The sequence below is a fragment of the Aeromonas sp. 130281 genome (assembly GCF_056642115.1).
In genome coordinates this window covers 168,671-394,643 of record NZ_JBWVQS010000004.1, presented here as the reverse complement: position 1 = coordinate 394,643, position 225,973 = coordinate 168,671, and the positions used below count along the sequence as shown (strand labels likewise).

214 protein-coding genes, 5 tRNA genes and 2 pseudogenes (1 of these 221 only partly in view) are annotated in these 225,973 nt (G+C 62.6%); 99 read left to right on the top strand and 122 right to left on the bottom strand.

All coding sequences use genetic code 11. The annotated features are described in order from the left end of the window. The 5 genes from pcnB to AC1IN8_RS13820 form a co-directional block, all read left to right on the top strand. A protein-coding gene (gene pcnB, locus AC1IN8_RS13840) for a polynucleotide adenylyltransferase PcnB (RefSeq protein WP_162519105.1) crosses the window boundary here: on the top strand, positions 1 to 32 show its end. It extends 1,441 nt beyond the left edge of the window; only the last 32 of its 1,473 coding nucleotides appear in the window; the start codon falls outside the window, past its left edge; the stop codon is at positions 30 to 32. A 10-nt stretch (positions 33 to 42) separates the two neighbouring features. Continuing rightward, complete coding sequence (gene folK, locus AC1IN8_RS13835; RefSeq protein WP_247625581.1) at positions 43 to 540, top strand: 2-amino-4-hydroxy-6-hydroxymethyldihydropteridine diphosphokinase; 498 nt, start codon at positions 43 to 45, stop codon at positions 538 to 540. An 18-nt stretch (positions 541 to 558) separates the two neighbouring features. Further along, the gene (gene panB / locus AC1IN8_RS13830) at positions 559 to 1,353 is read left to right on the top strand and encodes a 3-methyl-2-oxobutanoate hydroxymethyltransferase (protein WP_319914128.1); all 795 of its coding nucleotides are present in this window, start codon (positions 559 to 561) and stop codon (positions 1,351 to 1,353) included. Positions 1,354 to 1,455: 102 nt separating this feature from the next. Then, positions 1,456 to 2,322 (top strand): pantoate--beta-alanine ligase, encoded by an 867-nt coding sequence (gene panC, locus AC1IN8_RS13825; protein WP_479759189.1) that lies wholly within the window; start codon positions 1,456 to 1,458, stop codon positions 2,320 to 2,322. Positions 2,323 to 2,416: 94 nt separating this feature from the next. Next, entirely contained in the window at positions 2,417 to 2,764 is a 348-nt protein-coding gene (locus tag AC1IN8_RS13820; RefSeq protein ID WP_139434066.1) for a putative quinol monooxygenase, read from the top strand. A 60-nt stretch (positions 2,765 to 2,824) separates the two neighbouring features. On the opposite strand, the gene AC1IN8_RS13815 is transcribed toward AC1IN8_RS13820, so the two are convergent. The 3 genes from AC1IN8_RS13815 to hpt all read right to left on the bottom strand — a co-directional run bounded on the left by AC1IN8_RS13815 (position 2,825) and on the right by hpt (position 5,155). Next, on the bottom strand, positions 2,825 to 3,598 hold the full coding sequence (locus tag AC1IN8_RS13815) for an ABC transporter permease (RefSeq protein ID WP_025328198.1): 774 nt from the start codon (positions 3,596 to 3,598) through the stop codon (positions 2,825 to 2,827). Then, positions 3,595 to 4,512, bottom strand: a complete 918-nt coding sequence (locus AC1IN8_RS13810) for an ABC transporter ATP-binding protein (RefSeq protein WP_139434064.1) — start codon at positions 4,510 to 4,512, stop codon at positions 3,595 to 3,597. The genes AC1IN8_RS13815 and AC1IN8_RS13810 overlap by 4 nt, the downstream gene beginning before the upstream one ends. Before the next feature lie 112 nt (positions 4,513 to 4,624). After that, on the bottom strand, positions 4,625 to 5,155 hold the full coding sequence (hpt, locus tag AC1IN8_RS13805; protein ID WP_041205063.1) for a hypoxanthine phosphoribosyltransferase: 531 nt from the start codon (positions 5,153 to 5,155) through the stop codon (positions 4,625 to 4,627). A 201-nt stretch (positions 5,156 to 5,356) separates the two neighbouring features. On the opposite strand from hpt, the gene AC1IN8_RS13800 reads away from it, so the two are divergent. Next, on the top strand, positions 5,357 to 5,971 hold the full coding sequence (locus tag AC1IN8_RS13800; protein ID WP_025328201.1) for a TetR/AcrR family transcriptional regulator: 615 nt from the start codon (positions 5,357 to 5,359) through the stop codon (positions 5,969 to 5,971). 79 nt (positions 5,972 to 6,050) lie between these two features. Here AC1IN8_RS13800 and AC1IN8_RS13795 read toward each other — a convergent pair whose 3' ends face one another. Continuing rightward, entirely contained in the window at positions 6,051 to 6,662 is a 612-nt protein-coding gene (locus tag AC1IN8_RS13795) for a flavin prenyltransferase UbiX (protein WP_429108644.1), read from the bottom strand. Further along, positions 6,659 to 8,023 carry a UDP-N-acetylmuramate:L-alanyl-gamma-D-glutamyl-meso-diaminopimelate ligase gene (gene mpl, locus AC1IN8_RS13790; protein ID WP_479759187.1) on the bottom strand — a complete coding sequence of 455 codons (1,365 nt, stop codon included), beginning with the start codon at positions 8,021 to 8,023 and terminating at the stop codon, positions 6,659 to 6,661. The genes AC1IN8_RS13795 and mpl overlap by 4 nt, the downstream gene beginning before the upstream one ends. Positions 8,024 to 8,257: 234 nt before the next feature. On the opposite strand from mpl, the gene ppa reads away from it, so the two are divergent. Beyond that, a complete protein-coding gene (ppa, locus tag AC1IN8_RS13785; RefSeq protein WP_005329022.1) occupies positions 8,258 to 8,788 on the top strand; it encodes an inorganic diphosphatase in 531 nt (176 codons plus the stop codon). Between the two features lie 27 nt (positions 8,789 to 8,815). Here the strand turns inward: ppa and AC1IN8_RS13780 are convergent, their stop codons facing one another. Further along, positions 8,816 to 9,166: a hypothetical protein gene (locus AC1IN8_RS13780; RefSeq protein ID WP_193558717.1), complete on the bottom strand. Its 351-nt coding sequence runs from the start codon at positions 9,164 to 9,166 to the stop codon at positions 8,816 to 8,818. 123 nt (positions 9,167 to 9,289) lie between these two features. On the opposite strand from AC1IN8_RS13780, the gene AC1IN8_RS13775 reads away from it, so the two are divergent. The 12 genes from AC1IN8_RS13775 to AC1IN8_RS13720 all read left to right on the top strand — a co-directional run bounded on the left by AC1IN8_RS13775 (position 9,290) and on the right by AC1IN8_RS13720 (position 21,096). Then, positions 9,290 to 10,168: a hypothetical protein gene (locus AC1IN8_RS13775; RefSeq protein ID WP_139434060.1), complete on the top strand. Its 879-nt coding sequence runs from the start codon at positions 9,290 to 9,292 to the stop codon at positions 10,166 to 10,168. A 219-nt stretch (positions 10,169 to 10,387) separates the two neighbouring features. Further along, on the top strand, positions 10,388 to 10,930 hold the full coding sequence (locus AC1IN8_RS13770; RefSeq protein ID WP_139434059.1) for a YtfJ family protein: 543 nt from the start codon (positions 10,388 to 10,390) through the stop codon (positions 10,928 to 10,930). Between the two features lie 43 nt (positions 10,931 to 10,973). Continuing rightward, entirely contained in the window at positions 10,974 to 11,264 is a 291-nt protein-coding gene (locus AC1IN8_RS13765) for a hypothetical protein (RefSeq protein WP_479759184.1), read from the top strand. Between the two features lie 35 nt (positions 11,265 to 11,299). Next, on the top strand, positions 11,300 to 11,911 hold the full coding sequence (locus tag AC1IN8_RS13760) for a DUF2796 domain-containing protein (RefSeq protein ID WP_479759182.1): 612 nt from the start codon (positions 11,300 to 11,302) through the stop codon (positions 11,909 to 11,911). Positions 11,912 to 11,915: 4 nt separating this feature from the next. Continuing rightward, positions 11,916 to 12,602, top strand: a complete 687-nt coding sequence (locus tag AC1IN8_RS13755; protein ID WP_479759180.1) for an ABC transporter ATP-binding protein — start codon at positions 11,916 to 11,918, stop codon at positions 12,600 to 12,602. Between the two features lie 79 nt (positions 12,603 to 12,681). After that, the gene (locus AC1IN8_RS13750) at positions 12,682 to 13,929 is read left to right on the top strand and encodes an ABC transporter permease (RefSeq protein WP_479759178.1); all 1,248 of its coding nucleotides are present in this window, start codon (positions 12,682 to 12,684) and stop codon (positions 13,927 to 13,929) included. Between the two features lie 33 nt (positions 13,930 to 13,962). Continuing rightward, a complete protein-coding gene (locus tag AC1IN8_RS13745) occupies positions 13,963 to 14,436 on the top strand; it encodes a DUF3299 domain-containing protein (RefSeq protein ID WP_139434054.1) in 474 nt (157 codons plus the stop codon). 132 nt (positions 14,437 to 14,568) lie between these two features. Continuing rightward, a complete protein-coding gene (locus tag AC1IN8_RS13740; protein ID WP_479759176.1) occupies positions 14,569 to 15,417 on the top strand; it encodes a TIGR03899 family protein in 849 nt (282 codons plus the stop codon). A gap of 239 nt (positions 15,418 to 15,656) precedes the next feature. Beyond that, a complete protein-coding gene (locus AC1IN8_RS13735; protein ID WP_479759174.1) occupies positions 15,657 to 17,285 on the top strand; it encodes a methyl-accepting chemotaxis protein in 1,629 nt (542 codons plus the stop codon). 582 nt (positions 17,286 to 17,867) lie between these two features. Then, entirely contained in the window at positions 17,868 to 18,266 is a 399-nt protein-coding gene (locus AC1IN8_RS13730) for a hypothetical protein (protein ID WP_479759171.1), read from the top strand. A gap of 171 nt (positions 18,267 to 18,437) precedes the next feature. Continuing rightward, positions 18,438 to 19,325, top strand: a complete 888-nt coding sequence (locus tag AC1IN8_RS13725; RefSeq protein ID WP_479759169.1) for an alpha/beta hydrolase family protein — start codon at positions 18,438 to 18,440, stop codon at positions 19,323 to 19,325. Positions 19,326 to 19,575: 250 nt separating this feature from the next. Then, positions 19,576 to 21,096, top strand: coding sequence for a caspase family protein (locus AC1IN8_RS13720; protein WP_479759168.1), 1,521 nt, complete (start codon positions 19,576 to 19,578; stop codon positions 21,094 to 21,096). Positions 21,097 to 21,276: 180 nt separating this feature from the next. On the opposite strand, the gene cysC is transcribed toward AC1IN8_RS13720, so the two are convergent. From cysC to cysG, 5 genes are all read right to left on the bottom strand, one after another. Continuing rightward, positions 21,277 to 21,870 carry an adenylyl-sulfate kinase gene (gene cysC, locus AC1IN8_RS13715; protein ID WP_479759166.1) on the bottom strand — a complete coding sequence of 198 codons (594 nt, stop codon included), beginning with the start codon at positions 21,868 to 21,870 and terminating at the stop codon, positions 21,277 to 21,279. Between the two features lie 49 nt (positions 21,871 to 21,919). Continuing rightward, positions 21,920 to 23,644, bottom strand: coding sequence for an SLC13 family permease (locus tag AC1IN8_RS13710; protein WP_247625564.1), 1,725 nt, complete (start codon positions 23,642 to 23,644; stop codon positions 21,920 to 21,922). 4 nt (positions 23,645 to 23,648) lie between these two features. Further along, the gene (gene cysN / locus AC1IN8_RS13705) at positions 23,649 to 25,076 is read right to left on the bottom strand and encodes a sulfate adenylyltransferase subunit CysN (RefSeq protein WP_454010521.1); all 1,428 of its coding nucleotides are present in this window, start codon (positions 25,074 to 25,076) and stop codon (positions 23,649 to 23,651) included. A gap of 11 nt (positions 25,077 to 25,087) precedes the next feature. After that, on the bottom strand, positions 25,088 to 25,996 hold the full coding sequence (gene cysD / locus AC1IN8_RS13700; RefSeq protein ID WP_106885853.1) for a sulfate adenylyltransferase subunit CysD: 909 nt from the start codon (positions 25,994 to 25,996) through the stop codon (positions 25,088 to 25,090). Between the two features lie 104 nt (positions 25,997 to 26,100). Continuing rightward, a complete protein-coding gene (gene cysG, locus AC1IN8_RS13695) occupies positions 26,101 to 27,531 on the bottom strand; it encodes a siroheme synthase CysG (protein WP_479759163.1) in 1,431 nt (476 codons plus the stop codon). A 198-nt stretch (positions 27,532 to 27,729) separates the two neighbouring features. On the opposite strand from cysG, the gene AC1IN8_RS13690 reads away from it, so the two are divergent. Beyond that, on the top strand, positions 27,730 to 28,653 hold the full coding sequence (locus AC1IN8_RS13690; protein ID WP_479759161.1) for an SPFH domain-containing protein: 924 nt from the start codon (positions 27,730 to 27,732) through the stop codon (positions 28,651 to 28,653). Next, complete coding sequence (locus AC1IN8_RS13685) at positions 28,650 to 29,105, top strand: NfeD family protein (protein ID WP_139434045.1); 456 nt, start codon at positions 28,650 to 28,652, stop codon at positions 29,103 to 29,105. Before AC1IN8_RS13690 ends, AC1IN8_RS13685 begins: the two co-directional genes overlap by 4 nt. A gap of 81 nt (positions 29,106 to 29,186) precedes the next feature. On the opposite strand, the gene AC1IN8_RS13680 is transcribed toward AC1IN8_RS13685, so the two are convergent. From AC1IN8_RS13680 to AC1IN8_RS13670, 3 genes are all read right to left on the bottom strand, one after another. Continuing rightward, entirely contained in the window at positions 29,187 to 29,420 is a 234-nt protein-coding gene (locus tag AC1IN8_RS13680) for a hypothetical protein (protein WP_025328222.1), read from the bottom strand. Positions 29,421 to 29,729: 309 nt separating this feature from the next. Further along, positions 29,730 to 30,779 carry an oxidoreductase gene (locus AC1IN8_RS13675; protein ID WP_479759159.1) on the bottom strand — a complete coding sequence of 350 codons (1,050 nt, stop codon included), beginning with the start codon at positions 30,777 to 30,779 and terminating at the stop codon, positions 29,730 to 29,732. Positions 30,780 to 30,936: 157 nt separating this feature from the next. Continuing rightward, positions 30,937 to 32,103, bottom strand: a complete 1,167-nt coding sequence (locus AC1IN8_RS13670; protein WP_479759157.1) for a multidrug effflux MFS transporter — start codon at positions 32,101 to 32,103, stop codon at positions 30,937 to 30,939. 236 nt (positions 32,104 to 32,339) lie between these two features. Here AC1IN8_RS13670 and rdgB point away from each other — a divergent pair, with 236 nt between their 5' ends. After that, on the top strand, positions 32,340 to 32,936 hold the full coding sequence (rdgB, locus tag AC1IN8_RS13665) for an RdgB/HAM1 family non-canonical purine NTP pyrophosphatase (RefSeq protein WP_042650100.1): 597 nt from the start codon (positions 32,340 to 32,342) through the stop codon (positions 32,934 to 32,936). Positions 32,937 to 33,034: 98 nt separating this feature from the next. Next, the gene (gene hemW / locus AC1IN8_RS13660; RefSeq protein WP_479759154.1) at positions 33,035 to 34,180 is read left to right on the top strand and encodes a radical SAM family heme chaperone HemW; all 1,146 of its coding nucleotides are present in this window, start codon (positions 33,035 to 33,037) and stop codon (positions 34,178 to 34,180) included. 87 nt (positions 34,181 to 34,267) lie between these two features. Here hemW and AC1IN8_RS13655 read toward each other — a convergent pair whose 3' ends face one another. The 3 genes from AC1IN8_RS13655 to zntR all read right to left on the bottom strand — a co-directional run bounded on the left by AC1IN8_RS13655 (position 34,268) and on the right by zntR (position 35,584). Next, on the bottom strand, positions 34,268 to 34,486 hold the full coding sequence (locus tag AC1IN8_RS13655; RefSeq protein WP_479759152.1) for an alternative ribosome-rescue factor A: 219 nt from the start codon (positions 34,484 to 34,486) through the stop codon (positions 34,268 to 34,270). 134 nt (positions 34,487 to 34,620) lie between these two features. Further along, on the bottom strand, positions 34,621 to 35,157 hold the full coding sequence (locus AC1IN8_RS13650) for a dihydrofolate reductase family protein (RefSeq protein WP_479759150.1): 537 nt from the start codon (positions 35,155 to 35,157) through the stop codon (positions 34,621 to 34,623). After that, positions 35,147 to 35,584: a Zn(2+)-responsive transcriptional regulator gene (zntR, locus tag AC1IN8_RS13645; protein ID WP_139434040.1), complete on the bottom strand. Its 438-nt coding sequence runs from the start codon at positions 35,582 to 35,584 to the stop codon at positions 35,147 to 35,149. The genes AC1IN8_RS13650 and zntR overlap by 11 nt, the downstream gene beginning before the upstream one ends. 435 nt (positions 35,585 to 36,019) lie before the next feature. Here zntR and purH point away from each other — a divergent pair, with 435 nt between their 5' ends. The 6 genes from purH (at position 36,020) to AC1IN8_RS13615 (ending at position 43,742) form a co-directional block, all read left to right on the top strand. Beyond that, positions 36,020 to 37,612, top strand: a complete 1,593-nt coding sequence (gene purH, locus AC1IN8_RS13640; protein ID WP_479759148.1) for a bifunctional phosphoribosylaminoimidazolecarboxamide formyltransferase/IMP cyclohydrolase — start codon at positions 36,020 to 36,022, stop codon at positions 37,610 to 37,612. 102 nt (positions 37,613 to 37,714) lie between these two features. After that, positions 37,715 to 39,004, top strand: coding sequence for a phosphoribosylamine--glycine ligase (gene purD / locus AC1IN8_RS13635; protein WP_319916422.1), 1,290 nt, complete (start codon positions 37,715 to 37,717; stop codon positions 39,002 to 39,004). 356 nt (positions 39,005 to 39,360) lie between these two features. After that, positions 39,361 to 39,735: a cytochrome b562 gene (locus tag AC1IN8_RS13630; protein WP_025328232.1), complete on the top strand. Its 375-nt coding sequence runs from the start codon at positions 39,361 to 39,363 to the stop codon at positions 39,733 to 39,735. Continuing rightward, on the top strand, positions 39,716 to 40,270 hold the full coding sequence (locus tag AC1IN8_RS13625; RefSeq protein ID WP_479759146.1) for a cytochrome b/b6 domain-containing protein: 555 nt from the start codon (positions 39,716 to 39,718) through the stop codon (positions 40,268 to 40,270). Before AC1IN8_RS13630 ends, AC1IN8_RS13625 begins: the two co-directional genes overlap by 20 nt. 288 nt (positions 40,271 to 40,558) lie before the next feature. Next, positions 40,559 to 43,135 carry an alpha amylase C-terminal domain-containing protein gene (locus AC1IN8_RS13620; RefSeq protein WP_479759217.1) on the top strand — a complete coding sequence of 859 codons (2,577 nt, stop codon included), beginning with the start codon at positions 40,559 to 40,561 and terminating at the stop codon, positions 43,133 to 43,135. Positions 43,136 to 43,271: 136 nt separating this feature from the next. Next, positions 43,272 to 43,742: a tetratricopeptide repeat protein gene (locus AC1IN8_RS13615; protein ID WP_479759144.1), complete on the top strand. Its 471-nt coding sequence runs from the start codon at positions 43,272 to 43,274 to the stop codon at positions 43,740 to 43,742. Positions 43,743 to 43,790: 48 nt separating this feature from the next. Here the strand turns inward: AC1IN8_RS13615 and AC1IN8_RS13610 are convergent. The 5 genes from AC1IN8_RS13610 to rpsU all read right to left on the bottom strand — a co-directional run bounded on the left by AC1IN8_RS13610 (position 43,791) and on the right by rpsU (position 48,675). Then, positions 43,791 to 43,867: transfer RNA gene (locus tag AC1IN8_RS13610), tRNA-Ile, on the bottom strand. Positions 43,868 to 44,045: 178 nt separating this feature from the next. After that, positions 44,046 to 45,941: an RNA polymerase sigma factor RpoD gene (gene rpoD / locus AC1IN8_RS13605; protein WP_289976629.1), complete on the bottom strand. Its 1,896-nt coding sequence runs from the start codon at positions 45,939 to 45,941 to the stop codon at positions 44,046 to 44,048. A 183-nt stretch (positions 45,942 to 46,124) separates the two neighbouring features. After that, positions 46,125 to 47,912 carry a DNA primase gene (gene dnaG, locus AC1IN8_RS13600; protein WP_479759142.1) on the bottom strand — a complete coding sequence of 596 codons (1,788 nt, stop codon included), beginning with the start codon at positions 47,910 to 47,912 and terminating at the stop codon, positions 46,125 to 46,127. A gap of 88 nt (positions 47,913 to 48,000) precedes the next feature. Continuing rightward, a complete protein-coding gene (locus AC1IN8_RS13595) occupies positions 48,001 to 48,444 on the bottom strand; it encodes a GatB/YqeY domain-containing protein (protein ID WP_202047197.1) in 444 nt (147 codons plus the stop codon). Between the two features lie 15 nt (positions 48,445 to 48,459). Continuing rightward, entirely contained in the window at positions 48,460 to 48,675 is a 216-nt protein-coding gene (gene rpsU / locus AC1IN8_RS13590) for a 30S ribosomal protein S21 (protein WP_005309452.1), read from the bottom strand. Positions 48,676 to 48,854: 179 nt separating this feature from the next. Here rpsU and tsaD point away from each other — a divergent pair, with 179 nt between their 5' ends. Further along, positions 48,855 to 49,868, top strand: a complete 1,014-nt coding sequence (gene tsaD, locus AC1IN8_RS13585; protein ID WP_043131995.1) for a tRNA (adenosine(37)-N6)-threonylcarbamoyltransferase complex transferase subunit TsaD — start codon at positions 48,855 to 48,857, stop codon at positions 49,866 to 49,868. An 87-nt stretch (positions 49,869 to 49,955) separates the two neighbouring features. On the opposite strand, the gene rpoS is transcribed toward tsaD, so the two are convergent. The 14 genes from rpoS to rlmD form a co-directional block, all read right to left on the bottom strand. Next, entirely contained in the window at positions 49,956 to 50,939 is a 984-nt protein-coding gene (gene rpoS / locus AC1IN8_RS13580) for an RNA polymerase sigma factor RpoS (protein WP_043131996.1), read from the bottom strand. Positions 50,940 to 50,985: 46 nt separating this feature from the next. Further along, positions 50,986 to 52,050 carry a LysM peptidoglycan-binding domain-containing protein gene (locus tag AC1IN8_RS13575; protein ID WP_479759140.1) on the bottom strand — a complete coding sequence of 355 codons (1,065 nt, stop codon included), beginning with the start codon at positions 52,048 to 52,050 and terminating at the stop codon, positions 50,986 to 50,988. Positions 52,051 to 52,059: 9 nt separating this feature from the next. Continuing rightward, entirely contained in the window at positions 52,060 to 52,641 is a 582-nt protein-coding gene (locus AC1IN8_RS13570) for a YqaA family protein (protein ID WP_162519102.1), read from the bottom strand. Beyond that, positions 52,638 to 53,255, bottom strand: a complete 618-nt coding sequence (locus AC1IN8_RS13565) for a protein-L-isoaspartate(D-aspartate) O-methyltransferase (RefSeq protein WP_005332743.1) — start codon at positions 53,253 to 53,255, stop codon at positions 52,638 to 52,640. Before AC1IN8_RS13565 ends, AC1IN8_RS13570 begins: the two co-directional genes overlap by 4 nt. Positions 53,256 to 53,259: 4 nt before the next feature. Beyond that, the gene (gene surE, locus AC1IN8_RS13560) at positions 53,260 to 54,021 is read right to left on the bottom strand and encodes a 5'/3'-nucleotidase SurE (protein ID WP_202047199.1); all 762 of its coding nucleotides are present in this window, start codon (positions 54,019 to 54,021) and stop codon (positions 53,260 to 53,262) included. Continuing rightward, a complete protein-coding gene (gene truD / locus AC1IN8_RS13555) occupies positions 54,002 to 55,060 on the bottom strand; it encodes a tRNA pseudouridine(13) synthase TruD (RefSeq protein ID WP_479759214.1) in 1,059 nt (352 codons plus the stop codon). Before truD ends, surE begins: the two co-directional genes overlap by 20 nt. After that, positions 55,060 to 55,536: a 2-C-methyl-D-erythritol 2,4-cyclodiphosphate synthase gene (gene ispF, locus AC1IN8_RS13550; RefSeq protein WP_479759137.1), complete on the bottom strand. Its 477-nt coding sequence runs from the start codon at positions 55,534 to 55,536 to the stop codon at positions 55,060 to 55,062. Before ispF ends, truD begins: the two co-directional genes overlap by 1 nt. Before the next feature lie 79 nt (positions 55,537 to 55,615). Further along, positions 55,616 to 56,326, bottom strand: a complete 711-nt coding sequence (gene ispD, locus AC1IN8_RS13545; RefSeq protein WP_319914105.1) for a 2-C-methyl-D-erythritol 4-phosphate cytidylyltransferase — start codon at positions 56,324 to 56,326, stop codon at positions 55,616 to 55,618. Beyond that, entirely contained in the window at positions 56,319 to 56,636 is a 318-nt protein-coding gene (gene ftsB / locus AC1IN8_RS13540) for a cell division protein FtsB (protein WP_025328246.1), read from the bottom strand. The genes ispD and ftsB overlap by 8 nt, the downstream gene beginning before the upstream one ends. A gap of 287 nt (positions 56,637 to 56,923) precedes the next feature. After that, a complete protein-coding gene (gene eno / locus AC1IN8_RS13535; protein ID WP_139434028.1) occupies positions 56,924 to 58,222 on the bottom strand; it encodes a phosphopyruvate hydratase in 1,299 nt (432 codons plus the stop codon). 89 nt (positions 58,223 to 58,311) lie between these two features. Further along, positions 58,312 to 59,949, bottom strand: coding sequence for a glutamine hydrolyzing CTP synthase (gene pyrG, locus AC1IN8_RS13530; RefSeq protein WP_139434027.1), 1,638 nt, complete (start codon positions 59,947 to 59,949; stop codon positions 58,312 to 58,314). A 141-nt stretch (positions 59,950 to 60,090) separates the two neighbouring features. Then, positions 60,091 to 60,888, bottom strand: coding sequence for a nucleoside triphosphate pyrophosphohydrolase (gene mazG / locus AC1IN8_RS13525; protein WP_202047202.1), 798 nt, complete (start codon positions 60,886 to 60,888; stop codon positions 60,091 to 60,093). A gap of 179 nt (positions 60,889 to 61,067) precedes the next feature. Continuing rightward, entirely contained in the window at positions 61,068 to 63,278 is a 2,211-nt protein-coding gene (gene relA, locus AC1IN8_RS13520; protein WP_005332770.1) for a GTP diphosphokinase, read from the bottom strand. 251 nt (positions 63,279 to 63,529) lie between these two features. After that, the gene (rlmD, locus tag AC1IN8_RS13515; protein WP_319916428.1) at positions 63,530 to 64,852 is read right to left on the bottom strand and encodes a 23S rRNA (uracil(1939)-C(5))-methyltransferase RlmD; all 1,323 of its coding nucleotides are present in this window, start codon (positions 64,850 to 64,852) and stop codon (positions 63,530 to 63,532) included. Positions 64,853 to 65,124: 272 nt separating this feature from the next. Here rlmD and barA point away from each other — a divergent pair, with 272 nt between their 5' ends. The 4 genes and pseudogenes from barA to AC1IN8_RS13495 all read left to right on the top strand — a co-directional run. Then, positions 65,125 to 67,845 (top strand): two-component sensor histidine kinase BarA, encoded by a 2,721-nt coding sequence (barA, locus tag AC1IN8_RS13510; RefSeq protein WP_479759133.1) that lies wholly within the window; start codon positions 65,125 to 65,127, stop codon positions 67,843 to 67,845. A gap of 63 nt (positions 67,846 to 67,908) precedes the next feature. Continuing rightward, positions 67,909 to 68,394, top strand: a complete 486-nt coding sequence (locus tag AC1IN8_RS13505; protein ID WP_139434022.1) for a YehS family protein — start codon at positions 67,909 to 67,911, stop codon at positions 68,392 to 68,394. Between the two features lie 41 nt (positions 68,395 to 68,435). Next, positions 68,436 to 69,353 (top strand): N-acetylmuramoyl-L-alanine amidase, encoded by a 918-nt coding sequence (locus tag AC1IN8_RS13500; protein WP_479759131.1) that lies wholly within the window; start codon positions 68,436 to 68,438, stop codon positions 69,351 to 69,353. Between the two features lie 38 nt (positions 69,354 to 69,391). Beyond that, positions 69,392 to 69,520 (top strand): annotated as a pseudogene (locus AC1IN8_RS13495) (N-acetylmuramoyl-L-alanine amidase); the annotation flags it as partial. A gap of 64 nt (positions 69,521 to 69,584) precedes the next feature. Here AC1IN8_RS13495 and pdxJ read toward each other — a convergent pair. The 10 genes from pdxJ to rpoE all read right to left on the bottom strand — a co-directional run bounded on the left by pdxJ (position 69,585) and on the right by rpoE (position 78,388). Next, positions 69,585 to 70,322 carry a pyridoxine 5'-phosphate synthase gene (gene pdxJ / locus AC1IN8_RS13490; RefSeq protein ID WP_041205039.1) on the bottom strand — a complete coding sequence of 246 codons (738 nt, stop codon included), beginning with the start codon at positions 70,320 to 70,322 and terminating at the stop codon, positions 69,585 to 69,587. An 84-nt stretch (positions 70,323 to 70,406) separates the two neighbouring features. Continuing rightward, positions 70,407 to 71,117 (bottom strand): DNA repair protein RecO, encoded by a 711-nt coding sequence (gene recO, locus AC1IN8_RS13485; protein WP_005332779.1) that lies wholly within the window; start codon positions 71,115 to 71,117, stop codon positions 70,407 to 70,409. After that, positions 71,118 to 72,017, bottom strand: coding sequence for a GTPase Era (gene era, locus AC1IN8_RS13480; protein WP_139434018.1), 900 nt, complete (start codon positions 72,015 to 72,017; stop codon positions 71,118 to 71,120). A gap of 61 nt (positions 72,018 to 72,078) precedes the next feature. Beyond that, on the bottom strand, positions 72,079 to 72,750 hold the full coding sequence (gene rnc, locus AC1IN8_RS13475) for a ribonuclease III (protein ID WP_111910479.1): 672 nt from the start codon (positions 72,748 to 72,750) through the stop codon (positions 72,079 to 72,081). Then, positions 72,751 to 73,674, bottom strand: a complete 924-nt coding sequence (gene lepB, locus AC1IN8_RS13470; protein WP_139434017.1) for a signal peptidase I — start codon at positions 73,672 to 73,674, stop codon at positions 72,751 to 72,753. It lies immediately after the preceding gene. Between the two features lie 3 nt (positions 73,675 to 73,677). Continuing rightward, positions 73,678 to 75,471, bottom strand: a complete 1,794-nt coding sequence (gene lepA / locus AC1IN8_RS13465) for a translation elongation factor 4 (protein ID WP_139434016.1) — start codon at positions 75,469 to 75,471, stop codon at positions 73,678 to 73,680. Positions 75,472 to 75,641: 170 nt separating this feature from the next. Then, positions 75,642 to 76,103, bottom strand: coding sequence for a SoxR reducing system RseC family protein (locus AC1IN8_RS13460; protein ID WP_247625598.1), 462 nt, complete (start codon positions 76,101 to 76,103; stop codon positions 75,642 to 75,644). 90 nt (positions 76,104 to 76,193) lie between these two features. Continuing rightward, positions 76,194 to 77,174 carry a MucB/RseB C-terminal domain-containing protein gene (locus AC1IN8_RS13455; protein ID WP_025328262.1) on the bottom strand — a complete coding sequence of 327 codons (981 nt, stop codon included), beginning with the start codon at positions 77,172 to 77,174 and terminating at the stop codon, positions 76,194 to 76,196. A 21-nt stretch (positions 77,175 to 77,195) separates the two neighbouring features. Continuing rightward, entirely contained in the window at positions 77,196 to 77,783 is a 588-nt protein-coding gene (locus tag AC1IN8_RS13450; protein WP_139434015.1) for an RseA family anti-sigma factor, read from the bottom strand. Between the two features lie 23 nt (positions 77,784 to 77,806). Further along, positions 77,807 to 78,388 (bottom strand): RNA polymerase sigma factor RpoE, encoded by a 582-nt coding sequence (rpoE, locus tag AC1IN8_RS13445; protein WP_005332791.1) that lies wholly within the window; start codon positions 78,386 to 78,388, stop codon positions 77,807 to 77,809. A 181-nt stretch (positions 78,389 to 78,569) separates the two neighbouring features. On the opposite strand from rpoE, the gene nadB reads away from it, so the two are divergent. After that, positions 78,570 to 80,177 carry an L-aspartate oxidase gene (gene nadB / locus AC1IN8_RS13440; RefSeq protein WP_265435129.1) on the top strand — a complete coding sequence of 536 codons (1,608 nt, stop codon included), beginning with the start codon at positions 78,570 to 78,572 and terminating at the stop codon, positions 80,175 to 80,177. Positions 80,178 to 80,244: 67 nt separating this feature from the next. Here the strand turns inward: nadB and AC1IN8_RS13435 are convergent, their stop codons facing one another. After that, positions 80,245 to 80,619, bottom strand: a complete 375-nt coding sequence (locus AC1IN8_RS13435; RefSeq protein WP_479759127.1) for a protein YgfX — start codon at positions 80,617 to 80,619, stop codon at positions 80,245 to 80,247. An 18-nt stretch (positions 80,620 to 80,637) separates the two neighbouring features. Then, positions 80,638 to 80,907 (bottom strand): FAD assembly factor SdhE, encoded by a 270-nt coding sequence (locus tag AC1IN8_RS13430; RefSeq protein ID WP_025328266.1) that lies wholly within the window; start codon positions 80,905 to 80,907, stop codon positions 80,638 to 80,640. 119 nt (positions 80,908 to 81,026) lie between these two features. Here AC1IN8_RS13430 and ygfZ point away from each other — a divergent pair, with 119 nt between their 5' ends. Next, positions 81,027 to 81,932, top strand: coding sequence for a tRNA-modifying protein YgfZ (gene ygfZ / locus AC1IN8_RS13425; protein WP_479759213.1), 906 nt, complete (start codon positions 81,027 to 81,029; stop codon positions 81,930 to 81,932). Between the two features lie 6 nt (positions 81,933 to 81,938). Here the strand turns inward: ygfZ and AC1IN8_RS13420 are convergent, their stop codons facing one another. Continuing rightward, positions 81,939 to 82,820 carry a LysR family transcriptional regulator gene (locus AC1IN8_RS13420; protein ID WP_479759125.1) on the bottom strand — a complete coding sequence of 294 codons (882 nt, stop codon included), beginning with the start codon at positions 82,818 to 82,820 and terminating at the stop codon, positions 81,939 to 81,941. 132 nt (positions 82,821 to 82,952) lie between these two features. Between AC1IN8_RS13420 and AC1IN8_RS13415 the strand changes: the two genes are divergently transcribed. Further along, a complete protein-coding gene (locus AC1IN8_RS13415) occupies positions 82,953 to 83,390 on the top strand; it encodes a PACE efflux transporter (RefSeq protein ID WP_139434011.1) in 438 nt (145 codons plus the stop codon). A 77-nt stretch (positions 83,391 to 83,467) separates the two neighbouring features. On the opposite strand, the gene AC1IN8_RS13410 is transcribed toward AC1IN8_RS13415, so the two are convergent. After that, positions 83,468 to 83,809, bottom strand: a complete 342-nt coding sequence (locus AC1IN8_RS13410) for a hypothetical protein (RefSeq protein ID WP_025328270.1) — start codon at positions 83,807 to 83,809, stop codon at positions 83,468 to 83,470. Between the two features lie 194 nt (positions 83,810 to 84,003). Here AC1IN8_RS13410 and cutA point away from each other — a divergent pair, with 194 nt between their 5' ends. The 3 genes from cutA (at position 84,004) to AC1IN8_RS13395 (ending at position 86,643) form a co-directional block, all read left to right on the top strand. Then, positions 84,004 to 84,321 (top strand): divalent-cation tolerance protein CutA, encoded by a 318-nt coding sequence (gene cutA, locus AC1IN8_RS13405; RefSeq protein ID WP_319914096.1) that lies wholly within the window; start codon positions 84,004 to 84,006, stop codon positions 84,319 to 84,321. Beyond that, positions 84,318 to 86,093 carry a protein-disulfide reductase DsbD gene (locus AC1IN8_RS13400; protein ID WP_479759122.1) on the top strand — a complete coding sequence of 592 codons (1,776 nt, stop codon included), beginning with the start codon at positions 84,318 to 84,320 and terminating at the stop codon, positions 86,091 to 86,093. The genes cutA and AC1IN8_RS13400 overlap by 4 nt, the downstream gene beginning before the upstream one ends. A 130-nt stretch (positions 86,094 to 86,223) precedes the next feature. Continuing rightward, a complete protein-coding gene (locus AC1IN8_RS13395; protein ID WP_139434006.1) occupies positions 86,224 to 86,643 on the top strand; it encodes a hypothetical protein in 420 nt (139 codons plus the stop codon). A gap of 29 nt (positions 86,644 to 86,672) precedes the next feature. Here the strand turns inward: AC1IN8_RS13395 and AC1IN8_RS13390 are convergent, their stop codons facing one another. The 9 genes from AC1IN8_RS13390 to AC1IN8_RS13350 all read right to left on the bottom strand — a co-directional run bounded on the left by AC1IN8_RS13390 (position 86,673) and on the right by AC1IN8_RS13350 (position 96,529). After that, positions 86,673 to 87,977, bottom strand: coding sequence for an NAD(P)/FAD-dependent oxidoreductase (locus AC1IN8_RS13390; protein ID WP_479759120.1), 1,305 nt, complete (start codon positions 87,975 to 87,977; stop codon positions 86,673 to 86,675). A 210-nt stretch (positions 87,978 to 88,187) separates the two neighbouring features. After that, positions 88,188 to 89,267 carry a class II fructose-bisphosphate aldolase gene (gene fbaA, locus AC1IN8_RS13385; RefSeq protein WP_005332814.1) on the bottom strand — a complete coding sequence of 360 codons (1,080 nt, stop codon included), beginning with the start codon at positions 89,265 to 89,267 and terminating at the stop codon, positions 88,188 to 88,190. 116 nt (positions 89,268 to 89,383) lie between these two features. Beyond that, entirely contained in the window at positions 89,384 to 90,547 is a 1,164-nt protein-coding gene (locus AC1IN8_RS13380) for a phosphoglycerate kinase (protein WP_479759118.1), read from the bottom strand. A gap of 66 nt (positions 90,548 to 90,613) precedes the next feature. Further along, a complete protein-coding gene (gene epd / locus AC1IN8_RS13375; RefSeq protein ID WP_139434003.1) occupies positions 90,614 to 91,624 on the bottom strand; it encodes an erythrose-4-phosphate dehydrogenase in 1,011 nt (336 codons plus the stop codon). A 49-nt stretch (positions 91,625 to 91,673) separates the two neighbouring features. Further along, positions 91,674 to 92,603 (bottom strand): ROK family protein, encoded by a 930-nt coding sequence (locus AC1IN8_RS13370; protein ID WP_479759116.1) that lies wholly within the window; start codon positions 92,601 to 92,603, stop codon positions 91,674 to 91,676. A 187-nt stretch (positions 92,604 to 92,790) separates the two neighbouring features. After that, a complete protein-coding gene (gene hemE, locus AC1IN8_RS13365; protein WP_139434001.1) occupies positions 92,791 to 93,858 on the bottom strand; it encodes a uroporphyrinogen decarboxylase in 1,068 nt (355 codons plus the stop codon). A 136-nt stretch (positions 93,859 to 93,994) separates the two neighbouring features. Further along, positions 93,995 to 94,777, bottom strand: coding sequence for an NAD(+) diphosphatase (nudC, locus tag AC1IN8_RS13360; protein ID WP_479759113.1), 783 nt, complete (start codon positions 94,775 to 94,777; stop codon positions 93,995 to 93,997). A gap of 170 nt (positions 94,778 to 94,947) precedes the next feature. Beyond that, entirely contained in the window at positions 94,948 to 95,553 is a 606-nt protein-coding gene (locus tag AC1IN8_RS13355; RefSeq protein ID WP_139433999.1) for a TIGR04211 family SH3 domain-containing protein, read from the bottom strand. A 154-nt stretch (positions 95,554 to 95,707) separates the two neighbouring features. Next, the gene (locus AC1IN8_RS13350) at positions 95,708 to 96,529 is read right to left on the bottom strand and encodes a potassium channel family protein (RefSeq protein WP_479759111.1); all 822 of its coding nucleotides are present in this window, start codon (positions 96,527 to 96,529) and stop codon (positions 95,708 to 95,710) included. A gap of 32 nt (positions 96,530 to 96,561) precedes the next feature. Here AC1IN8_RS13350 and AC1IN8_RS13345 point away from each other — a divergent pair, with 32 nt between their 5' ends. From AC1IN8_RS13345 to glnE, 3 genes are all read left to right on the top strand, one after another. After that, the gene (locus AC1IN8_RS13345) at positions 96,562 to 97,812 is read left to right on the top strand and encodes a methyl-accepting chemotaxis protein (protein ID WP_139433997.1); all 1,251 of its coding nucleotides are present in this window, start codon (positions 96,562 to 96,564) and stop codon (positions 97,810 to 97,812) included. A 336-nt stretch (positions 97,813 to 98,148) separates the two neighbouring features. After that, on the top strand, positions 98,149 to 98,589 hold the full coding sequence (locus AC1IN8_RS13340) for a GNAT family N-acetyltransferase (protein WP_454010590.1): 441 nt from the start codon (positions 98,149 to 98,151) through the stop codon (positions 98,587 to 98,589). A 138-nt stretch (positions 98,590 to 98,727) separates the two neighbouring features. Next, the gene (glnE, locus tag AC1IN8_RS13335; protein WP_479759108.1) at positions 98,728 to 101,622 is read left to right on the top strand and encodes a bifunctional [glutamate--ammonia ligase]-adenylyl-L-tyrosine phosphorylase/[glutamate--ammonia-ligase] adenylyltransferase; all 2,895 of its coding nucleotides are present in this window, start codon (positions 98,728 to 98,730) and stop codon (positions 101,620 to 101,622) included. A gap of 72 nt (positions 101,623 to 101,694) precedes the next feature. Here the strand turns inward: glnE and AC1IN8_RS13330 are convergent, their stop codons facing one another. From AC1IN8_RS13330 to AC1IN8_RS13315, 4 genes are all read right to left on the bottom strand, one after another. Further along, positions 101,695 to 102,429 carry an SDR family oxidoreductase gene (locus tag AC1IN8_RS13330; RefSeq protein ID WP_265435138.1) on the bottom strand — a complete coding sequence of 245 codons (735 nt, stop codon included), beginning with the start codon at positions 102,427 to 102,429 and terminating at the stop codon, positions 101,695 to 101,697. Positions 102,430 to 102,484: 55 nt separating this feature from the next. Next, positions 102,485 to 103,021, bottom strand: coding sequence for a GNAT family N-acetyltransferase (locus AC1IN8_RS13325; RefSeq protein ID WP_479759106.1), 537 nt, complete (start codon positions 103,019 to 103,021; stop codon positions 102,485 to 102,487). A gap of 175 nt (positions 103,022 to 103,196) precedes the next feature. Next, positions 103,197 to 105,362 (bottom strand): AsmA family protein, encoded by a 2,166-nt coding sequence (locus AC1IN8_RS13320; RefSeq protein WP_479759105.1) that lies wholly within the window; start codon positions 105,360 to 105,362, stop codon positions 103,197 to 103,199. A gap of 149 nt (positions 105,363 to 105,511) precedes the next feature. Then, a complete protein-coding gene (locus tag AC1IN8_RS13315; protein ID WP_479759103.1) occupies positions 105,512 to 107,659 on the bottom strand; it encodes a prolyl oligopeptidase family serine peptidase in 2,148 nt (715 codons plus the stop codon). Between the two features lie 217 nt (positions 107,660 to 107,876). Here AC1IN8_RS13315 and AC1IN8_RS13310 point away from each other — a divergent pair, with 217 nt between their 5' ends. The 9 genes from AC1IN8_RS13310 (at position 107,877) to AC1IN8_RS13270 (ending at position 117,882) form a co-directional block, all read left to right on the top strand. Continuing rightward, positions 107,877 to 109,088 carry a threonine synthase gene (locus AC1IN8_RS13310; protein ID WP_479759101.1) on the top strand — a complete coding sequence of 404 codons (1,212 nt, stop codon included), beginning with the start codon at positions 107,877 to 107,879 and terminating at the stop codon, positions 109,086 to 109,088. After that, on the top strand, positions 109,085 to 109,750 hold the full coding sequence (locus AC1IN8_RS13305; protein ID WP_479759099.1) for an amino acid ABC transporter permease: 666 nt from the start codon (positions 109,085 to 109,087) through the stop codon (positions 109,748 to 109,750). Before AC1IN8_RS13310 ends, AC1IN8_RS13305 begins: the two co-directional genes overlap by 4 nt. Positions 109,751 to 109,824: 74 nt before the next feature. After that, positions 109,825 to 110,487, top strand: coding sequence for an amino acid ABC transporter permease (locus AC1IN8_RS13300; protein ID WP_479759097.1), 663 nt, complete (start codon positions 109,825 to 109,827; stop codon positions 110,485 to 110,487). Then, positions 110,484 to 111,245 carry an amino acid ABC transporter ATP-binding protein gene (locus AC1IN8_RS13295; protein WP_479759095.1) on the top strand — a complete coding sequence of 254 codons (762 nt, stop codon included), beginning with the start codon at positions 110,484 to 110,486 and terminating at the stop codon, positions 111,243 to 111,245. The genes AC1IN8_RS13300 and AC1IN8_RS13295 overlap by 4 nt, the downstream gene beginning before the upstream one ends. Then, a complete protein-coding gene (locus AC1IN8_RS13290) occupies positions 111,242 to 112,078 on the top strand; it encodes a transporter substrate-binding domain-containing protein (RefSeq protein WP_479759094.1) in 837 nt (278 codons plus the stop codon). The genes AC1IN8_RS13295 and AC1IN8_RS13290 overlap by 4 nt, the downstream gene beginning before the upstream one ends. A gap of 208 nt (positions 112,079 to 112,286) precedes the next feature. Next, positions 112,287 to 113,546: an MgtC/SapB family protein gene (locus AC1IN8_RS13285; protein WP_247625518.1), complete on the top strand. Its 1,260-nt coding sequence runs from the start codon at positions 112,287 to 112,289 to the stop codon at positions 113,544 to 113,546. 74 nt (positions 113,547 to 113,620) lie between these two features. Further along, positions 113,621 to 114,211, top strand: coding sequence for a sugar O-acetyltransferase (locus AC1IN8_RS13280; RefSeq protein ID WP_479759092.1), 591 nt, complete (start codon positions 113,621 to 113,623; stop codon positions 114,209 to 114,211). Next, complete coding sequence (locus tag AC1IN8_RS13275) at positions 114,208 to 114,549, top strand: DUF1294 domain-containing protein (RefSeq protein WP_342059802.1); 342 nt, start codon at positions 114,208 to 114,210, stop codon at positions 114,547 to 114,549. The genes AC1IN8_RS13280 and AC1IN8_RS13275 overlap by 4 nt, the downstream gene beginning before the upstream one ends. Positions 114,550 to 115,320: 771 nt before the next feature. Next, positions 115,321 to 117,882 (top strand): beta strand repeat-containing protein, encoded by a 2,562-nt coding sequence (locus AC1IN8_RS13270; RefSeq protein ID WP_479759090.1) that lies wholly within the window; start codon positions 115,321 to 115,323, stop codon positions 117,880 to 117,882. A gap of 292 nt (positions 117,883 to 118,174) precedes the next feature. Here the strand turns inward: AC1IN8_RS13270 and AC1IN8_RS13265 are convergent, their stop codons facing one another. The 5 genes from AC1IN8_RS13265 to AC1IN8_RS13245 form a co-directional block, all read right to left on the bottom strand. Further along, positions 118,175 to 118,636 carry a GNAT family N-acetyltransferase gene (locus AC1IN8_RS13265; protein ID WP_479759088.1) on the bottom strand — a complete coding sequence of 154 codons (462 nt, stop codon included), beginning with the start codon at positions 118,634 to 118,636 and terminating at the stop codon, positions 118,175 to 118,177. A gap of 720 nt (positions 118,637 to 119,356) precedes the next feature. Next, the gene (ptsG, locus tag AC1IN8_RS13260; protein ID WP_479759086.1) at positions 119,357 to 120,811 is read right to left on the bottom strand and encodes a glucose-specific PTS transporter subunit IIBC; all 1,455 of its coding nucleotides are present in this window, start codon (positions 120,809 to 120,811) and stop codon (positions 119,357 to 119,359) included. A 108-nt stretch (positions 120,812 to 120,919) separates the two neighbouring features. After that, positions 120,920 to 122,167, bottom strand: coding sequence for an ABC transporter substrate-binding protein (locus AC1IN8_RS13255; protein ID WP_139433981.1), 1,248 nt, complete (start codon positions 122,165 to 122,167; stop codon positions 120,920 to 120,922). A gap of 109 nt (positions 122,168 to 122,276) precedes the next feature. Then, positions 122,277 to 123,719 carry a sensor histidine kinase gene (locus tag AC1IN8_RS13250; protein ID WP_479759084.1) on the bottom strand — a complete coding sequence of 481 codons (1,443 nt, stop codon included), beginning with the start codon at positions 123,717 to 123,719 and terminating at the stop codon, positions 122,277 to 122,279. Then, the gene (locus tag AC1IN8_RS13245; RefSeq protein ID WP_427229499.1) at positions 123,709 to 124,413 is read right to left on the bottom strand and encodes a response regulator transcription factor; all 705 of its coding nucleotides are present in this window, start codon (positions 124,411 to 124,413) and stop codon (positions 123,709 to 123,711) included. The genes AC1IN8_RS13250 and AC1IN8_RS13245 overlap by 11 nt, the downstream gene beginning before the upstream one ends. 197 nt (positions 124,414 to 124,610) lie before the next feature. Here AC1IN8_RS13245 and AC1IN8_RS13240 point away from each other — a divergent pair, with 197 nt between their 5' ends. Next, positions 124,611 to 124,823, top strand: coding sequence for a hypothetical protein (locus AC1IN8_RS13240; protein WP_111873993.1), 213 nt, complete (start codon positions 124,611 to 124,613; stop codon positions 124,821 to 124,823). A 153-nt stretch (positions 124,824 to 124,976) separates the two neighbouring features. On the opposite strand, the gene AC1IN8_RS13235 is transcribed toward AC1IN8_RS13240, so the two are convergent. From AC1IN8_RS13235 to AC1IN8_RS13220, 4 genes are all read right to left on the bottom strand, one after another. Further along, positions 124,977 to 125,639: an FMN-binding negative transcriptional regulator gene (locus tag AC1IN8_RS13235; RefSeq protein ID WP_479759081.1), complete on the bottom strand. Its 663-nt coding sequence runs from the start codon at positions 125,637 to 125,639 to the stop codon at positions 124,977 to 124,979. 141 nt (positions 125,640 to 125,780) lie between these two features. After that, positions 125,781 to 126,299 (bottom strand): DUF4865 family protein, encoded by a 519-nt coding sequence (locus tag AC1IN8_RS13230; RefSeq protein WP_479759079.1) that lies wholly within the window; start codon positions 126,297 to 126,299, stop codon positions 125,781 to 125,783. A gap of 5 nt (positions 126,300 to 126,304) precedes the next feature. Next, positions 126,305 to 126,697: a tautomerase family protein gene (locus tag AC1IN8_RS13225; protein ID WP_479759078.1), complete on the bottom strand. Its 393-nt coding sequence runs from the start codon at positions 126,695 to 126,697 to the stop codon at positions 126,305 to 126,307. After that, entirely contained in the window at positions 126,688 to 127,014 is a 327-nt protein-coding gene (locus AC1IN8_RS13220) for a carboxymuconolactone decarboxylase family protein (RefSeq protein ID WP_139433974.1), read from the bottom strand. Before AC1IN8_RS13220 ends, AC1IN8_RS13225 begins: the two co-directional genes overlap by 10 nt. Before the next feature lie 96 nt (positions 127,015 to 127,110). On the opposite strand from AC1IN8_RS13220, the gene AC1IN8_RS13215 reads away from it, so the two are divergent. Beyond that, a complete protein-coding gene (locus tag AC1IN8_RS13215; RefSeq protein WP_479759075.1) occupies positions 127,111 to 128,001 on the top strand; it encodes a LysR substrate-binding domain-containing protein in 891 nt (296 codons plus the stop codon). A gap of 438 nt (positions 128,002 to 128,439) precedes the next feature. Here the strand turns inward: AC1IN8_RS13215 and AC1IN8_RS13210 are convergent, their stop codons facing one another. From AC1IN8_RS13210 to argC, 6 genes are all read right to left on the bottom strand, one after another. Beyond that, complete coding sequence (locus AC1IN8_RS13210) at positions 128,440 to 128,967, bottom strand: RBBP9/YdeN family alpha/beta hydrolase (RefSeq protein ID WP_202047233.1); 528 nt, start codon at positions 128,965 to 128,967, stop codon at positions 128,440 to 128,442. A gap of 153 nt (positions 128,968 to 129,120) precedes the next feature. Beyond that, positions 129,121 to 130,506 carry an argininosuccinate lyase gene (gene argH, locus AC1IN8_RS13205; RefSeq protein WP_479759073.1) on the bottom strand — a complete coding sequence of 462 codons (1,386 nt, stop codon included), beginning with the start codon at positions 130,504 to 130,506 and terminating at the stop codon, positions 129,121 to 129,123. A 395-nt stretch (positions 130,507 to 130,901) separates the two neighbouring features. Further along, positions 130,902 to 132,137 (bottom strand): argininosuccinate synthase, encoded by a 1,236-nt coding sequence (locus AC1IN8_RS13200; RefSeq protein ID WP_139433970.1) that lies wholly within the window; start codon positions 132,135 to 132,137, stop codon positions 130,902 to 130,904. 54 nt (positions 132,138 to 132,191) lie between these two features. After that, complete coding sequence (locus AC1IN8_RS13195) at positions 132,192 to 133,103, bottom strand: ornithine carbamoyltransferase (RefSeq protein ID WP_162519097.1); 912 nt, start codon at positions 133,101 to 133,103, stop codon at positions 132,192 to 132,194. Between the two features lie 25 nt (positions 133,104 to 133,128). Beyond that, positions 133,129 to 133,908 (bottom strand): acetylglutamate kinase, encoded by a 780-nt coding sequence (gene argB / locus AC1IN8_RS13190; RefSeq protein WP_005324857.1) that lies wholly within the window; start codon positions 133,906 to 133,908, stop codon positions 133,129 to 133,131. 23 nt (positions 133,909 to 133,931) lie between these two features. After that, positions 133,932 to 134,939, bottom strand: coding sequence for an N-acetyl-gamma-glutamyl-phosphate reductase (gene argC / locus AC1IN8_RS13185; RefSeq protein ID WP_139433967.1), 1,008 nt, complete (start codon positions 134,937 to 134,939; stop codon positions 133,932 to 133,934). 261 nt (positions 134,940 to 135,200) lie between these two features. Here argC and argE point away from each other — a divergent pair, with 261 nt between their 5' ends. Beyond that, positions 135,201 to 136,346, top strand: coding sequence for an acetylornithine deacetylase (gene argE, locus AC1IN8_RS13180; RefSeq protein WP_479759070.1), 1,146 nt, complete (start codon positions 135,201 to 135,203; stop codon positions 136,344 to 136,346). A 214-nt stretch (positions 136,347 to 136,560) separates the two neighbouring features. After that, positions 136,561 to 139,194, top strand: a complete 2,634-nt coding sequence (ppc, locus tag AC1IN8_RS13175; protein ID WP_479759068.1) for a phosphoenolpyruvate carboxylase — start codon at positions 136,561 to 136,563, stop codon at positions 139,192 to 139,194. A gap of 94 nt (positions 139,195 to 139,288) precedes the next feature. Here ppc and AC1IN8_RS13170 read toward each other — a convergent pair whose 3' ends face one another. Continuing rightward, on the bottom strand, positions 139,289 to 140,770 hold the full coding sequence (locus tag AC1IN8_RS13170) for a GGDEF domain-containing protein (RefSeq protein ID WP_479759066.1): 1,482 nt from the start codon (positions 140,768 to 140,770) through the stop codon (positions 139,289 to 139,291). Positions 140,771 to 140,968: 198 nt separating this feature from the next. Here AC1IN8_RS13170 and ybaK point away from each other — a divergent pair, with 198 nt between their 5' ends. Beyond that, entirely contained in the window at positions 140,969 to 141,430 is a 462-nt protein-coding gene (gene ybaK / locus AC1IN8_RS13165; protein ID WP_139433963.1) for a Cys-tRNA(Pro) deacylase, read from the top strand. A gap of 119 nt (positions 141,431 to 141,549) precedes the next feature. Here ybaK and AC1IN8_RS13160 read toward each other — a convergent pair whose 3' ends face one another. The 4 genes from AC1IN8_RS13160 to AC1IN8_RS13145 all read right to left on the bottom strand — a co-directional run bounded on the left by AC1IN8_RS13160 (position 141,550) and on the right by AC1IN8_RS13145 (position 144,676). Continuing rightward, positions 141,550 to 142,815: a DUF1479 domain-containing protein gene (locus AC1IN8_RS13160; RefSeq protein WP_479759063.1), complete on the bottom strand. Its 1,266-nt coding sequence runs from the start codon at positions 142,813 to 142,815 to the stop codon at positions 141,550 to 141,552. 214 nt (positions 142,816 to 143,029) lie between these two features. Beyond that, positions 143,030 to 143,752 (bottom strand): GNAT family N-acetyltransferase, encoded by a 723-nt coding sequence (locus AC1IN8_RS13155; protein ID WP_479759062.1) that lies wholly within the window; start codon positions 143,750 to 143,752, stop codon positions 143,030 to 143,032. Continuing rightward, positions 143,742 to 144,191, bottom strand: coding sequence for a rhodanese-like domain-containing protein (locus AC1IN8_RS13150; protein WP_319917235.1), 450 nt, complete (start codon positions 144,189 to 144,191; stop codon positions 143,742 to 143,744). Before AC1IN8_RS13150 ends, AC1IN8_RS13155 begins: the two co-directional genes overlap by 11 nt. A gap of 17 nt (positions 144,192 to 144,208) precedes the next feature. Next, a complete protein-coding gene (locus tag AC1IN8_RS13145) occupies positions 144,209 to 144,676 on the bottom strand; it encodes an OsmC family protein (protein WP_479759060.1) in 468 nt (155 codons plus the stop codon). A 276-nt stretch (positions 144,677 to 144,952) separates the two neighbouring features. Between AC1IN8_RS13145 and pdxR the strand changes: the two genes are divergently transcribed. After that, entirely contained in the window at positions 144,953 to 146,380 is a 1,428-nt protein-coding gene (gene pdxR, locus AC1IN8_RS13140) for a MocR-like pyridoxine biosynthesis transcription factor PdxR (protein WP_479759058.1), read from the top strand. Positions 146,381 to 146,795: 415 nt separating this feature from the next. Beyond that, a complete protein-coding gene (locus tag AC1IN8_RS13135; RefSeq protein ID WP_479759056.1) occupies positions 146,796 to 147,707 on the top strand; it encodes a hypothetical protein in 912 nt (303 codons plus the stop codon). 3 nt (positions 147,708 to 147,710) lie between these two features. Here AC1IN8_RS13135 and AC1IN8_RS13130 read toward each other — a convergent pair. After that, positions 147,711 to 148,594 (bottom strand): annotated as a pseudogene (locus tag AC1IN8_RS13130) (LysR substrate-binding domain-containing protein). 125 nt (positions 148,595 to 148,719) lie between these two features. Here AC1IN8_RS13130 and AC1IN8_RS13125 point away from each other — a divergent pair. Both AC1IN8_RS13125 and AC1IN8_RS13120 read left to right on the top strand, forming a co-directional pair. Continuing rightward, positions 148,720 to 149,121, top strand: coding sequence for a CidA/LrgA family protein (locus tag AC1IN8_RS13125; protein ID WP_042648380.1), 402 nt, complete (start codon positions 148,720 to 148,722; stop codon positions 149,119 to 149,121). Next, positions 149,114 to 149,803, top strand: coding sequence for an LrgB family protein (locus AC1IN8_RS13120; RefSeq protein ID WP_479759054.1), 690 nt, complete (start codon positions 149,114 to 149,116; stop codon positions 149,801 to 149,803). The genes AC1IN8_RS13125 and AC1IN8_RS13120 overlap by 8 nt, the downstream gene beginning before the upstream one ends. A gap of 230 nt (positions 149,804 to 150,033) precedes the next feature. On the opposite strand, the gene AC1IN8_RS13115 is transcribed toward AC1IN8_RS13120, so the two are convergent. Then, positions 150,034 to 152,502, bottom strand: coding sequence for a bifunctional aspartate kinase/homoserine dehydrogenase II (locus tag AC1IN8_RS13115; protein ID WP_247625496.1), 2,469 nt, complete (start codon positions 152,500 to 152,502; stop codon positions 150,034 to 150,036). Next, complete coding sequence (gene metB / locus AC1IN8_RS13110; RefSeq protein ID WP_139433955.1) at positions 152,502 to 153,680, bottom strand: cystathionine gamma-synthase; 1,179 nt, start codon at positions 153,678 to 153,680, stop codon at positions 152,502 to 152,504. The genes AC1IN8_RS13115 and metB overlap by 1 nt, the downstream gene beginning before the upstream one ends. Positions 153,681 to 153,903: 223 nt before the next feature. Here metB and metJ point away from each other — a divergent pair, with 223 nt between their 5' ends. The 3 genes from metJ (at position 153,904) to AC1IN8_RS13095 (ending at position 155,432) form a co-directional block, all read left to right on the top strand. Beyond that, positions 153,904 to 154,227, top strand: coding sequence for a met regulon transcriptional regulator MetJ (gene metJ, locus AC1IN8_RS13105; protein ID WP_005327165.1), 324 nt, complete (start codon positions 153,904 to 153,906; stop codon positions 154,225 to 154,227). 35 nt (positions 154,228 to 154,262) lie between these two features. After that, positions 154,263 to 155,009 carry a helix-turn-helix domain-containing protein gene (locus AC1IN8_RS13100; protein WP_479759211.1) on the top strand — a complete coding sequence of 249 codons (747 nt, stop codon included), beginning with the start codon at positions 154,263 to 154,265 and terminating at the stop codon, positions 155,007 to 155,009. An 84-nt stretch (positions 155,010 to 155,093) separates the two neighbouring features. Next, positions 155,094 to 155,432, top strand: coding sequence for a tRNA-binding protein (locus tag AC1IN8_RS13095; RefSeq protein ID WP_479759052.1), 339 nt, complete (start codon positions 155,094 to 155,096; stop codon positions 155,430 to 155,432). Positions 155,433 to 155,504: 72 nt separating this feature from the next. On the opposite strand, the gene AC1IN8_RS13090 is transcribed toward AC1IN8_RS13095, so the two are convergent. The 3 genes from AC1IN8_RS13090 to nudE all read right to left on the bottom strand — a co-directional run bounded on the left by AC1IN8_RS13090 (position 155,505) and on the right by nudE (position 158,645). Next, complete coding sequence (locus tag AC1IN8_RS13090; RefSeq protein WP_319917243.1) at positions 155,505 to 156,770, bottom strand: aromatic amino acid transport family protein; 1,266 nt, start codon at positions 156,768 to 156,770, stop codon at positions 155,505 to 155,507. A 412-nt stretch (positions 156,771 to 157,182) separates the two neighbouring features. Then, a complete protein-coding gene (gene cysQ, locus AC1IN8_RS13085) occupies positions 157,183 to 157,995 on the bottom strand; it encodes a 3'(2'),5'-bisphosphate nucleotidase CysQ (protein WP_139433953.1) in 813 nt (270 codons plus the stop codon). A 41-nt stretch (positions 157,996 to 158,036) separates the two neighbouring features. Beyond that, positions 158,037 to 158,645, bottom strand: a complete 609-nt coding sequence (gene nudE, locus AC1IN8_RS13080) for an ADP compounds hydrolase NudE (protein ID WP_005327154.1) — start codon at positions 158,643 to 158,645, stop codon at positions 158,037 to 158,039. Between the two features lie 145 nt (positions 158,646 to 158,790). Between nudE and yrfG the strand changes: the two genes are divergently transcribed. Continuing rightward, positions 158,791 to 159,459: a GMP/IMP nucleotidase gene (gene yrfG / locus AC1IN8_RS13075; protein ID WP_479759049.1), complete on the top strand. Its 669-nt coding sequence runs from the start codon at positions 158,791 to 158,793 to the stop codon at positions 159,457 to 159,459. Positions 159,460 to 159,559: 100 nt separating this feature from the next. On the opposite strand, the gene tyrS is transcribed toward yrfG, so the two are convergent. Next, on the bottom strand, positions 159,560 to 160,828 hold the full coding sequence (tyrS, locus tag AC1IN8_RS13070) for a tyrosine--tRNA ligase (RefSeq protein ID WP_479759048.1): 1,269 nt from the start codon (positions 160,826 to 160,828) through the stop codon (positions 159,560 to 159,562). 144 nt (positions 160,829 to 160,972) lie between these two features. Here tyrS and AC1IN8_RS13065 point away from each other — a divergent pair, with 144 nt between their 5' ends. Next, positions 160,973 to 161,878, top strand: coding sequence for a helix-turn-helix transcriptional regulator (locus tag AC1IN8_RS13065; RefSeq protein ID WP_479759046.1), 906 nt, complete (start codon positions 160,973 to 160,975; stop codon positions 161,876 to 161,878). Positions 161,879 to 161,926: 48 nt separating this feature from the next. Here AC1IN8_RS13065 and exeN read toward each other — a convergent pair whose 3' ends face one another. The 12 genes from exeN to exeC form a co-directional block, all read right to left on the bottom strand. Next, positions 161,927 to 162,685 (bottom strand): GspN family type II secretion system protein ExeN, encoded by a 759-nt coding sequence (gene exeN, locus AC1IN8_RS13060; RefSeq protein WP_479759044.1) that lies wholly within the window; start codon positions 162,683 to 162,685, stop codon positions 161,927 to 161,929. A gap of 97 nt (positions 162,686 to 162,782) precedes the next feature. After that, entirely contained in the window at positions 162,783 to 163,274 is a 492-nt protein-coding gene (exeM, locus tag AC1IN8_RS13055; protein ID WP_247625482.1) for a type II secretion system protein M, read from the bottom strand. Then, positions 163,271 to 164,455 (bottom strand): GspL family type II secretion system protein ExeL, encoded by a 1,185-nt coding sequence (exeL, locus tag AC1IN8_RS13050; protein WP_479759042.1) that lies wholly within the window; start codon positions 164,453 to 164,455, stop codon positions 163,271 to 163,273. The genes exeM and exeL overlap by 4 nt, the downstream gene beginning before the upstream one ends. 116 nt (positions 164,456 to 164,571) lie before the next feature. Beyond that, positions 164,572 to 165,597: a GspK family T2SS minor pseudopilin variant ExeK gene (gene exeK, locus AC1IN8_RS13045; protein WP_479759040.1), complete on the bottom strand. Its 1,026-nt coding sequence runs from the start codon at positions 165,595 to 165,597 to the stop codon at positions 164,572 to 164,574. Next, entirely contained in the window at positions 165,587 to 166,231 is a 645-nt protein-coding gene (gene exeJ / locus AC1IN8_RS13040) for a GspJ family T2SS minor pseudopilin variant ExeJ (protein WP_139434087.1), read from the bottom strand. The genes exeK and exeJ overlap by 11 nt, the downstream gene beginning before the upstream one ends. A 227-nt stretch (positions 166,232 to 166,458) precedes the next feature. Further along, positions 166,459 to 166,872, bottom strand: a complete 414-nt coding sequence (gspI, locus tag AC1IN8_RS13035) for a type II secretion system minor pseudopilin GspI (protein ID WP_479759038.1) — start codon at positions 166,870 to 166,872, stop codon at positions 166,459 to 166,461. Further along, positions 166,869 to 167,432, bottom strand: coding sequence for a GspH family T2SS minor pseudopilin variant ExeH (exeH, locus tag AC1IN8_RS13030; protein WP_479759036.1), 564 nt, complete (start codon positions 167,430 to 167,432; stop codon positions 166,869 to 166,871). The genes gspI and exeH overlap by 4 nt, the downstream gene beginning before the upstream one ends. Positions 167,433 to 167,476: 44 nt before the next feature. Continuing rightward, positions 167,477 to 167,908, bottom strand: a complete 432-nt coding sequence (gene exeG / locus AC1IN8_RS13025) for a GspG family T2SS major pseudopilin variant ExeG (protein WP_025328342.1) — start codon at positions 167,906 to 167,908, stop codon at positions 167,477 to 167,479. Between the two features lie 230 nt (positions 167,909 to 168,138). Then, positions 168,139 to 169,359, bottom strand: a complete 1,221-nt coding sequence (gene exeF, locus AC1IN8_RS13020; RefSeq protein WP_479759034.1) for a GspF family T2SS innner membrane protein variant ExeF — start codon at positions 169,357 to 169,359, stop codon at positions 168,139 to 168,141. Position 169,360: 1 nt separating this feature from the next. Then, entirely contained in the window at positions 169,361 to 170,866 is a 1,506-nt protein-coding gene (gene exeE, locus AC1IN8_RS13015) for a GspE family T2SS ATPase variant ExeE (RefSeq protein ID WP_139433943.1), read from the bottom strand. Then, positions 170,866 to 172,923 (bottom strand): type II secretion system secretin GspD, encoded by a 2,058-nt coding sequence (gene exeD, locus AC1IN8_RS13010; protein ID WP_247625476.1) that lies wholly within the window; start codon positions 172,921 to 172,923, stop codon positions 170,866 to 170,868. Before exeD ends, exeE begins: the two co-directional genes overlap by 1 nt. A gap of 21 nt (positions 172,924 to 172,944) precedes the next feature. Then, complete coding sequence (exeC, locus tag AC1IN8_RS13005) at positions 172,945 to 173,796, bottom strand: GspC family type II secretion system variant ExeC (protein ID WP_275066050.1); 852 nt, start codon at positions 173,794 to 173,796, stop codon at positions 172,945 to 172,947. A gap of 217 nt (positions 173,797 to 174,013) precedes the next feature. On the opposite strand from exeC, the gene hslR reads away from it, so the two are divergent. From hslR to AC1IN8_RS12970, 7 genes are all read left to right on the top strand, one after another. Then, positions 174,014 to 174,412 (top strand): ribosome-associated heat shock protein Hsp15, encoded by a 399-nt coding sequence (gene hslR, locus AC1IN8_RS13000; RefSeq protein ID WP_139745297.1) that lies wholly within the window; start codon positions 174,014 to 174,016, stop codon positions 174,410 to 174,412. 105 nt (positions 174,413 to 174,517) lie between these two features. Next, positions 174,518 to 175,402: an Hsp33 family molecular chaperone HslO gene (gene hslO, locus AC1IN8_RS12995; protein ID WP_025328348.1), complete on the top strand. Its 885-nt coding sequence runs from the start codon at positions 174,518 to 174,520 to the stop codon at positions 175,400 to 175,402. Between the two features lie 149 nt (positions 175,403 to 175,551). Beyond that, positions 175,552 to 177,177: a phosphoenolpyruvate carboxykinase (ATP) gene (gene pckA / locus AC1IN8_RS12990; RefSeq protein ID WP_247625474.1), complete on the top strand. Its 1,626-nt coding sequence runs from the start codon at positions 175,552 to 175,554 to the stop codon at positions 177,175 to 177,177. 173 nt (positions 177,178 to 177,350) lie between these two features. Then, positions 177,351 to 178,016 carry a GntR family transcriptional regulator gene (locus AC1IN8_RS12985; protein WP_139433938.1) on the top strand — a complete coding sequence of 222 codons (666 nt, stop codon included), beginning with the start codon at positions 177,351 to 177,353 and terminating at the stop codon, positions 178,014 to 178,016. Between the two features lie 33 nt (positions 178,017 to 178,049). Continuing rightward, positions 178,050 to 179,852, top strand: coding sequence for an aminopeptidase P family protein (locus AC1IN8_RS12980; RefSeq protein ID WP_479759030.1), 1,803 nt, complete (start codon positions 178,050 to 178,052; stop codon positions 179,850 to 179,852). A 162-nt stretch (positions 179,853 to 180,014) separates the two neighbouring features. Beyond that, positions 180,015 to 180,467 carry a GNAT family N-acetyltransferase gene (locus AC1IN8_RS12975; RefSeq protein WP_479759028.1) on the top strand — a complete coding sequence of 151 codons (453 nt, stop codon included), beginning with the start codon at positions 180,015 to 180,017 and terminating at the stop codon, positions 180,465 to 180,467. 131 nt (positions 180,468 to 180,598) lie between these two features. Beyond that, positions 180,599 to 181,069, top strand: coding sequence for an outer membrane lipoprotein (locus AC1IN8_RS12970; protein WP_139433935.1), 471 nt, complete (start codon positions 180,599 to 180,601; stop codon positions 181,067 to 181,069). Between the two features lie 78 nt (positions 181,070 to 181,147). Here AC1IN8_RS12970 and AC1IN8_RS12965 read toward each other — a convergent pair whose 3' ends face one another. Beyond that, entirely contained in the window at positions 181,148 to 182,092 is a 945-nt protein-coding gene (locus AC1IN8_RS12965) for a CYTH domain-containing protein (protein WP_479759026.1), read from the bottom strand. A 169-nt stretch (positions 182,093 to 182,261) separates the two neighbouring features. Here AC1IN8_RS12965 and AC1IN8_RS12960 point away from each other — a divergent pair, with 169 nt between their 5' ends. Together AC1IN8_RS12960 and AC1IN8_RS12955 are read left to right on the top strand one after the other, a co-directional pair. Then, on the top strand, positions 182,262 to 182,942 hold the full coding sequence (locus tag AC1IN8_RS12960) for a TIGR00153 family protein (RefSeq protein ID WP_025328355.1): 681 nt from the start codon (positions 182,262 to 182,264) through the stop codon (positions 182,940 to 182,942). 25 nt (positions 182,943 to 182,967) lie between these two features. Further along, a complete protein-coding gene (locus tag AC1IN8_RS12955; RefSeq protein ID WP_106885734.1) occupies positions 182,968 to 184,233 on the top strand; it encodes an inorganic phosphate transporter in 1,266 nt (421 codons plus the stop codon). 116 nt (positions 184,234 to 184,349) lie between these two features. Here AC1IN8_RS12955 and AC1IN8_RS12950 read toward each other — a convergent pair whose 3' ends face one another. Then, a complete protein-coding gene (locus tag AC1IN8_RS12950) occupies positions 184,350 to 185,588 on the bottom strand; it encodes a multifunctional CCA addition/repair protein (RefSeq protein ID WP_479759024.1) in 1,239 nt (412 codons plus the stop codon). A 250-nt stretch (positions 185,589 to 185,838) separates the two neighbouring features. Here AC1IN8_RS12950 and AC1IN8_RS12945 point away from each other — a divergent pair, with 250 nt between their 5' ends. The 5 genes from AC1IN8_RS12945 to mltC all read left to right on the top strand — a co-directional run bounded on the left by AC1IN8_RS12945 (position 185,839) and on the right by mltC (position 190,996). After that, positions 185,839 to 187,482: an ExeA family protein gene (locus AC1IN8_RS12945; RefSeq protein WP_479759022.1), complete on the top strand. Its 1,644-nt coding sequence runs from the start codon at positions 185,839 to 185,841 to the stop codon at positions 187,480 to 187,482. Then, positions 187,482 to 188,168 carry a GspB family T2SS assembly factor variant ExeB gene (gene exeB / locus AC1IN8_RS12940; RefSeq protein WP_479759020.1) on the top strand — a complete coding sequence of 229 codons (687 nt, stop codon included), beginning with the start codon at positions 187,482 to 187,484 and terminating at the stop codon, positions 188,166 to 188,168. The genes AC1IN8_RS12945 and exeB overlap by 1 nt, the downstream gene beginning before the upstream one ends. 205 nt (positions 188,169 to 188,373) lie before the next feature. Then, positions 188,374 to 189,447, top strand: coding sequence for an A/G-specific adenine glycosylase (gene mutY / locus AC1IN8_RS12935; RefSeq protein WP_139433931.1), 1,074 nt, complete (start codon positions 188,374 to 188,376; stop codon positions 189,445 to 189,447). Then, positions 189,444 to 189,716: an oxidative damage protection protein gene (locus AC1IN8_RS12930; RefSeq protein ID WP_139433930.1), complete on the top strand. Its 273-nt coding sequence runs from the start codon at positions 189,444 to 189,446 to the stop codon at positions 189,714 to 189,716. Before mutY ends, AC1IN8_RS12930 begins: the two co-directional genes overlap by 4 nt. Positions 189,717 to 189,895: 179 nt before the next feature. Beyond that, entirely contained in the window at positions 189,896 to 190,996 is a 1,101-nt protein-coding gene (gene mltC / locus AC1IN8_RS12925; protein ID WP_139433929.1) for a membrane-bound lytic murein transglycosylase MltC, read from the top strand. Between the two features lie 64 nt (positions 190,997 to 191,060). On the opposite strand, the gene AC1IN8_RS12920 is transcribed toward mltC, so the two are convergent. After that, positions 191,061 to 191,441: a YgiW/YdeI family stress tolerance OB fold protein gene (locus AC1IN8_RS12920; protein WP_202047278.1), complete on the bottom strand. Its 381-nt coding sequence runs from the start codon at positions 191,439 to 191,441 to the stop codon at positions 191,061 to 191,063. A 238-nt stretch (positions 191,442 to 191,679) separates the two neighbouring features. Between AC1IN8_RS12920 and AC1IN8_RS12915 the strand changes: the two genes are divergently transcribed. Together AC1IN8_RS12915 and ompA are read left to right on the top strand one after the other, a co-directional pair. Next, positions 191,680 to 192,687 carry an SGNH/GDSL hydrolase family protein gene (locus AC1IN8_RS12915; RefSeq protein WP_479759016.1) on the top strand — a complete coding sequence of 336 codons (1,008 nt, stop codon included), beginning with the start codon at positions 191,680 to 191,682 and terminating at the stop codon, positions 192,685 to 192,687. Between the two features lie 299 nt (positions 192,688 to 192,986). After that, a complete protein-coding gene (ompA, locus tag AC1IN8_RS12910) occupies positions 192,987 to 194,018 on the top strand; it encodes a porin OmpA (RefSeq protein ID WP_139433926.1) in 1,032 nt (343 codons plus the stop codon). 57 nt (positions 194,019 to 194,075) lie between these two features. Here ompA and AC1IN8_RS12905 read toward each other — a convergent pair whose 3' ends face one another. From AC1IN8_RS12905 to AC1IN8_RS12895, 3 genes are read right to left on the bottom strand one after another with little or no spacing between them, the layout of a single operon-like run. Then, positions 194,076 to 194,645 (bottom strand): PqiC family protein, encoded by a 570-nt coding sequence (locus AC1IN8_RS12905; protein ID WP_479759015.1) that lies wholly within the window; start codon positions 194,643 to 194,645, stop codon positions 194,076 to 194,078. Next, positions 194,645 to 196,291, bottom strand: coding sequence for an intermembrane transport protein PqiB (gene pqiB, locus AC1IN8_RS12900; RefSeq protein ID WP_171273185.1), 1,647 nt, complete (start codon positions 196,289 to 196,291; stop codon positions 194,645 to 194,647). Before pqiB ends, AC1IN8_RS12905 begins: the two co-directional genes overlap by 1 nt. Continuing rightward, positions 196,284 to 197,555 (bottom strand): paraquat-inducible protein A, encoded by a 1,272-nt coding sequence (locus AC1IN8_RS12895; RefSeq protein WP_139433923.1) that lies wholly within the window; start codon positions 197,553 to 197,555, stop codon positions 196,284 to 196,286. Before AC1IN8_RS12895 ends, pqiB begins: the two co-directional genes overlap by 8 nt. A gap of 323 nt (positions 197,556 to 197,878) precedes the next feature. On the opposite strand from AC1IN8_RS12895, the gene hfq reads away from it, so the two are divergent. Beyond that, positions 197,879 to 198,238, top strand: coding sequence for an RNA chaperone Hfq (hfq, locus tag AC1IN8_RS12890; protein ID WP_005327536.1), 360 nt, complete (start codon positions 197,879 to 197,881; stop codon positions 198,236 to 198,238). Positions 198,239 to 198,373: 135 nt separating this feature from the next. Here hfq and AC1IN8_RS12885 read toward each other — a convergent pair whose 3' ends face one another. From AC1IN8_RS12885 to dapA, 3 genes are all read right to left on the bottom strand, one after another. Continuing rightward, positions 198,374 to 198,964 (bottom strand): HAD family hydrolase, encoded by a 591-nt coding sequence (locus tag AC1IN8_RS12885; RefSeq protein WP_479759013.1) that lies wholly within the window; start codon positions 198,962 to 198,964, stop codon positions 198,374 to 198,376. A gap of 159 nt (positions 198,965 to 199,123) precedes the next feature. Beyond that, the gene (locus tag AC1IN8_RS12880) at positions 199,124 to 200,764 is read right to left on the bottom strand and encodes a GGDEF domain-containing protein (RefSeq protein ID WP_479759011.1); all 1,641 of its coding nucleotides are present in this window, start codon (positions 200,762 to 200,764) and stop codon (positions 199,124 to 199,126) included. A 95-nt stretch (positions 200,765 to 200,859) separates the two neighbouring features. Beyond that, entirely contained in the window at positions 200,860 to 201,732 is an 873-nt protein-coding gene (gene dapA, locus AC1IN8_RS12875) for a 4-hydroxy-tetrahydrodipicolinate synthase (protein WP_042648184.1), read from the bottom strand. 278 nt (positions 201,733 to 202,010) lie between these two features. Here dapA and rsmC point away from each other — a divergent pair, with 278 nt between their 5' ends. The 8 genes from rsmC (at position 202,011) to AC1IN8_RS12835 (ending at position 206,854) form a co-directional block, all read left to right on the top strand. Then, positions 202,011 to 203,039, top strand: a complete 1,029-nt coding sequence (gene rsmC, locus AC1IN8_RS12870) for a 16S rRNA (guanine(1207)-N(2))-methyltransferase RsmC (protein WP_265435190.1) — start codon at positions 202,011 to 202,013, stop codon at positions 203,037 to 203,039. 149 nt (positions 203,040 to 203,188) lie between these two features. Further along, positions 203,189 to 204,406 (top strand): glucose-1-phosphate adenylyltransferase, encoded by a 1,218-nt coding sequence (gene glgC / locus AC1IN8_RS12865; RefSeq protein ID WP_005327542.1) that lies wholly within the window; start codon positions 203,189 to 203,191, stop codon positions 204,404 to 204,406. Continuing rightward, on the top strand, positions 204,396 to 205,856 hold the full coding sequence (gene glgA / locus AC1IN8_RS12860; protein ID WP_479759009.1) for a glycogen synthase GlgA: 1,461 nt from the start codon (positions 204,396 to 204,398) through the stop codon (positions 205,854 to 205,856). The genes glgC and glgA overlap by 11 nt, the downstream gene beginning before the upstream one ends. Before the next feature lie 116 nt (positions 205,857 to 205,972). After that, positions 205,973 to 206,058: transfer RNA gene (locus AC1IN8_RS12855), tRNA-Leu, on the top strand. Positions 206,059 to 206,109: 51 nt separating this feature from the next. Continuing rightward, a tRNA-Leu gene (locus AC1IN8_RS12850) sits at positions 206,110 to 206,195 on the top strand. Positions 206,196 to 206,241: 46 nt separating this feature from the next. Further along, positions 206,242 to 206,327: transfer RNA gene (locus AC1IN8_RS12845), tRNA-Leu, on the top strand. Between the two features lie 71 nt (positions 206,328 to 206,398). Beyond that, positions 206,399 to 206,484, top strand: a tRNA-Leu gene (locus AC1IN8_RS12840). Between the two features lie 103 nt (positions 206,485 to 206,587). Then, positions 206,588 to 206,854, top strand: a complete 267-nt coding sequence (locus tag AC1IN8_RS12835; protein ID WP_139433918.1) for a late competence development ComFB family protein — start codon at positions 206,588 to 206,590, stop codon at positions 206,852 to 206,854. A 7-nt stretch (positions 206,855 to 206,861) separates the two neighbouring features. Here AC1IN8_RS12835 and AC1IN8_RS12830 read toward each other — a convergent pair whose 3' ends face one another. Beyond that, positions 206,862 to 207,071, bottom strand: a complete 210-nt coding sequence (locus AC1IN8_RS12830) for a hypothetical protein (protein ID WP_041206801.1) — start codon at positions 207,069 to 207,071, stop codon at positions 206,862 to 206,864. Positions 207,072 to 207,375: 304 nt separating this feature from the next. On the opposite strand from AC1IN8_RS12830, the gene nhaC reads away from it, so the two are divergent. From nhaC to AC1IN8_RS12795, 7 genes are all read left to right on the top strand, one after another. Beyond that, positions 207,376 to 208,785 (top strand): Na+/H+ antiporter NhaC, encoded by a 1,410-nt coding sequence (gene nhaC / locus AC1IN8_RS12825; protein WP_479759007.1) that lies wholly within the window; start codon positions 207,376 to 207,378, stop codon positions 208,783 to 208,785. Between the two features lie 105 nt (positions 208,786 to 208,890). Further along, positions 208,891 to 209,814, top strand: a complete 924-nt coding sequence (locus tag AC1IN8_RS12820; RefSeq protein WP_025328378.1) for a LysR family transcriptional regulator — start codon at positions 208,891 to 208,893, stop codon at positions 209,812 to 209,814. A 197-nt stretch (positions 209,815 to 210,011) separates the two neighbouring features. Further along, a complete protein-coding gene (locus tag AC1IN8_RS12815; protein ID WP_371160787.1) occupies positions 210,012 to 211,157 on the top strand; it encodes an ABC transporter substrate-binding protein in 1,146 nt (381 codons plus the stop codon). A 74-nt stretch (positions 211,158 to 211,231) separates the two neighbouring features. Then, a complete protein-coding gene (locus AC1IN8_RS12810; protein WP_479759004.1) occupies positions 211,232 to 212,245 on the top strand; it encodes an ABC transporter ATP-binding protein in 1,014 nt (337 codons plus the stop codon). Next, positions 212,242 to 213,210 (top strand): ABC transporter permease, encoded by a 969-nt coding sequence (locus AC1IN8_RS12805; protein ID WP_139433913.1) that lies wholly within the window; start codon positions 212,242 to 212,244, stop codon positions 213,208 to 213,210. The genes AC1IN8_RS12810 and AC1IN8_RS12805 overlap by 4 nt, the downstream gene beginning before the upstream one ends. Continuing rightward, positions 213,200 to 214,027, top strand: coding sequence for an ABC transporter permease (locus AC1IN8_RS12800; RefSeq protein WP_162519092.1), 828 nt, complete (start codon positions 213,200 to 213,202; stop codon positions 214,025 to 214,027). Before AC1IN8_RS12805 ends, AC1IN8_RS12800 begins: the two co-directional genes overlap by 11 nt. 29 nt (positions 214,028 to 214,056) lie before the next feature. After that, positions 214,057 to 215,487 carry a gamma-aminobutyraldehyde dehydrogenase gene (locus AC1IN8_RS12795; protein ID WP_479759001.1) on the top strand — a complete coding sequence of 477 codons (1,431 nt, stop codon included), beginning with the start codon at positions 214,057 to 214,059 and terminating at the stop codon, positions 215,485 to 215,487. A 77-nt stretch (positions 215,488 to 215,564) separates the two neighbouring features. Here the strand turns inward: AC1IN8_RS12795 and cyoE are convergent, their stop codons facing one another. The 4 genes from cyoE to AC1IN8_RS12775 form a co-directional block, all read right to left on the bottom strand. After that, positions 215,565 to 216,470 carry a heme o synthase gene (gene cyoE / locus AC1IN8_RS12790; RefSeq protein WP_479759000.1) on the bottom strand — a complete coding sequence of 302 codons (906 nt, stop codon included), beginning with the start codon at positions 216,468 to 216,470 and terminating at the stop codon, positions 215,565 to 215,567. Beyond that, the gene (locus tag AC1IN8_RS12785; protein ID WP_479758998.1) at positions 216,467 to 217,483 is read right to left on the bottom strand and encodes a COX15/CtaA family protein; all 1,017 of its coding nucleotides are present in this window, start codon (positions 217,481 to 217,483) and stop codon (positions 216,467 to 216,469) included. The genes cyoE and AC1IN8_RS12785 overlap by 4 nt, the downstream gene beginning before the upstream one ends. 70 nt (positions 217,484 to 217,553) lie before the next feature. Then, complete coding sequence (locus AC1IN8_RS12780) at positions 217,554 to 218,042, bottom strand: hypothetical protein (RefSeq protein WP_205642536.1); 489 nt, start codon at positions 218,040 to 218,042, stop codon at positions 217,554 to 217,556. Next, positions 218,039 to 218,701 (bottom strand): SURF1 family protein, encoded by a 663-nt coding sequence (locus tag AC1IN8_RS12775; RefSeq protein ID WP_479758996.1) that lies wholly within the window; start codon positions 218,699 to 218,701, stop codon positions 218,039 to 218,041. Before AC1IN8_RS12775 ends, AC1IN8_RS12780 begins: the two co-directional genes overlap by 4 nt. Before the next feature lie 81 nt (positions 218,702 to 218,782). On the opposite strand from AC1IN8_RS12775, the gene AC1IN8_RS12770 reads away from it, so the two are divergent. Beyond that, positions 218,783 to 218,989, top strand: a complete 207-nt coding sequence (locus AC1IN8_RS12770; RefSeq protein WP_005330432.1) for a DUF2909 family protein — start codon at positions 218,783 to 218,785, stop codon at positions 218,987 to 218,989. A gap of 8 nt (positions 218,990 to 218,997) precedes the next feature. Here AC1IN8_RS12770 and AC1IN8_RS12765 read toward each other — a convergent pair whose 3' ends face one another. From AC1IN8_RS12765 to AC1IN8_RS12740, 6 genes are all read right to left on the bottom strand, one after another. Beyond that, positions 218,998 to 219,879, bottom strand: coding sequence for a cytochrome c oxidase subunit 3 (locus AC1IN8_RS12765; protein ID WP_479758994.1), 882 nt, complete (start codon positions 219,877 to 219,879; stop codon positions 218,998 to 219,000). A gap of 2 nt (positions 219,880 to 219,881) precedes the next feature. Continuing rightward, the gene (locus AC1IN8_RS12760) at positions 219,882 to 220,436 is read right to left on the bottom strand and encodes a cytochrome c oxidase assembly protein (protein WP_479758992.1); all 555 of its coding nucleotides are present in this window, start codon (positions 220,434 to 220,436) and stop codon (positions 219,882 to 219,884) included. A 9-nt stretch (positions 220,437 to 220,445) separates the two neighbouring features. Beyond that, a complete protein-coding gene (gene ctaD / locus AC1IN8_RS12755) occupies positions 220,446 to 222,032 on the bottom strand; it encodes a cytochrome c oxidase subunit I (protein WP_139433907.1) in 1,587 nt (528 codons plus the stop codon). Between the two features lie 9 nt (positions 222,033 to 222,041). Next, positions 222,042 to 223,202 carry a cytochrome c oxidase subunit II gene (coxB, locus tag AC1IN8_RS12750; RefSeq protein ID WP_479758990.1) on the bottom strand — a complete coding sequence of 387 codons (1,161 nt, stop codon included), beginning with the start codon at positions 223,200 to 223,202 and terminating at the stop codon, positions 222,042 to 222,044. 369 nt (positions 223,203 to 223,571) lie between these two features. Continuing rightward, on the bottom strand, positions 223,572 to 225,644 hold the full coding sequence (locus AC1IN8_RS12745; RefSeq protein ID WP_479758988.1) for a tRNA(Met) cytidine acetyltransferase TmcA: 2,073 nt from the start codon (positions 225,642 to 225,644) through the stop codon (positions 223,572 to 223,574). Then, on the bottom strand, positions 225,641 to 225,955 hold the full coding sequence (locus AC1IN8_RS12740) for an HlyU family transcriptional regulator (RefSeq protein ID WP_139433904.1): 315 nt from the start codon (positions 225,953 to 225,955) through the stop codon (positions 225,641 to 225,643). The genes AC1IN8_RS12745 and AC1IN8_RS12740 overlap by 4 nt, the downstream gene beginning before the upstream one ends. Positions 225,956 to 225,973 lie beyond the last annotated feature (18 nt).

Here is a 225,973-nt window from a genome sequence, read left to right as displayed (position 1 = left end):
CCCGTCGTCGCAAGCCGAAAGCGGCAGAATAAAGGCCACCCGATGATCGAGGTCTTCGTTGCCGTCGGATCCAACCTGGGCAATCCCGTCGCCCAGGCCAGACAGGCCGTCGCCGCCCTGGGCAGGCTGCCGGAATCCGCATTGCAACAGGCCTCGCAGCTTTACGGCAGCCGCCCCATGGGCCCTGCGGATCAGCCGGACTACGTCAATGCCGTGGTGCGGCTTCATACCCGGCTCGGCCCCCTGGCTTTGCTGGATCAACTGCAGAAAATCGAGCGGGAACAGGGACGTGTGCGCAAGGACGAGCGTTGGGGTCCAAGAACTCTGGATCTGGATCTGCTGCTGTACGGCGAGCAAGTCATCCAGCATGAACGCCTGATCGTTCCCCACTACGGCATGAAGGAGCGGGAGTTCGTCCTGCTGCCCCTTGCCGAAATCGCCCCCGCCCTGGTGCTGCCCTGCGGCACCCCGCTCACCGAACTGGTTGCCCGCTGCCCACGCAATGGTCTCGAGATCCTTGCCGATGCCACGGGTGAGTAGACGAGTAGGAGCAACGTAATGAGCAAGATCACCATCACCGACCTGCAGAAGATGAAGCAGGACGGACAAAAAATCACCGCCATCACCGCCTATGACGCCACCTTCGCCAAGCTGTTCGACGACGAAGGTGCCCAGGTGCTGCTCATCGGTGATTCCCTGGGCATGGTGCTGCAGGGAGGGGACGACACCCTGGCCGTCAGCATGGATGAGATGGTCTATCACACCCGCTGCGTGGTGCGTGGCGCCAGCAAGGCGCTGGTGGTCACCGACATGCCGTTCATGAGCTATGCCACTCCCGAGCAGACCTACCAGAACGCCGCCAAGCTGATGGCCGCTGGCGCCCGCATGGTGAAGATGGAAGGGGGCGACTGGCTGTGCGAGAGCATTCGCCACCTCACCCGCAACGGTGTGCCTGTCTGTGGTCACCTGGGGCTGACCCCGCAATCCGTCCACGTGTTCGGCGGCTTCAAGGTGCAGGGGCGCGACGAGTTCCACGCCCAGGAGATCTACCGCCAGGCCCTCGAGCTGCAAGCCGCGGGCATCCAGCTGCTGGTGCTCGAATGCGTGCCGGTCGCCCTGGCCGAGCGCATCAGCAAGGCCCTGCGCATCCCTGTCATCGGCATAGGCGCGGGCCCGGCCACCGATGGCCAGATCCTGGTGATGCACGACGCCTTTGGCATCACCTCCGGCTATGTGCCCAAGTTCACCAAGAACTTCCTGGCCGAGACCGGTGACATGCGCGCCGCCATCCGCCTTTATGTGCAGCAGGTGAGCGAGGGTACCTTCCCCGGTCCCGAGCACTGCTTCAACTGATCCTGGCCTCATGAACCGCAACGGGGGCTAGGCCCCCGTTTCGCCTCCCTCTCTGGCCCTTTCAATTCTTGTTTCTTTGACCTATCCGAAGGTGAACTGTTGATGTTGGTTGTGAACAATCCTGCCGCTCTGCGTGAACAGATCGGCCAATGGCGCCGCGAAAGCCGCGCCATCGCATTCGTGCCCACCATGGGCAATCTGCACCAGGGCCATCTCACCCTGGTCGATGAGGCCCGCAGCCACGGCGAGAAGGTGGTGGTCAGCATCTTCGTCAACCCCTTGCAGTTCGACAAGGCCGAGGATCTCGCCAACTATCCCCGCACCCTGGAGCAGGACTGCGCCGCCCTCGAGGCCGCCGGCGTGGATCTGGTGTTCACCCCGACCCCGGAGCTGATGTATCCCCACGGGCTGGCCAGCCAGACCTTCGTCGAGGTGCCGGGTCTCTCCGGCCTGCTGGAAGGGGCGCTGCGCCCGGGGCACTTCCGCGGTGTCAGCACTGTCGTCACCAAGCTGTTCAACCTGGTGCAGCCCGACGTGGCCTGCTTCGGCCAGAAGGATTACCAGCAGCTGGCGCTCATTCGCAAGATGGTAGCCGACATGGCCATGCCGGTCGAGATAGTCGGCGTGCCCACGGTACGGGCCGAGGACGGGCTGGCCCTCTCCTCGCGCAACGGCTACCTGACCGCCGCCGAGCGGGTCCTGGCTCCCGAGCTCGCGCGCACCATGAACTGGATAGCCGAGCAGATTGAGGCGGGGAACCACCACCTGCCCTCCCTGGTGGCCCAGGCCAGCCAGCGTCTCGACAACGCCGGATTCAGGACGGACGCCATCGACATCGTCGACGCCGACACCCTCGAATCGGCCAGCGCCGCCAGCAAGCGGCTGGTGATCCTGATGGCTGCGTATCTGGGCAAGGCTCGCCTCATCGACAACCGCGTTGTCACCCTCATCAGCGCAAGCAACGACTGACAGTCCCGATGGCCGACCCTTATCCCGGCAAGGCCCGCCTTATCGACAATAGTGTCGTCACCCTGCAGGGTTGAGACACGGCAAGGAGACAAAGATGTCCAAGAAGGTTTATTGCATCGCCCAGTTCCTGCCCAAGCCGGGCAAGGAACAGGCCCTGTTCCAGGTCTTGCAGGGGCTGGAGCCCAACACCCTGAGGGAAGACGGCTGCCTGCAGTACAGAGTCACCCGCCACATTGCCAGCCCCTTCGCCGAGGGGGAGAGCTTCCCCATCGTCTTCAACGAGATCTGGCAAGACATGGCCAGCTTCGAGGCCCACTGCCAGCGCGCCGAGATCAAGGCCTTCTTCGAGCGTTACTGTCTGGCCGAAGAGGGGCTGGCGGCCAAGTGGAACGTCTGCGTCTACAGCGACGAGCCGGCGGACTATGACGCCCCTGCCCTCTGAGGCAGATCTCAAGCACATAAAAAGGTGCCCGAGGGCGCCTTTTTGCTGGCCGGCTGCGCCTCAGTGGCGCAGCCCGGTACCCCGGGAAATCAGCCACCAGGCCAGCCCGTAGAGGGCGACGATGAAGCCGATGATGATGAGGTAGGCGGTGCCGAGCGGCACGTCGGAGATGCCGAGGAAGCCGTAGCGGAACGCATTCACCATGTAGATGATGGGGTTCACCTGGGAGACCCCCTGCCAGAACGGCGGCAACAGGCTGATGGAGTAGAAGACCCCTCCCAGATAGGTGAGCGGCGTCAGGATGAAGGTCGGGATGATGCTGATGTCATCGAACGACTTCGCGAACACGGCGTTGATGAGCCCCCCCAGGGAGAACAGGATCGAGGTCAGCAGCACGGTGAAGCAGACGCTGAACAGGTGGTGGACCTGCAGCGGCACGAAGAACAGCGACACCAGGGTGACGATGAGGCCGACACACAGACCCCGTGCCACGCCGCCGCCCACGTAGCCGGCGATGATGATGTAGTTGGGCACTGGCGCCACCAGCAGCTCCTCCACGTTGCGCTGGAACTTGGCGCTGTAGAAGGAGGAGGCGACGTTGGAGTAGGAGTTGGTGATGACCGACATCATGATGAGGCCGGGCACGATGAACTCCATGTAGCTGAAGCCCCCCATGTCGCCGATGCGCGAGCCGATGAGGTTGCCGAAGATGACGAAGTAGAGGCTCATGGTGATGGCCGGCGGCACCAGGGTCTGGATCCAGATCCGGGTAAAGCGGCTCACTTCCTTGGCCAGTATGCTCTTGAAGGCGATGTAATAGGTCATGGGGTTCATGCTTTGCGACCCTCCTCTACCAGGTTGACGAACAGCTCTTCCAGCCGGTTTGCCTTGTTGCGCATGCTCAGCACCTTCACCCCCTGGGCGGAGAGCTGCTCGAACAGGCTGTTGAGGGACTGGCTCTTGTCCAGCTCCACCTCCAGGGTGTGCTCATCCTGCATGCGACCGTTGAATTCGGGCAGGGTCGGCACCTGGCTGCCGGGCACCAGATCCAGCAGGAAGGTCTCGCGGCCCAGCTTGCCGAGCAGGTTCTTCATGCTGGTGTTCTCGATGAGGCGCCCCTTGTCGATGATGCCGATGTTGCGGCACAGCATCTCGGCCTCTTCCAGGTAATGGGTGGTGAGTATGATGGTGACACCCTGCTCGTTCAGATCCTTGAGGAAACTCCACATGGAACGACGGATCTCGATGTCCACCCCGGCGGTCGGCTCATCCAGGATCAGCAGCCTGGGCTCGTGCATCAGGGCGCGGGCTATCATCAACCGGCGCTTCATGCCACCGGAGAGGGTGCGGGCCGCCATGTCGCGCTTGTCCCACAGATCGAGCTGGCGCAGGTACTTCTCGGCGCGCACCTTGGCCTCGGCACTTGGCACGCCGTAGAAACCGGCCTGGTGGGTGACAATCTGGCTCACCTTCTCGAACTGGCTGAAGTTGAACTCCTGGGGCACCAGCCCGAGCTGGGCCTTGGCCAGCTCCAGATCGGTGTCGATGTCGTAACCGAACACCTTGACCTTGCCGGCACTCTTGTTCACCAGCGAACTGATCACGCCGATGGTGGTGGACTTGCCCGCCCCGTTCGGGCCGAGCAGGGCGAAGAAATCCCCCTGCTTGACGGTGAGATCTATGCCCTTGAGGGCTTCGACGCCCCCCTGATAGGTCTTCTTCAGACCGCTGATTTCCAATGCGTTCATTGCAACCCCTGTGATGGATGAGCCCATCTCGAGACAGAAAAGGCGGCTCGAGCGCCGCCTGAAGACAGTCGATGGCGGGCGGCCAAGCTGCCCTGCCACGTCCGAGCCTTGCTTACTCTTGCGGAACTACCTTGCCGATGAAGGGCAGATTACGGTACTTCTGGGCGTAGTCGATGCCACAGCCCACCACGAACTCGTCCGGAATGGCGAAGCCAATCCAGTCCACCGGCACCTGGACCTCACGACGGGACGGCTTGTCCAGCAGGGTGCAGATGGCCAGGGATTTCGGCTCGCGCAGGGAGAGGATCTCGCGCACCTTGTTGAGGGTGTAACCGGTGTCGATGATGTCCTCGACGATCACCACGTCCTTGCCTTTGATGTCATCATCCAGATCCTTGAGGATGCGCACGTCACGGGTGCTGTGCATGCCGGAGCCATAGCTGGAGGCAGTCATAAAGTCCAGGGTGATGGGCAGCTGGCACTGACGGCAGAGATCGGCCAGGAAGACGCAGGAGCCGCGCAAGAGGCCTATCATCACGACTTCATCGGAGCCCTGGTAACGGGCGGTGATCTCTTCACCCAGTTTGGCGATCCGGGCGGCGACCTCGGCCTCGGAGATCATCACCTCGACGTTGTGTTTCATCACATACTCCAATAATGGCCAAAGGGTTATTGGCCGTTCATTAACATCAAAACCGATGATTCTACCACTCCAACCGGAAGGCGTCAGGCATACGTGATGCTTTTATCGGCTTATTTTAATTGATAGAGTTAGCAAGCCTTCGGGCATTATCGGTGACAATACTATAAACACCATAATCAATAACTATTAGATGAAAAAACTATGGAACCACGCGCAGAAATAAGACGTCGGACCCGGCTGTCGCCGGAGGCTCGTCGTGATCAATTGATGGAATGTGCCATCGAGGTATTTTCCCGTCGCGGCATCGGCCGTGCGGGACATGCCGAGATTGCCGAGCAGGCCAAAGTCTCGGTTGCCACCGTGTTCAACTATTTCAACACCCGTGAAGATCTGGTCGATGAAGTGCTGGCAGAGATTGAAGGCTTTGTGCAGCAGATCCTCGAGCAGGCGTATAACGGCCAGGGCTCGGTCAGGGACAGCATCCACCGCCATGTGAAGCTGTTCGTTGACGCCGCCTATGACAAACCGGACCACGCCAGCATCTGGCTGGAATGGAGCTCATCGGTACGGGAAGAGGTCTGGCCCCGTTACACCCGCCTGCTGGACAAGGCGCTGGAGCGCATCGCCCCCCACCTGCAAGCGGCCATGGACAGCGGCGAGATCCAGAGCGTGCTGTCGGCGCAGGATCTGGCCCGCTCCCTGACCGGGTTCGGCTACGTCATGATGCAGATGATCAATCAGCCACAGCGCCCGAGCCGGGAAGAGGTGACCGATTTTCTGTTCAAGTACGTGACGGCCCCCCTCCAGGTGGTCTGATCCTCCCTGCCAATAAAAAGCGGCGCCGGACTGTTCAGGTCGGCGCCGCTTTTGTTTGTCTCTCTTTCGTCTCGCTGACTCAGGACTTGGCATAGCCCCAGCGACTGGTCAGCTCATGCTCGACACCCAGATGATCGAGAATGCGGGCGACCATGAAGTCCACCAGATCCTCGATGCTTTTCGGCTCATGGTAGAACCCCGGTGCGGCAGGCATGATGGTCACCCCGAGCCGCGCCAGTTTCAGCATGTTCTCCAGATGGATCGCGGAGAAGGGGCTCTCGCGGGGCACCAGAATGAGCTGGCCGCGCTCCTTGATCACTACGTCCGCCGCCCGCTCCAGCAGGTTGTCCGAGGTGCCGTTGGCAATGGCTGAGACGGTGCCCATGGAGCAGGGACAGACCACCATCTGTTTAGGCGCCGCCGAGCCGGAGGCCACCGGCGAGAACCACTCCTCCTTGCCGCAGGCGATTATCTGCCCCTCTTTGGCGCCATACTGGCGACAGAGATGGGCCGACAGCTCTTTCGGCGAGCCGGGCCACTCCTGCTGCTGCTCGGTCTTGAGCACCACACGAGCCGCCGATGAGGCGAGCAGGTAGACCCGATAGTCCGCCTGCACCAGACACTGGAGCAGGCGCAGGGCATAGGGGGCGCCGGAGGCGCCGGTCAGCGCCAGGGTGATCTGCTTGTTCATGATGTGCCTTGCCTGAGGCGGGCGATCAGCTTGTCGTGAATGCCGCCGAAGCCGCCGTTGCTCATGATCAGAATATGATCCCCCGCGCGGCTCTCGGCCACCAGGGCGCCGATCAGGGTCTCCAGATCGTCAAACACTTGCGCCGGGCGGCTCATGTGGGCTGTCACCTCGCCGAGATCCCAGCCGATGTTCGCAGGCTGGAAGAAGAACACCTGGTCGGCGCCGTCGAAGCAGCCGGCCAGCTCTTCTTTATGCACCCCGAGCTTCATGGTGTTGGAGCGGGGCTCCAGCACCGCCAGGATGCGGGATTCACCCACCTTGGCGCGCAGGCCGCCGAGGGTGGTCTCGATGGCGGTGGGGTGGTGGGCGAAGTCGTCATAGACGCTGATGCCCGCCACCTCGCCCTTGAGCTCCATCCGCCGCTTGGGGGACTTGAACTGGCAGAGAGCTTTGATCCCGTGCTCCACCATGACACCGGCATGGCGGGCGGCGGCGATGGCCATCAGACCGTTGTTGACGTTGTGTTCGCCGATGCACTCCCAGTGCACCTCCCCCTGCTTGACACCATCCAGCCACACCTCGAAGGCGGAGCCGTCATCGGCCAGCTTGACCGCCTTCCACTTGGCGTCGTCCTGACCCACCAGCTCCACCTCGCTCCAGCAGCCCATCTTGCGCACCGCGGTGAGGTTGTCGTCGGCCTGGGGGAAGAGCACCCGGCCATTGCTCGGCACGGTGCGCATCAGGTGGTGGAACTGACGCTGGATGGCGGCGAGATCCGGGAAGATGTCCGCGTGGTCGAACTCCAGGTTGTTCATCACCAGGGTGCGCGGGTGGTAGTGGACGAACTTGGAGCGCTTGTCGAAGAAGGCGCAGTCATACTCGTCCGCCTCGATGACGAAGAAGGGGGCTGCGCCCAGACGGGCGGAAACCGGGAAGTTGCCCGGTACGCCGCCGATGAGGAAGCCGGGCTCCAGCTTGGCGTACTCCAGCACCCAGGCCAGCATGCTGGCGGTGGTGGTCTTGCCATGGGTGCCCGCCACGGCCAGCACCCAGCGATCCTGAAGCACGTGCTCCAGCAGCCACTGGGGGCCGGAGATGTAGGGCAGATTGCGATCCAGTACATACTCCACGCAAGGGTTGCCACGGCTCATGGCATTGCCGATCACCACCAGATCCGGCGCCGGATCGAGCTGGGACGGGTCATAACCCTCGGTCAGCTCTATGCCTTGCTGCTCGAGCTGGGTGCTCATGGGGGGATAGACGTTGGCATCCGAGCCGGTGACTCGATAGCCCAGCTGTTTTGCCAACACCGCCAGACCACCCATGAAGGTGCCGCAGATCCCGAGAATGTGAATGTGCATACCGCTGCCTTTTCCAGTAAAGGGAGTGCGCATTCTAGGGTCTGTTGACCCGGTGGCACAAGCCGCGACCATGGCCAGAGCGCAGTCAGCCCCGACGAGGCGACAGAAATCGGACGAACTCAGGCGGCGCGATATCCACCAGCGTGCTCCCCTGCCCGCGAAATATGGTCATTTGACGGGACATCGCTATAATGTCGGCCTGCAAACTTGACTCCAACACTCAAAGGAAACGTCATGAGCCTGAACCTGGTACCGGCTGGCAAGAGCCTGCCTGACGACATCTACGTCATCATCGAAATCCCGCAGAATGCCGACCCGATCAAATACGAAGTCGACAAGGACAGCGGTGCCATCTTCGTTGATCGCTTCATGTCCACCCCTATGTTCTACCCGTGCAACTACGGTTACGTGAACGCCACCCTGTCCCTGGACGGGGATCCCGTCGACGTGCTGGTGCCGACTCCCTACCCGCTGCTGGCCGGCTCCGTCATCCGCTGCCGCCCAGTCGGCGTGCTGAAGATGACCGACGAATCTGGCGAAGACGCCAAGATCGTGGCCGTTCCCCACTCCAAGCTGACCAAGCAGTACGATCACATCCAGGATGTGAACGACCTGCCCGAGCTGCTGAAAGCCCAGATCCAGCACTTCTTCGAGCGCTACAAAGAGCTGGAAGCAGGCAAGTGGGTCAAGGTGGAAGGCTGGGGCGACAAGGCCGCCGCCGAAGCCGAAATCCTGACTTCTGCCGAGCGTTACGCTGCCAAGTAAGCGTCTCTCTCGCAAAAAAAAGGCGCCTTATGGCGCCTTTTTTATCGGTCGTTGCGGGGACTGGCCGGGAGGATCCCCCTGGATATAGAGGTCGCGCCCGTTCTGTCGATAGGGGCGGTAATAGTTGTCGCCACAGCGATATTCCCGCCCGGCGCCCCCCACCAGATCGCAGTTGACCGGCAGCACCTCCAGCCACTTGACGGCCTGCTGGAACCGCAACCACTCCTGCCACTCATGTTCCCGTGCTAGCTGATCCCGCAGGGCGAAGGTATCTGCCGTGGACATGCCCTGATTGACGATCACCTGACCCGCCAGTGCCGGCAGAGAGAGCAATATCAGCAAACACATTGAAACAGGCTTCATGGTTATTTCCCGCATGACTTATTTCCCTGATTAAATTTAAAGCTGGATCAGATAATTACCAATATCGTCATCACTAAACCAATCCAAAATCCGTCGGCTCACCTAGTTGTTTAGTATCACTCAAGCAGGATACACACCATGAAACTGGCACAAGGCCTGCTGTGGAGTCTACTCTTCGGCTCCGCGGCTATGGCCAACGAGGTCAACCTGAGCTGGCAGTGGCAATCAGCCGACGGTCAACGCAAGCACCTGCAACTGAGCACGGACGAGCGGGTCCTCTCGGCCAGCCGCCACGAGATGACCCTGCTCGATACCTCCCTCAACTACCCGCTGGAGACCCTCTACTCCTACATCAGCCCCAGGCTCTACAACAGCATCAACCAGATCAACCAGCACAGCCCGGAGACGGCGACCAAGTTTCGCAATCTGGAGCAGGCCTTCACCCTGCATGACAACAGCTTAGAATCCACCCAGTTCTGGCAAGCCTACGAGCAGTATCAGGAAGATGCCTTCTACGAGATGCGGGTGCTGCCCTGCGTGCACCCGGCCAATCGCCAGCTCCCCTGCGTGAGGCCTAACTACTCCCAGCTGTTCTACCAGTTCAAGGGGGACCTCAAGCCCTTGGCCCGGCAGTTCTCGGCCAAGGATCTGGCCACCAGCGTCAACCTGTTGCAGGAGTGGCTGAGCGCCATCCCCACCCCACCCGAGCAGATGGATCACTTCGCCCCTCCCCTGCAGGCCCTGCAGGACAACAAGGCCGACAGCGACGAGAAGGCGCTGCTGATGGCCAGCCTGCTGGCGGAGCTGGCACCGCAATACAACCTCAGCATCATCTATCCGGGCATCAGCATCGGCAGCGTCTCGCCGGCCTGGCTCGCCATCACTGCCGACAGCGGGCTGGAAGGGGACACACTGGTGATAGACAACCAGCGCCACGTGCTGCTGACCGGCTCCCCCCTGCTGGCCCAGCAGATGACCATGGCCCAGATCCCCCTGGTCAGTGAGCCACTCTATTGAGTCCAGCGCCCAAAACATGGGCAACCAGTTGATTTTTATCGACTCCGTGCCATCCTTGCCGCCGTTGTTTGCAGATTCAGGGGCAGATTGATGCTGTGACCTGATCAACTCTCGCGTTTATTTAACACTTTTTAAACAGATCCGATCAGTTTAGGATGTGGGTTGTCCCATTCCCTCGATCCCAAAATCGTTATAACATAACAAAGGAGTGTCATACGGATGAAACATCTCGTACTTACCCTGGCGCTGCTGCCAACCCTGGTTCTGGCCCACAACATCAAGGAGTCGGCCCAGGTGCCGCTGGTCAACATCGGCGACAAGGGTGAGCTTGTGCTGAAGGATAAAGCGATCAGCTATCAGCCCTGGCAAAGCAAGGTACTGACCGGCAAGGTCTTTCTGATCCAGCATATCGCGGGTCGCTCCAGTGCCAAGGAGCTCAACGCCCCCATGATAGAGGCGATCAAGGCGGCCAAGCTGCCCCATGACAAGTACCAGACGGTCACCATCATCAACAGCAATGACGCCATCTGGGGTACCTCCGGCTTTGTGAAGAGCAGCGCCGAAGACAGCAAGAAAGAGTTCCCCTGGTCCGCCATGGTGCTGGATGCCAAGGGCATGGCCCGCAACGCCTGGGATCTGGCACCGGAGAGTTCGGCCATCATAGTGCTGGATAAAGAGGGCAAGGTGCTGTTTGCCAAAGATGGCCAGCTCGATGCCACCGAGATAACCAAGGTGATGGGGCTCATCCAGTCCCATCTCTGAATCAGAGAGAAGGGCGCTGATGGCGCCCTTTCCATAAGGGTCTATGGGTCGTTCCACGTTGACAATCTGGGTGTTGCTGCTGGGCTGGTTGTGGATGCAACCGGCGCTGGCACAGCACCCGCTCGAAGCCGACCTGCCCGAACATAGCCACGCCTGTTCCCTCTGCGCCCTGCATCTGGATGGCAAACTGGCACTGACCCCGTCCCCCTTAGTCCCCACCCCGTCCTCTGCCATAGCGCTGTTTGTCGGCGCCACCCTGCCGACCATCACCACCACCACAACAGGGCATAGCCGCATCAGAGCCCCGCCATACCCTCATTGTTTCTTCCGTTGAATCAGTTTCTTATCAATTTTTCAAAAGGATTAACGATGAAAGCTATCACCCTGTTGCTGGCCGCAGCCGCCTTCGGCGCCCAGGCACATCACGACGAACACGAGAGCCACGGCCACGGTGCCCACGAGCACGGCCACGGCCATCTCAATCTGGTGGTCGACGGCAACCAGCTGATGATCGAGCTGGAGGCACCCGCCGCCGATCTGGTGGGTTTCGAGCACGCCGCCAAGAGCGATGAAGAGAAGGCGCAATACGCCAAGGCGGTGGCCCGGCTCCAGCAGCCTGACGCCCTGTTCCGCCTGGACCCGGCCGCCGGCTGCAAGCTGACCCAGCAGGAGCTGCAAGCCGCCAAAGAGGATCACGACCATGAGCACGATCATGACGATGACCATGACCATGACCATGACAAGGCTGCCAGCGACGAACATGAACACCACCATGACGAAGAAGGTCATGCCGACACTGGTCACGCCGACATGGGCGCCATGTATACCTACACCTGCGCCACTCCGGCCAAGCTCAATGGCCTGGAGGCCACCCTGTTCAGCCTCTACCCGAGCCTGGAGAAGCTGAGCGTGCAGGGCATACTACCCACCGGCCAGACCGCGGCCGAGCTGACCCCGTCCGCCAACAAGCTGAGCTGGTAACGCCATGAAAAACGCCGTGGTTGAGATCCGCGATCTGGCCTTTGCCTGGCCAGGTGGCGAGGCAGTGCTCGATCTGCCCGCCCTCACCATCACCGAGGGGGAACGGGTGTTTATCAAGGGGCCGTCGGGCTCCGGCAAGTCCACCCTGCTCGGCTTGCTGGCCGGGATCCAGACCGCCAACCACGGCACCCTGGAGGTGCTGGGCCAGCCATTGGCCCGGCTCTCCGGCCGTGCCCGTGACCACTTCCGGGCGGCCAATCTGGGGTACATCTTCCAGCAGTTCAATCTGCTGCCGTTTTTATCCGTGCTGGACAACGTCACCGCCGCCCTCACCTTCTCCCCCGAGAAGTGCGCCCGCCTGCAGGGGAGCCCGGAGCAGGAGGCACGCCGCCTGCTAGGGGAGCTGCAGTTGCCGGACGAGGCGCTGCACAGACCCGTCCACGCCCTCAGCATCGGCCAGCAGCAGCGGGTCGCCGCCGCCCGGGCGCTGATCGGCTCGCCCCCCCTGGTGATCGCCGACGAGCCCACCTCGGCCCTGGATACCGACAACAGAGCCGCCTTCATCCGGCTGCTGTTCGAGGAGTGCGACAAGCAGGGGTCGACCCTCGTCTTCGTCAGCCACGACCCCTATCTGGAGCCCCTCTTCCCCCGAGTGGAGAGCCTGCAACTGCTCAACCGGAGGGCCGCATGATGACTGACGCAAACCAGGGCCTCTGCCCGGCCAGCCCCGTCGTGTCGGGTCAATCACAAGCGAAAAAATGGAGGGCATCATGCTGAAGCTCGCCCTGCAAAGTCTCTGGGCCCGTCGCCTCACCGCCGGGCTCACCCTGCTGGCTGTCGCCATCAGCGTCACCCTGCTGCTCGGGGTGGAGCGGGTGCGCACCCAGGCGCGCGAAAGTTTCTCCAACACCGTCTCGGGTACCGATCTCATCGTCGGCGCCCGCTCCGGTCAGGTGAACCTGCTGCTCTACTCGGTGTTTCGCATCGGCAACCCCACCAACAACGTGGGGTGGGACTCCTACCAGGCCATCAAGACAAAGCCAGGCGTCGCCTGGACCATCCCCCTCTCCCTCGGTGACTCCCACAAGGGGTTCAGGGTGCTCGGCACCAACGGCGACTACTTCACCCATCTGAAGTACGGCCAGCAGCAGTCGCTGCAACTGCGCAAGGGACGTCCGTTCGAGACGCCGTTCGAGGCGGTGCTGGGCGCCCAGGTGGCACAGAAGCTGGGCTACAAGCTGGATCAAGCCATCGTCATCGCCCACGGCGCCGGCAACACCTCCTTCAGCCAGCACGACAACATGCCGTTCAAGGTGGTGGGCATTCTGGCACCGACCGGTACCCCCATAGATCGCACCATACATGTGCCGCTGGCGGGCATAGAGGCGATCCACCTGGGCTGGGACACCGGCCGTCACAGCAAGAACGTCACCCCGGAGCAGGCGCTGGCGCTGGATCTCACCCCCAAGACCATCACCGCCTTTATGGTGGGCCTCAGTAATCGCATCTTGGCGTTCCAGCTGCAGCGCAGCATCAACACCTACCCCAGGGAGCCACTGATGGCCATCCTGCCGGGGGCCGCCCTGCAGGAGCTGTGGAGCCTGATGAGCGTGGCGGAGACGGCACTCTCTGTCATCGCCGGTTTCGTGGTGGTGGCGGGCCTCATCGGCATGCTGACCACCCTGCTGGCGGGGCTCAACGAGCGGCGCCGCGAGCTCGCCATATTGAGATCCCTGGGCGCGGGTCCTTCCCACCTCTTCCTGCTGCTGGCGCTGGAGGCGATGGCACTGACCACCCTCGGCATCGCCCTCGGGGTGGCCGCGCTCTATCTCGGTCAGGGGCTTGCCACCCCCTGGCTGCTCAGCCACTATGGCCTGCAAATGAGCCTGGGGCTGCCGAGCGCCTATGAGTGGCAACTGCTGGGGCTGGTCTGGCTGGCGGGCATGGTGATCGGCCTGCTCCCCGCCGCCCGCGCTTACCGCTACAGCCTGAGCGACGGCATGAGCATCCGCGTCTGACCCCGGACGCATACGACCAAGAAAGAAGGACAGATGATGAAGTGGAAGATAGTGGCGCTGCTGGCCGGCCTGCTGGTGCTGCCTGCCATGGCCGCCGATTACAAGACCATCGACTGGGACGTCTTGATCCCGGAGGGGGAGAAGCTGCTGCCACCGCCCCAGGTCAATCACGAAGATCCCATGTCGGTGCCGCAGCCGGTGGGCGGGGTGAACAAGAAGCTGGACAACCAGGAGGTGCGGATCCCCGGCTTCGTGGTGCCGCTAGAGGGGGATGCCAAGACCATCACCGCCTTCCTGCTGGTGCCCTACTTCGGCGCCTGCATCCACGTGCCGCCGCCCCCCACCAACCAGGTGATCTACGTGAGCTACCCCAAGGGGGCACCGGTGGACGATCTCTGGGACGCCATCTGGGTCAAGGGCAAGATGCACACCGTCAGCTCCAGCCACGAGATGGCGACCGCCTCCTACTCCATGGATGCGGTCGAGGTCAGCGTCTACGAAGAGTAAGCCACACCGATGGCCTCCTGCGGGAGGCCATTTTTTTATCCTGAGCCCGGTGCGCCGTCCCCGCCTGAGGGATTGTTCATGGGCCCGGTTGGAGTAACATTCAACACCAGACCCTGCGATCACGGAGCCAGCATGGCCGACCTGCCCCCCAAGAAAGAGAGTGCCATCCTGAGCAGCCAGGAGCAGACCCTGCGCCTGGCCCGCAGCCGTGGCATAGACGGCATGCTGACCCGCAACAGCGACAGCACCTTCGAACAGCGCGCCACCTTCCGCCATCTGGCGGATCAGGCTGCCCGCCAGCGCAATCTGGAGGCCATCATGGTGATGGCAGCCCGCCACTGTGAAGAGACGGCGGCCGGTGGCGAGATGGACAGCGACTGGCTGACCCGCTTCCTGCAACTGGCCGAAGACATCAGCATGGTGCCCATGCAGCAGCTGTGGGGGCGGATCTTCGCCCTGGAGGTGGCGACCCCGGGCCGCTTCTCCATCCGGGCCCTCAACACCCTCAAGGAGATGACCCAGCGCGAAGCCCAGCTGTTCCAGCGCATCTGCGCCCTCTCCTGCCACTATGAGGGCAGCGACGAGCAGCGCCTGCTGCTGGGCATGCACAAGGGGGCTGGCCTGCTCAGCCGCGCCAAGGTCACCCGCATGGGGCTTGGCAAATACCGGGTCCCCTACAGCGCCCTGCTGCTGCTGTGCGATCTCGGCCTGCTGCACCGCGGCGAATTGGAATCCGGTCCCCTGCCTGCGGACGGGGTCGAGCTGGCCTTCGGCAATCAGCGCTGGCGCCTGCGCCAGCGCCAGAGCAACCTCACCCTGCTCTATTACCGCCTCACCCCCATCGGCAACGAGCTTGCCCTGCTGCTGGAAGAGCCGCCCCTGGAGGAGTACCTGCTGGACTTGAAGACCCTGCTCTCCACCCACCTGCAGATAGAGACCCAGGTGCCGGCCCCGGTCGACGAGCCTGATCTTCCCAGCTGATCCCGGCGGGGCGCCCCTGGCCCCGCCTTGCCAAATTGCGAAACCCGTCCCGCCGTTGCCAAAACGGCTCCCAAAAAGCGAAACGATTCAGCAGGCGAAGACGCAGGCCCGGCTCGTTTTCGTCGATTCCCGGGTTTTGGGCAAACAAGATGCATTCTGCACACAATTTAAGCGCCTTCTGACACTCTGGTGCACGGCTTGCAATGGGACTCATCATCTAGCCACAGTCGGAAGCCGCCATGAGAGTCAATCAACCCGTTACCCAGCGTGAGCGCCTCTATCCAGTGCACCAGAACCTCATCTCCACCACGGATCTGGAGAGCCGCATCACCTATGCCAACGACGAGTTCTGCCAGATCGCCGGCTTCACTCTGGAGGAGCTGCAGGGAGCGCCCCACAATCTGGTCCGCCACCCCGACATGCCGCCCCAGGCCTTCGCCGACATGTGGCGCCATCTGCGGGAAGGCAAGAGCTGGATGGGCCCGGTCAAGAACCGCTGCAAGAACGGAGATCACTACTGGGTCAGCGCCTTCGTGACCCCCATCCAGGATGCGAGCGGCAAGGTGGTGGAGTACCAGTCGGTGCGCACGGCGCCAGATGACGCAGTCAAGCAGCGGGCGGAGCGAGTCTATGAGGGGATACGCAGCGGCAAGACCCCGCGGGCCCTGCGCCTTCTCCCCTTCTCCCACACGCTTGCGCTCACTCTCTGCCTGCTGCCTTGCCTGGCGGCCCTGGTGGCTCTGGGCTATCAGCACGGCACTGACTGGCCCCTTCTCCTCGGCGCCCTCTCCCTGATGCTGGCGCTCGCCATCAACCAGACCCTCTCTCGCCGCCTCGCGCGGCTGGATACCCTGGCCCGCGACCGCTTCGACAACCCATTGATGCAGCTGCTCTACACCGGCCGGGTCGATCGCCTGGCCGCCGTCGAGCTCGCCATGCAGATGAACCAGGCCGAGTTCAATGCGGTGCTGGCCCGCACCCAGCAGACCTGCCAGCAGATCCTGACATCTGCCCAGACGGATCTGCACAACGCCGAGACCATCACCGACAACCTGCAGCAACAGCAGGCCCAGACCAACCAGGTGGCGACCGCCATCACCCAGATGGCGGAGTCCATCCGCGAGGTCTCCCACAGCTCGACCGCCGCCTCCGATCGACTGGACGAGACCGCCGATCTGTTCAGGGAGGGCAACCGCAGCGTGCAGGAGACACTGGTCGAGGTGGGGGGTATGCACAGCGAGCTGATCGCCTCCAAGGGGGTGATCACCACCCTCGCCACCCAGTGCCGGGCCATCGACGGCATCCTGGACGTCATCAACAACATCGCCAACCAGACCAACCTGCTGGCCCTCAACGCCGCCATCGAGGCCGCCCGGGCTGGCGAGGCGGGTCGCGGCTTCTCGGTGGTGGCGGACGAGATCCGCACCCTGGCCATCAAGACCCAATCCTCCACCGGCGAGATCCAGAAGATGATCACCCTGCTGCAGGGCAGCGCCGGGGATGCGGAACAGGCGATGGAGAAGGGAGAGCAGCGCTCCGCCATCTGCCGACTCAAGGCCGCCGCCACCGGGGACGTGCTGCAACAGATAAGCGATCGCCTGCTGCAGGTGGCCTCCGGCAGCAGCCAGATAGCCCAGGCGGTGCAGGAGCAGTCCCAGGTCACCGCCGACATCGACCGCAGCGTGCTCAGCATCAAGACCCTGGCCGACGACTCCAGCCAGGGCAGCCGCCACGCCGTGCAGGGCATCATTCAGCTGGTGCGCCAACTCGGCGAGCTGGAGCGGCTGGTGCGCCAGTTCCAGCAGCATCCCGCCGCCCAGCCAACCAGTGCGACCCTGACCAGCGGCCAACCCCTGCTGGCCCGCTGAGCCTTCACGGAGCAAACCAGACCCAAAGACCGTGCGCTAATACAAAAAAAACATGGGCCCCTGTCGTCACCGGTAGCGGGCCCAATTATCTCTGGTGGGAAATACGAGTCTGACCGGCTTGCACATTCGGTTCAGCGCCCGGGCAAGCGGGCCTATCATCCCCGCCTACTCCTCCTTGCCACGCCGACCATCTCGGCTGCGCCACATGGCCCTCAGCAGGGCAATGGTCACGCTCACTTCCCCACTCATACGCCGTGAATCGTGAACCTTGGGCGTTGAGCGTTGAGCGTTGAGCGTTGAGCGTTGAGCGGGAAAGCGTCGCGCCTTGAGCTCCCTCTTATCCAACCTGCCGCAGGCCCCCGCTGCCCCCTCAATTTCTTGATCTTGCGCGAGAAAACGCCCGTTCCCCCTTCCCTAACCGGCTCCGTTCGGTAACATGACCATCAGACCCCTCTTGTCGGAGTCAGCCATGAACCAGACCAGAGCCATATCGCAGGGAAAGCGCAGCAAACTGGAGGCTGAAATTCAGGGGCGGTAGCTTTGCCTGAATGTTGGGAAGATCACGACCAAAGGGGTAAATGTTTGAAAAGAAAACCAATAATCAAGCTTTCTCATATTCAAGAAGTTATCAAGTTATTTGATTCAATAAGCCAAGACGCGAACTTACCTGATACATATTACGAGATGTCTCGTTATATAAGATCAACTGAATATGATGAAATGAATTTGTATGAACTTTCTTTTGAACCTTTTTTATCTATAGCTAAGCAATGTGACATGAATTTTTTTGCCCTGTATCGGAGCAAACAACGAATATATCTTGTTCATTGTAACGATGCCGGTCACCCCCCACCTCGATGGGAAGCCCACCCTATCAAACTCTCTCAACTTAAGGATCTTGATTTGATGATGTTTTTAATGCGAGATCACGCCTATCAATTGGCGCTAAGAAATAAGCAATATTTAGACTATGAAATTTAGACAATTAAATATCCCCACATAGAAAAACCGATAATATTGATAGCATGTGATTGCCACATTTGTCTTAGTATCAATCATTAAAAAACCACAACCATCATATTCAACATGAACGTTCGATTAATATTTTTTGGTTTTCTTTTTTTGACGAGTTCGGTGAACCCTCAGGAGATCATGACTCGCATAGTTAGCAGGGATGATGGTTCGTTTATCTCTTATTATCTTGTCCAACATGCCCATGACACAGATACACTGCTGTTGATCCTGCAAGGCTCTGATTGCAATAGTGTCTTGAAAATAGCGTCCATACTCACCGAGTATAAAAATGTTTGGCCAGAAGCTGACCTGTTGTTAATCGAAAAATACGGCATCACTCGTAAATTAAAATACAGTCCCGACCCGGCACGCAAGGATTGTCCTGCTCAGTACCTTGAAAAGGACAACCCTGCGCAGCGGGTTGCGGATATCAAGGTTGTGCTCGATTCCGTTCGAAAAGACGGTCAATACAAGAGATTTATCCTCTTGGGTGGCAGTGAAGGGGCCGTTATCGCCGACCTGGTGAGCGCAGATGTTGACTATATCGATGCCACCGTTGCCTTTAATGGCGGTGGCCGCCGGTTTATCGATGACGTCTCACACAGTATCGCTGCAAAGCATAAAAACCCCGAAGAGGCGAGAAAAGAGATCGACGGTTTAAAAGGGTTTGCCGAGCATGTGCGGAGCAGCAAACCATTTGAGCTTGAAGTCAGCGGACACGGTTATCATTGGTGGCAGCAGATGCTCTCCATCGATCAGCTTGATACCCTGCAAGACGTAAAATCCCCTTTGCTGATAATTCAGGGAGGGAGGGACACGTCGGTATCACCACAGAAAACAGATGAAATGATGCAGCGCCTTAAAGAACTAGGGAAAAGCAACATCGAGTATCGGCGTTACGAAGCACTCGATCATGGATTGAAAGACAGCGACGGGAAAAGCCAGCGCAAAGAGGTCGTCAGCGATATAAATTTTTGGTTAAGGTCGAAACTAGGCAATCCAGCCAATAAATCCAACGGCAACTGATTGAAGCGGGGCTGAGCAGGCTGAAGACTGAAACTCAGGGGCGGCCACGTGGTGGTTGTAGGTTGGTGCAGAGCGAAGCCCAAAAGATGAGAATTATCACGTCAACCTGAGTGGGACAAATATGGATTTGTCGAGCGGTAACACAAATTTTCAGATACATTCGAGGTAAACGTTAGGCTTCAATACGTTCAGCGCCAACCTACGATTTTAACCCAACATACGAGATTTTTAGAAAACAGAGGTCAACGAAGTGAAATTAGCAATAGTATTTGGGGTTAGTGAATACCAAAATTACACCCCCCTCAAGGCATGTCAAAACGATGCGAATCTAGTTAATCAAATTTTCCAGAATCTAGAAAAATTTGATAATACGTGTTTCTTGGCTGGAAACGTCAAAGCATTTGAAGCAAAGCAAAAAATCACTGAGTTTGTAAACAACCACAAAGATACGCCTGTTGAAGAACTCGTGTTTTACTATACAGGACATGGTGCTCGGTATGATGACGATTTTTTCTATGTCTTTTCAGATTTTAATGAAAAAAGAAAGGAGGTAACCGCATTAAGAAACTCCGAGCTAGACGGATTAATCAGAAATTTAAATCCAAATTTGACAGTTAAAATAATCGATGCGTGCTATTCAGGCTCTACTTACATAAAATCTGATGATGATATTAAGCCCACACTTGAGAAATCTGCCAAAGAAAACAACCTTAACAATCTATACTTTTTCCACTCTTCTAGCTCAGATGAAACCTCTTTAGCCAATGACTTGTATAGTTTCTTTACTTTTAGTTTTTGCAAGTCGATAGCTGATTTAGACGGAGCTATTCGTTATAGGGACATAATGGCCTATGTGGCAGATGACATGTCACAAAGTGGATACCCTAAACCTACATTTGTGGTGCAAGCCGACAATACAGAGGTGTTTGGCGAACTAGATTCCGATTTCAAAAGACATGTCAAAGAAAGTCTGAACATTCAGGACGAGACCTTAGATGTAACCGAAAACAAAAAAGAAGAAGTAAGTGATGCAGAAAAGGAAGATCAGTTCATAAAGCAAATTCAAATAAATAGCCAAGAAGTCTTTTGCTCTAAAGAAGAGGCAATCAAAAACATTAACATTATTAGAGAATTACTGAGCCAGTCAAGCTGGCCAGACCAAATCCTCAGTATGTTTGAAATTGAAGTATGCAGTATTGACCATGCTAACACCATAGAAAACAGAATTGAAATTGGTAGGTGGCTTAACAAAAACTCAGATGCAAATTATTTTTCAGAGCCAACATACGATACTGAGACGTATTATGAGGAAGAGTATAAAAAGATCCCTAAGAAGCCTAGTAGAGCGACCGATATGCTAGGAAGTTTATATTCTATTAGAAGGTCGCTTGGACTTGATGATGAAAATGAATATAAATTAGAAAAAATCGAGAAAACACGCAAATACGTTGATGGATTTAAATATACTGCTGAGTCTCCATTTCGAGGTTTACAGGTGCTCTTTCATCCTAAATACTCTTCTATTGAGAACTATGCATTAACGATTGCGTTAATATTCTCACGTAAAAGCCTTGTGTTTTTTGTCGCGTGGGAAGCTTTGCCCTATTTGAGCTGGGATGCTATTCAAAACCCCAAGTGCCTTAACTGGAAAACGAAAGAGGTTTTCTTAAAAAAAGAAGAGGAGATTAAGGGATACGTTAATGAATTGATATCAACAATGTCCGTATTCATTTCAGAAGATATTTCTACAAAACTGGGAATCAAACTTTAACAAGGTGCTGTTGTCGGAAAAATCTTCCGCTGCGCTCCAAATTTGCCATAGAGCGGACGTTAGGCTGATGAAAATACACTTATTTAACATCATATAACACGTTCCATTAAGCCATTAACCACTGACAACAAGGGGGCAAACGCCCCCTTGTTTATTTACGCTCGATACCAACAACCGACCTTAATCGATTAACCCCCGCTGCCGCAGTGCGGTCAGCAGCTCATCCACCAAGGCTTCCACCGGCTTGCCGGCATTTAGCAGGTGTATTTCCGGCTGCTCCGGTGCCTCGTAGGCGGAGTCGATGCCGGTAAAGTTGCGAATTTCCCCCGCCCGCGCCTTCTTGTAGAGCCCCTTGGGGTCGCGCTCTTCACAGACGGCGAGGGGCGCATCGACAAAGACTTCGACAAACTCGTCAGGCCCCAAGAGATTGCGCACCAGTTGCCGCTCGGCACGGAACGGCGAGATAAAGGCGGTGAGCACGATAAGCCCTGCATCCACCATGAGTTTCGCCACCTCGCCGACCCGGCGGATATTCTCCTGGCGGGCGGCGTCATCGAAGCCGAGATCGCCGCACAGGCCATGGCGCACGTTGTCCCCATCCAGCAGATAGGTGTGCTTGCCTTGCGACGCCAGCGCCTGCTCCAGTGCCCCCGCCAGGGTGGACTTGCCCGCCCCGGAGAGCCCGGTGAACCAGATCACCAGGGGCTTCTGCCCCTTCTGTTCAGCCCGGCTCTCTTTGTCGACGGCATGGGCATGCCACACGATATTGCTCATTCAAACTCCTTGCGAGGCATCAGGGCCCCAAAACGAAGAGGGTTGTGCCTTAAAACGGAAACAGCAGGGGCACCATGACGATCACCCCGAGGCTGTAGGCCAGGGAGACAGGCACCGCCAGCTTGAGGTAATCCGGCATCTTGTAGTTGCCCGCCGCATAGACCATGAGGTTGGTCTGGTAGCCGTAGGGCAGTATAAAGCTGGAACTTGCCCCGAACAGCACCGCCAGGATGAACGGCATGGTGGAGACGTCCATGCTGAGCGCCAGCTGGTAGCCCATGGGGAAGGCCAGGGCCGCGGCGGCGTTGTTGCTCATCAGCTCGGTCAGCACCAGGGTGAACAGGTAGATGCCGATAAAAGCGATGATGGGGCTGGAGCCGTTGAACTCCCCCATCAGCCAGTCGGCAATCAACCTGGCCAGCCCGCTCTTCTCCAGCTGATCGGCGATGGCCAGCGCCCCGCCCACCACCAGCCAGATGTCCAGCGGAAAGCGGCGACGGATCTCGTCCAGGGTCAGGATGCGGGTCAGCAGCAGCGCCACCAGCATCAGCAGCAACCCCTTGAACAGCGGCACCAGATCGAACACCGACAACGCCAGCACCCCGAGAAAGCCCAGCACCACGGCGGCGCTGCGCTTGCCATCGAGCCGGGTGGAGGCTTCCAGCCCGCTCACCACCACGAACTCCCGGGAGAGTGACTTGTTGCCCGCAAACTTGGGGCCGGGGGCCAGCAGCAGGGTGTCCCCCGCGTGCAGTTCAATCTGGCCGAGGCCGCCGGTGAGCTGGGTCTCGCCCCGGCGCACCGCCAGCACCACCGCATCGAAGTGGGTGCGAAACTCCGCATCCTTGATTGTCTGCCCCACCAGCCGCGAGCTGTGGCTGACGATCACCTCCACCAGATGCTGGCCGTTGAGGCGGTGCTGACCGTAGAGATCCAGCCCCTTGAGCTCCTGCAACACGCCGACGCTCTCCACGTCGCCGCAAAACAGCAGCATGTCCCCTTCGTGCAGCTCGTGCTCCGGCTGCACCGGGCAGATCACCTGGTTGCCCCGGATGATCTCGGCAAGATAGAGGCTCTTCAGGCTGCGCAGGCCGTTCTCCTTGACGCTGCGCCCGGCCATGGGGGAACCGGGGCCCACCTTGGCCTCGAGAAAGTAGCCGGATTCCCGGCTCATCTCGGTGTCCTGCTCCGGCAGGTGGCGGGCAAACAGCAGCACGGCGACCAGGCCGGTCAGCAATGTCCCTGCCCCCACCATAAAGAAGTCGAACATGCCGAGCGGCGGCGCCCCCATCTTGATGAGGAAGCTGTTGACGATGAGGTTGGTGGAGGTGCCGATCAGGGTCAGCACGCCGCCAAAGGTGGCCGCGAAGCACATGGGCAGCAGCAGCCGGGAGGGCGCATGGTTGGGGTTGCGCTTGACCGCCCCCAGCATGGAAGCCACCACGGCGGTGTTGTTGACGAAGGCCGACAGGAAGGCGGTGGAGAACCACACCTTGACCAGCACCTTGTTGAAGGAGCCGGTGCCCACCAGGTTGGCGAACCAGCTCATGACCCGGGTCTTCTCCACCGCGAGCGACACCAGCAGCAGCAACACCAGGGTCAGCAGGGCGCTGTTGGTGTAACCCGCCACCACGGCGTTGATGTCCGCCAGGCCGCTCAGATAGGTGATGAGCACGGCGCCCGAGAAGAGCAGCGCCGGCCGGAGTTTGCCCTGGATCAGCAGGGCGACGAGGGCAGCCAGCAGACCCAGCACCAGGGATTGTTGCCAGGTCATGGGCTTACTCCTTGCCGGAATCGTTGCTGATGGTCAGCGCCTGCCAGTGGGGGAAGTGCTTGCGCACCAGGGCGTTGAGCTCCACTTCGAACTCGCTGTATTGCCCTTTAGCCACTTTCGCGGCCAAGCCTTCCACTATCATGCCCGCGCCCACGGTGACGTTGGTCAGCCGGTCGATCAGGATGAAGCTGCCGGTGTCGCGGATCTCCTTGTAGGGGTCGAACGCCACCGGGTCGGTCAGGCTGAATTCGCACAGGCCGATCTCGTTGAGCTTGAGCTCGGAGGCGTCCAGCTCGTCCAGCTTGTTGATCTCGATGCGGTGGCGGATGGCCTCCACCTGGCCGCGGCTCTTCTTGGTGGCCAGCTTGACGTCATAGACCCGGCCCGGTTGCAGGGACTCCTCCCCCATCCAGACGATGTGAGCCAGCACGTTCTGGGTCACCTGGGGCTTCTTCGCCGCATCCACCAGCAGGTCGCCGCGACTGATGTCGATCTCGTCCGCGAAGGTGACCGTGATGGCCTGGCCCGGCAAGGCGTATTCCAGATCCCCGTCGAAGGTGACGATACGGGTCACGGTACTCTCCTTGCCGGAGGGCAGCACTGCCAGCTTGTCGCCAACCCGCAGGATGCCAGAGGCCAAGGTCCCCGCGAAGCCGCGAAAATCGAGGTTGGGGCGGTTCACGTACTGCACCGGCAGGCGCACCGGGTGACGCTCCAGCTCGCGCTCCACTTCGGCGCTTTCCAGCAGGGAGAGCAGGGTCTCGCCCTCGTACCAGGCCAGCTTGTCGCTCTGGTTCACCACGTTGTCACCGTCCAGGGCCGAGACCGGCACTATGTGGATGGTGTCGACGCTGAGCTTCCTGGCGAACTCGCGGTATTCGGCACTGATGCGATCGAACACCTCCTGGCTGAACTCCACCAGGTCCATCTTGTTGACCGCCACCACGAACTGCTTGATGCCAAGCAGGCTCGCGATAAAGCTGTGGCGACGGGTCTGATCCAGCACCCCCTTGCGGGCGTCGATCAATATGATGGCCAGATCGCAGGTGGAGGCGCCGGTGGCCATGTTGCGGGTGTACTGCTCGTGGCCCGGAGTGTCCGAGATGATGAACTTGCGCTTGGCGGTAGAGAAATAGCGGTAGGCCACGTCTATGGTGATGCCCTGCTCGCGCTCCGCCTGCAGGCCGTCCACCAGCAGTGCCAGGTCCAGCTTCTCGCCGGTGGTGCCGAGTTTCTGGCTGTCGGACTCCAGCGCCTTCAACTGATCTTCATAGATCTGCTGGGAGTCGTGCAGCAGGCGGCCGATGAGGGTGCTCTTGCCGTCGTCCACGCTGCCGCAGGTGAGAAAGCGCAGCAGGCTCTTGTGCTGCTGGGCGTGCAGGTAGGCTTCAATGCCCTGTTCGCTGATGGCGGTCTGAATGTGGTTGTTCATGATGCGATTCCTTAGAAATATCCCTGACGCTTCTTCTGCTCCATGGAGCCGGCCTGATCGTGGTCGATGAGCCGCCCTTGCCGCTCGCTCGAGGTGGTGAGCAGCATCTCTTCGATGATCTCGGGCAAGGTGGTGGCATTGGATTCGATGGCCCCGGTCAGCGGGTAGCAGCCGAGGGTGCGGAAGCGCACCAGCTCCTGCTTCACCTCGTCTTCCGGGCCTATGGGCATGCGCTCATCATCCACCATGATCTTGATGCCATTGCGCTCAACGACCGGGCGATGGGCGGCAAAGTAGAGCGGCACTATGTCGATATTCTCGAGATAGATGTATTGCCAGATGTCCAGCTCGGTCCAGTTGGAGAGCGGGAACACCCGGATGCTCTCCCCCTTGTTGACCTGGCTGTTGTAGACGCGCCACAGCTCGGGTCTCTGGTTCTTCGGATCCCAGCGGTGGGACTTGTCACGGAAGGAGTAGACCCGCTCCTTGGCACGGGACTTCTCCTCGTCGCGGCGGGCGCCGCCGAAGGCCGCATCGAAGCCGTATTTGTTGAGCGCCTGCTTGAGCCCCTCGGTCTTCATGATGTCGGTGTGCTTGCCGCTGCCGTGCACGAAGGGGTTGATGTCCATGGCGAGACCATCCGGGTTCTTGTGGACGATGAGGTCCAGCCCGTATTTTTTGGCGGTCTCGTCCCGGAACTTGATCATCTCCTTGAACTTCCAGTTGGTGTCCACGTGGAGCAGGGGGAAGGGGATCTTGCCCGGATAGAAGGCCTTGCGGGCCAGGTGCAGCATGACGGAGGAGTCCTTGCCGATGGAGTACATCATCACCGGGTTTTCAAATTCGGCAGCCACCTCGCGGATGATATGGATGCTCTCGGCTTCCAGCTGCTGCAAGTGGGTAAGTCTTTCACGGTCCATGTCTGGGTCCTCGGTTCATTGCTATCGCGCCTGCTCGGGACGCGGTTCTGGTTCAGTTCGGTGCCGCCTTGGCCGCACCATCAAATCGATTCGGGTCTCGCCCTTCAGGCCAGGCTCACCAGCTTGAGTTCGTGGCGGCTCGCCTCTGTCTCGGCCCGCTCGCCACCCTGCTCGCCAAACCAGGCGAGCTGCTTGCGCAAGGCCACCACCTCGCCGATGACGATGAGGGACGGGCTCACCGCCTGCTGGGCCAGTTCCGCCAGCTCGTCCAGGGTGCCGGTCAGCACCCGCTGCCGCGCCGTGGTGCCCCGCTCTATGATGGCGATGGGGGTGGCGGCGCTTCGGCCATGCTCCACCAGCTGCAGCTGGATGTGCTCGGAGCGCATCAGCCCCATGTAGATGACCAGGGTCTGATTGGTGGCTGCGAGCTGCTGCCAGTCGGGCTCCTTGCCCTCCTTCTGGCAGTGGCCCGTGATGAAGACGGCGCTCTGGGCATGGTCGCGGTGAGTGAGCGGAATGCCCGCATAGGCGGTGGCACCGGCGGCGGCCGTGATGCCGGGCACCACGGAGAAGGGGATCCCCTCCTCTGCCAGCACTTCCAGCTCCTCGCCGCCACGGCCGAACATGAAGGGATCCCCCCCCTTGAGCCGCACCACCCGGTTGCCCGCCCTGGCGTATTCCACCAGCAGGCGATTGGTCTCTTCCTGGGGCACGCTGTGGGCACCGGCCTTCTTGCCGACCGACACCAGGGTGGCGTCCCGGCGCACCAGATCCAGGATCTCCGGGGAGACCAGCTGGTCATAGAGCACCACTTCGGCTTGCTGAATTTGTTGCAGCGCCTTGAGGGTCAAGAGGCCAGGGTCCCCTGGGCCCGCCCCTACCAGCACCACTTCCCCCATTTCGGTCTGGGCCTTGTCGAGGCCCTCGTTCAGCCACTGCTCGGCACCTTGCCAATCGGCTTTCTCGATCAGACCGGCCAGGGTGTTGGAGGCGAAGGCGCGCTCCCAGAAGCGGCGGCGATCGGAGAGGGAGGCCAGCACCCGCTTGGCCCGGCTGCGCACCCGGCCGGAGAGCTCCGCCAGTCCGCCCAGATGGCGGGGCAGCAGGCTCTCGAGCCGCTCGCGCAACAGGCGCACCAGCACGGGGGCCTTGCCGCCGCTGGAGACGGCCACCATGATGGGGCTGCGATCGATGATGGAGGGGAAGATAAAGCTGGAGCGCTCGGGGTCATCCACCACATTCACAAAAAGCCCGAGCTGATTGGCGCTCTGGTAGACCAGGGCGTTGACCTCGAGGCTGTCGGTCGCCGCCACCACCAAGGTCTGGCCGGCCAGATGGGCCGGCTCGAAGCGAGCCGCCACATGGGTGAAGCGACCGGCAAACTCATGGAAGTCGGGCTCGAGCTCGGGAGAGACCAGGGTCAGCCGGGCACCTGCCGCCAGCAGCAGGCGCGCCTTGCGCAGGGCAACCTCGCCCCCGCCCACCAGCAATACCGGGCGGCCTTCCAACCTGGCAAACATAGGTAAATAATCCATCAGGGCCCACTCCTCGGCATACGACGACATCTTGGGCGACTATAGGCAGGAGTCCTTATCCCTCAAAATAATAAAAAATGCTCTTTAATGCGTTTTAGTAATTAGTAAAGCCGTGCCGTGGCAAAGGGGAGCGAATGTCCTTGTGGTGGTTCGCACCAGACTCTAGGCTAGTGAAAGTGTTTCATAAGGAGCTTTACCATGAATGAGTCATTGATTGTGCTGGGGATCTTCGTGTTCCTGGTGCTGGCCACCCTGAGCGCGGGCATCAAGATAGTGCCACAGGGTTTCAACTGGACCGTGGAGCGCTTCGGCCGCTACACCCGTACCCTGACCCCGGGCCTCAACCTGCTGATCCCCTATGTGGACAGGGTCGGCCACAAGATCATCATGATGGAGCAGGTGCTGGACATCCCGGCCCAGGAGGTGATCTCCCGGGACAACGCCAACGTCACCATAGACGCCATCAGCTTCGTGCAGGTGGTGGATGCCCGCAAAGGGGCCTATGAGGTCAACGATCTCACCAGCGCCATCAGAAATCTGACGATGACCAATATGCGGACAGTGCTCGGCGCCATGGAGCTGGACGAGATGCTCTCCCAGCGCGACACCATCAACGAGAAGCTGCTGCGTACCATGGATGCCGCCACCGCCCCCTGGGGCATCAAGGTGACCCGGATCGAGATCAAGGATGTGCGCCCGCCGCTCGCCCTGGTGGAGGCGATGAACGCCCAGATGAAGGCCGAGCGCCAGAAGCGGGCCGAGGTGCTGGAGGCCGAAGGGGTGCGCCAGTCCAAGATCCTGAAAGCGGAAGGGGAGAAGCAGTCCCAGATCCTCAAAGCCGAGGGGGAACGCCAGGCCGCCTTCCTCGCCGCCGAGGCGCGGGAGCGTGCCGCCGAGGCGGAAGCCAAGGCGACCCATATGGTTTCTCAGGCAATTGCGGAAGGAGATCTGCAGGCCATCAACTACTTCGTGGCTCAGAAATACACCGAGGCCCTGGCCCGCATCGGTGAAGGACCCAACAGCAAGATCATCATGATGCCGCTGGAGGCGGGCAGCCTGATAGGTTCGGTGGCCGGCATGGCCGAGCTGTTCAACAAAGATGGCAAGGTCGGCAAGTCATGACAGCCCTGTTCGAGGGGCTGACCCACTGGCACTGGCTGGGGCTCGGCTTCGTGCTGCTGGCCATCGAGGTGCTGGGATCGGTGGGCTTCCTGCTCTGGACCGGCATCGCTGCCCTGGAGGTGGGGATCTTGCTGCTGATCTGGCCCTTCGGCTGGCAGGCACAGCTGCTGCTGTTCGCGGCGCAGTCCCTGGTGACCACCTGGGCCTGGTGGCGCTGGCAGCACAAGCGCGACCGCTCGAGCCGGGATGCGGCCGCCCCCATCAACGAGCGGATGCAGAGCTATCTGGGACGGGAGCTGACCCTGCTCGATGAGGTGAGCCAGGGGATGAGCCGGGTGCACCTGGATGACACCGTCTGGACGGTGCGCTGCAACCAGCCGCTGGCGGCGGGCAGCAGAGTCCGGGTGACGGGATATGATTCCCATATCCTGCTGGTGGAGCCGCTGCCCTGAGCGGGGAGCCGTTTCCCGCAGTAGCCATAAAAAAACGGGCCCGGCGTTACCGCCGGGCCCGTTTTTTTATGAGGTGCAGGCTTAGTTGGCCTTGGCATCGCTCACAGCAGCTTCTGCCTTGGTGGCTACGTCAGCAGCAGCCTTCTCGACGGTAGCAGAGGCTTCGGAAGCGGCCTTCTCTACGGTAGAGGCAGCTTCGCTAACAGTTGCAGCAACGTCGGCGGCCGGAGTAGCGGCCGGAGCGGCGGCTTCTTCTTTCTGACCACAGGCGGTCAACATCAGACCCAGGATACCGGCTACCAGTACTTTGTTCATGTGCATACCCTCAAAAAAAGATGGAGAGATGGTGTCAAAAACCATCACTGTGCGTCTTCGCCCCCGGTAAAACAGCGAGCCACCGGGAGTCGGGAGGCGCGCGAAATATATCCCCATATGCGACCAATGAAAACGCGTATCACAATGATATTTTCTCGTTGGCTGGATAAAAAGAACTACTGCAACGACAAATGTTAATACAATACGCCTTTATTGACGCTAAACCGCACGATTAAACACCAACAAGAGAACGATTGTCAGTCAATGATTGCCATTTCGGCAGCCGTCATCGGTATCGTGAACGTGCCTTCAGTCAGACAGCTTCTGACAAATCAGCCGCCGCCCCTGGCTGTCGCTCTCTCTGGCCAGATCCAGCAGTGCCATCACCGCCAGGGCCTCCACCGCGGGCACAGGGTTGCCGGCCTCCCCCCTGATGGCGGCGCAGACACCGCGGTAGTAGGCGCCGTAATCACCGGCCTCCCCGCTCACCGCCTGCACCGAGGATTGCCCCTCCACCATGCGGCTGAGCTGACCGGGTTCGGGATCCTGGCCCCAGTTCGCCGCAGGCGGGCGCAGGCCGAGCTTGAGCTGCTCCTCCTGCACATCCATGCCGAACTTGATGAAGGATCCTTCGCTGCCGTGGATGACGAAACGCGGCATGGTGGCAGAGACCAGGCAACTGCCGTGCAGAATGACCCGCATCTCGCCGTAACCCAGCACCACGTGGAAGTAGTCATCGCTCAGGGCGCCGGGGCGCTGGGCGGCCAAGTCCGCCTGGATCCAGTCAGGCTGACCGAACAGCTGCAACGCCTGATCCAGGATGTGGGGACCGAGATCGAACCAGAGCCCGGAACCCGGGCCGCCCGCCTCGCGCCAGCGCTGACGCACCTCGGGGCGGTAACGATCAAAATGAGATTCAAACTGAGCGATCTTGCCCAGCGCTCCTTCCGCCAGCAGGCGGCGTACCGTGAGGAAGTCTCCGTCCCAGCGCCGGTTGTGGAAGATGCTGAGCAGCCGCTGCTGCTTCTCGGCCAGCTCGACGAGCGCCTCGGCTTCGGCCAGATCCAGCGCGAACGGCTTGTCGATCACCACGTGCTTGCCCGCCAGCAGAGCCTGACGGGCGATGGGGGCATGGGTATCGTTCGGGGTCGCTATCACCACCAGATCGACCGTGCTGTCGGCCAGCACCTCGTCCAGGGTGCCGACCCGGCAGCCCGGCAGCTCGGCCTGCACCTTGGCGGCATCACGGCTCACCACCCGGCGCAGGGCAAGCCCCGGGGTGCTGGTCAGGAAGGGGGCGTGGAAGGTCTGTCCTGCAAAGCCGTAACCCACCAGGGCGGCGTTGATTGTCTGACTCATGGGATTCTCCGCTGAACTGTCCAATATGATAGGCACCTGGCGACGCTGCGCCCAAAAAAGAAGGGGGCCTTAAGCCCCCGTTTCGTTCATCAGAGCACAGGATTTAATGCCTGTGCAAGCGACGTTATCCATCGACGTCGGGGCTCTGCCCCGCGCATCAAGACTGCAGGCAGAGGCGACGACCCTGCCGCGTCATCAACATCAGCAAGGGGGGCAGCAGCAGCCACATGTGCAGGGCCAGCTGGCTCAGGGGATCCGGCATCAACCAACCGGTGATCCCCACCAGGGCGCCGGAGCCGCTCATCTGGAACAGGCCGAGCAGGGCGGCGGCGGTCCCGGCGCAGTGACCAAAGGGTGCCAGCGCCATGCCGGCGGCAGCGCCCAGTATCATGGCGAAGCCGATGCTGGAGAGGAATACCGGCCCCATCATCGCCAGCGGATGAGCCAGGTGCATGGTCAGCGTCAGCAGGATGGCCGACAGCAGCAGCACCAGCAGGCCGATGCGCAGGGTGCGTCTCGGTCCCACCCTGGCGATGAAGCGCGGTGCCAGGAAGCAGGCCAGGATGTTGAGCGCCGCGTTGGCGGTGAACCAGTAGCTGAACCCGCTCATGTCCAGACCCAGCTTCACCATCAGCTGTACCGGCGCCGCCGTGACATAGGCCAGGATCACCGCCATCGCCAGCATGCAGAGCGCTGCGTTGAACAGGAAGCTCGGCGAGCGCAGCACAGGGCTGTAGCGGGACCAGCTGATGAGCGGGCCGCTGCTGCTGGTCTCCTCCGGGCGGGTCTCCGGCATGCGCCACAGCAGCCAGCTACCGACCACAACGGCATATCCGGCCATAAACCAGAAGTTGGCCGACCAGCCCGCCTTGGCGGTGAGCCAGCCACCGAGCAGGGGCGCCAGCGCCGGAATGAAGCAGATGGCGCCGTTCAGGTAGGAGATCATCTGACCGCTCTTCTTGGGGCCATAGCTGTCCCGCACCACGGAGAAGGCGGCGACCGAGGTGGCACAGGCACCGAAGCCTTGCAGCACCCGCGCCAGCATCAGCTCGCCGAGGCTCGCGGCAAAGCCGGCGGCCAGGGCGCTCAGACCATAGAGCAGCACGCCGCCAAGGGCGATGGGCTTGCGCCCGTAGCGATCGGCGAGCGGCCCCACCAGCAGCTGACCCAGCCCCATGCTGAACAGGAACCAGGTGATGGTGCCCTGCATCAGGGTCACTTCGGCCCCCAGCTGCTCGGCCATCTGCGGGATGGCGGGCAGATAGATGTCGATGGCCAGCGGGCTGAACAGCACCAGGAGTACAAGCAGAAGAATCAATGGCATCAGTCACCTCAAGCCCTAGGGGGAAAATCGATTGGTGCGCGAGTCTACTGACTCAGAGTAATGAATTGAAATGGTATTTAATCACTTCGGTTATTCCTCCCTGGAAACATGTATTTTATCCACTCCTCTGCACTGCTGCGGCGACCCACATCCGGTGCCGGATTGCAGGCAATTGGCGCTTTTACTAAACCCCTGCCCCGCATAGAATGCGCAGATTATTTTTGCGGAGGTGCGTGATGAACAAGCTTGTCCTGGCAACAGGGAACCAGAAAAAGGTGAAGGAATTGGCCGCCATGCTGGCCGATATGAAGATCCAGGTGATCCCACAGAGCGAGTTTGCGGTCTCCGATGCCGACGAGACCGGCACCACCTTCGTCGAGAATGCCATCATCAAGGCACGCCACGCCGCCCGCATCACAGGCCTGCCCGCCGTGGCCGACGACTCAGGCCTGGAAGTGGACCTGCTGCACGGTCGCCCCGGCGTCTACTCCGCCCGCTTTGCCGGCGCCGGTGCCAGCGACAAGGAGAACATCGACAAGCTGCTGGCCGAGCTGCAAGGCGCCCCCGACTACCTTAAGAGCGCCCGTTTCTGGTGCGTGCTGGTCTATATGCGCCACGCCGACGATCCCACCCCCATCATCTGCCAGGCGAGCTGGGAGGGGATGATCATCGACGAGCCCCGTGGTCAGCACGGCTTTGGCTATGATCCCGTGTTCTTCGTGCCAGATCACGACTGCACCTCGGCCCAGATGCCGGCGGAGCTCAAGAACCAGCTCAGCCATCGCGGCCAGGCCCTGGTCAAGCTCAAGGCGGCGCTGGCCGCGGCGCACTGAGACCCGACCGGGCGCCGGGATACGCCGGCACGCATTTCATCTACAATGGGGGCCACCCGACCGGCCCCCATTTTGATTTTTTGAATACTGGAAACACCATGCTGCAACTGCCGCCCCTCTCCCTCTATATCCATGTGCCCTGGTGCGTCCAGAAGTGCCCCTACTGCGACTTCAACTCTCATGCCCAGAAGGGGGAGCTGCCCCACCTCGAGTACGTGGCCGCCCTGCTGGAGGATCTGGATCAGGATCTGCACTGGGCCCAGGGGCGTCCGCTCTCCTCCATCTTCATCGGCGGTGGTACGCCGAGTCTGCTCTCCGTGGAGGCCATGCAGGCGCTGCTGGACGGGGTGCGTGCCCGCATCGCCCTGACTCCGGACTGCGAGATCACCATGGAGGCCAACCCGGGCACGGTAGAGGCGGACAAGTTCGCCGGCTTCCAGAGGGCCGGCATCAACCGCATCTCCATCGGGGTGCAGAGCTTCCAGCAGGAAAAATTGACCCGCCTCGGCCGCATCCACGGCCCGGAAGAGGCGCGCAAGGCCGCCGAGCTGGCCCATGCCATATCGCTTCCCACCTTCAACCTGGATCTGATGCACGGCCTGCCGGATCAGAGCCTGGAGGATGCCCTCTATGATCTGCAGCAGGCCATCGACTGCGCACCGCCGCACCTCTCCTGGTATCAGCTCACCATCGAGCCGAACACGGCGTTCGCCTCCAAGCCCCCCAAGCTGCCGGAGGACGACACCCTGTGGGACATCTATGAGCAGGGCCACGCCATGCTCACCGCCCAGGGTTATCAGCAGTACGAGATCTCGGCCTATGCCAAAGAGGGGTATCAGTGCCGCCACAACCTCAACTACTGGCGCTTTGGCGACTATCTGGGGATCGGCTGCGGCGCCCACGGCAAGGTGACGGATCTTGCCAACCAGCAGATCCTGCGCACCGCCAAGGTGAAGCATCCGAAAGGTTATCTGGATCCGAGCCGCCCCTATCTGGACAGCCAATGGCAGGTGAGCGCGGACGATTTGCCCCTGGAATACTTTATGAACCGGTTCAGATTGTTTGAACCAGCCCCCAAGGCGGAGTTCGAGGCCTATACCGGGCTGCCGCTGGAGCGGGTGGAGACCATGCTCGCTGTTGCCCAGACCAAGGATCTTATCGAGGATCTCGGCGAATATTGGCAGCTGACCTCCCTCGGCCATCGCTACCTCAACGTGCTGCTTGAGCTCTTTATGGACGAATGAGGCAAGCACCTCTGTCTCGACAAACAACAAGCGGGGCGCCAATGGCGCCCCGCTTGTTTTTCCCAGTGCCTGACGGTAGAAACCCGCTCAGCAGCAGACGCGCATCATCTGCTGTTGACCGGGCTCCCACCGCTTGCCGTGCTTGGCCTTGCGCTGGTAGCTCCCCTTGCCCTTCTTGCTTGGCTCGACCCTGGCCTGAAACAGGGGAGAAGTCACCAGTGCCTTGAGGTGGTTGTCATGGATGATGCCGCGTTGATGATCGTGGACGGGTTCAGTGGTGGCGAGGGCCACCTTCTTCTTGGCCATGCTGGCTCCTTTGCTGTGATGGTAATGGATGGCACTTTGCCGAACGAGGGGCCAAGGAGGCAGCTCAGGACGGCGAAAAAACGCACCGATTGTGCGCCTCTTGCCGTCTGCCTGCAAGGGCTCAGGCGGGAGGCTCAGGCCGGGTGATAGACGACCCGCACCAGGCCGCTTGGCAGCACGGCGCTGGACACAGGCACCAGGCGCCCGGGCAGGGCTTGCGTCCACAGGGAAACGCCGGTCCCCAGGGTGACCGGCACCCAGAACAGGGTCAGCTCGTCCACCAGAGCGGCCTGCAGGCCCTGCCTCACGACCTCGCCACCGTCCAGATAGATGTGGCGCGCTCCCTGCTGCCCCAGCTCGCTCAGCACCTGCGCCAGCGACCCCTGCCGGAAAGAGACATGGGCACGGGACATGGCGGGCCTGTGGGTCAGCACAGTCACAGGTTTGTCGCCATAGGGCCACTCGGGGAAGCCGAGCACGGTTTCATAGCTGTTGCGCCCCATCAGCAGCAGATCGGCGCTGGCCATCAGGGCGCTGTAGCCGGTCTCCTCCTGGGAGTCGCCGCCATAGGGGGCGAGCCAGTCAAGATCCCCGCCCTCCCCCGCGATAAAGCCGTCGAGGGAGAGGGCGAGGAAGGCAGAGACCCGGGGCCGATGGCACTCAGTGTTCATGGTCGTGATGCTCGTGACGGGAGGGGGCGCCGGACTCCAGGGTCTCCAGGATGGCGCAGTGCTCCGCCGAGCGGGGGCCACCGCAGCAGATGTCGGAGAGCGCCTTCAGGTTCTCCCGAAAGCGGGTCAGCTCCAGGATCTTCTGCTCCACCTGTTCAAGCTTGGTGTCGGCCACCGCCTTTACCTCCTGGCAGGTCACCCGCGCCTTGTTGGTGTCGAGGGCGAGCAGCTCCCCTATGTCTGCCAGGGAGAAACCCACCGACTTGGCGCGGATGATGAACTCCAGCCGCCGCCTGTCCTGCTCCCCATAGAGGCGGTAGCCAGACTCGTTACGGATCCCCGGCGAGATGAGTCCGTTCTTCTCGTAAAAGCGCAGGGTGTCCGCCTTCACCCCGCACGCCTTGGCCAGTTCCCCGATCCGATACATAACCCTCTCCCCGACATGGCATAGCGCCCAAAATGGTACTCAATATAAACCGGCTTCCACTATCGCCCCTTTGCCCGGCGATTGCCAGCCAAAGGCAGGAAAGCAGTAGACAACCCGGGCGATCCCGCCCCTTGGCCCTCAAAACACTGAAAAGACAAACGTTTCACAAAAAATCACCAGAAAACGTTTAACACCGCACCGCACAAGGCTTTGTCTCTTTAAAAAATCCACCACGGGTCACATTTTTTGTGTAGAATACGCGCCCACAAGAGAGCGTCGCGTCAAGCGGGCATTTCCTAAAACGCTTTTGCCAACCCCCGGCTCGCCGGGCGAGAGTGGTTTGCGAAATCCCCCACTTCCATTTATTTGGGGACTCTCTGTGTTGAGCCTCGCCTCCCATGGAACGGTCCCCGTTATGCTGAGGACGATAGTGTGATGGAACAAGCTCGACCCATTCGCCGTGCGCTGCTGAGTGTGTCTGACAAGACTGGCATCCTGGAATTTGCCAAGGCACTCAACGAGCGTGGCGTGGCCCTGCTCTCCACCGGTGGAACCGCCAAGCTGCTGGCCGACGCGGGCCTGCCGGTGACCGAGGTCTCCGACTACACCGGCTTCCCCGAGATGATGGACGGCCGGGTCAAGACCCTGCATCCCAAGGTGCACGGTGGCATCCTCGGCCGCCGCGACCGGGATGACGCCATCATGGCCCAGCACGCTATCTCCCCCATCGACATGGTCGTCGTCAACCTCTATCCCTTCGCCGCCACCGTGGCCAAGCCCGGTTGCACCCTGGAAGACGCCGTCGAGAACATCGACATCGGCGGCCCGACCATGGTTCGCTCCGCCGCCAAGAACCACAAGGACGTCACCATAGTCGTCAAGGCGGCCGATTACGGCCGGGTGATCGCCGAGATGGATGGCAACGGCAACAGCCTGACCCTGGCTACCCGCTTCGATCTGGCCATCGCGGCCTTCGAGCACACCGCCGCCTACGACGGCATGATAGCCAACTACTTCGGCACCCTGGTCCCCTCCTACGGTGACAACAAGGAGGGTGACGCCGAGTCCCGCTTCCCGCGTACCTTCAACGCCCAGTTCATCAAGAAGCAGGACATGCGCTACGGCGAGAACAGCCACCAGGCTGCCGCCTTCTACGCCGAAGAGCAGGCCGCACCGGGCTCGGTGGCAAGCGCCATCCAGCTGCAGGGCAAGGCGCTCTCCTACAACAACATCGCCGACACAGACGCGGCGCTGGAGTGCGTGAAGGAGTTCGCCGAGCCGGCCTGCGTCATCGTCAAGCACGCCAACCCCTGTGGCGTTGCCATAGGTGAGGATCTGCTGGCTGCCTACGATCGCGCCTACCAGACCGACCCCACCTCCGCCTTTGGCGGCATCATCGCCTTCAACCGCGAGCTGGATGGTGCCACCGCCGCGGCCATCGTCGCCCGTCAGTTCGTCGAGGTGATCATCGCCCCCAGCATCAGCCAGGCGGCCCGCGAGGCGGTCGCCGCCAAGCAGAACGTGCGTCTGCTCGAGTGCGGCCAGTGGACTGCCCCGGCCCAGGGCTTTGACCTCAAACGCGTCAACGGCGGCCTGCTGGTGCAGGAGCGGGATCACGGCATGGTCACCCTGGGGGATCTCACCGTGGTCAGCCAGCGTCAGCCCACCGAGGCCGAACTCAAGGACCTGCTGTTCTGCTGGAAGGTCGCCAAGTTCGTCAAGTCCAACGCCATCGTCTACGCCAAAGACGGCCAGACCATAGGCGTGGGCGCCGGCCAGATGAGCCGGGTCTACTCCGCCAAGATCGCCGGCATCAAGGCCGAGGATGAAGGGCTGACCGTGGCGGGCTCCGTCATGGCCTCCGACGCCTTCTTCCCGTTCCGCGACGGCATAGATGCCGCCGCTGCCGCGGGCATCTCCTGCGTCATCCAGCCAGGCGGCTCCATGCGCGACAACGAGGTGATCGAGGCCGCCAACGAGCACGGCATGTGCATGGTGTTCACCAACATGCGCCATTTCCGTCACTGATGAGTCAGGGCCGCCACTGGCGGCCCTTTTGTTGTCTCTTTTCAACTGACTATTTTCAACCGCTGCCCCAGGCGGTTATCACAAATAGAAGCGAGCGATACGATGAAAGTACTGATCATTGGCAACGGCGGCCGTGAGCACGCCCTGGCCTGGAAGGCCAAGCAATCCCCCATGGTGACCCGGGTGTTCGTCGCCCCCGGCAATGCCGGCACCGCCCATGAGGGCAGCATAGAGAACGTCGCCATCGAGGCGACCGACATCCAGGCCCTGCTGGCCTTCGCCAAGGCCCAGCAGATCGGTCTCACCATAGTCGGGCCGGAAGCGCCCCTGGTGAAAGGGGTGGTGGATGCCTTCCGTGCCGAAGGGCTCGCCATCTTCGGCCCGACCGCCGCCGCCGCCCAGCTGGAGGGCTCCAAGGCCTTCGCCAAGGACTTCCTGGCGCGCCACGCCATCCCCACCGCCGAGTACCAGAACTTCACCGAGGTGGAGCCGGCGCTGGCCTACCTGCGCGAGAAGGGTGCCCCCATCGTCATCAAGGCTGACGGTCTGGCGGCAGGCAAGGGCGTCATCGTCGCCATGACCCTCGAAGAGGCGGAAGCGGCAGTGCGCGACATGCTCTCCGGCAATGCCTTCGGCGACGCAGGTGCCCGTGTGGTGATCGAGGAGTTCCTGGACGGGGAAGAGGCGAGCTTCATCGTCATGGTGGACGGCGAGCACGTGCTGCCCATGGCCACCAGCCAGGATCACAAGCGGGTGGGCGACGGCGACACCGGCCTCAACACTGGCGGCATGGGGGCCTACTCCCCGGCGCCCGTGGTGACAGATGCGGTGCATCAAAAAGTGATGGAGCAGGTGATCATGCCGACAGTGCGTGGCATGGCGGCCGAGGGCAACGTCTACACCGGCTTCCTCTACGCCGGCCTGATGATCGATGCCCAGGGCAACCCCAAGGTGATCGAGTTCAACTGCCGCTTCGGCGACCCCGAGACCCAGCCCATCATGCTGCGCATGCGCTCCGATCTGGTGGAGCTCTGCCTGGCCGCCTGTGCCGGCAAGCTGGATCAGGTCGAAGCCATCTATGATCCCCGCGTCGCCATCGGCGTGGTGCTGGCGGCGGGTGGTTACCCCGGTGACTACCAGCAGGGCAAGCCCATCAGCGGTCTGCCGGTGGAAGAGGCGAGCGGCGAGAAGGTATTCCATGCCGGCTCCCAGCTGGCAGGAGACACCATAGTCACCGCCGGTGGTCGCGTGCTGTGCGCCACCGCGCTGGGTCACACCGTCGCCGAGGCACAGCAACGCGCCTACCAGCTGGCGGGTCGCATCCAGTGGGACGGTGTCTTCTACCGCAAGGACATCGGCTGGCGCGCCATCGAGCGCGAGCAGGCCAAATAAAGGCCGCCTCCCCCACCGAACACAAGGGCCTGCGGGCCCTTTTTGCTGCCCGGGCCACCGGGAACCACCCTGCCGGCCCCAGACTTCCCCCCAGCCCGGCATGGGGGTGGCAGGCGGCATCCATCCCCTTGACACCGCTCGCCGCCTCGGGTCCAAGGCCCCGGGTTACCGCTTGTTTCCGCTCCCGGCTCATCCCCTTCTGACTACATATGTACAGCACAATGCACACATTTCGTCACAATTGGTCGCACTTTCCCCATACAATTGCCCCGCTTTCATGGCATCATGCTGTATGATACCGCACTCAAATGAGTGCCATAAGAACCTGCAATCTCGTCGTCTCATAAGGAAATCCCATGTTGAAAACTGTGCGTCCCCTGCTGCTGCCCCTGATGTTTGGCCTGATGACCCTGCCCGCCATGGCCGGCGATCTGGAGCAGCCGATGAAGAAGATCGGCTTCAACTACAAGCAGGCCGTCAAGGCAGATGATGCGGCCACCATGGAGAAACACATCAAGGAGATGAAGGCTCAGCTCGATGTGGCCAAAGAGAGAAACATGCCGGCTGCCAAGAAGGAGAAGTTCCTCGAGGGCATGAACAAGGTGCAGAGCGAGCTGGATGCCAGCCTGGCGGCCCTGCAGGCCGGTGATCAGGAGAAGGCCCAGGCCCACCTGGCCAAGGTCAACGACCTGAAGAAGGAGTACCACCAATATGCCAAGCAGAAAGGCTGATCCCTTCCACTGGGATGGTCTGGTCCGCCTCACCCACTGGGGTGTGGCAGCGGTCTGCATCGGCAACCTCTGGCTCAACGAGGCGGGCGAGGAGTGGCATGAGTGGCTGGGCTATGGCGCCATGGTCCTGATCGGCTTGCGCCTGCTGTGGGGGCTCACCCTGGCACGGGGCCATGCCCGCCTGAGCGCCCTGATCCCGAGCCGGGACGATTTCCGCCAGCAGGCCGAGGCGCTGCGCGAGCGCGCCCCCGCAGCGCCCGGCCATCATGGCAGCGGCAAGCTGGCGGTCTGGGCACTCTGGCTGCTGGTGCTGGCGACCGCCGGCAGCGGCTGGTTCCAGAACACAGAGACCGGCTTCGAGCTGGGGGCAGACGACTGGCACGAATGGTGTACCTGGGCGCTGCAGGCCATGATAGCCCTGCACCTGTGCGCCATCGTCTACACCTCCTGGCGTCAGCGCAGCAACCTGGTGACCCGCATGCTGCCCCGCCGCCGGCGCAGGGTGTCTCAACACCAGCAGGAACCCCATTCCTGAAGCAGACGGGCACCACTGTGCCCGTCTTCCTGTCCCGCCGGTCCGGCCGCAAGACCACCTCTTACTGGCGGTCGCATCGGTTTACCCCCTCAACGGCGTGACGCCTCCCCCCCTCTTTTGCCACGCCGCCATGAAAGCATTTTCATTCACACTTCTTAACTAATCCCGGCTGTACGATTTTCAATCTCCTCGATTTCATGAATGCTACAGAGCCGAACGAGGTTGTTTGTGGTCCGTTCGACATGATGACAGTGACACGTGAATAACAAGATCGAAGGGAAAATCGTCATGCACAACACAGTGTTTCGAACCGCCATGCTCGCCGCGGTGCTGGGCTCATTCAGCCACACAGCCGCCGCCGAAGGGGTCATGGTCCACCTGTTCCAATGGAAGTTCAACGACATCGCCAACGAGTGCGAGACAGTGCTCGGTCCCAAGGGATTCGGCGGTGTCCAGATCACCCCGCCCGCCGAGCACAAGCAGGGGAGCCAGGTCTGGTGGACCGTCTACCAGCCAGTCAGCTTCAAGAACTTCAACAGCTTCGGCGGCAGCGAGGCGGAACTGAGGAGCATGATCACCCGCTGCAACGCGGCCGGGGTCAAGGTCTATGCAGACGCCGTCTTCAACCAGCTGGCCTCGGGCACCGGAACCGCCACCGGTGGTGGCAGCTACAACTCGGGGCAATATCAGTATCCCCAGTTCGGCTACAACGACTTCCACCACAGCGGTGACATCACCAACTACGGCGACAGCAACAACGTCTGGAACGGCGCCCTCTACGGCATGCCGGATCTCAATACCGGCTCTCCCTACGTGCAGGATCAGATAGCCACCTACATGAAGACCCTGCTGGGTTGGGGCGTGGCGGGCTTTCGTATCGATGCGGCCAAGCACATGGCTCCCGGCGAGGTGAAGGCCATTCTCGACAAGGCGGGCAGCCCCAAGGCCTACCTGGAGGTGATAGGCGCCGGGGGAGAATCGGCGGACATCCAGCCGGGTCGCTACACCTATATCGATACCGTCACCGACTTCAAATACGGCATGGATCTCGCTGCCAACTTCAACGGCCAGATCAAGAACCTCAAGACCCTCGGCGAGAGCTGGGGCCTGCTTCCCTCCAACAAGGCCTTCGTCTTCGTGGTCAACCACGACCGCGAGCGCGGCCACGGTGGCGGCGGCATGCTCACCTTCATGAGCGGTGCCCGCTATGAGCTGGCCAACACCTTCATGATGGCCTGGCCCTATGGCTGGAAGCAGGTGATGTCGGGCTATCGCTTCGAGAACATGGGTACCTATGAAACCGACAAGGGGGCGCCGGGCAGCACGCCCTGCACAGACGGCCAATGGAACTGCGAACAGCGTCGCCCGACCATCATGAACATGGCCATGTTCCACAACAGGACCGAGGGGCAAGCTGTCAGTCACTGGTGGGACAACGGCAACAACCAGATAGCCTTCGGCCGCGGTGACAAGGGCTTCGTCGCCATCAACAACGAGAGCGGCAGCCTGGTGGCCTCGGTGCAGACCGGCCTGCCGGCGGGCGAGTACTGCAACCTCCTGGGGGGCAATGACTACTGCAGCGGGGGCTATGTCACCGTCGACGGCAGCGGCAAGGCCAGCCTGAACGTGCCCGCCATGAAGGCGGCCGCCATCATCGCCGGCTGCACCAAGGCCAGCCCCTGCGGCGGCAGCGCCCTGCCGGGCAACAAGTTCAGCAGCATGAACCTGCGCGGCACCCATAACGCCTGGGGCAACACCCCCATGACAGTCGATGCCAACCGTGTCTGGTCCGCCACCCTGACCCTGACCGGCAGCGGTGACGCCACCGGCGCCCAGCGCTTCAAGTTCGACGTCTTCGGCAACTGGACCGAGAACTATGGTGACAACGAAGGGGACGGCATCGCCGACAAGGGCAGCAGCAAGGATATCCTGGTCAGCGGGGCGGGCAGCTACCGCATCACCCTGAGCGAGAGCGATCTGCGCTACACGATCACCCCCCTCGCCAGCAACCAGGCACCGGTCGCCGCCCTCTCCCCCAAGGTCCTCAGCGTCAAGACGGGAGAGAGCGTGGTGTTCGATGGCTCCGCCTCCACCGATGATGAAGGCGTGGCGAGCTACAGCTGGTCCACCGGCGGCAGCGCCCCCACTGAGACAGTCCAGTTCGATATCCCGGGCACCCATGTTGTCACCCTGACAGTCACCGATGCCGAGGGGCTGACCGCCAGTGCCAGCGCCACTGTGACAGTCACCGACAGCAACGGTGCCTACAACAGCGTGCTGCCCACCCTGCACCTGCGTGGCACCCCCAATGCCTGGGGATCCCTTGCCATGACGCTGGTTGCCGACAATCAGTGGGAGGCATTGGCCACCTTCGACGGCCAGGCCAACCAGCGCTTCAAGTTCGACGTCAAGGGTGACTGGACCCAGAACTATGGCGACACCAACAAGGATGGCGTGGCCGAGCTGGGGGGCGCAGACATATTGACCCCGGTCAGCGGCCAGTACCGGGTGCGCTTCAACGACCAGACCCTGCAATACAGCCTGACCCCGGTCAGCGTCGGCTATGCCAGTAATGTCGCCAGCCTCAACATCCGTGGCACCACCAATGGCTGGGGCACCACCCCCATGACGCTGGTGGGGGATCACCAGTGGCAGGCCGGCGTCACCTTCACCGGCAGCGGGGATGGCAACGGCGGCCAGCGCTTCAAGTTCGACGTCAAGGGTGACTGGACCCAGAACTACGGCGACACCAACAAGGACGGCGTGGCCGAGCTGGCCGGAGCCGACATCACCACGGCGGCGGTCGGCGCCTATGTGGTGCGCTTCAACGACCAGACACTGGCCTACAACCTGAGCGCCCAGTAAGGCTGGACATACGCCCAGGGCATTCTGAACCAGGCCTCCCGCCATCGGCGGGAGGCCTTTTTCATGGCCCCATGGCCGGTTCCCCGCCAGCCCGTCGGCAGGCATACTGATCCTTCATCCCCATGCAGGAGCGCATATGAAACTATTGGAAACCCTCAAGGCCGAGGGACGGATCGAAGAAGCCCGCCAGCACGGCCTGCTGCAACTCATCGAGCACCCGCAACACGCCGAACTGCATTATGAAGTGGCCAGCCTGCACGACATGCAGGGGCGCGAGGCCCAGGCCATCCCTCTCTACCAGAAGGCCATCAGGCTGGGACTGAGTGAGGCCTCCTTGCGCGGCGCCTGGCTCGGCCTTGGCAGCTCCTATCGCTGCACCGGGCAATATGCCGAGGCGCTGGCCACTTTCGACGAGGCCCTGGCCCGCTTTCCGGATGCCACCGAGTTCAGGGTGTTCCGTGCCATGACCAGCTACAACCTGGGGCACCACAAGGAGGGGATGGAGACCTTGCTGGGGGTGCTGGCCGAGACGACCGCAGATCCTGCCCTCGTCCCCTACAGGCGCGCCATGGCACTCTACGCCGCCGATCTCGACCGGCGCTGGTGAACGCCAGAAACGACAAAGCCGCTCATGATGAGCGGCTTTGTCTGAATGTGGTGGCCCCTGCCCGACTTGAACGGGCGACCAATCGATTATGAGTCGACTGCTCTAACCAACTGAGCTAAGGGGCCAGAATCTTGGTTTTGCGGCGTGGATTATAGGGGATGTGGGATAAGCCGTCCATAGTCAGATCAACCACTTGGCGAGTTTTTGTCCACTAATCCGCTAATCTTTTGCACTCAGGCTGCCGGATAAAACAAAGCCCCGCATGGCGGGGCTTTTGAGACAAGTTCAGGCGGTGCCTCAGGACTATTCGTCCAGGAAGCTACGCAGCACTTCCGAGCGGCTCGGGTGGCGCAGTTTGCGCAGTGCCTTGGCTTCGATCTGACGAATACGCTCACGGGTGACGTCGAACTGCTTGCCCACTTCCTCGAGGGTGTGGTCAGTGTTCATGTCGATACCGAAACGCATCCGCAGCACCTTGGCTTCGCGGGCGGTCAGACCGGCCAGCACTTCGCGGGTGGCGTTGCGCAGGCTCTCGCTGGTCGCCGCATCCGCCGGCAGGGCGAGCGTGGTATCTTCGATGAAGTCGCCCAAGTGGGAGTCTTCATCATCACCGATGGGCGTCTCCATGGAGATGGGCTCCTTGGCGATTTTCAGTACCTTGCGGATCTTGTCTTCCGGCATGCCCATGCGCATGGCCAGCTCTTCCGGGTTCGGTTCGCGACCCATCTCCTGCAGCATCTGGCGGGAGATACGGTTGAGCTTGTTGATGGTCTCGATCATGTGCACCGGGATACGGATGGTACGGGCCTGATCCGCGATGGAGCGGGTAATGGCCTGACGGATCCACCAGGTGGCATAGGTCGAGAACTTGTAGCCACGACGGTATTCAAACTTGTCCACAGCCTTCATCAGACCTATGTTGCCCTCCTGGATCAGATCCAGGAACTGCAGACCACGGTTGGTGTACTTCTTGGCGATGGAGATAACCAGACGCAAGTTGGCCTCGACCATCTCTTTCTTCGCACGGCGGGCCTTGGCCTCACCAATGCTCATGCGACGGTTGATGTCCTTGATCTGGGCGATGGACAGACCGGTCTCTTCTTCGATCTGCTGCAACTTGCCGATGGAACGCAGCACTTCTTCGTCCATCTCGAGCAGACGGGGAGACCAGGCCTTGCCAGCCTGCTTCTGGTATTCAAACCAGGCAGTCTCGCACTCGTTGTTGGTGAAGGCCGCGACGAAGGTCTTCTTCGGCATCTTGGCCTGCTCAACGCAGAGCTTCATGATGATGCGTTCCTGCACGCGAACCCGCTCCATCATCTCCCGCATGTTGTTGACCAGGCGATCAAACTGCTTGGGCATCAGGCGGAATTGACGGAACACATCGGCCAGCTGGGCGATGGCAGCCTGGGTGTCGTCGTGGGCGCGACCATTCTTCTGGATGGAGAGACGGGTGACTTCGTACTGGGCACGCAGCTCGCCGAACTTCTCGCGGGCGACTTCCGGATCCGGACCACCGTCCCCGTCGTCGTCGGAGCTGTCGCCGTCTTCGTCTTCATCCTCGTCTTCATCTTCGTCTTCGTCAGCGAGATCGTCTTCACTGAGTTCGGAGCCGATGTGAGTGGCGGTCGGCGCCACGTCGTCCGCTTCGTTCGGATCGATAAAGCCGGAGATGATGTCGGACAGACGCAGTTGCTCGGCTTCGTACTTGTCGTACTGTTCGAGCAGGTAAGTGATGGCTTCAGGGTACTCGGCAACGGAGCTTTGTACCTGATTGATACCGTCCTCGATCCGTTTGGCGATGTCGATTTCGCCTTCACGGGTCAGCAGTTCGACGGTGCCCATTTCCCGCATGTACATGCGGACGGGATCGGTCGTGCGACCAATCTCAGATTCAACAGATGCCAGAGCCTGGGCCGCTGCTTCGGCAGCGTCCTCATCGGCGGTACCACCTTCGGCCATGATCAGATCATCGGCGTCCGGGGCGTTTTCCACTACCTGGATACCCATATCGTTGATCATCTGGATGATGTCTTCGATCTGGTCAGAGTCGACAATGTCTTGCGGGAGGTGATCGTTCACCTCGGCATAGGTCAGGTAGCCCTGTTCTTTACCTTTGGCAACGAGGAGTTTAAGCTGAGACTGCGGGGTTTGCTCCATAGAACTCATCCGGTTGGTGTTGCTAGGTTGCGCGTACAGTGCGCTGCTGCGCAAATAGCCAATTCTAATAGAAAACCGCCAGACATGCTATGTCTGGTTGCGGCGTCGGTCATGAGAAACCCCTGCCCGCAGTATTGTCGGGGCCAGGCGGTTATAAAATGTTTGCTTTTAATCCCGTCGATTCGGGCAACGGTATTCATATTGGGACTAATCACTCAAATATCAAGCCCCGCTCTCATTTCTTTTCTCAATCTGTACCTCTCTGATCAGCATCATCAGCTCCTGTGTTTCCTCAGAGCTTAGCCCTTCCTGAGCCACCTTGGCCTGCAATTCTTCGATTCGTTGCTTCAGAAACTGGTTGATGAAACCGACGAAGGTATCCTGCAATTCTCCCAGAATATCCGGCTCTTGGTCGAGCTTGATCTCTTCAAACAGGTCGTGCATGGCCAGCTGAGCCAGGATCTCTCCTTCCTTGGTGCCGCGCCAGTGCTCCAGCAGGATGCCGGTAGTGATCCCTGGCTGAGTCAGGATCTGCTGATGCAGCTGCAGCAGGAACTTGATGCCCTGCACCCGCAGCCCAGCCAGTTCCGGCATGGCCGGCAGTTCGGCTGTCACCGCCGGATATTGCACCATCAGAGCCAGTGCCCGGCGAATGGGGGTCAGTTTGGCGGCCTTGGGCTTGCTGACTTCACCCTTGGGCTGGCTATTGCGGGCAAACAGCTCGGCGATCCGCTGCTTGTTCTCCCCCCAACGCATCATGCTGGAGAGCCGGGTGATCAATCCTTCCCGGGTAAAGCCCTCCGGCACGCGGCGGATCAGTTCGGCAGCCTTGTTGGCCACTTCAAACTTACCCGCCTCGCCAGAGAGGGCGGCATCCCGCCCCAGACGCTCGAACATGAAATCGGCGAAGGGCTGGGCCTCGTCCAGCAAGGCCTCAAACCCCTCCTTGCCGATCTGGCGGACCAGAGAATCGGGATCCTCCCCATCGGGCAGGAACACGAATTTGAGTTCGCGCCCGTCCTGCAGATGGGAGAGTGCGTTGTCCAGCGCCCGCCAGGCCGCCTCACGACCGGCGTTGTCGCCATCGTAACAGCAGACCACCTCGGCCGTGGTGCGAAACAAGGTGTGGATATGGTCGCTGGTGGTGGCGGTGCCCAGCGCGGCAACCGCATAGTCGATGTCGTACTGACCGAGCGCCACCACGTCCATGTAGCCTTCCACCACCAAGATCCGGCGAGGATCCTTGTGTGCCTGCTTCACCTCGTAGAGGCCGAACAGTTCACGCCCCTTGTGGAAGATGGGGGTTTCAGGGGAGTTGAGGTACTTGGGAGTGCCGTCCCCCAGCACCCGGCCACCGAAGCCGATGACCCGACCCCGCTTGTCACGGATGGGGAACATGATGCGATCGCGGAAACGATCGTAGCTGCCAGGGCCGCTGTCTCGGGGAATCAACATGCCGCCGGAGATAAGCAACTGCTCGTGATCCCGGCTGGCCCCAAAACGGCGCCTCACCTGATCCCAGTCGCTGGGGGCATAGCCAATATTGAATCGTTTGACCACTTCACCGGTCAGACCGCGCCCTTTGAGGTACTCCACCGCATGGGGAGCACTCTTGAGATTGCTCTCGTAGAAGCGGGCAATCTGGTTCATCAGCTCGAACAGATCCTTGCTGACGGCGGGTTGGGCACTGCCAGAACCGCCCAGGCTCTGCTCGCGAGGCACCTGCATGCCCTGCATGCTGGCGAGCTCTTCGATGGCGTCCGGGAATTCGAGTCCGTCGTACTCCATGACAAAGCCGATGGCATTGCCGTGAGCACCGCAACCGAAGCAGTGGTAGAACTGCTTCTCCTGACTGACGGTGAAAGAGGGGCTTTTTTCGTTATGAAAAGGACAACAAGCCTGATAGTTCTTGCCAGCCTTCTTCAGCCGCACTCGCGAGTCGATCAGCTCGACTATGTCTGTGCGTACGAGCAGATCATCGATAAAGGATTGTGGGATCCTGCCTGCCATAACCGTCCTGTTTCACTGCAGAGAAAATAAAAAAGCCGCGCATTCACAGGGAAGCACGGCTTCTTTCGACTAACAAGAGAAATGCCTGTTACGCCAAGCGGGTTTTCACCTGAGCACTGACGGCGCCGACATCGGCACGCCCCTGAATTTTCGGCTTCAAGACAGCCATGACTTTGCCCATGTCCGCCATGACGGCAGCCCCACTTTCGGTGATGGCTTGCTCGATCAACACGGCAATTTCCTCTGCGGTCAGCTGTTGCGGCAGGAATTCCTGCAGCACCAGGATCTCGGCGGACTCTTTGTCGGCAAGATCCTGACGACCGGCAGCTTCAAATTGGCTGATGGAATCACGGCGCTGTTTGACCATCTTGGTCACGACAGCGAGGATATCCTCATCATTGAGCTCGACACGGGTATCGACTTCACGCTGCTTGATTTCTGCCATCAACAAACGGATCGCTCCCAAGCGGGCCTTGTCTTTGGCCAGCATGGCGAGTTTTTGTTGATCCTTGAGTCGATCCTTCAGAGACACGGCATGATCCCCCGATTAGTACAGGCGGATACGACGTGCGTTTTCGCGGGACAGCTTCTTGGCGTGACGCTTGACGGCAGACGCTTTGGCACGCTTGCGAATGGTAGTCGGCTTCTCGTAGAACTCACGGCTACGAACTTCAGACAGGATACCGGCCTTTTCGCAAGAACGCTTGAAGCGACGCAGAGCAACGTCAAACGGCTCATTTTCACGGACTTTGATTACTGGCATGTGCCTTTCACCTCAGTGATATATGGTTAGCTGACCTTCAATCGATCAGCATGTCTTAAAATGGTGCGAAATTATACTCTGGACAGGGAATGAAAGTAAACCCGCAGAGATCGCTCTGGTTTAAAAAACCCGCGAAGGTTACCATAGCCGTCTCATTTTAGCAGTGAAATTTTTTAGCAATGCGTGTATTGGGCATAGAGACATCCTGTGACGAAACCGGGATCGCGATCTTCGACGATCAAAAAGGGATCCTTTCCCACCAGTTGTACAGCCAGGTCAAGCTGCATGCGGACTACGGTGGCGTCGTCCCCGAGCTCGCCAGCCGGGATCACGTCCGCAAGACGATCCCCTTGATCCAGGCCGCATTGCAAGAGGCGGGACTGGGTAAAGATGACATCGACGGCATCGCCTACACTGCGGGACCGGGTCTGGTTGGCGCCATCCTGGTGGGGGCGACCATAGGCCGCTCCCTCGCCATGGCCTGGGGTAAACCCGCCGTGGCGGTGCACCATATGGAGGGCCACCTGCTGGCCCCCATGCTGGAGGAGCGGGCCCCCGAGTTCCCCTTCGTGGCGCTGCTGGTCTCCGGCGGTCACTCCATGCTGGTGCGGGTCGACGGCATCGGCAGTTATCAGCTGCTGGGAGAATCCATCGACGATGCCGCCGGCGAGGCCTTCGACAAGACCGCCAAGCTGATGGGACTGGACTACCCGGGCGGTCCCCTGCTCTCCCGTCTGGCCGAGAAGGGCACCACGGGACGCTTCACCTTCCCCCGCCCCATGACCGACAGACCCGGCCTCGACATGAGCTTCTCCGGCCTCAAGACCTTTGCCGCCAACACCATAGCCGCCAACGGTGACGATGAGCAGACCCGTGCCGACATCGCCCGGGCGTTTGAGGATGCTGTGGTCGACACCCTGGCCATCAAGTGCCGCCGCGCCTTGAAAGAGACCGGGCTCAAGCGCCTGGTGGTGGCCGGGGGCGTCAGCGCCAACCGTCATCTGCGCGCCCAGCTGGCCGAGCTGATGGAGAGCCTCAAGGGCGAGGTGTTCTATCCGCGCACCGAGTATTGCACCGACAACGGCGCCATGATCGCCTATGCCGGCATGCAACGCCTCAAGGCAGGCGTGTTCGAGCCGCTGGTGGTCAAGGCGGTGCCGCGCTGGCCGCTGGATACCCTGGATCCCGTGTGATCCCAAGGATCCTCTCGCAATGAAAAAGGGGCCTCAGGCCCCTTTGTTGTGTCTGCCCTCGACATAACAGCCGTCGGCTGGTTCGGATCAATTGGTTCTAAACAGAGCCTCGATGGAGAGCCCCTGCCCCAGCAGGATCTCCCGCAGGCGGCGCAACCCCTCGACCTGGATCTGGCGCACCCGCTCCCGGGTCAGGCCAATCTCGGCCCCCACGTCTTCGAGCGTCGCCGGCTCGTAACCGAGCAGGCCGAAGCGGCGAGCCAGCACCTCACGCTGCTTGGGATTCAGCTCTTCCAACCAGTGGACTATGCTGCTGCGCATGTCATCTTCCTGGGACTCCAGCTCTGGCCCCATGCCTCGCTCATCGGAGAGGACGTCGAGCAGGGCCTTGTCGCGATCGCCGCCGATGGGGGTATCCACCGAAGTGATCTTCTCATTGAGCTTGAGCATGCGGTTCACATCGTCGACCGAGCGATCCAGCGCGAAGGCGATGTCTTCGGCGGTGGGTTCATGGTCGAGACGGTGGGAGAGTTCGCGCGCGGTGCGCAGATAGACGTTCAGCTCCTTGACCACATGGATCGGCAGCCGGATGGTGCGGGTCTGGTTCATGATGGCCCGCTCTATGGTCTGGCGGATCCACCAGGTGGCATAGGTGGAGAAACGGAAGCCGCGCTCCGGGTCGAACTTCTCGACCGCGCGGATGAGACCGAGGTTGCCCTCTTCGATGAGATCCAGCAGCACCAGGCCGCGATTGTTGTAGCGCCGGGCAATCTTGACCACCAGGCGCAGGTTGGACTCGATCATGCGCTTGCGCGCGGCTTTGTCACCGCGCAGGGCACGACGGGCGTAATAGACTTCCTCTTCGGCGGTGAGCAGGGGGGAGAAGCCGATCTCCCCCAGATAGAGCTGGGTGGCGTCCATCACCTTGTTCAGTTCCGGCACCATGAGCTCATCGGAGATGGTCTCCTCAGCCTCGGCGGCAACCTCCTGAACCTCTTCTTCCTCCTGGGCCTCCAGCTCTTCGTCGAACTCTAACTCTGCATCCTGCATTACCAGTTGTTCTTGGCTCATGATATGTCTCCCTGACCTGAACCAGAGTAAGACCTAGCTCTCTGGGTTAACGCTTTGGCAAGTAGCCCATCGGGTTGATTGACTTGCCTTTGTACCGGATTTCAAAGTGCAGGCGCACATCCGGCGCATCCGTGCTACCCATGTTGGCGATAACGGCTCCGCCTTTGACGGAGTCTCCCTCCCTGACCCTCAACTCGTCGTTGTGGGCGTAAGCAGAGAGATAGTCATCGTTGTGCTTGAGAATAATCAGCTTGCCGTAACCCCTGAGTGCACTGCCCGCGTAGACCACTTTACCGCCGCTGGCGGCGTAAACGGGCTGGCCCTTCTGGCCGGAGATGTCGATGCCCTTGTTGCCCTGTTCCGCAACGGAGAAGCCTTCGACTATCCGTCCCTTAGCTGGCCAATGCCAGGAGAGAGTTGACTGGGAACTGATGTTTTTTTGTTCTTTCGCCTGAGCGTATGCTGTTGACGATGCAGGAGCAATCGTTTTCTGAGCAATAAATGGGGTGGTCGTACCTGCCGGTGCCGTCGCCATGGGTTTGAGTCCGGAGCTGGTCACCGACGGTGCGGTCGCCGCCACCATCTGGCCGCCTGCCGCCGCACTCGCCCCCACGTTGAGCACCTGGCCAACATGGAGCGAATAGGGTGCCTGCAGGTTGTTGCGCTGTGCCAGCGTCTGATTGGAGACATTGAACTGGCGGCCTATGCTGCTCAGGGTATCGCCACGGCGCACCTCATAGGTGCCGTTGCCGCTTGTGACAGGGCGGCTCATCGCCATGCCGGTGCTGACCACGGCGCCGGAAGAGCCATCCAGCCTGAGCTGCTGGCCCGGATAGATGTTGTAGGGGGGGCTGATCCCGTTGAGGCTGACCAGAGAGGCGACATCCATGCCCGAACGGAATGCGATGGAGTACAGGGTATCCCCCTTCACCACTGTGTAACTGCCACCCTGCATGCCCGAATTGGCCATGTTTTGACGAGTCGGGATGGTCGAAGCAATGGGGTCATTGCCGAGACTCTGTACCGGGGCAGCAGTCTTGCTGGAAGAGCAGGCAAGCAGTAGCCATGACAACACGACGACACTACTTCCTTGCCAAACACGCGAACGCATAGTGGATCCTTAACGACTAAACCAGAAATAGGCCGCAATGGCCAAACCAATACAGAGCCAGCCGAGCACATCCACATAGTGCATCAGCTTGCGCTCCATCTTCTCACCCCCCCATCGCATCAGGCCCGCGACCAGGAAGAAGCGCATGCCACGACCGATGAGGGAGGTCACGATAAATGGCAGTAGCGCCATATGAAGCAAGCCTGCCGTGACGGTAAACACCTTGTAGGGGATCGGCGTGAAACTGGCAATAAAAATCACCCAGATCCCCCACTGCGTGAACCACTGCTCGGCCAGCGCCATCTTGTCTTCATAGCCGACGGAGACCACCAGCGGCTGGACCACGGGCTCCCACAGGGCATAGCCAAGGGCATAACCAAACAGCGCCCCCAGCACAGAGAAGAGGGTTGCCAACCCGGCGTAGTGCCACGCCTTGTGCGGCTTGGCGAGCGCCATCGGGGCCAGCATCACGTCCACCGGGATCGGCCAGAACACCGACTCGATAAAGGCGGTGATGGAGAGGTACCAGGGGGCGTGCTTGTGGCGGGCCCACTGCATCACCAGTACGTACAAACGGGAAAACAACTTCACTCCACATCTCCGTCAATCAGAGGGACAAAACGCACCGGCTCCAGGATCCGGCTGGTCAGCTGGGAGCCGGATCGCTCGATCAGCTGCAGAGTCTGCTGACTATCCCCCACCGGCAGCACCAGACGCCCCCCTTCGGCCAGCTGATCGGTCAGGGCCTTGGGCACCTCGCTCGCCGCGGCCGTCACCAGGATGGCATCGAACGGTCCCTTGTTGGGCCAGCCCAACCAGCCATTGCCGTGCTTGGCCGAGACATTGTGCAGGTCGAGCTGGCGCAGCCGGCGCCGGGCCTGGAACTGCAGCGACTTGATCCGCTCCACCGTGTAGACATGCTCCACCAGGTGGGCCAGCACTGCGGTCTGATAGCCGGAGCCAGTACCGATCTCCAGCACATGGGCCGGATCGTTCTGGATCAGCAACTCTGTCATCCGCGCCACTATGTAGGGCTGGGAGATGGTCTGGCCGTGGCCGATGGGCAGGGCCGTGTTGTCCCAGGCCTTGTGGGCCATGGCTTCATCCACAAACAGCTGGCGCGGCACTTTCGCAATCGCCGCGAGCACGCGGAAATCACGAATGTCCTGGGCAATCAGTTGATTCAACAGGCGCTGTACTATCACAACGTCATCCCTGCAGATCCAGCCAGGCACCCAGACTCGCCAGACTGTCATAGGCAGTCATGTCGATGGTCAACGGGGTGATGGAGACATAACCTTGCTCGATGGCGGCGAAATCCGTGCCGTCTCCCGCATCCTGCTGGCTGCCGGGGGGGCCTATCCAGTAGATGGGCTGGCCACGGGGATCCTCGCTGCGGATCACCGACTCGGCGGGATGGCGGTTGCCAAGGCGGGTCACCCTGATCCCCTTGATCTGTTCGAGGGGCAGGTCCGGCACGTTGACGTTGAGGATCCGATCGGCAGGCAGGGGATGTTTCATCAGCCCCTTCACCAGCAGGGCCGCGTAGTGGGCCGCCGTGGCGAAATGGGTCTTGCCCACTAGAGAAATGGCGATGGAGGGGAAGCCGAGGTGGCGCCCCTCGGTGGCCGCCGCGACAGTACCCGAGTAGATGACATCGTCCCCCAGGTTGGCGCCGTGGTTGATCCCGGCCACCACCATGTCCGGCTCCGGGCGCACCAGCTCGTTGACCGCCAGGTGCACGCAGTCGGTCGGGGTACCCTTCACCGCATAGCTCTCGCTGCCATTAAAGCCGGTTTCGCCAAGGCGTGTAACCCGCAGCGGCACTTCCAGCGTCAGGGAGTGACTCGCGCCGCTGCGGTTGCGATCCGGCGCCACCACAATGACTTCGCCGCAGGCAGTCAACGCCTCGCTGAGGGCACGAATGCCCTCGGCATGTACTCCATCGTCATTACTGACCAGAATTCGCATCGGTTGGGTTCCTGAAACCGTGATCGGCCTCTTCGGCCTGCATTAACTCGCGCACCACGCTGGTGGCAAAGGCACCGGCCGGCAGGAAGAAGGAGAGGGTCAGCACCTCGCCATCCAGCTGCCAGCTCATCTGCTCCGGCTTGAGCAGCAGCGGACGCCTGTCCTGATCCAGTCCGGCCTTCTCCAGCCCGTCACACCATTCGGCGTAAGGAGCCAGCACCGCCTGTTCAAACTCGGCGGCGGCACCCTGGCTCGCCAGCCGGCCACGGCCCCACTGGGGGGCGGTGAGCTGCACGTCGCCAGAGGCGAGGCGCGCCTCCAGCTCGGGGGTGAGCACCTCTTCACTGAAGATGGAGTGGCTCCCTTTCAGCATCACGCAGTCGCCGGCCAGCAGCTGATGTGCCAGCCCCTGCTCGATGCGGGCGCTGACGATGGCGTTGAACAGCATGCTGCGAGCGGCGGAGAGATAGAGGGAGCGCTTGTTGCGATCCTTGATCCGCTTGCCGGCAAACATCGCCTTGGCCGCGTCCAGGTTGTTGCCATCCCGGCCAAAGCGCTGCTCGCCGTAGTAATTGGGCACGCCCTGAGTGGCGATGGCCTGCAGCCGGGCTTCCAGATCGCCTGCCTGTTCCAGACCGGTGAGGCGCAGGGTGAAGTAGTTGCCCTTGAGGTAGCCAACCCGCAGCTTCTTGTTGTGGCGCTTGGCCTGCAGGATCTGGATGCTGTCGCTCTGGATGACAGAGAGATCCGGTTCGCCCTTGCCCGGCAGATGAATGCCGAACCACTGCTCGGTCACCGCGTGGCGATCTTTCAGGCCAGCCCAGGTCACCGCATTGCGATTGACGCCGGCCGCATCGGCCAGCAGGCCCGCCACCCAGGCGGTGTTCTCGCCGGTTTTGCGCACCCGCACGAAGATGTGCTCCCCCTCCCCGCAGGGTTCGAAGCCGAGATCTTCATTCACCACGAAGTCGGCGGCCTCGGCCTTGAGGATGCCGCGGGCAGTGGGCGCCCCGTGCAGATAGCTCAGCTGTTCCAGCATCATTGTTTCACCAGTAAGACGACGGCTTCGGTGGCGATCCCTTCCTTGCGCCCCGTAAACCCGAGTTGTTCTGTGGTGGTCGCCTTGACATTCACCCGGTTCAAATCACATTGCAGATCGGCTGCCAGCACGGCGCACATGGCCGCGATATGGGGCGCCATCTTGGGGGCCTGGGCGATGATGGTCACATCCAGGTTGCCGATGGCGTAGCCCGCCTGCTGTACCAGGGCAAAGACGTCCCGCAGCAGGATGCGGCTGTCGATCCCCTTGAACTCGGCCGCGGTATCGGGGAAGTGGCGGCCGATATCGCCGGCACCTATGGCACCGAGCAGGGCATCGCTCACCGCGTGCAGCACCACATCGCCATCGGAGTGTGCCAGCAGGCCCTGCTCATAGGGTACCGGGACGCCACCCAGCATGCAGGGGCCAACCCCGCCAAACTTGTGCACGTCAAAACCATGTCCAATTCGCATCATGCCTGCTCCCCCCTCAATACACAGAAATCTGTCTCATCAAAACCATGTCCAATGCGGATCATGCGGGCCCCTCTGCGGGTCAATCGGGTCGCGCCTGCTGGCGCGCACTCTGTTGTTGTAAAAAGAGCTCGGCCAGGGAGAGATCTTCCGGGCGGGTCACCTTGATGTTGTCGGCACGCCCCTCCACCATCTTCACGGTAAAACCGGCGCGCTCCATGGCGGAGGCTTCGTCTGTGATGAGGGCCCCCAGGGCCAGCCCCTCCTCCAGCGCCCGCTTCAGGGTGCCGGTGGGAAACATCTGCGGCGTCAGGGCATGCCAGAGCTGTTCGCGCTCGACGGTCGCCACTATGTTGCCAGCCCCGTCGGTGCGTTTCATGGTGTCACGCACCCGGCTGCCGAGGATGGCGCCATCGCACGCCATGGCACTGGCTATCAGGGCATCGAGATCCCCCTGGGTCAGACAGGGACGGGCGGCGTCATGCACCAGTACCCACTTCCCCTCTGCCACATGCAATGCATTGAGCACGGAGAAGGCGCGCTCGCTTCCCCCTTCCACTCGCAGCACCCGGGGATCGGCGGCCACGGCCAACGTCTCAAACCAGCGGTCGTGGGGCGCCAGCGCCACTATCACCCGGGCTATGGCCGGATGGGACAGTAAACAGCCGAGCGTATGCTCCAGGATGGTCTTCCCTGCCAGTGTCAGGTACTGCTTGGGGCAGTCTGCTCCCATGCGGCTGCCGATACCGGCGGCCGGAACTATGGCGGTCAGCCCGCTGTGGCAATCAGTCATCGTAGGGGACGCCGTCCGGCTCCGTTGCTTGGTCTTTGTCTTTGGGAATGATCCGGTAGAAGGTCTCGCCCTGCTTGATGTAGCCAAGATCGTTGCGCGACAGCTCCTCGATGGCCTCAAGGCCCGAGGTCAGATCGTCGATCTCCCGGTAAATCAGGTTGTTGCGGTCCTTGAGAACCAGATTGTCCTGCTGTTGCCGCTCGATGGCATTGGAGAGCTCCCGATAATCGGATAGGCCGTTTTTCCCCAGCCAGAAGTCATATTGCAGCCCTCCCAAGAGGAGGAGCAGGATAAGAGTGAGTAGCCGCATGCACTGAGTCTCCTTCAAGCGGCCTAGTTTCCCATATTCGCAGGCAAGACAAAAGAAAGCCGGTGTGCCAGACGGGGCGGGGGACTAAAAAAGATGACGGGGCCCCGCAGACGAGGGCCAAAAAACCGCGCAGTTCCCAGGACGACGGCCTTGGCGCCAGGTTAGCGGCAACCACAGGAAAACCGCCGCCGCTCAGCGGCGGGCCTGACAATGGGGTGGCGACGGATACAAAAAAGCCCCGCCAGAATGGCGGGGCTTTTCAACAGCTTAAGAATTGCAGGCAGTAATTACTGGCCTTTGACTTCTTTCAGACCGCGGAACGGAGCCTTGGCACCCAGGGCTTCTTCGATACGGATCAGCTGGTTGTACTTGGCAACACGGTCAGAACGGCTCATGGAACCGGTCTTGATCTGGCCAGCAGCGGTACCCACGGCCAGGTCGGCGATAGTCGCGTCTTCGGTTTCACCGGAGCGGTGGGAGATGACGGCGGTGTAGCCAGCGTCCTTGGCCATCTTGATGGCAGCCAGAGTTTCGGTCAGGGAACCGATCTGGTTGAACTTGATCAGGATGGAGTTGGCGATGCCGTTGTCGATGCCGCGCTTCAGGATCTTGGTGTTGGTTACGAACAGGTCGTCACCCACGATCTGGATTTTCTTGCCCAGTTCAGCAGTCTGGTAGGCGAAGCCTTCCCAGTCAGATTCGTCCAGGCCATCTTCGATGGAGACGATCGGGAACTTGGTGGTCAGGTCGGCCAGGTAGTCGGAGAACTCGTTGGAGGTGAAGATACGACCTTCGCCCTTCAGGTTGTACTCTTTCTTCTCTGCGTCGTAGAACTCGGAAGCAGCGCAGTCCATGGCCAGGGTAATGTCGGTGCCCAGCTTGTAACCGGCAGCGGCAACGGCTTCGGCGATCACTTCCAGCGCTTCGGCGTTGGACTTCAGGTTAGGTGCGAAACCGCCTTCGTCGCCCACTGCAGTGGCGTAGCCCTTGGACTTCAGTACCTTGGCCAGGTTGTGGAAGACCTCGGCACCCATGCGGATGGCTTCTTTCAGGGTCTTGGCGCCAACCGGCTGGATCATGAACTCCTGGATGTCGACGTTGTTGTCGGCGTGCTCACCACCGTTGATGATGTTCATCATGGGCAGCGGCATGGAGTAGACACCCGGGGTGCCGTTCAGCTCGGCGATGTGGGCGTACAGCGGCAGGCCCTTGGCAGCAGCAGCGGCTTTGGCGTTAGCCAGGGAAACGGCCAGGATGGCGTTGGCGCCGAACTTGGATTTGTTCTCGGTACCGTCGAGGTCGATCATGATCTGGTCAACGGTGGCCTGGTCCTTGGCATCTTTACCCAGCAGAGCCTGAGCAATCGGGCCGTTGACGGCTTCGATGGCTTTCAGCACGCCTTTACCCAGGAAACGGCTCTTGTCGCCGTCACGCAGTTCCAGCGCTTCGCGGGAACCGGTGGACGCGCCAGACGGAGCGGCTGCCATACCAACAAAACCACCTTCCAGGTGAACTTCGGCCTCAACGGTCGGGTTACCACGGGAGTCGATGATTTCACGACCGATCACTTTAACGATCTTGGACATGTGTATTTCCTCAGGTTTCGTAAAAAAACAACAAAAATATGCCAAAAAAAGCGGCTGCGGCACAGAGCCCCAACCGCATTTATTTTCAATTACTTCAAATTACGCTTCTGATACTCGCCTGCCGCCTTCACAAAACCGGCGAACAGGGCGTGGCCATCACGGGGAGTCGAGGTGAACTCCGGGTGGAACTGCGCCGCCACGAACCAAGGGTGATCCGGAATCTCGATAATTTCCACCAGCTTCTTGTCGGCGGAGAGACCGGTCACCTTCAAGCCGGCCGCTTCGATCTGCGGCAGCAGCTTGTTGTTCACCTCATAACGGTGACGGTGGCGCTCGTAAATGGTCGGGCTGCCGTACATCTGGCGCACCTTGGAGCCTTCCACCAGGTGGCAGAGCTGGGAACCCAGGCGCATGGTGCCGCCCAGATCGGATTTCTCGGTACGGGTCTCGACGTTGCCCTCTTCATCCACCCACTCGGTGATGAGGCCGACGACCGGATAGGCGCAATCTTTCTTGAATTCGGAGGAGTGAGCACCGGCCATGCCCGCTACGTTGCGAGCAAATTCGATCATGGCAACCTGCATGCCGAGGCAGATACCCAGATAAGGGATCTTGTTCTCACGGGCATACTGGGCGGCCAGGATCTTGCCTTCCACGCCACGCTCACCGAAGCCACCCGGCACCAGGATGGCGTCCAGACCTTCCAGCAGCTCGGAGCCACGGGTCTCGATGTCCTGGGAGTCGATGTACTTGATGTTGACGGAGAGACGGGTCTTCAGACCACCGTGCTTGAGCGCCTCGTTGACGGACTTGTAGGCATCCGGCAGGGAGACATACTTGCCGACCATGCCGATGGTCACTTCTGCAGTCGGGTTGGCCTCTTCATAGACCACCTGCTCCCACTCGGACAAATCGGCTTCCTTGCACTCCAGGCCGAAGCGGGCGATGAAGTAGTCATCCAGATTCTGGGACTTGAGCAGGGCCGGGATCTTGTAGATGGAGTCGACGTCCTTCATGGAGATGACGGCGCGCTCTGGCACGTTGCAGAACAGGGCGATCTTGGCACGCTCGTTGGCCGGGATGGCGCGATCGGAGCGGCAGATCAGCACGTCTGGCTGGATCCCGATGGAGAGCAGCTCTTTGACGGAGTGCTGGGTCGGCTTGGTCTTCACCTCGCCGGCGGCGGCCAGGTAAGGCACCAGGGTCAGGTGCATGAACATGGCATTGTCGCGGCTCACTTCGGCAGCCAGCTGACGAATGGCTTCGAGGAACGGCAGGGACTCGATGTCGCCCACGGTACCGCCCACTTCGACGATGGCCACCTGATGGCCTTCGGCGCCGGCAATCACCCGCTCCTTGATGGCGTTGGTGATGTGCGGGATGACCTGGATGGTGGCGCCCAGATAGTCACCACGACGCTCTTTGCGCAGCACGTCGGCATAGATGCGGCCGGTGGTGAAGTTGTTGCGACGGGTCATCTTGGTGCGGATGAAACGCTCGTAGTGGCCCAGATCCAGATCGGTCTCGGCCCCGTCCTCGGTTACGAACACTTCACCGTGCTGGGTCGGGCTCATGGTGCCCGGATCCACGTTGATATAGGGGTCCAGTTTCATGATGGTCACATCCAGACCACGGGCTTCCAGAATGGCTGCCAGAGAAGCTGCGGCAATGCCTTTGCCGAGGGATGAAACAACGCCACCAGTTACAAAAATATATTTTGTCGTCATGCTGAACCTGAAAGAAGTTTAGGGAATTTTAAGGGGTGCTTCGGGGATGAAGCAGGACGGGGAAACAGTATACCAAAACCCCCTCTCCCAAACAATGAACAAAAATCTATCAGGCTCCCCGCCGCCCCGTCTTGCGCCAAATCAACTTTGCTCGGTTTCCTTGGCCTTGTTCCAGGCCTCGTCCAGCTTCTCCAGGGAGCAATCGGTCATTTTCAGCCCTTCCGCGGCAATAAACTGCTCAACCTGACGAAAACGGCGTTCGAACTTGGCGTTGGCGCCCCGCAGCACCTGCTCGGGATCCTTGCCCAGATGGCGCACCAGATTGACGGTGGCAAACAGCAGATCGCCGAGCTCGTCGCTCACCCGCGCCTCGTCCACGTCGACCATCAGCGCCTCTTCCATCACCTCCTCGATCTCCTCGTGGATCTTGTCCACCACAGGCCCCAGCGTCTTCCAGTCGAAGCCGACGGTGGCGCAGCGCTTCTGGATCTTGGCGGCGCGGGTCAGGGCTGGCAGCGAGAGGGGGATGTCATCGAGCACGCTCTCCTTGTCCAGCGCGGCCCGCTCCCTGGCTTTTTCCGCCTCCCAGTTTACCTTGACCGCCTGCTCGTCACCGAGGTCCGCATCGGAGAACACATGGGGGTGGCGGCGAATGAGTTTCTCGCTCACCGCATCGACGATGTCGGCAAAATCGAACAACCCCTGCTCCTTGCCGAGCTGGGCGTAGAAGACCACCTGGAACAGCAGATCCCCCAGTTCCCCCTTCAATCCTTCCCAATCCTGGGTCTCGATGGCATCGGCCACCTCGTAGGCCTCCTCCAGGGTGTGGGGCACTATGGTCTGGAAGCTCTGCTTGAGATCCCAGGGGCAGCCCCCGTCCGGGGAGCGCAGTTGAGCCATGATGTCGAGCAGTTGAGGGAGGTCGTAACGTTGGGACATGGGATCTTCGCTTTCGATTCGTTAAAGGGGGATTACCTAGCATCAGGCCACGCAGCCGGTCAATCTCATGTCGGACAACTGGGGCAGGTCGTCACCTTGGGACATGAGAGGGTCGCTTCACTTCGTTCAAAGAGTTAAAACAGGACCGGCCACGGGGGCCGGTCACTATTTATCGGGTATCAGAGGCGCTTGGCGCTGATCACGTCATTGAGCTGGCTGAGCTTGGCCAAGGCCCGGTTGAAGGCGTTGATGTTGTAGATCTCCAGCTCCATGTCGATCTCGGCGGTCTGCTCGCGCACGTTGGAGCGCGAGCGCACCCCCATGACGTTGATCTTCTCGTTGGCCAGCACGGTCGTGATGTCCCGCAGCAGGCCGGATCTGTCGTTGGAGAGGATGCGGATGGTGAGACCATAGCCGCCGGAGTAGTTCTCACCCCAGACCGCGTCGATCAGTCGCTCCGGGTTGCGGCGCGACAACTCTTTCAGCTGCTCGCAATCTTCCCGGTGGATGGAGACGCCGCGGCCCATGGTGATGAAACCCTGGATGGAGTCCCCCGGGATGGGCTGGCAGCAGCGGGCAATGTGGGTCATCAGATTGCCGACCCCTTCCACCACGATGTGATCCTTGGCCTTGGGGCGGAAGGGCGCATTGGCCTTCTGCTCCAGCTTCTCCAGCAGGCGGCGGTCTTCTTCCTCCGCCGTCGGCTTGTTGTAACGGGTGTCGAGGTAGTTGAGCAGCTGGTTGATACGGATGTCGCCGCTGCCGATGCCGGCCAGCAGATCTTCCAGCTCCTCGGCGTGGAAGCGCTCCAGCACCACCTTGTCCACCTTGGAGAGCGTCAGGTTGTGCCTGTCCAGCTCCTTCTCCAGCAGCTCCTTGCCGGCGGCGATGTTCTTGTCACGATCCAACTTTCTGAACCAGGTCGCCACCTTGGCCCGCGCCCGGCTGGAGCGCAGGAAGCCCGCATTGGGGTTCATCCAGTCGCGGCTCGGGTTCGGCTCCTTCTGGGTGATCACCTCCACCTGATCGCCAGTCTGCAGCGTGTAGGTAAAGGGCACTATGCGGCCATCCACCTTGGTCCCGATGCAGCGGTGGCCGATCATGCTGTGGACGTGATAGGCGAAATCGAGCGGGGTGGCCCCCGCCGGCAGGTCGATGACGTCCCCCTTGGGGGTGAACACATAGACCCTGTCCTCGAACACCTGACTGCGCAGATCGTCCAGCAGGGAGCCGCTCTCGGAGAGATCCTCCTGCCAGGCGAGGAGCTTGCGCAGCCACTCGATCTTGTCTTCGAAGGTGCTGGTCTTGGCGGCGGCCTGGGCCCCTTCCTTGTAGCGCCAGTGGGCCGCGACGCCGAGTTCGGCATCCTGATGCATCTGCTCGGTGCGGATCTGGATCTCCACCGTCTTCCCCTCCTCCCCCACCACCACTGTGTGGATGGACTGGTAGCCGTTGGGCTTGGGGTTGGCGACATAGTCGTCAAACTCGCGGGGAATGTGGTGGAAATGGGTGTGGACTATGCCGAGCGCCGCATAGCAATCCTGCAGCCGCTTGGTGATCACCCGCACCGCGCGCACGTCGAACAGCTCGTTAAATTCGAGGTGCTTCTTCTGCATCTTGCGCCAGATGCTGTAGATGTGTTTCGGGCGGCCGTAGACTTCGGCCTCGACCCCGGCCTCCGCCAGCGCATCCCGCAGGGACTGCACGAACTCGCGGATGTAGCGCTCCCGATCGAGTCGTTTCTCGTCGAGCTGCTTGGCGATCTGCTTGTAGGTATCCGGGTGCAGGTAACGGAAGGCGAGATCTTCGAGCTCCCACTTGAGCTGACCTATGCCGAGGCGGTTGGCGAGGGGCGCATAGATGTTGGTGATCTCCTGGGCCATCAGCACCCGGGTCTCCTCATCCGCCAGCTTGGCCTCCCGCAGGCAGGCGATCCGCTCAGCCAGCTTGATGACGACGGCGCGCACATCCTCCACCATGGCGAGCAACATGCGGCGCACGTTGTCCACCTGCTCCGGGGAGGTCTCGCTGCGGTGCAGGGTCTGCAGGGAGCGGATGGCCTCCATCTCCAGCACCCCTTCCACCAGCTTGGCGATCTTGGGACCGAAGTCCTCGTTCACCTTCTCCTGCTTGATGAGGCCGGCTTCGACGAAGGGATAGAGAATGGCCGACTTGAGGGTGGCGAGATCCATGCTGAGCATCAGCAGTATGCCCACCATCTCGACGCCACGCACCAGCAGGCGGTTGGTAAGCGCCTCGTCGCCAAGCGTCAGACAGTACTGGTAGACGGTTCGCAGTTGATTCTTGTCGCTTTCACTCAGGGTAAGGGAACTGACCCACTCCTCCAGAGTGAAATTGTCTTTCAAATGAATTTCGCGCACCGCAACCATGGTATCAATCCTTAAAATTGTGGGGCCGAAAGCCGATGCTTTCTGCCATCCCCTCATCAGCTGATGACTGCCTCAAATGGGGATGCGCGGGAGAGTTTTCAAGGCATGTTGCCGATCCCGGCAACAGGTTTCTCTCGCACATCAGGCCCATTTTTGCAGATCTAGATTACCCTAATCACCCCTGCGCAAACAGCGCTACCGGCATCGTAAGACCGACAAAACGCAGTACCGGCAATCTGAAAACAACCTGCTCAATCCCGTTCAAACAGCGCCATGGACTCCAGATGACCGGTGTGGGGGAACATGTCCAGCATCCCCAGGCGAGCCAGTCGATAACCCCCCTTCACCAGCACCTGGCTGTCCCGGGCCAGGGTGACAGGGTTACAGGAAACATAGACCACCCGCTTGGGCGAAAGTGCCGCCACGTGGCTCATGACTTCCAGCGCCCCGGGCCGGGCCGGATCCAGCAGCACCAGATCGAAGCCTTCCCGCGCCCAGGACATACCGACGATGTCGCCGCTCAAATCCGCCTTGTAGAAACGGGCGTTGTCGATGCCGTTGCGACGGGCGTTCTCCTCGGCACGGGCCACCATGGCGAGCTCCCCCTCGACCCCCACCACTTCACGGGCCTGACGGGCCAGCGGCAGGGTGAAGTTGCCGATGCCGCAGAAGAGATCCAGCACCTTGTCGTCCTTGGTCGCCCCCAGCCATGCCAGCGCCTGGGTCACCATGCTCTGGTTGATGGGGCCGTTGACCTGAATGAAGTCGCCAGGGGCGAATGCAAGAGACAGGCCATCGAGGGTGTAGCTCGGCTGAAATTGTTGACGCAGGGGTTCGATGCGCTCATCCGCCGCCTGCAGATAGAGATCTATCCCCTGGGCCTCGGCAAATGCCAGCAGCAGGGCGCGATCCGCCTCGTTGGGGCGACCCGTGTGGCGCAGCAGCATCATGATGCCCTGTTCGGCCTGGATGAGCTCCGCATGTCCCAGCTCGCGCTGGCTCTTCAAGCGATTGAGGCACTCGCGCAGGGGGGTGATGAGGGCAGAGAGGGGATCGGCCAGCACGGGGCAGCCTGCCACCTCCACCAGGTCATTGGATTGACGGCGGCGGAACCCCACCCGGGTGCAACGACCGTTCTTGTCAAACTTGATGGCGAGACGGCAGACCCGGCGATAGCTGCGGGACTCTCCCTTGAGCACGGGCTCGAGCGCCGGTGCCTTGATGTTGCCAAGGCGCTCGAACAGGCTGACCAGCCCGGCCTCCTTGACCGCCTGCTGATCCGCTTCGCCGAGGTGCTGGGCACTGCAACCGCCGCACTCGCGATAATGGGGGCAGAAGGGATCGATGCGATTGGCCGCCGGGGTCACTATCTGTTGCAGGGCGGCGTGGGCATAGTGCTTCTTGTCATCGACGATGCGAGCCTTGATCAGCTCACCGGGGAGTGCCCCTTCGACGAAGATGGCCTTGCCCTGATGACGGCCGACACCGACACAGTGGTGGTCCAGACTGTCTATCGTAAATTCAATACGTTGGGGCTGGGTGGATTTCTTTTGGGGCTTGAAAAACTGGGCCATAAAACTTGGTGCCTATAGGTGGCTATGTCATGATTGTGGAATCTGCAGCAGGCCATTGTCCCACAAGAATAATAGTATGACCAAATGCGGCCTGAGGGCCCGAGCTGCGGCCTCTGCCCCATTGCCCAATCTGACCATAAGTGGCCCATTGATATGACAGGATACGGCCTGAGCGCCCGTACGGTGACATCGACTGTATTGCCAGCCCTCCCCCTGCGCCCACACGCCCCCGGGGTTATGGTCTTCATCATGTTTGCCGGCGGTTTATCAGCATGACCAAGTACGGCCTCAGAGCCCGTGTACTGGCATTTACCATATTGCCAACCCTGATCATCGGCGGCCTGATCGCCGGTTACTTCACCTTCCACCGCTACCATCAGCTGGAAAACAACCTGATCGATCAGGGCATCAACATCATAGAGCCCCTGGCCATCGCCAGTGAATATGGCATGACCCAGCACAGTCGCGAATCCCTCAAGCGGCTGATCGGGCTGACCCATCGCAAGAACTCCCCCTTCATCAAGTCCATCGCCGTCTTCACCCAGGAGAACCAGCTGTTCGTGACGTCCAACTATCACAGGGACTTCAGCCAGCTGCGACTGCCGGACGGCAGCGCCATCCCGGCCCTGACCAGCGTCACCTTCAATGGCGATGACATCATATTGCGCACCCCCATCCAGGCCGAGACCAGCCTGGACGGCTTCCCCCTGCCGAGCGATCTGGAGCCGCCTGTCATCGGCTACATCTCCATGCAGCTCGCCACCGACAGGGCCATAGTCCTGCAGTATCGCGACGCCTTCTTCGCGGTGATCATCGTGCTCATCGGCCTCGCCATCAGCACCCTGTTCGGCTTCCGCCTGGTCAAGAGCGTGACCCAGCCCATCACCGACATGGTGCAGGCGGTGCACCGGATCAGGGAGGGGCGCCTCGATACCCGGGTCAGCGGCCAGCTCACCGGCGAGCTGGACATGCTGAAAAACGGCATCAACGCCATGGCCAAGGCGCTCTCCGAATACCACGAGGAGATGCAGCAGAACATCGATCAGGCGACCTCGGATCTGCGAGAGACGCTCGAGCAAATAGAAATCCAGAACGTCGAGCTCGACATGGCGAAGAAGCGCGCCCAGGAGGCGGCCCGGGTCAAATCCGAGTTTCTGGCCAACATGTCCCACGAGCTGCGTACCCCGCTCAACGGCGTCATCGGCTTCACCCGCCAGTTGCTCAAGACCAGCCTGACCCCGAGCCAGACCGACTACATGCAGACCATAGAGAAGTCGGCGCGCAACCTGCTCGGGATCATCAACGACATCCTCGACTTCTCCAAGCTGGAGGCGGGCAAGCTGCAGCTGGAGCACATCCCCTTCAGCCTGCGGGACACCCTTAACGAGACCATGCACCTGCTGGGACCGAGCGCCCACGACAAGCAGCTCGAGCTCTCCTTACAGGTGGATGCCGCCGTGCCGGACTACCTCACCGGCGACCCCATGCGCCTGCAACAGGTGCTGACCAACCTCACCGGCAACGCCATCAAGTTCACCGAGCGGGGCAACGTGGATGTGCGCGTCGAGCAGACCGGGGCCCCCAACGGCAGCAAGGTTCGCCTGCGAGTCCTCATCCGGGATACCGGCATCGGCATCTCGGAGGAGCAGCAGCGCCAGCTGTTCCAGGCCTTCAATCAGGCCGACTCCTCCATCTCCCGCCGCTATGGTGGCACCGGGCTTGGCCTGGTCATCACCCAGAAGCTGGTGCAGCAGATGGGAGGCCAGATCCGTTTCGAGTCCGAGCTTGGCAAGGGCTCCGTCTTCTCCTTCAATCTGGAGCTGGATGTCTCCCCCCTGCCCCAGACCGAGCGGCTGCCGCTGGATCGCATCCTGGGCAAACGGGTCTGGCTGCTGGAGCCGGATCCCTTCACCCACGCCTCCCTGCTCGCCCTGCTGGCCGAATGGCAGCTGGACGTGCACTCCCTGACCATGACCGACGACTGGCCCGAGATGGGCAGCCAGGACATGGTGATCATCGGCAGCAGCACACTGCATACCCCCCAGCAGGTGATCACCCGTCTCGATGGCCTCAGCGGGCAACAGAACACCATAGTGCTGCTCAGCAGCCACGAGCCGGCGCTCTATGACGCCATGTTGGCCCATGGCGCCGCCCACTGCCTCTCCAAGCCCATCAACCACCGCAAGCTGCTGCACGCCCTGCTCTCCCCCGAGGCGGCCAGGCGCACGCCGCTGCCCGCGCCGGTCCCCCACAGGGTACAGGCCGTCAAGGTGCTGGCGGTGGATGACAACGCCGCCAACCTCAAGCTCATCGCCGCCATGCTCAAGGAGATGGTGACCGAGGTGGTGGTGTGCAAGAACGGCAAGGAGGCGGTCAACCTGGCCCAGAGCCAGCCGTTCGACATCATCTTCATGGACATACAGATGCCCGTCATGGATGGCATCAGCGCCACCCAGGCGATCCGCCATCACTCCCTCAACACCGAGACCCCCATAGTCGCGGTCACCGCCCATGCCATCCCGGGCGAGCGGGAGCGGCTGATCCGCCAGGGCATGGACGACTACCTGGCCAAGCCCATCGACGAGGGCATGCTGGCGCAGCTCATCACCGACTTCGCCCACAGGCGCCACCAGAACCAGGGGGATCAGCAGATAGACTGGACCCTGGCGGTGCGCCAGGCGGCGGGCAAAGAGGATCTCGCCAAAGAGATGCTGACCATGCTGCTGGCCAGCTTCGACGAGGTGGAACCCATGCTGGACGAGGCGCTGGCGGGGGAGGTGGAGGATGCCGAGGTGCTGGCCCAGCTCCATCGCCTCAACGGCGGCTGTGCCTACTCGGGGGTGCCCGGCCTGCAGCGCCTGCTCTCCCAGCTCGAGCAGCAGCTGCGCGACGGCGTGCCCGTGAGCGAGCTCGAACCCGAGCTGCTGGAGCTGCAAGATGCCCTGGAGCAGGTGAGGCAGGAGGCCCCTCGTTACCTCTCCCTGGCCGAGTGAGGCGCTTTTTCTGACTGCGGGGCCCGCAGATGGTAAAATCGCGCCGTTTCCACAGGAGTCAACATGACCAACAACGATATTCTGCGCCGCCTGCGCTACGCCCTCACCATCAGCAACGATCAGATGGTCGAGATGTTTGCCAAGGGCAACCTGACTGTCACCCACGCCCAGCTCCACAGCTGGTTGCTGAAAGAGGCCGCGGAAGGGGAAGAGCAGGAAGCCGGCTATGCCGCCTGCCCGGACTCGGCACTGAGCCAGTTCCTCGACGGCTTCATCGCCGTGCGTCGCGGTGTGCGGGAAAATGCCCCGCCCCAGGTGATCCCGAACCGGATCAACAACAACCTGATCCTGCGCAAGCTGCGCATCGGCCTCGACTACAAGGAAGAAGACATGCTGGGCACCCTCAAGCTCGCCAACTTCAACCTCTCCAAATCCGAGCTGAGCGCCCTGTTCCGCGCCAAGGATCACAAGCACTATCAGGATTGCGGGGATCAGATCCTGCGCAACTTCCTCATCGGCCTCACCGCCAAGTACAGGACAGCGCCATGAGCCCGCGCGCGCGCGTCACCCTCAGACAGCGCGCCTGAGCCATGGGCCAGCGCACCTGCCCCCCGTCATTCCGCCTGGGCGGCAGGCCGCGCTGGCCATCCCTTGTTGTCTGTGCCCCCTGGCCAGGCAGATGCCGCACCATACTGCTGTCACTCTGCCTGCTGGGGCTCGGCGCCTGCCAACCGGCGCCTTATCAGCTCGCCACCCGTCATGTCAGCGCCAACCAGAATGAGCGCATCGCCTTTCTGATCCTCCACTACACCGACGAGGACGACGCCCGCTCCCTGCGCCTGCTGACCGAACCCGAGCACAAGGTGAGTGCCCACTACCTGATCCCCCGCGACACCGACGAGCGGCCGCTGCCCGTCTACCAGCTGGTGCCCGACAGCCAGCGCGCCTGGCACGCCGGTCGCAGCCGCTGGCATCAATATGCCGGGCTCAACGCCAGCTCCCTCGGCATCGAGATAGTCAATCTGGGTTATCCCACGGAAGACGAAGCCCTGCCCGCTCACCAGCGGCGCTGGCAACCCTATACCCGGGCCCAGATCGCCGCCCTCGGCGCCCTCGCCCGGGATCTGGTCGATCGCTACCACATTCCCCCCACCCAGGTACTGGCCCACAGCGACATAGCCCCTGAACGCAAGCAGGATCCCGGCCCCCACTTCCCCTGGCGCGAGCTGGCCCTGCACCATGGCGTCGGCGCCTGGCCAGACGAGGCCAGAGTGGCCGAGCTGCGCCAGGCACAGCTCATCCCCTGGGATGCGCTGCAATGGCAGCAACGGCTCGCCCGCTACGGCTACGGCCTCCCCCAGCACGGCGATTGGGATGAGCAGAGCCGCGCCGCCATGCGTGCCTTCCAGCTCCATTTCCGTCCCGCATTGATCACCGGCGAGCCGGATGCCGAGTGTCAGGCCATCCTGATGGCCCTGCTGGAGCGGTACTTTCCCGAGCCAGACTGATGTTGTCCCGATATTTCCGCTGACGCAGCGTGTTCCCAAGCCGCGCCGCGATGCGCCTCCCTGCCGAACTCCATTTCCGCCCCGCCCTGATCACCGGCGAGCCGGATGCCGAGTATCAGGCCATCCTGATGGCCCTGCTGGAGCGGTACTTTCCCGAGCCGGGTTGAGCCCCCAAAAAACAACAAGGGACGCCGAGGCGTCCCTTGTCTGTGCGATGCAGGCAGACCGGCATCAGATCCCCTGACGGGCTTCCTGCATCAAAAGGCGCATGTCGCTGACCGCCTTGGCCAGACCGTCGAAGGCGGCACGGCCTATGATGGCGTGGCCGATGTTGAGCTCATAGAGCTCGGGAATGGCGGCGATGGCCTTGACGTTGTGGTAGTGCAGGCCATGGCCGGCATTGACCTTCAAGCCCTTGCCGGCGGCATAGGAGGCGCCAGCGGCGATGCGCTTGAACTCGGCGTTGCGCTCCGCATCCGTGGTGGCATCGGCATAGCGGCCGGTGTGGATCTCGATGAAGGGGGCACCACTCTCGGCGGCCGCATCGATCTGGATGGGGTCGGCGTCGATGAAGAGCGACACCTGGGCACCGACGGCGGCGAGGCGGGTCACCGCATCGGTCACCTTGTCCAGCTGACCGGCCACGTCCAGGCCGCCCTCAGTGGTCACCTCGGTGCGCTTCTCCGGTACCAGGCAGACAAACTGGGGCTTGATACGGCAAGCGATGCCGATCATCTCCTCGGTCACCGCCATCTCCAGGTTCATCCTGGTCTGGATGGTCTGGCGCAGTATCTCCACGTCGCGGTCGGTGATGTGGCGGCGATCTTCACGCAGGTGAACCGTAATGCCATCGGCACCGGCCTGTTCGGCCACGAAGGCGGCCTGGACAGGATCCGGATACTGGGTGCCGCGGGCATTGCGCAGGGTGGCGATATGGTCGATGTTCACACCCAGATAGATTTCACTCATTGAGGACTCCTTGAAACTCTTCATCTGTTGACTGCGCGGTCAGCGAATCACTCCGCGCCAATATCCATATGTCTGTAATCTGTGTCAGCCTTGCATGCTGGCTTTACGTTTTAAAAACAGCTCCCGGCTCTTGAGCTGGCGTTTGCCAAGATAGGGCTGCAGCGCCAGCCGGCTGAAGCGCTTGGCCGCCTGCAGCAAGGGAGGGGTATCGAATCGCCCCTCGGCGAAGGCCAGCAGGTGGGCGCCGAGGAACAGGGTACGGGGATCCGGCGCCCGCTCGCAAGCGACAAAGCCGAGCTCCCGCTCGAAGCCGTAGAGCAGATCGGGCTGGATCGGGGTGTCGTCGTCGGCGGCATATTCGAAATCCACCGCATAGCCCAAGGCCTGCAGCAGCAGGAACTCGAAGCGGCGCAGGGGCAGCTCCGGCGTCTCGCCATCCGCCAACGCCATCAGGGCACGGGCATAGGCGTCGAACACCTCGGGGAAGGGGGTATGGGCTTCGAGCAGGTAGTAGACCAGCTCGTTGAGATAGAGGCCGTAGAAGAGGCGATCGCCACCGAGTCGCAGGGAGTGATCCGGGCATTCGACCTGGGCGAGGTTCTTGAGATCGCCCTTGCCACGCCAGCTCATGGTGAGCAGGGTGAAGGGTTGCAGCAGCCCCTTCAGAGGGGAGCGTGGCCCGCGGGAACCGCGAGCCACCAGGGTAAATCGGCCGCTATCCTGGGTGAAGACCTCGACCAGCTGGCTGGTCTCCCGATAGGGCCGACTGTGGATGACGAAAGCCGGGTTCAGCAATCAGTCGTCACCATAACCCAGGCTGCGCAGGGCGCGCTCGTCATCGGCCCAGCCGGACTTGACCTTGACCCACAGCTCCAGGTGCACCTTGTTCTGGAACAGCCGTTCCATGTCGAGGCGCGCTTCGGTACCTATGGTCTTGATCTTCTCGCCCTTGTTGCCGATGACCATCTTCTTCTGGCCATCGCGCTCCACCAGGATCAGACCATGGATGTGGTAGAGGCCGTTCTCTTCCACCTTGAAGCGCTCGATCTCCACCGTCACCGAGTAGGGCAGCTCCTCGCCGGTGAAGCGCATCAGCTTCTCGCGGATGATCTCGGAGGCCATGAAGCGGGACGAACGGTCGGTCACGTAGTCTTCCGGGAAGAAGTGAACGTTCTCCGGCAGCAACGGCTTGGCCCACTCGCGGATCTTCTCCACGTTGGTGCCCTTCTCGGCGCTGATGGGCAGAATGTGGGCAAAGTTCATCTGCTGGCCCAGCCACTCCAGGTGAGGCAGCAGATCTTCTTTCTCTTTGACGTTGTCGATCTTGTTGACCGCCAGCACCACGGGACAGTGCAGGTGGCGCAACTTGCCGAGCACCATCTCATCGTCCTTGGTCCAGTGAGTGCCGTCGACCATGAAGACCACCATGGCCACGTCCCCCAGGGAGCTGGTGGCGGCGCGGTTCATCAGGCGGTTGATGGCCCGCTTCTCTTCGATGTGCAGACCCGGGGTATCCACATAGATGGTCTGGTAGTTATCCTCGGTGTCGATCCCCAGGATCCGGTGACGGGTGGTCTGGGGCTTCTTCGAGGTGATGCTGACCTTCTGGCCAAGCAGCTTGTTGAGCAGGGTGGACTTGCCCACGTTGGGGCGGCCCACGATGGCGACAAAGCCGCAATAAGTGGTATCTGTCATGCCAGTGTTTCCAATGCCTGTTGTGTCAAAAGACCGCGCCTTTTCAAATCGGTAGTATCTGTCATGACAGTTTTTCCAGTGCTTGCTGCGCCGCGGCCTGTTCGGCCTTGCGGCGGCTGGTGCCGACCCCGACCAGCGGACCATCCAGGCCATCCACGTCACACTGGACGGTGAACTCCTGGTTGTGGGCTTCGCCCTTGACGTTGGTCACTGTGTAGGTCGGCAGGGATTTGCGGCTTCCCTGCAAAATTTCCTGCAGCCGGGTCTTGGGATCCTTCTGCTCGATGCCGGGCTTGATTTCATCCAGGCGGCTGGCGTACCAGCCGAGCAACAGGGTCCGCACCCGCTCCAGATCGGTATCCAGATAGACGGCACCGATCACCGCCTCGACAGTGTCGGCCAGGATAGACTCGCGGCGGAACCCGCCGCTTTTCAGCTCGCCGGGCCCCAGGATCAGGTGATCCCCGAGGTCAAACTCCCGGCCGAGTTCGGCTAGCGTCTTCTCCCGCACCAGGGTGGCGCGCATCCGGCTGAGATCCCCTTCCGCCGCTTGCGGGAAGCGGTGGAAGAGGTCATCGGCAATCACCAGACTCAGGATGGAGTCCCCCAGAAATTCCAGTCGCTCGTTGTGACGGGAACCGGCGCTGCGATGGGTCAGCGCCCGGGTCAGCAGCTCTTGATCCTGAAAGACATGCCCGAGACGGGACTGCAGTCTGTTCATCTTGATATTCATTTACTTGATTCCGCCAATGCGGTTGAAGCGCACACCGGTCGGCACCCAGCCTGGCAAGCTGGAGCCTTCCTCGCGCTCAAATTCGAAACTGATCCAGATGGCAACCGCCTTGCCCACCAGGTTCTGCTCGGGCACGAAGCCCCAGAAACGACTGTCGGTACTGTTGTCGCGGTTGTCACCCATCACGAAATAGTGGCCTTCCGGCACCACCCACTCATCCGGGTAGGTGCCGGGCTGGCGATAGTAGCGATCCACCAGGTCCGGCATCAGGGGGTTGCGCAGGGTCTCGTGAGAAACTGTACCCAACTGTTCGGTGTAGCGATCCAGCGGGATCCCCATCTGGCTGAACTCACCCCGTTGCTCGAACTTGACGTCGAGCTTCTTGAAGCCCGGGCACGTTTTCCCTTCCTGCTCCTCGCACTTGGGCCGGATCATCAGCTCCTTGTTGCGATAGATCACCCGATCGCCGGGCATGCCGACCACCCGCTTGATGTAGTCCACCCGGGTATCCAGCGGATACTTGAACACCACCACGTCGCCACGCTCGGGAGAACCCGTCTCGAGGAACTTGGTGTTGGTCACGGGATCACGCAGGCCGTAGGCGAACTTCTCCACCAGGATGAAGTCGCCCACCAGCAGGGTGGGCATCATGGAACCAGACGGGATCTGGAACGGCTCGAAGATGAAGGAACGCAGGATCAGCACCAGCGCGATGACCGGGAAGACACCACCGGTCTGCTCGATCCAGACCGGCATGGGGGCCACCTTGGCCAGAGTCTTCTCATCGATGTTCGAGCCGGCGTTGGCACGGGCGGCCGCAATCTTGGCCGCCCGCTGCTTGGACCAGACCAGCTTGTCGACTGTCCAGATGATGCCGGTCAGCAGAGTGACTATGGCCAGGATCAGGGAAAAGGTGCTTGCCATCTATTAATCCTTTCCGACGTGGAGAATGGCGAGGAAGGCCTCTTGCGGCACGTCGACACGGCCCAGGGACTTCATCCGCTTCTTGCCTTCTTTCTGCTTGTTCAGCAGCTTCTTCTTCCGGCTCACGTCACCACCGTAGCACTTGGCGGTCACGTCCTTGCGCAGGGCCTTGACCGTGCTGCGGGCGATGATCTGGTTGCCGATGGACGCCTGGATGGCGATGTCGAACATCTGGCGCGGGATCAGCTCGCGCATCTTCTCCACCACCTGGCGACCGCGATACTGGGCGTTCTCCTTGTGGGTGATGATGGCCAGGGCATCGACGCGCTCACCGTTGATCATGATGTCCAGACGGACCATGTCGGAGGTTTCGAAGCGCTTGAAGCCGTAATCCAGGGAGGCGTAGCCGCGACTGGTGGATTTGAGGCGGTCGAAGAAATCGAGCACCACTTCCGCCATCGGGATCTCGTAGGTCAGCGCCACCTGCTTGCCGTGATAGACCATGTTGGTCTGCACGCCACGCTTCTCGATACAGAGGGTGATCACGTTGCCCATGTACTCCTGCGGCAACAGTATGTTGCACTCGGCGATGGGTTCGCGCATCTCTTTGATGTTGTTGACCGCAGGCATGGCAGCCGGGCTGTCGATGTGGATGGTCTCGCCGTTGTTCAGCTCGATTTCATACACTACGGTCGGTGCCGTGGTGATGAGATCCAGATCGTATTCCCGCTCCAGACGCTCCTGGATGATCTCCATGTGCAGCATGCCGAGGAAGCCACAACGGAAGCCGAAGCCCAGCGCGGTGGAGCTTTCCGGCTCGAAGAACAGGGAGGCATCGTTCAGGGAGAGCTTGTCGAGGGCGTCACGGAACGACTCGTAGTCATCGCTGGAGATGGGGAACAGACCCGCATAGACCTGTGGCTTCACCTTTTTGAAGCCGGCCAGCGCCTTGTCGGCACCGTTCTTGGCCTGGGTCAGGGTATCGCCCACAGGGGCTCCGTGGATGTCCTTGATGCCGCAGACGACCCAACCTACCTCGCCACAACCCAGGCCCATGGTGTCCACCTGCTTGGGAGTGAAGATACCGATGCGATCCACGCCCCACACCTGACCGGTGCTCATCACCTTGATCTTGTCGTTCTTCTTGAGGGAACCGTTCTTGATGCGCACTAGGGAGACAACCCCCAGGTAGGAGTCGAACCAGGAGTCGATGATCAGCGCCTGCAGCGGGGCATCCGGATCACCTTCCGGCGCCGGGATGCGGGCCACTATCTCTTCCAGCACCAGATCGACACCCAGGCCGGTCTTGGCGGAACAGCGCACCGCATCCACCGCGTCTATGCCGACGATGTCCTCGATCTCTTCCGCAACCCGCTCGGGTTCTGCGGCAGGCAGATCGATCTTGTTCAGGATGGGCACCACTTCCAGCTCCATCTCCATGGCGGTGTAGCAGTTGGCCAGAGTCTGTGCCTCAACCCCCTGACCGGCATCCACCACCAGCAGAGCCCCTTCACAGGCAGCCAGGGAGCGAGAAACCTCGTAGGAGAAATCCACGTGGCCCGGGGTGTCGATAAAGTTCAGCTGATAGGTGTTACCGTCTTGTGCCTGGTAGTTCAGGGTCACACTCTGTGCTTTGATGGTAATGCCGCGCTCGCGCTCCAGATCCATGGAGTCAAGCACCTGAGCCTGCATCTCGCGGTCGGACAGGCCGCCACAAGTCTGGATCAGACGGTCCGACAGGGTCGATTTACCGTGGTCGATGTGCGCAATAATCGAAAAGTTACGAATGTGTTTCATCGAGCAAGAATCACTCAAAATTAAGTTAGGGTCGGATATGAGGGCAGGATTTTACTGGATAACCCGGTCGACGGCCAATCTTTAGTCGGCGGGCACCAGAAATAGCGCCTTGTCTGGCGGGCCCTCGGCACCAAAACGGCGGCGACGGAGCCAGAAAAGGGTGACGTCGCTCAGGAGAGGTGGCGGGTATTGAGTACCACGCCGAGCATGCGGGGACCATATTCCCCTTGCTCGAGCCGGGCAGAAAAGTAACGAACCAGTAAAAATCCGATGGTGCCGCCGAGCAGACAACTGAGGATGGTCACCCCCTCCCCCGCCGACAACAGCGGCGCCAGCCAGAGCTGACCAAGCAGGGCACCGAGCAGCAGGCAGAACAGCGGCAGCACATAAACCAGGGCAGCGCCGCGCAGGATGCTCGCCTGGGGAATGCCGAGCCTGATTTGCTGACCGACCATGACCTCGCCGGTCAGCGCCACCCGCAGTCGCTGCGACTTCAGGGGAAAGGCCTTGGCGACGGTGCCGGTACCGCAGTTTGACTGCTGATGGCAGCCGCTGCAGGCGGAGCGCCGTTCGCACTCCACCCAGGCATAAGCCCCCTCGACGGCCACCACGGTTGCCAGCTCTTCGCTCATGTTACTCACAGGATGACTCCAGACGAACGGCTATGGATTTACCCGATCTCAGCACGCTCGTCCCGGTTCGGCAAGTGGCAGCATGCCGCCTCACTGTACCGCCTCGTTGCGGGCCAGCGGCTGCACTGACTCGGCGATGCGCTTGGCGGTCTCGGTGGGGACTTCCCCGACCACGGTGATCTCCACCCCGACCTCGTTGACGAAGCTCACCAGCGAGGTGGCCCCCTGGCGGATCAACTGCTGGCGCACCGCCTGCTTGGGATCGACCCGGGAGACGTAGACGGAGAGATCCACCACGCCGTCCGACAGCATCATGTAGTCCACCGGCAGGCTGGTACTGACCAGCTGGTGCCTGTCCTGAGAGAGCACCTTGAATCCACCCGGCAGCCAGGTAAGGTGCCAGTTCAGGGTCTGCTGGGGGGCGGGATAGGCGTCTTCCAATGCCAGCGCATCGGGCAGCTTGCTGCGGGCCAGGGTGACAAGCCAGGGCGCGGGCGCCGGCTGCCTGTCCAGATCCACCCCAAGCACCTGCTCGACCAGGTTGCCCTCCTTGTCCACCATGTCCACCCGCAGCAGCAGGTGGCTCTGCTCATCGACCCAGAGCACAAAGCCGTACTTGTCCGCCTCCTTGGGCACCAGTCTCACGACCTGGGCCACCAGGCCGGCCACCCGGCTGCGACCGGCCAGCACGGGATCATAGCTCTCCAGCACCCGGGGCAGCGGCATCTTCACCAGGCTCGACCAGACGCCCGGGAAACGCGCCCCCTTGAGGGTGTAGGGTTCGTGGGTGTTTTCGAAGAAGGTGTATTCATTCTGGCGTTGCAGATACTCCACCGCCTTGCCGTCGAGATAACTCAGATGAGCGACCTCCTTGCCATCGATCACCCCGTGGCTGAAGCGAATGGGCTCGAGGCGTCCCTGACGGGCCTTGACCATGGACAACTCAAAATTTTGTTGCGAAACGGCACTCTGCATCTGCTGCAACAAGGCCTCGGCCGACAGATCGTCGGCCGAGGCCTTGGCACAAATCAGCAGGAGAGAGGCCAGCAGAATGAGGCTGGACTGGCGCACGGTCTGATCCCTAAAGATGCGTTATTCCTGAATCTGCTTGTCTTGCAGCAGACGCTGTTGCAATTGATGGTCTCGCAGGAAGGCGTTGATACGCTCGCGCTGCTCCTGCATCTGTTGCTCGTTCAAACCTTGCTGGCGAGGAGTGGCACGGTTGCCCTCCTGGGGATAGTGCACGCTCACTGGCGTCGCACTGCCACCGACCGGTATGGTGTTGAGCACAGGGTTGGCCGGCATGCCGTCGTTGCCTTGATACTGCTGCACCCCGAAGATGACGGCGGCAGCCACGGAGGCCGCAATGGCATACTGCCCCATTTGCTGACCAAAGCGACGGACCAGGGGTATCACCTTGCCTGCAGGCTTCACCTGAGGCGAAACAGGTTGCACCGGCTTGGGCGCCAGTATGACGGGTTCGTCTTCCAGTGCCAGCATGATGCTGTCACTGAGATCCAGTTGCAGATTGACCGGCAGGTCTCCCCGCATGGCATCACCGATCAGATGGTAACGAGCCCAGGTATCTTGCAGAGCGGGATCCGTTCCCAGCTCGTTCAGAACCTCCATGTCGCTGAGGTCACCATCCATCAGGGCTGAAAGTTGCTCTTTATTTGCCATAAGTTTGCCTGTCTTTCCCCAGTTTAATTCTCGATCAGAGGTTGCAGCTTTTTATCGATTGCTTCCCTCGCCCGAAAGATACGGGATCTCACCGTACCCACAGGGCAATCCATGATCTCTGCAATCTCTTCGTAGCTCAGCCCTTCCATTTCACGAAGGGTGATCGCTGTTCTCAAGTCTTCTGGCAAGGCTTCTATGGCGGCAAACACAGTGCGCTTGATCTCGTCGGTCAGCGCCAGGTTTTCCGGGGTGGCCACTTCTTGCAGGGCTTCACCACCACCATAATATTCAGCCTCGTCCGCTTCGACATCACTGCTGGGCGGTCTGCGCCCCTGTGAGGTCAGGTAATTTTTGGCCGTGTTGACGGCGATCCGATACAACCAGGTGTAAAACGCGCTCTCGCCACGGAATGTCGGCAACGCACGGTAAGCCTTGATAAAGGCCTCCTGCGCCACATCCGGCACATCGCCCGGATTGTTGACATACCTGGCCACCAGGTTGACCACCTTATGCTGGTATTTTCTTACCAACAGGTTGAATGCATTTTTATCGCCACGCTGGACCCGTTCAACCAGCTGTTCGTCCAGTAGATTCTGGTCGCTCATCAGAGCCGTAAAACCCCCATCAGGTTATCGTTCTTCTTTTCCGGCCCCTTCTAAGCGCACAAGTTCAGACAGGAGGAATCAGAGAAAGTTCGCTTGCATTGAAAAAAATGTGATGCGGGCTGCATCACAACCCCCCTTGGGCTACCATGGGGCCAGTTCTTAATCCAGGCCAATGATACTTATGAAAGCAAGTGTTGAATACCTTTGCGACGTACTGATCATTGGCAGCGGTGCCGCCGGTCTGTCCCTCGCGTTGCGATTGGCAGACCAGGCCAAAGTCCTGGTTCTGAGCAAGGGGCCCATCAGTGAGGGGGCCACTCTCTATGCGCAAGGAGGCATCGCTGCCGTGTTCGACGAGACCGACAGCATCGAATCCCATGTGAGCGACACGCTCAACGCTGGCGCCGGGTTGTGTGACCCGGCCGTGGTGGAGTTCACCGCCCGCAACGCCCGCGACTCCATCCAGTGGCTGATCCAGCAGGGCGTGCCCTTCGATCAGGAAGAGGATGCCGAAGGGGAATCCCACTATCACCTGACCCGTGAAGGGGGTCACAGCCATCGCCGCATCTTCCACGCGGCGGACGCCACCGGCAAGGCAGTGCAGCTCACCCTGATCGATCAGGTCCGCGCCCACCCCAACATCCGCCTGATGGAGCGCTTCAACGCGGTCGACCTCATCACCACCCGCAAGCTGGACCTGCCGGGCAACAGGGTGCTCGGCGCCTATGTCTGGAACCGCAACGTCGAGCAGGTCGAGGTGATCCGCGCCCGTTTCGTGGCGCTGGCCACCGGCGGCGCCTCCAAGGTGTACCAATACACCTCCAACCCGGACGTGAGCTCGGGGGACGGCATCGCCATGGCGTGGCGCGCCGGCTGCCGGGTGGCGAACCTGGAGTTCAACCAGTTCCACCCCACCAGCCTGTTCCACCCCGATGATCCCAACTTCCTGCTGACCGAAGCCCTGCGCGGGGAAGGGGCCTATCTGCGCCGTCCCGACGGCAGCCGCTTTATGCCGGACTTCGACGAGCGGGCCGAACTGGCGCCGCGGGACATAGTCGCCCGCGCCATCGACCACGAGATGAAGCGCCTCGGCGCCGACTGCATGTATCTGGATATCAGCCACAAGCCGGCGGACTTCATCATCAAGCACTTCCCGACCATCCACGAGCGCTGCCTCGCGGTCGGCATCGACATCACCAAGGAGGCCATGCCCATCGTCCCAGCGGCACACTACACCTGTGGCGGCGTGATGATCGACAACAACGGCCAGACCGACATACCGGGTCTCTACGCCATCGGCGAGGTGACCTACACCGGGCTGCACGGTGCCAACCGCATGGCGTCCAACTCCCTGCTCGAATGCGTGGTCTACGCCCATCAGGCGGGGGCCGACATCCTGGCCAAGCTGCCCACCAGCGTGGAGCCGCCGAGCCTGCCCGCCTGGGACGAGAGCCAGGTGGACGACTCGGACGAGCAGGTGGTGATCCAGCACAACTGGCACGAGCTGCGGCTGATGATGTGGGATTACGTGGGGATAGTGCGCACCAACAAGCGCCTGGCCCGCGCCAAGCGCCGCATCGACCTGCTCAAGCAGGAGGTGCAGGAGTACTATGCGAACTTCCGGGTCTCCAACAACCTGCTGGAGCTGCGCAACCTGTTGCAGGTGGCCGAGCTCATCGTCAACTGTGCCCTGGAGCGCAAGGAGTCCCGTGGACTGCACTATAACCTCGACTACCCGGACATGCAGCCGAATCCCAAGCCGACGGTGCTGACGCCGGAGCGGGAGTAAACAACCCCACCACAGTCCAATAAATGACCCCGCTTCGGCGGGGTCATTTATTGGGGGCAGGATGGGGTCAGCGAGGAACGGCGAGGTGAATGGCCCGGGCCAGGGTGCGGTAGTGCTCGGGTGCCAGGGCGTCGGAGAAGAGCCAGAGGTGGCACTCGGCGCCCTCGTCTGCCACCAGCCGCAGCCAGAGCACCCCGGGCAGGATGCGGCTGCGGTCATCCAGTCGATGGCGCCGGCCCTGCCACTCCAGCCACTCCCCGTCCCAGAGCAGCGTCTGGCGCCCTGGCGTGACGGGGCGCCAGGCCAGCCAGAGCCCCAGCAACCAGCAGGGGAGAAACAGCCCCCATTGCCAGCCCTGGATCAGGCTGGCGGTGGGCCAGAGCAACAGCCCAAACAGGGCAAGCAGCAGCAGGCGCTGCCGCCGGGAGGGAATGACGGGCATCAGGACCCGCATCGGGGATCAGCTCAGGCGATCATGACGGGCCTGATTGCGCTCCAGGATCAGGGGGATCATGGCGGCGAAATCGGGGTCGCTCGGCACACCGTGGCCCATGCTCCAGCGGAACAGCTCGGGATCCTCGCACTCCAGCAGACGGATAAAGGTCTGCTGCTCGGCCTCGCTCAGGGAGTCGAACTCGTGCTCGAAAAAGGGCATAAAGATCACATCCAGCTCGAGCATGCCGCGACGGCAGGCCCACTTCAGGCGGGACTTTTCAATTGGGCTCAACATGGAACTCTCCTTACAAAGACCCGGGGATGGTAGCAGCTGGATTTTCCGGCTGACAAACATTCCTTACGTCTTTACCATGCAGGTCACATACTTTCTGTCTCTGGAATACCATCGTGAGCCTGCCGACCCCTGTTCTTCCTGCCGAGCCAACCCTGTTTTCCCTGACCGATCTGGCCATCACCCGCCTCACCGGCACTGATCGCGTGAAATATCTGCAAGGCCAGGTCACCTGTGACGTCAACACCCTGCAACCGGGCCAGAGCACCCTCGGCGGCCATTGCGATCCCAAGGGCAAGCTGTGGAGCGATTTTCGCCTGCTCTGCCTCGATGAGAGCCTGCTGCTGCTGACCAAGCCGTCGGTGCTGGCGCGCCAGCTGCCCGAACTCAAGAAGTTTGCGGTATTCGCCAAGGTGGAGATCGGCGAGTTCCAGGGCCAGGCGGTCGGCCTGGCCGGTCAGGGCACGGATGCCTGGATCGCGGCGCAATACGGCCTTCAGGAAACCGGCCTTGTCGAGGGCGGCATGGCGGTCAGGGTGGAAGCCGATCGCTGGCTGCTGGCAAGCGAGTCGCCGCTGGCGCTGAGCCTGCCTTCTGGCGACGAAGCGCTCTGGTGGGGTCTGGACATCAAGGCAGGCATCCCGCACCTGGAGGCGGTCCATCAGGGGGAGTACATTCCCCAGATGCTGAACCTGCAGGCCCTGGACGGCATCAGCTTCACCAAGGGCTGCTACATGGGGCAGGAGATAGTGGCCCGCGCCAAATATCGCGGCGCCAATAACCGCGCCCTCTTCGTGCTGGCCGGGCAGGCCAGTGACCCCGTGGCCAGCGGCGATACCCTGGAGATCCAGCTCGGTGACAACTGGCGGCGCAGCGGCATGGTGCTGAACGCCTGGCAGCAGGATGGCCAGGTGTGGCTCACCGCCGTGCTGCCCAAGGACACCGAGGCCGACGCCAGCTTCCGCCTCAAGCAGGAGGAAGGCTCCCGCCTCGCCCTGCAACCCCTGCCCTACTCCCTGACCGACTAAGGTCCGCTAACGAGGCACCCGCGCCAGCAGGGCCTCCTTCAACCAGCGCCCCGCCTGCCCGAGCGGGCGGGCGCGATACCACTGCAACTCCAGCTCCAGCTCGGCCTGGGGAAGGAAATCCGGCTTGAGTACCACCAGCTCACCCCGCGCCAGCGGCCGGTGCAGCAGAAACTCGGGTACCGCAGACCACCCCAGCCCCAGCTTGACCAGCTCCAGGATCCCGAGATCCCCCTCAACCCACCACACCTGGGACGAGAGGCGGAAGCGATGGCGCTCCGTGCCCTCCCGCCGTCCCGTCACCATCAGCTGGCGGGCCCCTTGCAGGTCGCTCTCGTGCAGCGGCGTCTTGTGGGCCAGGGGGTGATCCGGGGAGACCACCAGGGGCATGGCGACGCTCCCCAGGGAGCGGGAGACCAGCTCCCGCTCCGGGTGCGCCTTCTGGTAGCTGATGCCGAGCTGGGCCCGCCCGCTCTTGAGCAGCTCGGTCACATCCTCCATCAGCGGGAACAGCAGCTCCAGCTCCACCGTCGGATAGCGGCCGGCGAACTCCTCCAGCAGGGCGCCGAGCCAGGGCAGGTGGGAGTCATCGTCGATGGCGAGCGTCAGGCGCGACTCTATGCCGCTGGCCAGCTCCCCGGCAATGGCCTGCAGCCGCTCGCTCTGGGCCAGCAGCACCCCCGCCTCCTGGCTGATGCGGGCCCCCGCCTCGGTCAGCACGGGGTAGCGGCCGCTGCGATCAAACAGCTCGAGACCGAGATCTATCTCCAGATTGGCGATGGAGGTGCTCACCACCGACTGCGCCTTGCCCAGGCTGCGCGCCGCCGCCGAGAAAGATCCCGTCTCGGCGGCCGCCAGCAACGCCTTGAATTGTTCCAGTGAAGGGGTCATTCGCCTGCTCCTGCCCTGATTATTGCACCCAGACCCATCTATTTTAGCGATAGATACCAACGTGAACCTATCGAAAAATAGCGATAAATTGGCCGCCATACCCACCCGGAAAGAGAAACAGAGAGACAGACCATGCGTAATACCCGTGATCGCCTGCGCCACGCCATCGGCTTCGAATTGATTGGCCTGCTGATCGCCGCCCCCCTGGCAAGCTGGGTCACCGGCGTCGGTCTCAACCACATGGGCCCCCTGGCCCTGTTCTTCTCGGTGGTCGCCACCGTCTGGAACTATGTCTACAACATCGGGGTGGACAGGCTGCTGCTGCGCCTGCAGGGCCATACCCACAAGAGCCTGTGGCAACGGGTGCTGCATACCTTGGGTTTCGAGGGGGGCTTGCTGATCGTCGCCCTGCCGGTGATGTCCTGGTGGCTCGACATCGGCCTGCTGGAGGCGCTGGTGCTGGATCTGGGCTTCGTGCTGTTCTACCTGGTCTATGCCTTCGTCTACAACTGGAGCTATGACAAGGTGTTCCCCATCCCGGGCCAGGGGGCGCGGCCGGTCACGGGGTGACAAGAGAAGGGAGAAATCGAGGCACCATCATGCGACTGGCATGATGGTGCTGATCTGGATCCTCGAGGGGCAGGTATTCAGGCTTGCGCCTTCACCTCGTCGGCAGGGGCCTCGGTCTGGGCCGCTTCCTGGTTCAGCATGGCCTCGAGGTCGCTCTGATACTGGTTCAGCATGCGCTGGGCCGCGACCATGTCCCCCTTGTGCAGACGCTCGAACAGATGGTGTTGCACCACGCCATTGAGGTACTCCACCGTGATGGGTTGCTCCAGGGCAGACAGCAACTCCTCTTTTTCCAGCTCCGCATTGATTTCATCGACACTGGTACGCAGCAGACCGGCCAGTTGCACCAACATGCGGCGCTCGCCTTCACGCAACAGGCTCAACATGCGGTTTCTCTGCTGCTCATTCTGTTGGGTCATACATTTCCTTACGTAGAGTGGGAACAAGCCCGCTCATTCTGCCCTGTCCTTTTCACAGCGTCTATCTCGGGCGCATCACTAATTGAGCGTCCCGCCAGCGGGGCGCGGGCCGGGTGCTATTTGCCCCTTTGCCCGGTATAGTAACCGCTGTTCCAGAGGGCCTTTGCGCCCCCGCTGACGAGACCGCCAACCCCATGACCGACGCCATTCTGGTGCTCTGCACCTGCCCTGATGAAGCCAGTGCCGACCTCATCTGCGAGCAACTGCTCGACCGGCGCCTCGCCGCCTGCATCAATCAGCTGCCAGGGCTCACCTCCGTCTATCGCTGGCAGGGGAAGACTGAACGGGCACGGGAGATCCAGCTCATCATCAAATCCCGCCAGCCGCTCTTTGCCGAGCTCGAGCGGTGCATCCTGGCTCATCACCCCTACCAGGTGCCGGAGATCCTGGCGATCCCCGCCAGCCAGGGTCATCAAGCCTACCTCGACTGGTTGACACAGGAGACCTCATGACTCTGCGACCCCTGCTTTTCCCCCTGCTGCTCCTGCTGAGCCTGCTCGCGGCCCCCGCCCAGGCCAGCAGTCAGGATCTGCTCGGCAGCCTCGGTATCCAGGCCAGTGCCCAGCCCAAGTTTCTGAAAGTCGACGAGGCCTTCGTCCTCGAGAGCGAACAGCAGGGAAACAAGCTGCTGCTGACCCTGCGCCTCGCCGACGGCTACTACCTCTATCGCCACAGCATCAGCGTCAAGGGGGACAACCTCGCCTTCGAGCCCCCAGTGCTGCCCGCAGGCACCGAGCATGAGGATGACTTCTTCGGCAAGACCCGGGTCTTCTATCAGGAGCTGCAGATCCCCGTCACCTTGACCCAGGTGGGGGACGCCGCCAGCCTCAGGATAAGCTATCAGGGTTGCACCGACGGCCTCTGCTATCCCCCCACCGACAAGCGGATCCCGGTGCAGCCCCTCGCGGCTACCGGTGACGCCGGGCAGACAGGCTCCGCTGACGCCATAGAGGCGCCAGCCAGCAGCCAGCAGGACAGACTGGCGGCGGCCCTCGGCAGCCAGGGCTTCTGGCTCAGCATCGCCGCCTTCTTTGCGCTGGGGCTGGGGCTTGCCTTCACCCCCTGCGTCTTCCCCATGTACCCCATTTTGACCGGCATCATCGCCGGTGCAGGTCAGCACCTATCCACCCGCCGCGCCTTCCTGCTCTCCTTCGTCTATGTGCAGGGGATGGCGGTCACCTACACCCTGCTCGGGCTCGTGGTCGCCTCGGCGGGGCTGAAGTTCCAGGCGGCGCTGCAGCACCCCTATGTGCTGATCGGCCTCTCGGTGATGTTCGTGCTGCTGGCGCTCTCCATGTTCGGGCTCTACAGCCTGCAACTGCCGAGCAGCCTGCAAACCCGGCTCTCCGCCCTCTCCAACCGCCAGCAGGGCGGCTCAGTTGTCGGGGTCACCATCATGGGGATGATCTCCGGCCTGGTCTGCTCCCCCTGCACCACGGCGCCGCTGTCCGGCGCGCTTATCTACGTGGCCCAGAGCGGCGATCTCTGGCTCGGCGGTGCGGCCCTCTATGCCCTGTCCCTGGGCATGGGGCTGCCGCTGCTGCTGCTCGGCACCTCGGGGGGCAAGCTGCTGCCCAAGGCGGGCGCCTGGATGGATGTGATCAAGCAACTCTTTGGCTTTGCGCTGCTGGCGGTGCCCATCCTGCTGCTGTCACGGCTCTTGAGCGACCAGGTCGCCACCCTGCTCTGGCTCGGCTGGGGGCTGGTGCTGTGCGGCTATCTCTATCACCACAACCAGCATCGCCCCCACTCGGTGGGCAAGAGTCTCGGCGGCTTCGTGCTGCTGCTGGCGATGATGGGCCTGGTGGTGATGGGCAAGGATCTGCTGCTGCCCGAGCCTGGCGTCAAGGCCAGCACCGAAACCCAGGCTCCCCGGTTTATCCGCATCAAGACCCTGGATGACCTCAAGACCCGACTCGAGGCCGCCCGCGGCAAGCCGGTGCTGCTGGACCTCTACGCCGACTGGTGCGTGGCCTGCAAGGAGTTCGAGCACAAGACCTTCAGCGATCCCGAGGTGCGGGCGCGCTTCGCCGACATGGTGCTGCTGCAGGCTGACGTCACCGCCAACGACGATGCCGATGTGGATCTGCTCAACGGCCTGAACGTGCTGGGGCTGCCGACCCTGATCTTCTTCGATCGCGATGGCAACGAGGTGAGCGGCCAGCGGGTGACCGGCTTTATGGGCCCCGCCGAGTTCCTCGGCCAGCTGGACAAGCTGCGCTGAATCATGGCGGCCTGCTTTAGCTCGCGGGCCGCCCTCTCCACCGCTCGCTGATTTTTCTGGCCATCCCTTGTATATGGCAGGCGCCATGGCAGAATTTGCCCTTTCCCGTCTCGCATCGTCCGGAGTTTTGATGAAAAAGTGGTTCATCCCCCTGCTGGCCTGCTGGCTCTATGGCTGCAACTCAGGTCCAGGTGAAGAGGCGATCCAGAGCCAGGTCACCGCCAGGCTGCAGGCCGAAACCGACGCCAACCTGTTCGAGATCAGCGACTTCGCCGTGCTCGGCAAGGAGGAGCGGATGGAGGGGGTCTATCTGGTCAGGGTGAGCTACCGGCTCCACTTCAAGCAGGGGCTGGATCAGCTGCAGGTGCTGCACGACGAGGATCTGGTCTATGACAGGGTCGGCCCCTTCCAGCAGGAGATGGCCCTGATGGAGCTGGAGCGCAAATACGGCGAGTTCGAGGCAGGCCAGGCGCTGGCGCAGGAGAGCCAGGTCTGGATGATGAAGACGGAGCAGGGCTGGCAACTGGCAGAGCCGGCGCAGCAGGGATAAGCGCCCTCCTCCCTGCCGCCAGCCCTCCCCTAGAGCAGATCCTTCATTCTGTGCCACAGCATCCCGAGCGCCAGCAAGGGGGAGCGCAGGGCAGGCCCGCCGGGGAAGGTCATGTGGGGCACGCGACTGAAGAGATCGAAGCCCCGGCTCTCCCCCCTGATCGCCTCGGCCACCAGCTTGGCAGCCATGTGAGTGGCATTGAGGCCGTGTCCCGAGTAAGCCTGGGCATAGAACACATTGGGATGCTCCTTGAGGCGCCCGATCTGCGGCAGCCGGTTGGCGCCTATGCCTATCATGCCCCCCCACTGAAACTCGATGGCGGTGCCCGCGAGCTCCGGGAAAACCCGCAGCAGCTTGGGCAGCATAAACGCCTTGATGTCCCTGGGATCGCGCCCCGAGTAGTTGCAGGCCCCGCCAAACAGCAGGCGACCGTCCGCCGACAGCCGGTAGTAGTCGAGCGCCACGTTCTGATCACACACCGCCATGTTTTGCGGCAGCAGCCGCTGGCGCAGCCGCTTCTCCAGCACCTGGGTGGCGAGGATATAGGAGCCCGCCGGCAGCACCTTGCCCCCGAGTTCGGGATTGAGCTCGTTGAGGTAGGCGTTGCAGCCGATCACCAGATAGCTGGCGCGGCAACGGCCATGGGCCGTGGTCACCTCGACCCGATCGCCGTAGTCGATATGGGTCACCCTGGAGTGCTCGAACAGGGCGACGCCCAGGCTGGCCGCCGCACGCGCCTCGCCGAGGGCCAGGTTGAGGGGGTGCAGGTGACCTGAGCCCATGTCGATCATGCCGCCGATATAGCGATCCGACCCCACCACCGACTTGATCTCGCTTTTGGGCACCAGCCTGACCTCATGCCGGTAGCCCAGGCTGGCCAAGTGTTCGGCATCCTCCTCAAATCCCCTGAGGTGGCGCGCCTTGGTGGCGAGATCGCAGTAGCCCCAGGTCAGGTCGCAGTCGATGTTGAACCGCGCGACCCGCTCGCGCACCAGCTGCACCGCCTCCAGCCCCATCAGATCCAGCTCGCGCACCCCTTCCTCGCCAATCCAGCGGGCAAACTGGCTGGTGTCGTGGCCTATGCCGCGAATGAGCTGGCCGCCGTTGCGGCCGGACGCCCCCCAGCCGATACGATTGGCCTCAAGCAAGACCACTTTGTAGCCCGCCTCGGCCAGGTTGATGGCGGTGTTGAGGCCGGTGAAACCGCCGCCTATGATGCAGACGTCGGCATCCAGCTCACCGCTGAGCTCGGGCCACTGCCGATGGTCGTTGCGGGTGGCCGCGTAATAGGAGGCCACGTGCTCCTGGTGTCCGTTGTGTCTTCCTGTCTGCATGCTCAGCATCCTGCCTTGGTTGCACTTGTTTACTAAATTAAACGGAGTGTCATCGATAATACCCAGCCCAGGGTCACCAATCCAGCCTGTCAGGATCACAGAAATGCAAAAGGTGTCCCGAAGGACACCTTTTGAGAGGCCAGCCGAGGGCCCAAAATGAAAGAGGCGCCCCAGAGGGCGCCTCTTCAGCAATCAAGATACGGTAACGAATTACAGTACGTTGATGGCGTTCAGGTCGGAGAAGGCTTTCTCCAGACGGGCGATCATGGAAGTCTGACCGGCACGCAGCCATACGCGCGGATCGTAGAACTTCTTGTTCGGCTTGTCGGCGCCTTCCGGGTTGCCCAGCTGGCCTTGCAGGTAGGCTTCGTTGGTCTTGTAGAAGTTCAACAGACCTTCCCAGGTAGCCCACTGGGTGTCGGTGTCGATGTTCATCTTCACGACGCCGTAGGAGATGGATTCGCGGATCTCTTCCAGGGTGGAACCTGAGCCACCGTGGAACACGAAGTCCAGGGACTTGGCAGGCAGACCGAACTTCTCGGAAACGTATTTCTGGGAAGCGTCCAGGATGGACGGGGTCAGCTTGACGTTACCCGGCTTGTAAACACCGTGCACGTTGCCGAAGGAGGCTGCGATGGTGAAACGCGGGCTGATCTTGGACAGACGCTCGTAGGCGTAAGCCACGTCTTCCGGCTGGGTGTACAGGGCGGACTGATCCATGTGGCTGTTGTCCACACCGTCTTCTTCGCCACCGGTGCAACCCAGTTCCAGCTCCAGAGTCATGTTCATCTTGGCCATGCGGGTCAGGTACTCGCAGCAGATGTCGATGTTCTCTTCCAGAGACTCTTCGGACAGATCCAGCATGTGGGAGGAGAACAGCGGCTTGCCGGTCTCGGCGAAGTGCTTCTCGCCCGCTTCCAGCAGACCGTCGATCCACGGCAGCAGCTTCTTGGCGGCGTGGTCGGTGTGCAGGATGACAGGTACACCGTAAGCTTCGGCAACGGCGTGCACGTGCTTGGCACCGGAGATGGCACCGATGATGGCAGCCTGCTGGCCTTCCAGCTTCAGACCCTTGCCGGCGGTGAACACGGCACCACCGTTGGAGAACTGAACGATGACCGGGGCTTTGACCTTGGCGGCAGCTTCCAGCACGGCGTTGACGGAGTCGGTACCCACGCAGTTCACGGCAGGCAGAGCGAAGCCGTTCTCTTTAGCGATGGCGAACACTTTCTGAACGTCATCACCAGTGATCACGCCGGGTTTTACGAAGTCGAAAATTTTCTTAGACATGTTTAATCGTCCTGTTCTCGTATGCCGTTAATAAAAAATGGGGGGTTCATCATGAACCGGCACAGCGGCCACATGATAAACGAAACGGGAGGCTTTTGCCCCCCGTCCCGGGTCAATTAGGCTTTGGCGCGTTCTTCAAGAATCGCGACAGCCGGCAGTACCTTGCCTTCTACGAACTCCAGGAAGGCGCCGCCGCCGGTGGAGATGTAGGAGACCTTGTCGGCGATGCCGAACTTGTCGATGGCGGCCAGGGTGTCACCACCGCCAGCGATGGAGAAGGCCGGGGAAGCGGCGATGGCTTCGGCGATCACCTTGGTGCCTTCGGCGAACTGGTCGAACTCGAACACGCCGACCGGGCCGTTCCACAGTATGGTCTTGGCGTTCATGATGATGTCGGCCAGGGCCTTGGCAGAGTCAGGGCCGATGTCGAAGATCATGTCGCCGTCGGTCACGTCAGCGACGGACTTGATGGTGGCCGGAGTGGACTCGGAGAACTCGGCACCGACAACCACGTCAGTGGTCACCGGGATGTTGGTCTCGGCAGCCAGCTTCTTGGCGGTGTCGATCAGGTCGTGCTCGCACAGGGACTTGCCGACGTTGTGACCGGCAGCGGCGATGAAGGTGTTGGCGATGCCACCACCGACCACCAGCTGGTCAGCGATCTTGGAGAGGGATTCCAGCACGGTCAGCTTGGTGGAGACCTTGGAGCCGCCAACGATGGCAACCATGGGGCGCTCGGGCTTCAGCATAGCCTTGCCCAGGGCGTCCAGTTCACCGGCCAGCAGGGGGCCAGCACAGGCAACCGGGGCGAATTGGGCCACACCGTAGGTGGACCCTTCGGCGCGGTGAGCAGTACCGAATGCATCCATTACAAAGACGTCACACAGGGCGGCGTATTTTTTGGCCAGCTCTTCGGTGTTCTTCTTCTCGCCTTTGTTGAAACGGCAGTTTTCCAGCACAACCAGCTCACCGGCGGCGACGTCTACGCCATCCAGGTAATCCTTGGCCAGGCGGACCGGGCAGGACAGAGCGTCTTTCAGATAGTTGACTACCGGGGCCAGGGAGAATTCTTCGTTGTATTCACCCTCGGTCGGACGACCCAGGTGGGAGGTGATCATCAGCTTGGCGCCCTTTTCCAGAGCCAGCTTGATGGTCGGCAGCGTCGCCACGATACGTGCATCGGAAGTGACCTTGCCGTCTTTTACCGGCACGTTCAGGTCAGCACGGATCAGAACGCGTTTACCCGCCAGATCCAGGTCGGTCATCTTGATAACAGACATATTCAGTCCTCTATATATTTTCAGGTAATGTTAAAAAAACAGTAACCTTGCGCCCGGTGCAGACTCTCAGCCTGCGGCCATCATGGCCCGGGTGGTATCCAGCATACGGTTGGCGAAGCCCCATTCGTTATCGCACCACATCAACATCTTGACGAGGTTGGCATCGCTCACCCGAGTCTGGGTACCATCAATGATGCAGGAGTGTGCATCATGATTAAAGTCTACGGAGACCAGCGGCTCTTCCGTGTAGTCCAGGATACCCTGTAATGTACCTCTGGATGCCCGTTGCAGGGCTTGATTTACGTCACTAACTGTCACTTTTTTACGAACAGTAATGCTCAGATCCATGGCGGTGACGTTGATGGTCGGCACCCGTACCGCGATCGCCTCGAACTTGCCGGCGAAGTGGGGGAGGATTCGCTCCAACCCCTTTGCCAGCTTGGTATCCACCGGGATGATGGACTGGCTGGCGGCCCGGGTTCGACGCAAGTCGCTGTGATAGGCATCGATGACTTGCTGATCGTGCATGGCCGAATGAATTGTCGTAATAGTACCACAATTTATCTCGAATTCTCGATGCAATGTTTCGATGACGGGCACCACGCAGTTGGTGGTACAGGAGGCATTGGAGACGATCCGCTCGCGCCCCGTCAGCACCTGATGGTTGACCCCGTAGACTATGGTGGCATCCACGTCCGCATCCGCCGGATGGGAGAAGAGCACCTTGCCCGCCCCCGCCCCCAGATGCAGCTCGGCATCGGCACGTGAGCCGAATACCCCGGTGCAGTCCAGCACCACATCCACCCCCAGCGCCCGCCAGGGCAGCCTGGCCGGATCCCGCTCGGCAAACAGGGCGATGAGATCCTCCCCCACCAGCATGCTGTTACCCGCGAGTTGCACCGGGTAGCCGAAGCGACCGTGGCTGGTGTCGAAGCGGGTGAGGTGCACCATGGCCTCGGGGGCCGCCAGTTCGTTGATGGCGACTATCTTAAGCTGGTTATCGCGGCCGCTCTCGTAGAGGGCCCGCAACACGTTGCGACCGATGCGCCCGTATCCGTTGATGGCAATCTTGATCATGAAAAATCTGTGTCCTTACCTGCGACAAAGTGACGGGTCCCTGACTGGTTCACGACAGCAGGGCCTCCTGGAAGACGCCCCTGGCCAGCAGCGCGGCCCCGAACACACCGGCACTGTCTCCCAGGGCCGGGGCAATGAGGGGGGTGGCGAAGCGGGGGTTGAACAGAAATGGCAGCACAGTCTGCCTACCGACGCTGTAGAGGCTCTGCACGTTGCCCACCCCGCCGCCGATGACGATGACGTCCGGATCCAGGATGTTGACCACGTTGGCCAGGGCCTGGCCGAACAGCATGTGCAACCGGTCCATGGTGAGCTTGGCGACGTGGTCGTGAGCCGTCGCCGCCGCTATCTGGGCCAGTGACAGGTGGCGCCTGGCCTTGGCCTCATACCAGGCCTCCAGCGCCGGGCCGCTGATGAAGGTCTCGACGCAGCCGCGCTTGCCGCAGTAGCACTCGGGGCCGTCGGGAGAGAGCACGTTGTGGCCCCACTCCCCGGCGATGCCGTGATGGCCGTTGAGGATCTGGCCGTTAATGACGATGCCGGAGCCCACCCCTGTGCCCATGATGATGCCGAATACTACCTTGGCATCGGGATGGTGCTGGCGCACCGCCCCCAGATGGGTTTCCGCCAGGGCGAAGCAGTTGGCGTCGTTGGCGATCAGCACAGGAATGCCGAGCCTGCGCTCCAGATCTTCCTTGAACGGCTTGCCGTTGAGCTCTGTGGTGTTGCAGTTCTTCATCAGCCCGGTCTGGGGATCCCGCGCCCCCGGGGTGCCCATGCCGAGGATGGCGGGACGCTGGCCGAGCCGCTCGGCGCACTCGTCCACCAGTTTGGCGATCTGGCCTATCATGTGCTCGTAACCGCCACGGCGCTCGGTGGGGATGCGATGGCGCAGCAGCACCTCGTCACCCTCGAGTACTACGCACTCGCACTTGGTTCCGCCAAGATCGATTCCCCAGTCCCATGCACTCTTGCCCATCCTGCCTCCTGCCATGTTCGACGACGCCCTCACACGGTCGTCAGGAGGTGCACTCGCCCATCCTGTCCGCAACCCTGTTCAGTGGTGGTGCAGTGTAACCCGAGCGGTGACCAGGATGCAGCCCCCGCGAGGCCGGGCAGCAAAACGGGGCCCGCAGGCCCCGTTCTCATCGTGCTGTCTGCCGCGCTCAGCGGCCGTGGTACTGAGCCGACAGCTCGTGCACCGCGTTCACAAATACCCCGGCGTGCTCCGGGTCCACATCCTGATGGATGCCGTGGCCCAGGTTGAAGACGTGGCCGTTGCCGCTGCCAAAGCCCGCCAATATGGTGGCGACCTCTTCGCGGATGCGCCCAGGCGCGGCGTAGAGCATGGAGGGATCCATGTTGCCCTGCAGCGCCACCTTGTCACCGACCCGGCGCTTGGCGTCGGCAATGTCGGTAGTCCAGTCCAGACCAAGGGCGTCGCAGCCGGTGGCGGCGATCTGCTCCAGCCACTGGCCGCCGTTCTTGGTGAACAGGGTCACCGGCACGCGGCGCCCCTCATTCTCACGGATCAGGCCATCGACGATCTTGTGCATGTACTGCAGGGAGAAGTCGCGGTAATCGCGGGGGGTCAGCACGCCGCCCCAGGTGTCGAACACCATGACGGACTGGGCACCGGCCCTGATCTGGGCGTTGAGATAGGCGATCACGCTGTCCGCCAGCTTGTCCAGCAGCAGGTGCAGGGTCTGCGGCTCTGCATACATCATCTGCTTGATCTTGGTGAACGCCTTGGAGCTGCCCCCCTCCACCATGTAGGTGGCCAGGGTCCAGGGGCTGCCGGAGAAGCCGATGAGCGGCACCTCGCCCTTGAGCTCGCGGCGAATGGTGCGCACCGCGTTCATCACGTAGCCGAGCTCGTCTTCCGGATCCGGGATGGGCAGTGCCTGCACGTCCGCCATGGAGGTGATGGGGCGCTCGAAGCGCGGCCCTTCCCCGTGCTCGAAGTAGAGGCCAAGCCCCATGGCGTCGGGCACGGTCAGGATGTCGGAGAAGAGGATGGCGGCATCGAGGGGATAGCGGCGCAGGGGCTGCAGGGTGACTTCACAGGCCAGCTCGGCGTTGCGGCACAGGGACATGAAGTCCCCCGCGACGGCGCGGGTCGCCTTGTATTCCGGCAGGTAGCGGCCAGCCTGACGCATCATCCACACCGGGGTCATGTCCACATCCTGGCGCAGCAGGGCACGCAGGTATCGATCGTTCTTCAGCTCTTTCATCCCAGTTCCTGAGTTCATATCCAGCATAAAATGGCGGATATGATACCACTTTGTGCAAGGCTAAGGGCGGCACAAACGCGCCGCTGGGTCGCCGGAGTGCAAAGATGTGAGGGGGCGCAAACCAGGGCCCCGCTTTTCAGGGCCTCTCTGCCGCGAGGCTCTGCTCGATCAGCCGCCGCGCTATGGTGCCGTGGGGGGGCAAGCGTGGCAGCCGGTCCGCCTCGAAGAAACCGGCGGCCACCAGCTCGTCGTCCTGCACCTTGATCTCGCCGCTCTGGTAGTCGGCGGTGAAACCCATCATCAGGCTGTGGGGGAAGGGCCAGGGCTGGCTCGCCACATAGCGCACATTGCGCACCCGGATGCCGCTCTCCTCGAACACCTCCCGCGCCACGCACTGCTCCAGGTTCTCCCCCGCCTCCACGAAGCCCGCCAGCACGGTATACATGGGATCCTCCGCCTGATAGTGACGGCGATGGGCCGCCAGCAGGATCGCCGGGCCCTTGCGCACCGCCACTATGATGCAGGGGGAGATGCGCGGGTAGACGACGTGACCATGCCGGCACACCTGTGCCCACTCCCCCGCCTTGGGGGTCATGGGGGCGCCGCATTCGCCGCAGAAGCGATGGGTGCGACGGAAGGTGGCGAGCTGCCAGGCGCGTCCGGCGAGGCGAAAACCCTCTTCGTCCCCCGCCACCATCAGCTGGCGCAGCCCCGCCAGAGAGGCGATCTCGGCATCCGGTCCCAGATCCAGCAGCAGGCAGGGCTGTCCGTCCCACTCGTCGAAAGCCTCGAAATGGGCGGCGTGCAGATGGGCGGGCAGGCTGGCCTTGGGGCCCTGGGGGATCTGCCCCCGTTCATCCAGCAGGACGAGGTGATCGCCCCCCAGCACGAACCAGCGGGCCTGTTCGGTTGATGACATATGTTGAAGGCTCTTGTTGAGAAGGGTGCGCAGGGCACGGGATAGTTCGGCTCATCTTACGGCCGCAGAGGCCCCCTGGCGACCCCCGACCGGGTCAAGAATCCGCCCCGGTGCGCGCCCATGAAAAAAGGTCGCCATGGCGACCTTTCTCGTTGCGACCGCCAGGGCGATCAGTTCATCCAGCGCTCGCTGCTCTTGCGGCGACGCGGCAGCATGGGGAGCAGTATGCCGAGCAGTATGCCCCCGAGCACCATGGCACCACCGCGGATGAACCAGTCCATCTGCATGTCGTGCTCCTGGTTGTCATAGCTCTGGGTCAGGGCGTCGTTCTGCTCCTTGAGGCTGCTCATCTCTGTGCTCTGGCTGGCGAGCTGGGCCTTCAGGCTGGCGATCTCCTTGCTCTGCTCGGTGATCTGGCCATCCTTCTCGGCGAAACGACGCTCGTTGTCGCCATTGAGGTTCAGCAGACGGGCCTTGGCCTCATCCAGCTCTTTCTGAACCTGGGGCAGACGCTCGCGCAGGCTGATCTCCCCCTGCAGTTCGCTGTTCTTGATCCAGCCTTCACGACCACGGCCGTCCACCACCTGGGTGAAACCGGCGTCGTTGTTCACCGCCTTGACCTCCAGCGGTTCACCGGCCTTGACGCTGCCGAGGATCCGGTACTGGGTGCCAGGACCGTTGTGGATATAGGTAAAGATGTTGTCTGAGACATAACGGGTATCGGCCAGTACCTGTTGGGCACACAAGCAGATCAAGATCCCGAGAAGGGCGCGCATGGTCGATCGATTCTCTTCGTTGAATTAGGTTGCAGGCCGAATGTTAAGCCGCCAGCGGGTCAAAGGACAAGCAAAGAAAAGCGGCGCCCCCCCTGACTGAGAGGCGCCTCACGGCTTCCCCCGTTTGCCACGCGACCATTCCAGACGCCGCAGGCTACTTCTGTTGCAGTGCCTTCACCTCGGCGCGCAGGGCCCTCAGCTCCTGCAGCAGTTGCGCCTGCTGCTCGCTCTGCTGGCGCCGCCACAGTGTGGTGTCGTCGTTGGTCTTGCCGGGATGCACGAACAGGCTGGCCATGAAACCGCTGAGGGCACCAAACAGGCCCACACCGAACAGGATGAGCAGGCTGGCGACGAAGCGTCCCTCCTCCGTCCTGGGCACCAGATCCCCGTAGCCCACGGTAGAGAGTGTCACCAGCGTCCACCAGAAGGCATCGTAGGGGGTCTGGATCAGGCTCCCTGGCTGGCCCGTCTCCAGCCAGTACATGACGCCGGAGCCCACCCCCAGCAGCAGGAAGAAGAGGAACAGAATGCCGGAGAGGGTTGTCTCGTTGCGCTCCCGGCGAAACATGCCCAGCAGGTCCGGCCTGTCTCGCAGCAGCTGATAGACCCGCCACAGCTGGATGAGCCGCGCCCAGCGCAGCTGCTCCACCATGGGCAGGCTGCCCGGCAGATAGAACCAGTTGGATTTGAAGAAGGCCATGCGATCCGGGGCCCTCACCCAGCCGTAGGCGAAGTGGGCGAGGAAGAAATAGCAGATCAGGCTGTCGACGTCATAGAAGAGTTGCAGGGTCTGCGGGCTCCACTCGCGGTGACCCCACCAGCGGGCACAGACCAGGCAAACGGAGATCACCGACAGAAACGCCATCAGCAGATCCATGGCGCGCAGGTGAGTTAAGTGATGTCGCATACAATTTCCTACTTTAGGCACGGTGCGAATTAATAAAAAGGAAGATAATGCCGATAGTCCTGAGGACAAAGGAAAACCGGCCATTAAGAAGGAGAAAGATTATGCAGTTAAACTCGCTGGAGAGGCGAATGAGCAACATCCGACTGGTGCCCAAAGTGGTGCTGCTCATGGTGTTCAGCACGCTGCTGCTGCTGGCCAAGCTCTGGTTCGATGCCAGCAACCTGGAAGCCACCCTGCTCGGCGAGGGCATAGATGCCACCAAGGCCAATGCCATTGCCGATCGCCTGCTCTGGACCGGTCTGATGGAGACGGCGCTGATGGGGGTCGTCTTCGTGGTGCTGCTGCTGACCGGCTCCCGTCTCATGGTCAAGCAGGTGCACTATCTGGTGGGCCTGCTGGAGCGCTTCGCCCGCAAGGATCTCAGCCACAGCGTGCTGCTCAAGTCCCGGGACGAGTTCGGCGACATCGCCAAGGCGGTCGCCCACTCCCAGGAGAACCTCAAGGAGGTGTTCGGCACCCAGCGCGCCGCCTGCAAGGAGCTCAACGACATCGCCTCCCAGGTGACGCTTTGCATGGATGAGGCCAACGAGGCGATCAACGAGGAGTTCACCCAGATAGAGCAGCTCGCCAGCGCCATGAGCCAGATGGTGGGCGCCATTCGCGAGGTGGCCAACCATGCGGAGCAAGCCTCCCACGCCACCGCCGACGCCAGCGCCCTGGCCGAGGAGGGGAGCCGCTGCGTGGCCGCCACCGTCAGCACCATAGACACCCTCTCCGGCAACATCCAGCGCTCCTCCGCCGTGGTCAACGAGGTGGAACACGGGGTCGATCGCATCGGCTCGGTGGTGGACACCATCCGCAGCATCTCGGAGCAGACCAACCTGCTGGCCCTGAACGCCGCCATCGAGGCCGCCCGCGCCGGCGAGGCGGGGCGCGGCTTCGCCGTGGTCGCCTCCGAGGTGCGCGAACTCGCGAATCGGGCCCAGGCCGCCACCGTCGAGATCCAGAAGATGATCGAGCAGTTGCAGGGCAATGCCCGCCAGGCCGTCGGCCTGATGGCCGAGAGCGTGCAGCAGGCGGACAAGGGGGTGGAGCAGGTGACCCAGGCCGGCGATCAGCTCGCCACCATAGTGCAGCGGGTACAGGGGGTGGCCGACATGAACCGCCAGATCGCCGCCGCCTCCGAGCAGCAGAGCTCGGTGGCCGAAGAGATGAACGCCAACCTGGAGCAGGTCAAGCAGGTGGTGGAAGGCTCCGTGGTGGTACTGCGGGAGCTGAAAGATGCCTCCGAACTGGTGGAGCACCACAGCCAGACGCTGGATACCCACATTCAGGCCTTCAAGCTGGCCTGATGGCATCAATCTGGTACGCACAAGGGCCCCGTCAGGGGCCTTTCTTATTGCTATCACAGCAAGGTGTCGGAAAGAGAGACGGACCACAGCCAGACGCTGGATACCCATATCCAGGCCTTCAAGCTGGCCTGATGGCATCAACCTGGTACGCACAAGGGCCCCGTCAGGGGCCTTTCTTATTGCTATCACAGCAAGGTGTCGGAAAGAGTGACCGACCACGCCAGACGCTGGACAATCATATCCAGGCCTTCAAGCTGGCCTGAGGTCGTGATTTGAGTAAACTGGAAGGCCCCGCGAGGGGCCTTTTTTCATCTCATGACACGGCAAGGAGCCAGGATGCAGCACACCCCATCCCCACTGGAGATCAGCGACGACAAGGGACGCCTCGATGTCCCGCTCATTCACCGTTTCCTGTCCGAGGAGGCCTACTGGAGCCTCGGCATTCCCCTCTCCACCGTGCAGCGGGCCATCAATCATTCCCTCTGCTTCGGCGGCTATGTCGACGGTCAGCAGGTGGCCTTCGCCCGGGTCATCACAGACCGGGCCACCTTCGGCTATCTCTCCGACGTCTTCGTGCTGCCCGAGCATCGCGGTCGCGGCCATAGCAAGGCGTTGATGGCGGCCATTGTCGACCATCCCGCCTTGCAGGGGCTGCGCCGCCTCATGCTGGCCACCTCGGATGCCCAGGGCCTCTATGCCGGTTTTGGCTTCGCGCCGCCCCGCACCCCCGGCAGCCTGATGGAAAAGTACGACCCCGAGATCTATCAACGCCCCTGAGCCCGCGCCGGCGGCCCATTTTCCCCGCCGGCTCATGCTTCTCTCTCCCGGGCTGTGACGCGGGCACGGGACAATGCTAGATTGGCTGCCGGTGTTTTCATTCCCTCTGCAGACCCGTTAATCACAAGGACGGCAACCGTGGCCCAGCATTCCTCTTCACTTCCCCCATCACCGGCATCCCTCTCCACTCTGCCCCCCCTGCTGCAGGATCAGGCCGGGCGCCAGTGGCAGCGGCTGCTGGCGCTGGCCCCCGACTATGGCAATTTGCCAGCGATGGAGCAGCAGACCCTGCTGACCCTGTTTGGTCTCTCCGATTTCGTCGCCGACTCCCTCATCAAGCAGCCCGAGCTGCTGGCGCAGACCCTGGCCGCCGGGGATCTGGCTCTGTCCGAGCGCTGGCCCGCCTACGAGGGCGATCTCGCGGCCCTGCTCGCCGAAGTCCATGACGAGGAGGCGCTCAAGCGCGTGCTGCGCCAGTTCAGGCGCAGCCGCATGCTGGTGATCGCCTGGCGCGAGCTGCTGGGGGAGTCAGAGGTCGAAGAGAGCTTTGTCCATCTCACCAGGCTCGCGGACGCGCTGATCTGCGGCGCCCGGGACTGGCTCTACGCCAGGCAGTGTGCCGAGCTCGGCACCCCCATGGACGGCAACGGCGACCCCCAGCCGCTGCTCATCCTCGGCATGGGCAAGCTCGGTGGCGGCGAGCTGAATTTCTCCTCGGACATAGACCTCATCTTCACCTTCCCCGACAACGGCTACACGGTCGGCGGGCGGCGGGAGCTCGCGAACCAGCAGTTCTTCATCAAGCTGGGGCAGCGCCTGATCAACGCCCTGCACCAGCCCACCCAGGATGGTCAGGTATTTCGGGTCGACATGCGGCTGCGTCCTTTCGGCGAGGCGGGGCCGCTCGCGATCTCGTTTGCCGCCATGGAGGACTACTACCAGCACCATGGCCGCAACTGGGAGCGCTACGCCATGGTCAAGGCGCGGGTGCTGGGGCCCCAGTGCGAACACGCCCAGGCCCTCACCGAGCTGCTGCGCCCCTTCGTGTTCCGCCGCTACATCGACTTCGGCGTCATCGACGGCCTGCGTCAGATGAAGGCGATGATCGCCGCCGAGGTGCGCCGCAAGGGGCTGGAGGGCAATATCAAGCTGGGGGCCGGCGGCATCCGCGAGGTGGAGTTCATCGCCCAGGCGCTGCAGCTCATTCGTGGCGGCCGCGAGCCCGCCCTGCGGGTGCGCCACCTGCCCGAGGCCCTGGCGGCCATAGCCCAGAGCGGCGCCCTCGACGGGGAGCGCTGCGCGCGCCTGCTCCAGGCTTACCGCTTCCTGCGCCGGGTCGAGAACATCTTGCAGGAGATCGGCGATCAGCAGACCCAGACCCTGCCCACCGAGGAGCGGGATCGCCAGCGACTGATCGCCGCCACCGGGTTCGCCGACTGGGAGCGCTTCATGACGCACCTCGACGAGGAGATGGCCATAGTCCATCAGGAGTTCGTCGCCGTGGTGGGGGAAGAGAAGGAGGCCCCCGCCCACCTGGAGCAGCTCTGGCTCGATCTCTGGCGCACCGAGCTCGATGCCGCCGAGCTGGAGAAGCTGCTCACCACCCAGGGGGTGAGCGATCCGGTTCCGCTCTGCGCCGCCCTGCTGCGCTTCAAGGAGGAGTACAAGCGCCGCCAGGTCGGGCCCCAGGGGCGCATCGCCCTGGACTGGCTGATGCCCGAGCTGCTGCGACTGGTGGTGGCGAGCCGTGAGCCCGCCCGCCTGTTCGAGCGGGTCTGCACCCTGCTGACCCGCATCTTCACCCGCAGCGCCTATCTGCAACTGCTGGCGGAGAACCCCGCCGCCCTGCGCCAGCTGGTGCGCCTGTGCGACGAGAGCAACCTGGTGAGCGAGCAGCTCGCCCGCTACCCCATCTTGCTGGACGAGCTGCTGGATCCCCAGCACCTCTACCACCCCACCCCGCTGGATCAGTACAAGCCCCAGCTGCGCCAGTTCCTGCTGCGCATCCCCGAAGAGGACGTGGAGCAGCAGATGGAGGCGCTGCGCCAGTTCAAGCAGGTGCAGCTGCTGCGCATCGTCGCCGCCGACATCGCCGGCGCCCTGCCGCTGATGAAGGTGAGCGACCACCTCACCTGGCTGGCGGAGGCCATCACCGAAGAGGTGGTCAATCAGGCCTGGACCCAGATGAGCGAGCGCTACGGCGTGCCCCCCGAGGTGGCGCTGAGCGGTCAGCGCGGCTTCGCCGTGGTGGCCTACGGCAAGCTCGGCGGCATCGAGCTCGGCTACGGCTCGGATCTCGACCTGGTGTTCCTGCACGGCGGCGACCCCAACAGTTACACCGACGGGCGCAAGCCCATCGACAGCCGCCAGTTCTACCTGCGCCTGGCCCAGCGGATCCTGCACCTGTTCAGCACCCGCACCCCGTCCGGGATCCTCTACGAGATCGACATGCGGCTGCGCCCCTCCGGCGACGCCGGCCTGCTGGTCTCCTCCCTCGCCGCCTACGAGCAGTACCAGCAGCAGGAAGCCTGGACCTGGGAGCATCAGGCCCTGGTGCGGGCGCGCCCCATCTATGGCGATGATGCCGTGGTCGCCGAATTTGCCCGCATCCGCCGCGACGTGCTGGCCAAGGATCGCGACCTGCCGACCCTGGCCCGCGAGGTGCGGGAGATGCGCCACAAGATGCGGGATCACCTGCTCAAGGCTGGCGAGGGGGAGTTCGATCTCAAGCAGTCCCCGGGCGGCATGGTGGACATAGAGTTCATCGCCCAGTACCTGGTGCTGGCCCACGCCTGCGGCGAGCCCGAGGCCCTGACTCGCTGGTCGGACAACGTGCGCATCTTCGACGAGTGCGTGATGGCGGGGGTATTGACCCTGGAGCAGGCGGAGGGGCTCAAACACGCCTATCTGGAGATCCGCAACCTTGGCCATCGCCTCAACCTCTCCGAGGTTTCCCGCAAGGTGGGAGACGATCAGCTGCTGACCGAGCGGGGCCATGTGCTGGCGGTCTGGCAACAGCTGCTGGGGGAGTAAGGCTCTCGCCGCATCGACAACAAGGGGCGCCATGGCGCCCCTTGTTGCTGTCGGGAGAGCGTGACTCCGCCCCTAGCGCCCCCCGGCCAGATCGATAAAGGTGCCGGTGGCATAGGAGGCTTCGTCCGACAGCAGCCAGGCGATGGCTGCGGCCACCTCCACCGGCTGACCGCCCCGTTGCAGCGGAATATTGCCCTTGATCCTGTCCACCCGACCGGGTTCGCCGCCGTCCCCGTGCATCTCGGTATAGATAAAGCCCGGGCGCACCCCGTTGACCCGGATCCCCTGGGCCGCCACCTCCAGGGACAAGCCCCTGGTCAGCACGTCTATAGCCCCCTTGGAGGCGGCGTAGTCCACATACTCCCCGGGGGAGCCCAGGCGCGCGGCGGCGGAGGAGACGTTGACGATGGCGCCCCCGCTCGTCATGCGGCGCACCGCCTCCCGGCAGCAGAGAAAATAGCCGGTCACATTGGTGGTCAGGGTCTTGTTGATGCGCTCGGCACTCATCTCCAGCACCTTCATCTGGGGCTGGAGTATACCCGCGTTGTTCACCAGATGGGTGATCACCCCGAGCCGGGTGTCCATCTCCTCGAACAGGCGCACCACCTCGGCCTCCACCCCGACATCCGCCTGCACTGCTATGCAGGAGACCGGATACCGGGCCCGGATTTCGGCCACCAGCGCCTCGGCACTGGCCTTGTCATGACGATAGTTGAGGCACAGATGATAGCCCTGCCCCGCCAGATAACGGGCCGTCGCCGCCCCTATCCCCCTGCTGCCACCTGTGATCAGCACCCGTTTGTGCATGGACCCTCCTGGTCGTGTCGCGGATTGAACTACTGCGAGATGGATGGCGGCCGTGTCAGGCCGGGCCGTGATCCATCACGGTCTCCACCAGCACCCGGTTGAAGTACCGGTACCCCTGCTCATCGAGCGGGGCCGGATAGCTAAGCACCCGCAGCGCATGGCCTTGATGGTCCGGCTGATAGGGCGGGTGCACGTGGTCATGATCGCTCAGGCAAAAACCCAGCCCCTGATAGAAGCGCAGCCGGCGGATGGCGATCTCGTCCTCTGGCGGATCTATCTCCAGGATGACGGGGCGCCCGGCCTCCCGGCAGAATGCCGCCAGCAGGCGGGAGCCGTGGTTCTGGCCGCGCAGGGCCGGGTTGATGGCCAGATGCTCGATGTAGATCTGCTCGCCGCAGTCCCACCAGAAGATAAAGCCGAGCAGCTGCTCGCCCTGATAAAAGAGCTGGCAGTGAAAGCGGGAGTCTCCCATCTTGAGCTGCTGATGCTGCGGCTGGCGCTGTTCGTAGCGGGGAAAGCTGCTGCCGTAGATCTGCCAGACCAGCGGCCAGTCCGGATGGGATATCTCTCTTGCGATTTCACTGCGACTCATTCATCTGCTCCTTGGTAAAACCACAGTGATACCATCTTTGTCCGGCCCAAACACCCCTCTCTTTCACTACCGACGCAGGCGGCGTCGAGTCCCGCCTCCTTGCCCGAGCGCAGAGCCACACGCACAGAGCCCGCACTGGGCGGGCTCTGCATGGCGATAAGACGAAAGGTCCAGGCTATTTGAACAGGCCCTTGAGCAGCTGATCCGCCACCCCCTTGATCTGCTCGTCGTCGCCCTTGTCTCCCAGCAACTTCTTGAGGCCGCGCTCGGCCTCCTTGCGGGCCTTCTCCTCCAGCAGCTTGTTGTTGCCGAGCAACTCCTTCACGTCGAGCCGGTAGCTGGGTGACTGCCAGTGACCGCCGATGCGCACCGGTATGGTGACGTCCTTGAGCTCGTCCACGCTCTTGCCCCCCTGCCCCTTGCTGCTCTCCACCACTGAGGTGAGGAACAGGAAGTCGAGGGTCTCGGGCACCAGGGCTGTCTGGCCCTGGCCCTTCACCCGCAGGGCGGGGGCGAGCAGCTGGATGTCGTCGCTGCGCGCCACGCCATTGGCGATCTGGAAGCTGGCGGTCAGGGCGCTGAAGTCGGTCTTGCGCGCCTCCTTCACCTGATCCGCCCCCTTGCCGGTCAGGGTGGCCCGCGCCTCGCGGATCATCTCGGCCAGGTTGATGCCGTGCAGGGCACCGTCCCTCAGCCTGAGGCTCGCCTTGCCCTGCATCTGGCTGCGCAGGGCCTGCTCGGAGAGGCCTGTGCCCTGCACCTGCACCTCGAGATCTCCCTTGCCTTCCAGTCGATCGTTCTGGGCCAGGGTCTGCAGCAGGGGGCGAATATCCACCCCCTGTATCCGCTTGTGCACCTGATAGCGGGCGGGTTGCTGACGGGCATCGAGCACGCCGCTCGCCGTCACCTGACCACCGGCCACCCCGGCGCTGAACTGCTTGAGCGTTAGCTGCCCGCCGGCCAGGGCGAGCTGCAGGTCGACGGCGCCGAGATCCAGCCCCTTCACCCTCAGGCTGCCCAGTTGCAGCCGACCGGCCAGGTCCACCGCCTTGAGGGCGGCGAGGTCGGGCTCCATGGTGGAGAGCGCCCTGGTGGCGGGAGCCGCGGCCTGCGCCTTTGTTCCGGCCGGTGCAGCCGCCCCCGAGGTGGCCGCAGCGGGCGCCGCCCTGGCTGACTGACCGAGCCAGCTGTCGAGGTCGAGTTTTTCCCCCTTGAGGTCGAACTCCACCTTGGGCACGGCCCCCAGATGCACAGTGCCATTGCCGCTGAGCAGGGCATCGTCCGCCCCCATCACCAGGTTGCTCAGGGTGACGCTCTGCTTGTCGAGCTCGGCGCGGGCAAAGCCCGCCAGCTTGAGGTTCATCTGCGGGCGCGGCAGGGCATCACCGCTGAGCCTGGCGGCCAGCACGGCATCCGACACCTCCAGCAGTTGCCGCTTCTCGTCGAGCCGCGCCTTGAGGGTCCCCTCCAGGGTACCGGCCAGGGTCGGCTTGTCCGCCGCCCCCTGGGCGCCGCTCAGGTTTAGGGTCAGGCTGCTCCACTGCCCCAGCGCCAGCCGATCGGCCTTGAGGGTGAAGGCATCGAGCCGCTGCGATGGCTGGCTCAGGCTACCGCTGAGGCTGAGATCCTTGAGCTCGCTCTTCATTGCCTCCTGGGCCGGTTTGAGCTGGGCCTCTCCCTTGAGATCAAATGCCAGATCCCCTTGCGCCCCCTTGGCGGCCAGGGTCACCGGCACCCACTCCCCCGGGGTCAACTGACCCAGATCGAGATCCAGCCGGTCGAGACGGGAGACGGCGCCGCTGCGATCGTCCCGCACCAGGGCGCTGGCCTCGACCAATGCCACCCCTTGCAGGCTGATCTGCCAGGGTTGTTCTTCACTGGCGGCAGGGGCGGCGGGCTGACCATCGCCGGCAGGGGATTGAGCGCCATCGCCCTTGTCGGCGGTGGCTGTCTTGACCAGACCGCTCAGGTTGGAGCTGCCGTCGGCCCTGGTCTGGATAAAGAGATGGGCGCCGCTCAGGGTCACCTTGCCAATCTCCAGCCGGTGGGAGAGCAGCGGCAGCAGGGCGACAGAGGCGTCACCCTGCGCGAAGCGCAGCAGGTCGGGCTCGGCAAAGCCCGCGGGGTTGCGAAGTTGCACCTTCTCGAGAGAGAGGCCGAGGCTCGGCCAGAAGCGCCAGCCGATATCCCCCTCCATCACCAGCTCGCGGCCCGTGCTCTTGCGCACCTGTTCCGCCAGCTGAGGCTTGAACTGATTGGGGTCAACCAGAGACACCAGGGCGGCGATGGCCACCACGGCCGCCAGCGCCAACCCCAGCAGTATGTAGATGATCTTCTTCACGACGAACTCCTCAATGCAGATCCTGTGGCTGACTATACCACCGGGGGCGCGGCGCAGGCTGTACCGGCCCCAAAACGGGCAAATGGCGAGACAGGGATGGTCGCGCCCGCCCGTCCCACCACGGAAAAGGGCCCCGCAGGGCCCTGGTCTCACTGGACGGTCGGCAGTTGCCGGTAGCCCATCTCGTACAAGGTGAAGGCATAGAGGTCCGCGCTCTGCTCGATAAGCTTGGTCACCGGCGTGCCCGCCCCGTGCCCCGCATTGGTCTCGATGCGGATGAGCTGGGGATGGGGGCCGGCATCGTCCGCCTGCAGGGTGGCGGCGAACTTGAAGGAGTGGGCCGGCACCACCCGATCGTCGTGATCCGCCGTGGTCACCAGGGTCGAGGGGTAGCTGACCCCGGGCCGCACCTGGTGCAGGGGCGAGTAACCCTTCAGATACGCGAACATGGCCTCATTGTCGGCGCTGGTGCCGTAGTCATAGGCCCAGCCCGCCCCGGCGGTGAAGCTGTGGTAGCGCAGCATGTCGAGCACCCCCACCGCCGGCAGCGCGACCCGCATCAGATCCGGCCGCTGGGTCATCACAGCCCCCACCAGCAGGCCGCCGTTGGAGCCACCGCGGATCGCCAGCCGATCGGTGCGGGTGTAGCCCTCGGCCTTGAGGTACTCGGCCGCGGCGATGAAGTCGTCGAACACGTTCTGCTTGTTCATCCTGGTGCCCGCCAGGTGCCAGTCCTGGCCGTACTCGCCGCCCCCGCGCAGGTTCGCCACCGCATAGACGCCCCCTAGATCCAGCCAGTTCGCCACCGACACGCTGAAGCTCGGGGTCAGACTCACGTCGAAGCCGCCATAGCCGTAGAGGATGGTCGGGTTGCTGCCATCGAGTTTGAGCCCCTTGCGGTAGCTGATGATGAGCGGCACCCGGGTGCCGTCCTTGCTCCGGTAGAAGCGCTGCTCGGAAACGTAATCCTCCGGTTTGAACGGCGCCGCCGAGGCGCGATAGAGGCTGATGGCCCCGCTCCTTGGCTCGAACTGGTAGAGGGTGGGCGGCTGGGCATAGTTCTCGAAGCCGAAGTAGAGGGCGGGATCGTCGTGCTTGCCGTTGAAGCCGCTGACGCTGCCAAGGCCGGGCAGCGCCACCTCGCGCACTCGCTTGCCTTCGTAGTCGAACTGCTCGACCCGGGCGGTGGCATCCACCATGTACTCCGCGAACAGGTAGCCGCTGCCGCTGTGCACCCTCAGCACCTGCTGACACTCGGGGATGAGGTCGCGCCACTGTTCGGGGCCCGGGTTGGCGGCCTCCACCGTCACCAGACGGCCATTGGGGGCGTCCCGGTTGGTCAGCAGGTAGAGCGTACCGCCCTTGTTGTCCACCAGGCTCACGTCCGCCTCCAGCTCCCCCTGCACCGTCAGCAGCGGTGCGTTCTCCCGGCTCAGATCCTTCACGTAGAGGCGGTTGCCGGAGGTGGAGTTCGCCGCCGAGATGAGCAGGAAGCGGTCATCCTCGGTGACGCTGGCCCCCACATAGCGGTGCTTTTGCGCCGGGATGGCGCCGAACACCAGCCGGTCATCCTGCTGCGCCGTGCCGAGCCGGTGGAAATAGAGCTTGTGCTGATCCGTCCTGGCCGACAGCTCGCTGCCGTCCGGCTTGTCGTAGCTCGAGTAGAAGAAGCCCTCGTTGCCGAGCCAGCTGATGCCGCTGAACTTCACGTCCTTGAGGGGCGTCTCCAGGGGTTGCTTGCTCTCCACGTCCATCAGGTGGATCTCGCGCCAGTCGCTGCCGGCCAGTGACAGGGAGTAGGCCAGGATGCGGCCATCCCGGGAGAAGCTCAGCTGATCCAGCGCCGTGGTACCTTCGGGGCTGAGGGTATTGGGATCGAGGAACACCTCCGCCGGCTTGCCCGGCAGCTGGCGCCACAGCACGTTCTGGTTCTGCAGGCCGTCGTTCTTGAAGAAGTAGTGGTAGCGCCCCTCGCGAAACGGCGCCCCCTCCTTGGCGTAGTTCCAGGATGAGGCCAGCCTCTCCTTGATGGCCGCCCGATACGGGATCAGCGAGAGGTAATCCTGAGTTACCCGGTTCTGGGCCCTGACCCAGGCCTCGGTCTCGGGGCTGCGGTCATCCTCCAGCCAGCGATAGGGGTCGGCCACGGCCTGGCCGAAATAGTGATCCACCTGCTCACCCTGGCGGGTGACGGGGTAGTGAAGGCGCGTATTCCCTGACATGGCATCCTCTCCGGTTGGCTGGCCGCTGCACGCACACAGCAGTGACAGGGCCAGCAGGCTGACAATGGCTCGCATCGAGGTGGCTCCCTGCGATTTCGGTGAAGCGGGCAGGGTAACAAAGAGTGCCGGATGGCCCAACCCCCCGGCCGGTGGCGACGGGCGGTGCCCCGGTAAAGACGGAGTCATATGAATTTTTTCACTTAGGTTTGCCGCTTTATTTTGTTTGTTATCCGGCCCCTGGGTCACAGGATGGAATAAGAAACCAGCCAACGTGACCCATTCAGGATAAAGCATGCCCTACAGCTACCTATCACATCTGAGGTGCAGCAAGACCGGCGAGACCCATGATGCCGATCGGCCCCAGCAACTGAGCCGGGTCGGCGCGCCACTGCTAGCCAGCTACGATCTCGAGGCCCTGAAGCAGGCCTGGCACCCGGCCTCCCTGCTGGGTCGCCCCGCCAGCCTGTGGCGCTACCACGAGCTGCTGCCGGTGCGCGACCCCACCCAGGTGGTCACCCTGGGGGAAGGCTTCACTCCCCTGCTGCCCCTGCCCGCTTTCGGCAAGCAGATTGGCATTCCGGATCTCTGGATGAAGGATGAGAGCATCCTCCCCACCGGCTCCTTCAAGGCCCGCGGCGCCGCAGTCGGGGTCTCCCGCGCCCGGGAACTCGGCGTCACCCACTTCGCCATGCCGACCAACGGCAACGCCGGGGCGGCCTGGGCGCTCTACGGCGCCCGCGCCGGGCTGCGCAGCACCATAGTCATGCCCCAGGCGGCCCCCGCCATCACCAGGCTGGAGACCTCTCTCGCCGGCTCCCGCCTCTATCTGGTGGACGGCCTCATCAGCGACGCCGGTCGCCAGGTGGCCCAGGCGGTGGCGGAGCAGGGGCTGTTCGATGCCTCCACCCTCAAGGAGCCCTACCGCATCGAGGGCAAGAAGACCATGGGGCTGGAGATCGCCGAGCAGCTCGGCTGGACCCTGCCGGATGTCATCCTCTACCCCACCGGTGGCGGGGTCGGTCTCATCGGCATCTACAAGGCGCTGCGGGAGTTGCAGGCGCTGGGCTGGGTGCAGGGGCCGCTGCCGCGACTGGTGGCGGTGCAGGCGAGCGGCTGCGCCCCCATAGTCCAAGCCTGGCAGCAGGGGGAGCGCGAGTCGCGCTTCTGGCCCGACTCCCAGACCCTGGCGTTCGGCATCAATGTGCCCAAGGCGCTGGGGGACTTTCTGGTGCTGGACGCCCTCTATCGCACCCAAGGCTGCGCCATAGCAGTGGACGACGGCGCCATCCAGCGCGAGATCCGCCAGCTCGCCGCGCGCGAAGGCAGCTTCGTCTGCCCGGAAGGGGCGGCCGCCTTCGCCGCCGCTCGCCAACTGCGGGAGAGCGGCTGGATCCAGGGAGGCGAGCGGGTGGTGGTGCTCAACACCGGCGCCGGCATCAAGTACCCGGACGCCATCACTGTGCTGCCCCAGCGGCTGCGCCGCGACGGGAGTATCCCCGCATGAGCTTCGACTGGTCCTTTGTCCTCACTACCCTGCCAGCCTTTGGCAAGTCGGTCTGGGTCACCCTGCAGCTCGGCGCCCTGGTGATCCTCACCTCCCTCGCCGTGGCCCTGCTCAACGTGACGCTGCAAAGCCTGCACAGGCCCTGGCTGAACCGGGTGATCCGCGCCTATGTGGAGCTGGCCCGCAACACGCCGCTCTTGATCCAGCTGTTCTTTCTCTACTTCGGGTTGCCGGCGCTCGGCTTGTCGCTGTCGGGCTTTGCCACTGCGGTGATCGCCATGACCTTCCTCGGCGGTGGCTACCTCACCGAGGCGCTGCGGGCGGGCATTCAGGCGGTCCCCCCCAGCCAGCTGGAGGCGGGCCGGGCCATAGGTCTCTCCCGCTGGCAACTGCTGCGCCACGTGCAGCTGCCCCAGGCCTGGCTCGCCAGCCTGCCGGCGCTCTTTGCCAACTTCATCTTCCTGCTCAAAGAGACCACGGTGGCCTCGGCGGTAGCGGTGCCGGAGCTGCTCTACACCACCAGGAACTACATCGCCCTCTACTACAAGACCTACGAGATGCTGGCGGTGCTGACCTTGATGTGCGTGCTGATCTTTCTGCCGCTGTCGCTCGCCCTGCGCGTCGTTGAAAGGAGGCTGCAACATGGTCAGTTCGGTCACTGAATCGCTGATGCAGGTATCGATCGCCCTGCTGCCACCGTCACTCGCCACCCATGCACAAGAAAGGAGGGATCAATATGGTCAATTCTGTCACTGAGCAGCTGACGCAGGCGCTGCCGCTGCTGGCGGTGGGCGCGGGTCAGACCCTCGCCATCTCCCTGCTCGCCATCCTGTTCGCCACCCTGGGTGGGGTCGGTTACGGCGTGCTGGCACAGCAGGGGGGAAGGCTGACCCGGGGAGTGCTGAGGGTGTATCTGGAGTTGTTTCGGGTGGTACCCGTGCTGGTCTGGCTCTACCTCTTCTTCTTCGGGCTGCCGATCTTCTTCGGCCTGGATATCCCGGCCTTCTGGTGCGCCGTGCTGGTGCTCTCCCTGTGGGGCGCCAGCGAGGTGGGGGAAGTGGTGCGCGGTGGGCTCAAGTCCCTCGCCCGCGGCCAGCAGGAGGCCGGCCTGGCCCTCGGGCTCTCCCGCTGGCAGCTCTATCGCCACGTGCTGCTGCCCCAGGCGCTGCAACGGCTGACGCCGCCCACCATCAACATCCATACCCGCATCATCAAGACCAGCTCGTTGGCGGTGCTGATCGGGGTGGTGGAGGTGATCAAGGTGGGCCAGCAGATCATCGAGCGCACCTATGGCTCGCTGCTCATCTACGGTCTGCTGTTCCTGTTCTTTTTTCTGGTCTGCTATCCGCTCTCGCTCGCCTCGCGCCGGCTGGAGCAACAATGGGGTAATGCGGTATGACACCTCTGCTTGAGCTCAATGCTGTCAGCAAACAATTTGGCCAACACCGGGTACTGGACGAGGTCAGCCTCGCGGTGAACCCCGGGGAAGTGATCGTCATCCTGGGGCCGAGCGGCTGCGGCAAGAGCACCTTGCTGCGCACCCTGAACGGGTTAGAGCCGATTCAGGGGGGCGAGATCCGCTTCGACGGCGTGCTGCTGGATGCCAGCACCGACTGGCAGCGGCTACGCCAGCGCATCGGCATGGTGTTCCAGAGCTATCACCTCTTCCCGAACCTGACAGTGCTGGAGAACGTGCTGCTCGGCCCCCTTCAGGTGCAAAAACGAGAGCGGCAGGAGGCCCTGCTGCAGGCGGAGCAGCTGCTGACCCGGGTCGGCCTGTGGGAGCGGCGCCACGACTATCCGCGCCAGCTCTCCGGCGGCCAGCAGCAGCGCATCGCCATAGTGCGGGCCCTGTGCATGAACCCCCAGGTGATGCTGTTTGACGAGGTGACCGCTGCGCTGGATCCCGAGATGGTGCAGGAGGTGCTGGAGGTGATCCGCGATCTCGCCGGCAGCGGCATGACCCTGCTCATCGTCACCCACGAGCTGGCGTTCGCCCAGGCGGTGGCGGATCGCATCCTCTTCATGGACGGCGGCCACATCCTGGAGCAGGCCGCCCCCCATCAATTTTTCGACAATCCCAGGAGCCAGCGTGCGCGCCAGTTCCTCGCCAAGTTCTCTTATACAACTGTCATCAAACGAAAGGAGTCAGCATGAAGAAAATTACCTCGGTTCTGTTTAGTGCCTTATTGGGACTGGGTCTCGCCAGTGGCGCCGCCCAGGCGGCGGACGGTTCCCTCGCCAAGATCAAGGAACGCGACAAGCTCATCGTCGGCGTCTTCACCGACAAGCCCCCCTTCGGCTATGTGGACGAGAAGGGCAACTACGTCGGCTTTGATACCGATCTCGGTCGTCGTTTCGCCAAGGATCTGCTGGGGGACGAGAACAAGGTCGAGTTTGTGGCGGTAGAGCCCGCCAGCCGCATCCCCTTCCTGCAGAGCGACAAGGTGGATCTGATCCTCGCCAACATGACGGTGACCCCGGAGCGGCGCCAGGTGGTGGACTTCACCAACCCCAACCTCAAGGTCGCGGTGCAGGTGCTGGTGCCACAAGGGAGCCCGGCCAGGAAGCTCGACGATCTGGCCAGCAAGACACTCATCGTCACCACGGGCACCACGGCGGACATCTGGCTGACCCGCAACCACCCGGAGTGGAAGGTGCTCAAGTTCGAGAAGAACACCGAATCCCTGCAGGCCCTGGCCCAGGGGCGCGGCGATGCCTACGCCCAGGACAATCTGGTGCTCTTCAGCTGGGCCAAGGAGAACCCGGGATATCGGGTATTGCCCGAGAAGCTGGGCTCGGAAGATCCCATCGCCCCGGCGGTGAAGAAGGGCAATATCGAGCTGCGTGACTGGGTCAACGACCGTCTCGCCAGGCTGGGTGAAGAGAAGTACCTGCTGAAACTCTACGACCAGTATGTGCGCGACAAGCTGAGTGCCGACACCGATCCCAACGATGTCATAGTGGAAGGGGGAAAATGGCAGGGTTGAGCCTGCCGAGGGAAGTGCTGAGTGTGTGATCTTTGGTTCCGTTGGTCTTCAAACCGCAAGGTTTGGTTTTCAGGCGTCCCCTCCGGGTGGCGCCTTTTTTTGCGTGCCTGGCAGGCGCCAGGCGGCGCACCCGCTCTGTGAGCCAGCTCCCCCTGCTGGCGCACCGTCTGTGCCATCCTGACAGGGAGAGCAATGAGAGGAGAACCCCATGTGGATCGAGGCTGAGCCCGTCTACGGCGCCCTGGTGTCACTGGCCATAGGGCTCATCATCGGACTGGAGCGGGGCTGGCAGGTGCGCCAGCTGGGGGACAACCAGCGCATCGCCGGGATGCGGACCTATGGTCTCATCGGCCTGCTCGGCGGCGTCTGCGCCCTGCTACTGCCCACCCTGGGTGCCTGGCTGGCCCTGCTCGGCCTGCTGGCTGTGGTCATCGGCTGCGGCCTCTCGGTCTGGCTGGCCCAGCGCTGGCAGGGGGAGTTTGGCCTCACCAGCTCGGTGGCCATGGTGCTCACCTACCTGCTGGGGCTGATGTCTGTGCTGCAGAGCCCGAGCGAGGCGGTGGCCTGCGCCGTGCTGGCGGCGCTCTTGATGGGACTCAAGGGCCAGATCCAGCAGGGGATGCTGTTCTTGAGCGAGACGGAATTTCACGCCACCCTGCGCTTCCTGCTCATCTCCCTGGTGCTGCTGCCCGTGCTCCCCGACGTCGAGATGGGCCCCCTCGACGCCTTCAATCCCTTCAAGATCTGGCTGATGGTGGTGGTGATCGCCGGCATCTCCTTCTCCGGTCACTTCGCGGTGCGCCTGCTCGGCACCCGTGCCGGTCTGGTGCTCACCAGCATGCTGGCGGGGCTCGCCTCCTCCACCGCCCTCACCCTGCAATTTGCCCGCCTCAACAAGGAGCAGCCCGGGCTGGAGCGGCTGCTGGCCACCGGCATACTGCTGGCGGGGGCCACCATGTGGTTGCGACTGCTGGTGCTGGTGCTGCTCATTCACAACGAACTGGCCATGCGCCTGGCCCTCCCCCTGCTGCTGCTGGCGGCCACCGTCTACGGCTTCGCCTTCTGGTTCTGGCGCCAGCGCGAGGAGATGAGCGACAACCCGGTGCAGCCCGAAACCCGCAACCCGCTGGATCTCGCCACCGCCATCAAGTTCGGCCTGCTGCTGGCGCTCATCGGCTTCATGGCCACCTTGCTGCAGAGCAAGGTAGGCAACTCCGGGGTCTATCTGCTGGCGCTGGTCTCCGGCATCACGGACGTGGACGCCATCACCCTCTCTCTCTCCCAGCTCTCCCACAAGGAGCTGGCCCTGGAGGTGGCGGCCCGGGCCATTCTGCTAGCCGGCCTGGTCAACTCCCTGGTGAAGGGGCTGCTGGCCCTGGTGATCGGCGGTCGCCGTCTGGGGCTGAGGGTCATGCTGCCCTACCTCCTCTCCACCCTGCTGATCCTGCCCCTCCTCTGGCCGGGCTGACCCGGCCACCAGGCCTGACGCCGCCCTGCCGGTCACGTATACTGGCGCCTCTTGGCACATGAGAGGAGGTGAGCATGGCAAGCGACTGGGACAAGGTACTGGCGGGGGGCGCCCTGAACAGCCAGAGCGAGGAGATAGCGAACGACCGCATTCGAGGCCAGGCCCTGCTGGCGAGACTCAACGCCACACCGGCGGGGGATCACGAGGGGCGCCAGAGCCTGTGTGCCGAGTTGTTCGGCCACTGCCCCGACTCCTGCTGGATAAGCTCCCCCTTCATCTGCGAGTTTGGCCGCAACATCCATCTGGGGGAGAAGACCTTCTTCAACTTCAACGTCACCATACTGGACGTGGGTGAGGTGCACATCGGCAGCCATGTGCTGCTGGCCCCCAACGTGCAGATCTACACCGCCACCCACACCATGGACTATCTGGAGCGCCGCAACTGGACCGCCTACAACAAGCCGGTGCGCATCGGCGATGACTGCTGGATTGGCGGCGGCGCCATCATCTGCCCCGGCGTCACCATAGGGCCGCGCTCCATCATAGGGGCAGGGGCCGTGGTGACCCGCGACATACCGGCGGGCTCCCTGGCGGTGGGCAACCCGGCCCGGGTGATCCGCACCCTCAGCCCGGACGCGCCCCGGGATCCGGCGCTGCTGTCATGATGGCCCTGGCCCTGCTGCCCCTGATCTGGGCCGCCTGGCTCGGCATTGAGGAGGCCAACTGGTGGCCGCTGGCCCTGATCACCACCATGAGCCTGCTCACAGTGCTGGCCTACGCCCACGACAAGCGGCAGGCCATTCGCGGCGGCTGGCGCATCCCGGAATCCCGCCTCCACCTGCTGGAACTGCTCGGCGGCTGGCCCGGCGCCCTGGTGGCCCGCCACTGGCTGCGCCACAAGACCCAGAAGGGGAGCTACCGGCTGCGGTTCTGGGCCATAGTACTGCTGCACCTCGGCCTGTGGGGGCTCTGGATCAGCCGGCCGCTCTGGCAGGGGCTCTGAGCCGGCGTGCTGGCAATGTCCGGGTCGGCTCTGCCGATCACGCACATGCATAATGGTGTGCAGCACGCCCGCCCCTCTCTCACCGTCAAACAGTCGATACGTGATACGCCCCCATAACTCATGAGGTCCCGTGCTGTGCTGCACATTAAGGCATGATGAGGGGCGGCCCGCATCGCGCGTTATTTGCTACACGGTAGAAAGCGCCCCATCCACGGCAAAGGATGAAAGCAAGATGAATCGGGATCTGTCATGGCATTCCAATCACCAGCTCCCATAACGCGCCCATATGCCATTCCAATCGAGCACTGCATTTCGTACGTACCCCCATCAATATAGAGAACCATGAACATGAATGCCCTATGTAAAATGCAACCCATGAATGTGTTTCAAAATATTTCAGAAGGGAAATGGACAGGATATATTAAGAACCAGTTCATCAAAACCAAACAAATAAAAGAGGGTTTTGAATACACCTAAGAATATAATTTGTTACAGGATATTTCAGAACAGGATAAAGATAATTTCATTCATAAAGCGTTCATCCTGAATGAAAAATAAAGAAATAATAAAATTACATTTTTTAAAATACTAGTCGCGATTAATTTCGCGGGTTATTATTTGATCACATCATAGAGTTACTAAACATAGCCGCCTTAAAGAGCGTCATACGTACTTTCCACATCGTTGCATCGCTGTAACTCGCCCCCTGTTTATGATTATTCAAGCCCTGCCGGGTTTGCTCCAAAAATATAAACCTAGAGGACTTTACCTATGACAAAGATGTTACGGTCATATGTCGCCCTGCTTTTTTCATTCTTATTATTGGGTTGTAGTAGTGGCTCAGAGGATACGACCCCCGAGACCTCGCCATCATTAGAACAGATCCATATTGTTGCCAACCCGATCAGCACAAGAGGCAGCAGTTCACTCATTCTGGCAAAAGGTAATACCCAGCCCTTTATTGCAACAGGTCATTATGACGATGGTTCGGTCAAGGATCTGACGAGTGAGACAAGCTGGCATTCCAGTGACAGCCGGATCGCCACCATGTCGTCACCCGGTGCACTCACCGCGAGAGACACGGGGACGACCACAGTCACGGCAAGCCACGATGGCATCACCAGCAACACAGTCCAGGTCACCGTCACCGATGCCACCCTCACCGCCATTCAAGTCACGCCGCCGAGCGTGTCGGTCGGCAAAGGCCAGACCCAGCAACTGACCGCCACTGCCACCTACAGCGACAACACCACGGCGGATATCAGCGGCAACGTCACCTGGTTGCCAACCGGCATCACCATGGCAACCGTCTCATCAACCGGCCTGCTGACCGGCAGGGTAGCGGGCACCACGGAACTGACCGCCAGCAAGGACGGCATCACTAGCAACGCAGTCCAAATTACTGTCACCGATGCCACCCTCACTGCAATCCAGATCACGCCGCCAAGCGTGTCGCTCGGCAAAGGCCAGACCCAGCAGCTGACTGCCACCGCCACCTACAGCGACAACACCACGGCAGATGTGACCAGCAGCGTTGCCTGGCTGCCAACCGACATCACCACGGCAACTGTCTCATCAACCGGCCTGCTGAGCGGTGTGGAACAGGGCACAACAGAGGTCACCGCCAGCCTGGATGGCGTGACCGGCAACACAGTCCAAATTACCGTCACCGACGCCATCCTCACCGCCATTCAAGTAACGCCGCCAAGCGTGTCGGTCGGCAAAGGCCAGACTCAGCAGCTGACCGCCACCGCCACCTACAGCGACAACACCACGGCGAATGTGACCAATGGCGTCGCCTGGCTGTCGGATGACACAGCCACGGCCACTATCCCCCCCAACGGCCTGCTGACCGGTGTGGAGCAGGGCACCGCAGAGGTCACCGCCAGCCTGGACGGCATCACCGGCAACACAGTCCAGGTCACCGTCACCGACGCCATCCTCACCGCCATTCAAGTAACGCCGCCAAGCGTCTCGCTCGCCAAGGGCCAGACCCAACAACTGACCGCCACCGCCACCTACAGCGACAACACCACGGCGAATGTGACCGGCAGCGTCGCCTGGCTGTCCGATGACGCCGCCACGGCCACCATCACCGCCACCGGCCTGCTGACTGGTGTGGAACAGGGCATCGCAGAGGTCACCGCCAGCCTGGACGGCATCACCGGCAACACAATCCAGGTCACCGTCACCGACGCCATCCTCACCGCCATTCAAGTAACGCCGCCAAGCGTCTCGCTCGCCAAGGGCCAGACCCGGCAACTGACCGCTACCGCTATTTACAGCGACAACACCACAGCGGATATCAGCAGCAACGCCTCCTGGGTCACTTGGCTGCTAAACGGCACGGCCGCGGCAACCGTCTCATCAACCGGCCTGCTGACCGGGATGGTAACGGGGATCACGGAAGCGACCGCCCACCAGGACAGAATCACCAGCAACATCGTCGACGTCACCGTCACCGATGCCATCCTCACCGCCATCGAGATCACACCGCCAAGCGTGTCGGTCGGCAAGGGCCAGACTCAGCAGCTGACCGCCACCGCCACCTACAGCGACAACACCACGGCGAATGTAACCAGCAGCGTCGCCTGGCTGTCCGATGACACCGCCATGGCCACCATCACCCCCAACGGCCTGCTGACCGGTGTGGAACAGGGCAGCGCAGAAGTGACCGCCAGCCTGGATGGCGTGACCAGTGACAGGGTGACAATCAATGTCGTCGTCACCCCTCTCTTCGGGGCGTTTGAAGATATTTCCGTCAATGACTTCACTTTTACTGTCGATGCCGGGTTCCCGACCACAGGGTTTGATGGGGCGGAATTTGTCCTGAATACTCCCAGTACGCCGAGTGATTACACCTGGAGCAGTGATGCTGCATGGGTCTCTGTGGATAACAGTGGAATGGTGAGCTTTATATCTCAGGGTGATGCCGCACCTGTCACTATTACAGCGACACCAACGTCGGGAGGAACATCTCTAGCCTATACCTTTACGATAGCCTCCTGGTTTCGAAGTAATGGATCATCAAGGGTCACTTATTCTGAAGCAAGAACTTGGTGTAATGAACAACAACCCTCTTACCAATGGAAAATTCCCGCTTACAGACTATTATCACAAGCTCCGGCAACCCGAGGCGTAGGTGCACTGTGGAGGGAGTGGGGTGATATGATGAACTATGGCAACTCCACCTTCACTTGGCGTGGACACTGGTCGTCCACTACTGTCAGCACCAGCAACTACTATTTTGTTTACTTGGACTCAGGCAACGTTAACTGGACAGCTGGTAGTAATAATACCTCTAACGCTGCTATATGCGCCTTGACACTGTAAGCCTCAGCCAAATACCTGTTGACTCATACATTTAAATAATCCGCACCTGAAGGTGCGGATTTTTCCAAAGAATATTAATTGGGCGCTGACTCCGGTTACAGATACACTATCATCCTAAACGATGCGGTCTGTACGTAATGAAGGGCAAGTTAAATTTAAAAACAGCATATATCACAGCCCCCATCTGAATGAGAAAGTGAGCCGCTGCCACCTTGTGGTGGCGGCATTCTTTGACGACCACAAGGGTTGGCTTGTAATTTATCCCCATCAGCTAAAGGCCATACCCGCGCATTCAGATGATGTTTACGTCATCCAGAATATCCCACTCATATTCAACATAGGAGTCGCCTTCTACCTTCCCGCCTGTCGTCGCGAAGGTCTGCCGTGCGGCTTTATTTTCCATATCGGTCCCGGCCCAAACCAGCTTGACACCATCGCGCTTGCAGCAGGCAATCAAGGCGTTCACCAGTCCTTTTCCGATGCCATGCCCTCTTTTTTCACCCATCACTTCAATATCATACAGATACGCCAGGCTCCCCCCTGTTCTCACGTCGGGAAACCGGTATGCACTCAGCAGCCCAGCCGGCCCCTCTTCATCCAAGGCAACCAGCAGATAACAGCGGTCATCGGAAATAGCGGCGGCAATATCCTCCAGAGAGGCTTTTACTGCCCCCTCACCTGTATCGGCAAGCAGTATGGATAGCGCCTGAAACCAGATATTCTCGCCACCGCTCTCCAGCCTTCTAATTTCCATATGATGACCTCACAATGATGTCCGGCCTGATATGCATCATCGATATCAGGTGACAAGCATTTATTAAAAGAAAACTCTATCAATAACATACTGAATAATGTGCATGGATGATCGGTCGCAAACATGCCGTCATATCTGGGCAAACGGATCTCCCTGTAGCAAATACCGACAGAGCGCCTTTTTCCATCCAATGTACAGACGAAGAGAGATTCCCCTCCGCCATGACGTGGCAAGGCAAAGCCCCCCATAAACAGGGGACAAACCTGGCATGCCGACAGTGAGCCTGATTCGGCGTACTCTTCTGCATGAAAATATCGTCCTCATCCCCCTCCCCTCTGCCTGACAGACATCGATTCGCTCGGACAATCCGGCCCTGACAGCAGATAACCAAGCACGGAAGAGACTCCCTCCGCTAATCATGGCCTCGCCGTACAGGTGGGCAGTTTGTCACGGGGAAATACCTGGAATGGGAGCTATCGCCTGCGGTTCTGGGCCATCGTCTGGGGCAATTATTGCTGCTCGGTATCTGGGTTAGCCGCCCCTTCTGGCTGGCCTGACCCTGGCCTAGCGCCAAAAGAGAGAGGGCCCCACCGCTGGTGGGGCCCTCTCTCTTTGTTGCGGACGCGATAATGACAGTAGGTCAGATCGGCCATCACTACCTTGCCATTGCCGAAGCGACAACCGCCTACCGGCCTCGTCGCCACTCTTCTGCTGCGGCGTCTAGACCGCCATGGCCGCCGACATCTCTGTCTTGATGTTGTCGGATCGGGTGCCGAAGATGGCCTGCAGGTTGTTGCCCACCACCAGCACGTCGATGGCGCCGAGGGCCTTGATGCGCGGGATATCCGCCAGCTTGATGTCATGCAGGCTGACCCGCAGCCGGGTGATGCAGGCATCCAGATGCACTATGTTCGCCGCCCCGCCCATGGCCTCAACCAGATCCAGCGCCAACTCGTCTTTCTCCTTGATGTCCACCGCCTGCAGCGGCTGGCTCTCCCGCCCCGGGGTCTTGAGGTCAAATTTGCGGATGAGGAAGCTGAACAGGCTGAAATAGAGCAGCGCCCAGAGCGGCCCTATGATCAGGAACCACCAGGTATTGTGGGTCTGTGGCAGGTTCAGGTAGAGGAAGAACTGCAAGGCGCCGTGGGCGAAGTCGGTGCTGTGCACTATCCCCAGATAGTTGGTCAGGGCGAAGGCCACCCCGGTCAGCATGGTGTGGATCACATAGAGCATGGGCGCCACGAACAGGAAGGCGAACTCCACCGGCTCGGTGATCCCGGTCAGCCAGGAGGTAAAGGCCGCCGACAGCATCAGGCCCCCCACCAGCTTGCGTTTTTCCGGGCTGGCGCAGCGATAGATGGCCAAAGCCGCGGCAGGCAGAGCCCACATGGAATACATGTATCCCCCGGCCAGCCCACCGGCACTGGGGTCTCCCTTGAAGAAGCGCACCAGCTCTCCGGTCACCACCTCCCCGGTATGGGGATTGGTCCAGCTGCCCAGCTCGTTGAAGAAGAAGGCGTTCCAGATATGGTGCAGGCCGGTCGGGATCAGGGCCCGTTCCACCAGGCCATAGAGGCCGAAGGTGACGGACTTGTTCAAGGTGCCCAGGTAGGCGGTGAACTCGAAGATGGCGGAGCCCACCACGGGCCAGATGAAGCCGAGCATCACCCCGAGGAAGATGCCGCTAAAGCCGGTGATGATGGGCACGAAGCGCTTGCCAGCGAAGAAGCCCAGGTACTCGGGCAACTTGAGGGTATGGAAGCGATTGAAGAAGTAAGCCGCCAGGGATCCCATCAGGATGCTGCCGAGGATCCCCATGTTGAGGGTGGGAATGCTCAGCACCTCGGTGTTGGTCTCCAGGCCGCGCAACACCACCGTCTTGCCGAGGGCGGCATTCATGGTGATGAAGCCCACCACGGCGGCCAGGGCGGCGGTGCCGTCATTGTTGCGGGCAAGGCCGATGGCGATGCCGATCAGAAACAGCAGCGGCATGTTGCCGAAGATCCAGTCCCCCGACACCATGAGCACGCTCCAGAAGGAGGGAGGCAGGAAGAGGTGCCCCTGGGCACCGAAGTTGCCTATCCCCAGCATCAGACCGGCGGCAGGCAGGGTCGCCACGGGGAGCATCAGGCTGCGCCCGACCCGCTGCGCCTGGGAAAAAAATGATCCGGACATGTCTCAATTCCTCTTTGATGGTTGTCCAGAACAGGGTATAGGGTCGGCGCCGGCCATGAGTATCAATAGGCTATGGGATTGTAATCAAACACTTACAAAAGGGATGCCTCATCCCTTGCTGGAGGCGCTGCGCGCCACTGTGCCGAGGCGGCGGATCACCCCCTCCCTGTCGAGCTCGGGCTGATTGAAGAAGCGATAGAGCTCGCTCTCCACCGCCTTCTGGTAGAGGGGATGCAGGGCCATGGAGTCTGCCACGCTCGGCATCAGGTTGCCCGCGGCTTCCGCCCTGTCATAGTCGATGCGCGACAGCTGGGCGCAGGGGTTGAAGTCGGCCAGGGAGAGATCCCGGCGCACCGGGATAGAGCCCTTGGCCCGATTGAAGGCGAGCTGAAAATCCGGGCTCGCCAGGGCCCGGGCAATGGTCAGATGATCTTTGGGCAGGTTGGCGTTGAACATCACAAAGCTGTCCATGTTGTAGACATAGAGCCCCTGGGTGCCAGGGGCTGGCAGGCATTGCACCTGCTCGGGCACGGCCACCCCACGGGCCAGCAGATCCCCCAGCACCCAGTCTCCCATCAACTGGAAGGCCGCCCTGCCCTCGGCGAGATCGGCAGTGGCCTGATCCCAGCTCTGGCCGCTCAGGGTGGGCAGCACCAGTTCGCTCAGCTCGCGAAAGCGGTCCAGGATCTGGCGACTGGTGTCGCTGCCGAGCGCCACCGGGTCCAGCTCGACGAAGGCCTTCTGGTAATACTCCTTGCCTCCCATCCCCAGCGCCAGGCTCTCGAACAGCAGGGCAACCTGCCAGGGGTCGTTGCCGAGCGCCAACGGCTTGATGCCCTTGGCCCTGAGGGCGCGCACCGCATCGAGAAAGCCGGGCCAGTCGGTGGGGGGGGCCATGTCGAGGCGGGCCAGCAGGGCGCGGTTGACCCACATCCAGTTGAGGCGATGCACGTTGACCGGGATCCCCATGTAGTGTCCCTCGATCTTGTTGACCCTGGGGGCCACCCCCAGCAGTTGCCGATCCCACTCCTGTTCACCTGCCACCTCGTCCTGAGGCTGGATGAAGCCAAGCAGGGTCCAGGAGGCGATGGCCTGCCCCTCCAGCTGGGCCAGAGCCGGAGGATTGCCCGCGATGGCCCGGGCCTGCAGCACCTCCATGGCGCTGTTGCCCCCGCCACCGAGGATGGCGGCATTCTTGAGTTCCACTCCGGCCCCTTGTAACTGCGCCGTCACCACGGCGAAGGCGGCCTGCTCCCCGGGGGAAGTCCACCAGTGCAACATCTCCACCTCGCCGGCCAGGGCGTCATGGAGCGGCAGGGCCAGCAACCAGGCCAGGGCGCGCAGGGAATTAGTCAAGGTTGAGCTCCAGTACCAGGGTCAGACCATGGGGTTGATGGTTGTGAAGATGAATGTCGCCGCCGTGGATGCGGGCGATGGTGAGCTGCCGGGCAGGGCGCGCAGGAAATCAGTCAAGGTTGAGCTCCAGTATCAGGGTCAGACCATGGGGTTGATGGTTGTGAAGATAAATATCGCCGCCGTGGATGCGGGCGATGTGGCGGGCTATGGTGAGGCCGAGCCCGCTGCCGGGCAGGGCCTTGGTCGACGCGACCCTAAAGTAGGGGTCAAATACCCGCTCCATCAGCGCCGGACTGATACCCGGCCCCTGGTCGCTGAATGCGATCCTCACCTTGTCCCCCTGATGCGTCACTTGTACCCGCAGGCGCTCTCCGTACTTGATGCCGTTGTCTATGATGTTTTGCAGACAGCGCTTGATGGCCAGCGGCTTGCCGACCAGCATCAGGCTGGGGGGCCCCTGCAACGTCATCCTGGGTTCATCATGGTTATGGAGCTCGCCACAGCGGCGCAGCATCTCCATCAGATCCAGCGCCTCTATCTCCTCGTGAATGTGGGTCTCCTTCATGCACTGCAGTGCCCCCTTCACCATCAACTCCATCTCGTCCAGGTGGGCGGCAAACTTGCTCTGCTCCTCTGGGTCCGCCAGCATCTCGGTACGCAGCTTGAGACAGGCCAACGGGGTCTTGAGATCATGGGACATGGCGCTGAACAACAGATCCCGCTCGTGCAGATGACTGCGAATGCGCCGCTGCATCTTGTTGAAGGCATGGATGGCGGCCCGGGTCTCGCTGCTCCCCTCCTCCTGCACCTCGGGGACCTCCCGCTTGCTGTCGAGCAGGGTCGCGGCCCGGGCCAGATTGCGGATGGGCCTTATCTCCTTGCGCACCACCCACCAGGTGGCGATCAGGATGATCAATGCCGACCCCAACATGAAACCGAGCTGGCTCGGAGTGAAGAAACGGGGATCCAGGCTCTCGTAAGGGGCGGGCAGGGCCGCCGCCAGATAGAACCAGGCGCCGGGCGCGACGGCAATCTGGATCACCAGGATCGGTGGATTGAGTTCGCCCAGGGCCAGGCTGTAGTGGGCCCAGTTCAGGGGCAGATCGTCGATGGGGATCTCTGTGTTGAATACCCGCAGATCGGCTCGGCTGGTGAAGTCGACCCTGCTGGTCACCTCGTGACCCAGCTCCTGTTGCAGCACCCGCTCCACTTCTCCCACCATCTGGGTCCGGCGGTGCGAACCCGAGATGGGGGTCACCGGCAGCGGGTGGTTGTTAAGGGAGACGAAGAAGCGGGTGCCTCCCATGTTGCGCAGCTGCTCCAGCACCAGATGACGGTAATCCTGGGGCAGCTTGCGAAAGAAGGCGATGGTGGAGGAGGCGCTCAAGGCCATGCTGCGCACCGTGCTGATCAACCCCTGCTCCTGGGCCTGGTTGCTGTGGCGATACCAGAAAAAACCGGCGCACAGCTCGGCCGCCAGTATGACGCACAGCAGAAACAGGCTGGTACGACTGGCCAGGGAGCGTGGCCCCCAGCCCCGACTAGGCCTCATAGACGGTCTCGGTCGCCAGCATGTAACCCTTGTTGCGCACCGTCATGATCAGGGTGCGATCCTTGTCATCCAGGGCCTGGCGCAGCCGGGATACCTGCACGTCTATGCCTCGCTCGAAGGGGTCGCTCTCCCGTCCCCAGATCTCCTGGGAGATGAGATCCCGACTGAGCAACTCGTTGGGGTGGCGAATGAAGAGACCGAGCAGGGTGTAGTCGGCCCCCGACAGCTGGCGTGGCGCCTCCCCCGCCCGGGAGAGCTGGCGGGTCACGCTGTCCAGGGTCCAGGAGCCGAAGCTGATGCGCCTGGCGGTCGCCGCCTGTTGGGTGAGGCGACTGCGTCGCAGCAGCGCCTTGATCCGGGCCAGCAGCTCGCGGGGATTGAAACTCTTGGTGAGGTAATCATCCGCCCCTATCTCGAGCCCGGCGATGCGATCGGCATCCTCGGTCACGGCGGTCAGCATCATGATGGGCACGTTGGAGAGGCGGCGCAGCTGGGAGCAGAGGGTGAAGCCGTCATCCCCTGGCAGCATCACATCCAGGATCACCAGATCCGGCATGCCCTGGCGCACCTGCTGCCACATGGCCTCGCCATCGCAGGCGGTGCGTACCTCGAAGCCGGCGCGGCCCAGATACTCGGTGAGGGTATCGGTCAGCGCCTGGCTGTCATCGACGATGAGAATGACTTTACTGTCCATGGCATTATCAATCTGGCTACGAAGATCGGCCCTAAGTTACCAGCACAGACGCGCCAGGGTCGAGGCAATTGGCGGGCTTTTTGTAACCAGACGCTTACAAATCGCCGTCACCCCGACCGGTCACTGGGCAAGGTTCCCCCAGGGTGACAGAATGGCTGTACTCACCCCCGACGGGGAGCAGATGACAGGGAGGCAATATGAGTCTGTGGACAGGCATAGTCCTGATCGTCTTTATCAGTGTGCTGTTTGGCTATCTCGGCAAGCGCGCCCGCTACCAGCTGGGGGATGTCCGCATCACGGATCGCCTCGGCAAGCAGGATCTCATCATCAAGGAGTTGCAGGAGCGGGTCGCCAACCTGGAGGCCATAGTGCTGGAGCAGGAGAAGCGCCGCCCCTTCGACGAGCTATAGGGATGCCGCCGGGCAAATGGCAGGAGACCGACGCCCCGAACAGCCCTCCGACGACAAGCCAAGGCAGGGGCGCGGGCGCGGCAATAAGAGAAACGGCAACCAAGGTTGCCGTTTTTCTTGTTCGCTCTCACCCCGGACTCCGGGGCGGCGTGGCTAGTCTGCCGCAGGCGCTGCGGCAGGCGGCATGGCAGCTGGCATGCTCTCTTGCATGGCCTTGGCCAGCGCCTCCCCGCCCCGCTCACGGGCCCCCTGGATGGCGCCCTCCCTGTCTTCTTTCTCCTTGTTCTGGCTCAGCTTGAACTTGCCGACCAGCCGATCGATCTCGATCTCTATGCCCACCACGGCCTGCACCATGGCTTCGATATAGTCGCGCGGCGCATCCGCCATCTTCCAGGGAGCAGGCTCTTCAGCCTCCTGGGTGCGGGTCAGGGTGGCGAGCAGGCGGCGCACGAAGCGGGCATCGTCCCGCACCCGGATGCGGCCGTGGGCATGCACCACGGCATAGTTCCAGGTGGGCACCTGTTTGTGGTGCGCCTGCTTGCTCGGATACCAGTTGGGGGAGATGTAGCCCTCCGCGGCCCTGAAGATCACCAGCACTTCCTGCCCTTCCTTCACCTCCTGCCAGAGCGGGTTGTTGCGCGCCACATGGGCCCGCAAGATCCCATGCTCCCCCTCATCGGCATCGAACTCGAACGGCAGGTGGTTGGCATCCAGCCCCTGCTCGCCCTGGGTGACCAGGGCCCCCAGGGGGTGAGCCTGCATCAGCTGATGCAGCGCCTCGGGATCGGTGGCGGCGAAATGGGGTGGCAGGTACATGCAGGCTCCTTTATCCGTGGTGGTGTGTCCGTACTAAACCCGTCGAGATGATCCCATGGCGGGAGAACATCATCTCGAGTTTGCCTGCCGAGCGCCACCGAAGAAAGCCTTGGCCGCCAGCGGAGAACAGCGGCCACCCGCTCAGGGCAAAAGACTCCCTTTGGCCAGGTAGCCGATGTGATAGGCATCGGCCCCTGCCGGCATCACTTGTGGGAGCGACGGCAAGAGATCCACCTCCAGCCACTGCCAGCGGGAAAGATCCCAGCCGCTCACCATGGCCCCGGTGTGCAGCTCGGCCAGGCAGGCATGGGGGGCAATGGCTGTGCGCCGCAAGATGGCCACCCTGGCCTGCTCGAGATCCTCCATCTGCGGGGCTGACAGCAGATGCCAGGTCTCGATATGGGGCCAGCCGAAATGCCTGGTGAGCGCGGCAAAGCCCTCGCTTGCCAGGAATCGGTGCATCGCCTCGGCGCTTTGCCACACATAGAAGGGGGCATAGCGGTTCTCCCGGCATGGCAGTGCGGCCTCGTCATGGCGGCCATAGAGATAGGCCTTGAACAGCAAGCCGAGGAAGCCGTCGAGCCTGGCCCCGTTGCTGGCAATCCGCGCCTCGATGAGCCCCATGTCGTAGTCTGCGGGCAGGGTGAATCTGTAGTGCATGGCGATCATATGGCCACCCCCTGCCGGAACATCAGACCCCGTCCGAAGCTCCACTCCTCGCTGCCGTTTTGCTGGATCACCACCATGAGGTTGTCGGGATGGATCCCCAGCTCCTCATGCAGCCGCTCGGCGAGCCGCCCATAGAGCCGCTCCTTGACCTCAGTGCTGCGCGGCTTCCCCGCCAGGATCTGGAAGAGGATGAAGTCGCCGTCCCGGCGGCCGGTCTGGTAGTGGGGGTGATAGACGAGCGCCTTGGCCGGCAGGATCTCCAGGATCTGGAACTTGTCCTCCGGCGGCACCTCGAACACCTCCACCAGGGTCTGGTGATAGAGCGCGGAGAGCTGCTGCAGGCGCGCGTCGCTCATCCCCTCGCGCACTGTGATGCGGGTCAGCGGCATGGGTTGGCCTCCTCGCGGGCGGGCAACAGGCTCACTGCGGTGACAGCGGCGGGCAAGCCGGCGTAGAAGGCGAGATGGGTGAACAGCTCCTCCAGCTGATCCCGTGTCAGGCCGTTTTGCTGGGCGAACGCTATGTGCCACGGCAGTTGTTGCACCCGCCCCAGCGACGCCAGTATGGCCAGGGTGATCAGGCTGCGCTCGCGGGCTGACAAGGCGGGCCGCTGCCAGATATCGCCAAACAGCGTGTCTTCCGCTAGCTGGGACAGTCTCGGCGCCACCAGCGCCAGGTCGTCACGATCAAGAACAGGATGGGTCATGGCAATCTCCTTGGATGGTGAAGCCACTCTCTCCCACTGCTACAATTTAGAAAATCGAAATATCAAAGACCATCAATCCCGATTATCAGGACAATTATGACGCCCATTCCCCTGAACCTGGATCTCGATGCCCTGCGCAGCTATGTCGTCGGCATGGAGTGCGGCAACTTTGCGCTGGCGGCGCAGCGGCTGTGTCGCTCCACCTCGGCGGTCAGCGCCCAGTTGAAAAAACTCGAGCAGCAATGCGGCACGGCACTGGTCGCTCGCAGCGGGCGCCACCTGGTCCCGACCCCCCAGGGAGAGCTGCTGCTGGGCTATGGGAAACGGCTGCTGGATCTCAATGACGAGGCCGTGCGCGCCCTCAAGGGGGAGCTGCTGCAAGGGGAGCTCAGGCTGGGGGTACAGGAGGACTTTGGCGAATCTTTGCTGCCGGCTGTGCTGGGGCCCTTCTGTCGCCTGCATCCCGGGCTTCGCATGACGACCCGCATCGATCGCAATGGGCCGCTGACAAAGGGGATCAAGGAGGGCAGCCTCGACATGGCCCTGACCTGGCAGCCAAAGGATGAGGGCCTGGATGCCCGGCTCATCGATCTGGTGCCACTGCAGTGGATAGCGCACCCGGACTGGGAGCTCGCCACTATGCTGGCACGGGGGGAGCCTTTGCCCCTGGTGGTCTTCGATGCCCCCTGCCTGATGCGATCACGGGCCACCCGGGCCCTCGACGAGGCCGGGATCCCCTGGCGCATCGCCTTCACCAGCCAGAGTCTAGGGGGGATCTGGGCGGCCTTGCAGGCAGGGCTCGGGCTCACGGTGCGATCCACCATCGGCATGCCGGCCAGTCTGGTGACCCTCGGCAGCGTGCTGCCGTCACCGGGTACCCTAGGGGTCGCCCTGCTGAGGGCGGGCAATGAACCCAATGAGGCAGAGCGCCAGTTGCAGGCACTGCTTACCGACGCCGTGCATCGGGCCAGTGCCAGCAAGGGCTGAGAAGACGTGCTGCCATAGCTGCGGGCCTCGCCCCTGTCGCTATTGCCCAGAGCCATCACCGCCCCCAGCCTGTCTCCCACCTCCTTGTGCTGACTCGGCTTGAACTTGCCAACCAGGCGGTTGATCCCTGTCGCCACCCCTACCACGGCCTCGATATAGTCTCGCGCTGCATCCGCCATCTTCCAGAGAGCGGGCGCGCATCAGCTCGTGCATGGCCTCGGGATGTGGGGCTTCGAAGTGAGGGGAAGATACATGACGGCTCCCTGGACAATGACAGGCCTGCGATCCGCACGGGCAACATGGGCACCCATACTCTCCCACAGCCAGGGAGATGCATCACCCGATGATGGTTATGATGGCTCTCCTGGACGAAGCAGGGGAGAGATCAGGTTCTCCCTCCCATGGCTGATGACTGCGATGCAACTATATGCGCCGCACTCAGGACAGGGTCAGCGCATTTAGCAAGTCATGACCCGCTGGCCAGGAACCCAGCCCGCTGGCGCCATTGATATGACCGGCTTCGCCAACATTGACCAGCTCACTCCCCCAGACTGCCGCACACTGCTCGGCATAGGCGATTGCGCCATAGGGATCATCGGTACTGGCAATGACCATGGAGGCGAATGGCAGAGCCTTCCGTGGCAGTGGCGCGAATCCCGTCGCCTGCGCTGGAAAGTTCGGGCCTTGCGGATTGGGCACCGCAACCAGCAAGGCACCCTTGATCTTTAACGTCGTCTGCGCCGCCCAATGGGCAACCAGCAGACAGGCCAGGCTATGGGCAACCAAAATCGTCTCTTCTCCATGGTGCTTGACGCTGGCCTCCAGTGACGCCACCCAGTCGGCACAATGGGGGCTGTCCCAATCACGCTGCTCGACGCGCACATAATGGGGGTTGGCTTGCTCCCAGTGACTCTGCCAATGGTCTGCTCCCGAATTTCCGATCCCGGGCAATATTAGTACTGTCATGCTGCAATTTTCCTTTTGCGACTCAAGCCCACTCATGCTCTATGGCAGTGCCAACGCTCAGATGGCGGCTCGTCATATGAGCTGAAGGAACCTCAAGGCAGTAAAACGGCAACCATAGGGTTGCCGTTGTTCACTCGTCCGGGCAGGTTCGACTCAGCCCGCCCGCTTGGCAAGCCAGGCTTCGGCGGCGGTGAGGGCCGCTTCTATCTGCTCCCGGGCGACACCGCCCTTGGCGACCCGCTTGGCCAGGGTGGCTTCCAGCTCCAGGTTCGGATAGACATCCTCCCCCACCACAGGGCTGAAACGCTGGAACTCAGGCAAAGAGAGATCTTCCAGCGGCTTCTTCACTTGGATCGCGTAGACCACGGTCTCGCCGACAATATGGTGCGCCTCGCGGAACGGAATGCCCTTGGCCACCAGGTAATCCGCCAGTTCGGTGGCGTTGGCGTAACCGCCCTGGGCCGCCGCCTTGGTGCGCTCGCCATTCACCTTCAGATCGATCAGCACCAGAGCCGCCATGTCGAGGCAGTCGTGCCAGGTGTCGAGGGCGTCGAACAGCCCTTCCTTGTCTTCCTGCATGTCCTTGTTGTAGGCCAGCGGCAGCGCCTTGAGGCTCATCAGCATGCCCATCTGGGCGCCGACCACCCGACCAGTCTTGCCGCGAATGAGCTCAAGGGCATCCGGGTTCTTCTTCTGGGGCATCAGGGAGGAGCCCGAGGTGACCGCATCGGAGAGCTCGACAAAGCCCGCCTCGCCTGTGTTGTAGAAGATAAGATCTTCCGCAAAGCGCGACAGGTGCGCCATGGAGAGGGACGCCACGTGCATCAGCTCCACCACATGATCCCGATCCGACACAGAATCCAGGCTGTTGCGGGTGGCGCCGCCAAAGCCCATGTCGAGCGCCAGCGCCTCCCGGTCGATGGCATACGCCGTGCCCGCCAGGGCGCCGCAGCCGAGGGGGCTGGTGTCGAGGCGCTTGAGGGCATCCTGCAGCCGGGAATAGTCCCGCTCCAGCATCTCCACATAGGCCAAGGCCCAGTGGGCGAAGGTGACCGGCTGGGCCCGCTGCAAATGGGTGTAACCCGGCAGCACGGCGGCTTGATTGGCACGGGCAGAGGCGACCAGCCCCTGTTGCAGCGCGGTGATGGAGCCGAGCAGCAGCGCGCCCTGGGCCTTGCACCAGAGTTTGAGGTCGGTGGCGACCTGATCGTTGCGCGAGCGGCCGGTGTGCAGCTTCTTGCCCAGCGTCCCCACGGCATCGATGAGCTTGCCCTCGACCCAGGAGTGGATGTCTTCGGCGTCCGAGCTCAGGATCTGCTGGGGATCCTGCTGCACCGAGGCGAGCAGCACCTCCATCGCCTGTTGCAGCTTGCCCTGCTCATCGCTGGTCAATACGCCCACCTTCACCAGCGCACGGGCCCAGGCCATGGAGCCCTGAATATCCTGCTCCGCCAACCGGTAATCGAACCGCAGCGAATCGTTGAACTGCTTGAACCGGCTATCGGCTCCCTGACTGAAGCGTCCACCCCAAAGTGCCATACTGCTCTCCTTGAATGCGTTGTCGGCGGCGCCTTGCGCCGTCGAGCTTGAAATCGTGCCCTGTTTATCTGCATGACAGTGCGGTAGCGAGCGATGTGGCTGCTGTCACATCAAGTAACTGCGAACCGGTTCCCTCTCCCTTTGGGAGAGGGCCAGGGTGAGAGCAATTTCCCCCTCATCCCCAACCCTTCTCCCGCAAGGGGAGAAGGGGGCAAAGCACACCCCTCATTGAAAGCCGCCCCTGTTATCTCACAGACGCGGCCCGGGCGCTGCCGCTCTTGTCACAGCTCATCGGTTATCCTTCCCCCGCTTACAGACGAGGGAATCAGGTCGCCGCTTATAAGTGAGGGGGCCAAGCCCCCTCACCGGTTTTCTGCGGCTTGAAACCTCGAGGGTTAGCCGTGGGTGTGATCACCACCGATGGCCTGATGCTGCTCCTTCATGGCGCGGATCCGGCTGGCCAGGGTGTAGAGACGGATAAAGCCTTCGGCATGGCTCTGGTCGTACACTTCGTCGGCGCCGAAGGTGGCGAAGTCTTCGGAGTAGAGGCTGTTCGGCGACTTCTTCTGCACCGCGGTGACCTGACCCTTGTACATCTTCAGCACCACTTCACCGTCGAGATCCTCGGCGATGGCGTTGGCAGAGGCGACAATGGCCTTGCACAGCGGGGTGAACCAGCGACCGTCATAGACCAGATGGGAGAACTCGGCACCCAGCTTCTCGCGCCAGGCGCGGGTCGGGCGATCCAAGACCAGCTCTTCCACGGCGCGCAGTGCGGCGACCATGACGGTACCGCCCGGGGTCTCGTAGCAGCCACGGGACTTCATGCCCACCATGCGGTTCTCTGTGATGTCGATGCGGCCCACGCCGTGCTTGCCGGCACGCTCGTTCAGGGTCATCAGGATCTGGTGCGGGGTCAGGGGCTGGTCGTCAACGGCCACCACTTCGCCCTGGGCCACGGTCAGCTTGACGTATTCCGGCTCGTTCGGCGCCTGCTCGGCAGAGACAGTCCACTGCCAGACCGCTTCGGACGGCTCGTTCCAGGTGCTCTCCAGCTCGCCACCCTCGGTGGAGATGTGCCAGGCGTTGGCATCGCGGCTGTAGATCTTCTTCAGGGTCGCCTTGCAGGGGATGTTGCGGGCTTCCAGATAGGCCAGCAGATCTTCACGGGAGCGCATGTCCCACAGACGCCAGGGGGCGATGACCTTCAGCTGGGGGGCCAGGGCGGCCACGGCGCCTTCGAAGCGCACCTGATCGTTGCCCTTGCCGGTACAGCCGTGGGAGATGGCGTCGGCCCCTTCCGCCAGGGCCGCTTCCACCATCGCCTTGGCGATGATGGGACGGGCCATGGAGGTGCCCAGCAGGTAGGTGCCTTCGTAGACGGCGCCTGTCTTCAGGGTCGGATAGACGTACTCTTTGACGAACTCTTCCCGCAGATCCTTGACGATGCACTTGGTGGCGCCGGAGGCGATGGCTTTTTGCTCGATCCCTTCCAGATCGTCACGCTCCTGGCCCACGTCGGCGACGAAGGCGATGATCTCCGCATCGTAGTTCTCTTTGAGCCAGGGAATGATGGCCGAGGTATCCAGTCCGCCCGAGTAAGCCAGTACGATCTTGTTGATTCCGCTCATTTACTTCTCTCCGTGATGATTCGATAAGGTTGTGATTCAGGGTCGGTCGCCGGCTTATTTATGACCCAACAGCGTCAGCAGCACGGCATTCTGGATATGCATCCGGTTTTCTGCCTCATCCATGATGAGGGAGGCTGGTCCGTCCATGACCTCCGAGGTGATCTCCAGCTCCCGATGCGCCGGCTGACAATGCAGCACGTGGGCGATGCCGGTGCGATCGAGCAGGGCCTGGTTGATCTGATAAGGCATGAAGATATCTTTTACCTGCTCCATTGGTGTGTTGTCACCCATGGAAACCCAGGTGTCGGTATAAACCACGTCGAAGCCTTCGATGGCGCCCACGTCATCGCTGATGTTGATGTGCGCGCCAGATTGCGCCGCCAGCGCCTGGGCCTGCAGGAAGATCTGGGTATCCGGGCCGTGGCCCTTGGGGCAGACCAGGGTCACGTCGGTGCCGAGGGTCGCCCCCAGCAGCAGCAGGGAGTGGCTGACGTTGTTGCCATCGCCCAGATACGCCAGCTTCACCTTGGACAGATCCGCGTAGTGCTCGCTGATGGTCATGAAGTCCGCCAGCCCCTGGCAGGGGTGGTAGAGGTTGCACAGGCTGTTCACCACCGGCACAGAGCCATGCTCCGCCAGCTCGACCAGAGTCTGGTGATCGAACACCCGCGCGACGATGGCGTCACACCAGCGCGACAGGTTGGCGGCGAAATCCTTCACCGACTCCCGCTTGCCGAGCGCGCCGTTCTGCTGATCCAGGTAGACGCTGTGACCGCCCAGCCGGGCGATGCCGATGTCGAAGGTGACCCGGGTGCGCAGGGAGGGCTTCTCGAACAGGGTGACCACGCTCTTGCCTGCCAGCGCCTGGCCGTACTTCTTGGGGTCCGCCTTGACCGATTTGCCCAGGGCGATCAGCGCCTCTATCTGGGCCTTGCTCAAGTCACTGTCTTTCAGAAGATGTTGCATCGGATGTTCCTTTTTCCGGCCAGGGTTAGAGGGTGACTTGGGTGCCGACGGCGCCACCCGCCAGCAGCTTGAGCAGTTGGTCCGGGTAGCGCCAGCTGGCGACACAGACCGGCTTGCCCAGGGTCTCGGCGGCATGCAGGGCGGCCTTCACCTTGACCGCCATGCCATCGCGAATCACGCCCTTCTCCATCAGGTCCAGCGCGCTCTGTTTGTCCAGCTGCGGCACCAGCTTGCCCTTGCCATCCAGGATGCCGCTCACATCCGACAGCATCACCAGATCGGCGCCCAGCGCCTCGGCAATCGCCGTGGCAGCCTGATCCGCGTTGACGTTCATCAGCTGGCCGTCGGCGGTGATGCCGATGGAGCTCACCACCGGCAGGAAGCCCTGTCCCAGGATCCCGGCCACCAGCGCCGGGTTGCCCGGCTGGCAGTCACCGACGGCGCCGAGATCCGGATCGAGCTGGGTCACCTGGCACAGGCCGCCGTCGGCGAGACAGAGCCCCACCGCAGGGATGCCGGTGGCGATGGCCTTGGCCATCATCATCTTGTTCGCGGTGCCCGCCAGGGCCCCGGCGATGAAGGGGATCTGCTCGAACGGGGTGACCCGCAGGCCGTTCTTCTTGGTGGAGGTCATCCCCAGCCCCTTGAGCAGGTCATCCACCAGGCAGCCACCACCGTGCACCAGCACCAGGGGACGGTGCTGATCGTCCAGGAAGGTTTTCAGGGTGGCGAACAGGGCGGTCAGCGCCTCGTCGTTCTCGATCAGGGCGCCGCCCAACTTGATTACCAGCGTCTGCTTGTCCATCTTCTCGATCCTTCCTTAAAGCGTTAAATCAGGCCGGTGGCCGGTTCAAAACCAAACTTGATATTTATGCACTGCATCGCCTGGGAGGCGGCGCCCTTGAGCAGGTTGTCGATGGCGGACACCACCACCAGCATGTTGCCCTGCTGCTGCCAGGCGAGGTCGCAGTAAGGGGTATTGGCCACGCCACGGATGGAGGGCATCTGGCCGGTGAGGCGCACCAGGGGCTTGCCTTCATAGGCTTTGAGATAGGCTTGATCTACTTGGGTCTGCGTCACCCCGTCCGCCAGTTGCACATAGATGGTGGCCAGTATGCCCCGCACATAGTTGCCAAGGTGGGGCTGGAACAGCACCCCCTTGCCGAGGTGGTGGCTGATCTCCGGCTGGTGTCTGTGATTGAAGGTGCCATAGGGGCTCAGGCTCACTTCGCAGAAGCTGGTGTTGATGGCGGCCTTGCGACCGGCCCCGGAGACACCGGACACCGCGTTGATGATGGGCTGCCATCCCTCGGCAATCAGGCCGGCCTGCTGCAGCGGCTTGAGGGCGCAGAGGGACGCGGTCGGGTAGCAGCCGGGCACCGCAATCAGCTGGGCGGCGGCAATGGCATCGGCATTCCACTCCGCCAGACCGTAGACGGCCTGATCCAGCCACTGCTCACTCTCGTGGGTGAAGCCGTAGAAGGAGGCGTAGAACCCCTGATCCTTGACCCGGAAGGCGCCGGAGAGATCGAACACCGGCAGCCCCTTGGCCAGGAACTTGGGGGCGAGCTCGGCGCTCACCTCGTGGGCGGTGGCCAGTAGCACCAGGTCGGCCTGGGTCAGGATCCGGGTCATGCCGTCCTCGTCCAGCGGCAGCAGCGGCTGATCCAGCTCACCGACCCACTGGGGATGCAGGGAAGAGAAACGCTTGTGGGCGTCCTGGCTGCCGGCGGAGACATAGAGGCCGAACAGCTTAAGCTCTGGATGGTTCTGGACCAGTGCGGCCAGTTCGGCCCCCGCGTAGCCACTGGCACCGACGATAACGGTATTGAGCATGTTTGAGTATTCCAAGTCTGGGTTCGAAATTCACAGCGTGGTGCTGCGGTGCAAGGGGTCGGCTATCGCCCCTTAGATGCAACGAGTGCGGAGGGGCAATTCAGGCGGATATGCGTCGTCGGTTACAGATCAGGTGACAGAACATTAACTTTCCCTTACAACTAGAAGCCTTGTTGATGAGCACCTGAACAGAATATTCATGCACTCACTTTGCATTTGTATTTTCTAACAGAAACACTCCGGGGACGCAAGGAGGAGCTGATGGCCAATCTGGATTTTTTTTCACTTTATAAGAATATTATTGCGATTCCCTCAATCAGCAGCACGGATCCCCGCTGGGATCAGAGCAATGAGGCGGTGATCCGGCTGCTGGCCGACTGGTTCGGCCAGCTCGGCTTCCAGTGCGAGGTGACGGCGCTGCCCGACCTGCCGGGCAAGTTCAACCTGGTGGCCAGCTATGGCCAGGGGGAAGGGGGTCTGCTGCTGGCGGGTCACACAGATACTGTGCCCTTTGACGAGGGGGGCTGGAGCAAGGATCCCTTCAAGGTGACCGAGGAGGGCAACCGCTTATATGGGCTCGGCACCATCGATATGAAGGGCTTCTTCGCCTTTATCGTGGAGGCGCTGAAAGATATCGATCTGACCACCCTCAGCAAGCCGCTGCGCATCCTGGCCACCGCCGACGAGGAAACCACCATGGCGGGGGCCCGTGCCATCGCCGCGGCCGCCGAGATCAAACCCGACTATGCGGTGATAGGTGAACCCACCGGCCTGGTGCCCGTGGTGGCTCACAAGGGGCACATGTCGGAGGCGATCCGCATCACGGGCAGGAGCGGCCACAGCTCGGATCCCGCCAACGGCGTCAACGCCATGGAGATCATGCACCAGGCCATGGGCCAGGTGCTCAAGCTGCAACGAGACCTCAAGGATCGCTACGCCGACCACCGCTTTGCGGTGCCTCAGCCCACTCTGAACCTCGGCTACATCCAGGGGGGCGACAGCCCGAACCGCATCTGCGGCTGCTGCGAGCTGCACATCGACATGCGCCCCACCCCCCAGGTGGGCCCCGACGAGCTGATGGGCATGCTCAAAGAAGCCCTCTCCCCCATCGAGATCCACCAGCCGGGCTGCCTGCACCTGCAGCACCTGCACGAGCCCATTCCGGCCTATGCCTGCGAGGATGACTCGGATCTGGTACGCGAGGCCGAGAAGGCGAGCGGCCGCACCGCGCAATCCGTGAACTATTGCACCGAGGCCCCCTTTATTCAGCAGCTTGGCTGCGAGACCATAGTGATGGGCCCGGGCCATATCACCCAGGCCCATCAGCCGGACGAGTACCTGGATCTGTCGTTCGTCAAACCGACCACGGCGGTGCTGCAGCACCTGATCCGGCGTTTCTGCGTCTAGCTCGACGGGAATGTAAGTAAGTTACATGACATGCCGGGACGGGACAGGTGAGGGAAATACATGTTCTGAATCGGCTTGTTATTTGACCTTGCGCAGACAATCTGGGTAGATTGTCCCCCTAAGATGACGGAGCATATGTTGTAATCGCACAACAATAAGTGAGGTCGCCTCCCGCCTGGAAGGTCAGGGGGCACCAACAAAATAAGGATGTGGAATGAACGAAAAGTACGCCGCACTACGGGCCAACGTAGGCATGTTGGGCCAACTGCTGGGCAAGTCCATCAAGGATCATCAGGGGCAGGCCTTCCTCGACAAGATTGAGACCATTCGTCAACTGGCCAAGTCTTCCCGCAAGGGGAACGAGGCAGACAGAGAGCGCCTGCTCGAGACCCTGCGCACCCTCTCCGATGACGAGCTGCTGCCGGTGGCCCGCGCCTTCAGCCAGTTCCTCAACCTTGCGAACGTGGCGGAGCAGTTCCACACCATCTCTCGCCGCTGCGAAGAGCAGGTCTGCACCCCGGATCCCCTGGAGCAGATGTTCGCCAAGCTCAAGGCGTCCAACCTCTCCCAGGAAGCCATCATCCAGGCGGTGCGCGAGCTGGACATCGATCTGGTGCTGACCGCCCACCCCACAGAGGTGACCCGTCGTACCCTGATCCACAAGCACGTCCAGCTCAACGACTGCCTGGAAGCGCTGGAGCTCTCCGATCTGCTGCCCCGCGAGCGGGACAAGATCCTCAATCGCATCGAACAGCTGGTCAATCAGGCCTGGCACACCAACGAGATCCGCGAGCAGCGTCCGACCCCGGTGGACGAGGCCAAGTGGGGCTTCGCCGTGGTGGAAAACAGCCTGTGGCCGGCCATTCCCGAATTCATGCGCAACCTGGACGAGCGTCTGCAACACCACCTGGGTGTGCGACTGCCCCTGGATGCCGCGCCGGTCAAGTTCACCTCCTGGATGGGCGGTGACCGCGACGGCAACCCCTTCGTCACCGCCAAGGTGACCGCCGAGGTGCTGGAGCTGGGCCGCTGGATGGCGGTCAACCTCTTCTACAAGGACATCAAGGAGCTCACCTCCGAGCTCTCCATGGCCGACTGTACCGAGGCCGTGCGCGCCCGGGTCGGCGACAACCCCGAGCCCTACCGCGCCCTGGTGCGCGAGCTGCGCGAACAGCTGCGCGAGACCCAGGAGTTCCTCACCGCCAAGGTGCAGGGTCAGGCGAGCGAGAGCCGCGATCTCATCAAGAGCACCGCCCAGCTGCGCGAGCCGCTGGAGCTCTGCTACCACTCCCTGCACGCCTGCGGCATGGGCAACATCGCCGACGGCATGCTGCTGGACGTGCTGCGCAAGCTGGCCTGCTTCGGCATCCATCTGGTCAAGCTGGACATCCGCCAGGATGGCGAGCGTCACGGTCAGGTCTTCTCCGAGCTGACCCGCTACCTCGGCATGGGGGACTACGCCGAGTGGAGCGAGGACGACAAGCAGGCCTTCCTGCTCAACGAGCTGAACTCCCGCCGCCCGCTGATCCCCACCGACTGGGCACCGAGCGACGAGACCCGCGAGACCATAGACACCTGCCGGGTGATCGCCGGTCACGACCCGGATGCGTTCGGCATCTACATCATCTCCATGGCCGGTGCCCCGTCCGACGTGCTGGCGGTGCAGCTGTTGCTGAAAGAGGCGGGTTGCAAGTTCCGCATGCCGGTGGCGCCGCTGTTCGAGACCCAGGAAGATCTGATGGCGGGCACCGCCGTGATGGATCGCCTGCTGTCGGTGGACTGGTATCGTGGCTACATCCAGGGTCGCCAGTACGTGATGATCGGCTACTCGGATTCCGCCAAGGACGCGGGCATGATGGCCGCCGGCTGGGCCCAGTACGCCGCCATGGAATCCCTGGTGGGGCTGGCTGAAGCCAACAACATCCGCCTCACCCTGTTCCATGGCCGTGGCGGTACCGTGGGTCGCGGCGGCGCCCCCGCCCATCAGGCGATCCTGTCCCAACCGCCGGGATCCCTGCGCGGCGGCCTGCGGGTCACCGAACAGGGGGAGATGATCCGCTTCAAGTTCGGTCTGCCCAAGGTCGCCATCCACAGCCTGAACCTCTACACCAGCGCCGTGCTGGAGGGGAACCTGCTGCCGCCGCCCAAGCCCAAGGAGTGCTGGCGCGCCGTGATGGAGCAGCTGGCCACCGTCTCCTGCGATCACTACCGCAGCATAGTGCGCGGCCACCCGGACTTCGTGCCCTACTTCCGCGCCGCCACCCCGGAGATGGAGCTCGGCAAGCTGCCGCTCGGTTCCCGTCCCGCCAAGCGCAAGCCCAACGGCGGCGTCGAGAGCCTGCGCGCCATCCCCTGGATCTTCGCCTGGACCCAGAACCGTCTGATGCTGCCGGCCTGGCTCGGTGCCCACAAGGGGCTGCAGCAGGCCATAGATGACGGTCAGAAGAGCGTGCTGGACGAGATGAGCCGCCAGTGGCCCTTCTTCCGCACCCGTCTCGAGATGCTGGAGATGGTGTTCCTCAAAGCCGACCTCTGGCTGGCGGAGTACTACGACACCCGTCTGGTGCCGCAAGAGCTGTGGGCCCTCGGCAAGCAGCTGCGTCAGGAGCTTGCCGACTCCATCCAGGTGGTGCTGGAGCTGCGCCCGCAGGGAGACCTGCTGGACGACCAGCCCTGGATCAAGGAGTCCATCAAGCTGCGCAACCCCTACACAGACCCGCTCAACGTGCTGCAGGTCGAGCTGCTTGGCCGCTCGCGCAAGAACCCTGAGACCCTGCACCCCGAGCTGGATCAGGCGCTGATGGTCACCATCGCCGGTATAGCTGCAGGCATGCGCAACACGGGTTGATGGCCGGGCTATCCAGCTTCATTTCCTGACATAAAAGGGCGCCTCGGCGCCCTTTCTCGTTGCATGAATCCTGTGTTTTCTGCTGGCAACCAGCCTAGGCAATCCGGTTGCGTCCCCGGCGCTTGGCCTCGTAGAGGCGCTGATCCACGCACAGCAGCCAGTCATCCATGCAGCGGTAGCTCATCTGATAGGGGGTGAGGCCCACGCTGATGGTGACGGCTATTGCCTGGTGCTGATGCAGGAAGGGGTGCTGCTCTATCTGCTGGCGGGTGCGATCCATGATGGCGCGGGCCTCCTCCAGGGTGGTGCCGCGCAGCAGCATGATGAACTCCTCCCCGCCGAACCTCGCCACCAGATCCTGGCTGCGCACCGCCTGCATCAGCAGACGGGCCAGCTCCTCGAGCACCGCATCCCCGGCAAGGTGACCATGTTCATCGTTGATCTGCTTGAAGAAGTCGATGTCGATCAGGGCCAGGCAACAGGCTTCCCCCTCGGCCGGATGGCGCTGGATGTGCTCGAGCAGCACATTGGCCTGGCTGAAGAAGCTGCTGCGATTGGGCAGCCTGGTGAGAAAGTCGTGCTCGGCGTTGAAGCGCAGTACCCGCTCCATGCGGCTGCGCTCGTCCTCCAGATTGCGGGCGTGGATCAGGGTGCCCAGGGCAGTGGTGAGCGGCTCCAGCAAGCTCACCAGGGTTTCGTCGAAGCCGCCCGGGCGGTTGGCCAGGGCTATCATGCCGATGGCCTCCCCCTTGTGACGGATGGGGATGCCGAGAAAGCTGTCCAGATGGGGATGACCCCGGGGAGAGACGCCGCGACTCGCCGGATGACTCGGCAGATCGTTGCAGCACACCAGGGTGTTGTGAGTGACCACGTGGCCGAACAGGTTGTCGAGCTTGCTGAAGATGAGCCCCCCTCGGCTCTGGCGTTGCTGCTCGTACCAGGCGTGGGTCGCCTCGTCCCAGGAGATGTTGGAGATGGAGGGGATGTAGAGGCTGGGGCGATCCTCTTCGTACTGGATGATGCCGATGAAGCCGTAGGCGCTCTGGCTGACGCTCAGCAGCCGTTCGAACACGGTGTCGCAGGCAGAGCCAAGATTGCGATCGAGCAGAAAGCTCTGGTGGGCGGCCACGACGATGTCGAACAGCTGGCTCTGCTGCTCGACCCGTTGCTTGGCCAGCACCTCTGAGGTGATGTCGTGGGCCAGCTTGATCACCCCGAGCAGGGTCCCCGCCTCGTCGGTGACGGGCATGTAGGTGGCATGGATCCAGACACTGCTGCCCCCGCGCATGATGCGGCGAAACTCCCCCGAGCGGATCTCGCCGCTGAGTACCCCCTGCCAGAAGCTATCGTGCTTCTCCTGCTGCTCGGGGGGAAGAAACAACAGATGGGACTGGCCTATCATCTCCTCGGACCCATAGCCGAGGAGGTCGCAGAACAACCCGTTGACCGACACCATGCGGCCATCGAGATCGAACTCGACTATGCCATAGGCCCGGTCCAGGGCGGTCAGCCGGGCAAGGGCGTCATAACGCCCCAGGGGACCCATGTCGATGAAGCTGTTTACCGGGGTATTCATGGCCAGGATTCCTTTCGATCGCCAACACCTGATCACAGCCAGTATAGGCAGGGGAAGAGACAGCCCCAGATCATAGGTGTGACGAGGCCGTTTCGCTATTGGGGCACGCTCGAGATGCGCGCCATCGAGGGCTGCCACTTGCCATGCCCGTCACCCGGGCGCAGACTGTCTGGCCTTGTTCCGGCCCGAGGAGACCCCATGACACCCGCCATCAACCTGCTGAAGAAGCTCAAGATCCCCCACAAGCTCTACCCCTACGAGTGCGAGGCCCACGACGATTTCGGCAAGCATGCCGCGACCCAGCTGGGCCTGCCCCAGGCTCAGGTGTTCAAGACTCTGCTGGCCCACCACGACAAGCAGGCGGTGGTCGCCATAGTCCCCTCCTCCGGCATGTGCAGCCTCAAGCAGCTCGCCAAGGCCACCGGGCTCAAGAAGGTGGAGATGATGAAGCCGGCCGACGCCGAGAAGCTGACCGGTTACAAGGTGGGGGGCATCAGCCCGCTGGCCCAGAAGAAGCTGCTGCCGACCGTGCTGGACGACTCCGCCATGGCCTTTGACGAGATACTGGTGAGTGGCGGCAAGCGCGGCCTCTCGGTCGGGGTAGCCCCGGAGGACATGGTGCGCCTGATGAACTGGATTGCCGCCCCCATAGGCGAGTGATGCTGCGCAAGCGATACAGAGGACAAGGGCGGCCCGATGGCCGCCCTTGTCGTTTCTCCCTGTCCCGTGACGGGTCGCGCCTCAAGGCGCCAACCCTATACAGCTGGCGAAGGAGGCCATCAATCCTCCATCGCCAGCGCCCGTCGGCCATTGCGGTTCAGATCGGCCGGGGTGAAGCGATCACGCCAGTCGGTCTCGTAGTCCTCCCGCGGGAAGTCGCCCGGCGAGACGCCAAGCTCCAGCGCCGCCCTCACCTTGTGCGCATAGACCCGGTTCTTGTCGCACATGGGCGCCGCCGGTATATACATCACGTTGCCCCAGCCTTGCTGGTCGGTGACCGGGGCCACCGAATGGATGAGATCGCAGTGCCACCAGACGGAATCACCCGCCTCCAGCGCAGGGATCGAGGTCAGGGCCTTGATCAACAAGGGGTGCCACTGCTCGGAGACGGGCAATACCCTGCCCGGCGCGACGCCGCAGAGCTCGTCTTCCGGCACGTCGTCCAGCAGCGGACGCAGCAATATGTACGCCATCGCCTCGGGAATGGGTACCACATGGAGCAAACCCTGCCCCGGGATCATGTCGGAGAGCGCGGTCCACCCCTGGAAGGTGCGGAAGACGGAGCACTTGGTGGTGTTGTCGACCGTATACTCATCCACCTCGGTGCGGTGCGCGGCATCCCAGGGATCATAGCTGTCGAGCCGGCCATCGAAGACCCTGGCGAATACCCGCTGGTAGGCCGGCAGCAGCCAGCGCTCCAGCGCCCCCGAGTCGGTATGGGCCCCCAACCCCTTCGAGGTCGTGCCGGGCGGGCGGCGGCGGATCCGGTCCGGATAGATCACGCTGATGTCGGGGTCGAACCACCGCTTGCCATCGCGCTCGAAGGTCCAGAGCCGGTTGAGGAAAGACTGCACCGACGCCATCTGCTCGCTCTGGCGTGCCTGCATCTGTGCCTGTGACCAGTAGATGGGATAGATCTCGGGCCGCGAGGCCTCCAGGGAGCCGAAGAAGCTGTCGCCGGGGCCCTGGTAGATGTCGTCGAAGCGGTTATGGTCCAGGTACGCCAGCATCGACTGATCCCAGGCCAGCGCCTGCTCGCGGGGGAAATGGCCCTTGATGACGGCACAACCCCGCCGCTTGATCAGCTCGCGCACCGACTCCGGCACGCAGCCTGCGGCGACATCGCGATAATCGAGCACCGGCCACACGGGGTCTCCACTCGCCTTCAGCCGTTCAATCTCGGCAAGGCGCTCTTCGATCCTCTGGCTCAGCCGCCGAAACAGCGCGTTCACATCGCCAAGCCGGGCGCGCAGCGCCCGCTTCATCTCGCGGATAGCCGCCTTGTGATCGGCGGGCAGTGTTTCACAGGTAAAAGTGTCAGCCATGATATCCCTCGCTCCCTTCCCTTTACTTTCGTTCGAAAGACTAAAATCTTTAAATGTAAAATACAGTAAGCGGAAGTTAATGCAAGGGGGAAGATGTAAAGAGAAAGGCTAGGTTGCTTCGGGACCTGAAGGTGGCCCGCGTGCAGAGAAGGGAGATGGCTGGGGAGATGACAAGGGCGGCTCGATGCCGCCCTTGTCGCTACCACTCATTCGCCTAGGTGCGGTGCACTTCGGCGGTCAGCTCGGAGAGTCGCAGCCGCTGGCGCCCCTGCTCGTCGAAGTTGGCATCCGCCAGCCAGCGCTCGAAACAGCCCTTCAGGGCGGGCCACTCGCCGTCTATCACCGAGAACCAGGCGGTATCCCGACTGTGGCCCTTGTCCACCCGGGCCTGGCGGAAGGTCCCCTCGTAACTGAAGCCGAGGCGCAGCGCCGCCTTGTGCGAAGGCCCGTTGAGCGCGTTGCACTTCCACTCGTAGCGGCGATACCCCAGGGCGAAGGCATTGGCCATCATCAGCGCCATGGCCGCCGTCGCCAGCCGCGACTGCTGCAGGGCCGGCGAGAAGTGCAGCCAGCCCACCTCCACGCTGCCCGCGACGGGGTCGATGCGCAGGTAGCTGGCGAGCCCCAGCGCCCGGCCGCTCCCCGCATCGACAATGGCATAGAACTGGGGATCGACCTTGGCGGCGACGCCTCGCAGCCAGGCCAGCATGGCCGCCTCGTCCTCGAAGGGGCCGCTGGTGAGATAGGTCCACATTGCCCCGCTGTCGGCACTGAAGGCCTGCCACAGGCTGCCGCCGTGGCGCTCGGGATCGAGCGGTTCCAGGCGACAGCCCCAGCCGCTCAGCACGCGGTGAGGGGGAAACTCGGCACCCCGCCAGTCTGGCAGCGCACTCCCCAGGGGCTGGCCATGGCCGTTGAAAAGTGGTTCAGCAGGCACAGGCGATCCCCCCTTCCAGCAGCACCCCAGGTTCGCTGCCGGTGGCGACGGCGAAGCCGTCCTGGCGCCACCAGTGCAGGCCGCCGATCAGCTCCTTGACCCTGAAACCCAGGGCCGCCAGCTTGTACGCTCCCTGGGTCGAGCCGTTGCAGCCGATGCCATCGCAGTAGCAGACATAGACACTGTCCCGCGACAGCCCCTGGGTGGTCGCCGGGCTCATGGTGCGATGGGGGAAGGAGATGGCGCCCGGAATATGGCCCTCGGCGTAGTGCGCGGGGGAGCGGGTGTCGATGACCACTATGCTGCCCCCCTCACCCGCCTCCCCGGCCAGCAGATCGGCGGCGAGATCCGCCGGATCGGTGCGAAACTTCAACTGGGCCTCGAAGAAGGCGCTGGCCTCCAGCGGGCTCGCAACCCCGGTACTCAATACATGACTCATCCTGAACCTCCTTGTGATTACAGTGCTATCTCTGTGGTGACGACGGTGTTGACCGAGTTGGCGATAAAGCACTCCTCGTGGGCCTGGTGGTGCAGCCGCTCCAGCGCGGCCAGATCGGGCCGGCGTTCGCCACCAAACACCACCCTGGGGCGCAGGGTGACGCGGGTGATGGACTGGCGGCCCCGCTCGTTCGGCTCCATGACGCCGACGGCCTCATCCCGGTAGCTCTCCACCAGATAACCCGCCCTGGCGACCAGCCAGAGGAAGGTCAGCATGTGACAGCTGGAGAGGGATACGACGAAGGCCTCCTCGGGATCCACGTGCTCGGCCACCGAGTAAGGCAAGGGCACCACATGGGGGGAGGAGGAGGCGGGCACCCTGACCCCGCCGTCAAACGTCCACTCGTGGGCCCGGCTGTAGCGCTGATCGACAAAGGGCTCGCTGGCCCCTCGCTGCCAGCTGATGGTGGCACTGTATTCCGACATGCAGACTCCTTCTGTAGCCAATGTGTGTTGCCAATGGGGTTGCTTCACTTCCTTGTCCACCAATGTAGCGACAAAATGGCCTTGCCACGCCGACCAATTTTGCCAATATGGGCAGACCAATTTATCCGCAACGGGAAGTGCCATGACAGTCCTGCCGACCCTCTTTGCCGACCAGCAGCAAAACGATCTTCCCCTGCACGAGCAACTGGTGCGCACCCTGCGGGAGGCGATATCCGGATGGGGGGGCCATCTGCCCCGGCCCCGCGGAGGCCAATCATGACAGTTCTGCCGACCCTCTTTGCCGACCAGCAGCAAAACGATCTTCCCTTGCACGAACAGCTGGTGCGCACCCTGCGTGAGGCAATACTGGCGGGACATCTGCCGCTGCACGGCAGGCTGCCGGCCAGCCGCATGCTGGCCCGGGATCTCGGCGTCTCCCGCAGCACTGTGGAGCTGGCCTATGGCCGGCTGGAGGCGGAGGGGTATCTGGTGCGCAAGGTGGGGGCCGGCAGCTTCGTCGCCCTGGCGGCGGTGCGCCCAGCTCCGCGCCCGCCCCAGTCGGCGGCGGGGCTCTCCCGCCGTGGTCAGGAGCTGGCGCAAGGGGGGGCCTGCCACGAGGTGCCCGAGGTGGGCAACTCCTTTGCCTCCAGCCAGCCGGATCCCCGCCTCTTTCCCCAGGCACTCTGGGGTCGCCTGATGCAGCAGCAGTGGCGCCGGGGGGCCAGCGACTGGATGAATTACGGGGATCCGCAAGGGCTTGGGGAGCTGCGCACCGCCATCAGCAGCTACCTGGTGCAGTCGCGGGGCGTGGTGTGCGAGCCGGAGCAGATCCTGATCCTCACCAGCTCCCAGCAGGGCATATTGCTGGCGACCCAGCTGCTCATCGATGCCGGTGATACAGTCTGGGTGGAGGATCCGGGTTATCCTGGGGCCCGCACCGCCATGGAGAGCGCCGGCGCCCGCATCCACCCGGTGCCGGTGGACGCCGAGGGGCTCAACCCTGCCGGTGAACATCCCAGCCCCAGGCTCATCTACTGCACCCCGGCCCACCAGTACCCCCTCGGGGTCCCCATGAGCCTGCCGCGCCGCATGGCGCTGCTGGCGGAGGCCGAACGGCGCGGGGCCTGGATCCTCGAGGACGACTACGACGGGGAGTACCAGTACGATCAGCGGCCGCTCCCCGCCCTACAGGGACTGGATAGCCAGGGGCGCGTCCTCTATGTGGGCACCTTCAGCAAGGTGCTGTTTGGTTCCTTACGCCTCGCCTACCTGGTCTTGCCACGCCCCCTGATGGAGGCCTTCAGCCGGGCCCGCGCCGCCGTCGACGGCCACAGCAACCAGCTGCAGCAGGCGGTCACCGCGGACTTCATCCGCGCCGGGCACTTCGCCACCCACCTGCGTCAGAGCCGCCTCGTCTACCAGAGCCGGCGGGATCTGCTGCTGGCCGAGCTGGCCGAACACTGCCCCAGGCTTACCCCCATCCACAGCGGCGCCGGGCTGCAGTGCGCCGTGCTGCTCCCCGCCGGGGGCGAGGCCCGCTGGACAGAGGCGGCCAACGCTCGGGGGCTGGGGCTGCGCCCCCTGCGCCAGTATCACCTCGCCCCTCCCACCCGGGAGGGCTGGCTGCTCGGCTTCGGCTGCCTCGACAACCAGACCCTGCGCCGGCTGTGTCGCCAGCTGGGTGCCCTGATGGAAACCGTCTGAGACGAGCCACACAAGTCAGAGGCGTTGGGGCAATCCACTGTGTCGCCAATCGGGTTTGCTTATGAAAGCCGTCTGGGACCAGACCCAGAGGTCAGAGGAGCCGGGGGGACAATCGCACTGTGTCGCCAATCCGGTTTGCTTATGAAAGCCGTCTGGGGCCAGTCCCAGAGGTCAGAGAAATCGGGGGACAATCGCACTGTGTCGCCAATCGGGTTTGCTTATGAAAGCCGTCTGGGGCAGGGTTCAGAGGTCAGAGAAGCCGGGGACAATCGCACTGTGTCGCCAATCGGGTTTGCTTATGAAAGCCGTCTGGGGCCAGGCCCAGAGGTCAGAGGAGCCCGGGGCCAATAGGGCTGTGTCGCCGGTGGGGCAGCGAACTATAATGGGCACAATCCCGTTGTAGAACCCGGCCAAGATGTATCGACTCCTGCTCCTGCTCCTCATGCTCTCCCTCTCCTCCTCCCCGATGGCGGCCACCCGATTTACCCTGCTCAGCCCGGAAAACGAACAGGATGCCCGCATGGACTACTACCGGGAGGCGATGCGGCTGGCGCTGGAGAAGACCCGCCAGCAATACGGCGACTACGAACTGCGTGACTCCCTCAAGATGAACAAGGCGCGGATGCGGCTCGAGGTGCAAAAACCGGGCAAGAGTGCCCTCTTCATCGTCGACAGCTGGCCCCAAAAGACGCCTCACCCCGAGGTCAGCCTGATCCCCTTCCCCATCGATCTCGGCATTCTCGGTTACCGGGTCTGCTTCGTCGCGGCTGACCGCGCCAAGGATCTGGCCGGGGTTCGTACCCTGGCCCAGCTTCAGGCGTTCAGTCAGGGGACAGGCAAGGAGTGGCAGGATGCCGACATCCTGCGCCACAACGGCTTCCAGGTGCAGGAGGTGGACAACTACGAGTCGCTGTTTCGCATGGTGGCCCGCGGCCGGGTCGATCTCTTCTGTCGCGGCGCCAACGAGATACTGGCGGAGTGGGAGACCCACCACCCCAGGCTGCCGACCCTCGCCGTCGATCGCCATGTGGCCCTCTTCTACCCGCTGATCCACGCCTTCTACAGCCATGCCACCTACGACAAGGAGCGCGAGCGCATCCAGCTCGGCCTGCGGCTGGCCTGGCAGGATGGTTCACTCAAACGGCTCTGGCGCCAGCACTTCCAACCCTCCCTGGCGTTCACCCAGCTGGCCGCGCGCCAGCTGTTCAGGCTGAGCAACCCCCAGCTGCCCGGCGAGGGGAGCGACTACAGATCCTATCTCTATGATCCGGTCCGGGATGCCTTCGGTGTGCCTCCCCACGACAAGGGGGACAAGATCGGCAAGTAGCGCCTAGCCCCGCGCCCCCTGCTCGCGACACAGGGCGAGCCAGGCCTCGGCGGTGCGGGAGAGGTAGCGCTTCGCGGGCCAGATCACCCCGAGCCGCCAGCTCAGCTCCGGCAACAAGGGCCTCAGCACCAGGCCGTCCGGGGTCAGCCGCCGGCAGATGGGCTCGGGCAGGAAGGCGACCCCCATGCCGCTGCGCACCATGGCGGTGAGAAAATCCCACTGGCTGCTGCGCGCCGCCACCTGGGGCACGAAGCCCGCCTGCCGGCAGGACTGCTCCAGCCGCTCGCTCAGGGTGAAGGCCTGGGTGTAGAGCAGGAAGGGCTCCTCCTGCAGATCCGCCAGCCGGATCTCGCTCTCCCCGCGCCAGCGGGGCAGGTCCGGCAGCACCACCTGAATGGGATAGCAGTCCAGCTCCAGCGCACTCAGCACCCCCTCTTCCCTGGTCGGCAACATGGTGATGGCGAGATCCAGCTCCCCCTCCAGCACCGCCTGCTCGATGCGGCGCCCGCCGTACTCGACGATGGAGAGCTCCACCTTGGGGTAGCGGCTGCGGTAGGCGCGGATAAGATCCGCATAGACGTGGCCCACCATGGGGGGATGCCCAGCGCCAGGCGCCCGTGCTGCAGGCTCTGCAGATCCGCAAGCTCCGCCTCCAGCTGCTGCATCTGGGCCAGGATCAGCTGGCCGCGGGCAAACAGCACCTGGCCGCTGTCGGTCAGGGTGAAGCTGTGCCCCTCCCGATTGAGCAGGGGCTGGCCCAGCTCCTCCTCCATGCTGCGGATCATCTTGCTGATGGTGGGCTGGGTGACGAACAGCTTCTCGGAGGCGCGGGTGAAGCTCTTCTCCCGCACCAGTTCGACAAAGTAACGCAGGGCTCGGATATCCATGGGACGCTCGTCTGGGGTGATCGCCAAATAATGCCAATTTGGCATATTTTTCATAATTTAAATTCATTTTTTGCAGGTTTGGCCCCCGCTTATACTGTGACCAGGTTCACAGAAAGACGCCCATCATGAAAGCCTTCTGCCTTCGCTGGTTGCAAACCCCCTTCCAAATCGCCCTGCTGGCGGCCATCTGGCTGCTGGCCGACACCGCGGTACGCACCTTCCACCTGCCCCTGCCCGCCAACCTCACCGGCATGCTGTTGCTGCTGGTCTGCATCCTGCTCGGGGTGGTCAAGGCCCAGTGGTTCAGCGCCGGGGCCCGCTGGCTGCTGGCGGAGATGCTGCTGTTCTTCGTGCCCGCCGTGGTGGCCGTGGTCAACTATCAGGATCTGCTGCTGCAGGAGGGGTGGCGCATCATGGTGGTGCTGGTAACAAGCACTGTGCTGGTGCTCGGCACCACGGCCCTGGTGGTGGACAGGGTCTATCGCCTGGAGCTGAAGCTGGCCCGCCGGAGTCGCCGCCATGTCTGACACCCTGCTCGGCCTGCTCTGCTTCGCCCTCACCCTGCTGTTCTACTACGCCAGCAAGTGGCTCTATGGCAAGAAACGCATCCTGCCCCTGATGCCGCTGCTGCTGGCCCCCGCCCTGCTGGTGGCCATGGTGGTGCTGTTCCACATCCCCTATCAGGACTACATGGCCGAATCCCACTGGCTGCTCTGGCTGCTGGGCCCGGCCACCGTCGCCTTCGCGGTGCCCGTCTACGAGAACCGCGCGCTGATGCGCCGCCACTGGCTCTCCCTGTCGGTGGGGGTGATCGCCTCTGTGGTGATGGCGGTGGGCAGCACAGTGCTGCTGGCCCGCTGGCTCAACCTCTCCGAGCTGCTGCAGCGCAGCATGGCCATGCGATCCATCACCACCCCCTTCGCGGTGGAGGCGACCCGCTCCGTGGGCGGCAACGCCGATCTCACCGCCCTGTTCGTGGTGCTGACCGGGGTGATCGGCATGGCGGTGGGGGAGAGTGTGCTGACGGTGCTCGCCATCCGCAGCCGCCTCGGCAAGGGGGCGGGTTTTGGCGCCTCCGCCCATGGCGCCGGCACCGCCAGGGCGTACCAGATGGGCAACGAGGAGGGGGTGGTCTCCAGCATGGTGATGATGATAGCCGGCATGGCGACTGTGCTGCTCGCCCCCCTGCTGGGCAGGCTGTTCTGGTAAGGCATTGCGACCACCAACGAGAAGAGGCGCCCAAGGGCGCCTCTTCTGTTTTCCTCTTTAGTTATACCGCTTTAGAACCTTTCTACGATCTGTCGCGAGAGGCCGTCAGCAAGGTAAAGAGCAGCGCAGGAACCGGAGCGTATAGATATACGTGAGCCCTCTTGGTTACAAACAAGCGAGCAGCACATGAGCCTTGATCACGACCTCGCAGTAAGATCGTGAACAGGTTCTTACAGGCTGGCGCAGATCTGCCACAAGTCGTACTGGATGGCGGCGGCCGTCACCTCGCGCCCCGCTCCCGGCCCCTGAATGACCAGGGGGTTGGTGCGATAGCTGTCGCTCTCGATGGCGAACACGTTGTCGCAGGGCAGGAGGTTGGCGAACGGATGGTGGGGCTCCAGGGTCTCCAGCCCGACCCGCGCCTTGCCGTCGTGCTCGAAGCGGGCGACGTAGCGCAGCACCTTGCCGACCCGGCGTGCCCCCTCGAACGCGGTCTGGATGGGATCATCCAGCTCCTTGAGCCTGTCCATGAACTGATCCGTGCTCACCTTGCGCAGGGAGACGGGCACCAGGTTCTCCAGCTCGATGTCGGCGGAGTCGAGCTCGAAGCCCGCCTCCCGCGCCAGGATGAGCAGCTTGCGGCGCACGTCCTGACCGGAGAGATCCTCCCGGGGATCCGGCTCGGTCAGACCGTGCTGCCAGGCCTCGTCCACCAGCTCGGAGAAGGGGCGGCTGCCGTCATACTGCTGGAACAGCCAGGAGAGGGTGCCGGAGAAGATGCCGGAGACTCCCTGGATGCGATCCCCGCTCTGGCGCAGCATCTGGATGCTGGACTGGATGGGCAACCCGGCCCCCACGGTGGCGTTGTAGCGCCACTGCACCTGATGATCGCGGCAGCTCTGCTTGATGCGCTGGTAGAACTCGCTGTCGGCGGCGCCAGCAAACTTGTTGGCCGCTATGATGTGGCAGCCGAGCTGGGCGAAGTCCGGGTAGTAGCGGCTCACCGTCTCGCTGGCGGTCATGTCGAGGGCGATCAGGGAGTCAAAACCGTGCTGCTCCAGCTGGGAGAGCAGCTCCGGCCAGATAAGCGGCCTGGGGTTGAAGTTGTCGCGCACCTTGAGGGGATCCAGCCCCTCTTCATCCAGCAGGCCGCCCTTGGAGTCGAACACCCCGTAGAGGGTGAGCGCCAGATTGAGCTCGTGCTCGAGCCGCGCCTTCTCCCGGGCGTAGAGTGCCAGCCAGTGACCCCCTATGTTGCCCTTGCCGAACACCACCAGACCGACCCGGGTCGGGCGGCTGAACAGGGCGCTGTGCAGGGCGATGAGCAGGGGCTCCAGCACCACCTGGCGCAGCACGGCCACCAGGCTCAGGCCATCTCTGGCCACCTGGACGAACTCCAGGGGCTGATCCGCCAGCAGCTGGTAGAAGCGGTGACACTGCTCGGCGTTGTCGGTCACCCCTGCCCCCACCAGGGCCACCAGGCTGAACCCCTCCTTCTGGATGAGGCCAGTGAAGCTGCCCTGCAGCTGGAAGTCCCGCAGCACCTCGAAGGCCCCTTGTGCCACCTCCAGGGTGTAGGCCAGGCGCAGCACCCGCCGATCCGGCTGGCGCTGCAGGGTGAGCGGGTGGAGGCGATGGCGGGCCAGATGGGCCTCGATAGCCGCCACCGTCTGCTCATAACCTGTCTGGGGCAGCACCTTGAGCTCGATGAGGGCTATCTGATCCACCGAGGAGACGATGCGCGCCCCGCCGGAGCGCGGCGCCCGGCGCAGTATGTGGGTGCAGCCCTCGTCCGGGTTGTAGCTGCAGCGCAGGGTGAGGCGCTGGCGGCTGTCGGCCACCGGTTGCAGGGTACGGGAATGGAGCACGGAGGAGCCGAGGCGGGCCAGCTCGTTGGCCTCCGCCAGGCTCAGGCGCTCCAGCAGGCGCGCCTCCTTCACCCGGCGCGGATCGGCGCTGTAGACACCGGCAACGTCGCTCCAGATGGTGGTGGACTCCCCGTCCGCCAGGGCGGCCAGCAGGCTGGCGCTGTAGTCGGAGCCGTTGCGACCGAGCAGCAGGGAGCGCCCCTCCATGTCGGCGGCGATGAAGCCGGTCACCACTATGCGACCGGGATGCTCCGCCAGGCGGGCCTTGAGCAGCTCGCTGGAGATGGCGGTATTGACCTTGACCAGGGCGCCATCCTCGGCGCGCAGGAAGCTGCGGGCGTCAAGCCAGATGGCCTTGTCGCCGCGGCTGCTGAGCAGGGCGGCCAGCAGGCGCGCCGACCACACCTCGCCAAAGGCCAGCAGACCGTTGCGCTCGAAGCGATCAAACTGCCCTTCCAGGGTCTTGGCGATCTGCTGCATGTCGTCGGTCAGCTGCTGGCTCAAGTCGAGCAGCAACTCCCCCTCCAGCAGGCCGTCGATCAGGCTCTGCTGGTAGGCGTGCAGGGCAGTGATGGCTTCCCCTGCGGCCTCGTCACCCGCCTCGGCCAGCTCCACCAGCTGGATCAGCCGGTTGGTGGTCTTGCCGGCGGCGGAGACCACCACCAGCTCCCTGCCCCCGCCCTGCTGCTCGGCCTGTTGTTCGAGAATGCTGGCGACCCGGCGATAGCAGACAGGATCCGCCAGACTGCTGCCGCCAAACTTGTGCACATGACGCCGCTTCAAGGCTCTCTCTGCCGCCACCGCACTCTCTCCTTGCTGTTGCTGTTCCATTACTTCACCTGCTCTGCCTGTTGTGCCAACTGCGCCTGTTCAAAGCCTTGAGCCAGATCGGCCACCAGGTCTTCACCGTGTTCTATGCCCACCGAGAGGCGCAGCAACTGGGCGCTGATGCCCGCCGCCTGCTGCGCCGCCGGAGTCATGGCCCTGTGGGTCATGCTGGCCGGATGGGCCACCAGACTCTCCACCCCGCCGAGGGATTCCGCCACCGAGAAGAGGCGCAGCGCCGCGAGGAAGGCGCGCAGCCCCGTCTCGTTGCAATCGAGTTCAAAACTTAGCATGGCGCCGAAGCCGGACTGTTGACGGCGCGCAATCTCGTGGCCCGGGTGGCTCGGCAGGCTGGGATGATAGATTTTTTTGACCAGCGGCTGCTGCTGCAGGAAGGCCAGGATCCTGTCCGTGTTCTCCTGATGGGCACGCAGGCGCGGCGCCAGGGTGCGCAGGCCACGCAGGGTGAGGTAGGAGTCGAAGGCGCCGGAGGTGAGCCCCAGACAGTTGGCCCACCATACCAGGGACTCGGCCAGCTCGGCCTCCTTGGCAATCGCGACCCCGCCCACCACGTCGGAATGGCCGTTGATGTACTTGGTGGTCGAATGCACCACCACGTCGGCACCCAGCGAGAGCGGCTGTTGCAGCAGCGGGGAGAGGAAGGTGTTGTCCACCACCACTTTGGCACCCACCTCATGGGAAGCGGCGGCGATGGCGGCCACGTCCACCACCCGCAGCAGGGGGTTGGAGGGGGTCTCTACCCACACCAGGGCCGGTTGCTGCGCCAGGGCCTCGGCGAGCGCCGCCTCGTCCCCCTGATCGACGAACTGCACCCGGTAGTGGCCCTTGGCCGCCAGGTACTCGAACAGGCGCCAGGTGCCGCCGTAGCAGTCGTGGGGGGCGATCAGCAGATCCCCCGCCTTGAGCAGGGCCGTGGTCACCAGGTGGACGGCCCCCATGCCGGTGCCGGTCACCACTGCGCCGGCGCCCCCTTCCAGGGCCGCCAGGGCGTCCGCCAGATTGGTGCGGGTCGGGTTGCCCGAGCGGGCATAATCGTATTGACGAGGCTCGCCAAAGTCGGCAAAGGTGTAGTTGCTGGAGAGGTAGATGGGGGGCACCACGGCACCGTGTTGTGTGTCTGTCTCAATCCCGGTGCGTACCGCCAGGGTGGCCTTGTGGGTCATGTCACTCTCCTTGATGTGTTGCCGGAGCCGGTCCGCCTCGTGGGTCGTCCTGCCCCGCTCTCATTTGCGCTGGCCGGAGTGCCGGCCCATGGTGCATCACACTACGCCACCTTAAAAAAGCCGTCAACACTTCTAGACGTCTAAATGGCTTTGCTGTTGGATTGCCATTGAATTCCTTAAGGGTTAAAATCCGCGCTCACGGCCAAACGAGAACAGGTGGAACATGGGTACAGAGTGGAACGGCGACTACGTCAGCCCCTATGCGGAGCACGGCAAGAAGAGCGAACAGGTCAAGAAGATTACCGTCTCGATCCCGCTCAAGGTGCTGAAGGTGTTGACCGATGAGCGCACCCGTCGCCAGGTGAACAACCTGCGTCATGCGACCAACAGCGAGCTGCTCTGTGAGGCCTTCCTGCACGCATTCACCGGTCAGCCGCTGCCCTGTGACGACGATCTGCGCAAGGATCATCCGGACAGCGTCCCCGCCGAGGCGCGCGCCATCATGGAGGCGCTCGGCAAAGAGATCGAAGATTTCGACGCCGAGTAATCCGGTGGCCCATGGCACATAATCCCCCCTCTTCGATGACGCGGCCCGGTGCCGCGTCATCCCTATCCGCCCCCTGCCCGTTCAGCCTGCGCCGCTACCAGAGCGACATCAGCAGCCACAGCCACGACTTCGTCCAGCTGGTGATCCCCCTGGACGGCCCCCTCGAGATCGAGGTGCAGGGCCAGGGTCGCCGCCTCGCCCCTGGCTTTGCCTGCGTCATCGCCCCCGGTCTTCGCCACGACTACGCCGCCGACCCGGCGCTCTCCTTCCTAGTGCAGGAGAGCCACTGGCTGCCCGAGGCCCTTGGCGAGCGCCCCTTCATCCCCCTGGACGAGCCCCAGCGCCACTACCTCGCCTTCCTCCATCAGATGGTGCGTCAGGGCCGTCATGTGGCCGGCATGGAGCAGGTCTGGCTGGGCCTCCTGGCCCAGGGTCAGGGCATGGGCCCCACCCTGGCCCCCCGCATGACAAGAGTGCAGCGCCACATCGAGGCCCACCTCGCCGAGCCCCTTGGCAACGAGCGGCTCGCCGCTGTTGCCTGTCTCGGCCAGAGCCAGTTCAAGCACGCCTTTCGCCAGCAGTTCGGCATGAGCGCCTCCCACTACATCCGCGGGCGGCGCATGGCGCTGGCACGCACCCTGCTGGCTCACAGTGCCCTGCCCATAGGCGAGGTGGCCAGCCGCTGCGGCTATCAGGATCAGGGAGCCTTCGCCGAGCGCTTCCTGGCCGAGACGGGCCTCACCCCCTCCCGCTGGCGCCAGCAAAACGGCCCGCAGCCATAACAGTCCGGCTCCTTGCCGAAGACAGGGGCTGCCGTTTCGAGGCATGCTGGGGTCAATGCAAGGTGTGTGAAAGGAGGAGCCAAGATGCAGACCATAAGCTGGCAGCAGTTCGAGATGGTGGAGCTGAGAGTGGGCACCCTGGTGCGGGTCGAGCCCTTCCCCGAGGCGCGCAAGCCCGCCTACAAGGTGTGGGCGGATTTCGGCCCCGAGCTCGGGGTGCGCAAGAGCAGCGCCCAGATAACGGATCTCTATCGGCCGGAGGATCTGGTGGGGCGCCAGATCGTCGCCGTGGTGAACTTCCCGGCCAAGCAGATAGGCCCCATCCAGTCGGAGTTTCTGCTGACCGGCTTCTACCGGGCCGATGGCGCCGTGGTGATGGCCATCCCGGAGCAGGCGGTGGAGAACGGCGCCAAGCTGGGTTGAGGCCCTGTGCCCCATGAAAGAGAAGAGGCGACCCCGGGGCCCCCACTTCTCTTTTTAGCCACCGTGCTGCTGTTACTTCAGCAGACTGAAGAGCAGGGCCGAGACCGAGAGCGAACCGGTCAGCAGGATGAAACCGTTCACCCAGCCCTGACGGAAGCGGGCCAGCGCCTCCACCCTGTAGATGGCCACCACCGGCATGATGAAGAGGATCATGGCGATGACGGGGCCGGAGAGGGTCTCCATCAGCCCCAGAATGCCCGGGTTGATGACGGCGGCGCCCCAGATGGCGAAGAACATCAGGGCGATGCCGAGCCGGTCCGCCTTGGCCAGCGACAGGCCGGTGGGCTTGGCGATCAGGCTTTTCAGGCTCTCCCGGGCGCCGAGGAAGTGGCCGAGGAAGGAGGAGCTGATGGCGATGAAGGCGATGAGCGGCCCCAGGGTCACGATCACAGGGTTGTCTGTGATGTTGGCAAGATAGGAGAGCACGGAGACGTTCTGGGCCTTGGCCTCGGCCAGCTGGGCCGGGGAGAGGCTCAGCACGCAGGAGAAGACGAAGAAGAGCACGAAGCCCACCAGCATCACTGTGGTGTTGCGCAGGATCAGGCCGCTCTTGGCTTCGGCCTGCTCGCCATATTCCCGGCGCTGCACGTTGGCAAAGCCGGAGATGGCGGCGGCGTGGCTGAAGGCGAACACTGTGACCGGCAGCGCCAGCCAGACGGTGTTGAGGAAGCTGGCCCCCTCGAACGCGGTCGCCTCCGGCCAGTGCCACTGGGGAATGAGGTAGCAGGAGAGCGCCGCCAGAATGGCCGCCAGCGGGTAGACCATGAAGGCAAAGGCCCGCAGCATCGCCTTCTCCCCCGCCATCATCACGGCGATCATGGCGAACACCAGCAGGCCGGAGAGCATCACCCGGTTCGGGGCATCCATGCCGAGCTGGTTGATCATGAAGCTCTCCACCGTGTTGGTCAGCCCGACCCCGTAGATGAGCAGGATAGGGAAGATGGAGAGAAAGTAGAGCGCCGAGATGAGGCGACCGGCCATCTTGCCGAAGTGCTCCTCCGCCACCTCGGTAAAGTCGGCGTGGGGGCGGGACGAGGAGAGCACGAAGCGCGCCAGCCCGCGGTGGGCCAGGAAGGTCATGGGGCCCGCCAGCACGGCGACGATGACCAGGGGCCAGATGCCCCCCAGACCCAGGTTGATGGGCAGGAACAGTATGCCGGCGCCGACCGCGGTGCCAAACAGGCTGATGACCCAGTGGGTATCGTGACGACGCCAGCCAGTGCGGCTGATGGATGGGGAACCGGATAGCTCCCGGGTGACCTCTGCAGATGAACTCATTGATAAACCACTTATATATAGTATTAAAATCTAAAAATATTGTGCTCCTTTAGCATTTAATTCTCAAAAAGCGGCATTGGCAGATCTCACTGGCAAAGCCAGGTTCAACCAGTGAGATTGGGCGGGATTTCCAGCCCGCCCTGTTCGGTTAAACCTTTAAACGGCGAATTTCACGAAATATAAAACCAAAATATAACCACTGGTCGATTTTTTATTTCGACCAATGCGCAGTTTTCAGAATTACCTGAAAATAGATGCCAGCACTTTGGGTTTGATTGTGATGATCCACTACAGCAATCCATTTAAGTAGCGAATACACCTGAATATGCCGCGCCAAGCCAGCGGATCACACCAGGCAATCAGGCGGCCACGGGGCCGCCTGATTGGATGAACTGGCTACATTTCAACCGGCTCAGTGAGTCAGGATCTTGCCCCAGGCGAGATCCGGGTCCCCCATCACGATGAAGTCAGGGTTCTCCAGCGACTCCGTTTCGTTGTAGCTGAGCGGCTGCAACGCCAGGCTGAGGATGCGCCCCCCCGCCGCCTCGACGATACACTGGGCGGCGGCGGTGTCCCACTCGCCGGTGGGGCCGAGCCGCACATAGCAGTCTGCCGCCCCTTCCGCCACCAGGCAGGACTTGAGGGAGCTGGAGCCAAGCGGGATCAGCTCGTAGTTGATGGCCGGGTTGAGGCGGCGGGTCAGGTTCTCCAGCTTCTGGCGGCGGCTGATGGCCACCACCAGGGAGTCGGGCTGGTCGTGCTCGTGGTGCATGGCGCTGATGGGGTACACCTCGCCATTCACCTCCTTGAAGGCGCCGTGGCCGCGCACCGCCCAGTAGAGCACGTCGGCCTCGGGGGCATAGATGACCCCGAGCACAGGGACATTGTCCCGCACCAGGGCGATCAGGGTGGCGAAGTCACCGCTGCCGGCGATGAACTCGCCGGTGCCGTCGAGGGGGTCCACCAGCCAGTATTGCCGCCAGTTGGCGCGCTGGCTGAAGGGCACATCGGCCGCCTCTTCGGTCAGCACGGGCACATGGGGGGTGAGCGCCGACAGCGCCTGCTTGAGATAGGCATCGGCAGCAAGATCGGCACTGGTGACCGGGGTCGCATCCTCCTTCAGCTGACGCTCGAACTGACCGCCGTGATAGATTTCGTGAAGGATACGTCCCGCTTCGCGGGCTATCTCCTTGACCCCAGGTATCCAGGCCAACAACTCCTGCATCTTGTTATCCTCTGTTTTTATTACCTTTACCCACGCTTGGGCTAGCTTTCCTGCTCCGCCAGCCATTTGCTGGCCAGCAGCAGGGCACTGATGCTGCGCGACTCGGTGAAGTCGGGTCGCGCCAGCAATTCGTCGATGCGATTGAGGGGCCAGGGGATCACCTCGAGGGGCTCGGGCTCGTCGCCCACCCGCTGCTCGGGGTAGAGATCCCGCGCCAGCAGTATGTCCATCCGGCTGGAAAAATAGCCGGGGGCCAGGGAGACCTGCTTGAGGGGAATGAGGTCACGGGCCCCGAAGCCCGCCTCCTCCATCAGCTCCCGGTTGCCCGCCTCGAAGGCATCTTCGCCCGGATCGATCAGCCCCTTGGGGAAGCCCAGCTCGTAGGAGTGAGTGCCCGCCGCATATTCGCGCACCAGCAGCAGGGTATGGGCATCGAACAGGGGAACCACCATGACGGCACCTCGGTTGCCGCCGCGCATCCGCTCGTAGACCCGCTCCTCCCCGTTGCTGAATTTCAGGTGCAGGGATTCCACCTTGAACAGCCGGCTCTCGGCCACCAGCTCGGCCTTGATGATCTCCGGCTTGCGCTTGTCGTGGGCCATGGCCTCGACGCGGACGTGTTCGGGTTTGCACTTGTGGGGGTCACTCATCTGGGCTGACTGCTCGTTAAAAAAGAGTGCTTCAAGAGTAAACGACTCCCCGAGGGAACACCACGGGGCAAGGGCCGGAAAGGTGCCTGAAAAATCCGTTATAATGCCCCCGTTTTCCCCATCCAGTCCGACACAAAGAGGCCCCATGCCCACCCCACTGCCCTGGCACCAGATAGACACAGTTCTGCTCGACATGGATGGCACCCTGATCGACCTTCATTTTGACAGCCACCTCTGGCAGCAGCTGGTGCCCGAACGCTACGCCGCGCGCCTCGGCCTGCCACTGGCCGACGCCAAGGCGCAGATCGATGCCCACTATCAGGCCGTCAGCGGCACCCTCGACTGGTACTGCGTCGATTACTGGAGCGAGACGCTGGGGCTCGACATCCGTGCCCTCAAGCAGGAGATACTGGACAAGATCCAGTGGCGGCCCCACGTCATCCCCTTCCTGGCCGCCCTGCGGGCGGCGGGCAAGCAGCTGGTACTCTTCACCAATGCCCACCCCGCCAGCCTGTCGGTCAAGGATGCGCACCTCGATCTCGCCAGCCACCTGGATCTCATGGTGAGCACCCATGAGCTCGGCTGGTCGAAGGAGAGCCAGCACTGCTGGCAGGCGCTGGCAGATCGACTGGCATTCGATCCGGCCCGCACCCTGTTCGTCGATGACAGCGAGCGGATCCTGCGCGCCGCCGCCGACTACGGCATCGGTTATCAGCTCGCCATCCAGAACCCGGACAGTCGCCAGCCTGAGCAGCAGATTACCGCCTTCCCGGCGATCCGCGACTACGCCGAGTTATTGCCGCTGGCCGTGTGAATCGGCATTTTGCGCATCAATGGGGAAGCCACAGACCCCATGAGCAAGCGGACAAACAGAAGGGCTGCCTGGCAGCCCTTGCTTCTTGGGATCGGGCGTACTAGTCCACCCACTCCACCAGCCGGTACTGCTTCTTGCCCCGGCGCAGCAGCAGGTAGCGACCAAACAGCCGATCCGCCGCACTGAGCCATTCATCCTGTCTGATGGCGCCGTTGAGACTGATGGCGCCCGCCCCCAGCAGCTCACGGGCAACCCGCTTCGAACTCGCCAGACCGCTCTCCACCAGCAGGGTCACCAGTTCCACTTCCTTCTCGATACGGCAGCTCGGCATGCCATCCTGGGCCAGCTGGGCGAGATCGCTTTCGCCGAGGCGGGCCACGTCGCCGCAAAACAGCAGCTCGCCGATGCGCCGCGCCGCCGCCAGTGCCCCCTTGCCGTGCACCAGTTCGGTCAGCTCGTCCGCCAGCACCTGCTGGGCCTGCTTGCGCCCCTGCCGACCCGCATCTTCGACTTCCAGCGCCCTGATGGCCGCCAGCGGCATAAAGCTGTAGTAGCGCAGGAAGCGGTAGACATCCTCGTCCGCGGTGCCGAGCCAGAACTGATGGAAGGCATAGGGCGAGGTGAGTGCCGGATCCAGCCAGATAGCGCCCCCCTCCGTCTTGCCGAACTTGGTGCCATCCGCCTTGGTGATGAGGGGCAGCGTCATGCCATGAACCTGGGCCTGATGCAGCCGTCGGGTGAGATCCATGCCGCTGGTGATGTTGCCCCATTGATCGTTGCCGCCGATCTGCAGGGTGCAGCCGAGACGCTGGTTGAGCACGGCGAAGTCCTGGGATTGCAGCAGGGCGTAGGAGAACTCGGTAAAGGAGATCCCCTGATCCGGGCGAGCCAGCCGCTGGCGCACCGATTCCCGCGCCAGCATGGCGTTGACCGAGAAGTGCTTGCCGATGTCCCGCAGAAAATCGAGGGCCGACATCTGCCCCATCCAGTCGGCGTTGTTGACCAGCTGCGGCGCAGCCAGACCGTCACTCGCCGGCAGCAGCGCCCGGATCTGGGTCGACAGGCTGGCCACCCAGCCCTGCACGGTTTCGCTGCTGTTGAGGCTGCGCTCGGTCGCCTTGAAGCTGGGATCGCCGATGAGGCCGGTGGCGCCCCCCACCAGGGCCACAGGGGTGTGGCCCGCCAGCTGGAAGCGGCGCAGCATCAAGAGCGGCACCAGATGGCCTATGTGCAGGCTGCCGGCGGTGGGATCGAAGCCGCAGTAGAGGGTACGCGGCGTGGCGAGGTGGGCGGCCAGGGCCGCCGGGTCGGACATCTGGGCAACCAGGCCGCGCGCGGCAAGATCATCAAGCAAATGAGGGTCGATCATGGGGTCTCCAACAGCAGGGGAAAGTCGCCATACTCTCCCCTATGACTCGGGGCGGATATGTCCCTCAGGGGACAGTTTTGCCACTCTCGTGCTAGCATCCCGCCCATATCGGGGTGCTTTCCCCGCCAGCCGGAGCCCGTCGCCATGAGCCAGCCCCTCGCCACAGACTCGCTGACCCAGAGCCTGACCGCCGTCGTCGATGCCCTGCACAGCCCGGCCTTTGCGGCGGCCCTGGTGCGCCTCATCCAGCAGCAGGTGGCGTTCGACTGCGCCCTGCTGCTCGGGGTGGGACAGCGTCCCGTCTACCTCTATGACAACCTGCATCACCAGCGGGCTCTGCTGTTTGATCGCTACCTCACCAGCCACTTCAGCCAGGATCCCTTTATGCAGGCGCTCCAGAACGGCCTCCCCGCCGGGGTCTGGACCCTGGCACAGGTGTCCAAGGGGCGGCTGGATCCCGAATACCGCCACCACTTCTATCAGGCCACCGGCTGGCAGGAGGAGGTGGGGCTGATCCTGCCGGTGCGCGGCGGTCTCACTCTGATGCTGTTTCTGGGCCGCCTCGACAAGCGCCAGAGCCTTCGTCCAAAGGAGCGGGCCAGGCTGGAAGCCTTGTTCCCCCTGGTGCACTCCCTGTGCCGCCAGCAGTGGCAGGAGGCGGTACCACTGCTGGCCCAGAGCGCGGCGACGAGAGCCACGGATGGTGCTGCGAAAAGTGCAGCCAAGAGTACGGCAAAGGATAGAGTGCAAGGCGTAGCGGCCAGCCTGGACGGCGCCAGCCTCAAGGCCGCGGTGGAGCAGGCGATGAGCAGCGTGGGCGGAGACAGGCTCACCCGCCGGGAGCGGCAGGTGGCGAGCCTGCTGCTGCAGGGGCTGGACACGGAGGGCATCGCCGCCGAACTCGGCATCGGCAGCGGCACAGTGAAGAATCACCGCAAGCACCTCTACGGCAAGCTGCGGCTCGGCTCCCGGGCCGAGCTGTTCAGCCTCTTTCTCAACCACCTCATCACCACGCCCCTGAGCGGCGCACCAGAGACGCCCGCCCCATAACGACCACACCCCGCCGAAGCGGGGTGTGGTCTGCCAAGGGCTGCGCCCTCAGATCCGGCCCTGATAGCGCAGCGGGAAGCGGCCCTGACCGTCGGGCTGACCGAGGAAGGGCAGCCCCTGCTTCATCTGATCCGGCAGCTCGGGCCCAGGCTTGAGGGTGCCCTGGAACAGATACTGGCGATTGGCCTGCAACTCCAGCTTGCCCTGCACCTGCACCGCCTCGGAGCCCTGTTTGAGCTCGGCCACCAGACGGGAGTCGAGACAGGTCAGCTTGAGCTCGGGATCCCCCAGCAGCAGCTTGCCTGCCGGGGTGTCGGCCTCGGCGCCGTACCAGTTGAGGTTGCCATAAAGCTCCTCACACCAGGGCTTGCCCTGGGCGAACTGATCGACCTTGAGTTGCAGCTGGCCCGCCGTTGTCAGGGGGAAGGGCAGGCGCGTGGGCACCCGCGCCAGCACCCAGGGAGCGGGGGCGTTGAGGGTGATGTCACGACCGAAGGCAGCGCCATTCCAGCCGATCACCCCCTGACCGTTGAGGCCGGCGCGATCGCCGAAACGCACCGACACCTCGGGCGCCAGGCGCAGCAGGGACCAGCCGTCGAGATCCCAGCGCAGCTGGGTCAGGGACTCGCTGGCATATTGCAGCCGGGCAATCTGGCCGCTCCAGAGGGTACCGCTCACCCCCTCCAGCTGCACCAGGTTGGGGGGCAGCGGCAGATGGCGCACCACCAGGGTGGCTGGCAACGTCACCAGCAGGAAACCGAGATAGGCCACCAGAAACAGGGCGGCGATCAGGACTTTTTGTTTCATAGAACAGGACTCGACTGCAAGGATCCGGCCCGGGCCAAGCCAGGAGCCAACATTGAGCGCCATGCCAAAGGCCGGGCGGCGCCCATTACGCTTGGTGTCATTGGGGGCGGCTCAACTGCAAGCGCCTGACTTTGACCAGGCCGGGAGCCAGCCCCTCCCGGGCCACCTCTATGATCTGCACCTGGACGCCGTACTGCTCGGAGAGGGTCGCGAGCCAGAGCAGCAGATCCTCGAACGGGACTGTGTCTATCCACACCTGCAACTCCTGCCCCTGGGGTTGCAGCCTGGCTATCTTGATCTTCTGGTTGAAGGCGGTGCGGTTCACTACCCCGTCCAGGGTGCCGCTGGTGTCGATCTGGCGGCCTTGGCCCCCCTGCATCGCCAGCACCTCCTGCCCCTTCTCTTTCAACCAGGCGAGCGTCTGCTGCTGGTTGGCCACCTGCCGCTGCCGCTCGTCGATGCGATTGGCGACGGGCTGCCAGATGACCCAGTAGCAGAGCCCGATCAGCAGGGCACAACCCCCCACCGCCACCAGCCGCTGCTCGCGGGGACTGATGCCACGCCACCAGCCTTGCAGTTTGTCCATCATGATGATTTCCCCTTCAGCACCAGCGCCCCTTCCACCTTGCCCTCATGGCTTCGCACTTCACCCTGCTGCACCTCGAAGCGCTTGCCCGCCAGCTCGCGAAAACGCTCTATCTCGGTGAAACCGGGGGCGGTCACCTGCAACCTGAGCTCGCCCCTGGCCGCGTCGAAACGCATCACCTCGGGCTTGAGACCGGGCACCTCGGCAAACACAGGCGCCAGCTCGGTCAGCAGCAGCAGAACCCCACCCTGCGGGGCCTGCCCCAGGGACTTGAGGTGCTGGCTCATCTGGCTGCGGACGTTGACGATCCGGGTCTCCCCCGGGAAGATCCGGGTATAGACCTGCCGGATCTCCGCCTTGAGGGCCTTGTCCTGCTCCGTCAGTTGATAGAGCTGTACCCCGCGCTGGGCCAGGGCCACCAGCAGCAGCATTCCCGCCAGCACCGCCACCTTGCGCCACTGCTGCCAGTAACGGCCGTATTCGGTCTGGGGTCGATAGGGCCCTTGCAACAGGTTCGCCTGGCAAGCGATCGCCCCTTTCGCCAGCAGCAGCATGGGCAGCTCGGGATCCGCCGCCTGCCAGTTGGCGGCCGCGATGGCGGGTGCCGGGGTATGGCTATGGATGGTGACGGGTTCGGGCTGGGCCGCCAGCAGCATGGCCAGCAGCGGCTCGTCGGCGACTATCCCCTGGGCTGGGCCCTGGCGGATCAGCCACTCGGCGCCGAGTTGCAGGGCAGACCACCCCTCGGCGGCGGGCGGCAGGGCCAGCACGTCCGGCAGCAGTTGCAGGGTCTTGAGCCCCGCCTGCTGCAGCCACGCCAGCCAGGCCTGCATTTTCGCCTTGTCCACCGCCATCAGATCCACGTCCTGCCCCTGATGAGCCAGCACCACCAGATGCAGCTCATCCACGTCGGAGGCGATCTGCTCCTCGAGCAGATAGGGCAGCGCCGCCGCGGCCTGACGGCTGTACTTGCCCGGCAGGCTGACCCGCCGGAAGATGAGATCGCTGCCGGGCACCAGGGTCACTACGGGGCGGCCACCGGCACGCTCCTGCAGCTCACCCAGGGCATGGGCCGAGGCCAGGGTGCCGGAGGCGATGATCTCCTGCTCCTGCGTCGACCACACCAGCCAGTGCACCGGCTGCTGCGCATTGGTCCCCAGACGGATGACCAGACTCTCGCTCACAAATGATTCTCCTGCCATGCCCGCCAGCATCCTCGTCGATGGGCGGGGCCGCAGCCGTCGGCTGCAGTCCAGATAAGGGGCGGGACAGAGGGGGCCGAAGGCCTGCCATCTCCCTGTTATTCGGCACCGTCGTTCAGACGGCGCAGCATCACCAGCTTGTTGTCCTTGCCGCGCTGGAAGACGGTCTCCAGCCGGGCCCGTACATCACCCACCTCGGCCAGCAGACGGGCCTCGAAGAAGCTGCTCTTGATGTCCAGCGCGGCGTCCAGCCCCGTGATGCTGCCCGGCTGTACCGACAGCTCATCCGTCATCTCCTTCTTCTCCTTCCACCCCTTCTTGGGGCGGTTGGTCAGCACCCGCTTGGCGTCGTCCAGCCCTATCTTGCCCTGATAGAGCCCCACCAGCAGGGCCGCCTGCTCCGGCTTGATGGTGTTGATGTTCACCACCAGCTTGTCGTTTGGCAGGGTGCACACATAGGGGGCGAGCCGAGCGTAGAGCTCGCTGCTCACCCCGCGCACGGCCCGCAATTCGTCCGTTCCCAGCAGCCACTGGTTCGCCACCAGATAGGGGGGATTGAGCCCCTCGTAATAGGCATCCTCGGCCCCGTTGCTCGAGACCAGCTGGGTATTCTTGTCGGTCCAGTCGCGGATGGCGTCGGTGAGCTGCACCGCCTCGTACTCATCCACCTCCAGCGCCTCGAGCAGCGCACGGAACGCCTTGAACTGATAGGGCTGCGCATCGAGATCATCGCCGCTCTCCCCCTCTTTCAGGGCCAGGCTCAGGCTGTTGAGGTTGAAGCAGGATTGCAGATCCCGCACCCGCCCGGACAGGGTGCCGTCGTCCACCGGGAAGACGGCATCCTGCCGTGCCCAGTTCTGACCCAGGTTGACCACATCGGGGTCATCCTTGAAGTCCTGGTTGAGCACCTTGATCACCAGCGCCTCCGCCGACATGGCATACCACCAGGCCTGCTTGCCAGCAGTGAGGTTGCTGGTCCGGCGCAGCTCCAGCTGCAACCGGCCGCTCATGTTGCTGGCGATGATCACCATCACCGACAGAATAAGCAGCACCACCAGCAGAGCCATGCCCCCTTGCCGGCCGGGTGTGGTACGGAATAGGGCCCGGCGGCGCTTAATTGCCATTTTCAGCCCTCTGGCCACCGGCTCCTATCAGGAACTGACGGCGTATGGTGCCGTAATCCGCCAGATCCAGCTCCACCGCCAGCCCATAGGGCAGCAGGTCGCGCTGGGTCCACTCCTCCTTCCACGCGCCCTTGTCGTAGAAGTAGAGCCGCAGGGCCGTCACCCCGGTCAGCACGGGCTGAATCCGCGGCTCGGTGCCGATCGCGGGATCCGGGTAGAGGTAGCTCAGCCGCTCCAGGGTCTGCTCCTTGAGTCGCCAGCCCACCCGCTGCAAGCCGGAACGCGGCAGCATGCCGTCCGGATTGAGCCAGCCGCCACGGATGAAGGCCATGCCCCAGTCATCGCTCTGCTGGCCGAAGCGGGAGGCCGCCAGCAGCACCTTGTTGTTCTCGCCGTCGATGCGGCCGCTGCGCGGCACCATCTGGGTGATGTCCCGCTCCAGCAGGCTGAAGGCGAGCTGCAGCTCGGAGAGGCGAACCTCCTTGCGCTTGGCCACCTCGTCGCTGGTGAGCACCCCCTGCAGCACCTGATAGGCCCCCATGCTGAGGCTGGCGAAGATGGCGATGGCCACCAGCATCTCAAGCAGGGTAAAGCCAGCCTGGCGGACAGCACGTCGGCCTGAGGTCACCGACATGGGCGATGGCCGCAGCAACCTCTCAAGCAGGGTAAAGCCGGCCTGGCGGACAACGCGCCGGCCTGAGGTCACCGACATGGGCGATGGCCGCAGCAACCTCTCAAGCAGGGTAAAGCCAGCCTGGCGGACAGCGCGCCGGCCTGAGGTCACCGACATGGGCGATGGCCGCAGCAACCTCTCAAGCAGGGTAAAACCACGGTGGCGGGAAGGGCGGGTGTTGCTCTGGATCATCGGCTGATATAGGTCCGCATCATGGCCACCGGGCTCTCTGCCTTGGGCGCGGTGCGCACCTCCACGTCCAGGGCCTTGAAGTTGTTGTCGCTGGTGGCGACGCCACGATAGCGCCAGAACCAGGTCTGTCCGGCCATCTCCTCGTCCCCTTCCACCCAGCTGTCTCCCGGCCACTTGCCCTCGAGCTTTTGCTGCACCAGCCGGTTTTCCACCACCCAGGTCGCCAGGGTTTTCTGCTCCAGGTAGTTGAGGCCGGAGAGATGCTCGCTGGCGGTCTTCATCACGGCAAGGCCGGCGATGGCGAACACCGCCAGCGCCACCATGACCTCCAGCAGCGTCATGCCGCGCGCCCTGGCGGGCCCGCCCGTGACGCTGCGAACTCGCTCGCCGCCTGCGCTCCTGCCCGTCACTCTTCTTCCTCTTCGTCTTCTTGCAGGAAGAGGCGACCGAACTCGTCCCCCTTCAGGGTGCGCAGGTAGCCCAGATCCTCGTCCTGCTGGCTCAGGGTCAGCACGAAGGGGGTGAGCTCCCCCCCCGGAAAGATGAAGATCTGGGGCGTGCGCTCCTTCTCGTCGCGGCCCTGCTCGCTCTTCTCGTCCGACTCGGTGCGCCAGCTGAAACCCTCCAGCTCGACGGCCAGGGAGATCCCCTCCGGCAATTGCACCGGCCCCAGCAGCTTGTCGCCGGTCAGTGCCTGCCACTTGCGATCCTTGGGATTGCGGGACATAAACTGCCAGCCGCTCTCCTCGACTCTCAATCCCAGCAGCCGGCCATCCATCACCGAATACTCCTGCGCCTGTTGCAGGGTCGCCATCAGGCGACGCGCCTGCTTGTCCAGCTCCCTGTCCCCCCGGGCGCCCCCCATGCTGAGGACGACGGCGGTGGCCACCAGCCCCATCAACATGGCGACCAGCAAGACTTCCAGCAGAGTAAAGCCAGATTGACGACGAGCAGATGGCGCAGCCCTCATTCAGGCTGCTCCAGCAAGGCGGAGCAAACGGGGCGGCAAATCACTTACTGGAAGTCCTTCAGGTTCCAGTTGCCGATGTCGTCATCTGTCCCGGCTTCGCCGTCCAGCCCCATGCTGAAGATGTCGATCTTGCCGAACTGGCCCGGGCTCAGCAGCTGGTACTGGTTGCCCCAGGGATCCTGCGGCAGGCGCTTGATGTAGCCCCCTTCCCGGTAGCTGCGCGGCTCGGGTGACGCGGTCGGCTTGTTGACCAGGGCATCCAGACCCTGCTCTGTGGTCGGGTAGCGGTTGTTGTCCAGCTTGTACATATCGAGGGCATTTTCCAGCGCCACTATGTCGGAGACCGCTTTCTGCTGATCCGCCTTCTCCTTGTTGCCCATCAGGTTGGGCACCACCAGGCTGGCCAGGATCCCCAGGATCACGATGACCACCATGACTTCCAGCAGGGTGAAACCCGATTGACGACGCTTTTGCATGACTGACTCCCTAACGAAATGAGATGGCATGAGCCATCGACGATTGATTGTTGACCCGCGATCGTCCGATTACGCCGCCGTGCGGCTAATCAAACCTGCGAGGTCGACTGGCTTTGCAGGTTCGAATAGGGTCGCGTATTCGGACATCCGAACCTCACTCACAAATTGACCATGCTGTTCAGTTCGAGCGAGTTGACCGCAGGATCGACCGACGTCACCGCACGTCAGCATCATAAATTCACCATATTGTTGAGCTCGAGGATCGGCTGCAGGATCGACATCACGATAAACAGCACCACCCCGGCCATGGAGACCACCAACATGGGCTCGAACACCCCGAGGGCGATGTTCACCTGGGTTTCGAACTCTCTGTCCTGGTTGTCCGCCGCCCGCTCCAGCATGCTGTCGAGCTCGCCGCTCTGCTCGCCGGAGGCGATCATGTGCAGCATCATGGGCGGGAAAATCTTGGTCTCATCCAGCGCCTTGCGCAGGCTGGTCCCCTCCCGCACCCGCTCGGTGGCCTCGCCGATGCGGTGGCGGGCAAAGTCGTTGGAGAGCACCTCCCCCGAGATCTTCATTCCCTCCAGCAGCGGCACCGCGCTGGCGTTGAGGATGCTCAGGGTGCGGGCGAAACGGGCGGTGTTGAGGCCCCGGCTGACCCGGCCGATGACCGGCAGGCGCAGCACCACCTGATGCCAGTGGCGGCGCCGTCCGGCATCCGTCAGCCACCAGCGCCAGATCAGGCCACCGATGAACAGCAGTACCAGGAACCAGAGACCGTAGTGCTGCATCAGCTCGCTGGTGCCGATGAGGAAGCGGGTGGTGGCGGGCAGTTGCTGGCCCATGTGTTCGAACTGGGCCACCACCTTGGGCACCACTGCGGTGAGCAGTATGGAGATGACGCCCACGGCCACCAGGGTGAGGACTATGGGGTAGATCATCGCCTGCAGCAGCTTGGTGCGCATGTGCTGGCGCTGCTCCGTGTAGTCGGCAAGGCGGTTGAGCACCTTCTCCAGGTGACCGGACTTCTCGCCAGCCGCCACCATGGAGCGGAACAGCTGATCGAACACATGGGGGAAGGCGCCGAGCGAATCGGCCAGGGAATACCCCTCCACCACCTTGCTGCGCACCGTGGCCACCAGGCTGCGCAGGTGGGCCTTCTCGCACTGCTCGGCCACCGCCTTGAGGGCCTCTTCTATGGTCAGCCCGGCCCCCACCAGGGTCGCCAGCTGACGGGTGATGAGGGCCAGCTCCGAGGTGGAGGCACCGCGGCGAAACAGCACGAAGCGATTGGCCTCCCGCTTTGCCTTCTCGGTGGTCTCGTTCACCTCGAGGGGGGTCAGCCCCTGCTCGCGCAGCAGCTGGCGCACCTGACGGGCGGAGTCCCCCTCCATCACCCCGGACTTCTGTCTGCCCCTGGGGTCGAGGGCCTTGTACTCGAACGCAGCCATCTCAGTCTTCCCGGGTCACGCGCAGCACCTCTTCGAGGCTGGTCTGCCCCTGGAGCACCTTGTCGATGCCGTCGCGGCGTATGCTGGGGGTATGGCCCCGGATCAGGCGCTCGATGGCGAGCTCGCCGCTGGCGCTGTGAATCGCCTCGCGCACCGCCTCGTCGATCACCACCAGCTCGTGGATGCCGGTCCGGCCGCGATAGCCGGTGTGGTTGCACTGCTCGCAGCCCACCGGGCGCCACATCTGCTGATCCGGCGCGAGCTCTATGCCCATGGCGATCCGCTCCTGCTCCGAGATGGGGTGCGGGGCACGGCAATCCGGGCAGAGGGTGCGCACCAGCCGCTGGGCCAGCACCGCCAGCAGGGACGAGGAGAGCAGGAAGGGCTCGATCCCCATGTCCCGCATCCGGGTGATGGCGCCGATGGCGGTGTTGGTGTGCAGGGTCGACATCACCAGGTGACCGGTCAGCGACGCCTGCACCGCGATCTGGGCGGTTTCGAGGTCACGGATTTCACCCACCATCACCACGTCCGGATCCTGACGCAGTATGGCGCGCAGGCCCCGGGCGAAGGTCATGTCCACCTTGGTGTTGACCTGGGTCTGGCCGACCCCTTCCAGGTCATATTCGATGGGGTCTTCCACCGTGAGGATGTTGCGATCCCGGGAGTTGATCTCGGAGAGCGCGGCATAGAGGGTGGTGGACTTGCCCGAGCCGGTCGGGCCCGTCACCAGAATGATGCCGTGGGGCTTGCGGATGAGCTCGCTGATGATGTTGCGGTTGGCCAGCGTCATGCCGAGCTGCTTGAGCTCGAGGCGCACGTTGTTCTTGTCGAGCAGTCGCAGCACTACCCGCTCGCCGTAGCTGGAGGGCATGGTGGAGACCCGCACGTCGACGGCGCGGCCGCCGATGCGCAATGAGATGCGGCCATCCTGGGGCACCCGCTTCTCGGCGATGTCCATGCGGGACATGACCTTGATGCGCGACACCAAAAGCGATGCCAGCTTGCGATGGGGGCGCAGTATCTCCCGCAGCACCCCATCGATGCGGAAGCGGATGACCAAAGCCCGCTCGAAGGTCTCGATATGGATGTCGGAGGCCTCTTCCTTGATCGCCTCGCTCAGCATGGCGTTGATGAGACGGATGATAGGGGCGTCGTCGTCGGCGTCCAGCAGATCCTCGCTCTGGGGCAGCTCTTCGGCCAGGGCGAAGAAGTCCATCTCGTTGCCGAGATCCTCCATCAGCTGGCGCGCCTCGGAGGAGTCGCGCTGGTAGTGGGCCATCAGCAGCGTCTCGAACTCGTCATGACCCAGCTGCTCCACCGCGAAGGCGCACCCCGCCACCCGGCGCACCTCCAGCAGGGTCTGCGGCGCCACCCCCTGGCGACAGAGCAGCACGGGGGCGCCCTGACGCTCGGTCAGGATGGCCCCGAAGTTGCGGGCGAAGGCAAACGGCAGTTCCGGCAAGGGGGCCGGCAGCTCGCTGCCATCGAGCTGGTAGGCGGCCATCAGGGCTTGCTCTGCACGAAGGGTTGCCCCTGCACCTGGGTCTTGGCCCCGGTGGCGGTGGACTGCTGCTGGGCCTTCATCCGCTCGATCTGCTGCTGCACCTCGGGGGAGAGCATCACATCCTGACCATAGGCCGGCAGCACCTGACGGGGCGGCGAGGTGGCATAGCCCTCCTCGGCCGCCAGGTTCAACTGTTCGGCACGGAACAGGGTGTACTTGTTGCTGGAGACCCCGGAATAGACGTTGGCATCGCGCAATATGGTCGGCCGGATGAAGACCATCAGGTTACGCTTGGCGGTAGTGTTGGAGGTGGAGCGGAACAGGTAGCCCAGCACCGGGATGTCCCCCAATATTGGCACCTTGGAGACCTGCTCCTTGGTCTGCTCGTCCATCAGGCCGCCCAGCACCACTGTCTCGCCGCTCTTCACCAGGACGGCGTTCTTGACGGTACGGGTATCGAAGGTGGGGCCCAGGTTGGCTGTACCCGTCGCCTGGGTCTGGGCCACGCTGGAGACCTCCTGCTCTATGTTGAGCAGCACCGAATCCCCTTCGTTGATCTGGGGCGTCACCACCAGCTTGGTGCCCACCGTCTTGCGCTCTATGGTGTTGAACACCTGGTCGCTGGTGGTGGAACTCTGGGAGCCGCTCTGCACCGGCACTTCCTGGCCGACGTTGAAGGAGGCTTCCTTGTTGTCCATGGTGACTATGCTCGGGGTCGAGAGGATGTCGTTCTTGGTGTTGGTGGAGAGCGCCGTCACCAGCATGGCCCAGTCCCCCTTGTAGAAACCGGCCGCCATGCCGCTGAAATCACCGAGCAGGTTCTCAAGCCCATCGGTGTTGCCGTTGTCCTTGTAATCCTTGCCCGCGATGATGGCCGGCCCTATGGGCAGACCGGTATTGGTGAACTGGGTGCCGCCGCCATTGGCGTTGCCCCACTGCACCCCGAGGTTGAGGCCGTCGCCATCCTGGATCTCGACGATGATGGCCTCCACCAGCACCTGGGCGCGGCGAATGTCGAGCTTGGCGATGACCTGCTCCAGCTCGGCCATGACGTCCGGCTGGGCGGTGATCACCAGGGCGTTGGTGGTCTCGTCGGCGGAGATGGCGAGCTGGCCGCCGCCTATGCTGGCGCCACCGCCGGTGGCTGTGGTGGCCGCGCCGCCCTTCTTGTCAGCGGCGATGCTGGAGCTGACCCCCTTGAGCACGTCCACCAGATCCTTGGCCTTGCCATATTTGAGGTAGAAGACCCGGGTGTTGCCCTGGCTCTGCAGGTCCCGGTCGAGCTGGCGCACCATCTGGATGATGCGGGCACGGGCCTTGGGCTCACCGCTGATCACCACGGAGTTGGTGCGCTCGTCGGCCACCACCTTGGGAGAGAGCAGCAGGGAGGCGTTGGCTCCCTGGTTGTTGCCATCCTTGTTGAGGTTGGTCACCAGCCGCACCATCTCGCCGGCGGAGGCATATTTGAGCTTGATGACGTCCATCTCCTGATCGCCTGCGCGATCCACCCGGCGCACCACCTCCACCAGACGGTTCACCACGGCGGCGCGGCCTGTGATCAGCAGCACGTTGGAGGGCTCGTAATGGACCACGTTGCCGCCACCGGCGTTGTCGTTGAGCTGGCGCAGCAGGGGCGCGAGTTCACGGACCGAGACGTTGCGCACCGGCACCACCCGGGTCACCATCTCGTCACCCACGCCGGGGTTGCTGTCATCCACCACGGGGATGGCCGAGGTCTTGGCATCCTTGGAGCGCACCACCTTGAGCACGCCATTGTTCATGGGCACCACGGCGAAGCCATAGACGTCGAGCACGCTCAGGAAGAACTGGTAGTACTGATCCTCATTGAGCAGATCGTAACTGCGGACGTTGATCTTGCCGCGCACCGAGGGCTCTATGATGATGGTCTTGTTCAGGTTCTTGCCGACCGTGTTGATGAACTCTTCGATGTCGGCATTCTTGAAACTGGCGGAATACTCGGTGGCCCAGGCAGAGCCAGCCATCATCAAGGCTGCCGCCACAGTGGCCAGACGCCAGCCCTTCCCTTTATTTATCATTCTTGGTGCTACTCCAATTCATTATTCTGACAAGCCGACATAGACGTCGTAGAGCTGTCCTTGCCGCTCGACGGTGACGGTCATTTCCGTGGCACCCGCCACTTGCTGCATTGCCTGCATGGCCTGTGCGTTGTCCCGCAGATCCAGGCCATTGATGCTGACCGCCAAGTCGTTGGCGACCAGTCCGAGTTGATTGAACACTTCGGGATTGCTGCCCGGGTTGAGGCGATAGCCGACCATGCGACCATCCACCCGGACCGGAGAAATATTGAGATAATCGGTGATCTTGCCAGGATTGCTCATCAACTCGCTGCGAACGGAGGAGAGCTCGGCCCCTTGCCGCGTCACCTTGGGCAGCGGCTTGCCGTACTCTTCCCCATCCAGCATCAGGGTCTCGTCACGGCCGTCCCGGGCGATGATGACCCTGTCGGCAAACACCTGACGGATCCTGGCCTGGGTGCCGTCGATGTAATCCCCTATGCCATAGGAGTTCTGCAGGCCGTTGTGGGCGATGATGGCAATGGACTTGCTTGGTTCTGTACTGGCCAGCACCCCGTTGAGCTGAGCATTGAGCTGGGTCTTGGGGGCATCGATCAGGGCCGCCTGGGCCACCTTGTCGGCCTGCGGCTGCTGCGCCTTGCCAAACAGGGAAAGCCGGCTGAGGTTGCCGAGATCGAGGCGGGCAGGTCCGGCGCCCTGGCCCGGAGTGACCGCAGGCTGCCAGGGTGCGGGTCGGGGAGACTGGGTGAGATCGAACAGACGCCAGGTGAGCACGGCGCACTGCTGGGCCAGCAACAGCAGAAGCAGCCAGAACAGAGGCTGGCTGAAACGGGAGAGTGGCACTGACTTGCAACGAGCCAGAAGGGAGCTCAACAAGTCATCCCTGAACGGTAGCGTCATCTTTATCAAAATATTCTGGCATCCAAATCGGTTGGCTATTGTGTACGGCAATGGACCCAGAGACAACCGACCGGATGGGATGAAGCTGTGAAAATTCAGATTCCGTCACACCCCGCTTCCCCCTGTTTCTATCCCGGGCCCTGCCTCTGGTATAATCAGGCTCCCTTTTCAGCCATCCCGGAGCCGATCCATGTCGAATCCAGCACAAAGCAGCACTCAGGTCCGTCTCGACAAGTGGCTGTGGGCGGCACGCTTCTACAAGACCCGCAGCCTGGCGCGGGATCAGATCGACGGCGGCAAGGTGCACTACAACGGCCAGCGCAGCAAACCGGGCAAGGCCGTCGAGGTCGGCGCCCTCGTCCGTTTCTGGCAGGGCCAGGACGAACGGGAGGTGCGGGTGCTCGAGGTGAGCGAGCAGCGCAAAGCCGCCCCCCTGGCCCAGCTGCTCTATGAAGAGACCGAGGAAAGCCTGAAGAAACGGGCCCAGAACAGCGAGGCACGCCGCTTCAACAGCCAGTTCGCCCCAAGCCCGGAGCGCCGCCCCGACAAGCAGGAGCGACGCCAGCTGATCAAGGTCAAGCAATACTGACTCGCCCTTGTGGCCCCTTTATGACGACAGGAGCGGGAATTAGTTCCTAACCACCTGTTTAACAATGTATTTATCTTTTCCCCCAGAAAACCCTAGGAAAGCATGATGAGTAACCAAGATCTCCTGTATCGCTATCTGTTCGAAGAGTACGAAGTCCGGGGGGAGCTGGTCCAGCTGGATAGTACCTATCGTCACATCGTCGATGCCCAGAACTACCCGGTACAGGTACAGAAACTGCTGGGTGAACTGCTGGTCGCCACCAGCCTGCTGACCGCCACCCTCAAGTTCGAAGGCTCCATCACGGTGCAGCTGCAAGGGGACGGCCCGGTGCGTCTGGCGGTGATCAACGGCGATCACAACCAGCAACTGCGCGGCGTGGCCCGCTATGAAGGCGAGCTGCCGACCGACGACAAGCTGCAGAGCCTGATTGGCAACGGCCAGCTGGTGATCACCATCACCCCTGAAGAGGGCGAGCGCTATCAGGGCATCATAGCCCTGGAGGCCGACACCCTGGCGGCCTGCCTCGAACAGTACTTCGCCCAGTCCGAGCAACTCGCCACCAAGCTCTGGATCCGCACCGGCCACCACCAGGGCCAGCCCCGCGCCGCAGGCATACTGCTGCAGGAGCTGCCCGCCCAGAGCGAGGATCACGGCGCCGACTTCGACCACCTGATCCAGCTCACCAGCACCATCAAGGATGAAGAGCTGTTCGGTCTGGAGGCCGAAGAGATCCTCTACCGCCTCTACCATCAGGACAAGGTACGGGTGTTCGATCCCCAGGCGATCGAGTTCCGCTGCACCTGCTCCCGCGCTCGCTGCGAAGGGGCTCTGCTGCAGATAGAGAAGGAGGAAGCGGTGGCCATGGTGCAGGAGCTCGGCAAGATCGACATGCACTGCGATTACTGCGGCGCTCACTACCAATTTGATGGAATAGACATCGAAACCCTGTTCAGCGGGGCTCCCGGTAATGATGCAAACAAGTTACACTAATTGAAGGCGGGCAAAACCCGCCTTTAACTTAAATAACAAAAAAATACCCTATTTTATAAAGTTTGATGGCGATCGCTAAACCCTACCACCTAAGTGATAGGATGAACGTCAGATAGAACCCTACACACCTCTGAACCCAGGAGAACATAATGACTATCGTGGTAGAACCCACCCTGGCCCAACAACTGAAGCTGGACCAATACGGTATCAAAAACAGCCAGGAAATCGTTCGCAACCCCTCCTATGAGCAGCTTTTCGCAGAAGAGACCCGCCCAGACCTGGAAGGATTCGAACGTGGCGTCGTCACCGAACTCGGTGCCGTCAATGTCAACACCGGCATCTTCACCGGCCGTTCCCCAAAAGATAAATATATCGTCAAGGACGGCACCACCCAGGATACTGTGTGGTGGTCTGACCAGGGCAAGAACGATAACAAGGCAATCACCCCGGAAGTGTGGTCACATCTGAAATCCCTGGTGACCAAACAGCTCTCCGGCAAGCGCCTGTTCGTGGTGGATGGCTACTGCGGCGCCAACCCGGACACCCGCCTGGCGGTGCGCATCATCACAGAGGTGGCCTGGCAGGCACACTTCGTGAAGAACATGTTCATCCGCCCGAGCGAAGAAGAACTGAAAACCTTCAAACCGGACTTCGTGGTGATGAACGGTGCCAAGTGCACCAACCCGAACTGGAAGGAGCAGGGTCTCAACTCCGAGAACTTCGTCGCCTTCAACATGACAGAGAAGATGCAGCTCATCGGTGGCACCTGGTACGGTGGCGAGATGAAGAAGGGCATGTTCTCCATGATGAACTACTTCCTGCCCCTGCGCGGCATCGCCTCCATGCACTGCTCCGCCAACGTGGGCAAGGATGGGGACGTGGCCATCTTCTTCGGCCTATCCGGTACCGGCAAGACCACCCTCTCCACCGATCCCAAGCGCCAGCTGATCGGCGATGACGAGCACGGCTGGGACGACCACGGCGTGTTCAACTTCGAAGGGGGCTGCTACGCCAAGACCATCAAGCTCTCCAAGGAAGCCGAGCCGGATATCTATAACGCCATCCGTCGCGACGCCCTGCTGGAGAACGTGACGGTCGCGGCCGACGGCACCATCGACTTCGACGATGGCTCCAAGACCGAGAACACCCGGGTCTCCTACCCCATCTATCACATCGAGAACATCGTCAAGCCGGTCTCCAAGGCGGGTCATGCCAACAAGGTGATCTTCCTGACCGCCGATGCCTTCGGGGTGCTGCCTCCGGTCGCCAAGCTGACCAAGGAGCAGACCAAGTACCACTTCCTGTCTGGCTTCACCGCCAAGCTGGCCGGTACCGAGCGCGGCATCACAGAGCCGACGCCGACCTTCTCCTCCTGCTTTGGCGCCGCCTTCCTCAGCCTGCACCCGACCAAGTACGGTCAGGAGCTGGTGAAGCGGATGGAAGCCGCAGGGGCGGAAGCCTACCTGGTGAACACCGGCTGGAACGGCACCGGCAAGCGCATCTCCATCAAGGACACCCGCGCCATCATCGATGCCATCCTGGATGGTTCTATCGAGCAGGCGCCGACCAAGGTGCTGCCTGTCTTCAACCTGGAAGTGCCGACCGAGCTGCCGGGCGTGAACCCGGCCATCCTCGACCCGCGCGACACCTATGCCGACCAGGCCGAGTGGGACGCCAAGGCCCAGGATCTGGCCCAGCGCTTCATCAAGAACTTCGAGCGCTTCACCGACAACGACGAAGGCAAACGCCTGGTTGCTGCGGGTCCGCAGCTGTAAGCTGCGCCCCGTCAAGGTGACAACCCCATACCGGTCAGCCCAGCTGGCCGGTATTTTTTTGGCCGATGCGCGGCATATGGATCCTGCCAAGCCTTGCCTTGCCGACGGTTGCGCGTTAGATTCAGCCAAACTTTATACAATATACAATTTTGCAACCTGCCCGTGACTCAAGCATGACCCTACCCTACAAGACCCGTACCCAGATGGTGATGGAGAACCTCCGCGGCCGGATTTTGCGTGGGGAGTTTGCGGCAGGCGCCCCCCTGCGTCAGGACGCCATCGCCAAGGAGCTGGCGGTGAGCCGCATTCCGGTGCGGGAGGCGCTGATGCAGCTGGAGGCCCAGGGGCTGGTGAAGTTCGAGGCCCATCGCGGCGCCGTGGTCACCATGCTGGACGCCTCGGCCATCGAGGAGCTCTTTTATTTGCGGGCGCTGCTGGAAGCCGATACCCTGTTCCACGCCGTCGACCTGATGACGGAGGAGACCTTCGCCAAGGCGCAAGCCATCCTGGCCCAGTTTGATCTGGCGCTGGAGTCCGGCACCCAGATCGAGCACTGGGCCGAGTTGAACCACAGTTTTCACGCCACCCTCTATCAGGCTGCCAATCGTCCCCAGGCACTGGATCTCATCGCCCAGATCAATCTGAGCTGCGATCGCTACGTACGCTTCGAGCTGCTGTTCGCCCAGGGCGGCGTGGACAAGGCCGAGCGCGAACACGCCCGCCTGCTGGAGCTGTGCCGTGCCCGCCGCAAGCACGAGGCCGTGGTCCTGCTCAAGCAACATATCGAGGCGGCAGGCCAGTCGATCCGACAGATCCTGGCAAGCGGCCACAATCAGTGAACACTCACATCATCACAATCTGGCAATAACGACATGAATCATTTCGAGATTATTGAAACCCGCGTCGCCCAGGTCAGGGCCACTCTGGCCACGTTGGAACTGGACGCCTTCATCGTTCCCCACGACGACGAGCACCTGGGGGAGTACATTCCCGCCTACGCCGAGCGGCTGGACTGGATCACGGGTTTCAACGGCTCCGCCGGCCTCGCCATCATCATGGCGCAGCGGGCGGCCCTGTTCGTCGACGGTCGTTATACGGTGCAGGCCCGCATGCAGGCACCGGCCGAGCTGTTTGAGTTTCTTCACCTGAACGAAGATCCCCACGTCCAGTGGCTGGCAGAGCAACTGCCGTCCGGCGCCCGGGTCGGCTTCGATCCCCGCCTGCACAGCCTCGCCTGGTACCAGAGCGCCAAGCCAATACTGGCCGAGCGCGGCATAGCGCTGGTTCGGGTCGATGAGAACCCCATCGATCTGCACTGGAGCGATCGCCCCGCCCCGACCAAGACCCCTGTCATCCTCTACAGCGAGGAGCTGGCGGGCCAGTCCAGCCAGGCCAAGCGCGAGCTGCTGGCGGCGGACCTGCGCAAGCGCGGGCTGGATGCGGTGCTGCTGACCCAGGCCGAGCCCATCAACTGGCTGCTCAACCTGCGCGGCCGCGACGTGGAGCGGCTGCCGGTGGTGCTGGGCTTCGCCGTGCTCTACGCCAACACCAGCATGGATTTCTTCGTCGACACCGACAAGATCGACTGCATCGCCTTCACCCGTCACGTGGGGCAGGATGTCTCCGTCTACCCCATCGACAAGTTGGGCGACGTGCTGCAGCGCATCGGCGAGGATCAGCAGAAGGTGCTGGCCGACCCCAATACCGCCAACGCCTGGACCCAGCTCGTCATGGAAGAGGCGGGCGCCATCCTGGTGGCAGGACAGGATCCGACCATGTTGCCCAAGGCGTGCAAGAACGCCGTGGAGCTGGCCGGCATGCAGCGCGCCCATCTGCGCGACGGCGTCGCCGTCACCCGCTTCCTCGCCTGGCTGGATCGCCTGATCGCCTCCGGCGACTATCAGGATATGGATGAGGGCACCCTGGCCGATCGCCTGGAAGCCTTCCGCCGCGAGCAGGATCACTACGTCGAGCCGAGCTTTGACACCATCTCGGCGCTGGGTCCCAACGCCGCCATGTGCCACTACCGTCACACCAACGGCACCCCGCGCCCCTTCGGTCAGGACAGCATCTACCTGGTGGATTCCGGCGCCCAGTATCTGGACGGCACCACCGACATCACCCGCACCGTCAAGGTCGGTGAGGTCACCGAGGAGCACAAGGCGATGTTCACCCGGGTGCTGCAGGGCCACATAGCCCTGGATCAGGCCCGCTTCCCCCGCGGCACCGCCGGCATCCAGCTCGACGTGCTGGCCCGCATGCCCCTGTGGCAGGCCGGTTACAACTACGACCACGGCACAGGCCACGGGGTCGGCCACTTCCTGAGCGTGCACGAAGGTCCGCAGCGCATCGCCCCCAAGGGCAGCCTGGTGGCCCTGCAGCCGGGCATGGTGCTCTCCAACGAACCGGGTTACTACCGGGAAAACGGCTTCGGCATCCGCTGCGAGAACCTGGTGGTGGTCACCGAGCTGGAGCAGGTGGGCGAGCTGGCGATGCTGGGCTTCGAGCGGCTGACTTACGTGCCGTTCGATATCCGTCTCATCGATCGCAGCCTGTTGAGCCAGGCCGAGTTCCGCTGGATCAACGACTATCATGCCGAGGTCTACCGCCGCCTGAGCCCGCTGCTGGAGGGCGAGGATCTCGCCTGGCTGGAGCAGGCGACCCGCCTCATCTGATCGCAGACAGCCGAGGTTGTCCGGTGAAACAGGGCCTGCGGGCCCTGTTTCTATATCCGTGGTCTGCCACCGCCGACCCCCTTGCATCGACTCCTCTGGCCTTCTACCCTGTGCCTCCTTTTTTGGCTGCCCCGCAGCAGAAACCCGATGAGAGGAGCCCCGATGCACTCGTCCCCCGTATTACGCCTTGCCACCCACGCCGACATGCACGCCATCTGGCAGATCGACGCCGACGTCTTCGGGGAGGATGTTTACCCCGCCTTCTTCTTCCGTCAGGCCATGGATCTGTGGCCCGCCTTGCTGGTCGTGGCGGAGCTGGAGGGCAGGCTGCTGGGTTATGCCCTGGGAGGCCTGGGTCAGGATCGGTCGCAGGGCTGGCTGCTCTCTCTGGCGGTGCGGCCCGAGGCCCGCGGCTTTGGCCTGGCCGAGCGCATGATGCTGCGGGTGGAGCAGGCACTGGCAGAGCTGCAGGTGGCACGAGTCAGGCTGACCGTGGATCCGGCCAATCCGGCCCAGCGCCTCTACTTGCGCCTCGGCTACGTCCTGCTGGCCGAGGAGCCCGGCTATTTCGGCCCCGGGGAGGATCGCCTGCTGCTGGAGAAGGCCCTGAGCTGACCCGCATCGGGGGCTGACCGCCGTTCGGGCCACATAATTGGTTACACTTTGCGGGTTTAATGCACAATCCGGTTGGCGTAGAGTGGAATGCATCAAATCGATTAACCCGATGCCCGCCCAGGAGGCCCATCATGTTGAAACGTATTGCTCTCGTCACCCTGCTGGCCGCCACCACCGCAATCACCGGCTGTGCCAACAGCGACGTCTACTCAGGCGATGTCTACACCAAGGATCGCGCCAAGCAGGTTCAGACCGTCAGCTACGGCACCATCATCTCCACCCGCCCGGTGAAGATCCAGGCCGATGAGAACTCCCTGATCGGCACCATAGGCGGCGCCGTGGTCGGTGGCCTGCTCGGCAGCACCATAGGGGGCGGTCGCGGCAGCGACATCGCCGCCGCCGGGGGGGCCATCGCGGGCGCCGCCGCCGGCAAGGCTGCCGGTGACAAGCTCAACCAGGTGGATGGTGTCGAGCTCGAGATCAAGAAAGAGAACGGCGAATCCATCGTCGTGGTGCAAAAGGCCAGCCCCACCTTCGTACCCGGCGCCCGGGTCCGCATGACCCAGGGCAATGGCAGCATCAACGTGGCCGTGGTGAACTGATCCCGACGGACGCTTTCCCTCAGCAAAAAAAAGGTGAGCCTGGGCTCACCTTTTTGCATTCAGTGCAAGCCTGAACCCTCAAGCATCCAGGTGCAGCCAGGCCGCAATGGCCAGTTGCAGGCCCACGAGATCGGTGCCGTGCAGCAGGGCCGACAGCCGCTCTTCCCCCGCCTCTGCCAGCAAACGCTGCTGCCCCCGAAGAGCGGGCAACCAGGCAGGAACCTGTGCCAGGTTCTCGGCGGCCTCGACCACCAGGTCGCAGCCCTGCAGCATCCCTTGCAGCGCCAGCGGCCGCTCCTCATCCCCGCACTCCAGCCAGAGTTGCTCGTGATGCTGCCAGAGCTGCAGGCCGAGCGTGATGCAGGCCTTGCCATCGAGCCCGCCGACATCCGGCAAGGGCTGCGCCGCCAGGGGCTTGCCGAGCCCCGCCAGCCGATAGCCCCGCTGCGCCTTGGATTGGGCCCCCAACCTGACGCCCCCCAGCTCCGCCAGGCGCGCAGCCAGCCCGAACAGGGCCCTCGCCTCGCCGGACTTGAGCTCCAGCTCCAGCTCGTCGATATCGGTGCGCCCCAGGGTGCCGACGATCTCCCCTCGATCCCAGGCCAGCTCTATCTGGGCCCCCTCGAAGGCGATGAGCCAGTGACGGCGCAGGAAGTCGGTGCTGAATTGGGCCACCAGAGTGGACTGGATCTCGTCGCGCACGGCCAGACTCGGCCAGATGGCATCAGGGAAGGCGGACAGGGTCGGCAGATCCCCGCTCACCGGGGCATTGTATTCGGGTCTGGCGTGCAGCCCGCCGACCACCTGGCCACGACATTTGATGGTCTGTTCGGAAAATTGGTCGCTGCGGCGGATCCGCAATCCCATGTCGAGCCGGCGTAAATCCAGCTTGGGCGTATCGAAATAGACATTGCCGAGGCTAACCTGCTCAGAGGAGATAATTTCAAGTGAATTCAGAAAGTTGGAGAGAGATTCTTGAATATTGCTGGTGACGAAAAACTTTATCTCGATCTCAGTTTGCATAGTCATTCCGGGCAGGCAGGCAACTTTGGGGGGCATGATCCGGGTCGCGAGGATATAATGCCAGCGATAGATAAGGATTAATTCACGGTTTTATTGATGGCACAGTTCGGTTATCCTGCGCCCCTCATAAAATCGTATCGAGTGTTTTTTCACCGACACAGGTTTGGCCATGCCAGTAAATACTATTTTGGGTCTTTTTGCCAAGTCCCCCATCAAGCCGCTGCAGAAGCATATCGTCAAGGTTCACCAGTGCTCCCAGCAGCTGGTTCCCTTCTTTGATGCCGTTGCCGAAGACCGTTGGGAAGATGCCGAAAAAATCCGGCAACAGATAGCCCAGCTGGAAAAAGAAGCGGATATTCTCAAACGCGAAATTCGCCTCAAACTGCCTCGCGGTCTGTTTCTGCCGGTCGCCCGTACCGATCTGCTGGAACTGCTGACTCAGCAGGACAAGATTGCCAATCGTGCCAAGGATATTTCCGGCCGCATGCTTGGCCGCAAGATGGAATTCCCCACCGAGATGCGTGCCGATTTCATGGCCTATCTCAAACGTTGTATCGATGCGACCGCCCAAGCCGAAAAAGCCATCGGAGAACTCGATGAGCTGCTCGAAACCGGCTTTAAAGGACGTGAAGTTGAAATGGTTGCCGAGATGATCCACCAGCTGGATCTTATCGAGGACGATACTGACACCATGCAGATCGGGCTGCGCCAACAGCTGCAAGCGGTTGAGCACAAGTACAATCCGATCGACGTTATGTTCCTCTACAAGATCCTCGAATGGGTAGGTGACCTGGCTGATCAGGCCGAGCGCGTTGGCGCCCGTCTGGAACTGATGCTGGCTCGTTCGTAATCGACTGACTGGGTAAACACTACTAATGGACATTATCGCAAATTACGGCACCACCCTGGTGCTCGTGGCGGCCTTGTTCGGCTTTTTGATGGCCTGGGGCATAGGTGCGAACGACGTCGCCAACGCCATGGGCACATCGGTCGGCACCAAGTCTCTGACCATACGTCAGGCGATCATCATCGCCATGATCTTCGAGTTCGCCGGTGCCTATCTGGCCGGTGGCGAAGTCACGGCGACCATCCGTAACGGCATCATAGATACCAATGCCTTCACCGATACCCCGGATCTGCTGGTGCTCGGCATGATAGCCTCCCTGCTGGCCGCCGGCCTCTGGCTGATCCTGGCCTCCTACTTCGGCTGGCCCGTCTCCACCACGCACTCCATCATAGGCGCCATCGTCGGCTTCGCCGTGGTGAGCGTCGGCCCGGAAGCGGTGCAGTGGAGCAAGTTTGGCGGCATAGTCGGCTCCTGGGTGGTCACACCGGCCATCTCGGGCATCATCGCCTACTTCATGTTCATCAGCGTGCAGAAGCTCATCTTCAACACCGACAACCCGCTGGCCAACGCCAAGCGCTATGTCCCCTTCTACATGTTCCTGACCGCGCTGGTCATCTGCCTGGTGACCATCAAGAAGGGGCTGACCCACGTCGGTCTGCACCTGAGCGACGGCGAGGGCATCCTGCTCTCCATCGCCATCTCGGTGACCCTCTCCATCGGTGGCTGGTTCTACATTCGCGGTCAGCAGTACAACCCGCAGGATGACAACAAGATGCACTTCGCCAACGTGGAGAAGGTGTTCGGCATCCTGATGGTGATCACCGCCTGTGCCATGGCCTTCGCCCACGGCTCAAACGACGTGGCCAACGCCATAGGCCCGCTCTCCGCCGTGGTATCCACAGTCGAGAGTGCCGGCCAGATCACCGGTAATTCCCACATCGCCTGGTGGATACTGCCCCTTGGTGGCATAGGTATCGTCATCGGTCTGGCCACCATGGGTGAGAAGGTGATGGCCACCGTCGGCACCGGCATCACCCACCTGACCCCAAGCCGTGGCTTCGCCGCCCAGCTGGCGACCGCCGCCACCGTGGTGATCGCCTCGGGTACGGGTCTGCCCATCTCCACCACCCAGACCCTGGTCGGTGCCGTGATGGGGGTGGGTCTGGCCCGTGGCATCGCCGCCCTGAACCTGGGCGTGCTGCGCAACATAGTGGTCTCCTGGGTCATCACCCTGCCCGCCGGCGCCATCCTGGCCATCGCCATCTTCTACGTGCTGCAGGCCTGCTTCTCCTAAGCCGGTTACAACCTACAGACGGCAAAAAGCCCGGGTCGGTGACTCGGGCTTTTTTATGTCTCTGCGTTGCCTCTGCAGGGTCGATGACGCGTCGCTCATCGACCCTGCAGAGGCGCTTATTCCTCGATAAAGGTCCACTCGTCACGCACCCGGCTGATGGCATCGAGCCGCCGCTTGGCGAGCTGCTCGCGGATCCCCTCCCCCTTGAAACCCGCCGCCACTATCTCCTTGACCGGTACCGCCTGGGCCGCCGCCAGGGCCTGGGCCACATAGTCCGGCTGGCTGTAGACCTTCTCTTCGAAACCGGTACGACCGTGGAAGTCGGCGCGGCAGGCATCCAGCAGCTGGGCGAAGCGCTCCGGCCTGCGCCAGGCATCCGCCTTGTCGAACACCTTGAGCAGGGTCGGCGGCTTGAGATCGAAGGCGATGTGGATGTGGGTGTGCAGATCGCTCACCAGCAGGGCCAGATCGCGGCAGTCGTTCGGCACCCTGAACCGCTCGCAGAAATCCCGGATGAGGGGCAACCCTTTCTGGCCGTGGCCGTGGTGGCTCGGCCAGAACGCAGGGGGGGTCAGGCCCTTGCCAAAGTCGTGGCAGAGGGCGGCGAAGCGGACCGGCAGATCCGGGGAGCGCTGGCAGGCCTGATCCAGCACCATCAGGGTGTGAATGCCGGTGTCTATCTCAGGGTGCCACTTGGCGGGGGCCGGCACCCCGAACAGGGCGTCCAGCTCGGGGAAGAGCGCCTTGAGGGCACCGCAGTCGCGCAACACCTCGAAGAAGACCCTGGGGGTCCGCCCCAGCAGCACCTTCTCCAGCTCCTTCCAGACCCGCTCCGGGGTCAGGTGGGCGAGCTCGCCGGCGTCGGTCATCTCCCGCATCAGGGCCAGGGTGTCGGGGGCCACCACGAAGCCCTGCTCATGGAAACGGGCAGCGAAGCGGGCCACCCGCAGGATGCGCAGGGGATCCTCGGCGAAGGCCGGGGAGACGTGGCGCAGCAGCCGCGCCTCCAGATCCCGGAGACCACCGTAGGGATCGTGCAGTTGCCCGTTCTCGTCTTCGGCGATGGCGTTGATGGTGAGATCCCGGCGCAGCAGATCTTGCTCCAGCGTCACCTCGGGGGCTGCGTGGCAGACGAAACCGGTATAGCCCTGCCCCTGCTTGCGTTCGGTGCGCGCCAGGGCGTACTCCTGCTGGGTGCTGGGGTGGAGAAACACCGGAAAGTCGCGGCCGACCTGAGTGAACCCCAGGTTCAGCATCTGTTCCACAGTGGCACCGACCACCAGGTGATCCCTGTCCCCCTGGGGCAAGCCCAACAGGCGATCACGGACCGCCCCCCCAACCAGATAAATCTGCACGCGCACTCTCCCTCGATAAACCTGCCTCGATGATACCGCTTTTGGCCGTCATAGACGATGCGCCCGCGAGAGACGCGCCCGCCGCCCAGGGAGAAAGCGCAGTAAGATGGCCGCTTCTTGCCATTATCCGGGCGCGATCACCCCCGCTATTTGAGGCACCGGCTATGATGCCCCTCTTATGGTGTCCGGGTCTTTGACATCCCTCTGGGGAGGCTTTAACCTGCCGCCCATAACAATGGAATGGATCCTTATGTACACACAGTTCTTCGGTCTGTCGGAGCCCCCGTTCTCCATCTCGCCCAACCCCAGATACCTCTATATGAGCGAACGTCACGGGGAGGCCCTCGCCCACCTCAACTACGGGTTGCAGGACGGTGGCGGCTTCGTGCTGCTGACGGGGGAAGTGGGTACGGGCAAGACCACTGTCTCCCGCTGCCTGCTCCAGCAGTTGCCCGCCGAGACCGAGATCGCCTACATCCTCAATCCTTCCCTGACCGAGCGGGATCTGCTGGCGGCCATCTGTGACGAGTTCCAGTTGCCCTATGCCGAGGAGGCCAGCCTCAAGCAGCTGTTCGATCTCATTCGCGATCATCTGCTGGCCAACCTGGCGGCGGGCAAGCGCAGCGTGGTGCTGGTGGATGAGGCCCAGCATCTGCTGCCCGGCGTGCTGGAGCAGTTGCGACTGCTCACCAACCTGGAAACGGACGAGAAGAAGCTGCTGCAGGTGGTGCTCATCGGCCAGCCGGAGCTGCAACAGATGCTGCGCCAGCCCCTGCTGCGCCAGCTGGCCCAGCGCATCACGGCCCGCTATCACCTGCTGCCGCTCTCCCGCCAGGACGTGGATGCCTATGTGCGCTTCCGGCTGCAGGTGGCGGGCTGCGTCCAGCCCATCTTCACCCCAAAGGCGATCCAGACCCTGCATCGCCTCTCCGGCGGCATCCCGCGCCTCATCAACCTCATCTGCGATCGCGCCCTGATCGCCGCCTTCGCCCGCGGCAGCCACAAGATAGTGCACGGCGACATCAGCCAGTCGGCCTATGAAGTGAGCGGCATTCGCGACGAGGGCACCTGGCAGTCCGGTCTGCTGGTCGCGCTGGCCGGTGCCCTGCTGGTCGCCACCGGCTGGTGGGGCTGGCAGTTCTTCGGCGTCTTCCCGACCCGTCCCTTGGTCAAGGTGGAGGTGCCGGTCAAGGTGGATGAGACGCCGGAGCAGCAGGAGCAGCTGACCCGCGCCATCAATCAGGCGCTGGACCCCGGAGTGGCCATGCAGAATCTCTACAAGGTGTGGGGCTACCAGACCGAGCTGGAGGAAGCGACCTGTGACGACGCCCCCCGCGCCGGGCTGCGCTGCCAGGAAGGGGAAGCCACCCTGGCCGAGCTGCAGGCCCTGCAACACCCGGCCCTCATCAGCCTGACCGACGAGACCGGCGGCCTCTACTATGCCACCCTGGTCAGCCTGGGGCCGGACAAGGCCTCCCTGCTCATCGGCAATCAGAGCTGGCAGGTGGACAGACAGTGGCTCACCGACGCCTGGGGAGGCAGCTATACCCTGCTGTGGCGCATGCCCAAGGGCGGGGTGACCCTGATCGGCAGCAATGCCGGTGCGACCCAGGTGCAGTGGCTGGACAATGCGCTGAGCCGCGCCATGCAGCAACCGGATCGCAAGGTGAGCCGCTTCGATGCCACCCTCAAGAACAAGCTGCAACAGTTCCAGCGCGAGCAGGGGCTGACCCCGGACGGCATCGCTGGCAGCAATACCCTGCTGCGCCTGAATGTGGTGGCCGGTGAACCCATGCCTAGGCTGGAGGATGAATCCCTGCGTGCCAGCACCCCTGTCGATCTGGATGCCGTGGCGGATGACGCCATGGATCCCCTGGTGGAGGAGGCCTCCTGATGTCTACCCTGCTCAAGGCTCTGCGCCGCGCCGATCAGCCCCAGTTCACGCCCCACATGCCCCTCATGGGCCTGCCCGTGAGCCAGGAAGAGGAGCCGAACCGCCGCTGGATCTGGTGGCTGCTGGCCCCCCTTGCCCTGATCATGGGGGCGGCCGCCAACTATAGCTGGCACCTCTATCATCTCAAGCCCATAGAACAGCAGATCGAGGTGAAGGAGGTGGTGACGCCCCCCTTCGTGCGGGTCGAGCCCAGACCCATGATCACCCGCCCGCTGCCTCCGCCCCTGCCAGAACCCGTGGTGCAGCCCAAACCCGCTGCTGCGGCTCCCGCGACGGCGACCGCCGGCAACGGCACCCAGAGCCTGGCAGAGCGCATCATGATGGCCCTCAACAACACCCCGCTGGTGGAAGAGACGGCGTCCCAGGCCCAGCCCCAGTCCGGCGCCATGCCGATCAGCGCCCTGGATCCCGCGCTGAAACAGCAGGTTCCTCCCCTGACCTATGGCGCCCACAACTTCTCCTCCGACCCGGCCAAACGCGCCGTGGTGCTCAACGGGCGGGAGTTGCACGAGGGCAGCGAGGTCGCCCCCGGGGTGCTGCTGGTCGCCATCGCCCAGGACTACATCATCCTGCAGGTCGGTGGTCAGCATGTCAGCCTCAAGGCGCTGCAGGACTGGCGCGGCTGAGCGAGCCACAATGGCAAGCCGGGCCTGCGGGCCTGGCCGGCAGTTCAAGAGGGAGCCCGAGAGCTCCCCTTTTTAATCAAAACATGAGAACCCCGTGAGCAATTCAGATAACAGCACTTTCGCCACCCGGATGTTGTACTGGTATCAGCGCCAAGACTGCTACACGTTGGTAAATTTAGTTTTAAATCAATAGCATGAGAATAATGTGAGCAATTCAGATAACAGCACTTTCGCGACCAGGATCCTGGATTGGTACCAGATCCACGGCCGCAAGACCCTGCCCTGGCAGGAGGACAAGACCCCCTACCGGGTCTGGATCTCCGAGATCATGCTGCAACAGACCCAGGTCGCCACCGTCATCCCCTATTATCAGCGGTTCATGGCCCGCTTCCCCGATGTGCTGGCGCTGGCCGACGCCCCCATCGACGAGGTGCTGCACCACTGGACCGGGCTTGGCTACTACGCCCGTGCCCGCAACCTGCACAAGGCGGCCCAGCAGATCCGCGATCTGCACGGCGGCCTGTTTCCGGAGCGACTGGACGAGGTGATGGCCCTGCCCGGGATAGGGCGCTCCACCGCCGGCGCCGTGCTCTCCCTCTCCCTCGGTCAGCCCCACGCCATTCTGGACGGCAACGTCAAGCGGGTGCTCACCCGCTGGCTGGCGCTGCCGGGCTGGCCAGGGCAGAAGCAGGTGGAGAACGATCTCTGGGAGCTGGCGACCCGCCTCACCCCAAGGCTAGGCGTGGCCCACTACAACCAGGCCATGATGGACATGGGGGCCACCGTCTGCACCCGCAGCAAGCCCGCCTGTGACCGCTGCCCGGTGCAGGCCGATTGCCAGGGGCTGTCGCAGGGCAACCCCACCGCCTACCCCAACAGCAAACCGAAGAAGAGCATTCCTGCCCGCAACGGCATCATGCTGATCATTCGCCACGGCGACCAGCTGCTGCTGGAGAAGCGCCCTCCTCAGGGGATCTGGGGCGGCCTCTACTGCTTCCCCCAGGTGGAGTCCCTGGCCGAGATCGAAGGGCGCCTGCAGGGGCTGGGACTCGATGAGACCGACTACCGGGAGCTCGCTGGATTTCGCCACACTTTCAGTCACTTCCACCTCGATATTCGGCCCTTGCTGATCGAAATGGCTGCCCCGCCCCCCCCCTTGCTCATGGAAGCGGATTCCCGACTCTGGTATAACTTACGCCATCCTGCCGAGGTGGGATTGGCGGCCGCCACGGCCCGCCTGCTCGCCTACCCGGACTTACAACCACAGAGGTCAACATGAGCCGTACCGTATTTTGCCAGCGTCTGAAAAAAGAGGCTCCTGGCCTGGATTTCCAACTCTATCCCGGTGAACTCGGCAAGCGGATCTTCGACAACATCAGCAAGGAAGCCTGGACCGAATGGCAGAAGAAACAGGTGATGCTGATCAACGAGAAGAAGCTGAACATGATGAATCTCGAGCATCGCCAGCTGCTGGAAAAGGAGATGGTGAGCTACCTGTTTGAAGCGGGTGAAGTGGCCATCGACGGTTACACCCCTCCCAGCCAGTAAACCGAGTCGGCGAGCAGGGCGCAGAGTGCCGAAGCCCGGCATCTGCGGCCATGCGGCTCCCGCCCCGGTGCCAATGAGTTGTCCCCGTGATCCAGGCTGAGCGGCCCTCGACGGCTGGCCCTCTTCTGGTTCAAGGCAAATGAGTGACGGGCGGCCCCACCGCCCAGTTTGAGGATCTTATGGGTCGAATTTTTTGGCTGCTGTGCGCCCTGCTGTTTCTCTCTGCCTGCTCCTCTTCTCCCAAACCCGGGGCAGAAGACGAGGATCTGGTCAACGGCAAGGACATCCGCGGCTTCGAACACATGATCAGTGCGCTCTCCCATAACGTGAACGAGATATGGGGACGCGAGGCACTGTTTGCGGGCAAGTTTGACTACGTCAAATACACGGATCAATACAAGAGCCGGGCCCACGTCGACTTCTCCAGCGGCCACATCATGGTGGAGACTGTCTCGGGCATCGATCCCCGCGCCCACCTGCGCCGTGCCATCATAGAGACGCTGCTGACCCCGGACGATCCGGCGGAAGTGGATCTCTATTCGGATAGAGAGATCATGCCGGGTGGCGAGCCATTCCTCTATGGCCAGGTGCTGGACACCCAGGGTCAGGCCATCCGTTCCAGCTGGCGCGCGGAGCGCTATGCCGACTACCTGCTGGCCAGCGCGATGAAGAAGCGCACCCTCGGCATCCGCACCATCTTCTTCGTCGACATCCCCATGGTGGCCAACCATGAGGACAAGCGCGGCTACAAGTACGCCAGCATCATCCGCGAGGCCTCCCGCAAATACGGCGTCGCCGAGAGCCTGATCTATGCGGTGATCAAGACAGAGAGCAGCTTCAACCCCTATGCGGTCAGCCATGCCAATGCCTATGGTCTGATGCAGGTGATCCCGGCCACCGCCGGAAGGGACGTCTATGTGCGGGTAAAGGGCAAGAACGGTCAGCCAACCCGGGAAGATCTGTTCAATCCGGCCTACAACATAGACGTGGGAACGGCCTATCTGCACCTGCTGCAGACCGTCTATCTGGCGGATATCCAGGATCCCCAATCCCGTCGCTATGCGGTGATCTCCGCCTACAACGGTGGTGCGGGCGGGGTGCTCAACACCTTCTCCAGCAACCGCAAGGCTGCCCCTGACATGATCAACCGGCTCTCCCCCGAGGCTGTCTATCAGGTGCTGACCGAGCAACACCCCAAGGCGGAGGCCCGTCGCTACCTCTACAAGGTCAATCAGGCCGAGAAAGGGTTCAAGCGCACCGTCGCCGTCCGGGCCGGCTGACGGCAGCCACAAAAACAGGAAGGGCGCTTATCTGGCGCCCTTCCCATCAGCATGGTCTGCAAACTTACTTGGCGATGAAGCCGCCCTTGCTCTGGGGAGCGGCACCTACCTTTTCCAGATGCTCGACCTCGACCTCTGTCTTGTTCCAGCTGTGGTCAACCTCGCCGCGGATGCGGATCAGGTCGTTCGGGCCCACTTCGACGCCGCGCCACACGTCCCCGTCCACTTCCACTTCCACTTCGCCGCTGTCATCACGGAAGCTGTAGTTCTCGCCGCCAAGGTGCTTGACCAGCTTGCCTTCCAGAGTCACCCACTGATCATCTGCCACGTCTTTCAACTGCGCGACCGAGACCTTGTTCTGCTCCTGGGGGCCTGTGTAGGCCGCCATGGCGAAAGAAGAGACGGACATCAGGGCCACCAGGCCGATTACCTTTGCTTTGTTCATTTTCACGCTCCTGTCATTGGGGTATGCAGGCATCTTGCCCGGGCCGGCGTGAAACAAACGTGAAGCCTCCCCCATCCAGGGGAGAGCAGTGTGACCGCAATCGATTTAATGCCCATGGCTTGCTGCAGGATTGTATTCGAGTGGATACCGTGCAGCCTGGCAACAGGGGTCCCCAGCCCCTTGCCTTCGAGGAACAGCCCGCAGGCAGCGCCTGCATCCACTCCATGAGAACAGCAACATGACCAAATGGCTTCTGTGTTTATTGGGACTCTTCGCCCTGACGGCCCATGCCGCCGAGACGCGTCCCCCCTTCTCCCGCATAGTGATGTTCGGCGACAGTCTCTCCGACACCGGCAAGATGTACGGCAAGATGCGCGGTTATCTCCCCTCCAGCCCGCCCTACTATCAGGGTCGCTTCTCCAACGGCCCGGTCTGGCTGGAGCGGCTGACCCAGCCGTTCCCGGGGCTGAAAATCGTCAACGAGGCGGAGGGAGGGGCCACCGCGGTGGCCTACAACAAGATCTCCTGGAATCCCAAGTACCAGGTCATCAACAACCTGGACTACGAGATCACCCAGTTCCTGGAGAAGGACAGCTTCAAGGAGGACGATCTGGTGATCCTCTGGGTCGGCGCCAACGACTATCTGGCCTATGGCTGGAATACCGAGCTGGACGCCCGGCGGGTGCGCGACGTCATCAGCGACTCGGCCAACCGCATGGTCTTGAACGGCGCCAAGCAGATCCTGCTGTTCAACCTGCCGGATCTGGGCCAGAACCCCTCGGCCCGCAGCCAGAAGGTGGTGGAGGCGGCCAGCCATGTCTCCCGCTATCACAACGAGCTGTTGCTGAACCTGGCACGCCAGCTGGCCCCTACCGACATCGTCAAGCTGTTCGAGATCGACAAGCAGTTCGCCGAGATGCTGCGGGATCCGCAGAACTTCGGCCTGAGCGACACCGAGAACGCCTGCTACGGCGGGGGCTATGTGTGGAAGCCGTTCTCCTCCCGCAGCGCCGCCACCGATAGCCAGCTTGCCCCCTTCAATGCGCAGGAGCGCCTCGCCATCGCCGGCAACCCCTTGCTGGCTCAGGCCGTTGCCAGCCCGATGGCTCGCCGCAGCGCCAGCGAACTCGACTGTGAAGGCAAGATGTTCTGGGATCAGGTCCACCCGACCACGGCTGTGCACGCCGCCCTGAGCGAGCGCGCCGCCACCTTCATCGAACGGGAGTACGAGTTCATCCCCCAATGATGGGCAAATTGATGCAAGAGGCCGACTTCACGTCGGCCTCTTTATTGGAGTCAGTTGCTTCCCGCAACGAACGAGTGAAACTCGTATGACACTCATCACAGAATCGGGTCATGCCCCTACAGTCATCAGCCGACTCCTCTATGATGCAGATGGTTATCACAATATGTTTTATATCAGTTGCTTGTAGATTTTAAAAAGCGAGCTACGTTTAAACATGTTGTGGCTGGACACAGGCCCAACCCATGAGGCGAGACGACACAGATTCGATCTCTCCCACAGACAAATTGCAGAGGCTTCATATGAACAAAACACTGATTACCTTGCTGGTTTCAGGCTTGCTTGCGGCCAACGCTCAGGCAGCCGGACAAGACAATACCTGGTATGGCGGTGCCAAACTGGGTTGGTCCAACTTCTATGGCGTCGACGAGAGCAACACCATCACCACCGAAGACAAGGATGACGATGAGGTGGGGGCCGGTGCCTTCGCCGGTTACCAGATCAACCAGAACCTGGGGATCGAGCTCGGTTACGACTACCTTGGCAAGCTCAAATACAACGGCACCCGCAATGGCGCCGTCTTCAACGACGATGTCGAGGCGCAGCTGGCACAGCTGACCCTGAAGCTCGGTTTCCCTGTGGCGGACAATCTGGATCTCTACGGTCGCCTCGGTGGCGGTTATGGCTGGACCAGCAGCGACAAGCTGGACGACGATGGCCGCGCCGTCTTCGTCGGTGCACTCGGCGCCGAATATGCCCTCAACCTGGACTGGGCAGCCCGCCTCGAGTACCAATACAGCACCCCTTACGGCAGTCGTGAAGACACCGGCCTGCGCATGGACAACGGCCTGCTCTCCCTGGCCGCCGTCTACCGCTTCGGCCAGGTTCCGCCGGCCATGCCGGTCGCCGCGCCGGCCCCGGCTCCCGAGCCCGTGATGGTCGACAAGCAGTTCACCCTGAGTTCGGATGTGCTGTTTGACTTCAACAAGGCCACCCTCAAGCCGGAAGCCGGCCAGGCACTGGACACCCTCTACACCCAGATTGAGGAAGCCAGACCCAAGGATGGCTCGGCCACCGTCATCGGCTACACCGACCGCATCGGCTCCGATGCCTATAACCAGAAGCTCTCCGAGCAGCGTGCACAGACGGTCGCCGACTATCTGGTTGGCAAGGGGCTGCCTGCCGGCAAGGTCAACGTGGAAGGCCACGGCGAGAGCTCACCGGTCACCGGCGACAGCTGCACCAGCAAGTCCAAGCGCGAGCTGATCGTCTGCCTGGCCCCGGATCGCCGGGTAGAGGTCAAGGTACAAGGGGTATCGGAAGTTCAGCAATAACCCCGGCGTCAGACAACAAAACGGGAGGCCTGGGCCTCCCGTTTTTCATTGTCCCGTTCAGCCGCGGGTACGCACATCCGCCGCTATCTGATCGAGCAGTTGCTGCCAGCCCTGTCCCAGTTCGTCGACCAGAACGCCATACCCATCGGCCGGCAAGACCCGCTCCTGCTGGAAGGGCACGTCCCGCAGCACCACCCCCTCCTCCGTCAGCAAGCGCCAGCGGCCGCTCAGCAGGGCGCGACCATCGTGCCGCCCCTGGAAGCGTTCGACCGAGATGGTCAGCACGGGCCCCTTGCGGGCCCCGTCCTGCCGTATCACCCAGCCCGGCAGTCTGCTGGAGAGGCCATTCAAGGTAAGCTGGTTCAGCTGGGCATCCAGTGAACCCGCCCAGCGATGGTACTCGGCAAAGTGCAGCTCCTTGCCCTCCAGCTGATAGACCAGACTCATCCGATCCAGCTGGCCAGAGAGGACGACGGGATGCAGCACCAACTGGTGCCGGGGCTGCGCCGTGATGCCGTTCGACTGCGGGTTCTCCGCATCCAGCGAGTAGTAGTGCAGTGCCGTCGGGGCGGCGCTGCATCCTGCCAGCAGGCCCAGCAAGGCCAGGGTCATCATCCGTTTTTTCATCATTTTCCTCGCTTGGGCTCAGGATCCTGGGGACGGGAGCGGTCGAAGATCAGCGAACTGGGCTGCTCGTTCAGGGAATGGACCAGGGGTTGCAACTCCCCCATCAGCTGATTGAGAGACTGCACCGACTGACGCAGCTCCTGGTTGGTCTGGGAACCGGCATCATAGGTCTGCAACGTCTCCTGCAACTGCTTGAGACTCTGGTTGAGTGACTCGGGCAACTGCTGGGTCGAACGCTGACCGGTGAACTGCTCCAGATTGGCACTCACCGCCTTGATGTGCTTGAGGGTCTTGTCCAGGGTCGCCAGGGTGGTATTCACCTGCGTCAGCGTGGTGGCCATGTCCATGTCGACGAACTTGTCGAGGATGAGGTTCACCTTGCGCTCTATCTGATCCAGCCCGGCCTGCACGGTCGGGAACACCTGATAGCCTGCCAGCTTGATGGGCTCATAGGCGGGGGCATCCGGATAGAAGTTGAGATCCACCACCTTGCCGCCGGTCAGCAGACTGGACGTCTTGAGGCTGGCCCGCAATCCCTCCTTGAACTGCTTGCTGAACAGGGCCCGCCACTGCTCCCGCTCCGCATTGGCGTAGCGATGGGAGAGGCGCTGTACCTCGATGCGGGCCAGCACGGGGATCTGCCGGCTCTTGAAGATCTGCACCCCCTTGTCGTCGATGAGGTAGGGGGCAGAGATGACGGTGCCGACCCGGATGCCGCGATACTGCACCGCCGCCCCGGGGTGCAGGCCACCCACGTTGTCCTCGAACAGGAAGACGTAGTCGATGAACTGATCCAGGCTACCGGCCAGCACGCTCGCCTCGTCCTGGAACAGGGTGAAGCTGTCCATCTGCTTGACCGGCTCACCGGGTGTCCAGCCCGGTGGCAGCCCCATGGTGATGCCGCCGTCCAGCAGGCTCTCGAGCGAATCCATCTTCACCTTCATCCCCTCGCTGCTCATGGAGACCTCGAAGCCCGGGGTCAGCCAGAAACGGGAGTTGCTGCTCACCAGGATGTCGTAGGGGGCATTGATGAAGAGCTGGTACTGCATCTCGCTCTTCTCGGGCAGGAACTTGGCCTCCTCTATCTGGCCTATGGTGAAGCCCTGATAGCTGATGGGGGAGCCGATCCCCAGGGCACGCGCATCGCGGCTGCTGAGGGAGAGCCTCAGCCCCTTGGCGTCCACCGAGGCGAGCGGGGGCTTGTCCAGCATGGCGTATTCACCGCGCGCCTTGCCCTTCTTGCCCGGGGCGAGTTCGATGTAGGCCCCGGAGAGCAGGGTGCCAAGACCCGACACCCCCTCCCGCCCGACCCTGGGTTTGACCACCCAGAACTGACTGTCCTTCTTGAGCATGCCGGCGGCGGCATTGGTCAGACGGGCCTTGAGCACCGCATGGCTGTAGTCATCGCTGAGCTCCACCGCCTCGATGCGACCCACTTCCACCTCGCGGGAGCGGATCACCGTCTTGCCCGCCACTATGCCCTCGGCGGTGGCGACCGTCAGGGTAAAACTGGGGCCTTGTGAATACCAGTGCTGGAACAGCATCCAGACTCCGATGAACAGCGCCAGCAGCGGCACCATCCAGATAGCGGCGGCCGAGCTCATAAAGTCAGAGCCCGGTTTCCACCTCGTCTTACGCTCACTCACGTTCGCGCTCTCCTTGTTGTAAATCCCAGATCAGGCGGGAATCGAAACTCATGGCGGCCACCATGGTGATCAAAACGACCCCGGCAAAAGCAATGGCCGCGGGGCCCGGGTAGATGGTCATCAGATTATCGAGCCGGATGAGGCCAGCCAATATGGCCACCACGAAGACGTCGATCATCGACCAACGCCCCACAAATTCGGTCATGCGATAGAGCTTGAGCTTGCCAAGGGGAGAACCGACCCGGCCGCGCTGCACCATATAGCAGAGCCACAGCAGTGCCAGTATCTTCACCAGGGGCACCACCACGCTGGCGAAGAAGATCACCGCGGCTATGGGGTATGAACCCATGGCCCAGAGCAGCACCACCCCACCCATGATGGTCGAGGGGCTGTCGTCCCCCAGAAAGACGGTGTCCATGATGGGATAGAGGTTGGCAGGAATATAGAGGATCACCGAGGTGATGAGCAGTGCCCAGGTGCGGTTCAGGCCGCCCGGCTTGCGGTGATGCAGACGATCGCCGCAACGGGAACAGCTGTGGGCATCGCCGTCATTGAGCGCGCCGCAGATGTGGCAACCCACCAGCCCGCACGCCAGGGCGCTGGCCTCGGGATCCAGCTCCCTCGCCTCGGTCGGGCCGAACAGCCGCTGCCACAGCCACATCCGGTCCAGGGACGAGATCATCTTGATCAGCAGCACCGTGTAGCCCACGAAGGCCCAGAACGACAGCCCCATCTTGACGTCCGCCATGCCCATCAGCTTGACCAGGGAGATGAGCACACCGATGAGGAATACATCCACCATCAGCCAGGGCTTGATCCGGCACAGCAGTCGACCGAGGGAGCGCAGGGCATTGCTGTGCAGATCCTTGTCGAGCCGCCACAGCACCAGCATGATGGAGCCGATATAGACCAGTGGCAGGCCGATCAGGGTCAGGCTCAGCACGGCCCCCAGAAACAGATAGCCCTGATCCACCAGGGTGGTGATGCACTGCAGGAAGGTCATCTCCTGCCCCACCCCCTTGGCCGAGAAGGACATGAAGGTGAAGGCGTTGGAGAGCACGAACATGATGAGCGCCGCAAAGCCGTAGGCGATGGGCCTGCGTTCCTGCTGCGGCAGGTGCGCACTCAGGGTATGACCACAACGTGGACAACTGCTCGTCTCCCCCACGGCCAGCTCGGTGGCCGGCACCAGCAGGTCACACTCTTCGCACGCGGTCGCGTCATGGGTATAGGTAATTGGGTGTTGGTGTGAAACCGGATGCAAGATAGGACCCCAGCATGAGGCCGCGAACGGCCAGAGGCGCCAATTATTGCAGCCACCGCCGCTAACCACCAGCCCTGTTCATGTACAGAGCCTTAAGGGACGGGAGATAGATGGGCATAGCCCATGGCCTGAAAAGGGGGGGCTTGTGACATAGCCCGACCCGGCATCATGGGAAGAGGGCATATTTATCTGCAGATTTGCGCAAGCCACCACACCGCAGCCCCCGTTCACCGATGCTTTGGCGACGGGGTGAGAATGACTTTGACAAGCCTGTGACCATTTAGCACAATCAAACGCCACTTTTTTCCGCGGGACAATAATTTATGACAACTGAATCCCCAAGCTACTCCACCATCGAGCAGGCTTTCTCCCTTGGGAACGGGCAAGATTCTGCCCTCAACTGGTTGCGCAAGAACCGCAGTCAGGTCGCCATCTTCCTGGTGAGCGGCATCAAGCTGGAGGGGACCATCAGTGGCTTCGACCAGTACAGCGTGCTGTTGACCGATGCCCATGGCAATCAGCAACTGGTCTACAAGGCCAAGATCTCCACCATCGCCATGCACTCCGGCCGCCCCCAGGTCAGCATCCAGCGCGCCCGCAAGCCACGGGTCTCCATGGCCCCGCGCCCCCACGGCGGTCCGAGCCGTTATGACGACAATCAGGGCGGTAGCAGCGAGCAGTGATGCTCGCCTCCTCCTGACTCTGAGCTTGCCGCTGCGTCAATCGGTGACGACGCGCATCCCCACTCTCATGTCATGCCTGTCCCGTATGAGAGTGGGTCTTCTCCCCCAGGCGCCCTCGACGGCCAGCCCGTTTGCTCAGTAGGTCAATCCGACCGGCTTCCCTTCCTTGACCATGCACACCTGCATGCCCGCGGCCTCACCGGCCTGCGCCCCTATGCCAGTGTCCTCGAACACCAGACAGCCCTCAGGCACGACCCCGAGTCGCCGTGCCACCAGCAGGAAGGTATCCGGGTGGGGTTTGTGCAGCTCCACATCGTCGGCGGTCACCACCACGGAGAAGTAGCGATCCAGCCCGGTATTGCGCAGCACCGCCTCGGCATTGATGCGGGGTGAGCCCGTGCCTATCCCCATGGGAATGAGGCCGTGATGGCGCCTGACCAGATCCAGCATGGCCGGGAAGGGGGTCGCCTTGTGCAGGTTGGCCACGTAGTGCTCCGTCTTGCAGCGCGTCACCACCAGGGGATCCAGCGCGATCTGCTGCACCTCGGCCACCAGCAAGGCTATCTTGCGACTGGGCATGCCACCCAGCTCATAAAACCAGTCGGCATCGAACTGAAAGCCAAACTCGCGGGCGGTATGCTCCCAGGCGGCCAGGTGCAGGGGCATGGAGTCCACCAGGGTGCCATCGAGGTCGAAGACCAGGCCTTGAAATCCGGATAGGGTCATGGTGCAGGATCTGTCTGTGAAAAATGGGCCCCCATTCTAGCCAGACCCGGGGATCATCGCCACGCATCAAAGGGCGAGAAACGCTTGCGACCACATTTATGCCGGGCAAGAGGGCCGCCGCCCTGAGGCAGCGGTGAAGGTGAGAGAAGCAGGCCCGGGTCAGCGATAGGCCAGGGTACAGGCCCGCCCCTGCGACTTGGCGTGATAGAGCGCCTGATCCGCCTGTTCGGTCAGGGTCTGCCACCCCTTGTCCGAGGAGGGGATGAGATAGCTGAAGCCGATGCTGACGGTGAGCATGGTCGCCACCCGGGAGGCCGGATGGGAGATCTGCAGGGCTTCCAGTCCCTGGTGGATCTGCTCTGCCAGTCGCTCCGCCTCCCCGGGTTGCGGGGCGCACAGCAGGATCACGAACTCCTCCCCGCCATAGCGGGCCACCAGATTGGTGCGCCGCCGCTCCGTCTCCTGCAGCAGGGCCGCAACCCGTTGCAGGCACTGATCCCCCTTGCCGTGACCGAAGTGGTCGTTGTAGGACTTGAACTCGTCCACATCTATCATCAGCACCGCCAAGATCCCCTGATGGCGACGCGCCCGCTCCCACTCCCGCTCCATGGTGATGTCCCATTGACGGCGGTTGGCGATCCCGGTCAGGGGATCCTCCAGCGACAGCAGGGAGAGACGCCGGTTGGCCTCCTCCAGCGCCCGGTTGGTGTCGGCCAGCTGCCGGGTCCGCTCCTGCACCCGCAGTTCCAGGTCACGGTTGAAGCGCTCGAGCGCCGCCTGGGTGCGCTGGCGGATCAGCAACTGGGAGAGCACGGCGGCATACTGCTTGAAGATCTCGCTCTGATACGCCTTGAGCGGGCGCCGCCAGAGCAGGTTGTCGGCGGCGATCCAGCCGATGGGGGTGCCCCCGTCCCAGAGCGACACCATGGCATTCCAGCCCCGCCCCACCTCCTGCTTCTCGTAGTAGAGCGGAGTATCTTCCAGCACCAGCACATAGTCCTTGCGGCGCAGCGCCTCCTGCACCGTGGGGTGATCCGGAATGGCGCTGATGAAATGGCGCTCGTCGATGAGCTCGCCCGCCTCGTTGGTGCCCCAGGTCCCGTGCATGGTCTTGAATTCACTGTCCGTCAGGAAGATGGCGATGCGATCGAACTGCAGCTCCTGGCGCGCCAGCACCACGGCATCGTGCAGCAGGCGATCCTCGCTGTCACAGCGCGACAGCTTGACCCCCACCTGGTGCAGCGCCTGCAGCATGCTGAGGAAGGAGTCCTGCAGGGCCTGGCTGCGGACGAGGTCGGCCTGGGTATGGATCCGCTGATCCCGCTCCAGATCGACCTGACCGGCGAGCCGCCGGCTCTCCAGCTCGGCGGCGAGGTAGTGCATCAGTAGCTGTATGCTCTGCTGCTGGCGCCTTGGCAGGCGATCGAGGCGACGCCGGGTTTCCAGATAGACCACGGCCTCCAGCCCCTTGTGGCGTTTGAGCGGGAAGCAGGCACGCAGGCGCGGGACCTCAGGCTCGACGCTCTCCCAGATGGCGCTGGTCGGCGCGATGGGCTCCACCAGCAACTGGCCGAGATCGAGGGAGCGCTCTATGAAGAGGAGGGGCAGGTCGAGGGAGCTGAGCAGGTCGGCGCTCAGACAGAGCAAGCCCTGCTCGGGCCTGTAGTGATAGAGCTGGGGCGTCGGCGCCCGCAGCCACAGATAGATCTGCTCGGCCTCGGTCTTTTCTCTGACCGCGGCCAAGGTCACTTCACAGAGATGTTCAAAACTGGTGAAGTGCTCCGGATCCCATTCTTGCATGCCAAATCATCCTTGGTTGTATCCAAGCGAGTATATCGGCAAAGCCTGGCCATTAATTGACCTGGCAGTCAAAAGCGAGATCCAGAGCCCAGTTTTTACAACAGATTCAATGCCTGCATGGCGGCGCGGATCCGCTCGCGGGTGGCGTCAGACAGCGGCATCACCGGCAGACGGCACTCCTCGCTGCACAGTCCCAGCAGGGAGACCGCGTATTTGGCGCCCGCCGGGCTCGGCTCGGCGAACATGGCCTGATGCAGCGGGATCAGCTTGTCCTGCAGCTCGCGGGCGGCCTGCCACTCGCCGGCCAGGGTCAGGTTCTGGACCTCGGCCACCAGCTTGGGGGCCACGTTGGCGGTCACCGAGATGCAGCCCTGACCACCGCCGATGTTGTAAGCGACGGCGGTGGCATCTTCACCGGAGAGCCAGGCGAAGGGCTTCTTGATGAGCTGGCGCTCGGTCCAGGGGCGGGCCAGATCGCCGGTGGCATCCTTCACGCCGGCGATGCGCGGCAACTCGGCGAGACGGGCCAGGGTCGCCGGCTGCACATCGACGATGGCGCGGGGCGGAATGTTGTAAACGATGATGGGCTTGGTGGTGGCGTCATGGACCGCCTTGAAGTGGTGGAACAAGCCTTCCTGATTCGGGCGGTTGTAGTAACCGGCCACATGCAGGGTGGCATCCGCCCCCATCTGCTCGGCGAAACGGGTGTATTCGATGGCTTCGACCGGGTTGTTGGACCCCGCGCCTGCGATGACGGGGATCCGTCCCGCCACCTGCTTGACCACCAGCTCCACCACCCGGCAATGCTCGTCGTGGGTCAGGGTCGGGCTCTCCCCCGTGGTACCGACCGGCACTATGCCATGGGTCCCCTGCTCTATGTGCCACTCCACCAGGCGAGCCAGTGCGGCCTCGTCCAGCTGGCCCTGTCGAAATGGGGTGATCAGGGCAACTATCGAACCTTGAAACATGGGATTTCCTTCTCCTAAACAGATGGATTGGTCAATAAAAAGCCCCGGTACGGGGGTCGCTACCGGGGCTTGAATCGTCTCAGAGATGAGAGGTTACGCGCGCACGCCAGCAGGCCCGAATGTCAGGCTGTGTTTATGCTTTCGTTTCGATACGCATGACCGCATTGCATCATCTCTGGATAAATAAGGTGTCTGGGCATATTTCGGGAACACAGCATAAATGTCAAGGCGAAAGCGGCCATGTATAATGGCCGCCCAAAAAAGCGTGGAGAGTCCCAATGAGCCGTCCTGTCAGTGCCGTCAGCCAGATGCTGGAACGTAATCAAGCCCTCTTTGTCGGCAAACGGCTATTGGTGTGTGGCGCCCTGGAAGATGATTACCCTCGTCAACTGGCCGAGCTGGCCGACTCCCTGACGGTCTTCACCACAGACTACTGCTATTTCCTGAGCCAGCAGGCAGCCCTGGGTGAGCGCATCCTGTTCGATCACCAGCTCGGCGGTGCCCCTCGTTTCGATGCCCTGCTGCTGCTGATGCCCAAGGCCAAGGCCGAGGCGCAATATCTGCTGGCCATGATGGCGCCGCTGCTCGAAAGCGGTGCCGATCTGTTACTCGCCGGCGAGAACCGGGGCGGCATCAACGGGGCCGACAAGCTGCTGGCCCCCTATGGCGAGAAGCCGATAAAGCGCGACTCCGCCCGCCGCTGCTCTCTCTATCATGGCGAGCTCGGCAAGCCGGTCGCCCCCTTCGAGCTGGATGCCTGGTTCAGCCGCTATGAGTGCCAGGCCGGCGATACCGAGCTGACCGTCATGGCTCTGCCGGGAGTCTTCAGCGCCGACGGGCTGGATCTCGGCAGTCAGATGCTGCTGGCGAGCCTGCCCCCCATGACGGGCAAGCTGCTCGACTTTGGCTGTGGCGCCGGCGTCATCGGCTCCATCCTGGCCAAACGCAACCCGACACTGACGGTGAACATGGTGGACATCAGCGCCCTGGCGCTGGAGTCAAGTCGCCGCACCCTGGCGGTCAACGGCCTGAGCGGGCGGGTCTATGCCTCTGATGTCTATTCAGATATTGCCGAAAGATTCCAACATATCGTCTCGAATCCCCCCTTCCATGCCGGGCTCAAGACCTTCTATGCCGCCACCGAAACCTTCCTGGCAAGAGCCCCCGAGTTTCTGACCGCCGATGGCGCCCTGACCATAGTCGCCAATGCCTTCCTGCGTTACCAACCTATACTGGAGACGCACTTCAAACGAACCGAAGTGATCGCCGGCGATGGCAAATTCAAGGTGTATCTGAGCAAAGCCTAAATAAGTGCAACGGTTGTAATAAAACAAGTAGAGAGTGCCAGACGGGATCTGCTAAGGTACCAAGAAAACGTTTACCACCCCTTTAGGGGTGTTTTTTTCGCGGCAACATGAAAACCTTTTCAAGGTATGAATTCAGGGAGAGAAATACGATGGCAGGCATACTCACCATGATATTGGCAGGCGGCGAAGGAACCCGACTCCAGCCACTGACCACCACCCGCAGCAAGCCCTCTGTCCCCTTTGGTGGCAGCTACCGCTTGATCGACTTCGTGCTCAACAACTTCGTCAACGCCGACTTCCTGCGCATCTATGTGCTTACCCAGTTCAAGTCCCAGTCTCTCTACCTGCACATGAAGAAGGGCTGGAACATAGTCGGCATCACGGATCGCTTCATCGATCCCATTCCGGCCCAGATGCGGATGGGCAAACGCTGGTATGACGGCACCGCCGATGCCATCTATCAAAACCTGCGCTTCATCGAGATCTCCGACCCCGAGCACGTCTGCATCTTCGGCTCCGACCACATCTACAAGATGGATGTGAGCCAGATGGTGAGCTTCCACAAGCAGAAGGCCGCCGCCCTGACCGTCGCCGCCCTGCGCATGCCCATCGAGGAGGCGAGCGCCTTCGGGGTGATAGAGGTGGATCAGGAAGGGCGCATGATAGGCTTCGAAGAAAAACCCAGGCATCCGAAGCCCATCCCCGGGGATCCCACCCAGGCACTGGTCTCGATGGGCAACTACATCTTCGAAACCGAAGCGCTCTACCGCGAGCTCAAGCGCGATGCCGCCGAGGAGAACTCCAGCCACGATTTCGGCAAGGACATCATCCCCAGCCTGTTCCCCCGCGCCCCCGTCTATGTCTACGACTACAGCACCAACGTCATCCCGGGCGAGAAGCCCAACGTCTACTGGCGCGATGTGGGGACCCTCGATTCGTATTGGCAGGCACACATGGATCTGGTGGCCGACGACGCCCCCTTCTCCCTCTACAATCGCAAGTGGCCGCTGCACACCCACTACCCGCCCCTGCCCCCCGCCACCTTCATCGACACCGATGACTGCAAGGTCAAGATTGCCAACTCCTTGATCTCCGGCGGTTGCTTCATTCAGGGCAGCCAGATCCAGCGCTCCATCCTGGGTTTCCGCTGCAACATAGGCCCCTGCAGCCACATCAGCGAATCCGTGCTGCTCGGGGATGTGAAAATAGGTGAAGGCTGCTCAATTCGACGCGCCATCATCGACAAAAACGTTGAAATTGCACCCGGCACCGTGATCGGTGAGAATCTGGACCATGACAGAGAGCGATTTACCGTATCCGAAGGCGGTATCGTCGTGGTACCTAAGGGAGCAAGAGTTGGCTATTAACCCACTGAAAGTCCTGTTTGTAGCCTCGGAGGTTGAGGGGCTGGTGAAGACCGGGGGCCTGGCGGATGTGGCCAAGGCCCTGCCGCAGCATCTCGCCCGGGAGGGTCACGACGTTCGCATCATCCTGCCCTTCTACAAGACGCTCAAGCGCCGGGACGAAGCCACCCTCCTCGCCTCGCGCTGGTTGCCCACCCCCCAGGGGCGGGACGACATCAGCTATCGCATCTATCAGCTGGAACTGGACGGGATCTGCGTCTATCTGCTCGACTGCCCGCCCTATTTCGAGCGGCCCCAGCTCTATGCCGAGAACAATCAGGCCTATCCCGACAACGGCGAGCGTTTCGCCTTCCTGGCGGCGGCGGCCCTGCACGCCTGCGAGCAGCTGAACTTCGCCCCTGACATAGTCCACTGCAACGACTGGCACACCGGCCTGCTGCCGCTGCTGCTCAAGACGCGCCACGCTCAAAATCCCTTCTTCCAGCGCACCCGGTCTGTCATCAGCATCCACAATGCGGCCTTCCAGGGGGTGTTCGATCGCCAGCAGTTCTGGGCCGTGCCGGAGATCCAGGACTACGAGCAGCGCATCAACTACGACTACGGTCACATCAACCTGCTCAAGTGTGGTGTGCTCTATGCGGACAAGATCAATGCGGTCAGCCCCAACTACGCCAGCGAGCTGCTGACGCACCTGGGGGCTCACGGCATGGCCAGCGTGTTCCAGCAACGGGCGAGCGACTTGCGCGGCATCCTCAACGGTTGTGACTATCAGGATTGGGATCCCGCCTTCGATCCCCTGCTGCCCGCCACCTATGACGCCGACCACCTGGCCGGCAAACACACCTGTAAACGGGTCCTGCAGCAGGAGACGGGGCTGCCCGTCGGCAACTTGCCCATCTATGGCATGGTGTGTCGTCTGACCGAGCAGAAGGGGGTGCACCTGCTGATCCCGGCGCTGGACAAGTTCCTGCAGCACCAGGTGCAGGTGGTGATAGTGGGTTCCGGCGATCCCTCCCTCGCCGCCCAGCTGCAGACCATAGCCCAGCAACATCCCGACAGGTTCGCCTTCATCAACGCCTATGACGACCGTCTGGCCCACCTGGTGGAAGCCGGCGCCGACTTCTTCCTGATGCCCTCCCTGTTCGAGCCCTGCGGCCTCAACCAGATGTACAGCCTGGCCTATGGCACCCTGCCGCTGGTGAGAGCCGTCGGCGGACTCAAGGATACTGTGGTGGACTGGGATGCCGATCCCGCCAGGGCGACCGGCTTCTGCTTCAACGATCCCACCGCCAGCACCCTGCTCGATGCCATGCGCCGCAGCCTGCTCCACTACCTGCAGGAACCCGAGCGGTTTGCCCGCGTGCAGCAAAATGCCATGCACACCCGCTTCGACTGGGCCGACTCCGTCCCCCTGTACGAGCAGATGTATCAGGACGCACTGGCCCCGGCGTGACCCAGATTGCTGAAGTTTTGTGCCCTTGATACGGCTTTATCCGTCAACAGCGAAAAAAGTCCCCTTTGGCTGTTGACGCCCCCCCAAAACTCTATAGAATCCCCCACCGCAGTGATGCGAAGGTGGCGGAATTGGTAGACGCGCTAGCTTCAGGTGTTAGTGTCCCACGGATGTGAGGGTTCGAGTCCCTCTCTTCGCACCATACTGCAACATGCTTCATCGATGGCATGTAAAACAAGATTGATGACAATGTGCGAAGGTGGCGGAATTGGTAGACGCGCTAGCTTCAGGTGTTAGTGTCCCACGGATGTGAGGGTTCGAGTCCCTCTCTTCGCACCATGCTTTTATCAGACAGCATGTAAATCCAGACTGATAACCCGAATGTGCGAAGGTGGCGGAATTGGTAGACGCGCTAGCTTCAGGTGTTAGTGCCCCCCGGGTGTGAGGGTTCGAGTCCCTCTCTTCGCACCATGATTCTGACATGTAAACACAGAGCAATGCGCTCCAACCGCATTTAAAAACCAGCTGGAGAAAATCAGTGTGCGAAGGTGGCGGAATTGGTAGACGCGCTAGCTTCAGGTGTTAGTGTCCCACGGATGTGAGGGTTCGAGTCCCTCTCTTCGCACCATTCATCATGCAAAAAGGCCCATCACGAAAGTGACGGGCCTTTTGTTTTTGCCCCTGCCATGGCTATGCTGTTGAGGATGCCACGCCACCACAGGGGTTTTCCCATGATCCTGGATACCGACATTCACAACTTCTATGAGCATCTGGTGCTCAAAGAGATAGAAAAACAAGGGCTTAACCAGACACTGACCCCCTACCAGCTGGCCGATCTCTGCTGCCTGACCCTGAACCAGCTCCCCTCTCACTACATACGCCACAACGTCGACATGATCTACTTCACCACGGATGTCGAACGCACCGAGATGGAGCAGAAGGTCATGACCTCACTGCGCCTGGCCTACGACAAGATCCAGGCCGTCCCTTCCCGCTGAACGGCTCCTATAGCCAGCTTTGCTGCCAGAGCAGGGTGACGACCCCCGTCATGCCCGCGACCGGCAGCAGGATCAGCGCCGGCCTCAGCCTGGGTTCCAGCATGACCCAGGCGGCCAGCAAGAAGCCCAGACTCCACAGGCCGTATGCCTTGTCCTGGCCCCAGCCCAACACCGCCAGCAAGGCTGCCAGCAAGAGACACCGCACTATCCAGATCATGATGATGCTACCCACAGAACCAAACGATAACGATTATCGTTTGTGATTGTGGAGAGTGCAATCGGACTTCTCTATGGGTTTTGGCTATTTGCCCTGCCTCGGCCTGATATTCAAAAAAAGTGCCGATGAGATCAACTAATGAGTAGATTTATCAAACATTAATGCATTTTTGCTAAATAAGTTGGGATTTTGCGCCCCGGGTTTGTGGTAGATTGCGGCCTCTTTTTGGGCCGGCCCCTCGGGATACGTGTATCCACAGGACGAGAGGGACCGACCTTGGCGAGCAAGAGTTTAGGAAGTATCTATGCAAAACCAACAAAACCACATCCGATTGCCTGGCATGGCGCAGGTCTTTGCCTGTCTGGCCATTTTCCTGGCCCTGGCCTTTTCGTTCACCAGCGTGCTCGATCTGCCGATCCAGCTGGCACTGTTCATCGCCTGGTTCGTCATCATGGGGCTCGGCATCCGGCTAGGCCATGATTACAAGTCCCTGGAGCAGGCGGCCGTCGACGGCGTCGCCAAGGGGATGGGGGCCATATTGATACTGGTCTCCGTCGGTGCCCTGGTGGGCACCTGGATCGCCGGCGGCATAGTCCCCAGCATCATCTACTTCGGCCTCAAGGTGATACACCCCTCCATCTTCCTGCTGGCGACCCTGATCATCTGCTCCCTCACCTCGCTGGCTACCGGCACCTCCTGGGGCTCTGCCGCCACGGCGGGGATCGCCATGATGGGCATAGGCCACAGCCTGGGCGTCCCTGCCCCCCTGGTGGCCGGTGCCGTGCTCTCCGGCGTCTACTTCGGTGACAAGCTCTCCCCCCTCTCCGACTCCGTGGTGCTGGCGTCGACCATGTCCAACGTCGACGTGGTGGAGCACATCAAGGGGATGCTGCCCATCAGCCTCTTCTCCTACGTCATCACGGCGGCCCTGTTCACCGTGGTCGGCATGCAATACTCCGGCAACGTCAGCCTGGAGCAGGTCAATCTGGTGATGGAGGCCCTCGACAAGCAGTTCAACATCACGCCGCTGGCCATAGTACCGGTGATCCTGGTGCTGGGCCTGCTGGCGAACCGCAAACCCGCCTTCCCGGTGATCAGCTTCGGCGCCCTGCTCGGCCTTGTCTGGGCCATCGCCTTCCAGGACATGGACCCGGTCAAGGCGATGCATTCCGCCTACAGCCCGTTCGCCATCACCTCAGGCGTCGACTTCATCGACAACATCCTGGGTCGCGGCGGCATGGAGTCCATGCTGGGCTCGGTGGCCGTCATCATCTTCGGCTTAGGCTTTGGCGGCCTGCTGGAGAAGGTCGGCATACTGGCGGTGATCGCCAGCGCCTTCGAGAAGCGCATCAACAGCGTCGGCAGCCTGACCAGCCACACCATAGGCACCGCCTTCCTGGCCAACGTGTTCGGCTCCGCCATGTATGTGTCCCTGATCCTGACCCCCAAGATCATGGCCAAGAACTACGATCGGCTGGGACTGGCGCGCAAGAACCTCTCCCGCAACGCCGAGTTCGGCGGCACCCTCACCTGCGGCATGGTGCCCTGGAGCGACAACGGCATCTTCATGGCCGGGGTACTGGGGGTGACCACCCTCGACTACCTGCCCTACATGTGGCTCAGCTTCACCTGCATCATAGTGACCATCACCCTCGCCTATCTGGGCAAGGCGGTGAGCCGGGTGCCGGTGATAGAGGCGGCCAGCTCCCGCTAACAGCAGGAAAAATAATGATAAAGGCGCCATCACGGCGCCTTTTGCTTGGGGGAAGTTCGGGGTTAAGCTGGCAGCCAACCTCGTCGCCCGTGGCAGGATGCCCAGATGAATTTTACCTTTCGCCAGATCCGTTACTTCGTGGCCGTGGCCGACAGCTTCTCCGTGAGCCGCGCCGCCGCCGAACTGCACATCTCCCAGTCGGCGGTCACCAGCGCCATCCGCGAGCTGGAGACCGAGCTCGGCGCCGCCCTGTTCGAGCGCAACCCGCGTGGCGTCACCCTGACGGCCCAGGGCCACCAGTTCCTGCTCCATGCCAGGCGCATTCTCGGCGCCATGACCGAAGCCGGCCAGTCCCTCAAGGCGGTGGCCCAGCAGGATCAGGGGCAGCTCACCATAGGGGTGACGACGCTGGTAGCCGGCTACTACCTGTCGGAGGCCATAGGCCGCTTTCGCCGCGCCTTTCCGGCGGTGCGCATCGAGGTGAAGGAGGACGAGCAGCCGTTTCTGGAGCATCAGATCGTCAACGGCGAGGTGGACGTGGGGATACTGATGACCAACCGCACCATACGCCAGGAGGCGTTCGATACCGAGCTGCTGACCCGATCCCCCCTGCGGCTCTGGCTCGCCGCCAATCACCCCCTCTGCGCGGAATCGACCCTCTCCCTCAAGGCATTGGGTGACGAGCCCATGATCTCCCTCACCGCCGATCAGCTGGATCAGATCATCGGGGCCGGCCTGCGCCGCTACGGCATCTCCCCCCGCACTGTGCTGCGCACCGCCTCGGTAGAGGCGGTGCGCAGCCTGGTCGCGAGCCAGCTCGGGGTCGCCCTGCTGCCGGACTTTGCCTATCGCCCCTGGTCGCTGGAGCAGGAGCGGGTGGAGGCCCGCCCCATCAAGGAACCCATCCCTGCCATCGACATCGGCCTGGTGTGGCGCCGCGGCTCGCGGCTCGACTGGACCGCCCGCGAGTTCATCGACATAGCGCGGGATCAGAGCCGGCTGCGGGCCCGCCAGCCAGCCTCCCGCTAGCCAGCGCCCTCTGGGTGATCGTCGCGCCGCCACCAAAATAAGATTCATCTGCACTCGATATAGATTTGGCAGATACCTCTGGCGTTAAAAATTGAAATTCTCATTACCACTGCCTTCTCCTACGCTCATGACTGGTTAACAGGATGTTAATCGCCATTGCGGTATCGCATGGCTCCAGATCATGCAAGGAGAGCAAGATGAAACTGACCCCCCTGACCCTGGCCCTGATCCCCGCCCTGCTGGCAGGCCAGACCCAGGCCGCCCCGACCGAGCTCGGCAAGGGTGAAGGCCAGCTCAATATCGTGGCCTGGGCAGGCTACGTGGAGCGTGGCGAGACCGACAAGAACTACGACTGGGTGACCGGCTTCGAGAAGGAGACCGGCTGCAAGGTCAGCGTCAAGACGGCCGCCACCTCGGACGAAATGGTGGCGCTGATGAACGAGGGGGGCTTCGATCTGGTGACCGCCTCCGGCGACGCCAGCCTGCGCCTCATCGCGGGGGGCAAGGTGCAACCGCTCAATCTGGCGCTCATCCCGAGCTACAGCAAGATAGACCCCCGCCTGCAGAATGCCCCCTGGCACACTGTGGAGGGCAAGCACTACGGCGTCCCCTACCAGTGGGGCGGCAACATCCTGATGTACAACACCAAGGTCTTCCCCAAGGCGCCCGACTCCTGGGGCGTGGTGTTCGAGGAGCAGACCCTGCCGGACGGCAAGTCCAACAAGGGGCGGGTGCAGGCGTTCGACGGCCCCATCCACATCGCCGATGCCGCCCTCTATCTGATGACCCACCAGCCGGCGCTCGGCATCAAGGATCCTTACGAGCTGAACGAGGAGCAGTACAAGGCCTCCCTCGATCTGCTACGCAAGCAGCGCCAGCTGGTGGGGCGCTACTGGCACGATGCCTTCGTCCAGATAGATGACTTCAAGAACGAGGGGGTGGTGGCCTCCGGCTCCTGGCCCTTCCAGGCCAATGCCCTGATCGCCGACAAGCAGCCCATCGCCACCACTGTGCCCAAAGAGGGCGTCACCGGCTGGGCCGACACCAGCATGGTGCACAGCGAAGCCAAGCACCTCACCTGTGCCTACCAGTGGCTGGAACACTCCCTCAACAACAAGCTGCAGGGGGATCTCGCCTCCTGGTTCGGCTCCGTGCCCGTGGTGCCCGCCGCCTGCGAGGGCAATGCCCTGCTGGGCAAAGAGGGCTGCAAGACCAACGGTATAGAGAACTTCGACAAGGTGCACTTCTGGCGCACCCCCGTCTCCCAGTGCAAGAGCCAGGGGACTTGCGTGCCCTACTATCGCTGGGTGTCCGACTATATCGCCATCCTGGGTGGCCGCTGAGCTTGAGTTGACTGCGCGCAACCCAGCGGGCCGGACAGGAGTCCGGCCCGCACCTCTAGTGACAAGGACGTACCATGACAGCCGTACAATTTGACCGGGTCAGCCGCCACTATGGCGAGGTGAAGGCGGTCGACGACATCTCCTTCCAGATCCCGTCCGGAGAATTTTTCACCCTGCTGGGGCCGAGCGGTTCCGGCAAGACCACCTGCCTACGGATGATCGCGGGCTTCGAGTACCCGAGCGAGGGGGAGATCCGCCTGTTCGGCGAGCCCTGCTCCCGGGTGCCGCCCTATGATCGCAACCTCAATACCGTGTTTCAGGACTACGCCCTGTTTCCCAACATGGATGTGCGGGACAACATCGGCTACGGCCTGATGATCAGGGGAGTGCCCAGGGCAGAGCGCCACCGCAAGGTGGAGGAGATGCTGGAGCTGGTGCGCCTGCCCGGTGTCGGCAACCGCAAACCGGGCCAGCTCTCCGGCGGCCAGCGCCAGCGCATCGCCATCGCCCGGGCCCTCATCAACCAGCCGCGTATCCTGCTGCTGGACGAACCGCTCGGGGCGCTCGACCTCAAGCTGCGCGAGCAGATGCAGCTCGAACTCAAGGCCTTGCAGCGCCAGCTCGGCATCACCTTCATCTTCGTCACCCACGATCAGCAGGAGGCGCTCTCCATGAGCGACCGCATCTGCATCTTCAATCAGGGCAAGATCGAGCAGATTGCCGCGCCGGATACCATCTACGATGCCCCGGCGACGCCGTTTGTGGCCCGCTTTGTCGGCACAGTCAACCTGTTCGAAGGGGCGCAGGCCAAACGCCTGTGCGGCGATGCACACCAGATGATGGTGCGCCCGGAGCGGATCCGGCTCGGCGAGGCCGGCATGCCGGGCTGGTCAGGGGAGGTGCGCGAAGTGGAGTACCTCGGCCCCTTCGTGCGCTACCGGGTCGATCTCGGTGAGCAGCTCGAGCTTATCGTCAACCATCCCAACGAGGGGCAGGCCCGCCTGGCCCGTGGTGCCCGGGTCAGCCTCAGCTGGCCTGAGCAGGCCATCCACCGCCTGAGCGCCTCAGGATCGGGGGCTCAGCCATGAGCCTCCCCCACAGTGCGAGTCTAGCCATGAGCCACGCCATCGAACCTGCACGCTTGCGGCCGCTGCGGCGCCTCTCCACCCTGCTCTACGGCCGTCCCGGCCTGCTGCTGGGGATACTGCTGGGACCGCCCCTGCTGTGGCTCGGCATCATCTATGTGGGCTCCCTGCTGATGCTGCTCTCCAACGCCTTCTTCGGGCTGGACGAGTTCAGCGGTCAGGTGCGCCACGAGCTGGGGCTGCAAAATTTCATCGCCCTGCTGCGGCCGGAAAACCTCGACGTCATCGGCCGTACCGTCGGCATGTCGCTGCTGGTGACCCTGGCCTGCGCCCTGCTCGGCTTCCCCATCGCCTACTACATGGCGCGCTACACCAGCGGCAAGACCCGGGCGCTGTTCTATGTGGGCATCATGCTGCCGCTCTGGTCCAGCTATCTGGTGCGGGTCTATGCCTGGAAGCTGATCCTGGCCAAGGAGGGGGTGGTGAGCTGGCTGGCGGACAGCCTGGGGCTGGAGTGGCTGCTGGACGGCATCCTCTCCCTGCCGGTGATCGGAGGCCCTTCGCTCTCGTTTTCGCGGCTCGGCACCTTCATCGTCTTCGTCTACGTCTGGCTCCCCTTCATGATCCTGCCCATCCAGGCGGCGGTGGAGCGGATCCCGCGCTCCCTCTTGGAGGCGAGCAGCGACCTGGGGGCGACCCCGGCCCAGACCTTCCGCACCCTGATCCTGCCGCTGGCGCTGCCCGGCGTGGTGGCGGGCTCCATCTTCACCTTCTCCCTGACACTCGGGGACTACATCATCCCCGGCATCATAGGCAACTCGACCATGTACATAGGTCAGGTGGTCTACATGCAGCAGGGCACGGCGGGCAACCTGCCCTTCGCCGCCGCCTTCTCCCTGGTGCCCATCCTTATCATCGCCGTCTATCTGGCGATCGCAAAACGCCTGGGGGCCTTCGATGCGCTCTAATCAATCCATGCGCCAAAGTCAGCAACCTTCCGGCCTGCTCAAGTACGCCGCCATCGGCGGGCTGCTGTTTCTGCACTTCCCGATCCTGTTCATCTTCCTCTACGCCTTCACCAGCGAGAGCAAGAGCTACCAGTTCCCGCCCCCCGGGCTCACCCTCAAGTGGTTCGAGGTGACCCTGAACCGCCCCGATGTGTGGCGCGCCATCCAGCTGTCGCTTGAGGTGGCGGGGCTGGCGACCCTGGCCGCCATGGTGCTCGGCACCCTGGCGGCAGGGGCCATCGCCCGCAGCCGTTTCTTCGGCCAGGAGGTGGTGTCGCTCTTGCTGGTGCTGCCCATCGCCCTGCCCGGCATTGTCACCGGCATAGCGCTGCGCTCCGCCTACGGCCTGATGGAGATCCCGTTCAGCTTCTGGACCATAGTCATAGGCCACGCCACCTTCTGCGTGGTGGTGGTCTACAACAATGCCCTGGCGCGCTTTCGCCGCACCCATCAGTCCCTCATAGAGGCGTCCATGGATCTCGGGGCCGACGGCTTCCAGACCCTGCGCTACGTGATCCTGCCCAACCTCGCCACCGCGCTGCTGGCGGGGGGCATGCTGGCCTTTGCCCTCAGCTTTGACGAGGTGATAGTCACCACCTTCACCGCGGGCCAGCAGACCACGCTGCCCATCTGGATGTATCAGGAGCTGATCCGCCCCCGTGACAGGCCCGTCACCAACGTGGTGGCCCTCATCATAGTGGCCGTGACCACCATTCCCATTCTGCTTGCCTACTACCTCACCCGCGACGGCCAGGACGTCGCCGGCAGTGGCAAATAATGACTCAACGCCTGCGCAAGGATGCAACCATGAAATTCTCTACCCAACTCTTGATCGACGGCCAGTTCGTGACCGGTGACGGCCAGGCCGAGCCCATCCTCAACCCGGCTACCGGGGAGCTGCTCGCCTCTGTCCCCGAAGCCTCGTTCGAGCAAGTGAACCGGGCGGTGAACGGCGCCCAGCGCGCCTTCGCCCAGTGGAGCCGCACCACCCCAGCCCAGCGCAGTACCCTGCTGCTGCGCCTGGCCGATGCCATCGAGCGCCACGCCGAGGAGTTTGCGGCGCTCGAATCCCTCAACTGCGGCAAACCCTATCTGGCGGTGCTCAATGACGAGCTGCCGGCGGTGGTGGACTGCTTCCGCTTCTTCGCCGGCGCGGCCCGCTGCCTGCAGGGGCCACTGGCGGGGGAGTACATCGAGGGGCACACCAGCATGATCCGCCGGGACCCCATAGGGGTGGTGGGCAGCATTGCCCCCTGGAACTATCCGCTGATGATGGCGGCCTGGAAGATGGCCCCCGTGCTCGCCGCCGGCAATACGGTGGTGCTCAAACCCTCCGAACAGACCCCGCTCACCGCCCTGCGCCTGGCGGAGCTCGCCAGCGAACTCTTCCCGCGCGGCGTCATCAACATCGTCTGCGGCCGGGGCGAGAGCGTGGGGGCGCCGCTGGTGGAGCACCCACTGGTGCGCATGGTGTCGCTCACCGGTGACATCGCCACCGGCCAGAAGATCCTGCAGAGCGCCGCCCGCACCATGAAGCGCACCCACCTGGAGCTGGGGGGCAAGGCGCCGGTGATCATCTTCGACGATGCGGATCTGGAAGCCGTGGTGGCCGGCATTCGCACCTTCGGCTTCTACAACGCCGGCCAGGATTGCACCGCCGCCTGCCGCATCTATGCCCAGGGCAAGATCTACGACAAGTTTGTCGCCGCCATGACCGAAGCGGTCGCCTCCATCAAGGTGGGCGGTCCGCGCGAGGAGGGGGTGGAGATGGGGCCGCTTATCTCGGACCGGCAGCGCAACCGGGTGGCGAGCTTCGTGGAGCGGGCCCAGAGCAGCGGTCACGTGGAGGTGACGGCGGGTGGCAAGATCCGCCCCGGCAACGGCTTCTTCTTCGAGCCGACCCTGATAGCCCATGCCCGCCAGGAGGATGAGATCGTGCGCCGGGAGGTGTTCGGCCCCGTGGTGTCGGTGACCCGCTTTGGCGACGCCGAACAGGTGGTGCAGTGGGCCAACGACTCGGACTACGGTCTCGCCAGCTCGGTCTGGACCCGGGATCTGAGCCTCGCCAGCAAAGTGGCCAGCCACCTGCAATATGGCTGCACCTGGATCAACACCCACTTCATGCTCACCTCGGAGATGCCCCACGGCGGCATGAAGATGTCCGGCTACGGCAAGGATCTCTCCCTCTACGCGCTGGAGGATTACACAGTGCCGCGCCACATCATGGTCAAGCTCTGAACATGATTCAGGCTGGCCCCGGGGCCAGCCTGAATGTGCAAACCACTACCCAAATCCCCTGCCAGATACCTCCCCCCCTATGACAGCCGCCACAGCCAGTGGTGGTCCAGAACAAGCAGACCAAACAGCAACATCAGGTGATAGATGGAGAAGCGGAAGGTGCGCATCGCCTGGCCGGGACGATCCGAATACTTCAGAAACCAGCCATGCCAGCAGAACCCGAGGTTCAGCGCCAGGCTGCCGATAAGATAGAGCAGCCCGGACATGCCGATCAGGTAGGGCAGCAGGCAGACCAGGGTCAGGATCAGCAGATAGAGCAGGATAGCCGTCTTGGTGAACGCTATGCCGTGGGTGACGGGCAGCATGGGAATGTTCGCGCCGGCATAGTCATCCCGTCTGTGGATGGCCAGGGACCAGAAGTGGGGCGGCGTCCAGGTGAAGATGATCATCACCAGCAACCAGGGCTCGGCCGAGAGCTGTCCCGTGATGCTGGTCCAGCCCAGCAGCGGCGGCATGGCGCCCGCCAGCCCGCCGATGACGATGTTCTGTGGCGTGGCCCGTTTCAGCAACAGGGTATAGACGACCGCATAGCCAAACAGGCTGGCCAAAGTCAGCCAGGCGGTCAGGGGATTCACGCCCCGATAAAGCAGGACAAAGCCCGTCAACGCCAGCCAGAGCGCAAACGCCATCGCAGACTTAGGCCCAATCCGCCCCATGGCGACCGGTCGCCAGCGCGTTCTGCGCATCTGGGCATCGATGCCGTGATCCAGAGAGTGATTCATGGCCGCGGCCCCAGCAGCCAGCAGCCCTATCCCCACCAGCCCCAGCACCATCTCGTCCAGGGAGGCCTGGGTCGGCTCGGCCAGCAGCATGCCGACCCAGGCGGTCAGCAGCAGCAAGGCCACCACCTTGGGCTTGGTCAGCTGGTAGTAGTCCCGCAGCAGCCGGGTGTCGATGAAGCGGGCCAAGGGCTTGCTGTTCATGTCTGACTCCTGATCGCCTCAGGCGACAGCGAAGGGGAAAGCCGGGGGCGGGAGAGCCGTCCACGGGCCAGCACACAACACACCAGCAGGTGCGCCGCCACCAGGTTGTGTGCGAGGGCGTTGGCCAACGGCAGGGCCAGATGGACGTTCGCCAGCCCCAAGGCAATTTGCACGAGCAGCAGGGCCAGCAAGAGCCCCCCCAGGAAGCGCAACAGGGCCCCCTGACGGATCAGGGCGAGGGCAAAGCCTCCCACCAGCAGGGCGGTGGCAAGGGCTCCCAGACGATGGGCGATATGGATGGTCTGGCGCGCCTCCTTGCTCAGCACCCCGAACTCATAGCTGGCGTGGCCGAGCGGCAGATGAAAGGCCTCCTCCCAGTTCAGCTGCGCCTGCCAGCTCCCCTGGCAGAGAGGCAGCTCGACGCAGGCCATGGCCGCATAGTTAGCCGACGTCCAGCCCCCCAGAGCTATCTGCAGCAGCAGCACGCCGCAGGCCGCATTGCCCAGCCAGGGCAAGCCCTGACCGCGGCAGACGGGCGCGTTCGCGGGGGAGCGCGTAAGCTCGACCCGATAGAGCCAGAGCAGGGTCAGGATGGCGAACCCACCCAGCAGATGGGTGGTCACCACCAGAGGGTGCAGCGCCAGCGTCACCGTCCACATGCCCAGCGCCGCCTGCCCAACCACCAGCACCAGCAAGGCCCCCGAGAGGTGGCGCAGACGACCGCCAGCGCGCCAGCTCAGCACGAACAGCAACGCAATCACACCACCCAGCACACCGGCGAAATAGCGGTGCACCATCTCGCTGCGCGCCTTGTGAGGCTCCAGCGGCGTATCCGGGTAGAGCTGGGCCGCCCGCTCCATATGCACGGATTGGGGAACGGCCATGGAGCCGTAACAACCGGGCCAATCGGGGCAGGCCAGCCCGGCATCCGTCAGCCGGGTATAGGCACCGAGCACGATGACCAGCACAGCCAGTGCGATGGCTATCGATGCCAGCCTCTTCTGTATATTCATACGCCCCCCCGCTGACGCTTGTACCCGGATGATGACAACAGGACACACGACACTGGCCTCAGGTGCGTGTTCATTGCACACCTCGCTGATACTTGAGCAGTTGCTGCAGATCCGACAGCACGGCCTTGCCAAGCAGCGGCCACGCCGCCGTGCTGGCCGGCACCTCGTAGCGCAGGATGGCCAGCCCTTGCGAGTCCACCAGCATCATATCGCCCGCCCGCACGGCTCCGTTCGCTCCGCGCGGCGGCGCATCGGTCAGTTGCACCAGATCCAGCTTGTCCAGATTGCGGCCAAGGGCGCTTTGGATCCGCGACATCAACTCGGGCACCTGCTGGCATTGCGCCTCACAACGCCGGGCGGCCAGATAGACCAGTCGCCATTGGTTCTGATGGGGCGGGAGCGGCTGCAACAGATAGACCTCCTGATCCAACCAGGCCCCCTTGTTGCGAGTACCGGGTTCATACCAACCCTGCCTCAGGGTCAGCGCGGCCAGTACCACAGGCAGCAGTATCACCAGCCCAAAGAGGACAGGCACCTTCCATCTTGACCATGAGTTCATGGAGACAACCTCCTTGTCAGCACCAGCCCCCCCACCAGCATCACCAGCGCCAGCCCAAGCCATTGCACTGCATACGCCCTGTGCTTCTCGGGCGGCATGACATTTGGCTGGTAGTGGTGGAGGAAGGGAGTCTGCCTTTGATAAAACACAGCGTCAGCGAGGGGCGAGCCGAGGATCTCGCTCAGGGCATCCACCCTGATGGACTGCAGCCGGTTAGGATAGGGGCCGGACTCGATGTTCTGACCCAGCAAGACGCCGCCGGGGGCCGTGCGCAGCAGACCGTCGAGCTCCAGAGTTGCCGGGATGATGGGCCTTGGCAGCTGCTGCCGGCTGGCGGGTGCAGGCACCCAGCCCAGATTGACCAGCAGCAGGGGACGGGCATCACCGGCGCGTACCGGTATGATGACGTCGTAGCCGATCTCGCCCGCCACAGCCTGGTTGTCCAGCAACCAGACATGAGGGGACACCCATTCGACCTCCCCTCCCAGTGACAGGCCATCCAGTGACTCAAGGTTGCGCCAGTCGAGCCGGGCAAGCGTCATTGGCGCCACCTGCTGCGCCACCGCCATCCGCCCCAGCCAGGCCTCTTTCTCCATCCCCCGCTGCCACTGCCAGAGCGACAGCTTGCACAAACCCGCCGTCACAACCAGAGTGAACATCAGTACGATCCAGCGCCTGTGATGCCATGGTCGCCGCTTATCCCATGTAGCCATGTCACGCATATAACGGAGGGCTCCAACATGTTGATCAAGATAGTGCTGGTACTGATGCTGTTGCTCATCATTGGGCAGCTGTTTCATGCCCTCTGGTTGATGATGACCACGGGTCATCCCCAGAAGATGTCCGCCCCGCTGGGGCGTCGGGTGTTCTTTTCCCTGCTGGTGGTCGTCATCCTGCTGCTCTCCCTGATGATGGGCTGGCTGGAGCCCAACCCGCGCCCTTACTGATCCCGACCTCAGAGCAGGTAGACGAACACGAAGAGGCAGAGCCAGACCACGTCGACGAAGTGCCAGTACCAGGCCGCGGCCTGGAAGGCGAAGTTGCGCTCGGCGGTGAAGTGATCCTTCAGCACTATCCGCAGCCATATGATCAGCAGGAACACAGTCCCCAGGGTGACATGCAAGCCATGGAATCCGGTCAGGATGAAGAAGGTATTGCCGTAGATGCCGGAGTCCAGTCGCAGCCCCAGATCCCGGTACGCATGCAGGTATTCATAGCCTTGCAGCCACAGGAACGCCAACCCGAGCAGCACGGTCACAAGCAGCATCCCCTTGAGGCGACTGCGCTTTCCATTCTCCAGCCCGGTATGAGCAAACAGCAGGGTGACGGAGGATCCGAGCAGGATCAGGGTATTGATGAGGGGGATACCGTGCCAGGGCATGGCCTGGGTCGTGGTCCCTCCCGGGGTCTTGACCATGGGCCAGTGCGCCGAGAAATCCGGCCACAGCAACTGGGCCGTCATCGCCTTGTTGCCCGCGCCGTCCAGCCAGGGCATGGCAAGCTGGCGGGCATAGAACAGCACTCCGAAGAAGGCCAGGAAGAACATCACCTCGGAGAAGATGAACCAAACCATGCCTTGCCGGAAGGAGCGATCCATCTGGGCGCTGTAGAGCCCGGTCATGGACTCCTGGATGATGTGACGAAACCAGCCAAACAGCATGAAGACCAGCAAGGCAACGCCAGCCATCATCAAATACCGGCCGACCCCGGCCTGCTTGCTCGCCACCTCATTGACCAGATGCCCCGCCCCGAAAGCCAGGAAAAACAGGGCAACGGCCCCTATGATGGGCCAGCGGCTCTGATCAGGGACGTAATACGTCTGGTTCACTTTGGCCATGATTATTTCCTCTGCGCCAGCGTCGGGGCTGGGGTGGACTGAGTGATCTCATAGAGTGAATAGGAGAGCGTGATGGTGTTTATGTTGTCGGGCAAATCGGGGTCGACATAAAACTTGAGCGGCATCAGCTTGCTCTCCCCCGCCTGCAACTCCTGACGGTTGAAGCAAAAGCACTCCACTTTCTTCAAATAGGCGGCGGCGGGACCGGGCGAGACTGACGGCACTGCCTGACCAATCATGGTGCGATCGGTGGGATTGAACACCCGATAATTGACCAACTTCATTTCGCCCGGGCGCACCGACAACCGCGCCGTTTCGCCGCTGAACTGCCACGGCATCCGGGTGTCCGCGTGGGCAAGGAACTCCACCTGAATGGTCCGTTTGCTGTCGATCACCGCCCGCTCGGTCGTTGCCGGCTGTACGGCGGTCTTGCCGTTGAGACCGGTGATCCTGCAGAAGACGTCATACAGCGGCACCAGTGCAAAGGCGAACCCGAACATGACAAGCACCACCAGGGCCAGCTTTCTGAGCAGGGGACCGTGATTGACCTGAGCCATATGACCTCCTTACCGCACCTCTGGCGGGGTCTTGAAGCTGTGGTAGGGAGGGGGGGATGAGAGCGTCCACTCCAGCCCCTCTGCCCCTTCCCACACCTGATTGCTCGCCTGCTGCCCCCCCCTGATGCACTTGATCACCCCCCAGACGAACAGCAACTGCGACAACCCGAAGGCGAAGCCGCCGAGACTGATCAGCATGTTGAAGTCGGCAAACTGCAGCGCGTAATCCGGAATGCGACGGGGCATGCCCGCCAGACCGACGAAATGCATGGGGAAGAAGAGCACATTGACCGAAATGAGCGAGCACCAGAAATGCCATTGGCCGAGTCGCTCGTCATACATGTGCCCCGTCCATTTGGGCAGCCAGTAATAGGCGGCTGCCAGGATCGAGAAGACGGCGCCGGTGACCAGCACATAATGGAAATGGGCCACGACAAAATAGGTATCGTGATATTGGAAATCGGCCGGGATCATCGCCAGCATCAACCCCGAGAAGCCACCTATGGTGAACAGGGTGATGAAGGCGATGGCGAACAGCATGGGGGTCTCGAACGTCAGGGAGCCCCGCCACATGGTGGCAACCCAGTTGAATACCTTCACCCCGGTCGGCACCGCGATCAGCATGGTGGCGTACATGAAGAACAGCTCGGCGACCACGGGCAACCCAGTGGTAAACATGTGGTGAGCCCAGACCATGAAGGAGAGCAAGGCGATGCTGCTGGTGGCATAAACCATGGAGCGATAGCCAAACAGTTTCTTGCGAGAGAAGGTGGGAATGATGCTGGAGACGATGCCAAAGGCCGGCAGTATCATGATGTACACCTCAGGGTGGCCAAAGAACCAGAAGATGTGCTGGAACAGCACAGGATCCCCGCCCCCGGCCGCATCGAAGAAGCTGGTCCCGAAATACTTGTCCGTCAGCACCATGGTCACCGCCGCCGCCAGGACCGGCATGACGGCGATGAGCAGGAAGGCCGTGATAAGCCAGGTCCAGACAAACAGCGGCATCTTCATCCAGCCCATGCCCGGCGCCCGCAGGTTGAAGATGGTGACGATGACGTTGATGGCTCCCATGATGGAGGAGATACCCATGATGTGGATGGCGAAGACGAACAGCGCCGTACTGTTGCCGCTGTATTTGGTGGACAGGGGGGCATAGAAGGTCCAGCCCGAGCTGGGGCCACCGCCCTCCATGAACAGGCTCGACAGCAGGATCAGAAACGCAAACGGCAGGATCCAGAAGCTCCAGTTGTTCATCCGGGGCAGTGCCATGTCCGGGGCACCGATCATGATGGGGATCAGCCAGTTGGCGAGACCGGTGAAGGCGGGCATCACGGCGCCAAAGACCATGATGAGGCCATGTACCGTGGTCATCTGGTTGAAGAACAGGGGCTCGACCAGTTGCAGACCGGGCTGGAACAGCTCGGCCCGAATGACCATGGCCATGGCGCCACCGGTGAAGAACATGGTCAGGGCGAACAGCAGATAGAGAGTGCCGATATCTTTGTGATTCGTGGTGTATAGCCAGCGTTTCAGGCCCGATGCAGGTTGGTGGGCGTGCTCGCTGTGCAGGGTATCCGTGATTCCATCACTCATGCTGGCGCCTCACTTGTCCTTGTTTGGTTCGACTGGGTTCAGAAGGGACTGCACCTCTGCAGCCTGAATGACATCACCGGTCTTGTTGTCCCAGGCATTGCGCTCGTATGTCACGACGGCGGCGAGCTCCTGCGCCGTCAGCTGCTTGCCGAAGGGCTGCATAGCAGTCCCGCTCTTGCCATGCAGGACTATGTCCAGGTGCTGGGCCCTGTGTTCTGGCAGCGTCGCCACCTTGCTGCCCTTGAGGGCCGGGAAGATACCGGGCAAACCCGTACCCGCGGGCTGATGGCAGGCGGCGCAATGTCCCAGGAACACCTTCTCACCCAGCTCCATGGCCTGCGGCAGCGTCATGGTCTGACTGGCCAGGTCTTGCTGCTGGGCCTTGGCTGCCGCCTGATCTGCCGCTGTCTTTGCGATCCAGCCATCGAACTCCCCGGCCGGCTTGGCCACCACCACTATGGGCATGAAGCCGTGGTCTTTACCGCACAGCTCGGCACACTGCCCCCGGTAGGTGCCGGCCTTGTCGATGCGGGTCCAGGATTCGTTGATGTAACCAGGATTGGCATCTTTCTTCACCGCGAAGGCGGGCACCCACCAGGAATGAATTACATCGTCCGAGGTCATCAGGAATCGGATCTTCTTGCCGACGGGCAACACCAGAGGCTGATCCACTTCCAGCAAATAGGTGCCGCTCTTGGGTTCGTCACCCGAGATCTGCTTCTTGCTGGTCGCCAGCAAGGAGTAAAACTCCACCGGATGCTCGAGATATTTGTAATGCCATTTCCATTGCGAGCCCGTGATGAGCACGGTGAGATCGGCTTTGGAGGTATCCTCCATCTTCAGCAGAGTCGAGGTCGCCGGTGCCGCCATCGCGATCAGGATCAGCACCGGGATGGCCGTCCATAACAGCTCGATGCGGGTGCTCTCGTGGAATTGGGCGGCCTTGGCGCCGCGAGACTTTCTGTGGTGGACGATGGACCAGAGCATGGCCCCGAAGACGATAAGGCCAATGGCACAGCAGATATAGAAGATCGTCATATGCAGGTCATACACCTGCTGGCTGATGGCGGTCGCCCCGCGTGTCATGTTGAATGTGATGTCGTTGGCGGAAACACTGTTGCTGGCGAGCCACACCATCCATGCGCCATGGTTGATTGCATTTTTTCCCACATTGCACTCCCTGTGCACGTTAGAAAAGATGGCAAGCATTGACAGCTTAAAGGCTAACCATCTGAAAATAATGCATTTATTAAACGTTCAGTCACACTCAAGTATTAGTCCATATTCTGAAAAAACCAAAGTGGTGCCGGCCGACGAGGGACTCATCAGAGCAGTTGGCATCCTATCCGGAGTAAACGAGGAGGGGGCTGGTGGCAACCATTGCCCCATGACATAGCCCTGAACGGCGCAATCACAGGACATATCCGGTAGCGAGCGGCCAGGGCCGCTCGACAAAAGAGAAGGGGCCACACTGGCCCCTTGTTCTTATATGGCAACCGCTGATGTCATCTCGCACCGCCGCGGCCCTGTCGTCCGTCGTCAGGTCATGGGTGCCTGTTTGTCCAACAGCCGGGCCAGCAGGCTGCGCAGCCGCTTGATCACTGCAGGCTTGCCGGCAACCCCCAACGTCTTTGCCAGCTCGGCCCAGGGCACATACTGCCAGATGGGGGCGATCAGCAGCCGACGCTCGTCGGGAAGCAGTTCATCCAGCACAGTCAACCGACTGGCCAGCCAGCGTTGCAGGCTGGCTTGGCATAGCTCGAACGGCTTGTGATGATGGGCAAAGCAGTCGAGCTCCTGATACTCGAACTCATCCAGTTCGGGCACCTCTGCGGCCACGTCGCCTCTCAGACATAGCCAGACCAGTTCAGGCTCCAGCCCCTTGAGCTCTCCTGCCAACAGGGTGGGCAACTGGCTCACGAAGCGCCGTCGCCATTGAGCCAATTCCGGATCGAGCTCCACTTTCAGCGGTTTGAGCAACAAGGCCGCATGGCTGCCGCTGGCCGCATCCCGCTGCAAGCCGATGCGCAATACCGTCAAGCCCCCCTTGAGCCAGAATGGCAGCAGATCGGGACTCGCAGAAAAGGCTGACCCCAGATAGTCGTATCCCTGCGCGCGGTAGTGTGTTTCCAGCTGCGCCAGCAGCAAAGAACCCAGTCCCAGGCGATGCAGGGCGGGATGAATGGCGATGCGCATCACCCTGGCATAGGTGCGCTCCCCAGCCGTGATGAAGCCGGCGTGTGCCAGCAGCGACTGGGGCAGCAGATGACCACGGGGGCGTCTTCGCCCAGCCCAGATGTCATGAGCCAGCGCAGGCGCTATGTTCCCTTCCCGGGCCACCAGGGCAACACCGAGCAGCTCCCTCTCCTGCTCCAGCAGGTGGACATCGAGATCCGGGCTCTCCAGCAAATACCGCAGATCGCTGGGGCTGGTCTGATAATGGGCCAGGACGAGCAGGCCGAACACCCGATTGAGCAGCGCCTCATCCCCGGCCAGCGCCTCCTGCGCCAGCCGTCGCCAGCTCGGTGTCTTCGGGGGTTGAGGTGCCACTGTGTCGGCATTGAGGCCGAGCAGCCGGAAGATCAGCGGCTCCAGCGGATCATGCCGGCTCCAGCGGATGGGTTCCGCCAGATGCAGCTCCTGCCAATCCGGGGTCTGCCTATCGAGCACCCGCTTGAAACGCAGATGAAAGCCACGCCCCGTCCCCTCATAGCCGTGCTCGGTGGTAGCGAACACTATGCGGCTGTGATGGGCGAGGATGGCCTCCAGCAGCGGGGTCGGAATGGCGGCGGCCTCATCCACCAGCAGCAGATCCGTTTGCACATCCCCTTGAGCGACTCGGTCTGGCGACACATAGGTCAGGCCCGCCAGCCGCTCAGGGGTGTCTGCCAGCGCCGCCGAGGCATGGGCAAAGAGCGTGGCGACGGTCGCCTGGGCGGGTGCCGTCACCACTATCTGCAGGCCGGGATCCTGGCGCAGCAGATCGGCGCTGGCCAGCCCCAGCAGTGCACTCTTGCCGCGGCCACGATCCGCGCTCAGCACCAGCGGACGACGGCGATGACCATGCAACACCTTGTGAATGGCCGGCAGCGCACGGGCTTGATCGGTACTGAGTGGCCGACTTGCGTCAAGAGGACGCCAGGGCTCGCCGCCGACGGGAGGACTCAAGGAGAGGGCGGGATCCCCTGTCAGCAGCCGCACCAGGCGAGCAATAAAACCATGACCCGCCAGCTTGGCATCCTCAGGCTGGGCGACCAGTCGCAACCTGTCCGGATCCGGGTAGGCTGGCCACACCTCTCTGGGAGGCGTCAGCAACAGCAGCAGCCCCCCGGCGCGCAGCGTGCCCGCCAGGGCGCCGAAGGCATCGGGATGAAAGCCGCTGAAGGCGTTGAACACCAGGGTATCGCACTCCTGACCGAGCCGTTGTAGCGCCTTGGCGGCAGGCAGTGGCTTATGGCGTTCGGGGCCATCCCCCAGCCAGAAGACAGCCTCCCCCAGCAAGGGTTCGGCGCGGGTGATGCAATCGGCTTCGATCCCTTCCAGCCAGATCAGGCGACGCTCACCGGCGTGAGCGAGAGCCTGGCGCAACAGATCCACCTCGGCAGGGATCATGAGGCTGAACTGTCGCCAGGCTTCACCCGCGGCTCAAACATGCGCTCCCCCATCTGATCGATGAAGGTATGGGCTTTTTGCACCATGAAGCGCTCTGCGTCGGCTGGGTTGGCGAACAGATCGGAGCGGATGAAGCGATGAGTCTGTAATTGCCCGTCGATCTCCCTGGTGATGCGACCGGCCAGCCTGTACTGCCCCCCTTCCGCCATGGGTTCGGGATAGATGAGATAGCCGGCGTATTCGGTGGGCGTGACATCGACTATCTGGGCAGCTTGCCCCTTGAACAGGGCACTGAATAGTTTCTTGAGCATCTTGGTCTCCTCTCTGAT

Coding starts and splice junctions, on each gene's coding strand:
- AC1IN8_RS13240 (WP_111873993.1), top strand. CDS start 124,611: ATGAGTCTGTGGACAGGCATAGTCCTGATCGTCTTTATCAGTGTGCTG.
- pyrG (WP_139434027.1), bottom strand. CDS start 59,949: ATGACGACAAAATATATTTTTGTAACTGGTGGCGTTGTTTCATCCCTC.
- AC1IN8_RS13795 (WP_429108644.1), bottom strand. CDS start 6,662: ATGAACAAGCAGATCACCCTGGCGCTGACCGGCGCCTCCGGCGCCCCC.
- epd (WP_139434003.1), bottom strand. CDS start 91,624: ATGATCAAGATTGCCATCAACGGATACGGGCGCATCGGTCGCAACGTG.
- AC1IN8_RS13575 (WP_479759140.1), bottom strand. CDS start 52,050: ATGCGTTCGCGTGTTTGGCAAGGAAGTAGTGTCGTCGTGTTGTCATGG.
- hslO (WP_025328348.1), top strand. CDS start 174,518: ATGAGTAACCAAGATCTCCTGTATCGCTATCTGTTCGAAGAGTACGAA.
- AC1IN8_RS13065 (WP_479759046.1), top strand. CDS start 160,973: ATGAGCCAGCCCCTCGCCACAGACTCGCTGACCCAGAGCCTGACCGCC.
- nudE (WP_005327154.1), bottom strand. CDS start 158,645: ATGAGTGACCCCCACAAGTGCAAACCCGAACACGTCCGCGTCGAGGCC.
- argE (WP_479759070.1), top strand. CDS start 135,201: ATGGCCAATCTGGATTTTTTTTCACTTTATAAGAATATTATTGCGATT.
- exeM (WP_247625482.1), bottom strand. CDS start 163,274: ATGATGGACAAACTGCAAGGCTGGTGGCGTGGCATCAGTCCCCGCGAG.
- ptsG (WP_479759086.1), bottom strand. CDS start 120,811: ATGTCCGGATCATTTTTTTCCCAGGCGCAGCGGGTCGGGCGCAGCCTG.
- AC1IN8_RS13340 (WP_454010590.1), top strand. CDS start 98,149: ATGCAGCACACCCCATCCCCACTGGAGATCAGCGACGACAAGGGACGC.
- AC1IN8_RS13230 (WP_479759079.1), bottom strand. CDS start 126,299: ATGCACTACAGATTCACCCTGCCCGCAGACTACGACATGGGGCTCATC.
- purH (WP_479759148.1), top strand. CDS start 36,020: ATGGAACAAGCTCGACCCATTCGCCGTGCGCTGCTGAGTGTGTCTGAC.
- AC1IN8_RS12780 (WP_205642536.1), bottom strand. CDS start 218,042: ATGAACTCATGGTCAAGATGGAAGGTGCCTGTCCTCTTTGGGCTGGTG.
- hemW (WP_479759154.1), top strand. CDS start 33,035: ATGCTGCAACTGCCGCCCCTCTCCCTCTATATCCATGTGCCCTGGTGC.
- AC1IN8_RS13370 (WP_479759116.1), bottom strand. CDS start 92,603: ATGGGCAAGAGTGCATGGGACTGGGGAATCGATCTTGGCGGAACCAAG.
- AC1IN8_RS13235 (WP_479759081.1), bottom strand. CDS start 125,639: ATGTACCTGCCACCCCATTTCGCCGCCACCGATCCCGAGGCGCTGCAT.
- exeB (WP_479759020.1), top strand. CDS start 187,482: ATGTCTACCCTGCTCAAGGCTCTGCGCCGCGCCGATCAGCCCCAGTTC.
- AC1IN8_RS13655 (WP_479759152.1), bottom strand. CDS start 34,486: ATGGCCAAGAAGAAGGTGGCCCTCGCCACCACTGAACCCGTCCACGAT.
- AC1IN8_RS13740 (WP_479759176.1), top strand. CDS start 14,569: ATGGCCGACCTGCCCCCCAAGAAAGAGAGTGCCATCCTGAGCAGCCAG.
- AC1IN8_RS12915 (WP_479759016.1), top strand. CDS start 191,680: ATGACCAAATGGCTTCTGTGTTTATTGGGACTCTTCGCCCTGACGGCC.
- AC1IN8_RS13355 (WP_139433999.1), bottom strand. CDS start 95,553: ATGCGCGCCCTTCTCGGGATCTTGATCTGCTTGTGTGCCCAACAGGTA.
- AC1IN8_RS12985 (WP_139433938.1), top strand. CDS start 177,351: ATGACCCTACCCTACAAGACCCGTACCCAGATGGTGATGGAGAACCTC.
- AC1IN8_RS13380 (WP_479759118.1), bottom strand. CDS start 90,547: ATGTCTGTTATCAAGATGACCGACCTGGATCTGGCGGGTAAACGCGTT.
- AC1IN8_RS13685 (WP_139434045.1), top strand. CDS start 28,650: ATGACAGCCCTGTTCGAGGGGCTGACCCACTGGCACTGGCTGGGGCTC.
- glgC (WP_005327542.1), top strand. CDS start 203,189: ATGGCAGGCATACTCACCATGATATTGGCAGGCGGCGAAGGAACCCGA.
- cysN (WP_454010521.1), bottom strand. CDS start 25,076: ATGAACAACCACATTCAGACCGCCATCAGCGAACAGGGCATTGAAGCC.
- fbaA (WP_005332814.1), bottom strand. CDS start 89,267: ATGTCTAAGAAAATTTTCGACTTCGTAAAACCCGGCGTGATCACTGGT.
- AC1IN8_RS12745 (WP_479758988.1), bottom strand. CDS start 225,644: ATGATCCCTGCCGAGGTGGATCTGTTGCGCCAGGCTCTCGCTCACGCC.
- AC1IN8_RS13810 (WP_139434064.1), bottom strand. CDS start 4,512: ATGAACGCATTGGAAATCAGCGGTCTGAAGAAGACCTATCAGGGGGGC.
- AC1IN8_RS12975 (WP_479759028.1), top strand. CDS start 180,015: ATGCACTCGTCCCCCGTATTACGCCTTGCCACCCACGCCGACATGCAC.
- AC1IN8_RS13615 (WP_479759144.1), top strand. CDS start 43,272: ATGAAACTATTGGAAACCCTCAAGGCCGAGGGACGGATCGAAGAAGCC.
- mpl (WP_479759187.1), bottom strand. CDS start 8,023: ATGCACATTCACATTCTCGGGATCTGCGGCACCTTCATGGGTGGTCTG.
- dapA (WP_042648184.1), bottom strand. CDS start 201,732: ATGTTTCAAGGTTCGATAGTTGCCCTGATCACCCCATTTCGACAGGGC.
- AC1IN8_RS13750 (WP_479759178.1), top strand. CDS start 12,682: ATGCTGAAGCTCGCCCTGCAAAGTCTCTGGGCCCGTCGCCTCACCGCC.
- ybaK (WP_139433963.1), top strand. CDS start 140,969: ATGACACCCGCCATCAACCTGCTGAAGAAGCTCAAGATCCCCCACAAG.
- AC1IN8_RS13710 (WP_247625564.1), bottom strand. CDS start 23,644: ATGACCTGGCAACAATCCCTGGTGCTGGGTCTGCTGGCTGCCCTCGTC.
- AC1IN8_RS13275 (WP_342059802.1), top strand. CDS start 114,208: ATGATGGCCCTGGCCCTGCTGCCCCTGATCTGGGCCGCCTGGCTCGGC.
- AC1IN8_RS13745 (WP_139434054.1), top strand. CDS start 13,963: ATGATGAAGTGGAAGATAGTGGCGCTGCTGGCCGGCCTGCTGGTGCTG.
- surE (WP_202047199.1), bottom strand. CDS start 54,021: ATGCGAATTCTGGTCAGTAATGACGATGGAGTACATGCCGAGGGCATT.
- AC1IN8_RS12830 (WP_041206801.1), bottom strand. CDS start 207,071: ATGATCTGGATAGTGCGGTGTCTCTTGCTGGCAGCCTTGCTGGCGGTG.
- exeK (WP_479759040.1), bottom strand. CDS start 165,597: ATGGCAATTAAGCGCCGCCGGGCCCTATTCCGTACCACACCCGGCCGG.
- AC1IN8_RS13820 (WP_139434066.1), top strand. CDS start 2,417: ATGTCCAAGAAGGTTTATTGCATCGCCCAGTTCCTGCCCAAGCCGGGC.
- AC1IN8_RS13095 (WP_479759052.1), top strand. CDS start 155,094: ATGCAGACCATAAGCTGGCAGCAGTTCGAGATGGTGGAGCTGAGAGTG.
- AC1IN8_RS12810 (WP_479759004.1), top strand. CDS start 211,232: ATGACAGCCGTACAATTTGACCGGGTCAGCCGCCACTATGGCGAGGTG.
- AC1IN8_RS13410 (WP_025328270.1), bottom strand. CDS start 83,809: ATGACCCAACAGAATGAGCAGCAGAGAAACCGCATGTTGAGCCTGTTG.
- AC1IN8_RS13215 (WP_479759075.1), top strand. CDS start 127,111: ATGACGCCCATTCCCCTGAACCTGGATCTCGATGCCCTGCGCAGCTAT.
- ispF (WP_479759137.1), bottom strand. CDS start 55,536: ATGATGCGAATTGGACATGGTTTTGACGTGCACAAGTTTGGCGGGGTT.
- AC1IN8_RS12970 (WP_139433935.1), top strand. CDS start 180,599: ATGTTGAAACGTATTGCTCTCGTCACCCTGCTGGCCGCCACCACCGCA.
- exeN (WP_479759044.1), bottom strand. CDS start 162,685: ATGAAACAAAAAGTCCTGATCGCCGCCCTGTTTCTGGTGGCCTATCTC.
- AC1IN8_RS13345 (WP_139433997.1), top strand. CDS start 96,562: ATGCAGTTAAACTCGCTGGAGAGGCGAATGAGCAACATCCGACTGGTG.
- AC1IN8_RS13675 (WP_479759159.1), bottom strand. CDS start 30,779: ATGAGTCAGACAATCAACGCCGCCCTGGTGGGTTACGGCTTTGCAGGA.
- rpoE (WP_005332791.1), bottom strand. CDS start 78,388: ATGAGCGACCAGAATCTACTGGACGAACAGCTGGTTGAACGGGTCCAG.
- mltC (WP_139433929.1), top strand. CDS start 189,896: ATGGGTCGAATTTTTTGGCTGCTGTGCGCCCTGCTGTTTCTCTCTGCC.
- eno (WP_139434028.1), bottom strand. CDS start 58,222: ATGTCCAAGATCGTTAAAGTGATCGGTCGTGAAATCATCGACTCCCGT.
- panB (WP_319914128.1), top strand. CDS start 559: ATGAGCAAGATCACCATCACCGACCTGCAGAAGATGAAGCAGGACGGA.
- cutA (WP_319914096.1), top strand. CDS start 84,004: ATGACCGACGCCATTCTGGTGCTCTGCACCTGCCCTGATGAAGCCAGT.
- metB (WP_139433955.1), bottom strand. CDS start 153,680: ATGACCCACAAGGCCACCCTGGCGGTACGCACCGGGATTGAGACAGAC.
- metJ (WP_005327165.1), top strand. CDS start 153,904: ATGGGTACAGAGTGGAACGGCGACTACGTCAGCCCCTATGCGGAGCAC.
- relA (WP_005332770.1), bottom strand. CDS start 63,278: ATGGTTGCGGTGCGCGAAATTCATTTGAAAGACAATTTCACTCTGGAG.
- AC1IN8_RS12945 (WP_479759022.1), top strand. CDS start 185,839: ATGTACACACAGTTCTTCGGTCTGTCGGAGCCCCCGTTCTCCATCTCG.
- AC1IN8_RS13815 (WP_025328198.1), bottom strand. CDS start 3,598: ATGAACCCCATGACCTATTACATCGCCTTCAAGAGCATACTGGCCAAG.
- hpt (WP_041205063.1), bottom strand. CDS start 5,155: ATGAAACACAACGTCGAGGTGATGATCTCCGAGGCCGAGGTCGCCGCC.
- AC1IN8_RS13100 (WP_479759211.1), top strand. CDS start 154,263: ATGACGCGGCCCGGTGCCGCGTCATCCCTATCCGCCCCCTGCCCGTTC.
- AC1IN8_RS13160 (WP_479759063.1), bottom strand. CDS start 142,815: ATGGCTGACACTTTTACCTGTGAAACACTGCCCGCCGATCACAAGGCG.
- AC1IN8_RS13225 (WP_479759078.1), bottom strand. CDS start 126,697: ATGCCGCTGACCCGCATCACAGTGCGCGAGGGGATGAGCGACGCGCGC.
- AC1IN8_RS13295 (WP_479759095.1), top strand. CDS start 110,484: ATGACACCTCTGCTTGAGCTCAATGCTGTCAGCAAACAATTTGGCCAA.
- exeJ (WP_139434087.1), bottom strand. CDS start 166,231: ATGTCGGTGACCTCAGGCCGACGTGCTGTCCGCCAGGCTGGCTTTACC.
- AC1IN8_RS13245 (WP_427229499.1), bottom strand. CDS start 124,413: ATGGACAGTAAAGTCATTCTCATCGTCGATGACAGCCAGGCGCTGACC.
- era (WP_139434018.1), bottom strand. CDS start 72,017: ATGACAGATACCACTTATTGCGGCTTTGTCGCCATCGTGGGCCGCCCC.
- rlmD (WP_319916428.1), bottom strand. CDS start 64,852: ATGGCCCAGTTTTTCAAGCCCCAAAAGAAATCCACCCAGCCCCAACGT.
- AC1IN8_RS13755 (WP_479759180.1), top strand. CDS start 11,916: ATGAAAAACGCCGTGGTTGAGATCCGCGATCTGGCCTTTGCCTGGCCA.
- AC1IN8_RS12760 (WP_479758992.1), bottom strand. CDS start 220,436: ATGGCTCAGGTCAATCACGGTCCCCTGCTCAGAAAGCTGGCCCTGGTG.
- AC1IN8_RS13290 (WP_479759094.1), top strand. CDS start 111,242: ATGAAGAAAATTACCTCGGTTCTGTTTAGTGCCTTATTGGGACTGGGT.
- rpsU (WP_005309452.1), bottom strand. CDS start 48,675: ATGCCAGTAATCAAAGTCCGTGAAAATGAGCCGTTTGACGTTGCTCTG.
- AC1IN8_RS13390 (WP_479759120.1), bottom strand. CDS start 87,977: ATGCAGACAGGAAGACACAACGGACACCAGGAGCACGTGGCCTCCTAT.
- ispD (WP_319914105.1), bottom strand. CDS start 56,326: ATGACTGATTGCCACAGCGGGCTGACCGCCATAGTTCCGGCCGCCGGT.
- AC1IN8_RS13115 (WP_247625496.1), bottom strand. CDS start 152,502: ATGGAACAGCAACAGCAAGGAGAGAGTGCGGTGGCGGCAGAGAGAGCC.
- AC1IN8_RS12955 (WP_106885734.1), top strand. CDS start 182,968: ATGGACATTATCGCAAATTACGGCACCACCCTGGTGCTCGTGGCGGCC.
- AC1IN8_RS13400 (WP_479759122.1), top strand. CDS start 84,318: ATGACTCTGCGACCCCTGCTTTTCCCCCTGCTGCTCCTGCTGAGCCTG.
- hfq (WP_005327536.1), top strand. CDS start 197,879: ATGACAACTGAATCCCCAAGCTACTCCACCATCGAGCAGGCTTTCTCC.
- AC1IN8_RS13145 (WP_479759060.1), bottom strand. CDS start 144,676: ATGTCGGAATACAGTGCCACCATCAGCTGGCAGCGAGGGGCCAGCGAG.
- cysC (WP_479759166.1), bottom strand. CDS start 21,870: ATGAGCAATATCGTGTGGCATGCCCATGCCGTCGACAAAGAGAGCCGG.
- AC1IN8_RS12920 (WP_202047278.1), bottom strand. CDS start 191,441: ATGAACAAAGCAAAGGTAATCGGCCTGGTGGCCCTGATGTCCGTCTCT.
- ppc (WP_479759068.1), top strand. CDS start 136,561: ATGAACGAAAAGTACGCCGCACTACGGGCCAACGTAGGCATGTTGGGC.
- AC1IN8_RS13170 (WP_479759066.1), bottom strand. CDS start 140,770: ATGAATACCCCGGTAAACAGCTTCATCGACATGGGTCCCCTGGGGCGT.
- AC1IN8_RS13220 (WP_139433974.1), bottom strand. CDS start 127,014: ATGACCCATCCTGTTCTTGATCGTGACGACCTGGCGCTGGTGGCGCCG.
- pdxJ (WP_041205039.1), bottom strand. CDS start 70,322: ATGAGTGAAATCTATCTGGGTGTGAACATCGACCATATCGCCACCCTG.
- exeF (WP_479759034.1), bottom strand. CDS start 169,359: ATGGCTGCGTTCGAGTACAAGGCCCTCGACCCCAGGGGCAGACAGAAG.
- AC1IN8_RS13690 (WP_479759161.1), top strand. CDS start 27,730: ATGAATGAGTCATTGATTGTGCTGGGGATCTTCGTGTTCCTGGTGCTG.
- pdxR (WP_479759058.1), top strand. CDS start 144,953: ATGACAGTTCTGCCGACCCTCTTTGCCGACCAGCAGCAAAACGATCTT.
- truD (WP_479759214.1), bottom strand. CDS start 55,060: ATGCTGGAACAGCTGAGCTATCTGCACGGGGCGCCCACTGCCCGCGGC.
- cysQ (WP_139433953.1), bottom strand. CDS start 157,995: ATGCAGGAGTTGTTGGCCTGGATACCTGGGGTCAAGGAGATAGCCCGC.
- AC1IN8_RS13305 (WP_479759099.1), top strand. CDS start 109,085: ATGAGCTTCGACTGGTCCTTTGTCCTCACTACCCTGCCAGCCTTTGGC.
- AC1IN8_RS13800 (WP_025328201.1), top strand. CDS start 5,357: ATGGAACCACGCGCAGAAATAAGACGTCGGACCCGGCTGTCGCCGGAG.
- zntR (WP_139434040.1), bottom strand. CDS start 35,584: ATGTATCGGATCGGGGAACTGGCCAAGGCGTGCGGGGTGAAGGCGGAC.
- AC1IN8_RS12795 (WP_479759001.1), top strand. CDS start 214,057: ATGAAATTCTCTACCCAACTCTTGATCGACGGCCAGTTCGTGACCGGT.
- AC1IN8_RS12815 (WP_371160787.1), top strand. CDS start 210,012: ATGAAACTGACCCCCCTGACCCTGGCCCTGATCCCCGCCCTGCTGGCA.
- AC1IN8_RS13090 (WP_319917243.1), bottom strand. CDS start 156,770: ATGAGTTCATCTGCAGAGGTCACCCGGGAGCTATCCGGTTCCCCATCC.
- AC1IN8_RS13450 (WP_139434015.1), bottom strand. CDS start 77,783: ATGGCAAATAAAGAGCAACTTTCAGCCCTGATGGATGGTGACCTCAGC.
- AC1IN8_RS13330 (WP_265435138.1), bottom strand. CDS start 102,429: ATGCACAAACGGGTGCTGATCACAGGTGGCAGCAGGGGGATAGGGGCG.
- rsmC (WP_265435190.1), top strand. CDS start 202,011: ATGAGCCGTCCTGTCAGTGCCGTCAGCCAGATGCTGGAACGTAATCAA.
- lepA (WP_139434016.1), bottom strand. CDS start 75,471: ATGAAACACATTCGTAACTTTTCGATTATTGCGCACATCGACCACGGT.
- AC1IN8_RS13150 (WP_319917235.1), bottom strand. CDS start 144,191: ATGAGTCATGTATTGAGTACCGGGGTTGCGAGCCCGCTGGAGGCCAGC.
- AC1IN8_RS12835 (WP_139433918.1), top strand. CDS start 206,588: ATGATCCTGGATACCGACATTCACAACTTCTATGAGCATCTGGTGCTC.
- argC (WP_139433967.1), bottom strand. CDS start 134,939: ATGCTCAATACCGTTATCGTCGGTGCCAGTGGCTACGCGGGGGCCGAA.
- hslR (WP_139745297.1), top strand. CDS start 174,014: ATGTCGAATCCAGCACAAAGCAGCACTCAGGTCCGTCTCGACAAGTGG.
- AC1IN8_RS13270 (WP_479759090.1), top strand. CDS start 115,321: ATGACAAAGATGTTACGGTCATATGTCGCCCTGCTTTTTTCATTCTTA.
- AC1IN8_RS12805 (WP_139433913.1), top strand. CDS start 212,242: ATGAGCCTCCCCCACAGTGCGAGTCTAGCCATGAGCCACGCCATCGAA.
- AC1IN8_RS13725 (WP_479759169.1), top strand. CDS start 18,438: ATGACTCGCATAGTTAGCAGGGATGATGGTTCGTTTATCTCTTATTAT.
- ctaD (WP_139433907.1), bottom strand. CDS start 222,032: ATGAGTGATGGAATCACGGATACCCTGCACAGCGAGCACGCCCACCAA.
- yrfG (WP_479759049.1), top strand. CDS start 158,791: ATGCCCACCCCACTGCCCTGGCACCAGATAGACACAGTTCTGCTCGAC.
- AC1IN8_RS13780 (WP_193558717.1), bottom strand. CDS start 9,166: ATGCGGGAAATAACCATGAAGCCTGTTTCAATGTGTTTGCTGATATTG.
- AC1IN8_RS12980 (WP_479759030.1), top strand. CDS start 178,050: ATGAATCATTTCGAGATTATTGAAACCCGCGTCGCCCAGGTCAGGGCC.
- AC1IN8_RS13775 (WP_139434060.1), top strand. CDS start 9,290: ATGAAACTGGCACAAGGCCTGCTGTGGAGTCTACTCTTCGGCTCCGCG.
- AC1IN8_RS13680 (WP_025328222.1), bottom strand. CDS start 29,420: ATGAACAAAGTACTGGTAGCCGGTATCCTGGGTCTGATGTTGACCGCC.
- AC1IN8_RS13280 (WP_479759092.1), top strand. CDS start 113,621: ATGGCAAGCGACTGGGACAAGGTACTGGCGGGGGGCGCCCTGAACAGC.
- nhaC (WP_479759007.1), top strand. CDS start 207,376: ATGCAAAACCAACAAAACCACATCCGATTGCCTGGCATGGCGCAGGTC.
- argH (WP_479759073.1), bottom strand. CDS start 130,506: ATGGCACTTTGGGGTGGACGCTTCAGTCAGGGAGCCGATAGCCGGTTC.
- AC1IN8_RS13765 (WP_479759184.1), top strand. CDS start 10,974: ATGGGTCGTTCCACGTTGACAATCTGGGTGTTGCTGCTGGGCTGGTTG.
- cyoE (WP_479759000.1), bottom strand. CDS start 216,470: ATGAACAGCAAGCCCTTGGCCCGCTTCATCGACACCCGGCTGCTGCGG.
- AC1IN8_RS13625 (WP_479759146.1), top strand. CDS start 39,716: ATGCCAAGCAGAAAGGCTGATCCCTTCCACTGGGATGGTCTGGTCCGC.
- AC1IN8_RS13310 (WP_479759101.1), top strand. CDS start 107,877: ATGCCCTACAGCTACCTATCACATCTGAGGTGCAGCAAGACCGGCGAG.
- AC1IN8_RS13500 (WP_479759131.1), top strand. CDS start 68,436: ATGGGCCAGCGCACCTGCCCCCCGTCATTCCGCCTGGGCGGCAGGCCG.
- AC1IN8_RS13125 (WP_042648380.1), top strand. CDS start 148,720: ATGAAAGCCTTCTGCCTTCGCTGGTTGCAAACCCCCTTCCAAATCGCC.
- ftsB (WP_025328246.1), bottom strand. CDS start 56,636: ATGCGGCTACTCACTCTTATCCTGCTCCTCCTCTTGGGAGGGCTGCAA.
- AC1IN8_RS13770 (WP_139434059.1), top strand. CDS start 10,388: ATGAAACATCTCGTACTTACCCTGGCGCTGCTGCCAACCCTGGTTCTG.
- AC1IN8_RS13285 (WP_247625518.1), top strand. CDS start 112,287: ATGTGGATCGAGGCTGAGCCCGTCTACGGCGCCCTGGTGTCACTGGCC.
- AC1IN8_RS12775 (WP_479758996.1), bottom strand. CDS start 218,701: ATGTTCACTCTGGTTGTGACGGCGGGTTTGTGCAAGCTGTCGCTCTGG.
- AC1IN8_RS13300 (WP_479759097.1), top strand. CDS start 109,825: ATGGTCAATTCTGTCACTGAGCAGCTGACGCAGGCGCTGCCGCTGCTG.
- lepB (WP_139434017.1), bottom strand. CDS start 73,674: ATGGCAAGCACCTTTTCCCTGATCCTGGCCATAGTCACTCTGCTGACC.
- cysG (WP_479759163.1), bottom strand. CDS start 27,531: ATGGATTATTTACCTATGTTTGCCAGGTTGGAAGGCCGCCCGGTATTG.
- AC1IN8_RS13210 (WP_202047233.1), bottom strand. CDS start 128,967: ATGACAGTACTAATATTGCCCGGGATCGGAAATTCGGGAGCAGACCAT.
- barA (WP_479759133.1), top strand. CDS start 65,125: ATGACCAAGTACGGCCTCAGAGCCCGTGTACTGGCATTTACCATATTG.
- nadB (WP_265435129.1), top strand. CDS start 78,570: ATGAAAGCAAGTGTTGAATACCTTTGCGACGTACTGATCATTGGCAGC.
- AC1IN8_RS13760 (WP_479759182.1), top strand. CDS start 11,300: ATGAAAGCTATCACCCTGTTGCTGGCCGCAGCCGCCTTCGGCGCCCAG.
- rpoS (WP_043131996.1), bottom strand. CDS start 50,939: ATGAGCCAAGAACAACTGGTAATGCAGGATGCAGAGTTAGAGTTCGAC.
- AC1IN8_RS12965 (WP_479759026.1), bottom strand. CDS start 182,092: ATGCAAACTGAGATCGAGATAAAGTTTTTCGTCACCAGCAATATTCAA.
- rnc (WP_111910479.1), bottom strand. CDS start 72,750: ATGAATATCAAGATGAACAGACTGCAGTCCCGTCTCGGGCATGTCTTT.
- AC1IN8_RS12820 (WP_025328378.1), top strand. CDS start 208,891: ATGAATTTTACCTTTCGCCAGATCCGTTACTTCGTGGCCGTGGCCGAC.
- AC1IN8_RS13315 (WP_479759103.1), bottom strand. CDS start 107,659: ATGCGAGCCATTGTCAGCCTGCTGGCCCTGTCACTGCTGTGTGCGTGC.
- exeD (WP_247625476.1), bottom strand. CDS start 172,923: ATGATAAATAAAGGGAAGGGCTGGCGTCTGGCCACTGTGGCGGCAGCC.
- nudC (WP_479759113.1), bottom strand. CDS start 94,777: ATGTCATCAACCGAACAGGCCCGCTGGTTCGTGCTGGGGGGCGATCAC.
- AC1IN8_RS12960 (WP_025328355.1), top strand. CDS start 182,262: ATGCCAGTAAATACTATTTTGGGTCTTTTTGCCAAGTCCCCCATCAAG.
- AC1IN8_RS13420 (WP_479759125.1), bottom strand. CDS start 82,820: ATGACCCCTTCACTGGAACAATTCAAGGCGTTGCTGGCGGCCGCCGAG.
- AC1IN8_RS13265 (WP_479759088.1), bottom strand. CDS start 118,636: ATGGAAATTAGAAGGCTGGAGAGCGGTGGCGAGAATATCTGGTTTCAG.
- AC1IN8_RS13395 (WP_139434006.1), top strand. CDS start 86,224: ATGAAAAAGTGGTTCATCCCCCTGCTGGCCTGCTGGCTCTATGGCTGC.
- AC1IN8_RS13430 (WP_025328266.1), bottom strand. CDS start 80,907: ATGTTGAGCCCAATTGAAAAGTCCCGCCTGAAGTGGGCCTGCCGTCGC.
- AC1IN8_RS13630 (WP_025328232.1), top strand. CDS start 39,361: ATGTTGAAAACTGTGCGTCCCCTGCTGCTGCCCCTGATGTTTGGCCTG.
- AC1IN8_RS13670 (WP_479759157.1), bottom strand. CDS start 32,103: ATGCCATTGATTCTTCTGCTTGTACTCCTGGTGCTGTTCAGCCCGCTG.
- dnaG (WP_479759142.1), bottom strand. CDS start 47,912: ATGGCAGGCAGGATCCCACAATCCTTTATCGATGATCTGCTCGTACGC.
- AC1IN8_RS12770 (WP_005330432.1), top strand. CDS start 218,783: ATGTTGATCAAGATAGTGCTGGTACTGATGCTGTTGCTCATCATTGGG.
- rdgB (WP_042650100.1), top strand. CDS start 32,340: ATGAACAAGCTTGTCCTGGCAACAGGGAACCAGAAAAAGGTGAAGGAA.
- exeH (WP_479759036.1), bottom strand. CDS start 167,432: ATGAGGGCTGCGCCATCTGCTCGTCGTCAATCTGGCTTTACTCTGCTG.
- hemE (WP_139434001.1), bottom strand. CDS start 93,858: ATGAAAGAGCTGAAGAACGATCGATACCTGCGTGCCCTGCTGCGCCAG.
- AC1IN8_RS12765 (WP_479758994.1), bottom strand. CDS start 219,879: ATGGCCAAAGTGAACCAGACGTATTACGTCCCTGATCAGAGCCGCTGG.
- argB (WP_005324857.1), bottom strand. CDS start 133,908: ATGGACAAGCAGACGCTGGTAATCAAGTTGGGCGGCGCCCTGATCGAG.
- AC1IN8_RS13505 (WP_139434022.1), top strand. CDS start 67,909: ATGACCAACAACGATATTCTGCGCCGCCTGCGCTACGCCCTCACCATC.
- AC1IN8_RS13415 (WP_139434011.1), top strand. CDS start 82,953: ATGCGTAATACCCGTGATCGCCTGCGCCACGCCATCGGCTTCGAATTG.
- AC1IN8_RS12785 (WP_479758998.1), bottom strand. CDS start 217,483: ATGAATATACAGAAGAGGCTGGCATCGATAGCCATCGCACTGGCTGTG.
- AC1IN8_RS13620 (WP_479759217.1), top strand. CDS start 40,559: ATGCACAACACAGTGTTTCGAACCGCCATGCTCGCCGCGGTGCTGGGC.
- cysD (WP_106885853.1), bottom strand. CDS start 25,996: ATGGACCGTGAAAGACTTACCCACTTGCAGCAGCTGGAAGCCGAGAGC.
- AC1IN8_RS13135 (WP_479759056.1), top strand. CDS start 146,796: ATGTATCGACTCCTGCTCCTGCTCCTCATGCTCTCCCTCTCCTCCTCC.
- AC1IN8_RS13120 (WP_479759054.1), top strand. CDS start 149,114: ATGTCTGACACCCTGCTCGGCCTGCTCTGCTTCGCCCTCACCCTGCTG.
- AC1IN8_RS12880 (WP_479759011.1), bottom strand. CDS start 200,764: ATGCAAGAATGGGATCCGGAGCACTTCACCAGTTTTGAACATCTCTGT.
- AC1IN8_RS13735 (WP_479759174.1), top strand. CDS start 15,657: ATGAGAGTCAATCAACCCGTTACCCAGCGTGAGCGCCTCTATCCAGTG.
- ompA (WP_139433926.1), top strand. CDS start 192,987: ATGAACAAAACACTGATTACCTTGCTGGTTTCAGGCTTGCTTGCGGCC.
- AC1IN8_RS12930 (WP_139433930.1), top strand. CDS start 189,444: ATGAGCCGTACCGTATTTTGCCAGCGTCTGAAAAAAGAGGCTCCTGGC.
- exeG (WP_025328342.1), bottom strand. CDS start 167,908: ATGCAAAAGCGTCGTCAATCGGGTTTCACCCTGCTGGAAGTCATGGTG.
- AC1IN8_RS13250 (WP_479759084.1), bottom strand. CDS start 123,719: ATGAGGCCTAGTCGGGGCTGGGGGCCACGCTCCCTGGCCAGTCGTACC.
- panC (WP_479759189.1), top strand. CDS start 1,456: ATGTTGGTTGTGAACAATCCTGCCGCTCTGCGTGAACAGATCGGCCAA.
- tyrS (WP_479759048.1), bottom strand. CDS start 160,828: ATGATCGACCCTCATTTGCTTGATGATCTTGCCGCGCGCGGCCTGGTT.
- AC1IN8_RS13435 (WP_479759127.1), bottom strand. CDS start 80,619: ATGCCCGTCATTCCCTCCCGGCGGCAGCGCCTGCTGCTGCTTGCCCTG.
- AC1IN8_RS13325 (WP_479759106.1), bottom strand. CDS start 103,021: ATGAGTCGCAGTGAAATCGCAAGAGAGATATCCCATCCGGACTGGCCG.
- AC1IN8_RS13200 (WP_139433970.1), bottom strand. CDS start 132,137: ATGAGCGGAATCAACAAGATCGTACTGGCTTACTCGGGCGGACTGGAT.
- AC1IN8_RS12740 (WP_139433904.1), bottom strand. CDS start 225,955: ATGCTCAAGAAACTATTCAGTGCCCTGTTCAAGGGGCAAGCTGCCCAG.
- pckA (WP_247625474.1), top strand. CDS start 175,552: ATGACTATCGTGGTAGAACCCACCCTGGCCCAACAACTGAAGCTGGAC.
- tsaD (WP_043131995.1), top strand. CDS start 48,855: ATGCGTGTATTGGGCATAGAGACATCCTGTGACGAAACCGGGATCGCG.
- purD (WP_319916422.1), top strand. CDS start 37,715: ATGAAAGTACTGATCATTGGCAACGGCGGCCGTGAGCACGCCCTGGCC.
- AC1IN8_RS12905 (WP_479759015.1), bottom strand. CDS start 194,645: ATGAAAAAACGGATGATGACCCTGGCCTTGCTGGGCCTGCTGGCAGGA.
- folK (WP_247625581.1), top strand. CDS start 43: ATGATCGAGGTCTTCGTTGCCGTCGGATCCAACCTGGGCAATCCCGTC.
- AC1IN8_RS12885 (WP_479759013.1), bottom strand. CDS start 198,964: ATGACCCTATCCGGATTTCAAGGCCTGGTCTTCGACCTCGATGGCACC.
- exeE (WP_139433943.1), bottom strand. CDS start 170,866: ATGGCCGCCTACCAGCTCGATGGCAGCGAGCTGCCGGCCCCCTTGCCG.
- AC1IN8_RS13195 (WP_162519097.1), bottom strand. CDS start 133,103: ATGCAACATCTTCTGAAAGACAGTGACTTGAGCAAGGCCCAGATAGAG.
- ppa (WP_005329022.1), top strand. CDS start 8,258: ATGAGCCTGAACCTGGTACCGGCTGGCAAGAGCCTGCCTGACGACATC.
- AC1IN8_RS13650 (WP_479759150.1), bottom strand. CDS start 35,157: ATGAACACTGAGTGCCATCGGCCCCGGGTCTCTGCCTTCCTCGCCCTC.
- AC1IN8_RS12800 (WP_162519092.1), top strand. CDS start 213,200: ATGCGCTCTAATCAATCCATGCGCCAAAGTCAGCAACCTTCCGGCCTG.
- AC1IN8_RS13460 (WP_247625598.1), bottom strand. CDS start 76,103: ATGAGCGAAGAGCTGGCAACCGTGGTGGCCGTCGAGGGGGCTTATGCC.
- mazG (WP_202047202.1), bottom strand. CDS start 60,888: ATGTCCCAACGTTACGACCTCCCTCAACTGCTCGACATCATGGCTCAA.